Raw genomic sequence first — 230,686 nt, 5'->3', positions numbered from 1 at the left:
ACCGGGAAAACGCCGTCCAGGCGATTGTCGACATCAATGGTCACGGCATCAGCACCTCCGGCAGCTATCGTAATTACTATGAACTCGACGGCAAACGTATCTCGCACGTCATCGATCCGCAGACCGGGCAGCCGATAAGCCATAAGCTGGTCTCCGTCACCGTCATTGCGCCAACGGCGCTGGAGGCGGATGGCTGGGATACCGGACTGATGGTCCTCGGGCCGGAAAAAGCGCAGCAGGTGGTGCGCGAGCAGGGGCTGGCAGTCTATATGATCGTCAAAGAGGGCGAGGGGTTTAAAACCTGGATGTCGCCACAGTTTCGCACCTTCCTCGTCGGCGAGAAAAATTAAAAAGCAAGATTGCGGGTTTTTTGCTGCGGGCGTCGCCGCAGACTGAGGATACACTTACAGCAGGAGCCTCGTCATGAAACCGATAGTTGCCGATACCGATGACCGCCGCTGGCAGGCGGTCTGCGAACGTGATACCCGGGCCGATGGTCAGTTTGTCTTTGCGGTACTGACCACCGGTATCTGCTGCCGCCCTTCCTGCCGCTCGCGTCGTGCGCGGCGGGAAAACGTGCGCTTTTTTGCCGACGTCGCCGCTGCCGTGGCGGCGGGGTTCCGCCCCTGCAAACGCTGCCAGCCGGATAAAGACGATCCGCAGCAGCAAAGGGTCGACAAAGTGGCGCAGGCCTGCCGGTTGCTGGAGCAGGACGCGCCCCTGACCCTTGAGGCGCTGGCTCGTGAGCTGGCGGTCAGCCCGTTTCATTTCCACCGTTTGTTTAAATCCGTCACCGGTATGACCCCCAAAGCGTGGCAACAGGCGTGGCGCGCCCGACGTCTGCGGGAAGCGCTGGAGCAGGGGAACACGGTGACCCGCGCCGCGCTGGCGGCCGGTTTTCCCGACAGCAGCAGCTATTATCGTCAGGCCGATGCGGCATTAGGTATGACCGCCCGTCAGTTTCGCCGTGGCGGCGCCGCCACCGTGGTGACCTGGACCACGGGCGACTGCGCGCTGGGCCGCTGTCTGGTGGCGCAGAGTGAGCGTGGCGTTTGCGCCGTTCTGCCGGGCGATAACGATACGGCATTGCTCGACGACCTGCGCCAGCGCTTTCCCAACGCCGAGTTGCGCCAGGGCACCCCTGAGTTCCGTCGCCAAATGGCCGAGGTTTTCGCCCACCTCGACGACAGCCGGCGGCCGGTATCGCTGCCGCTGGATCTGCAGGGCACCGCCTTTCAGTTGCAGGTCTGGCAGGCGCTGCGGCAGATCCCGGCGGGCGAGACCCGCAGCTACCGCCAGGTGGCAGAGCATATTGGTCTGCCACGAGCAGCAAGAGCGGTGGCTGGCGCCTGCGCGGCGAATTCGCTGGCGGTGATCGTTCCCTGCCATCGGGTGGTACGGGAGGGCGGCGCGCTGTCCGGTTATCGCTGGGGAACGGCGCGGAAAGCGCAGCTGCTGGCGCGCGAGGCCCAATACGAGGAGGAATAATGCTCGATCTGTTTAGCGATACGCCACCGTGGCAGGAGCCGCTGGCACCCGGTGCGGTGGTGCTCCGACGCTTCGCCCGCGAGCGCGCCCCGGCGCTGCTGCAGGCGATTGCCGATGTCGCCCGCCAGTCGCCATTTCGCCAGATGGTCACGCCGGGCGGATACACCATGTCGGTCGCCATGACCAACTGCGGCGCGCTGGGCTGGACCACCGATCGCCACGGCTACCTGTACGACCCGGTCGACCCGTTAACCGATCAAACCTGGCCGCCGATGCCTGCCGTATTCCGCGAACTGGCGCTGGCGGCAGCCGCGGCCGGCGGCTATCCGAACTTTTCCCCCGACGCCTGTCTGATTAACCGCTATCAGCCGGGCGCAAAACTGTCGTTGCATCAGGATAAAGATGAACAGGATCTGCGGGCGCCGATCGTCTCGGTCTCGCTGGGTCTGCCGGCCATCTTTCAGTTTGGCGGGTTGCAACGCAGCGACCCGCTACAACGGCTGCTGCTGGAGCATGGCGATGTGGTGGTCTGGGGCGGCGAGTCGCGTCTGTTTTATCACGGTATTCAGCCGCTGAAAGCCGGGCATCACCCCGAAACGGGCGACTGTCGTTACAACCTCACTTTTCGGCAGGCGGGCAGTCGCCAGTATTAAAATAAGAATTATTCTTGATGTCATCGGCGAGCCGTTTAAACTGCTGGCTGTTTTGCTTTTCCGGATAGCCTGTTATGGAACTTCTCTCTCTCGTCTGGCGTCAGTATCGTTGGCCGTTTCTCGGCGTGATTGCCCTCAGTCTGCTCAGCGCCGCGCTGGGTATCGGCTTAATCGCCTTCATTAACCTGCGCCTGATTACCGCTGTCGATACCTCGCTGCGGGTCCTGCCGGAGTTTCTTGGCCTGCTGGGGCTGCTGATGGCGGTGACGCTGGGCTCCCAGCTGGCGCTGACCACCCTCGGCCACCATTTTGTTTATCGCCTGCGCGGCGAATTTGTTAAACGCATCCTCGATACTCAGATTGAACAGGTGGATAAGATCGGCAGCGCGTCGCTGCTTGCCGGGCTGACCAGCGATATCCGTAACATCACCATCGCCTTTGTGCGCCTGCCGGAGCTGGTGCAGGGGATCATTCTGACCTTCGGCTCTGCCGCCTATCTGGCCTGGCTGTCAGGCAAAATGATGCTGGTGACGGCGCTGTGGATGGCGCTCACCATCTGGGGCGGTTTTGTGCTGGTGTCGCGGGTGTACAAACATATGGCCAGCCTGCGCGAAACGGAAGATAAGCTGTATCACGACTACCAGACGGTGCTGGAGGGGCGCAAAGAGCTGACCCTCAATCGCGAACGCGCGGAGTATGTGTTTAATCAGCTCTACCTCCCGGACGCCCGGGAGTATCGGCACCATATCGTTCGCGCCGATACCTTCCATCTCAGCGCGGTTAACTGGTCGAATATTATGATGCTTGGCGCCATCGGGCTGGTGTTCTGGATGGCCAACAGCCTCGGCTGGGCCGATACCGCCGTGGCGGCGACCTATTCCCTGACGCTGCTGTTTCTGCGCACGCCGCTGCTCTCCGCCGTCGGCGCGCTGCCCACCTTGCTCAGCGCCCAGGTGGCGTTTAACAAGCTGCGCCAGTTCTCTCTCGCCCCATATCAAGCCGAATTTCCCCGGCCGCAGGCGCATCCTGACTGGCAGACGCTGGAGTTGCGCGATGTCACTTTCCATTATCCGGACCAGCGCTTTGCGGTAGGGCCGCTTAACCTGACGCTGAAACGCGGCGAGCTGGTGTTTCTGATCGGCGGCAACGGCAGCGGCAAGTCAACCCTGGCGATGCTCCTGACCGGCCTGTATCAGCCGGTTTCCGGTCAGATCCTCGTGGACGGCCAGCCGCTGGCGGCGGATAAACCGGAGGAGTATCGCAAACTGTTCTCCGCGGTGTTTACCGACGTCTGGCTGTTTGACCGCCTGCTCGGGCCGCAGGGAGAGGAGGCCGATCCGGCGCTGGTGGCAACGTGGCTGGAGCGCCTGCAAATGGCCCACAAGCTGCAGCTGGAGAACGGGAAAATCGCCGACCTCCGGCTGTCGAAAGGGCAGAAGAAGCGCGTGGCGCTCCTGCTGGCGCTGGCCGAGTCCCGGGACATCATTCTGCTGGATGAATGGGCGGCGGATCAGGATCCGCATTTCCGCCGCGAGTTCTATCAGGTGCTGCTGCCGCTGATGCAGCAGATGGGGAAAACCGTGTTCGCCATCAGCCATGACGATCACTATTTCCAGCACGCCGATCGCCTGCTGGAGATGCGTGCCGGCCAGCTGTCCGAGCTCACCGGGGAGGAGCGGGCGCAGGCTTCCCGCGATGCGGTGGCCCGTACGGCCTGATGCTCGCCGCGAGCCCGGGGGAAAAGCCGGGTGCCGCGCCGCTGAAATTTTCAGCGACTACATTGCTGGCGGTTATTATTTCCCCCTCCTCGCGCTATGCTTAAGGCTTCCGGCCCGCAGGCCGGCTCACTATTCTCAAAAGGATTGCCCGATCGATGTCCGTTTTGCATAAAAAAAGCGCCCGCTTACGTGACGAAGAGCGCGCCCGTCTGATTTGGCTCTTGAGCACCGATAAAGCAGTGACCTCCGCGCTGCTGGGCAAACTAACGCTGGCCGAACGCTATGATGAAGGCACGCTGGCCGATGACCTGGCGGAAGTCGAGATCCTGGTCTCGCATCTGCCGCCGCCGGATCTCGCCGATGCGCTGGAAGCGCTCCCCTATGACGCCCGTACCGCGCTATGGTGCCTGGTACCTGACGATAAACGCGGCGAAGTGCTGCTGGAAGCCTCAGAAAATGTCTGGGGCGACCTGATCGACAAGATGAGCGACCCCGAGCTGCTGCAGGCGATGCAGCCGCTGGATATCGATGAACAGGTTTACCTGCTGCAGCATCTGCCGCGCAACCTGACCGGACGGCTGCTGGCGACCCTGCCTGCCGAGAAGCGTGCCCGTATTCGCCAGATTATGCGCTACGCCGACAACAGCGTCGGGTCGATCATGGAGTTTGAGGTCATTACGGTGCGACCGGAGGCCACGCTGGCAGCGGTGCAGCGCTATCTGCGGCGTCTGGGTAAAATGCCGGAAAACACCGATAAGCTGTTCGTCACCACCCGTAACAAGCTGCTGCTCGGCGAGCTGGAGCTGCAGACCATTCTGCTCAACGATGCGCAGAAGCGGGTAGGGGAGGTGATGGAGGGCGATCCGGTCACCTTTCAGCCGCACGAAGAGGCGGAGAAGGTGGCGCGCACCTTCGAACGTGATGACTTACTCAGCGCCGCCGTCATTGATGCCGATGGTAAGCTGATCGGGCGACTGACCATCGATGAGATCGTCGATGTGGTTTATGAAGAAACCGATAACGATCTGCGCCGGATGGGGGGCCTGAGCGATGAAGAGGATGTCTTCGCCCCGGTCAGCAAGGCGGTGAAAACGCGCTGGGCGTGGCTGGCGGTCAACCTGTGTACGGCGTTTATCGCTTCCAGGGTCATCGACGGCTTCGAACACACCATTTCACAGCTGGTGGCGCTGGCCTCGCTGATGCCGATCGTCGCCGGGATCGGCGGCAATACCGGCAACCAGACGATCACCATGATCGTCCGGGCGATGGCGCTACAGCAGATCCAGCCCGGCAGCTTTACCTTCCTGATCCTGCGTGAAATGGGGGTCGCCCTGATTAACGGCCTGGTATGGGGCGGGATTATGGGGGCCATTACCTGGTGGCTGTATGACGATCCGCAGCTCGGTGGGGTGATGACGCTGGCCATGATGCTCAACCTGCTGATGGCGGCGATGATGGGCGTGATAATCCCGATGGTTATGGTGAAGCTGGGGCGCGACCCGGCGGTTGGCTCCAGCGTGATGATCACCGCTATCACCGACACCGGCGGCTTCTTTATTTTCCTTGGTCTGGCGACGCTGTTTCTGATGTAGCCTGCGCCTTCGTGCGCAGGCGGCGGGGGATGAGCGCCATGGCGACGATCCCCGCCAGCACGCCGATCGCCAGATTGCTGGTTCCCACCGTTGCGGCGACGGTCACCAGCATCACCAGCGTTTCCGGCCACGGATTACGCACCAGTTCGCCCGGGCGAATACTATGCCAGCTAAAGGTTTTCACCGCCACAATCACCATCACCCCTGCCAGCACCGCCATCGGGATCTGCGCCATCACCTGGCTGAGCGCTGTCACCAGCAGGAGCAGCACCAGACCGGCGATCACCGTTGAGAGACGGCTGCGGGCTCTGCCCATCTCCACGTTAACGATGGTCTGGCCGATCATCGCGCAGCCGGCGATACCGCCATAACAGCCGGCAAGGATATTAGCGATACCCAGCCCGGCGCTTTCCCGCGATTTGTTCGACGGGGTATGGGTGAGATCGTCCACCAGCTTAGCCGTCAGCAGGGACTCCATCAGACCGACAAAGGCGATACTGAGGGCGCACGGCCAGATAATCTGCAGTGTCGCCAGGTTCAGGGGGACGGTCAGGGCAGTGAATCCCGGCAGGCCGCCGCTCATCGAGCCTTCATCGCCGACGGTGGGCAACTGCTGGCCAGTGGTGACGGTATAGAGAGTGAGCGCGACAATGGCGATCAGTGGCGCCGGGACGGCCTTAATGAAGCGCGGCGCCCACAGGACGATAAGCAGCGTCAGGACGAACAGGCCGACGATCAGCGGCTGGCGACTCCAGAAGTGCGGTACCTGAGCAAAGAAAATCAGGATCCCGAGGGCATTGACGAACCCGGTCATCACTGCCGGGGGAATAAAACGCATCAGGCGCGCCATGCCGCACAGACCAAACAAAATTTGAATCATACCCGCCAGAATGACCGCCGGCAGAATGTAGCCCACGCCGTACTGATGCACCATTGGGCCAATGACCAGCGCCACCGACCCGGCAGCAGCCGTCACCATTGCCGGGCGCCCGCCGAGCACCGACATCGCCAGGCAAAGCACCACCGAGGCAACCAGGCTGACCTGCGGGTCAACACCGGCAATGACCGAAAACGAAATAACTTCAGGGATTAACGCCAGGGCGGTAAGCACGCCGGCCAGCACTTCGCGCGTCAGTAACGACGGGGAGCGGAGGATGGGGCGCAGATTGCCGGAAGCGGCGGGGTCAGAAACTGGGGGCATAAAAAAAGTTCGCAGCTTATAAAAAAGAGGGAGCGGTGGCAGGCCCTGCTTCCGTGCGGTCTGTCACAAAACCGAGGATGATAGCGCGGAATCCCCAAGGCTACCAGTACAAAAAGTGATTTGGTGTATACATTTATTAAACATTTTTATAACGGATCTCAAAACAGAACTTAAAATTTAAACAATATTTAAATTTTTGAGCTTCGGTGGTAACGTGAGTGGTGAGAATCGTATCACCTGCGCTAAATAAAAACAGCGAGTAAAGTAAGGCTCAAATCCGATGAATAAAAAGATGGCCGTACCACGCTCACAGGCGGTTGGTCCCAACAGCACTCGGACCAACACCCGCCATGAGCAAGAGACGGATGTATTGTTGATTGGCGGCGGCATTATGAGCGCCACACTGGGAACCTGGCTGCAGGAGCTTGAGCCAGACTGGTCTATTACCATGGTTGAGCAGATGTCCAGCGTGGCGGAAGAGAGCTCAAACGGGTGGAACAATGCGGGTACCGGCCACGCGGCGCTAATGGAGCTGAACTACACGCCGCAGACCGCCAACGGCATCAATATCGACAAAGCGGTCGACATCAACGAAGCCTTCCATATCTCGCGTCAGTTCTGGGCGCATCAGGTGACGCGCGGCGTCCTGAACAAACCAAAATCTTTCATTAACAGCGTGCCGCACATGAGCTTTGTGTGGGGCGAAGATAACGTCAACTTCCTGCGCGCGCGCTATGCGGCGCTGCAGCAGAGCGAACTGTTCCGCGGTATTCGCTATTCTGAAGACCATCAGCAGATCAAAGCCTGGGCGCCGCTGGTAATGGAAGGCCGCGATCCGCAGCAAAAGGTGGCCGCCACCCGTACTGAAGTGGGAACCGACGTCAACTATGGCGAAATTACCCGCCAGCTGATCGCCGGCCTGCAAAAGCATGATAATTTCTCCCTGCAGCTGGGTACCGTGGTACGTCGCTTCAAGCGCAACGCCGACAAGAGCTGGACGGTCACTCTCGCGGATGCCGACAACCGTCGTCAGAAGCGGGTCATTAAAGCGAAATTCATCTTTATCGGCGCCGGCGGCGCGGCGTTGACGCTGCTGCAGGAAACCGGCATTCCACAGGCCAAAGAGTATGCGGGCTTCCCGGTCGGCGGCCAGTTCCTGGTCTGCGAAAATCCGGAGGTGGTGAACCACCATCTGGCGAAGGTTTACGGCCAGGCCGAAGTGGGCGCGCCGCCGATGTCGGTGCCGCACATTGATACCCGTATTATCGACGGTAAACGCGTGGTGCTGTTCGGGCCGTTCGCCACCTTCTCGACCCGCTTCCTGAAGAACGGTTCATTGTGGGATCTGCTGGCCTCGACGAATACCTCGAATATTCTGCCGATGCTCAACGTCGGTCTGGACAACTTCGATCTGGTGAAATACCTGATTAGCCAGGTGATGCAGAAAGATAAAGATCGCCTGGCGGCGCTGTGCGAGTACTATCCGGAAGCGCGGAAAGAGGACTGGCGGTTGTGGCAGGCCGGTCAGCGCGTGCAGATTATCAAGCGCGATGCGAAGAAGGGCGGGGTACTGCGCCTCGGTACTGAAGTGGTGAGCGATGACGAAGGCACTGTCGCGGCGCTGCTCGGCGCATCGCCAGGCGCCTCCACCGCGGCGCCTATCATGCTGCAGCTGATGGAAAAAGTGTTTAAAGACAAAGTCAATTCGCCGGAATGGCAGGCCAGGCTGAAGGCCATCATCCCGACCTACGGTATTCGCCTTGACGGCAACCCGGCGGAGATTGAGAAAGCGCTGGCGTGGACCAGTGAAGTGCTGGAGCTGAAATATGAGCCGGCCGCGGTGGCGGATGAAGCCCCGCAGGCGGAGCTGAAGCCGCTGAGCGGTGGTAAGCCGATGGCGGATATCGCGCTCTGACAAACGCTCTGACAAAAACGGCAGCCTGCGGGCTGCCGTTTTTTTTGTCGGTTTGATGGGTCGACTTAGCGGACGACGGCGTTACCGATGGTTTCGTCGGCGCGCCAGATGCGATATTTCACATCGACATTGCTCGGCGCGTACACGACAATCGGCAGCTTGCTGTTGTAGCGCAGCATGGCATCATCGCCGAGACCGGCAGTGACAAATTTCTTCTCTTTCTTGCCATCCGGGCAGGCCATCATGGTAGAGACCGGGCCGCTCAGCTTATCAAAGACATAGTAGTCATAGCCCCAGCCTTCCAGGGTTTTGCTTTCCAGCTTCCCGCCTAAACGATGGTGGTTGCAGTCAACTTCCAGCGTCTGGCCGATTATCAGCTCAACCTTCAGCGCTGACTCATCCTGCTGCTGCGGCAGCTGAATAACCTGACGCTTCATGCCTTTTTCCGCTTTCGGGAACGGCGCGACTTTTTCCAGCGGCTGTTCTGCGGCCTGGGCGCCAGCGGACATGCAGGCGGCGGTCAGCAGAGAAACGGCTAGCGTAGTGATTTTTTTCACGGTTGATCATCCTTTATTTTCGTTCCTGACTGATACAGCCTATCATTGCTTTACTGAATGTTAAGTTTTATTTACTAATTTTTTCAAAATGAATGGTGTTATGTACTGGTGTGATGCCGTGTCGCACCTTGCGCCACGGCGGCCCATGAAGCTTATTCGTTGCGGCTATTTTTCGCTTCCTCAATGAATTCTTCATCTATTTCATCGGTATTACCGGCATGCTCTCGTCCCGACAGCAGGTTCCAGCAAGCGATAAACAAGGCGGCAATCAGCGGCCCGATAACGAATCCGTTGATACCGTAGATCTCCATGCCGCCCAGCGTCGCGATAAGGATCAGGTAGTCCGGCATTTTGGTATCCTTGCCCACCAGCAGCGGACGCAGAATGTTATCCACCAGGCCAATCACAATCACAAAGAAGCCGACGATAAAGGCGCCCTGCCACAGCTGCCCGGTGGCGAAGAGGTAAATCGCCGCCGGCACCCAGATAATGGCCGAGCCTACCGCCGGGATAAGCGACAGGAACGCCATCAGCGCACCCCACAGAATGCTGCCGTCCAGACCGGCAACCCAGAAGGCAAAGCCGCCCAGCGCCCCCTGCGCCAGCGCCACGGCCACGGTGCCTTTTACCGTGGCGCGGGCGACCGCGGCGAATTTAGCGAACAGGTGCTGCTTCACATAGCTCGATAACGGCAGAGATTCGAGAGTCAACAGCACCAGGTAAGGCCCATCCTTTAGCAGGAAGAACAGCAGGTACAGCATAATGCCGAAGCTGACGGTAAAGCCAAAGGTGCCTTTACCAATCAGAAACGCGCTGCCGGCCAGATACTGGCCGCTTTTCAGCGCAACATCGGAGAGCTGCTGCTGGATCTGCTGCGCGCTATCGAGGTTGTGCTCGGCAAGGAAACCTCTGGCCCAGCCGGGGAGGTGAGCAAACAGACTGGCGACCACCGTCGGGAACTGAGTGTCGTTATGCTGAAGTTTGCTATACACCACGTTCAGCTCGTAGGCCAGCGACGAGAGGATGATCGCCAGCGGCGTAAAAACGATAAGGCAGATGATGACGATGGTCAGCAGCGCCGCGAGGCCATTGCGCTCGCCGAGGCGGGTACGAATCTTGTTTTTGACCGGATTAAAAATCACCGCAAGGATCGCGGCCCAGAGGATGGCGGAATAATAGGGTGAGAGAACATCAAAAAAGGCCAGGGTTACAATAAAGACGATAAGGATGAAAAATCCTTTGGTAAGTCCATTAACTCTCATGTCATCCGCTCCTGCTTATGAGTCATACAGTCGAATGATAGATGCTACGACGTAATTTACCATCTGGATAGTCGTACTCTATAACAGAGGGGAAAAAGTGGATAAAAGCCCTGGCAGAAAACCCTGCGGACGCTATTGAGTAAAACAGACAACTTCTGCTTTCAATGCCTGTCCGGTACGCATGATGAAAGCAGTGTTATCTGCAAAATGTGCTGTCAGGAAGCAACGAGGTGTAGAAGCGTAGTATATCGATACGGCAAAAGCGGAAGTTATGGCGGATAATCCATGGTCAAACGGGCAGAAAAAAAGCGCGCAGCGGATATTTCCACGCGCGCCTTATGCAGTGTCTTACTGAAGATTGCCTGCGGTCAGGCTCTCTTTATCAAAGGCATGGCTGACATCAATATGATTCTGATGCATCGATGTATCGATATTTGAACCCGCCTCCGGATGTGTCTGGCTCTTCTCTGCGGCCATCACGCCGGACGAAAGTGTAGCGGCCAACAGCAGTGCGGTGACTACGCCGATATTTTTCATATTCTGTTCCTTATTTCATCGTGCTGTCGCTGTCGCCTGTTTCTTCCGGCGGCCCGGCAATGTGGCTATTTTATTTCGTCAGCTCAGCGGTCATATGTACGCGGTTATTGAATTGAGCGCTGGTGATTTTGTAAGACGCGCCTTGCTCTGCGGCCTGCGCGGCAATTTTGGCTTCTGCGCGGTCCAGGGTGGAAGCGCTGGCGCTGATGCTCTGAGCAAAAGTACCGAAAGAGATCATAGAGAGTGCGGCAACTGCAACGAAAGTTTTGATGGATTTCATGGTCGTATTCCTTAAGTGTTTTGTCAGTGTTGGAGCGTTGTTGCCCCGATGTGATAAATGATAGGCTGACGGCCGGATGATTAAAATCGAAACAATTTGCTTTCATTGTTCAGTAAATTTGAATAATCATTGTCAAGTATTGCCATCCAGTTTTGTTAAGAAAGCTAAATTACAATTCAGCCTCATTGTCATAACAAATATATAAAAAGTTATTTTTTAACTTTCGATAGATGATTTTCTTGTTTGCTATCATCTGAACTGCAGCAATATAGTTTTTAGGCAGCAATAAGCGCCGGCGTGCGGCAAATAAAAATTATCCACGAATATTTAATTATGATAACTATTAATAAGATCAGTAAAAGCTTCTCCGGTGAAAGAGTGCTAAAAGAGGTCTCGCTCAGTATTCATTCCGGCGAGATTATTTGCATTATTGGCCCCAGCGGCTCAGGGAAAACCACGCTATTACGTACGCTTAATTTCCTGGAGCCTGCCGATAGCGGGCAAATAAGAATAGATGATGTGGCGCTGGATTGCGCAAAAGCGGGCAAAAAGGAGATTGAAAAGCTACGGGCGAAAACCGCCATGGTTTTTCAATCGTGGAATCTCTTTCATAATCTGACCGCACTGCAGAATATTACCGAAGGCCTGATTTACGCTCAAAAGCGCCCGCGTCAGGAGGCGCAGGATATTGCTGAACAACTCTTAAAGCAGGTGGGGTTATTGCATAAAAAAGACAGCTATCCGCACAGTCTCTCCGGCGGCCAAAAGCAGCGTATCGGGATTGCGCGGGCGCTGGCAATTAACCCCGCCGTTCTGCTGCTGGATGAGCCGACTTCCGCGCTGGATCCGGAAAAAGTTGGTGAAGTGCTGGAGCTTATTCAGACGATTGCCGCTGCGGGTCAGACGATGATTATCGTGACCCATGAAATGGCGTTCGCCCGCCAGGTCGCTTCCCGGGTGGTATTTATGGAAAACGGCGAAATCGTTGAGCAGGGCCCGGCGGAACAGATATTTGGCGCAGCACAGCAGGGGCGAACCCGGGCGTTTCTGGCGCAACTGCACTATCATGCCTGAGGCTAATGATGAACAATAACCCGCTCTTTAACTGGCAGGATATCGCCGGAATATTGCCGAAACTGCTGGAAAATTTACCCGTGACCCTCGGGATAACGCTGGCATCGCTGCTGCTTGGTTTGACGATCGCGCTGCTGATTGTGCTGCTGCAGTTTAGTCGCTTTAAGCCGCTCAGCGCGGTGGCAAACGGGTATACCGACATTCTGCGTGGCGCCCCCCTGGCGCTGCTGATCCTGCTGTTTTTCTTCGGCGGAAAATTAATTTTGACTGCGCTGGCGCTGCCGCCGCTATGGATTAGCGATACCACCTTTGCGGTGTTGTCTATTTCGGTCAGCATCAGTCCCTATTTTGCAGAAATGATGCGCTCCGCGTGGCGTACGGTGGATACCGGCCAGAAAGAGGCCATCATCAGCCTCAATATTCCCTGGCATAAGGGAATGCTGCGGATTATTTTTCCCCAGGGGCTCATTATTGCCATTCCCGTTTTTGGTAATCTTTTAATTAACCTCGTGAAGATGACCTCACTGGTCAATATTATTGGTATTGTAGATATTTTTGGCCGTGCACAAAAGATTTCGCAAAATAGCTATGGGGCTAAACAGGTTGCGGCGTTTATTAGTGTTATTATCGTTTACTGGGTGCTGAATAGTATTATTCTCTATTTTACCACTCGTATTGAAAAGAAGTATCAGTTCCTGCTGGAGTGATAGATTAACATGTTTAGCCTGGCGTTCATTCGGGACAATTTTACGTTTATTTTAAGCGCGCTGCCGGTTACCCTGGTGATAACGTTATTGTCCTTACTCTTTTCCACTCTGCTGGGCGCGGCGCTGGCGTGGGTGATTATTCGTCAGGTTCCCGGGGTTCAATGGGGGGCGAAGGTATTTCTCTCCTTTAGCCGTTCGGTCCCGGTACTGGTGATGCTGTATTTCTTTTTTTACGTCTGGCCGTGGATAGCCGCCGGGCTGTTTGGCGGCCCGCAGGATAATATGTACCACTATAAACTCTCGCCACTGGTGGCGGCGGTCACCGCGCTATCGCTGATTTTCAGCGCGTATTTCGCCGAAACCTTTCGCGCAGGCTGGAACGCGGTTGATAAGGGGCAGCGCGAGGCCGCATGGTCAATTGGGCTAAGCGGGTTCACGCAGTTCCGACGCATTATTTTTCCGCAGGCGGCAGTATCCGCACTGCCGAACTTCACCAGCGTGCTGATCGATCTGATTAAAGACACCTCGCTGGTTTACACCATCACCGTTATTGATCTGATGGCGAAAGCCAATATCGCCGCCGCGCGCGGGTTTCATTTTGTCGAAGCCTATTGCGTCGTGCTGGTGATTTATATCGTGCTGTGCCTGGCAATTGCCAGAGCATTGCGCAGTGTAGAACGGTTTCTGCGCGCCCGCTGGCAAGGAAACGTACAAAAGAGTGTTCCACGGTTATCATTTTGGGGAAGGTATTTTGAAAAATAAAATTTTACTGGTGAGTGCGCTGACGTTGGCAATGGGAATTAACGCCGCACAGGCGGTTGAAAAAAGTCCGCACGCGAAGACGATTGAGGTTGTCGTTAACGCTAACGGTTTTCCCTTTAGCTTTGTGGACGATAACAACAATATTACCGGCTACGATGGCGATCTGTTAAAGGTGCTGGACCAGCGGTTAACCGACTATAAGTTTCATTTTAATGCGGTCTCGCGCGACGCGATGATCGTCGGCCTGTCGACCGGCGCGTATACCCTTGCGGCGGATCACTTTTATCTCACCAAAGAGCGGGCGGAAAAATATGACCACTCCGGCGAGCCGACCGGGATCAGCGATTTACGCCTGATTGTACGTAACGATGAGAACGATATTCATAACCTTGGCGATCTCGCCAGCGGTAAGAAAAAGCTGGTGCCGATTCATACCTCCGACGCCCGTTATACGGTGATTGAAAACTACAACAAAAAACATCCAGGCCAACAAATTAACCTGCAGCCCAACGGCGAGCAGTCCGCCGCCGATATCTTTAAAGCGGTCGCTTCCGGGGAATACGATGCGGCGATTTATCCCATTGGTGCGCTACTGGCGTTAAATAAGGCGCTAAATCTCAATCTGAAAGCTTCGGATTCCGTCGGCCTGTTTCCTAACGTCTATTTGTATAAAAAAAATACCGACCCGCAGTTGATCAAAGCGATTGATGCGCAGTTGGTTGCCCTGAAAAAGGACGGCACCCTCGCTGAGCTCTCACGGAAATGGTACGCCGAAGATGTGTATGCCCTGCCGGGCGCCAGCGACGTGAAAGTGAATACCGACTGGGAATAAACGCATGACGCAAATAAGCTCGGAGCCGGCGCATAACGCCGCCACCTTAAACGATGAGGTGACCCTGGCGCTGCGCGCCATTACTGAAAAACGCGCGGCTACCATCGGTTACCTGTTGGACGAAAGCCGACAACGGCATATCGCGGATGATTTTGCGCGTGAAGCCATACGCCACTATGGCCGCGATATCGGGCATAAGCTGCGTGCGCAAATGCGCGATCGCCAGGATTTGCAGGAGTTTGCCGGGCTGTTTACCCGCGGTCTGGAATCTCAGGTTTATGAGATGGAGCCCGTTAGCGCCAGCCGGGCTGAATTTATCGTCCTGTTTCACTACTGTCCTTACGTTAACTGCTGGCGGCAGCAGGGGCGGGGCGCCAGCGAAATTGAGACGCTATGCGATATCTGCATGGAAGGGGATCATGCGTTAACCGACGCGTTTCCGGGGCTGCGTTTAGAGGTGCAGACCGCGCTGGCTCGCGGTGATGCCGCCTGTCGGCTGCGTTTTTATCAGTCAGAGTCGCATGAGGCGGAATGGCAACCTTAAGTGGTGGCCACGCAACCAGGTTGTTAATCAGCCCGAAGCGGCGATGCAGGCGCTGAGCAGGCAAAAGCTGACCACGGTTGACGGACGGGGTTATCCCACTGACTGAACGGGGGGGCGTGTTGCCGACCCGGCGCGACAAGGCCGGTGCTTCGGTGTTGGTCACGACGAATAGCGTTTTGAATAAGGAGTAAAACTATGGCAAAGGTCCATTTTATTGGTGCCGGACAGATGGCGGAGGCGATTATTCGCGCGTCATTAAGCAACGGTACGCTGCAGGCGGACGCGATCTCGCTGGAGGATATCGACAGCGTGCGAATCGAGGCTCTGCACTCCCGCTATCGGTTGTCGGGCGACGGTGGCTTAAGCGAGGCCTCTTTGCTGGTGCTGGGGATCCGGCCGCAGGACGATCTGGCGGCGGTGGCGAGCCGCGTGCGCGCCCAGCTAAACGGCTCGACGACGGTGGTTTCTCTGATCGCGGGAGTGACACTGGAAAAGCTGGCCTCCCTGTTTGGTGAGACAACGCCGATTGCCAGGACGATCCCCAATACCCTGACCGATACCGGATTTGGCTATAGCGGCGTAACCTTAAACGCCCACGCCAGCGCGGCTGAGATCGAGCCGTTTCTGCGCGGTTTTGGCAAAGTGCTGTATCTGCCAGAGCGGTTGATCGATGTCTTTACCGGTTTTGGCGTCGCGGGGCCTAACTATATTTACTACTTTATTGAGTCCCTTACCGATGCCGGCGTACTGGCGGGGCTGTCGCGGCCTCAGGCGACGGAGGTGGTGCTGGAGAACCTCCTCGGCGCGGTCGAGATGCTGCGCCAAAGCCAGAAGCATCCGCGTCAGCTTCTGGATATCAATAATTCACCGGCGGGAGTCGGGATCCACGCTCTGTATGAGCTGAACAACAGTGACTTTGCCGCAGGCCTTCAGCGCAGCGTATTGGCGGCGGTCAGGCGTACCCGTGAACTGGGACAGCGCTAAACCCCTTCTTCCCGCCACTGGCCGTGCAGCACCCGGCGCTTTTCCGGCGATGCGCTTAAAGGTGCGGCTTAAGGCTGCATAAGTACGGTAGCCCAGCCGGGTCGCTAACGTCGTCTATTAATCCACGGGGAGCAGGACAAGTTCAGGCATTGGTCATTCGACATGCCAGGGGGAATATGCCTGAAGATCCCGTTTAAATTCGACGGAAAACAGGCAACAAAAAACCCGCAAACTCGGAGAGAGTGCGGGTTTCTGTAGGGTTACCGGTCGTTAACAAAACTTACCGGTGAATGATTTGGTCGGCACGAGAGGATTCGAACCTCCGACCCCCGACACCCCATGACGGTGCGCTACCAGGCTGCGCTACGTGCCGACGCGTGGGGAACAATATTACCCGTTCCCCGAGCGAATGCAAGCGGGTCGCGCGCGATTGATTCATAATTAATCAATCAGTTAGCGATAAAGCGTTTTTCGTCAGTCAGGACCTGCAGCAACAGGCTGAGCTGCGGTTTCTGATCTTTAATTTTCTCGCCGTCGCGGCTCCAGGTGGTATAGGTGCCGTTATGGTTGAGGACCACGGTGATGGTCGGGGTGGTAATGGCCAGCGTATCGCCGTTGGCCGCGGTGACCCAGTTCCGACGTCGTGCGGCGCTAAACAGATCTTCGCCCTGCGAGTACTCATTGGCTGGCGTCGAAACGTGGAGCAGGCGCTGCATCAGCGTGGTCATCACATCTTTGTTATCGGTCAGCGTGGCAATTTCCTGCGCCGGCGTGCCCGGCCAGTGAATTACCAGCGGCACCTGCAACTGCTCGCGCGACCAGTCGAACGAGTCGTGTTTGACGTTAAGCGGCTTGCCGTGGCCGCCAGTGATAATCACCACCGTGTTGTCGAGCTTGCCGGCTGCGCGTAGCGCGGTCAGCACCCGATCAATCTGGGCATCAACATCACCTGCCGCCTTGCTGTAACGGCGGACAAAGCCCTGTTGCTGCGTGTCGTCGAGGGTCGTACCGTTGAGCGAGATCCACGAGAACCAGCGATTCTCATCCTGCGCGTAACGGTCCAGCCAGCCGATCCACTGATTGGCCGTCTGCTCGTCGCTCTGAGTCTTCGCGCTCGGTAGCGAGAAGTCGGAGAGCAGCGCCTGGCGATAGAGCGGGCTGCTAAACCCATCGGAGGAGAACAGGCCCAGCTGGTAGCCCTGCTGGTTAAGGGCGGTGATCAACGCGGCGGGAATACGCGCCGAGAGGACACCGTCCATATAGCCTGGTGAAATACCGTAGAACAGGCCAAACAGGCCGCTGTCGGCGGTATTACCCGAACTCATATGCTGGGTAAAATTGACGTTCTCTTTGGCGAACGCCGCCAGCGCCGGCATGGTCTTTTCAAACCGCGAATAGTTCAGGTTGTCGACGGTGATCAGCAGCACGTTGTAGCCCGCGCCGAGATCACGGTAGCGCAGGTTGCTGAGCGGATACTGGACCGATACCGCCTCCGGCGCCCCTTGCTCCACCAGACGACGCTGATAATCCTGGGCGTCGAGCAGGCCATGTTTCTCGAGGAAACGGCGGGCGGTCATCGGATAAGAGAGCGGCAGATTCGCCCGCTGCATCGTGATCGGGCGATAGAAGTTGGCATCCGCCCAGATATAGACCAGGTGGCTGCTGATAAACGACAGAAAGAAGAACCAGGCGACCGGGCGGGCGTAATGACGGCGGCGCGTCAGGCTGCGCAGTTTCTGCCAGCTCCAGGTGGCGAAGAGCATTTCAATCAAAAAGATGACCGGGACGCTGATAAACATCAGCTGCCAGTCGCGCGCCATCTCATTCTGGTCAGGGTTGATGACCAGCTCCCAGACGACCGGGTTTAAGTGAAGATGGAAGCGGGTGAAGACCTCGCTATCTATCAGCAGCAGCGTCATCCCGGCGGTGGCAAGGATCACCGACAGGAAGCGCATCAGGCGCTGCGAGACCACGATAAAGGTCAACGGGAAGAGGATCAGCACATAGCTGGTAAACACCAGGAAGCTGAAGTGTCCGACGAGACTGACGTACGAAAAAAGCCGTCCGGCAAGCGTCGTCGGCCAGTCGGCGACAAAAAGATAGCGGCTGCCGAGCACCATGGCCAACAACATGTTGAACAGGGCGAACCAGTGCCCCCAGCTGACCATCTGGGAGACTTTTTCTCGGTAGGGCTGACGTAGAGTCACCATATACTGTTGCTGTTATCCTTAATGCGCCGGATCGTCGTTAATGGAAGACTGCAAAGCCTGCGCGAAAGAACGGGCGATGGCCTGACGCTGCGCCGGCGCGACGCTACTGTTGATCAGGTTGGTCACCATATTGCCTAACACCATCAGTGAAAGGTCAACCGGGGCTTTGTGTGATTCCAGGACGTTCGTCAGCTCACTGAGCAACTGTTCGACCTGTTGATCGCTATAGCGGGAAATTTGCGGCATAAACTCAAAATCTGTTTGTTCGTGAAAGGGCAACATATTACCGTAGCAGCAGCTTTTTTTCCGCATTTTTTCGCCGCGACGCAAAAGCGCACCGATCGTCGGTAACAACGTCGAAATGTGTGGCGCCAGTTGCGTCGGCAACCCGGCGGTGGTTGAATACCGCCCGGTCTAAAAGGAGAGTTTAACATGAGTCTGGATATCGACCAGATTGCCCTGCATCAGTTAATCAAACGTGATGAACAAAATCTGGAGCTGGTGCTGCGCGAGTCACTGCTGGAGCCGAATGCGACGGTCGTCGAGATGATGGCTGAACTGCACCGGGTCTATAGCGCCAAAAGCAAAGCCTATGGCCTGTTCAATGAAGAGAGTGAACTGGCGCAGGCGCTGCGTCTGCAGCGTCAGGGGGAAGAAGAGTTTCTGGCGTTCAGCCGCGCGGCGACTGGTCGTCTGCGCGATGAACTGGCGAAATACCCGTTCGCCGAAGGGGGCATTGTCCTCTTCTGCCAGTATCGTTACCTGGCGGTCGAGTATCTGCTGGTGGCGGTGCTCAATAACCTGAGCAGTATGCGCGTCAACGAGGAGCTGGATATCCGCTCGACCCATTACCTGGATATTAACCATGCTGATATTGTCGCGCGCATCGATTTAACCGAGTGGGAAACCAACCCGGAGTCGACCCGCTATCTGACCTTCCTGAAAGGGCGGGTAGGGCGCAAAGTGGCCGATTTCTTTATGGATTTCCTCGGCGCCAGCGAAGGGCTTAACGCCAAAGCGCAGAACCGCGGCCTGCTGCAGGCGGTGGATGACTTCGCCGCCGATGCTCAGCTTGATAAATCCGAGCGACAGAATGTGCGTCAGCAGGTCTACGCGTACTGTAACGAACAGCTGCAGGCCGGGGAAGAGATTGAGCTGGAGTCGCTGTCCAAAGAGCTCGCCGGCGTCAGCGAAAAGAGCTTCCAGGAATTCACTGCCGCGCAGGGCTATGAGCTGGAAGAGAGCTTCCCGGCGGATCGCAGCACCTTACGCCAGCTGACCAAGTTTGCCGGCAGCGGCGGCGGATTGACCATTAACTTCGACGCCATGCTGTTAGGTGAACGCGTATTCTGGGATCCCGCCACCGATACCCTGACCATTAAGGGCACCCCGCCGAACCTGCGCGACCAGCTGCAGCGCCGGACGTCCGGCGGCAATTAAACCCCATGCCCTGTCGGCGCTATCGCTGAACGGGGATGATCTCCACGCCGCACTGCACCAGCTGCTGGCGCAGCGCGGCGTCGGGTTCACCGTCGACGATAAGCGTACTGGCGAGGTTCAGTTCGCCGATGGCAAAGGCTGACGCGGCGTTGAGCTTCTCCCGGGACGCCATCACCACGGTTTCCGCCGCTCTGGCCGCCAGTGCGCGTTTGATGCCCGCTTCTTCATAATCACCGGTAGTGAAACCTGCCCGCGGGTGGATGCCGGTCACCCCCATAAAGAACAGATCGGCATTGATCCGCGCCATACCCGCCAGCGTCTCGGCGCCCACAGCGACGACCGAATGTTTAAACACTTTGCCCCCGAGCAGGATCACCTCGATTCTCGGGTGGTCCACCAGCGCCACGGCGATGCCGGGGCTGTGGGTGACCACCGTACAGTTCAGTTCCGCAGGTAAAAAGCCGATCATTGCCGCAGTGGTGGTGCCGCCATCGACAATCACTACCTGTCCTGGCTGGATCAGCGCGGCGGCGGCGCGGGCGACCGCCTGCTTGGAGGCGATCTGCACGCTTTTGCGCGTTTCAATAGGCGCAATAGCGGCAGAAACCGGCAGTGCGCCGCCGTGGACCCGCTGCAGTTTTCCTTCCGCCGCCAGCTCGCGCAGATCGCGGCGAATGGAGTCCTCGGAGACGTTGAACCGCTGGCTTAGCTCCCCGGACATCACCTGTTTTTCCTCGGTGAGGATCTGGAGGATCTGCTGTTTTCTCTGACTGGCGAGCATGATTTTTCCTTCACGAATTATCTTGTTTGTGCCTGATTATGCATGTTATGGTGCCGGCTGTCATCTCAAAGGGGATATAACATGCAAACTCACGCACCGCACGTCCGCCACGTTCGCGAGACGCTGCTCTCTGACAACTGGTACACCCTGAAAAAATATACTTTTGAACTGCTGCGCCGGGACGGTTGCTGGCAGGAGCAGAGCCGGGAAGCCTATGATCGCGGCAACGGCGCGGTCATTTTACTCTATAACCGTGAGAAGCGGACGGTGGTCCTGACGCGCCAGTTCCGATTTCCGGTATTTACCCACGGTCATGATGGGTATCTGATTGAGGCTGCCGCCGGGCTGCTGGATAACGCCTCGCCGGAGGCGCGGATCGTTGCCGAAGCGGAAGAGGAGACCGGCTTTCGCGTGACGCGGGTCGAACCCGTCTTCACTGTCTTTATGAGTCCAGGCTCCGTGACCGAGAAGCTCTACTTTTTTATCGCGGAATATCAGGCCGATGACCGTCGGGGCGACGGCGGCGGGTTGGCGGCAGAAGGTGAGGATATTGAAGTGCTGGAGTGGCCGCTGGCGCGGGCGCTGCAGGCTATTCGCGATGGCGAGATCATGGATGCGAAAACGATAATGCTGTTGCAGCATCTGGCGCTGAATGCCGATACGCTCCTCGCCGGCTAAGCGGCAAGGAGCAGGGGAGATTAGCGCAATTCGCGGGCAATGGCGCTGTACATCAGCGCCGCTTCCAGCGGCTGGGCGTTGAAGGACGGTTCCGCCTGCGGCCAGGTCGACCACTGGACGATCACCAGATGTTCCGCGCGGTTCACCATGATCACCTGGCCATAGATCCCCAGCGCCCACAGCGAGCCCTGCAGTCCTTCCTGCGGCGTCGGCTGTACGTGTTGCGCATTGGCCGGAATGGCGTTGTTCCACCACTGATAGCCGTAGATACCTTGCGGATGCGCTGCTGAAACCGAGTTTAGCGCTTTTGTCCAGCTTGCGGCCTGGTCGAACCAGCCAGCGGGCACCAGCTGTTTGCCGTTGCTTAACCGACCATCGCGGGCGACAAACTCGCCAAAGCGGCCCCAGTCTTCGAGGGTGGCGTTAAAGCCGTGGGCGCCAACATCATGCTTCCCTTGCTGATAAGCATGCCAGACGCCATCGTGGGCCATACCCGCAGGCTGCCACAGTGATTGTTCAAGCCAGGCGGCCAGCGACATACCGGTCGCGCGTTCCAGCACATCGCCCAGCAGCCAGGCGCCGCCGGAAGAGTAGGACCACTGCTCGCCTGCCGGGTGTTTGCGCGACAGTGCCGATACGATTTTACGTACGCAATCATAGGCGCCGGGCTGCGCTTCACACTGGGTCAGGCGGGCAAAGTGCGACTGCGGATTGGTGTAATCTTCATTCCAGTCCACGCCGCTGGTATGTTGAATGAGCTGCCTGAGCGTTACACCGTCCCAGGCGGTGCCTTTTAGTTCGGGTTCATAAACGGTAATCAGGTCATCGAGGGAGTGGATTTTCCCCTGCTGAATGGCGATGCCCACCAGCGTCGAAACCACCGATTTCCCCACCGATCGCGAGGTCCACAGCGTGGTATCGGTGTTGCCGTTGCCAAGGTATTTCCAGGCGACTTTGCCATCTTTCAGCACCAGCATGCCGCTGACGTTCTCGCGCTTCAGGTAATCCTGTAGCGTCCAGGTGTGGCCGTTGAGGGTATAGCTGGCGTGGGTCAGTGGCTTTTCAGCACGCTCCAGCGGGACCGCTGCGCCGTGGCGGAAGACGTCTCCGGCATAATTGCGATAGTCGTTACGAAAGCCAACGACGCGTGACGCCTGATCCCAGGTGAGCATGTCTTTGGCCGCGGGTAGGGTTTGGTCGTAAGGGGTGGGGCAGACATCCAGCGTCAGGTCGCCGCAGTTTTGCGCCATCGCCGCCGCCGGCAGCGCCGCCAAAATTAACGCCAGAGCCAGTGGTTTTTTTATCATTTTCATTTCCTCGTTTGCCATAGTTTCGCTGCGCAGTATATAAATCGGCTCGCGAAGGCTAAAATCAGCATAGGGGGGATTTTCCCCCGCAAGGGAGAGAGGGATGAAAACCCTGCAGTATTCTTTCGCACAGATTGAGGCCTTCGCCACCATCGCCGAAACTGGCAGCCTGTCGCAGGCGGCCATTCGTTTAGCTAAAGACCGGACCACGCTTCGCGATCTGCTGGACTATCTGGAAGATGCGCTGGGCTACCGGCTGTTCAGCCGTGAAGGGCGTAGCCTGACGCTAACCGCCGAAGGCGAGCAGCTTTTTCGCCAGGCACACCTGCTGTTGCGTCAGGCGCAGGCTTTCGAGTCTTTTGCGCAAACGCTGCCGCAAACGGCCTGGCAGGCGTTACGTCTGGTGTACGATCCCTTCGTGCCGCGTGAATTTCTCTGTTTGCTGGCTGATACGCTTGCCCGGCGGCAGATCCGTTTAAGCTGCTGGAGCGCCTCGCGGCGCGAAGCCGAGCAGGCGCTGAGCGAGGGCATCGCGGATATGGCCATTTGCCAGGCTAATAATCGTACGCTGGGCAGCGAAATGGAGTGGCGGGCGCTGGGCACCGTTGATTTACGTTTTTACGCCGCGCAAGGATTGTTTACTGACGCCGCACGGCCGCTGACATTGCTGAATTTATCGCTAACGCCACAGCTGGTGATGCACCGGCGCAGTGACGATCAGATCGCCCGCCGGCTACAGATATCAGGCCATACGCTGTATATGAATGAAATCGCGCTGCTGCGCCATGCGATGGAGCAGGGGATGGGCTGGGGGTTTTTACCGGAACATTTACGGCCAGGCGAGTGGCAGGGGGTTGCTGAAATAGCTACCGAGGTCGGCAGTCAGGGACTGAACGTGACCATGGTGATGCTCTGGCTGCCCGGCATGAATAAGCACCGGATGCTGAGCGACCTCGTGGACGAGGCGCCGGAACTTTGGCGGCGCCGATAACAAAACGCCCCGGGTCAGAAGACACCAGGGCGTTTGCCATACAACTTGCTATCGGCGATTACGCGCGAACGAAGTCGATGTGGGTCAGTTTCGGCTTGAACGCGTGACGCTGAACAGCCTGAACTTTAACTTTCTCTTCTTTGCCATCGATAACGAGGGTCACAACTTCGCCGTAAAATTCAGCTTTATCCTGCATGTTCCACAGTTTGTCGTGATCCAGTTCGATAGCAACCGGAGCAGCTTCGCCACCGTAGATGATTGCCGGGAACTTGTTAGCTGCGCGCAGGCGGCGGCTCGCACCCTTACCCTGCTCTTTACGTACTTCTGCGTTGATAGTAAACATTGATGTCTCTCTATATATAAAGCCTGCAACAGGCGACCCAGCTGCAGGCAGATTATCTGCTTTGCGAATGCAAAAGCGGGCGGCATTATAGCCGCCAATCGGCACAGCGGCAATCAAAACCTCAGTTTTTGGCGGATTAACGCAGCTCATTGGCGCGACGGAAACGGCCCTGATAATCGAAAACTTTTTCCCGCACCTGCCAGTATTGCCCCTTCATTCGGGCGACGACAAAGTCAGGATGGCGCAGCAGCGCCTGCTGGGCAATGATATCCGCCGGGGTTATCCAGCGTAACGGCTCGCCCGGCGTACGGGTATGCGGGCGGATAAACAACTGCTCAAAGGCGGTACGCTGGGCGGGCGTTTGCAGACGGAAGCGCTCACTCACGTCGGCGCCGTCCTCATCATAGTAGGTGATTTTCAGCCACGGGCCTTTCTCGTCGCTACCGTGCTGCATAGCCATGCCGCTGCAGCGCAGCACCAGCGCGTCCTTTAGCTTCAGCGCCGCCTTCAGCATATCGTCCGGGTCGACCAAAATCGTGTCGCACTCGCGGCAGCGGCGGGCGGCGATATCGTTTTCCGCGTTGCACTGCGGGCAGTTTTTGAAGCGAAAGCGGAAGTCGCACTGTTCGCGGTGGCCGTCATCATCTTCAAACCAGCCCTGGCAGCGGCGGCCAAAATGCTCAATCAAGGTGCCGTCGGCGGTGGTTTTGCCCCAGAAGGTGTTGGCGAAACCACAGGCCGGGCAGAAGACCTGCACCGGCACGTTGTCGCTTTTCCCCTTCGGCGTCCCCACTTCCGGGGCGTACAGGTCATGCGGGTTGCCGGCGTAGTCGAGGATCAGGCAGTCGGTTTTGCCCGGCGCCAGGCGCAGGCCGCGGCCAACGATCTGTTGGTAAAGACTCACCGACTCGGTGGGGCGGAGGATGGCGATCAGGTCAACGTGCGGGGCGTCGAAGCCGGTAGTCAACACCGCGACGTTCACCAGATAGCGATACTCCTGCGCTTTAAACGCCTCGATAATGCGATCCCGCTCTGGTCCAGGCGTTTCCCCGGTGATCAGCGCGGCTTGCGCCGCCGGCAGCAGACCGGTTACTTCCCGGGCGTGTTCCACGGTGGCGGCGAAGATCATCACCCCTTTACGGCTTTCGGCGAACTCCACGATCTGGCTGACGATATGCGGTGTTATGCGCTGCTGGTTTTTCAGTTCGTGGTTAAGATCGGCTTCGCTGAACAGGCCGTTGCTTTGCGCCTGCAGACGGCTGAAATCGTACTGCACCACCGGCATATCAAGGCGTTCCGGTGGCGTCAGGTAGCCGTGCTTAATCATATAGCGCAGCGGCAGCTCATAGATGCAGTCGCGAAACAGTGCTTTCTCATCGCCACGTACCATGCCGTGGTAGTGAAACTGATAGATCCAACCCTTGCCGAAGCGGAACGGGGTGGCCGTCAGGCCGAGCAGCCGGAGCTGAGGATTCACCTGCCGCAGGTGGCTTATGATCTGTTGATACTGGCTGTCGTCGTCATCGCTGATACGGTGGCATTCATCGACGATGAGCAGCGAAAATTCACTGTGAAACTGATCGAGGTTGCGCGCCACCGACTGCACGCTGCCGAACACCACTTTGCCGTGGCTTTCTTTACGCTGCAGACCAGCGGCAAAGATATCCGCCTCGAGGCCAAGGGCGCAGTATTTCGCATGGTTCTGCGCCACCAGCTCTTTGACGTGGGCCAGCACCAGCACGCGGCCGCGGGCCAGCCGGGCAAGCTCGGCAATCACCAGGCTTTTGCCCGCGCCGGTGGGCAGGACAATGGTCGCCGGCTCGGTATGGCGACGAAACCAGGCGAGGGTGGCATCGACGGCTTCTTGTTGGTAGGGGCGTAATGTAAAAGTCATGAATTCACGGGGCTAATTAACTCGCGAATAGTATGCCATGAATCTTTTCCCTTGAGTGGTGTTAAGAGCCCGTTATACTAGCCAGTGAAATTCTTCTTTTTCGGGCGAGTTGCCCGCTCCAGCACTATTACAGGCTAAAAAAATTCATGCGACTTGATAAGTTTATCGCTCAGCAGCTTGGCGTCAGCCGGGCTATTGCCGGGCGTGAAATCCGCGGCAGCCGGGTTACCGTGGACGGCGACATTGTGAAAGATGCCTCTTTTAAGCTCCAGCCAGAGCACGAGGTGGAATATGATGGCAATACGCTGACCCAGCAGAACGGCCCCCGTTATTTTATGCTGAACAAGCCGCAGGGTTACGTCTGTTCCACCGACGATCCCGATCATCCTACTATCCTTTATTTTCTCGATGAGCCGGTGGCGCACAAGCTGCACGCCGCCGGGCGCCTGGATATCGACACCACCGGGCTGGTGCTGATGACCGACGACGGCCAGTGGTCGCACCGCATTACCTCGCCGCGCCACCATTGTGAAAAAACCTATCTGGTGGAGCTGGAAAGCCCGCTGGCGGAAGGGACCGCAGAGCTGTTTGCCAAAGGCGTCCAGTTGCACAATGAAAAAGATCTCACTAAGCCGGCAGTGCTGGAAGTGATCACCCCGACCGAAGTGCGCCTGACCATCAGCGAAGGGCGCTACCATCAGGTGAAACGCATGTTCGCCGCCGTGGGCAACCATGTGGTTGGCCTGCACCGGGAGCGCATCGGCGATATCCTGCTGGATGACGCGCTGGCGCCGGGTGAATATCGTCCGCTGACGGAAACGGAAATCGCCAGCGTAGGCGCCCCGCAGGCACGGAGTAAAACGTGACAGTGAAGCAGAATTCTTCTCTGGGAATTGTGTTTATCCTCGGCCTGCTGGCCATGCTGATGCCGCTGTCGATCGATATGTATCTTCCGGCGCTGCCGGTGATCGCCGCCCAGTACAACGTCCCGGACGGCAGCGCGCAGATGACGCTCAGCACCTATATCCTGGGCTTTGCGCTGGGTCAGCTGCTGTACGGGCCGATGGCAGACAGCCTTGGTCGCAAACCGGTGATCCTCGGCGGGACGCTGGTGTTCGCCGCGGCGGCGGTGGCCTGCGCCCTGTCGCAGACCATCGATATGCTCATTGTCATGCGTTTCTTCCACGGTCTGGCGGCCGCGGCCGCCAGCGTGGTGATCAATGCCCTGATGCGCGATATCTATCCGAAAGATGAGTTTTCACGGATGATGTCGTTTGTCATGCTGGTGACGACCATTGCGCCGCTGGTGGCGCCGATGGTTGGCGGGGCGGTGCTGGTCTGGTTTAGCTGGCATGCCATCTTCTGGATCCTCGCGCTGGTGGCCCTGCTGGCCTCGCTGATGATCGGCCTGTTTATCCGCGAAACGCTGCCAGCTGACAGGCGTCAGCCGTTCCATCTGCGCACCACGCTGGGTAATTTTGCCACTCTGTTCCGTCACAAGCGGGTGCTGAGCTATATGCTGGCGAGCGGTTTTAGCTTCGCGGGGATGTTCTCGTTTCTCAGCGCCGGGCCTTTTGTTTACATCAATATTAACCACGTCGCGCCTCAGCACTTTGGCTACTATTTTGCGCTGAACATTGTTTTTCTGTTCCTGATGACCATGTTCAACAGCCGGTTTGTGCGGCGGGTGGGGGCGTTGCGCATGTTCCGGGCCGGGCTGTGGATCCAGTTTGCCATGGCGGTATGGATGGTGGTTTGCGCGCTGCTGGACGTCGGCTTCTGGTCGCTGGTGATCGGCGTGGCGGCCTTTGTCGGCTGCGTATCGATGGTGTCGTCTAACGCCATGGCGGTGATCCTCGATGAGTTTCCGCATATGGCCGGCACCGCTTCGTCACTGGCCGGAACGTTTCGTTTTGGTATCGGGGCGATCATTGGTGCGCTGCTGTCGATGGCGACGTTTACCACCGCCTGGCCAATGCTGATCTCTATTGCCTTCTGCGCAACCTGTTCTATTTTCTTCTCGCTTTACGCTTCCCGTCGGCGAAAAATCGCACACTAGGTCACATTTTCAGGGGCGAAATCGCCCCTTTCTTGATACATGTCAACCAGAATGAGCTTCAGGGTTCTGCGATTTGTTTCCTTTATGTAAAATCAATTAGTGTAAAAAGTCGCATTGTTGCGATAAAAAAGTTGTTTTGGATCACAGAAACGGGTACATATAGCGCCAATCGGCTCGCCGGGTATAAAAATAACGCGCTGGTTTATAAGTGCTTAGCCCTGGCCCGCCGCGGCTGTAAACGTTTTCTGCGTCAAGGCAGGACTATTTGTCAACAGTGTGTTAATATTGATGTAAATTTATTGTGAAGCCTTTTGCTTCCGGGGAAACCACGTGAATACACAACAACTCTCTATCGTACACCGTCTGCCGCAGAGCTATCGCTGGCTGGCCGGTTTTGCGGGTTCCAGAGTTGAACCGATTCCGCAAAACGGCGCGCAGAACGAGAACAGTCTCGTTGCCCTGAAGTTGCTGAGTCCGGACGGTGAGAAAGCCTGGCCGGTTATGCATAAGCTCAGCCAGGCGTTAAGCGACATCGAAGTCGACTGTTCAGTCCTTGAGTGCGAAGGCGAACCGTGCCTGTTCGTTAACCTGCAGGATGAATTCGCCGCCACCTGTCGTCTGAAAAATTTTGGCGTGGCCATCGCCGAGCCCTTCTCCGGCAACAACCCCTTCTGACCGTCAGCTCAGCGCCAGCAGCTGGCGGGTATATTCGTGCCGGGGTGCGCTGAAGACGGACTGGCACTCGCCCTGTTCAACCACCTCTCCCTGACGCAGCACCATCACCTGATGACACAGCGCCCGCACTACGCGTAAATCATGACTGATAAAAATATAGGCCAGCTGATGCTTTTGCTGTAACGCTTTCAGCAGGTGCAGGATCTGCGCCTGAACGGTTTTATCCAGTGATGAGGTCGGCTCGTCGAGGACGATCAGCTGCGGCTTGACGATCAACGCTCTGGCGATGGCGATACGCTGCCGCTGGCCACCGGAGAAGGCTGCCGGGTAGCGCTGGCGGCTGGCCGGGTCGAGCCCAACCTCCTGCATGGCGAGGATCACTGCCTGTTCGCGTTCGGCTGCCGTCAGCGTCGGCTGGTGGACGCGCAAGCCTTCTTCAATAATCTGCTGCGCCGTCAGGCGCGGATTGAGCGACGAGTTCGGATCCTGAAAAACTACCTGCATTTGTCGGCGCAGCGGCAGCAGCTGTCGACGGTTACGCCCCTGAATCGGCTGGCCGGCAAAAGTTATCTTTCCCTCGGATGAGATCAGGCGCAGCAGCGCCAGACCGGTGGTGCTTTTTCCCGATCCCGATTCGCCCACCAGGCCCAGCGTCTCGCCGGCGCGTAGCTGAAAACTGAGGCTGTTGACCACCCGATGGTGATCGACCACCCGGCGCAGGATCCCTTTGCGAACAGGAAATGCCACGTTTAAATCATCCGCCTGCAGCAGCACCGGGGCATCGACGGCCAGCGGCACCGGCTCACCGTCTGGTTCGCTATCCAGCAGGCGTTGGGTGTAGGGATGCGCCGGCGCGCTGAACAGCGCCCGACAGTCATTTTGTTCCACACAGCAGCCGTTCTGCATCACCGCTACCCGGTCAGCCAGCTGACGGACAATGCTCAGGTTATGGGTGATAAACAGCAACCCCATGTTCAGCTCCCGCTTTAGCTCGCGCAGCAGCTGCAGGATCTGCGCCTGCACTGACACGTCCAGGGCGGTGGTCGGTTCGTCGGCGATCAGCAACTCCGGGCGCGTCAGCAGCGCCATGGCGATCATCACCCGCTGGCGCTCGCCGCCGGAGAGCTGATGCGGATAGTCCGCCAGCCGCCGCGGCGCCTGACGGATCCCGACGCGCTCCAGGCAGTCGAGGATCTCCCCGCGCGCCGCCTCTTTGCGCATTCCCCGGTGTAACGACAGCACCTCATAGAGCTGTTTTTCCAGGGTATGCAGGGGGTTGAGCGACACCATTGGCTCCTGAAAGATCATCGCGATCCGGTTGCCGCGCACGCCGCGCAGGGTCGACTCATCCGCATGCAGCAGCGACTGGCCATGAAAGCGGATATCGCCGCTGGGGTAGCTGGCCGGCGGGGTGGGGAGCAGCCGCAGCACCGACAGCGCGGAGATGCTTTTTCCTGAGCCGGATTCGCCCACCAGCGCCAGCGTCTCACCGACTGCCACCTCGAGCGACAGATTGTGCACCACGGTCTGCGTCTCGCCCTGCTGGCGAAAGGCAATAGAGAGATTGTCGATAGCTAACAGCGGGTGGGTCATATTACACCGCCTTACTCGGGTCAAAGGCGTCGCGAACCGCTTCACCGATAAAAATCAGTAGCGTCAGCAGTACGGCGACGGAGAGAAACGCGGCAATGCCCAGCCAGGGCGCCTGCAGGTTGTTTTTTCCCTGCAGCAGCAGCTCCCCGAGAGAGGGGGAGCCGAGCGGCAGACCGAAGCCGAGAAAATCCAGCGACGTCAGGGTGGTAATGGAGCTGCACAGGATAAAAGGCAGGAAGGTGAGGGTCGCCACCATTGCGTTAGGCAACATATGCCGCAGGATGATCTGCCGGTCGCTGACCCCTAGCGCCTGCGCCGCCCGGATGTAGTCGTAGTTGCGGGTGCGAAGAAATTCAGCGCGCACCACGCCCACCAGCGTCATCCAGCCAAAAAGGACGGTGATCGCCAGCAACCACCAGAAGCCCGGCTGCACGACGCTGGAGAGCAGGATGATCAGAAACAGGGTCGGCATCCCTGACCAGACTTCAATAAAGCGCTGGCCCCAGAGGTCGATTTTGCCGCCATAGTACCCCTGTATCGCCCCGGCCAGCACCCCCAGCACACTGGAGAACAGCGTCAGCAGCAGACCGAAGAGCACCGAGATGCGCGTACCATAGAGGATCCGCGCCAGCACATCGCCGCCGTTGGCGTCGGTGCCAAGCCAGTTGCTGGCCGAGGGCGGTGACGGAAAGGGGACGGTGCTGGCAAAATTAATCGTCGTGGCGCCGAAGCGCACCGGCGGCCATAGCGCCCAGCCGTGGGTGGACAGCTGGTGCTGCAGCCAGGGATCCTGATAGTCGGCGGCGGTAGCGAACGCGCCGCCAAAGGTTTGCTCGGTGTAGTTTTTTAACACCGGAACATACAGCTGGCCCCGGTACTGCACCAGCAGCGGGCGATCGTTGGCCAGCAGCTCGGCGCCGAGGCTGCAGAAGAAGAGAATTAAAAACAGCCACAGCGACCAGTAGCCGCGACGGTTGTGACGAAAGCGCGCCCAGCGGGCCTGATTAACGGGACTGAAGAAAGACATTAGCGGCCCTCAAAATCAATGCGCGGGTCGACCAGCGTATAGCTGATATCGCTGACGATATTCAGCAGCAGGCCAATCAGAGTGAAAATATAGAGCGTGCCGAACATCACCGGATAGTCGCGGGAGACCGTCGCTTCATAGCCCAGCAGACCCAGGCCGTTCAGCGAGAACATCACTTCGATCAGCAGCGAACCGGTAAAGAACATACTAATAAAGGTGGCCGGGAAGCCGGCGATCACCAGCAGCATGGCGTTGCGGAACACATGTCCCCAGAGGATCTGTTTCTCACCGACGCCTTTGGCGCGGGCGGTGACCACATACTGTTTGCGGATCTCGTCGAGGAAGCTGTTTTTGGTCAGCATGGTCAGGGCGGCAAAGCCGCCGATCACCGTCGCCAGCACCGGCAGGGTGATGTGCCACAGGTAGTCGAGGATTTTCTGATACCAGGGAAGGGTGTCGAAGTTCGGTGAGACCAAACCGCGCAGCGGGAAGAGGTCGAAATAGCTGCCGCCGGCAAAAATCACGATCAGCAGGATGGCGAACAGAAAGGCGGGGATCGCATAGCCAATAATAATCAGCGTACTGCTCCAGATATCAAAGCGGCTGCCGTTGCTGACCGCTTTGCGAATACCCAGCGGAATGGAAACCAGGTAGATAATCAGCGTACTCCACAGTCCGAGGCTCACCGAGACCGGCAGGCTGTCTTTAATCAGCTGCAGTACTGAGGCGCTGCGAAACAGGCTGTCGCCAAAATCAAAGCGCAGATAATCGCCCAGCATCTTCAGGTAACGCTCGTGCAGCGGCTTGTCAAAGCCGTAGCGGTGGGTGATCTCGGCGATGACTTCCGGATCAAGGCCCCGCCCACCGCGATAGTGCCCCTCGCTGATGTTCCCTGCGCCGGTGCGGGCATGGCTGGCGCCCATCCCGCCGTCGCCGGCACCCGGCATCCCGCCGTGCTGACCAAATTCGATGGCGGCGATGGCCTGATCGACCGGGCCGCCGGGTGCGATTTGCACAATAAAAAAGTTAATGGTGATGATGGCCCACAGGGTGGGGATCACTAACAGCAAACGGCGGATCAGGTAGCTGCCCATGGGATGTCCTTAACGTCTGTCCGCGGGGAGGGTGGCCGCTTTGTTCACGTCGTACCACCAGGTATCGAGCCCGGAGGAATAAATGGGGCGGGTCTCGGGGAAAGAGAACTTATTCCACCACGCGGTGCGGTCCTGCGCCATATACCACATCGGCAGCATGTAGTTATTCCAGGTGAGCACGCGGTCCAGCGCCCGACCGAGGGGGATCAGTTTCTGCTTATTGCCCTGCCACTGCAGGATCTGCGCAATCAGCTTATCCACTACCGGGCTTTGCACCCCCGGTGCGTTATAGCTGGAGTGAATATAGTCTGAGGCCCAGGAGATTTGCAGGTCGGTGCCGGGCCAGGGCATGGCACGCCACAGGCTCGGCATCATGTCGTAATCACGGCTGCGGCGACGGTTGCTGTACTGCGAGTTATCAACCTGACGAATATCCATGACGATCCCCAGGCGCTGCAGGTTATGCTGAAACGGCAGCAGCCAGCGGTCATTGCCACCGGCTGGCATCAGCAGTTCAAAGCGCAGCGGCTTGCCGGTGGCGGCGTTGACCCGGCGCTGGTTTTTTACCGTCCAACCCGCCGCATTGAGCAGGGCGTCGGCTTTGAGTAAGTTGTCGCGGTCGAAGCCATCGCCGCGGGAGACCGGCGGCTGGTAAACCTGGCTGAAGACCTCCGGGGGCAGTTCGTTTTTCATCGGCGTCAGCAGGGCCAGCTCGGCGGCGTCGGGCAGGCTGCGGGCGGCATATTCGGTGTTCTGGAAATAGCTGTTGGCGCGCTGATAGGCGCTGTAAAACAGCGCCTTGTTCATCCATTCAAAATCGAACGCCAGGGTAATGGCCTCCCGCACCCGGCGATCGGCAAAAACCGGGCGCTGAATATTGAACGCCAGCCACTGGGTATCCTGCGCCGAGGTATTTGTATGCTCATCTTTAATAATGTAGCCGCGGCTGAAGTTGCGACCGACGTAGCGGGTAGCCCAGTTTTTGGCGACGGTCTCTTCCCGGCGATCGACGGCTCCCGCTTTAAAGGCTTCGAAAGCGACATTGTCGTCGAGATAATAGTCATAGCGCAGCGTATCGAAATTCCAGCGACCCCGGTTGACCGGCAGGTCGGCCGCCCAGTAGTCGGCGACGCGTGAATAAGTAATGTATTGCCCCATTCGCCAGGCGCTGATGCGGTATGGCCCGCTGGCCAGCGGCGGCTTCGACAGCGGGTCGCTGAGTTTGTGCTGGCGCCAGAACGACTCAGGCATCACCGGCAGGCTCAGCAGACTCAGCATGTTCTCTTTGCCGGGCTGGCCGAGGTCGATTCGTACGGTCAACGGGGCGATGGCCTTAACGGTGGTGCCTTTATAAAACAAACGGAACTGTGGCACCCCTTCGGTCATAAACTTGTTGAAGGTAAATGCAACGTCCCGGGCGGTGATTGGCGTGCCGTCATGGAAGCGGGCGTGCGGGTTGAGAGCGATCTCCATCCAGGAATAGTCCTCGGCATAGCGCGCCCGCTCGGCAATCAGCGGGTAGTAGCTGCCGGGCTCATCATCCGAGGTGGTGAACAGGGTATCGTAGAGCGCCTCAGTGCGCACGGCGGGATTGCCGCGCAGTGCGTAGCGGTTGAAGTTATCAAAGGTGCCGATCGCCGCCAGGGTGAGGGTGCCGCCTTTCGGCGCCTCAGGATTGACATAATCAAAATGGCTGAAGCTGGCGGCGTATTTGGGTTCACCGATAATCGCAAAGGCGACGCTTTCTTTTATTGTTTGCGCCTTAGCGCTAAGGCTAAACAGAGCAAGCAGAATTAAAAAGAGGCGCGCATACATAGGCGGCAGAATACCTTGTCACGGTCGGCCCCCATAGCCGACCTCTGTTCCCGCATCATATGTGAGACTTAGCGCGTTGTGAAATAATTCGCAGGTTCATCATGCGCGGCGACCAGCGCCTCCAGCGATAGCGGACGGCTTATCCAGTACCCTTGCAGGAAATTGACGCCCTGGGCACGAAGCCACTCCGCCTGTTCCTGGGTCTCCACTCCTTCAGCGACGGTCATTAATTTCAGCCGGCGGCTGAGGGTCAGTACCGCATCCAGCACCGGCGAGGTCACGGTTTCGGTGCCAATCGCCTGCACAAAGCCGCGATCGATCTTCAGATAATCGAAGTTATAGCGTTCGAGATAAATCAGCGCGCTATGCCCGGTACCAAAATCATCTATTGCGATTTCAAAACCCTGCTGGTGGAGCCAGGCGAAGTTAGCGATCGATTTTTCTTTATCAATCATGGCCCGCTCGGTCACCTCCAGCACCACGTGAAAATGGTCGGCGGGCAGCGCGGCGGCAAAGCGCAGCATATCGTCGCGGAAGCTGTCAGCCTGCAGATGGGCAGGGGAAATATTCAGCCCCAGCTTGACGCCGCGCGGCAGGATCCGTTTAAGCACTTGACCATCGCTGGCGATCAGCGCCAGCAGGTGATGGGTCAGCGGAACGATCATCTGCTGGGTTTCCGCCAGATTAATAAAGACGTCGGGCGGGATTTCACCCACCACCGGATGGCGCCAGCGCATAAGCACCTCCACGCCGCTGATACGCAGGGTCTGGGCATTCACGACCGGCTGATAGACGACGTAGAACTGGTTATTTTTGATCCCCAGCAGTATCGATTTTCGCGGATCGGATTTGATCGTCAGCACGTAATAACAGAGCAACCCCGCCAGCAGGCCGCACACTACCCCGAGCAACAGGGCAAACTGTGTATTTTCCGCCAGCCAGCTGTTGGCATACAGGTAGACCTTCAGCGGTAAACCGTCGATCTGTAACTGGCGGATCGGTTCGTTATGCAGGGTTTGCGGATCCACCAGCCGATTACTGAAGGTGGAGATGGCGGTATGGCCGATGGCCAGCGCAATACCGCTGAAATCATTTTGTCGTGCGGAATAGAGGATATACGGCGTGAGATTGGCGTTGATCGATACGAAAATGCCGCTGTTTGCATCATCGGGTTTGCTGACCCATAACGCCAGCGCTGCGCTTTTCGGCATCATCGGCGTACCCGGCAAAATCGCCATATCAACGGGTTTGCGAATATCGATCGCCGGGATAAGCTGAGTAAGGGGCGTATTCATGGCCCCTGTCGCCGAGGAGCAAAAGACGACGCCATTTTTAACCAGCAGAAACGCGCGAACGTTGGGGCTGAAAGCGGCATGGGAGGTGAGTCCGGAGTCGATATTCTCGCAGGGCTGATCCACCAGCGGCTGCAGGCCATCAATAGTCTCACGGAGATCGTGAAAATAGCTTTTAAGATAAGTGTCAACGTTGTTGATAATGGCGTCGAAACGCTCTGCCCGGTTATGGTAAATCACCATAAACTGAATGCAGCCGGCCAGCAGCGCGACGATAATCCCCACGCACAGGCTGGTTAACCAGATTTTACGCTGGGGTGAAAAGTAGCGAGTAAGCATAGCTATAGTCTTTCCGTGTTATTGAATCGCATCAACGGTTTGTCGGTCGTCGTTTTTCTCATTCCCACTTAAAAGACATAGCTTATTTTGCGGCGTTCAGAATCAGGTGGCAAAAAAAAACACTGCCGGGGCAGTGTTTTTTTATCCCGCCTCCAGCCAAGGGATAACCGGCGGCGGTAGAGGACAGTTTACGAGCGGCTCAGAACTCGACGCGCTTCGTTGTAGCGCTTTTTCCAGTACGGTTCATCCATGCTGGAGATGGTCACCCCGCTGCTGGTGGAGGCGTGAACGAACTGGTTGTTGCCGAGATAGATCCCGACGTGGCGGCCGGTAGAGCCGGCGCGGAACAGAACCAGATCGCCAGTACGCAGCTGGGTACGGGAAATCGATTTTCCGGTTTCCTGCTGTTCAGAGGTTGAACGCGGCAGTTCCAGACCAAATTGTTCGCGGAAGGTGCGCTGCACAAACGCTGAGCAGTCGATACCTTTACGGGTGCTGCCGCCGAGGCGGTAACGCACGCCTTTCCAGCTGGCATACTGATCCATTAAACGGGACTTCACGTCCAGGTTACGGACCATCGTTTCAAATTCATCCTGAGAGGCTTGCAGTGATGATAAATCGCCACTACCCACAGCATGCGTCTCAGAATGCATATTCCTGGCGGTACTTGTTGAACTACACGCGGAAAGCAGAACCGCTACTGCAATCGCGGGGGCTACCCGCAAGATGTATCTCAAAATCGGCTGAGATTTGACCATGCTGTTTATTTTCCCTTGTTGTCCTTAACGACAATGTCGTTATAAAAAATGCCAAACGTGTTAGAGCCTAAATACCCATCCGCAATGAGACAATTCCTTAAGCTTAAATTTGTGCAGTCACGCACAAATTTATTCATGCCCTGAATTAATGTTGCGGAAAAGGCAAAACGAGAACGAGATTACCCTATCAAACGCCGCATGGCGAGCGGTTTTGCGCGATTTCTTATAAGTATTTTGGTGACAAAAAGTGAATCATCGGGAAAGGACAAAATAGCGCCAGTATCGGGTAAAAAACAGACAATTCCTTCATTTGTCACGGGATTAATGTGACAAGAAGATGAACATCATGTTGAAAAAAAGCGCAATTGAAAAAGGGGACCCAAAAGGTCCCCTTATAGATAATGACGCCAGACGGCGACCACGACATTATTTGGCCGATATTCCGCCGGGCAGAGAGCGATCGAAAAGGGCGATCAATTTATCGCTCAGCGGTGTCATCAATACCCACGGCGCGCCAATCAGCACGGCGGTCAGGGAGCCGACGGCAATATCGCTGAACCAGTGAGCGCCAATCATGACGCGCGGGAAAGCAAAGACCACAAATATCACCAGCGCCACGGTTAGCGCGCGGCGGCCGAAATAGCGCCACATAAAGCTCGCGAAGATCAGCAGCATCATCCCATGATCGCCAGGGAAGCTGTCCTTGGAGGCGTCTTTGGTGGGGAAATTGACGACATCGCTGACGCGGGTGACATCGTGGAAAAACAGCGACGGGCTGGCGCGCTGTACCGGCATCAGGTGCTGCGCCAGCTGGTTAATGATCACCGCGGCCAGCAGCATCACCAGGCCCATGATGGCAATCTGGCGACGGCCTGCTGGCGGCGCTTTAAGCCAGTAGCGGAGCATCAGGCAGCCCATCGCCAGCAGCGAACAGGCGTCGAAGGCGCGATTGTTGATGATCGCCAGCAGCCAGGCATAGGCGTGGCTGAGGCTGACGCCATGGTTAAAGAAATGGAAGATCGCGGAGTCGACCGGCGACCAGGCGCCGTGGTTGACCGGCAGATACCAGGAGCAAAATAGCGCCACACCCGCGATGTTAAGCAGCAGAATTAAAGGAATTCGGTTTTTCATCATAGCCATTGCGATTTTGTGACAGTCGGCGGCAACCTTAGCCGCCTCAACTTAAACGAAGCCTCAACAGTGAGGTCTGGAGCGCGTTCCAGTCGGCTTCGTTCGCCGAGATAAGCTCGATTCGGCTATCGGGTGGGGGGACGCTCAGAGTCTCGATATGCCAATCCTCGCCCTGGCGGTTGATCCTCACGGCCCCTTCGGCAATGCGCATCACGCCTTTGACGCGCGCCACGGGCGCCAGCCGTGCCCATTCGAGCAGGCCGATGGTCTCAAAGACCGTTTCCGCGTCGAAAATCCAGCCGCAGGCCTGATAGCCCTGGCCGCTGTTGAGGTGGCGGCGCCAGCGCTGGTGCTCGGGCAGGCTGAGTGCGGCGAGACCGCTGGTCGGGCGAGAGTGGTGAACATGCTCCGCGCTCGCCGGCAACGGGGCGGTGTTGCGGCGCGGCTCATCGAGCAGGGCGAGGTCGATATTACCCTGGGTTGTCGACACCTTGCGACGATCGCCGCCCCAGCGCTGCCACCAGTCGGCCAACGCCTGGGCGCTTTCGGGCGTTTCCCGATCGTTTTTATTGGCCACAATGATGTCCGCCGCGGCCAGCTGATCGCGGAAATTGTCGTTATTGACGACTTTTTCATCCAGCAGCTGACGGGGATCGAGGATGCACACCGTAGCGCGCAGATCGATCCAGGGTTCATACACCGCTGCGGTGAGGATATCGAGGATCTGCTTCGGGTGGCCAAGGCCGGTGGGTTCGATCAGCAGGCGATCGGGTTTACCCTGGCGCAGCAGGGTATTCAGCCCAACCTGCATCGGCAGGCCGTTAACGCAGCACATGCAGCCGCCGGGGATCTCTTTGAGCAGGGCGCCGCTGTCGGCCAGCAGCGCGCCGTCTATCCCGACTTCGCCAAACTCATTCACCAGTACGGCCCATTTTTCATCCGCAGGCTTCTGCGCCAGCAGATGAAGAATTGAGGTCGTCTTACCGCTGCCGAGAAAGCCGGTGATCAAATTGGTTCTGGTCACTCTTTTCTCCAGGATAAATGTAATGTTGTAACAGTTACGCCTATCCTGACGAAAAAAGGGGGAAAAGAGAAGTCCTGAGGCGGACAGAAGAAGTTTCTGTCCGCATAAGCGCAAATATTGTTAAGAATTTAGCGCGCGGGCCACGGCCTCGCGGGCACCGTGCGTCGCCAGTTGCTGCCAGGCGGCGCGGATCCCGGCGACAAACTGCGCGTTGTGCGGCAGGTCGCGGCCAAATATTTCCTCCAGACCCAGTAGCGCATCGACGCGCTGCTGCTCATCGCTCTGCGCCACCCGCTGCTGGATCTTGTCGACCAGCGGATCGCGCACGTCGATCGTCTGACCCGCGTCGTCCGTACCACTGACGTAGCGCATCCAGCCGGCAACGCCGAGGGCCAGCAGCGGCCAGCGGCTGCCGCGCTCAAGATGTACGCGGATGCCGTCGAGCATGCGCTGGGGCAGTTTCTGGCTGCCGTCCATGGCGATTTGCCAGGTGCGGTGTTTGAGCGCCGGATTACTGAAGCGGTCGATGAGGCTGTCGGCATAGGCCTCGAGATCGACGCCGGTAATGGTCAGCGTCGGAGCCTGTTCGTCAAGCATCAGCTGGCGAGCGGCGCGGCGGAAAACGTTATCCTGCATGCAGTCGCTGACGTGCGCATGACCTGCCAGATAGCCAAGCCAGGCGAGAAAAGAGTGGCTGCCGTTGAGCATCCGCAGCTTCATTTGCTCCCAGGGCAGCACGTCGTCGGTCATCTGCACGCCGGCCGTCTCCCAGGCCGGTCGTCCGGTGACGAAGTGGTCTTCGACCACCCACTGAATGAAGGGTTCGCAGCTGATGGCGCAGGGATCGTCGACCCCCAGCACGGCGGCGATTTCCGCCAGCGACTCGGCGGTGGCCGCAGGAACAATGCGATCCACCATGGTGCCCGGGAAGCTGACATTATCGGCGATCCAGTTCGCCAGCGCCGGGCTGCGTTTTTCCGCCATACCGAGGACGGCATTTTTCACCACGTGGCCGTTGTCGGGAATGTTATCGCAGGAGAGCACGGTAAAGGGCGGCAGGCCCCGTTCCCGGCGGCGGGCCAGCGCTTCCACTAAAATACCGGGAGCCGACTGCGGCAGCGTCGGATTCTCCAGATCGTGAACGATGCGCGGATGCGTCGGATCCAGCTTGCCGGTCGCCGGATCGATGCAATAGCCTTTTTCGGTGATGGTCAGCGAGACAATCGCCACCTGCGGCTCGCAAAATTTTTCGATAATTGCCGCCAGCGAATCGAGCCTGGCGTTCAGGCATTCGTGCACCGCGCCGATCACGATGGGCTGGTTACCGTCGGCGCCTTTTTCCAGCACGGTAAACAGATGGTCCTGTTCGCGAAGCTGGCTCATCAGCGTATCGCCACTGAACAGACTGATTTCACAGATCCCCCAGTCGCCACCGACGTTATTCAGCACGCGATCGGTCAGCAGCGCCTGGTGCGCGCGATGAAACGCGCCAAAGCCGAAATGGACAATACGCGAGCGGAGCTGGCTGCGATCGTACTGAGGACGTTGCACGTTTTCCGGTAGCGTAGCGGTTGCAATTGTTGTCATTCTTTACACACCTGTTTAACTGCTTATTAACAATGCCAGTCTAAAGTTATATGACAGGAAATTAAATTGGTAAGCCGAAATTATCCGCTGACTGTGAGCTGGATCAATCAATGCGCCGGCACTGTTTGCAGCCTGAGAAGAAACATGTATGGTAGTCGTCATGAGTGTCGCCATTATTGGTATAACAACTTTTGTGAGGGCATAGCGATGGAACAAACCTGGCGGTGGTATGGGCCGAACGATCCGGTATCGCTTGATGATGTACGGCAGGCAGGGGCGACCGGCGTCGTGACTGCGCTGCACCATATTGCAAACGGTCAGGTCTGGCCGGTAGAGGAGATTAAAGCGCGTCAGGCGCTGTTAGCGGCAAAAGGGCTGACCTGGTCGGTCGTCGAAAGCATTCCGGTGCATGAGGATATTAAAACCCACAGCGGGGAGTATGCGACCTGGATTGCCAACTATCAGCAGAGCATCCGCAACCTCGCGGCCTGCGGCATCGATACCGTATGCTACAACTTTATGCCGATCCTCGACTGGACGCGCACCGATCTGGAATATGAGCTGCCGGACGGTTCCCGGGCGCTGCGTTTCGATCAGATCGCCTTCGCCGCCTTTGAACTGCATATCCTCAAACGCCCGGGCGCGGAAGGAGATTACAGCGAAGAAGAGCAGCGTCAGGCTGAGGTTTATTTCAAGGCGATGAGCGAAGCGGACATCGAGAAACTGACCCGCAATATCATCGCCGGCCTGCCGGGAGCGGAAGAGGGTTACACTCTTGACCAGTTCCGCGCGCGCCTGGCGGAATATGACCACATTGATAAAGCGCAGCTGCGCGAGAATATGGCCTACTTCCTGCGGGCTATCGTGCCGGTGTGCGAAGAGGTAGGCATCCGCCTGGCGGTGCATCCGGACGATCCGCCGCGGCCGATCCTTGGCCTGCCGCGTATCGTGTCGACCATCGAAGATATGCAGTGGCTGAAAGAGACAGTGGACAGCATCAATAATGGCTTCACCATGTGTACGGGATCGTATGGCGTCCGCGCCGATAACGATCTGGTGAAGATGGTGGAGACCTTTGGCGATCGCATCCATTTCACCCATCTGCGATCTACCTGTCGTGAAGCGAACCCGAAAACCTTCCACGAGGCGGCGCACCTTAGCGGCGACGTCAATATGGTGGCGGTGGTGGATGCGATTCTGCGTGAAGAGCAGCGGCGTAAACAGGCTGGCGATCTGCGCCCGATCCCATTCCGTCCGGATCATGGTCATCAGATGCTTGACGATCTGCGCAAGAAAACCAACCCAGGCTATTCGGCGATTGGCCGTCTCAAGGGGATGGCGGAAGTGCGTGGCGTCGAGCTGGCGCTGAAAATGACCAAATACCCTGAACTGTTGTAATCGCGGTAACAGGGATAATAAAAGGGACAGCCAGCGGCTGTCCCTTTTTACTGTCGGGGCGTCAGCCGGGTCGGGTAAGTGAAGCGTCATTACCCGACAAAATAACGGCGCAATGGGGTAGATACGGTGATCGGTTTGCAACAGTGTCGACCCTGGAAAAACCTGTGTTCTCTGTTATTTCCTGGCAGATTGCGCTCCCGATATTTCTTCTGCGTTATGTTACTCATGGTNCACAGGGGGCGGCCAGTCGCCGCCGCCCCCTGTACCCCCGGGCTCCGGCCAGCAAAATCGCCACTTCGTGGTACCTTCGACTTATCCCTGCAGGCTTCGGGTCGGGCCGAGGCAGCGTCCATGCAAAACACGGCCCTCAGCCCGCATCCATGCGGGCTGCCCCGGCCTTCCGGGAACGTCTCAGCGATTTTGAGGCCGCCAACACCGGCAGTTTCAGCAAGAATAGTGAATAAATTAACGACAGGGCGCCCGGATCGTAGGCCGGATAAGGCGTCAGCCGCCATCCGGCACAAATACGGGAACCGTGTTGAATGAATATTACCCGGCATCGGGGCATACCGTCGCCAAATAAAAAGGACAGCCAGCGGCTGTCCTTTTTTACTGTCGGTGCGTCACAGAGGATTAATCCGCGCGGCCCATATAGCGGCACTCTTCGATATGAATGCGGATTTTCTCACCGGTGGTCAGGTATTCCGGCACCTGAATTACCAGGCCGGTGCTCATAGTGGCTGGCTTGGTGCGGGAGCTGGCGGATGCCCCTTTAATACCCGGCGCGGTTTCGATAATTTCCAGGTCAACAGTCTGCGGCAGCTCCAGGGCCAGCAGCTGGCCGTCCCAGGTCAGCACCTGCATATCCGGCATCCCGCCTTCCGGAATAAACTGCAGCTCTTCTTCGATCTGCTCTTTGGTAAAGGTGTAAGGGGTATAGTCTTCTTTATCCATGAACACGTATTCGTTGCCATCGACATAGGAGAAGTCAACGAAACGGCGGGTCAGGGTCACGGTATCGACGATATCGTCACCTTTGAAGCGCTCTTCCACTTTCAGGCCGGTACGCACATCGGAGAAGCGCATTTTATACAGTGTCGCAGCACCACGGGCGCTGGGTGACTGAATATCAATATTTTTCACAATCAGCAGCTTGCCGTTGTAATTCAGCACCATACCTTTTTTAATTTCATTCGCTCTTGGCATTGCAGTAATCCTGTCACTTAACGAGTCAAAAATATCGCGTAAAACTACTCGCGCCCGCGCCTTCAGGCAAGCGGAATTCGCGAGTTTTGCTATCTTCTGGCAAAACGTTTAGGCTGTGGCACAAAATGAGCGTTTGGGAGCTGGGTTGTGGAATGTCGTACCGATTGTGGCGCATGTTGCATCGCTCCCTCTATATCATCGCCAATACCCGGCATGCCGCAGGGCAAGCCCGCCAATACCCGCTGTATTCAGCTTTCCGAGCACAACTTGTGCCTGATTTTCGGCTCCCCTCTGCGCCCGAAGGTGTGCGCCAGCCTGCAGCCCTCGCCCGAGATGTGCTTCACCCACCGCGATGACGCCATCACCTGGCTGCTGGATCTTGAGCTGGCCACCGCGCCCTGAGCTTAAAGCAGCAGATGAGACAGGTTTTTGATATGGGCGCTGAGGCCGTCGAGTAGCGCCTGTACGCGCAGGGGGAGAATGTCCCGCCGCTGGAAGATAAGCCAGGCCTGCAGGTCGATACAGCGCTCCTTTTTCAGACAGGGAACCAGCTGTCCCGCCGCCAGCTCGGTGGCGAGTGAATAGTAGGGCGCATAGACGATCCCCATCCCCAGCTTCGCCAGCTCCACCGCCGGTAGTGTGTTATCGCAAACGAATCCCCCCTTTACCGTGAGATTAAGCGGTTCGCCGTTTTTGCTTTTGAAGGTCCAGACATTGTCGCTGCCGCCCAACATGCGCAGGGTAATGCACTCATGATCCACCAGCGCCTCCGGCTCGGCGATAGGATGTTGCGCCAGATAGTCCGGAGAGGCGAAGACGCCGGTGCGAAAGCGGGTAAAGGGGCGGGCGATGAGATTTTCATTCTGCGGCTTAAAGGGGCTTATCAGCAGATCGCAGTCGCTATTGAAGATGGCGCCGTATTTCTGTTCCCGCTCGCTGGCGTTGCGGGTGACCAGATTGATCTGCAGCTCCGGCAGGGTTTTCCTCAGCGCCGGCAGAATATAGCGCCCGAGAAACTGGTGGATACCGATGGGCGCCCCAAGGGTGACCACGCCCTGCAGCGTGTTCTTATAACGGTCGGCGAGGTTGATAAGCTGCTCATGCTGTTCGAGAACCGCGCGACTGGCATGGATAAACTGCTCGCCGAACTCGGTGCGCACCAGCTCTCTGGCGGTGCGCAGGAATATGGCCAAACCGACTTTCCGCTCCACGCTGGTCAGCGTCCGCGAAACGTTAGACTGGGGCATATTCAGGCGCTGGGCCGCCCGGCTGACGCTGGCGGTTTCGGCGATAGCGCAGATGATCCTCAGCTCATCCATTTTAAAGTCTTTCAACATCTTATCGCTGCCTGATATCTGTGGTATATCAAAAATGATATACCAGTTTGGCGGAATTGCCATGTGATTTATTGATCAGCTAAACGTATGATGGCCTTTGCGTTGAACAGTCCGTTATTTAAGGAAAATTGTGCGTTTTATCGCTTCTTTTGTGGTCCTCGACGTCATTAAAAATAACGATCTTCCCGCTGGCTTACTGAGTGTATATGCACCATGCTGCTTAATTATTTTGCTTTGTTTGTATTAATACTGGTTTTTCTCATATTATTTTATGGAGTGATTATTATCCACGATATTCCCTATCATATCGCGCAAAAACGGCAGCACCCCCATCAGGACGCGATTCATGTGGCGGGCTGGATAAGCCTGTTTACCCTGCATGCTATCTGGCCTTTTCTGTGGATCTGGGCCACCTTGTACCGCCCTGACCGCGGGTGGGGGATGGCTTCGCAGACCGAGGATAGTCTGCAACGCAAGGAACTGGAGCAACGTATCGCATTACTCGAAGCGGCGTTAAAAAACAGCCAGCAGGCGTCAGCGGGGAATAAAGATAAATAATATGGATCTGTTAATTATCCTTTGCTATGTCGCCATCGCCTGGGGCGTTTTTAAGATATTTCGCATTCCAGTAAATAAATGGACAATACCCACTGCCATATTAGGCGGAATAGTGGTCGTAGGCGCGTTAATATTAACGATGAACTATAACCATCCCTATACGCTGCGGGCGCAAAAAATTGTTGTTTCTATTCCGATGGTGCCTCAGGTCTCAGGCGAGGTGGTTGAGGTCACTAGTAAAACCAATGTGTTAATGAAGAAGGGCGAACTGCTGTTCCGCATCGATGACACCCGCTACCGCGCGCGGCTGAACAAGCTGAAAGCCGATCTGGCGGCCGGGGAGGCGACGCTGCGGGCGAAGCAGGCGACTATCGACGATGCCAGCGCCAGAGTGCAGCAGGCGCAGGCCGAGTACGATCGTGTTACCCGTGACTACCAGCGTTATGCCCAGGGAGCGGCCATGCCGGTCAATCCTTTCTCGGAACAGGATGTGACTCACGCCAGGCAGCAGGTGCAGATCCAGACGGCGGTATTGCAGGCGGCGAAAGCGCAATTACAAAACGCCAGAGAGCAGGTGTCTGGCCGCTATAACGGGCTTGATGCCAACATTGCCAGTCTGAAATCGCAGATCCTCGAGGCGGAGTATAATCTGGCGCAAACTGTGGTTCGTGCGCCGAGCGATGGCTACGTTACCCAGCTATTGGCGCGGCCGGGGATGACCGCGGTACGTCTGCCCTTCAAGCCGGTGCTGGTGTTTATTCCCCAGCAAAAGCGCCAGGTGGTGGCGGTATTCCGCCAGAACTCGGTTCTGCGTCTGACGGCCGGGGATAGCGCGGAGGTGGTGTTTAACGGTCTGCCGGGCAGCGTCTATAGCGGTAAGGTATCGCGGGTGCTGCCGGCGATCCCGGATGGCAGCTACCAGGCCAGCGGTGCGCTGCAGGGGCTGAGCGCCGGAGCCGGAAAAGAGGGCATCTATGTGCTGATCGACCTCGATCCCCACCCGGAAGTGGAACATTTACCGGACGGGGTCAGTGCGCAGGCGGCGGTTTATACCGATTATTTTGCCCATGTGTCGATTATGCGCAAAGTCCTGCTACGAATGACCAGCTGGCTGCATTACCTCTATCTGGATCATTAATCAGGATGGCCCGGTCGAGGCCGGGCCGTCTTGCCTACACGTCCCTGATCCGCCACAGGCAGACCTGAGCGGTGATACCCATGACCAGCGCTATCCAGAACACCGCGTGATAGCTCCAGATCTCCGCTACTACCCCCGCCAGTGAACCGGCGATGATCCAGCCGACGCGGGTGGTATTGGTGTAGAGGGTAGTGGCCGCGCCCGCTTGCCCCGGCATCAGATCCTGGAAATAGAGCATGCCGATCCCGGCGAGGATCCCGATATAGACGGCGTTCAGCACCTGCATCGCCAGCAGCAGCGCCGGCGTATGCACCGTCAACATGCCCACGTAAAACAACACACCGGCCACTGCCGAAAGGCGCATCAGAAAGCGTTTACCAAAGCGCCGGGCATAATAACCGGCAATCAGCATGGTAGGAATTTCCAGTCCGGCCGCGGTGCCCATCATCAGCCCGGCCAGCTTCTCCGGCAGATGCAGCTCATTAATGATAAACAGCGGCATATTAATGATGTACAGGCTGTTGGTGCCCCACATCAGCGTGCAGATGCTAAACAGCAGCAGCGCATCGCGGCGGTGCGTGCGCGGGGCTTCCAGCCGGCCCGTCGCCACCGCCGCCGCTTTATGCATGCTGGGTAAGAACAGCCAGACCATGATCCCGCAGACGATAAACGCCGCCGCAGCGCTGAGATACATCGCAGTAAAACCAAACCCCATCGCCAGGGCGTAGGCCAGCGGGGGACCAATCACCCATGCCAGGGAGACCTGGGCGCGCAAAATGGAGCTGAACATCACCGCTTCGCGACCGGTCTTGTCGGCGTGCTCGCGCGCGAGGGCGAACATCTGCGGGTTGGCGGTCGAGCCAAAGCTACTGAGGAAGACGCCGATAAACAGCAAAATGAAGTAGTTCCGGTTCCAGGCAAACAGCAGGCAGGCCAGCACCCCCAGCAGGCAGCAGACGACAATCAGCTGTTTGCGATCGCCCCGGCGGTCGGAGCGGCCGGCGAGAAACTGGCTGACCAGAATGCCAATGACGGCGCTACCGGTAAAAAAGAAGCCGACCATCGCCGGGCGGACGTGCACTTCGTTGGTCAAAAAGAGGCTCAGGGTTGGGGTTTGCAACGCCCCGGCAATGCCTGTCAGAAAGGCGACGATTAAGAATGCGGAAGAGGTTACATCGAACCCGCGTCGGGGAAGAGCGGCGCTACGGTTTTGCATGTTCGGTTTTCTGTAGTTTCAGGAGACGGCGCGGAGTTTACGCCTGCTGGCTGAAAATAAACAGTAGTATGGCACGAATAATTAAAAAGGCGTTTCAAAATATAAGATTCAGCAAAAAGCTGACGTTTGCGGTGGTCGATAGCAAAGGCTTCAGCAAAAGTGTGCAGTACCTCTAAGTTCTGCAATCAAGTCGCTGACGTACCTTGCGCGTTGAGCAAGAAAGGTACAAAATTCTTGAAACGTTTCAGCGTCATTCGACAATCCGTTCCCCGTCAGATGGCGCCTTTTTTCTCAAGTTAGCTGAAACGATTCAATTCAGCAGGAGAGGAGAACCATGTTCCAGTTATCTGTGCAGGATATTCATCCCGGCCAGCAGGCCGGTAATAAAGAAGAGGCCATCCGGCAGGTCGCCGCCGCGCTGGTCAGCGCCGGCAACGTGGCTGATGGCTATGTGAACGGTATGCTGGCTCGCGAGCAGCAGACCTCGACCTTCCTCGGCAACGGGATTGCGATCCCGCACGGCACGACGGACACCCGTGACCAGGTGCTGAAGACCGGCGTCCAGGTATTTCAGTTCCCGCAGGGCGTCACCTGGGGCGAAGGGCAGACCGCCTATGTGGCGATCGGGATTGCCGCCAGCTCAGATGAACACCTTGGCCTGCTGCGTCAGCTGACCCATGTGCTAAGCGATGACGCGGTAGCCGCGCAGCTGCAGTCCGCCACCACCGCGGAAGAGCTGCGTGCGCTGCTGATGGGGGAAAAACAGAGCGAAGCGCTGAAGCTGGACAACGAGACCCTCAGCCTCGACGTGGCGGCCAGCGATCTGCTGACCCTGCAGGCGCTGAACGCGGCGCGACTGAAAGAAGTGGGTGCCGCTGACACGGCATTCGTAAGCCACGCTATCAACGATACGCCGCTGAACCTCGGTCAGGGCGTCTGGCTGAACGACAGTGCGGAAGGCAATCTGCGCAGCGCCGTGGCGGTCAGCCGCGCGGCTAATGCCTTTACCCGCGACGACCAGCCGGTTTCTCTGCTGGTCACGGTGGCGATGGCCGATGAGCAGCCGACTGCGGTGCTGAACCGCCTGAGCAAGCTGTTGCTGGACAAGAAAGCTGACCGTTTGCTGAAAGCCGACGCCGCCACCGTGCTGGCGCTGCTGACCAGCGACGATGCCATTGCGGAAGACGTGCTGAGCGCCGAATTCGTGGTGCGCAATGAGCACGGCCTGCATGCCCGACCGGGCACCATGCTGGTCAATACGATTAAACAATTCTCCAGCGACATCACCGTCACCAACCTCGACGGTTCCGGCAAGCCGGCCAACGGTCGCAGCCTGATGAAGGTCGTGGCGCTGGGTGTGAAAAAAGGTCACCGTCTGCGTTTCACCGCGCAGGGTGAGGATGCGCAACAAGCGCTGGATGCGATTGGCGAAGCGATCGCCGCAGGCCTTGGGGAGGGCGCATAAATGAGCAGACGTGTAGCAACGATTACGTTAAACCCGGCGTACGATCTGGTGGGGTTCACCCCGGAGATTGAACGCGGTGAAGTGAACCTGGTGCGCACCACCGGCCTGCATGCCGCCGGGAAAGGCATCAACGTGGCGAAAGTGCTGAAAGATCTCGGCATTGATGTCACCGTCGGCGGCTTCCTGGGCAAAGACAACCAGGATGGCTTTCAGCAGCTGTTCAGCGAGCTGGGGATCGCCAACCGTTTCCAGGTGGTGCAGGGTCGGACCCGTATCAACGTTAAGCTGACGGAAAAAGATGGCGAAGTGACGGATTTCAACTTCTCCGGCTTTGAAGTCACCCCGGGCGACTGGGAACGCTTCGTCAACGACTCCCTGAGCTGGCTCGGGCAGTTCGATATGGTCTGCGTCAGCGGCAGCCTGCCGTCCGGCGTCAGCCCGGAGGCCTTCACCGACTGGATGACCCGTCTGCGCAGCCAGTGCCCATGCATTATTTTCGACAGCAGCCGCGAAGCGCTGGTTGCCGGACTGAAAGCGGCGCCATGGCTGGTGAAACCGAACCGTCGCGAGCTGGAAATCTGGGCCGGGCGTAAGCTGCCGGAGATGAAAGATGTTATCGAAGCCGCCCATGCGCTGCGCGAGCAGGGTATCGCCCACGTGGTGATTTCCCTGGGTGAAGAGGGCGCGCTGTGGGTGAACGCCTCCGGTGAGTGGATTGCCAAACCGCCTTCAGTGGAAGTGGTCAGCACCGTCGGCGCCGGCGATTCGATGGTTGGCGGCCTGATTTACGGCCTGCTGATGCGTGAATCCAGCGAGCATACCCTGCGCCTGGCGACTGCCGTCGCTGCCCTGGCCGTCAGCCAGAGCAACGTGGGTATTACCGACCGTACCCAGTTGGCCGCGATGATGGCGCGCGTCGACTTACAACCCTTTAATTGACAGCAGGAGAGGCATAATGAAAACGCTGCTGATTATTGATGCCGGACTCGGACAGGCGCGCGCCTATATGGCGAAAACCCTGCTGGGAGCGGCAGCGCCTAAAGCGCACCTTGAACTGATTGATAACCCGAACGACGCCGAACTGGTGATTGCGCTGGGCGCGGCGCTGCCCACCGACAGCGCGCTGAACGGCAAACAGGTCTACCTCGGCGATATTAATCGCGCCGTGGCGCACCCGGAGCTGTTCCTCAGCGAAGCCAAAGGTCACGCAACGCCGTACGCGGCCCCTGCCGCTGCGGCAGTCCCGGCGGCTACCGGCGGACCGAAACGTATTGTCGCGGTCACGGCCTGCCCGACCGGCGTTGCTCATACCTTTATGGCGGCAGAAGCCATCGAAACCGAAGCCAAAAAACGCGGCTGGTGGGTGAAGGTGGAAACCCGCGGCTCCGTCGGGGCTGGCAATGCCATCACCCCGGAAGAGGTGGCCGAGGCGGATCTGGTGATCGTCGCTGCCGATATCGAGGTGGACCTGGCGAAATTCGCCGGTAAGCCAATGTATCGCACCACCACCGGTCTGGCGCTGAAGAAAACCGCCCAGGAGCTGGATAAAGCGGTGGCCGAAGCCAAACCGTACCAGCCGTCCGGTAAACCTCAGGCTGCTGGCGAAGGGAAAAAAGAGTCGGCGGGCGCCTACCGCCACCTGCTGACCGGCGTCTCCTACATGCTGCCGATGGTGGTGGCCGGGGGTCTGTGTATTGCGCTCTCTTTTGCCTTCGGGATCAAAGCGTTTGAAGTGAAAGACACCCTGGCGGCGGCGCTGATGCAGATCGGCGGCGGCTCGGCCTTCGCGCTGATGGTACCGGTGCTGGCAGGCTTTATCGCCTTCTCCATTGCCGACCGTCCGGGCCTGACCCCGGGTCTTATCGGCGGTATGCTGGCGGTCAGCGGCGGCTCCGGCTTTATTGGCGGGATCATTGCTGGTTTCCTTGCCGGTTACGTGGCGAAAGCCATCAGCACGAAGCTGAAACTGCCGCAGAGTATGGAAGCGTTGAAGCCAATCCTGATCATTCCGCTGGTCTCCAGCCTGATCGTGGGTCTGGCGATGATCTACCTGATCGGTAAACCGGTAGCCGGTATTCTCGCCTGGCTGACCCACTGGCTGCAAACTATGGGCACCGCGAACGCGGTTCTGCTGGGCGCAATCCTCGGCGCGATGATGTGTACCGACATGGGCGGGCCAGTGAATAAAGCGGCTTATGCCTTTGGGGTGGGCCTGCTGAGTACCCAGACCTACGCGCCGATGGCGGCGATCATGGCGGCCGGTATGGTGCCTCCGCTGGCGATGGGTATCGCGACGCTGGTTGCCCGCAATAAGTTCGACAAAGGGCAGCGTGAAGGGGGGAAAGCCGCGCTGGTTCTCGGCCTGTGCTTTATCTCTGAAGGGGCGATTCCTTTTGCCGCCCGTGACCCGATGCGCGTGCTGCCTTGCTGCATCGTCGGCGGCGCGGTAACCGGCGCTATCTCGATGGCGATTGGCGCAAAACTGATGGCGCCGCACGGCGGTCTGTTTGTCCTGCTGATCCCGGGAGCGATTACGCCGGTGCTGGGCTACCTGCTGGCGATTGTTGCCGGGACGCTGGTGGCGGGCCTCTCCTACGCGGTGCTGAAACGCCCGGAAGCGCAGGTAGTGGACGTCGAAAAAGCGGCATAATCTTACCGTAATAAAAAAGGGCCGATTGTTCGGCCCTTTTTTTGTCTCTGTTTTACGCCACTTCGGCGATCTGCTGTGCCCGCAGCCAGGCAATCTCTTCCGCCCAGATATCCGGGTTGATGGTTTCCAGAATCAGTGGAATGCCGTCGAAGCGGCTGTCCTGCATGATCCAGCGGAAGCAGTCGTGGCCAATGTTGCCTTCGCCAAGGCTATGGTGACGGTCAACGCGGCTGCCAAACGTACTCTTGGCATCATTCAGGTGCATGCCGCGCAGATACTGGAAGCCGACGATACGCTCGAAGTCGGCAAAGGTCTTCTCGCAGGCTTCGGCGCTGCGCAGGTCATAGCCGGCAGCGAACGCGTGGCAGGTATCGATGCAGACGCCGACGCGGGATTTATCTTCCACGCCGTCGATAATCGCCGCGAGGTGCTCGAACTTAAAGCCGAGGTTGCTGCCCTGGCCGGCGGTGTTTTCGATCACCGCAGTAACGCCTTCGGTCTTCGCCAGCGCGATATTGATCGATTCGGCGATGCGCGCCAGGCACGCCTCCTCCGGGATCTGCTGCAGATGACTGCCGGGGTGGAAGTTGAGCAGCGTCAGCCCCAGCTGCTGGCAGCGGGTCATCTCATCAATGAAGGCATCACGGGATTTTTCCAGCGCCTCTTCCACCGGATGGCCGAGGTTAATCAGGTAGCTGTCGTGCGGCAGGATCTGCCCGGGGCCAAAGTGATACTTTTCGCAGGCGGCTTTGAATTCGGCGATGGTTTCGTCGCTGAGCGGCGCGGCGCGCCACTGGCGCTGGTTTTTGGTGAAGAGGGCGAAGGCGGTTGCTTCGATTTCGGCGGCGCGAATGGCGGCATTGGCCAGTCCACCTGAGGCGCTCACGTGCGCTCCTACGTATTTCATAAAAAAACTCCAGTTAAAGCCGCTGGGGGGTGGGTAATGATAGCGGCTTAACTGGAGAAAGATGTAGTGCTTTATGCCATCAGGCTGTGGATAGCGACGTTAATGACCCCGCCGCCGACAATCAACCAGACGAACAGCATCAGCGCCATCAGCAGCGGTTTCGCCCCGGCTTTTTTCAGCGCGCTGACGTGAGTGGTAACCCCGAGGGCGGCCATTGCCATCGCCAGCAGAACGGTATCCAGCGTCACCAGCATATCCACCACGGCTTTCGGCAGCAGATGGAAGGAGTTAAACACCGCCACCAGGATGAACATAATCGCGAACCATGGAATGGTGATTTTGCTTTTCTCGCCGTTGCCTGCCGGGGTCAGCTGTTTAACACGCGCCGCCAGGAACAGCAGGAACGGAGCCAGCATCATGACGCGCAGCATTTTGGCGATAACCGCCGCGTTCTCGGCGTCCGGGCTGACCGCATGGCCGGCGGCAACCACCTGCGCCACTTCATGCATGGTGGAACCCATATAGATCCCGTAGGTCTCCGGAGTAAACCAGTGCGCCAGCAGCGGGTACATCGCCGGGTAGAGGAAGATGGCGATGGTACCGAAGATAACCACCGTGGCGACGGCGACCGTCACTTTACTGGCTTCGGCTTTGACCACCGGTTCGGTGGCGAGCACAGCCGCCGCGCCGCAGATGCTGCTGCCGGCGCCGATCAGCCAGCTGGTGTGTTTGTCGAGACCAAACACTTTCTGGCCAAGGAAGCAGGCGATGAAAAAGGTACTGGAGAGCGTCAGAACGTCAATCAAAATACCGCTCACGCCGACGTCGGCAATCTGGGCGAACGTCAGGCGGAAGCCGTAGAGGATGATCCCCAGGCGCAGCAGGTGCTGCTTGGCGAAGATCACCCCGCCGTCGCAGGGCTGCCAGATTTTCGGGTAGACCGTGTTGCCGACGACCATCCCGAACAGGATAGCGAGGGTCAGGGCGCTAAAGCCTGCGCCGGCGATGGCCGGGAAACTCCCGGCCCACAGGGCGGCGCCGGTCAGCGCGGCGGTCAGCGCCAGGCCTGGGACAAAATGCCACAGGGAACGATGTTTGGTGGGTAAAGTGAGTGCTGTCATAACCTTCTCCTTTGTCTGCCTAAAGGTTACGCCGCGCGCGGTTAAATATAAAATTGATTATATGTTTATAATCAATCGTAATAAGTGGTTAAGGACCGCATCGTCGCTGACAAGGGGGCAGGGGAGCGATGCGGCGAAAGCGGGGTGGTTTCCCGGCAAGACGATGATTTTGTGACATAAGCGGATTTTCCTTCCTTCAGCCGCCTCGATTTGTGTCACCATAGTAAGGAAGGTTATTCAGGTTGGATTACTAAACGGGTGGGTTATGCATATTACGCTGCGGCAGCTGGAAGTGTTCGCCGAAGTCCATAAGAGTGGGTCAACCACTCAGGCGTCACAGATGCTGGCGCTTTCGCAATCTGCGGTCAGCGCCGCGCTGACCGATCTGGAAGGGCAGCTCGGCGTGCAGCTGTTTGACCGCGTCGGTAAACGACTGGTGGTGAATGAGCACGGACGGCTGCTGTACCCGCGTGCGCTGGCGCTGCTGGAGCGGGCGCTGGAGATCGAACAGCTGTTTCGCGGCGATAACGGGGCGATCCGGGTCTACGCCAGCAGCACCATCGGCAACTATATTATGCCGGAGATCATCGCCCGTTATCGCCATGACTTCCCGGAACTGCCGGTGGAATTGAGCGTCGGCAACAGCCTGGATGTGATCAACGCCGTCGCCGACCTGCGGGTGGATTTCGGTCTGATTGAGGGGCCGTGCCATGCCGCCGACATCATTGCCGAGCCGTGGCTGGAAGATGAGCTGGTGGTGTTTGCTGCGCCTGATTCGCCGCTGCTGGCGGGGGAGGTGACCCTGCAGCAACTGGCTGAGGCGCCGTGGATCCTGCGCGAGCATGGGTCCGGTACCCGGGAGATTGTCGATTATGTACTGCTGTCGCATCTGCCGGCGTTTCATATGGGCATGGAGCTGGGCAATTCGGAGGCGATCAAGCACGCCGTCCGGCATGGCTTGGGCATCAGCTGTTTATCGCGCCGGGTGATTGCCGAACAGCTGGCCTCGGGCACGCTGGCGGAGCTGAAAGTGCCATTGCCCCGGCTGACGCGCACGCTGTGGCGCATCCATCATCGGCAGAAGCATATTTCCAAAGCATTACAACGTTTTCTGCAATATTGCCAGGTGTAGCACCCGGTTTTTACGCCTCATAACGGGGGAATTCGCTGGCAATTCCGCAGGTTAGTGCTTTACTAATAATTTGCGGGCGATCATGAAGCTCTCTTATAACTTTGCATTTGTACCGGATGGAACCCCGATCGTCTGCTACAATCGCGCCTCATTTTTTGGATGGATAGCATTATCACATGGTTTCGGAAACTAAAACCACAGAAGCGCCCACGCTACGTCGTGAACTGAAGGCGCGCCACTTGACCATGATCGCCATTGGCGGTTCCATCGGTACGGGTCTTTTTGTTGCCTCTGGCGCAACCATTTCGCAAGCAGGTCCCGGCGGGGCGCTGCTGTCTTATATTCTGATCGGTTTGATGGTCTATTTCCTGATGACCAGCCTGGGCGAGCTGGCGGCGTTTATGCCGGTGTCCGGTTCCTTCGCCACCTACGGCCAGAATTATGTTGAAGAAGGCTTCGGCTTCGCGCTGGGCTGGAACTACTGGTACAACTGGGCGGTGACGATCGCCGTTGACCTCGTGGCTTCGCAACTGGTGATGAGCTACTGGTTCCCTGATACCCCGGGCTGGATCTGGAGCGCCTTGTTCCTTGGCATTATGTTCCTGCTGAACTGGATCTCGGTGCGCGGCTTTGGCGAGGCGGAATACTGGTTCTCGCTGATCAAAGTCGCCACCGTCATTATCTTTATTATTGTCGGCGTGATGATGATTGTCGGCATCTTCAAAGGGTCGCAGCCCACTGGCTGGAGCAACTGGGGGATCGCGGATGCGCCATTCGCCGGTGGTTTCTCGGCGATGATCGGCGTGGCGATGATTGTCGGCTTCTCCTTCCAGGGCACTGAGCTTATCGGCATCGCGGCCGGTGAGTCTGAGGATCCGGAGAAGAACATCCCGCGCGCGGTGCGCCAGGTCTTCTGGCGTATCCTGCTGTTCTACGTTTTCGCCATTCTGATTATCAGCCTGATCATTCCGTACACCGACCCGAGCCTGCTGCGCAACGATGTGAAGGATATCTCCGTCAGCCCGTTCACGCTGGTCTTCCAGCATGCTGGTCTGCTGTCGGCGGCGGCGATCATGAACGCGGTTATTCTGACTGCCGTTCTGTCGGCCGGTAACTCCGGGATGTACGCTTCCACGCGTATGCTGTACACCCTGGCCTGCGACGGCAAAGCGCCGCGTATTTTCTCGAAGCTGTCGCGTGGCGGCGTGCCGCGCAACGCGCTGTACGCGACCACTGTTATCGCGGCGCTGTGCTTCCTGACGTCCATGTTCGGCAACCAGACGGTGTACCTGTGGCTGCTGAACACCTCCGGGATGACCGGCTTTATCGCCTGGCTGGGGATTGCGATCAGCCACTATCGTTTCCGTCGTGGCTACGTCATGCAGGGTAACGATATTAATAATCTGCCGTATCGTTCCGGGTTCTTCCCGCTGGGGCCGATCTTCGCTTTCGTGCTGTGCCTGATCATCACCCTCGGACAGAACTACGAAGCGTTCCTCAAGGACACCATTGACTGGGGCGGCGTGGCGGCGACCTACATCGGTATTCCGCTGTTCCTCGTCATCTGGTTTGGTTACAAGCTGGCGAAAGGCACCCGCTTTGTTCGCTACAGCGAAATGACCTTCCCGGACCGCTTTAAGCGTTAATCTTCGCAATTGTGCGATAAAAGCCCTCTGAAAAGAGGGCTTTTTTTATGTCCGCACGGTTACAGCTTGACACAATTCTTCATAATTATATTGATAATCGTAATCATTATCTTTATCATTTTCGCCCATTACGGATGAAGCCACTCCCCGTCTCTGCCATTGGGTCAGACTGACATCGGGCGACCAGCCACATCGACGAGAAAACAGCGCGAGCATGCCGCCGACAGAGCGACAGGCCGCCAGCGCGTGTGAGCAGCACCTTTTTGTTTGTTTGGTTGTACACCTCATGGAGATTTGGAATGTTCAGGTTAAACCCTTTTATCCGGGCGGGATTGTCTGCGTCCGTCGTATCATTGGCGTTTCCGGCTCTCGCCGATGTAAATGAAGAAACGCTGGTGGTGACCGCCTCGGCCACTGAACAGAGCGTCAAAGACGCGCCGGCGAGCATCAGCGTCATCACCCAGCAGGATTTACAACGTAAGCCCGTCCAGAACCTGAAAGACGTACTGCGCGATGTCCCTGGGGTCCAGCTCACTAACGAAGGGGATAACCGCAAGGGCGTCAGCATTCGCGGTCTGAGCAGCAGCTATACCCTGATCCTCGTCGACGGGAAACGCGTCAACTCCCGCAACGCCGTCTTCCGCCACAATGACTTCGACCTGAACTGGATCCCGGTGGATGCCATCGAACGTATCGAGGTGGTGCGCGGCCCGATGTCCTCCCTTTACGGTTCCGATGCGCTCGGCGGCGTGGTCAACATTATTACCAAAAAAATCGGCCAGAAATGGACCGGGACGCTGAGCGCCGATACCACCATTCAGGAACACCGCGATCGCGGCGATACCTGGAACGGTCAGTTCTTCACCAGCGGTCCGCTGATCGACGGCGTGCTCGGGATGAAGGCCTACGGCAGCCTGGCAAAACGCGCTAAGGACGATCCGCAGTCTTCCAGCAGCGCCACCGGCGAGACGCCGCGCATCGAGGGCTTCACCAGCCGCGATGGCAATGTTGAATTCGCCTGGACGCCGGGCGAAAACCATGATTTTACGGCGGGCTATGGCTTTGACCGTCAGGATCGTGATTCCGATTCCCTTGACCGCAACCGCCTTGAGCGTGAGAACTACTCCCTGAGCCATAATGGCCGCTGGGATATGGGTAACAGCGAGCTCAAGTTCTACGGCGAAAAGGTGGATAACAAAAATCCGGGGCAGAACGGGACCATCACCTCGGAAAGCAATGCCATCGACGGCAAGTATGTCCTGCCGCTGGACATGATTAACCAGCTGGTGACCTTCGGCGGCGAATGGCGCCACGATAAACTCAAAGATCCGGTCAACCTGAGCAGTGGCGGCCAGTCGACCTCCGCCAGTCAGTACGCCCTGTTTATCGAAGACGAATGGCGCATCATCGAGCCGCTGGCGCTGACCACCGGCATTCGTATGGACGACCATCAGACCTATGGCGATCACTGGAGCCCACGCGCCTATCTGGTGTATAACGCCACCGATACCGTCACCGTCAAAGGCGGCTGGGCGACGGCGTTTAAAGCCCCGTCGCTGCTGCAGCTTAACCCCGACTGGACCACCAACTCCTGCCGCGGGTCGTGCAGCATCATCGGTAACCCGGACCTGAAACCGGAAACCAGTGAAAGTTTCGAGCTCGGTCTCTACTACCGTGGGGAAGAGGGCTGGCTGCAGGATGTTGAAGGCAGCATCACCACCTTCCAGAATAATGTCGACGATATGATCGATGTTCTGCGCACCTCCAGCGCCAGCGAAGCGCCGGGCTACCCGAACTTTGTCGGCTGGAAAACCGTCAACGGCAAGCGCGTGCCGATCTTCCGCTATTTCAACGTCAACAAAGCCCGCATCAAAGGGGTGGAGACGGAGGTGAAGATCCCGTTTGGCGATGAGTGGAAGCTGACGATGAACTACACCTATAACGATGGCCGCGATCTGAGCAATGGCGGCGACAAACCGCTGCAGACGCTGCCGTTCCATACCGCCAACGGCACGCTTGACTGGAAACCGCTGGACGACTGGTCCTTCTACGTGACGGCCAACTATACCGGCCAGCAACGCGCGGTAAGCGCCACCGGCAAAACGCCGGGCGGCTACACCCTGTTTGACGTTGGCGCGGCGTGGCAGGTGACCAAAAACGTGAAACTGCGCTCCGGGGTGCAGAACGTGGGTGATAAAGATCTGAGCCGGGACGACTACAGCTATACCGAAGAGGGCCGCCGCTACTTTATGGCGGTGGATTATCGCTTCTGATCGTCGGCACTAAAACGTGGCCTGCGGGCCTGAGCATGCGCCGTGAAGCTGCTTCGCGGCGCAGTGGCGTTTAGGCAAAGAGATGCTGCGCATGGAAGCGCAGATGGTCTTCAATAAACGAGGCAATGAAGTAATAGCTGTGGTCGTAGCCAGGCTGGATACGCAGCGTTAACGGCCAGGCCTTCTGGCGGGCGGTTTCCGCCAGTACGGCCGGTTGTAATTGCCCGGCGAGGAACGGATCGTTATCGCCCTGGTCGATGAGCGTCGGCACGGCGTCAGCCTGCTGGCTGGCCTGCATCAGCGCGCAGCTGTCCCACGACTGCCATGTCGATTCATCCGCGCCCAGATAGGCGGTAAACGCTTTCTTGCCCCACGGCACCTGGCCGGGATTGACGATCGGCGCGAAGGCGGAGACGCTGGCATAGCGGCCCGGATTTTTGAGCGCCATTACCAGCGCGCCGTGACCGCCCATCGAATGGCCGCTGATGGCGCAGCGTTCGCCGACGCTAAACTCGCTACGGATCAGCGCGGGCAGTTCATCGCGCAGATAATCATACATCCGATAGTGCGCCGCCCACGGCGCCTCGGTGGCATTCAGGTAGAAGCCGGCGCCTTGCCCCAGATCGTATCCATCATCGTTGGCGACCTCATCACCGCGTGGGCTGGTATCCGGCATCACCAGCGCGATGCCCAGCTCAGCGGCAATGCGCTGGGCGCCCGCCTTGGTGGTAAAGTTTTCGTCGTTACAGGTCAGCCCGGACAGCCAGTACAGTACCGGCGGCGGCGTTTCGCGCTCAGGCGGTAAAAAAATGCTGAACGTCATGGCGCAGTTCAGGACAGGGGAGTGATGACGCCAGCGTTGTTGCCGACCGTCAAAACAGCGATGCTCTTCAAGCAGTTCCATGCAAGGCTCCTCGAAAGGGGGGGGGCGCGTAAACGTTCATAATACAGATATTTCATTAGCCGGTGAGTAACTTTCACTTTCTCCTTTTGAGAACTTACTGCATCATTAATGCAACTTATAGCCAACATGCCGGTGTAGCGATGGCGCTTATGGATGCGTACAGCGGTTAGATCATTCCGGATTCGGCGATAAGGATTTGGCGCCGCGCCTGAGGCGCGGCTTCAGGCCCTAATAAAAGGCAGCGCCAATTTCAATAATTATCGTTACGGCTACTGGATTCTGTGCGCCACCTCACGCACAATGAATACAAACTTTGCCCCCAGAAAAAGCAAAGAGCGCCACACCTGCAGGAGAAACCCAAATGTCATCACTGAGTAAAGAAGCCGTCCTCGTTCATGAAGCGCTGGTCGCTCGTGGGCTGGAGACGCCGATGCGTGCGCCAGTACAAGAAATTGATAACGAAACACGCAAGCGTTTGATTACCGGTCATATGACCGAGATTATGCAACTGCTGAATCTGGATCTGAGTGATGACAGTCTGATGGAGACCCCGCATCGCATCGCCAAAATGTATGTCGATGAGATCTTCTCCGGGCTGGATTACTCCCGCTTCCCAAAAATCACCGTCATTGAAAACAAAATGAAGGTTGATGAAATGGTGACCGTGCGCGATATCACCCTGACCAGCACCTGCGAACACCATTTCGTCACCATCGATGGTAAAGCGACAGTAGCCTATATCCCGAAAGATGCGGTGATCGGGCTGTCGAAAATCAACCGCATCGTGCAGTTTTTCGCTCAGCGTCCGCAGGTCCAGGAGCGTCTGACCCAGCAGATCCTGATCGCGCTGCAGACGCTGCTCGGCACCAGCAACGTGGCGGTATCCATTGACGCGGTGCATTACTGCGTGAAGGCGCGCGGCATTCGCGATGCGACCAGCGCCACCACCACCACCTCTCTCGGCGGCCTGTTTAAATCCAGCCAGAATACCCGCCAGGAATTCCTGCGCGCAGTACGTCACCACAACTAAAACGGAGCAGGGTACATGGAGAGAAATGTCACGCTGGACTTTGTCCGCGGCGTCGCCATCCTCGGTATCCTGCTTCTCAATATCAGCGCCTTCGGCTTGCCGAAGGCCGCTTACCTCAATCCCGCCTGGTCAGGAAGCGCGACCCTCAGCGATGCCTGGACGTGGGCACTCCTCGACCTGCTGGCGCAGGTGAAGTTTCTCACCCTGTTCGCGTTGCTGTTTGGCGCCGGTCTGCAGCTATTGCTCCCGCGAGGGAAGCGCTGGATCCAGTCGCGGCTGACGCTGCTGGCGCTGCTCGGTTTCATTCACGGTCTTTTTTTCTGGGATGGCGACATTCTGCTGGCCTACGCCCTGGTGGGGCTGGTGAGCTGGCGCATGGTGCGTGAGGCGCACCATGTCAAATCGCTGTTCAATACCGGGGTGGTGCTCTACCTCATCGGCATTGCGGTGCTGGTCCTGCTGGGAGTCATCTCCGGGACGGCGGCGAATCGCTCCTGGGTGCCGGATGCGGCGAACCTGCAGTATGAGCAGTACTGGAAGCTGCACGGCGGCATGGAGGCGGTCAGCAACCGGGCGGATATGCTATCGGACAATCTGCTGGCGCTGGGCGCCCAGTATGGCTGGCAGCTGGCGGGGATGATGCTGATGGGCGCGGCGCTAATGCGCAGCGGCTGGCTCAAAGGGCAGTTCAGTCTGCGTCACTACCGGCGCACGGGTGCCCTGCTGGTGGTTGCCGGCATGGCGGTAAATCTGCCGGCAATATTCGCCCAGTGGTATCTGGCCTGGGACTATCGCTGGTGCGCGTTTTTGCTGCAGGCGCCGCGCGAACTGAGCGCCCCCTTACAGGCGATCGGCTATGCCTCGCTGGCCTGGGGCTACTGGCCGCAGCTGTGCCGTTTCCGCCTGGTGGGCGCTATCGCCTGCGTCGGACGCATGGCGCTGACCAACTACCTGTTGCAGACCCTGATCTGCACCACCCTGTTTTATCATCTCGGGCTGTTTATGCGCTTCGATCGTCTGCAGCTGCTGGCCTTTGTTCCCCCCATCTGGGCCGTTAACCTCCTTGTCTCATCGCTGTGGCTGCGCCGCTTCCGCCAGGGGCCGGTGGAATGGCTGTGGCGTCAGTTAACCCTGCGTGCGTCAGGCACATCATTGAAAGACACATCCAGATAACGATCTCGATCACAATCATTAACAAAACGGATGTAAACGTTTCCAGCCGTGTGACCTCACTCACGTAGCGGACCGCGGGTCGCTGCCAGAATAGCCTCCTTGCTGAGCACAGGAGGTGAATGTGACGTGCTGTAATTCTCTTAAGGTCGCTGAGTATGATCACCATTCGTGATGTCGCCCGCCAGGCGGGTGTATCCGTGGCCACCGTGTCGCGGGTGCTGAACAACAGCGCGCTGGTGAGTCCGGATACGCGCGACGCCGTGATGAAAGCGGTGACCCAACTGGGCTACCGACCCAACGCCAACGCCCAGGCGCTGGCCACCCAGGTGAGCGATACCATCGGCGTGGTGGTGATGGACGTCTCCGACGCCTTCTTCGGCGCGCTGGTGAAAGCGGTGGATACCGTCGCCCAGCAGCATCAGAAGTATGTGCTGATCGGCAACAGCTATCACGAGGCGGAAAAAGAGCGCCACGCCATCGAGGTGCTGATCCGCCAGCGCTGCTCGGCGCTGATTGTCCATTCGAAAGCGCTCAGCGATGATGAACTGAGCGACTTTATGCAACATATCCCGGGAATGGTGCTGATCAACCGCATTGTGCCAGGCTTTGCCCATCGCTGCGTCGGGCTCGACAACGTCAGCGGCGCGCTGATGGCCACCCGCATGCTGCTCAATCACGGTCACCAGCGCATCGGCTATCTCTCCTCAAACCACGGCATTGAAGATGACGATATGCGCCGGGAAGGGTGGAGCAAAGCGCTGCAGGAGCAGGGCATCATCGCCCCGGACAGCTGGGTCGGTTCTGGCTCCCCGGATATGCAGGGCGGCGAGGCGGCGATGGTCGAACTGCTGGGGCGTAATCTCGGTCTCACCGCGGTATTCGCCTATAACGACAGCATGGCGGCCGGCGCGCTGACGACCCTGAAGGACAACGGCATTGTCGTGCCGCAGCATCTGTCGCTAATTGGCTTTGATGATATTCCTATTTCCCGTTACACCGATCCTCAACTCACTACCGTGCGCTATCCGGTAATGTCGATGGCAAAGCTGGCCACCGAGCTGGCGCTGCTGGGGGCGGCCGGCAAGCTGGATCGCGAGGCAACGCACTGCTTTATGCCGACGCTGGTGCGCCGTCATTCCGTTGCCCAGCGGCAAACTGTGGGGCCGATCACTAACTGAAGCGGTGATGGGATGTAACCGCTTTCAATTTGTGAGTAAATTCACAGTATATTAACATTCGCCTGATTATGATGGCAGCGTTTACCAGTCTGAACCACGAGGTGATGGGTTATCCTCACTTTTTTAAGTAGGAACAAGGCGTTAAACGAGTTTTAGAGCCGTATCTTTCTGGAGCGTTACCCGACACGGAAGACCGAATTTTCGTCGTGAAATGCGTTGTGCGGTAACACTAATGCAACAAACCCCGCCCGCACTTTTTCACAATAATGACCCTGCATAATAAAACCGGAGATTCCATGAATAAGAAGGTGTTTACCCTGTCTGCTGTAATGGCTGGTCTGTTATTTGGCGCCGCCGCACACGCAGCAGATACCCGTATCGGCGTGACGATTTATAAATATGACGACAACTTTATGTCGGTGGTGCGTAAGGCGATTGAAAAAGATGGCAAATCCGCGCCTGACGTCCAGCTGCTGATGAATGACTCGCAGAACGACCAGTCGAAGCAAAACGATCAGATTGACGTGCTGTTGGCGAAAGGCGTGAAGGCGCTGGCGATTAACCTGGTTGACCCGGCGGCAGCGGGAACGGTGATTGAAAAAGCGCGCGGGCAGAATATTCCGGTGGTGTTCTTCAACAAAGAGCCTTCCCGCAAAGCGCTGGATAGTTATGACAAAGCTTATTACGTCGGTACCGATTCGAAAGAGTCCGGGATTATTCAGGGCGATCTGATCGCCAAGCACTGGAAAGCCAACCCGAACTGGGATCTGAATAAAGACGGTCAGATCCAGTTCGTCCTGCTGAAAGGCGAGCCGGGCCATCCGGATGCGGAAGCGCGTACCACCTACGTTATCAAAGAGCTGAATGATAAAGGTCTGAAGACCCAGCAGCTGCAACTGGATACCGCCATGTGGGATACCGCGCAGGCGAAAGACAAAATGGACGCCTGGCTCTCCGGCCCGAATGCGAACAAGATTGAAGTAGTGATCGCGAACAACGATGCCATGGCGATGGGCGCGGTTGAAGCGCTGAAAGCGCACAACAAGAGCAGCATTCCGGTGTTTGGCGTCGATGCCCTGCCAGAAGCGCTGGCGCTGGTGAAATCCGGCGCGATGGCCGGTACCGTGCTGAACGATGCCAACAACCAGGCGAAAGCGACCTTCGATCTGGCGAAAAACCTCGCGGAAGGTAAAGAAGCCGCGGCGGGCACCAACTGGAAAATTGACAACAAGATTGTTCGCGTACCGTACGTGGGCGTCGATAAAGACAACCTGAGCCAGTTTACCGGCAAGTAATCGTGATGTGAGTTGCGGGCGTGGTTTAACCACGCCCGATTATTCCTGATACAGAACCAGACTCCTGCTGGCGTAATTGCGCCGGACGGGGCGTGCATGAACGCAGCCAGGTATAACTATGGTCAGCAATAATAGCGAACGGTCAGGCGAATATTTGTTGGAAATGACCAACATCAACAAATCGTTTCCTGGCGTCAAGGCTCTTGATAATGTCAACCTGAAGGTTCGTCCGCACTCCATTCATGCGTTAATGGGTGAGAACGGCGCCGGCAAATCGACATTATTAAAATGCCTTTTTGGGATCTATCAAAAAGATTCCGGTAGCATTCTTTTTCAGGGAAAAGAGATCGATTTCCATTCGGCGAAAGAAGCCCTGGAAAACGGTATATCGATGGTGCATCAGGAATTAAACCTGGTTTTACAGCGTTCAGTCATGGATAACATGTGGCTCGGACGCTATCCCACCAAAGGCATGTTTGTCGATCAGGACAAAATGTACCGGGATACCAAGGCCATTTTTGATGAGCTGGATATTGATATCGACCCGCGTGCCCGCGTCGGTACCTTATCGGTATCCCAGATGCAGATGATTGAGATCGCTAAGGCGTTTTCCTATGACGCCAAAATCGTCATCATGGACGAGCCGACGTCATCGCTGACGGAAAAAGAGGTCAACCATCTGTTTAAGATCATCCGCAAGCTGAAAGATCGCGGCTGCGGTATCGTCTATATCTCGCATAAAATGGAAGAAATTTTCCAGCTGTGCGATGAAATAACCATCCTGCGCGACGGCCAGTGGATCGCCACCCAGCCGCTGGAAGGGCTGGATATGGACAAGATTATCGCCATGATGGTCGGGCGCTCGCTCAACCAGCGTTTTCCGGATCGCGAAAATACCCCGGGAGAAGTGATCCTCCAGGTGCGCAATCTCACCTCGCTGCGTCAACCCTCCATTCGCGATGTCTCCTTTGATCTGCATAAGGGCGAAATTCTCGGTATCGCCGGCCTGGTAGGCGCTAAACGCACCGACATCGTGGAGACCCTGTTCGGGATCCGTGAGAAGGCCAGCGGCACCATCACCCTGCACGGTAAGAAGATCAACAACCACAGCGCCAACGAGGCGATTAACCACGGTTTTGCACTGGTGACCGAGGAGCGGCGCTCCACCGGGATTTATGCCTATCTGGATATCGGTTTTAACTCGCTGATCTCCAATATTAAGAAATATAAAAACAGCATCGGCTTGCTGGATAACTCGCGAATGAAGAGCGACACCCAGTGGGTTATTGACTCGATGCGCGTTAAAACCCCCGGCCAGCATACGCAGATCGGTTCGCTTTCCGGTGGTAACCAGCAAAAGGTCATTATAGGCCGCTGGCTGCTGACCCAGCCGGAGATCCTGATGCTGGATGAGCCAACGCGCGGTATCGACGTCGGCGCCAAATTCGAGATCTACCAGCTGATTGCCGAGCTGGCTAAAAAAGACAAAGGGATCATTATTATTTCTTCCGAAATGCCGGAACTGCTGGGGATTACCGACCGCATTCTGGTGATGAGCAATGGCCTTGTCGCGGGCATTGTAGAGACTAAAACCACCACGCAAAACGAAATACTGCGTCTTGCGTCATTGCACCTTTAAGATCAGGGGCTTCACATGAGTGCGTTAAATAAAAAGAGTTTTCTCACTTACCTGAAAGAGGGTGGGATATATGTCGTCCTTCTGGTCCTGTTGGCCATTATTATTTTCCAGGATCCGACATTTTTAAGTCTGCTCAACCTGAGTAATATCCTGACTCAGTCTTCGGTGCGTATTATTATTGCCCTGGGCGTGGCCGGACTTATCGTCACGCAGGGGACCGACCTCTCCGCCGGCCGTCAGGTGGGACTGGCGGCGGTGATTGCCGCCACCATGCTGCAGGCGGTGGATAATGCCAACAAGGTGTTCCCGGATATGGCGACCATGCCGATCCCGTTGGTGATCCTGCTGGTGTGCGCCATCGGGGCGGTCATCGGCCTGATTAACGGGATCGTCATCGCCTACCTGAACGTGACGCCGTTTATTACCACCCTCGGCACTATGATCATCGTGTACGGCATTAACTCGCTGTACTACGACTTCGTGGGCGCGTCGCCGATCTCCGGTTTTGACAGCCACTTCTCCCATTTTGCCCAGGGGTTTGTGGCGCTGGGCTCGTTCCGCCTGTCCTACATTACCTTCTACGCGCTGATTGCCGTCTTCTTTGTCTGGATCCTGTGGAACAAGACGCGCTTTGGTAAAAACATCTTCGCTATCGGCGGTAACCCGGAAGCGGCGAAAGTCTCCGGGGTTAACGTGGCGTTGAACCTGCTGATGATCTATGCCCTCTCCGGGGTGTTCTACGCCTTCGGCGGCCTGCTGGAAGCCGGGCGTATCGGCTCGGCGACCAATAACCTCGGCTTTATGTACGAACTGGACGCCATCGCCGCCTGCGTGGTGGGCGGCGTTTCGTTCAGCGGCGGGGTAGGGACCGTATTCGGCGTGGTGACAGGGGTGATTATCTTCACCGTCATCAACTACGGCCTGACCTATATCGGCGTCAACCCTTACTGGCAGTACATTATTAAGGGGGCGATTATTATCTTCGCCGTGGCGCTGGACTCCCTGAAATACGCCCGTAAGAAATAAGATTGAACGCATCAAAAACCCGCGCCTGGCGCGGGTTTTTACTATTTAAATAGAGAAGAAATAAGTGTTTTAGAAATAGGGACGAGTCCTGTTTCAAGGCCAAACGGCTTATAGATTTTATTAATGATCTCGGCAGAATAATTGCCTTTATCATTTTCCACATCAGATAAGGTCTTACGAGAGACATCCACTAGCCGGGCATATTCATCCTGGCGTAAACCCAGAACTTCTACTCTCAGTTTTTTCAGGGCCTCTCCCTGGCTGATGGCGCCTAGCATGATGTCATGGATAATGGCGTGAATGACCGCCTGACGATCGACCGTTTTGACTTTTTTTAAACCAGCCGAGACGCGTTGTCTGCTTATCTCTGAACGAGCTTTTTTTTCCGTAGCCGTTACCCCGGTGGCGGGTAGGGATGGTGGGTTATCCGCCCGCAGCCTGGCTAAGGTATTTTGGATTTCTGTTTCTTTTTTATTCAGGGTCTTCATAACAGCCCCCAGCGAGCGAGTTTGTCAGGTATAAATTTAAAACCAATTGATGGCATTTCCAGAATCTGAACAGGAACGCCGCGTACTTTAAGACGGGATGGTAAATCAACGAGTTGAGATGCGGTTTCACTTAAAGCATTAAGCAATGTGTCAGGGGTGATCCATTCAGCCAAAGCTTGTGCGATGGCGCCAAAGTTATATTCGCCTCCTGATTCGCAGGCTAATGACCACTTCATCGTGCGCGGTATACCTTCCGGGTCGGCTTTCATTGGTGCAAAATCGTAGATTGGCGCAAGGATAATTTCATTATCTGCTTTCATAAATGCAGTATTACGTCCATGGTTATCACTATTGCCAAAAATAATGTTTAATAAGTCTCGACGTACCCAATCGATGATAAATCCTTGAACATCAAAGCGATAATTCTGTACTCTTACCATATTACTGGATGTGATCTTTTCGATTAGGATCCGCAGCGTGGTTTCATGATCAAGTATCGTCGCTGGCGCTTTTTGTAACAGAGAATAGACTGACTCCATTCCCAATCTCATTATCCGGCCATCACCGTCTCTTCTGATATCAAATCGCGGCAACCAGAGAGAGGGATAATGTAGCCCCTCCTGCTGCGGCTCCTCGTTCCTGGTCATAGTCGAGAAAATCACTGGCACGATTCATGACATCAGTGACAGAGAACGTTTTACTGCTTGCCAGACTATCCCAGTCCGGCACCGAGTCTTTAATGCGTAAATTTCCCACTGGCGACATCGTGCCGAATTTGAGCAAGATGAAATTCTGCTGGCCCTGAGGAAGTTCACTGATATCTAAAAAGTTAACCCAGTAACGTCGGCTGGCGCCGCCTGGAATGATATCGTCTATAAATCTTAACCATCCAGGATTTCCGTGATCCTCAAAATAAAGCGAAACGGGATGGTTGAGCGACACGGCGTGAAAGTCATCGCGTTCCAGAAAGTCGATGGCGTAATCGGTAAGATAGTCGATTTGTGTTGTAAACCAGTCCCCTTGCTCACTACCGGGGAATTTTATCAACGCAATGTCTTGCCACTCCGCATTGAGAAAGGCTTGTACCGTTAATGTTTCCATCGCGCCCTCCAAAAAGGATGATGAGTGAAATATTACGCATTAAAGAGCATTCATGCAATTAACGTTACTTATAATACGCATTGTTTTGGCATCGCATGATTAATGCATCTTATATCACTCATTGGCGGGTTTTGTGTTTTTCTGCAGTTCCAGCAGCTGCTCCGGAGTGACTGCCGGGTAGGACTGGGCGTCATCCGGTACGTCATGCTGTTGAGCCGGAATCGGGATGAGAGGGCCGAGAAAGCGCGGTTCCCGTTTGAAGATATAGAGGTCCGCCAGCGCGCCAAAGCGGGCGCCGAACTCGCGCAGCCGCACGCTCCACATATCCTTCGGCGACGGCACCGCGTAGCACTGGGCCTGGATCCCCATATGCAGGGCGATAAACAGCGCCCGTTCGCAGTGGAAGCGCTGGGTGATGATAATGAAGTCGTTGGTATCGAACACTTTGCGGGTGCGGACAATCGAGTCGAGCGTACGGAAGCCGGCATAGTCCAGCACGATATCGGCAGGATCGACGCCGCCTTTAATCAGGTCCCGACGCATGGTCATCGGTTCATTGTAGCTTTGCAGAGCATTATCGCCGCTCAGCAGCAGATAGTTGACCTTGCCGCTGTTGTAGGCGTTCAGCGCGCCCTGGATGCGGTAGCGGTAATACTGATTGATGACGCCGGTGCGGTAATATTTGGCGGTGCCCAGCACCACGCCGACCTGACGGTAGGGCAGGTCCTGCAGCTCATCATAGATATAGGGCGCGGTTTTCCAGCTCATCCAGCGGTCAAGGCCCAGCACGGTCAACAGCAGCAGGCCGAGCAGGACTAACAGGCTGTAGAACACACGCTTTAACATGAACTTGGCTCAATAATAGACAACGGAGTCTTCAGGCTACTTTACCCGCCGGGTAAGCGCAAGAAACCCGCGTTTGATTGCGGGGATTTTCAGCAATATAGACAGATCGCCGAACGCAGGTCGGGTAAGGCGTGAGCCGACACCCGGCATAGTGATCTTCAGCTCGCCATGGCGCGAACCGTAGGTCGGGTAAGCGTAGCGCCACCCGACAACATCTCGGTATATCAGGTCGACGGTATATCAGGTCGGCCGGATAAGGCGAAACCGTCATCCGGCAATCTGCTCAGGCTGATCAACCTAACAGGACGCGCTCGATATTCTGGCAGCCCAGCGCCTTCAGGGTGGCGACGGTGGCATCCCACTGGATCAGCGCCGCGTCGGCTTTCTCCGCGAGGATTGCCCGCTGGATAGCGGGATAATCATAGCCGTTGAGGCTCAGGAGATTCAGCGCCCCCTGCAGTGGCGGCAGCGTCGGATTGAACGCCGCGTTTTCCGCATAGCTGCCGCTGAAAATGGTGCCGTCTTTCAGCTCCAGCGCCACGCCGGAGGGCGAGTGGCTGTAGGGCGCATGGCAGCGGTTGGCGGCCTGAATGGCTGCCTGGGTCAGGGCATCGCCGCTCACCGGGTAGCCATGGTCCTGTGCATCCATCAACAGGGTTTTTATCTCCAGATCTTTCGGACCAAAGGCGTCCGGCAGATAGTGCTCCAGGGCATGCGCTTCGCGGCCCGGCAGATGAATGCGCAGCGCCAGTCCGCTGTTCAGTTCGTTCATAAACTGACGGCAATGGCCGCACGGCGTGTAGTTCACCGTAATAGCGCGCAGGGAGGTCTCGCCGCGCAGCCAGGCGTGGCTGATGGCGCTCTGCTCGGCGTGAACGGTCTGCTGCATGGTCGCCCCGAGAAATTCCATATTGCCGCCAAAGTACCAGCGGCCGCTGACGCCGCGGGCGATCGCCCCGACGTTAAAATGAGAAAGGTCGGCGCGCGCGCAGGCGGCAGCAAGCGGCAGTAGCGCAAAGGCCAGCGCGTCTTCGTCCAGACCTGTCGCCTGCTGCAGCGTCGCCACCTGATCGGCTTCGAGCAGCGCCGGGAAGTGCGGGTCGGCGAGCATCGGGGCGATGGCCGCCTGCAGGTCTGCTGCCAGAGTCGTCAAAGCAGCTTGAAAACGTGAGTGCATAGCGTTGCCTCATAACAATGTAATGGGAAGCCAGTGTACGGGCGTCCAGCAGTCTCATATGTGACGAATATCTCATTGTTTATGCAACTTTGATTTGTTGCATTAAAAAATGTGATTTAAATCACAATTTATCCCACCACCGCGAGGATCAGCGGAAATAAGAACGGTGCCATCAACGAGGTGATGATCCCGCACAGCACCAGCGCCAGCGAACTAAACGCCCCTTCCTGGTAGTCCAGTTCCGCACAGCGGGCGGTGCCGAGGGCGTGCGAGGCGGTACCCATTGACAGGCCGCGTGACGCTTTGGTGCGAATGCGCATCAGGTTAAGCAGCGTATGGCCGAATACCGCGCCGAGGATGCCGACAAAAATCACGCACACGGCGCTGATGGCCGGAATACCGCCGATGCTGCCGCTGACCGCCATGGCAATTGGCGTAGTGACCGACTTAGGCAGAATAGAGGCGGCGATTTGCGGCGTGGCGCCCATCAGCAGGGCGACGGTAGTACCGGTGATCATCGCCACGCAGCTGCCGATAAAGCAGATGGTGATGATTGATTTCCAGCGCGCGCGGATCTGGTGCAGTTGCTCATACAGTGGAAAGGCCAGCGCGACCACCGCCGGCTGCAGCAGATCGTTCAGGACTTTGCTGCCGGCAAAATAACGCTCATAGGAGATCCCGGTCAGCAGCAGAAACGGAATTATAACTACCATCGCCACCAGCAGCGGGTTGAGCAGCGGGAACTTAAAGCGGGCGGCCAGCCTGCGGGCGAGAAAAAAGACGATCAGGGTTAGCGGCAGCGACCACCAGATTTCATGCATCATTTTTCTTTTCCTTTTGCCCAATCACTTTACGTTCGCCATGCACCAGGTGAGAGCTCCAGCTCACCACCACAAACACCACCAGCGTGCTGATGGCGCAGGAGATGACGACTGGCCCCAGCTGGGCGCGCAGCAGATCCCAGTATTGCATCACGCCGACGCCGATGGGCACGAACAATAGCGCCATATAGCGGATCAGGATATTGCAGCCAGGATTGACCCACTGCGGCGGCATAATTTGCAGCGCCAGCAGCACGAAGAGGATCAGCATGCCGATGATGCTGCCGGGGATAGTGATGGGCAGCAGTCCGGCGATAAAAATTCCGGCGTATAAGCAGGCGTAAATCAGGACGAAGGCCCGCAGGTACTGCCAGATAATAGTCAGCGATTTACTCATGGTAATAACCCTTGATGAAGTGCATTCATCATACAATTAATCCCTAAAATGTGCTACCGATCACATCATGAATTCTACGCATAGCGCTGATAGCGTACGGGAACAATAGCCTCTCCCGGCAGGACCCGACAGCTCGCAGCTTAGGGTATATGGAGTCCCACGCTACCTTTTTGAACGAGGCGCGGCAAATAAAGGCGGCATGAGACGCCGCAGACTCCTGTAAAGCATAGAGATTATCTCCTCGCTTTGCCGCATTCGCCGAACGGGGAATGGCGTACGGCAGGCCGGACGCATTGAGCGCTTTCCACCAATGCCTGGAGGCGCTACCATAGCGCCTCTTTTTTTTCCGGATAACGATATGCGTGTTCTACTGGCGCCGATGGAAGGCGTGCTCGATTCGCTGGTGCGCGAGCTGCTGACCGAGGTTAACGATTACGATCTGTGCATCACCGAATTTCTGCGCGTGGTGGATCAACTGCTGCCGGTAAAATCGTTCTACAGGCTGTGCCCGGAACTGCATCATCAGAGCCGCACGCCGTCCGGCACCCGCGTGCGCGTCCAGCTGCTGGGACAATATCCCGAGTGGCTGGCGGAAAACGCCGCCCGCGCGGTGGAGCTGGGGTCGTGGGGGGTGGATTTAAACTGCGGCTGTCCGTCTAAGCTGGTGAACGGCAGCGGCGGCGGGGCGACGCTGCTGAAAGATCCGGAGCTGATCTATCGCGGTGCGAAAGCCATGCGCGAAGCGGTTCCCGATCATCTGCCGGTGACCGTCAAGGTGCGACTCGGCTGGGACAGCGGCGAACGGCGCTTCGAAATCGCCGATGCGGTGCAGCAGGCCGGGGCCAGCGAGCTGGTGGTTCACGGCCGCACCAAAGAAGATGGCTACAAAGCCGAACGCATTAACTGGCAGGCGATCGGTGAGATCCGCCAGCGTCTGACCATTCCGGTGGTGGCCAACGGCGAGATCTGGGACTGGCAAAGCGCCCAGGATTGTATGGCCGTCACCGGCTGCGATTCGGTGATGATTGGCCGCGGGGCGCTCAACGTGCCGAACCTCAGCCGGGTGATCAAATACAACGAACCGCGCATGCCGTGGCCGCAGGTGGTTCAGCTGTTGCAAAAATATACCCGCCTGGAAAAGCAGGGCGACACCGGTCTGTATCATGTGGCGAGAATTAAGCAATGGTTAGGCTATTTACGCAAGGAATATAGTGAGGCGCTGACCCTGTTTAATGAAATTCGCGCCCTGCAAACGTCTGCTGAAATAGCGGCGGCCATCGCCCGCTATTAAACACCATACTGTTATTTGCTTCACATATTATTACTTGCCTGCCTATTGCTGGTAGGCATGAGTTGAATAAAGTGATAATGTGCGGTCAATCAATTCAGGATTGCTACTGAACCCAGGCAAAACCTAAGCATTTTCGTCATTCGTGGCGGAAAGTGCTTAGGTTTTTTTTTGGCTAAAATTCAATGGTGAAAAAATGGTTATGTAAAACAATAGGTTGTAATTAACGTTTTCTCTGGCATCGTCGCGGTTTTATTACCGGCGGACGCCCTTTGCCATTCATTTTTTAAAAAAGAAAACAGGTAAATAAATAACCTGGGGATCCCCTTTGTTTTTATTCAGTCACGGTGGATATCACAATGCATAACAAAAAAATAAATCAGCTTTTGATCGGCGCGGCGCTGGCGACAATGGTGCCTGCCGTGAGCGCCGCGGAAACTCCGGCGTGGAACGGCAGCGTGCTGGGGTTCGAAGCCGGGCAGCAGGGGCTGCTGGGCGATATGCTGGGCATTCGTCCGATCCTCGAAGAGAACGGCTTTCATTATAATCTCGGGTATCTTAACGAGATGGCCTACAACGCCAGCGGCGGTTACGACCATGATAAACACCTGGCCTATATTGACCAGGTGGCGCTGACCTTTACCCAGGATCTGGAGCGCTGGACCGGCATACCGGATGCGCGTCTCGAAGGCAACATCGTCAACCGTAACCACGATGATAACCTCACCACGAAACGGCTGCAGGATCCGCGGGTGAGTTTCAACGATCTGTCGCAGGAGAGTTGGGGCGGCGGGTCGATCACCCGCCTCGGCTGGCTGACCTTTGCCCGCAGCTTTGACGACCGTCGCCTGACCTGGCGCATCGGTATGATGAACAAGGTGCAAACTTTCGACCAGATCATTCCCTGCGATTTTCAGCTACTGACCCAGTGCGGTGGGAAATCGGCCAACTCGCTGACCTGGAATAACTGGAACATCCACACCTGGGGCACCACCCTGGAGTACAAGCTGACGCCGACGGTCACCCTGAAAGGCGGGGTGATGGAGCAAAACCCGCAGGCTACCGCGCGCAGTCACGCCTGGAGCGGGTCGACGAAGGGCAGCAAAGGCATTTTACTGCCGATGGAGATCGAAACCCGTCCGCTGATGAATGGCCTGCCGGGAGCCTATAACCTGGGTGTGGTCTGGACCAACGCGCCGCAAACCGACCTCTACAGCGGCAAATCCGGCGGCGCCGGGGCGACCGATCCGCAAGGCTACGCCGAGCACGACAGCACCTGGTTTATGTACGCTGGTCTGAACCAGCAGATCACCCGCCACGCCGACGACCCGCTGCGGGGGATGAGCGTCTCGCTGAGCGGCAGCCTCAGCGACCAGCGCAGCAACTATATCCACTCCGCCGTCGCCGCCTCCATGCGCTACCGCGGGCTGTTTGACGCCCGCCCGGAGGACTGGATTGGCTTTGGTCTGACGTGGATCGACATGAGCAGCCACTACGCACGTAACCAGCGCTATATGAATCAACTCAGCGGCGCCACCGACTATAACGATCCGGCTTACCAGCCGGTGGCCGGTCATTCGCTGAACGGCGAGCTCTATTATCGCTTCCGCCCGGTTTCCTGGCTGGAGCTGCAGCCGGGCCTGCAGTACTGGCACCGTCCGGGCGGCGTTGCGCAGACCCAGGACGCATGGGTGGTGGAGTGGAAAACGGTGGTGACTTTCTGATAGTCGCGATCTTAATCACGTTTTTTCACTTGTCAGGTTGAGCGCGCAGCAGAAGTTGTTACAGTGCGGGTGTTGGATTGCAACTGCTGCGGCAGGCAAAACCTGATCACCTGGCGTTTCGTCGGGGGTCAGGTTTTTTTGTTTCTGGGGTCTATATGCAAATCGCCAAAGTACTCAATAACAATGTGGTGGTGGTTCTTGACGAGCACCGGCGCGAACAGGTGGTGATGGGGCGAGGGCTGGCCTTTCAGAAACGCCCGGGCGACGTGCTGGACGACAGTAAAATTGAAAAAGTCTTCGCCTTACAGAGCGATGAACTGGTAGGCCGTTTAGGTGAGTTACTCAGTCAGATACCGCTAGAAGTGATGACCACCTGCGATCGCATTATCGACCTGGCACGCGGGCGGCTGGGCAAGCTACAGGAAAGTTTGTACATCACATTAACGGATCACTGTCATTTTGCTATCGAGCGGCAGAAAAAGGGCATCGCACTGCGTAACGTGCTGCTGTGGGAGATTAAGCGGCTGTATCCGAAGGAGTTCGCGCTGGGTCAGGAGGCAAGGGCCATTATTGCCAAAAGGCTTGGTGTGGAGCTGGCGGAGGATGAAGCCGGATTTATCGCCCTGCATCTGGTGACGGCGCAGCTCAACAGCGAAATGCCGGAGGTCATGCACGTGACCCGGGTGATGCAGGAGATCCTGCAGCTGGTGAAGTATCAGCTGCAGCTTAACTATGACGAAGAGTCATTGAGCTATCAGCGCTTTGTCACTCATCTCAAGTTCTTCGCCCAGCGGATGCTGACGCGCACGGTGGTGGAAGATGACGACGTCTCGCTGCACAGCGCGGTGAAAGATAACTACGCTAAAGCGTGGAAGTGTGCGGAAACGGTGGCGACGCATCTGCAAAAGCAGTATCAGCGGTCGCTGACCACCGAAGAGATTATGTTTCTTGCCATTCATATCGAACGGGTAAGAAAAGAGGGGCGTTAATTCCCCCCAACAAAACTGGATTGTTACTGCATGATGCAGGCAAAACCTGAGCGCGACGCCCACCGGCGTGGTTCTCGGGTTTTTTTATTTTTTACTACTCAGTCGCCGGTTGTCTGCGGGCAGCGGCAGTAAGGAAAAGAGCATGGAATATAAAGCACTCGCGCAGGATATTCTCAACCGCGTCGGCGGCAAAGAGAACATTGTGAGTCTGGTTCACTGTGCGACACGTCTGCGTTTTAAACTGAAAGATAACGGCAAAGCCGATGCCGAAGGGCTGAAGGCCAATCCGGGCGTCATTATGGTGGTGGAGAGCGGTGGCCAGTTTCAGGTGGTGATTGGCAACCACGTTCACGACGTCTGGCTGGCGGTGCGCCAGGAGGCGGGGTTAAGCGATGACAGCGAACCGGTTGCCGGGGAAAAAGCGGCTAAAGGATCGGTGTTAAGCCAGCTTATCGACATCATTTCCGGCATTTTTACACCGTTTATCGGCGTGATGGCGGCGACCGGTCTGCTGAAAGGCCTGCTGGCGCTGGCGGTGACCTGCGGCTGGCTTACGCCGGAGCAGGGGACTTATAAAATCTGGTTTGCCGCCAGCGACGCGCTGTTCTTTTTCTTCCCGCTGTTTCTTGGCTATACCGCTGGGAAGAAGTTTGGCGGCAACCCGTTTATCTCGATGGTGATTGGCGGGGCGTTAACCCACCCGCTGATGATTCAGGCCTTTGAGGCCAGCCAGGCGCCGGGCGCGGCGGTGGAGCACTTTCTCGGCATTCCGGTGACCTTTATCAACTACAGCTCGTCAGTGATCCCGATTATTCTCGCCTCGTGGGTCTGCTGCTGGCTGGAGCGCAAGAGCAACGCGCTGTTGCCGTCATCAATGAAAAACTTCTTCACCCCGGCGATCTGCCTGGCGGTGGTGGTCCCGCTCACCTTCCTGGTGATTGGCCCGGTCGCCACCTGGCTGAGCCATCTGTTGGCCAACGGCTACCAGTTCATTTATGCGTTTGCCCCATGGCTGGCGGGCGCGGTACTGGGCGCCATGTGGCAGGTGTGCGTTATTTTTGGCCTGCACTGGGGGCTGGTGCCGTTGATGATCAACAACATGACGGTACTTGGTCACGACTCCATGCTGCCGATTATTCTTCCGGCGGTGATTGCCCAGGTGGGGGCGGTTCTGGGGATTTTGCTGGCCACCCGCGATGCGCGTCAGCGGATGCTGGCCGGTTCCGCCTTCTCTGCCGGGCTGTTTGGCATCACCGAGCCGGCTATCTACGGTCTGACCCTGCCGCTGCGTCGTCCGTTTATCTTCGGCTGTATCGCCGGCGCCATCGGCGGGGCGATCACTGCCTTCAGTAATAGCCATGCTTACTCGTTCGGTGTGCCGAATATCTTTTTCCCGGCGCAGATGATCCCGCCTGGCGGGATTGACGCCACCGTCTGGGGCGGGCTTATCGGCACCGGCGTGGCTTTCGTGCTTGCCTGCGTGCTGACCTTCTTCGCCGGCATGCCGCGCGCCAGCGCTGCACCGGGCGCCGTGACGGTAGCCCCGGCCTCGGCAAACGATATTCTGGCGCCGATGAGCGGCAGCGTTATCGCCCTCGAGCAGGTGCCGGATAGCACCTTCGCCAGCGGCCTGCTCGGTAAAGGGGTCGCCATTATCCCGGCGGTGGGCCAAGTGATTGCCCCGTTCCCGGGCGAAGTGGCTTCCCTGTTTCAGACTAAACATGCCATCGGCCTGCAGAGCGACAGCGGCATTGAGCTGTTGATCCACGTCGGCATCGACACGGTCAAACTCGACGGCGTGCCGTTTACCGCACATGTCAAAGAGGGCGACAGGGTGCAGGCCGGCGATCTGCTGATCGAGTTCGATCGTCAGGCGATTCTGGATGCCGGTTACGACCTGGCGACCCCGATCATTATCAGCAACAGCGACGACTACCGGGAAATTGATACGGTGGCGTCCAGCGCCGTCGAAGCCGGCCAGCCGCTGTTGTCAGTCAGCCATTAATCACAGGAGAGAGAGATGAAAACATTCCCGGCGGATTTTTTATGGGGCGGCGCGACCGCGGCGAATCAGGTGGAAGGGGCTTATCTGGAAGAGGGCAAAGGCTTATCCACCTCCGATGTGCAGCCGCACGGCGTGTTCGGCGAGGTGGTCGAGCGCGTACCCGGCGACAGCGGTATTAAGGATGTGGCGATCGATTTTTACCATCGCTACCCGGAAGATATCGCTCTGTTCGCCGAGATGGGCTTTAACTGCCTGCGGGTGTCCATCGCCTGGACCCGCATCTATCCCAACGGCGATGACGCCGAGCCCAACGAAACCGGTCTCGCGTTCTACGACAAGCTGTTCGACGAGATGGTGAAGCACAACATCACCCCGCTGGTGACGCTGTCGCATTATGAAATGCCGTGGGCGCTGGTAAAAAACTACGGCGGCTGGGGCAGCCGGGAGGTGATTGGTTTCTTTGAGCGCTATGCCCGCACGGTGTTCAGCCGCTATAAAAATAAGGTCAAATTGTGGCTGACCTTTAACGAAATCAATATGTCGCTGCATGCCCCGATGACCGGCGTCGGCCTGCCGGCCGGCAGCAGCAAAGGCGAGGTGTATCAGGCGATTCACCACCAGCTGGTGGCCAGCGCCCTGGCGGTTAAAGCCTGTCACGAGCTGGTGCCCGAGGGCAAAATCGGCAATATGCTGCTCGGCGGGCTGATGTATCCCCTGAGCTGCAAACCGGAAGATGTGTTTGAGACGCTGCAGGAGAACCGCAGCTGGCAGTTCTTTGGCGACGTGCAGGCGCGCGGCGCGTACCCGGGCTATATGCTGCGCTTTTTCCGCGACAACGGCATCACGCTCACCATCACCGATGCCGATCGCGAGGCGCTGAAAACCACCGTCGACTTTATCTCCTTTAGCTACTACATGACCGGCTGCGTCACCGCCGACGAGGCGCTGAACCAGCAGGCGCGCGGCAATATTCTCAGCATGGTGCCGAACCCGCACCTGGCGAGCTCGGAATGGGGCTGGCAGATAGACCCGCTGGGCCTGCGTACGCTGCTGAACGTGCTGTGGGATCGCTATCAGAAGCCGCTGTTTATCGTGGAAAATGGTCTGGGCGCCAAGGATAAGGTGGAAGCCGATGGCAGCATTAACGATGACTACCGCATCAGTTACCTGAACGACCATCTGGTGCAGGCGCGGGAAGCCATTGACGATGGCGTTGAGCTGATGGGCTTTACCAGCTGGGGGCCGATTGACCTGGTGAGCGCCTCGAAGGCGGAGCTGTCGAAGCGCTATGGCTTTATCTATGTTGACCGCCATGATGACGGCACCGGCACCCTGGCGCGCAGTAAGAAGAAGAGTTTTGACTGGTATAAAGAGGTGATTGCCAGCCGCGGCGCCAGCCTGAAAGCGTAAAGGATGCCCGCCCGGCCATCGCCGGGCGGGGGATTAGCCCGGTTTACGCGCGCGCAGTAAAAAGATCATCGGACGTTCTTTCTCTTCATCCAGGGCGGGCTGTTGGACAATCTGTTCGGCGCTCGGACCCCACTCATCCAGCTGCTCCAGCACAAAACCCGCGGCGATAAGCGCGTTTATCCAGCTTGAGAGCTTGCGATGTTGCTTGATGACGCCCTCGGCAAACCAGTTGCTGACGCGCTCACCCTCCTGCTGATAGTGACTGACCGGCCAGCTTTTCTGTCCCTGGTCATCCACCCGCCAGCCCTGCTGCAAGGGGGCGGTATAGATGGGATGTTCGGCGGAAAAGACCAGGGTGCCGCCGGGAACCAGCGCCTGCTGCAGGGTGGCGAAGAGCGGGGCAATGTCCGGTAAATAATGCAGCGCCAGCGAGCTGTAGACCAGATCGCAGCTGTTGGCGGGCAGCGTCAGGGTTTGCAGATCGGCGCAGCGGTAGACAATCTCATCCCCGCGGGTCATCTCCCGCGCCTGCGCCAGCATGCGCTGGGAGATATCAAAACCGGTTATCTGGCTGGCTCCCTGCTGCTGTGCCCAGCGGCAAAACCAGCCGTAGCCGCAGCCGAGATCCACCACCCGCAAACCGGTTATCGGCGGCAACATTGCCTGCAGGGAAGGCCACTCCGGTGCGCCATCCAGCCCCTTCACCGAGCGATCGAGGGTCGCATAGCCGGCAAAAAACTGCGGGTCGTCATAAATATTCTGACTCATATTCATCCCTTGAATTGATAAGGTTGTTTATTTTTAGCTAACTAATAATTTAGTCACACGCTTTACTAAACGCGTTTAATTCAATTAACTTATGATAACCAACCTGATTAAGTTATCTGACCTGTCTAATGAAATTGATATTAAATAAAAGCGTGCTGGCGGCATTGCCCCTGGCCATCGCGCTGGCTGGCTGCGCGCCATCTCATGAGGTTGCTAATCCGCCGCAGCAGCAAATTCCAGCCTCCCATGTTTCCATGGATCTCCCTGCCGCCGTCAAAAATGGCTGGCCGCAGACCGACTGGTGGAAAGACTACCACGATGCCCAACTGGATAATCTGATTCAGCGCGCACTCGCCAATGCGCCGGATATGCAAATTGCCGAACAGCGCATCAGGCTTGCCGAAGCGCAGGCGCGAATGTCGCAGGCGAATCTTGGCCCGGAGATGGATTTCTCCGCCGATGTTGAACGCCAGCGCATGTCGGCCGAAGGCCTGATGGGGCCGTTCGCCACCGACACCGACGGCAATACCGGCCCGTGGTACACCAACGGCACCTTCGGCCTGACCGCTGGCTGGGATCTGGACCTGTGGGGTAAAAACCGCGCGCTGGTGAAAGCGCGCATCGGCGAGCTGAAAGCCCAGGTGGCGGAGCAGGCCCAGACCCGCGAATTGCTTTCTGGCAGCGTGGCGCGCCTGTACTGGCAGTGGCAGACGGAAGCGGCGATTAAAGCGGTGCTGCAGCAGGTGAAGGGTGAGCAAAATAATATCGTGACGGTCGACAAGGCCCTGTTGCAGCGCGGGATCACCAACTCCGCCGAGGGGGCGGAGAACGATATTAACGTCAGCAAAACCGACCAGCAGCTGGCGGACGTGGCGGGCACGATGAAAGAGATTGAAGCGCGCCTGATGGCCCTGACCAACAGCCAGAGCCAGTCGCTGAACCTCAAACCGGTCAGCTTGCCGACGGTCAGCGCGCAGCTGCCTGATACCCTCGGCTATGAGCTGCTGGCGCGCCGCCCGGATCTGCAGGTTGCTCACTGGTACATTGAGGCATCGCTGAGCGAAGTGGACGCGGCGAAAGCGGCGTTTTATCCCGACATCAATCTGATGGCGTTCCTGCAGCAGGATGCCCTGCACTTAAGCGATCTTTTCCGTCACTCGGCGCAGCAGATGGGCGTCACCGCCGGACTGACGCTGCCGATCTTTGACAGCGGCCGCCTCAATGCCAATCTGGATATTGCCAGCGCGCAGAACAGCCTGTCGATAGCGCAGTACAACAAAGCGGTAGTGGATGCCGTCAACCAGGTGGCGAAAACCGCCAGCCAGGTCGAGACGCTGATGGCCAAAAGCCAGCAGCAGCAGCAGGTTGAAAAAGACGCCCAGCGGGTGGTGAACCTGGCGCAGGCCCGAATGGCGGCGGGGATCTTACCCGGCTCCAGAGTCAGTATGGCGAAGCTCCCGGCGCTGCAGGAGCGCATTACCGCATTGCGCCTGCACGGCCAGTGGATTGACGCCAGCATTCAGCTGACTTCTGCTCTCGGCGGCGGCTATCACCAGAGCGTGAAATAACCGGCGCAACGGCGCGCCTGCGGGGGCGCCGTTTAGTCTTTCTTCTTCCTTTCTCGCCGCCTGAGCCACCAGTGGGCGGCGACCACCAGTCCTACCGCGAGGATCAGCCAGATCCAGTGCTTCAGATGGGCGTCCAGATGGTGCAGCCACGGGCCAACCACCTCGCCGCCGAGATAGCCAATGGTGGTAAACAGCAGGGCCCACACCAGCGCTCCGACAATATTCAACGGCAGGAAAATGCGCGGCGGCAGGCGGCTGGCGCCGATCAGCAGGGGGCCGATTACCCGGAAGCCATACATAAAGCGGGTGCCGATGACAAACAGCCACGGCCGGTGCTGGATCATGCGCTGCGCTTTACGTATTCGCGCCTTCTGGCTGGCGAAACGGCGCAGAATGCGTCCCCCGAAGCGGCGGCCGACCAGATAGAGCAGCTGATCGCCAATCATCCCGCCGAGGGCGACGGCGATCACCACCAGGGGAAACTTCAGTAACCCCTGATGCGCTGCGACGCCGCCCAGCAGGGTAATGGTCTCACCTTCCGCCATGCTGCCGAGGATCAGCGCCGCGTAGCCATACTGGGAAATCAGGTGATTGATATCCATAAACAGCTTATCTCCTTATCTCATCACCTGTTAATCATACACCCTGCTGACCAAAACGCGGCGACGCAGTTTTTTTGCGCTGTACACAAAATAATCTACAGGGTGAATTATACTTGGATCAGTGCAGTACGAAGCCGTGACAAGGGGGACGCTATGAACCATGTCTGGGGGCTCTTCGCTCATCCCAACCGGGAGATGAGCGTGATAAAGAGCGAGAATGAAACCATTTCTCATCACTATACGCACCATGTGCTGCTGATGGCGGCGGTTCCGGTGGTGTGCGCCTTTATCGGCACTACGCAGCTGGGCTGGAACTTCGGCGACGGCACCGTTATTAAACTGTCGATGTTGACCGGTCTGGCGCTGGCGGTACTGTTTTACGCCGTGATGCTGGCCGGGGTGGCGATCATGGGGCGGGTTATCTGGTGGATGGCCAGGCAGTATCCGCAGCAGCCTTCGCTGAAACGCTGCATGGTGTTTGCAGGCTATGTGGCCACGCCGCTGTTCCTGAGCGGGATTGTGGCGCTCTATCCGCTGGTCTGGCTGTGCGCGCTGATCGGTACCATCGCGCTGTTTTACACCGGCTATCTGCTCTATCTGGGCATCCCGACCTTCCTGAGCATTAACCGGGAAGAGGGTTTAAGCTTCGCCAGTTCGACGCTGGCCATCGGAGTGCTGGTACTGGAAGTGCTGCTGGCGATCACCGTGGTACTGTGGGGGTATGGTTACCGACTCTTCTGATCGCACGTCACTGGATAATATGCATTGCCGGCAAATATGTATTTTGTGTCGGCAATGCAGCATTTCTTCACGATTCTTATTAGGCACAGGGCCTTACGGCGCGGTATGATGGCGTTTGCCAGCGATGTTGCCCACTTAACCTCGCGGCGTACGTTCCATAACGTGCAAAAATACTTTTCAGAATGCCCATGATGCCGAAATTTCGAGTCTCTTTGCTCAGCCTGACCTTGCTGCTGGCTGTGCCTTTTGCGCCCCAGGCGTTAGCAAATACCTCCGCGGCGGTTGCCGCCTCGCAGCCGGATATCGCCTCCGGCAGCGCCATGATCGTCGATCTGGCAACCAAAAAAATCATCTATGCCAGCCAGCCGGATCTGGTGCGCCCGATGGCGTCAATCACCAAAGTGATGACCGCCATGGTGGTGCTCGATGCCCATCTGCCGATGGATGAGATGCTGACGGTGGATATCAGCCATACGCCGGAAATGAAGGGGATCTACTCCCGCGTGCGCCTCAACAGCCAAATCAGCCGCCGCACGATGCTGCTGCTGGCGCTGATGTCTTCCGAGAACCGCGCGGCCGCCAGCCTGGCGCATCACTATCCAGGCGGCTACGATGCCTTCATTCGCGCGATGAACGCCAAAGCCCAGGCGCTGGGCATGACTCATACCCGCTACGTGGAGCCGACGGGCCTGTCGGTGCATAACGTCTCCACCGCCCGCGATCTGACCAAACTGCTGATCGCCAGCGAGCAGTATCCGCTGATCGGTCAGTTGAGCACCACCAAAGAAGAGACCGCCACCTTCGCCCATCCGGCCTACAGCCTGCCGTTCCGCAACACCAACCATCTGGTGTATCGCGATAACTGGAATATCCAGCTGACTAAAACCGGCTTCACCAACGCTGCCGGCCACTGCCTGATTATGCGTACGGTGATTAACCAACGCCCGGTGGCGCTGGTGGTGATGGATGCCTTCGGTAAATACACCCACTTCGCCGACGCCAGCCGCTTGCGGACCTGGATTGAAACCGGGAAGGTGATGCCGGTACCCGCCTCGGCGCTGAGCTATAAAAAGCAGCGCGAAGCGCAGATGGCAGAGGCGATGCTGAAAGGCGGCGCGCAGACCGCGCAGAACGATTAATCTGCCTGTCCCCCGGATGGCGGCGCATTGCGCCTTATCCGGGCTACGTGATTTGGCACCGGGTTCGCCCCCTTCGCAAGCCCGGCAAGCGCAGCACCGCCGGGCAATATACCCGACACCGTGCCGCGTTTGTGCCGGATGGCGGCGCATTGCGCCTTATCCGGGCTACGTGATTTGGCGCCGGGTTCGCCCCCTTCGTAGGCCCGGCAAGCGCAGCGCCGCCGGGCAATATACCCGACACCGTGCCGCGTTTGTGCCGGATGGCGGCTCGCGCCTTATCCGGGCTACGTGATTTGGCACCGGGTTCGCCGCTTTCGTAGGCCCGGCAAGCGCAGCGCCGCCGGGCAATCAGGCCGAGTGCCGGTGTTTGTGCAGGATGGCGGCTGACGCCTCTCCGGAACCTCGCTGAACGGTAGCCCGGCTAAGGCGTTTACGCCGCGAGCCGGGGATTTGACGCCGGATATCACTCCGGCAGCGTCCAGTCGCCGTCACCCAGCGCGCGCTGCATAATCAACGTATCTCGCCAGTCGCCCATTTTGTAGCCCACGCTGCGCAGTTGACCCGCCACGGTAAAACCAAACTTTTTATGGATCGCCAGCGAACCGGCATTGTTATGGCCATCACCGATGATCGCCAGCATCTGCCGCCACGGGCCTTTCTCGCATTCGGCGATCAGCCGCGACAGCAGCGCGCTGCCGATGCCGCGCCCGCCCATCCCGGATTCCACGTAGATTGATTCCTCAAGCGTGTAACGATAGGCCGGACGAGGCCGATAGAAGGTGGCGTAGCAGTAGCCGACGATGGCGCCGCGCCACAGCGCCACCAGCCAGGGCAGCCCGTTATCGCGGACGGTTTTGATCCGTTTACGCATTTCGTCAACGGTAGGGGGGATCTCTTCAAAGGAAGCGCGGCCATTGAGCACGTGCCAGACATACAGCGCGGCGATGGCGTGCGCATCGTCGGGCAGCGCTTCACGAATTTCTAAATCACTGTCGAGTAACGGGGCCTCTGCGGGCATGGCGGCGCTCCTGAATCTGCCGGAGAGACATTCTCCGGCGTGCAGCGTAATACAGAAGCGCCAGGCTGAATAGTCCTGCCGCTGATTATTGCGGATCCGCCGGGGAGACCGGCGTTGGTGCCGCTTCACCCCAGTATTTCTGCTTACTGGTTTTACCAATCCCCGGGTTCATGCTGTTGGTCGGATCGTTCTGGCGATAGAACTGCTGCAGGCTCTCCGGGGCCTCATACAGATGACCCACGTTATGCTCCGCCGGGTACTGGGCGCCGCGCGCTTTCAGCAACGCCAGCATCTGCTCTTTCAGAGCGTGGGCGTCGACTCCTTTCTTGACGATGTAATCCTGATGGAACACATGGCACATAAAGTGGCCATAGTAGAGCTTATGCACCAGCTGGCTGTCGATCTCCGGCGGCAGATGTTCGAACCACTCGGTATCGTTGCGGCGCAAGGCGATATCCAGCGCCAGAATATCTTCCACTTCGTCAGCATGCACCGCCTGATAGCGGATGGCCGCGCCGGCGGCGGCAAAGCGGTGCAGAAACGCCTTGCTGCCTTCCTCCGGCGTACAGGCGAAGAAATCCCCCTCGGCCTGCTGGAAGTATTCCGTCAGCCAGCGCTGCGCTTCTTCGATGCCATCCCCGGCCATCTTCAGCAGCAGATGATGTTCATATTTATCACGCCAGGTTTTCATCCGCTCCGGTAAGTGCGCCGGGAAGACGTGGCCGAGCTTCTGCATAAAGCGGTCGGTAAAGTGCGGCTTAAACAGCGAGACTTTCTCCAGCATCGCGTCGGTGCGCCCCTTCATGGTGAAGAAGAACGGCATTTTGTCGGTGCCGAGCTTGTCGATCATCAGGAAGGTGTCTTTGCCATACTTCTCTGCGATATCGTAAATATCGCGGTGCATATATTCCCCGGCCACCGGCAGATGCTGGAACTCGGCGAGGATATGGCGGCGGATCTCGGTCAATACCTGCGGCTGGTTGGTGCCAATGTAAAACACCTGCTGGCGTTTTTCCGCCGGGAAGGTATCCAGACGCGCGGCGAAAACCGCCAGCTTGCCGGCGCAGCCGGAGGATTCGAACAGGCGGTCCGGGTCGGCGTTGTAGCGCGCCGGGGTGTCGGCATCGACATCGCGCACGCGGGTCACATAGTCGTGATCGTGGGCGTGGCGGCCGTCGTGCAGCACATCGCTATCGCTGATGCGCTCGTCGTCGAGGCGGCTGAGGATCTGCTCCGGCGTGCTGCCGAGATCAATGCCCAGATGGTTGACCAGCTTCAGCTTGCCGTCGGCGTCAATCTGCGCGAACAGCGACATTTCGGTATAGGCGGGCCCGCGCTGCACCAGCGAACCGCCGGAGTTGTTGCAGATCCCGCCGATCACCGATGCGCCGATGCATGACGAGCCGATCACTGAGTGCGGCTCGCGACCCAGCGGTTTGAGCGCTTTTTCCAGCGAATAGAGGGTAGTGCCGGGCCAGGCCAGCACCTGCTCGCCTTTGTCCAGCAGATGCAGTTTATCCAGGCGCAGAGTGCTGATAATCACGATCTCGCGATCGTAATCATTGCCGTTGGGGGTCGAACCTTCGGTCAGGCCGGTGTTGGCCGCCTGCATCAGAATAATTTTATCGGCGTCTACGCAGGCGTTAAGCACGCGCCAGAGTTCCAGCAGGGTGCCGGGAAAGACAACCGCCAGCGCCTCGCCCTGACCGGAGCGGAAGCCTTTGCGGTAGCGTTGGGTTTTTGCCGGGTCGGCCAGCAGATGCGAAGGGCCAACCAGGCGCGCCAGATCCGCCAGAAACGTTTTATGGGTATTAGTGGGTGCAGATGACATGTTCCACTCCTTGTGGTGGTGCGCGAAATATCGAGGATAAGCATAGCGCTTTGTATGACAATTTGATGCATGAATGTTTCGCAAAAATCAGAGAAGAACCTTAGCATTCTGCGGGCGCGTTGTTTATATATATGGCAAACTGCGGTTTTTATTATGTTTTACCGAGTCCCCGTCTGAGAAAAAGCGAGATAACAATGAAATGGCTCTGCACTGTAGGCGTCGCCGTGAGTCTGGCGCTGCAACCCGCGCTGGCGGATGAACTGTTTGGTAACCACCCTCTGACCCCGCAGGCGCGGGATGCCTTTGTCACCGATCTGCTGAAAAAAATGACGGTAGACGAGAAAATCGGCCAGCTGCGTCTGATAAGCGTTGGCCCGGATAACCCGAAAGAGGCGATCCGCGAAATGATCAAAAACGGTCAGGTGGGGGCGATTTTTAACACCGTCACCCGGCCGGATATCCGCGTGATGCAGGATCAGGTGATGCAGCTTAGCCGCCTGAAGATCCCATTGTTCTTTGCCTACGATGTGCTGCACGGTCAGCGCACCGTGTTCCCGATAAGCCTCGGCCTGGCCTCATCGTTTAACCTTGACGCCGTGAAGACCGTGGGCCGCGTGTCAGCTTATGAAGCCGCCGATGACGGCCTGAACATGACCTGGGCGCCGATGGTCGACGTCTCCCGCGACCCGCGCTGGGGACGCGCTTCCGAAGGGTTCGGGGAAGACACGTATCTGACCACGATGATGGGCCAGGCGATGGTGGAGTCGATGCAGGGCAAGAGCCCGGCGGATCGCTATTCGGTGATGACCAGCGTCAAGCACTTCGCCGCCTACGGCGCGGTGGAGGGCGGGAAAGAGTACAACACGGTCGACATGAGCCCGCAGCGCCTGTTCAACGACTATATGCCGCCGTACAAAGCCGGGCTTGATGCCGGCAGCGGCGCGGTGATGGTGGCCCTGAACTCGCTGAACGGCACCCCGGCGACTGCTGATTCCTGGCTGCTGAAAGACGTCCTGCGCGACCAGTGGGGCTTTAAAGGCATCACGGTCTCCGACCACGGCGCCATCAAAGAGTTGATTAAGCACGGCGTGGCCTCCGACCCGGAAGACGCGGTGCGCGTGGCGCTTAAGTCCGGCATCAACATGAGCATGAGTGACGAGTATTACAGCAAGTACCTGCCGGGGCTGGTGAAGTCTGGCAAGGTGACCATGGCCGAGCTGGATGACGCCACCCGTCATGTGCTCAACGTCAAATATGACATGGGGCTGTTCAACGATCCTTACAGCCACCTGGGACCAAAAGATTCTGACCCGCAGGACACCAACGCGGAAAGCCGCCTGCATCGCAAAGAGGCGCGGGAAGTGGCCCGCGAAAGTCTGGTACTGCTGAAAAACCGTCTCGATACGCTGCCGCTGAAAAAATCCGGCACTATCGCGGTGGTGGGAGCGCTGGCGGACAGCAAACGCGACATGATGGGCAGCTGGTCCGCGGCCGGGGTGGCCGACCAGTCGGTGACCGTCCTGACCGGCATCAAAGAAGCGCTGGGTGATAACGGTAAAGTGATTTACGCCAAAGGGGCGAACGTCACTGACGATAAAGGCATCGTCGATTTCCTTAACCTGTATGAGAACGCGGTGCAGGTTGACCCGCGCTCGCCGCAGGAAATGATCGACGAAGCCGTCGCGGCGGCGAAGCAATCCGACGTGGTGGTTGCCGTGGTGGGCGAAGCGCAGGGCATGGCGCATGAGGCCTCCAGCCGGACCGACATCACCCTGCCGCAGAGCCAGCGCAATCTGATTGCCGCCCTCAAAGCCACCGGCAAACCGCTGGTGCTGGTGCTGATGAACGGGCGTCCGCTGGCGCTGGTGAAAGAGGATCAGCAAGCCGATGCGCTGCTGGAGACCTGGTTTGCCGGCACCGAAGGCGGTCACGCCATCGCCGACGTGCTGTTTGGCGACTATAACCCGTCGGGCAAACTGCCGATGTCTTTCCCGCGCTCGGTGGGGCAGATCCCAACCTACTACAGCCACCTGAATACCGGCCGGCCGTATAATCCGGAGAAACCGAACAAGTACACCTCGCGTTACTTCGATGAAGCCAACGGCCCGCTGTATCCGTTTGGTTACGGCCTCAGCTACACCACCTTTAGCGTCTCCGATGTCACCATGTCGTCAGCCACCCTGCCGCGCGACGGCAGCGTGACCGCCAGCGTGCAGGTGACCAACACCGGCAAACGCGAAGGGGCAACGGTCATTCAGCTGTATCTGCAGGACGTCACTGCCTCCATGAGCCGGCCGGTGAAAATGCTGCGCGGCTTTAAAAAGGTCAACCTCAAGCCGGGCGAAACGCAAACCGTCAGCTTCCCGATTGACGTCGACGCGCTGAAGTTCTGGAACCAGCAGATGAAATACGTTGCTGAGCCGGGCAAATTCAATGTCTTTATCGGCGTGGACTCCGCCCGCGTGAAGCAGAGCGAGTTTGAACTGTTGTAAGGAATAGCCCTTAAGCTCAACGTGACACGTTAAAGGCCGATTAATCGGCCTTTTCTTTTTCGCATCGCCAGCAAATGGACTACGCTTTTCTCTTAAGCTTCTGTAAGCGAAGCGCAAAAGAACTGAGGGACGCGGGATGAAGATGGCAATGAAATGGTCCGGTGCGCTGGCGCTGGCCGCCCTGATAAGTTTACCGCTGCAGGCGGCGGAGCCGGTGAAGGTCGGCTCGAAAATTGATACCGAAGGCGCGCTGCTGGGCAATATGATCCAGCAGGTGCTGGAAAGCCACGGCGTAAAAACGATTAATAAAATCCAGCTCGGCACCACGCCGGTGGTGCGCGGGGCGATTGTCGCCGGCGAGCTGGATATCTATCCGGAATATACCGGCAATGGCGCCTTCTTCTTTAAAGATGAAAACGACCCGGCGTGGAAGCATGCCCAACAGGGCTATGAGAAGGTGAAGCGCCTCGATCAGGAGAAACATCAGCTGGTATGGCTCACCCCGGCGCCGGCCAACAACACCTGGACTATCGCCGTGCGCCAGGACCTGGCGGAGAAAAATCACCTGACCTCGCTGGCCGACCTCAGCCGCTATCTGCAGCAGGGCGGCGAATTTAAGCTGGCGGCCTCGGCGGAGTTTATTGAGCGCCCGGACGCGCTGCCGGCGTTTGAAAAAGCGTATGGTTTCAACCTCAACCAGAACCAACTGCTGTCGCTGGCCGGGGGCGATACGGCGGTGACCATCAAAGCGGCGGCGCAGCAGACCTCGGGCGTAAACGCGGCGATGGCCTACGGCACTGACGGCCCGGTCGCGGCGCTGGGGTTACAGACGCTGAGCGATCCGCAGGGCGTGCAGCCGATTTATGCCCCGACGCCGGTGGTGCGTGAGGCAGTGCTCAAAGCCTATCCGCAGATCGCCGACTGGCTGAAGCCGGTCTTTGCCAGCCTCGATGAAAAAACCTTGCAGCAGCTGAACGCCCGTATTGCGGTGGAAGGCCAGGATGCGAAGCGCGTGGCGGCAGATTATCTGCAGCAGAAAGGCCTGCTGAAGTAAGCCACCGGTGACCATTCGCTGTACTCACCGCGTCGGCCTGCTGCTGACAGGTCTGCTGCTGGTTACGCTGGCGCTGCCGTTTATTACTTACGCGCCGAATCGCTTACTCTCCGGCGAAGGGCGCGGGCTGTGGCAGGTGATGCCCTGGCTCGCCGGCGTTCAGATGGCGGCAGTCCTTGCCGGGATGCTGCTTTGCTGGTTGCCAGGCAGGGCCGCGCCGCTTCTTCACCTGCTGCTGGCCGAACTGCTCTTCCCGCTGCTTATCTGGGGCAGCGGACAGGCGGCGCTTGAGCTCTCCCGGCACGGCTCGCCGCTGGCGCGCACCTCGCCCGGCAGCGGCCTGTGGCTGTCGCTGGCGCTTTGTCTGCTGCTGGCCAGCGAGGCCATCCGTCATCTTACCGTCCGGCCGCTGTGGCGCTGGCTGCTTAATGCGCAAGTCTGGCTGTTGCCCATCATCCTGCTTGCTACCGGGGCGCTCGATCAGCTCTCTCTGCTGAAGGAGTATGCCAACCGTCAGGAGGTATTTGACGACGCCCTGCGCCAGCATCTGCTTTTGCTGTTCGGCACCCTGCTGCCGGGCCTGCTCATTGGCCTGCCGCTGGGGGTATGGCTGTGGCGACGTCCGCGCTGGCAGGCGCCGGCCTTCACCGTGCTCAATGTGATCCAGACTATCCCGTCGGTGGCGCTGTTCGGCCTGCTGATTGCACCACTTGCCGGTCTGGCGCGCTATTTCCCGGCGCTGGGCGAGCTGGGCGTCTCCGGGACCGGCATGGCGCCGGCCCTGATCGCCCTGACTTTGTATGCGCTGCTGCCGCTGGTGCGCGGGGTGGTGACCGGCCTGCAGCAGGTGCCGCAGGACGCCCTGGAGAGCGCGACGGCGATGGGCATGAGCGCCGGGCAGCGCTTTCGTCAGGTGCAGCTTCCGCTGGCGATGCCGGTGCTGCTGCGCAGCCTGCGGGTGGTCAGCGTGCAAACCGTCGGCATGGCGGTAGTGGCCGCGCTGATCGGCGCCGGCGGCTTTGGCGCGCTGGTGTTTCAGGGGCTGCTGAGCAGTGCGCTGGATCTGGTGCTGCTGGGCGTGGTGCCGACCATTGCCCTGGCGGTGGTGGTGGATGCCCTGTTCGCCCTGTGGGGCGCCTGGCTAAAAGGAGAGGCCAATGATTGAGTTTGAAGGGGTCAGCAAAGTGTTTGCCGGCCACCCGGCGGTGAAGGACCTGACCCTGGAGCTGCGCGAAGGCGCCTTCTCGGTGCTGGTGGGGACCTCTGGCTCGGGCAAGTCGACGACGCTGAAGATGATCAACCGCCTGCTGGAGCCGGACCGGGGCACTATTCGTTTTGCCGGCGAGGACATCCGCCAGCAGCCGGTCCTGACCCTGCGGCGGCGGATGGGCTATGCCATCCAGTCCATCGGCCTGTTTCCGCACTGGACGGTGGCGCAGAATATCGCCACTGTGCCGCAGCTGCAAAAATGGCCGCGGGCGAGGATCGCCGACCGGGTCGACGAGCTGATGGCGTTGTTAGGGCTGGAGGCGACGCTGCGCGACCGTTACCCGCATCAGCTCTCCGGCGGCCAGCAGCAGCGGGTGGGGGTGGCGCGGGCGCTGGCGGCGGATCCGGAGGTGCTGTTGATGGATGAGCCCTTCGGCGCCCTCGACCCGGTGACCCGCGAGGCGCTGCAGCAGGAGATGCTGCGCATCCACCGGCTGCTGGGGCGGACGATTGTGCTGGTGACCCATGATATTGACGAAGCGCTGCGTCTGGCGGACCACCTGGTGCTGATGGACGGGGGCGAGGTGGTCCAGCAGGGGGCGCCGCTGGAGATGCTCCTGCGGCCGAAAAATAGCTTTGTGCAGACCTTTTTTGGCCGCAGCGAGCTGGGCGTGCGCCTGCTGTCGCTGCGCGAGGTGGGGGACTATTTGCGTCCCGGCGAACGGCTGGCGGGCGAGGGGCTGACCGTCACCATGACCCTGCGGGAAGCGCTGTCGCAGTTTGTCGCCCGGCGCTGCGAGGCGCTGCCGGTGGTCGATGCCGAAGGCAGGCCCTGCGGCACGCTGCATTTTGCCGATCTGCTGCGCCAGGAGGCGAGCCATGAAGGCGCTTCGTGAGCCGCTGTGGTGGCTTATCGCGCTGTTTATCGGCCTGCTGGTAGGGCTGCCCTACAGCGCGCCGCTGTTCAGTCGGCTGTTCCCGGAGCTGCCGCGGCCGGTCTATCAGCAGGAGAGCTTCTGGGCGCTAACCCTCGATCACGGCTGGCTGGTGGTGGCGTCCAGTCTCGCGGCAACCGCTGTGGGCCTGGCGGCCGGGATCGCAGTTACCCGGCCCGCCGGCAGCGCGTTTCGCCCGCTGGTGGAGACCATCGCCGCTATCGGGCAGACCTTTCCGCCAGTGGCGGTGCTGGCGATGGCGGTGCCGGTGCTGGGATTTGGCTGGCTGCCCGCGCTCATCGCCCTCGCGCTGTATGGCATACTGCCGGTGTTGCAGGGGACGCTGGCCGGGCTGGGGTCGATACCGTCGGGGGTGACAGGGGTGGCCGAAGGGATGGGAATGACCGGCTGGCAGCGTCTGTATAAGGTGGAGCTACCGCTGGCGGCCCCGGTAATACTGGCGGGGATCCGCACCTCGGTCATCGTCAATATTGGTACCGCGACCATTGCTTCGACGGTGGGGGCCAGTACGCTCGGGACGCCGATCATCATCGGCCTGAGCGGCTTTAATACCGCCTATATTGTTCAGGGGGCGCTGCTGGTGGCGCTGGCGGCGATTATCGTCGACCGCGCGTTTGAGCGTCTGACCCGCTGGATCAGCCGACACCGCCACGCACAATAAAGGAATAGCCGGCCAGCATTACGCCGCTGATCCCGCCGATGGCCATAAGTAAGAAGAGGGTGACGACCGCGATTTTCGCTGGCTTCATAATAGGCTCCTGATGTTAACAGGGGGATTATACGGTGAAGCGCAGGTGTTAATGAAACATTAATTGCGGTTTAGCGTGCCGCGCCGGGATTTTTGCCGCGTTTGCTGCGCAACGCGCCGGAAAAAAGTGTGATCCTGTCCGTCATTTTTCATTTTTATGCAGGGCTTCAAAGAAAGTTTTCGCCAGGCAGGGTATGGTACGCGCTTTCAGGCATGTGTGGTTTGCGGGTATGTACGAGTTTGATCTGGTGTTGCTGCTGCTTCAGCAGATGTGCGTATTTTTGGTCATCGCGTGGTTGATGAGCAAAACCCGGCTGTTTATCCCCCTGATGCAAGTCACCGTTCGCCTGCCGCACAAGCTGCTGTGCTACGTCACCTTCTCCATTTTTTGCATTATGGGGACCTATTTCGGTCTGCATATCGAAGACTCCATCGCCAACACCCGCGCCATCGGCGCCGTGATGGGCGGCCTGCTCGGCGGCCCGGTGGTCGGCGGGCTGGTGGGGCTGACCGGCGGCCTGCACCGCTACTCGCTGGGCGGAATGACCGCCTTAAGCTGCATGGTCTCCACCATCGTTGAGGGGCTGCTGGGCGGGCTGGTGCACAGCGTGCTGGTCAAACGCGGCCGGCCGGACAAGGTCTTTAGCCCGCTGACCGCCGGGGCGATCACCTTCGTGGCCGAGCTGGTGCAGATGATGATCATTCTGCTGATTGCCCGCCCGTTCCAGGACGCCCTGCATCTGGTGCAGAGCATTGCTGCGCCGATGATGGTCACCAATACCGTCGGTGCGGCGCTGTTTATGCGGATTCTGCTGGATAAACGGGCGATGTTCGAGAAATACACCTCCGCCTTTTCCGCCACGGCGCTGAAGGTGGCGGCGTCGACCGAGGGGATCCTGCGTCAGGGATTCAACGAAGAGAACAGCATGAAGGTGGCCCAGGTGCTGATCCAGGAGCTGGATATCGGCGCGGTGGCGATCACCGATCGCGACAAGCTGCTGGCGTTTACCGGCATCGGCGACGATCACCATCTGCCGGGCAAGCCTATCTCCTCCTCGTATACGCAACGGGCGATTGAGACCGGGGAGGTGGTCTACGCCGATGGCAACGAGGTGCCTTACCGCTGCTCGATTCATCCGCACTGTAAGCTGGGGTCGACGCTGGTGATCCCCCTGCGCGGTGAGAACCAGCGGGTGATAGGCACCATTAAACTGTATGAGGCGAAAAATCGCCTGTTCAGTTCGATCAACCGCACCCTCGGGGAGGGGATTGCCCAGCTGCTGTCGGCGCAGATCCTCGCCGGACAGTACGAGCGGCAGAAGGCGCTGCTGACGCAATCTGAAATCAAGCTCCTGCACGCCCAGGTCAACCCGCACTTCCTGTTTAACGCGCTTAACACGCTGAAGGCGGTGATCCGCCGCGACAGCGATCAGGCCGGCCAGCTGGTGCAGTATCTGTCGACCTTCTTTCGTAAGAACCTGAAACGGCCGACGGAAATTGTCACGCTTGCCGATGAGATCGAGCATGTTAACGCCTATCTGCAGATTGAGAAGGCTCGCTTCCAGGCTAACCTGCAGATCCAGATGGCGGTGCCCGAGGGGCTGGCGCATCACCAGCTGCCCGCTTTCACCCTGCAGCCGATCGTGGAGAACGCCATTAAGCATGGTACATCGCAACATCTTGGCGTCGGCGAAATTACCATCCGCGCCAGCCAGGACGATCGCTGGCTGCAGCTGGATATCGAAGATAACGGCGGGCTGTACCGGGCCAACCCCCAGGCCAGCGGGCTGGGGATGAATCTGGTGGACAGGCGTCTGCGGGCGCGTTTTGGGGCCGACTGCGGCATCAGCGTCACCTGCGAGCCGGAGCGCTTTACCCGTGTCACCCTACGTCTGCCCCTGGAGGAGAATGCATGCTGAGAGTATTGATCGTCGATGATGAGCCGCTGGCGCGGGAAAACCTGCGTATTTTGCTGGAGACTCAGCGCGATATCGAGATCGTCGGCGAGTGCGGCAACGCGGTGGAGGCGATTGGCGCAGTACATAAGCTGCGCCCTGACGTGCTGTTTCTCGACATCCAGATGCCGCGCATCAGCGGTCTGGAGATGGTCGGGATGCTCGACCCGGAGCATCGCCCCTATATCGTGTTTCTCACCGCTTTTGATGAGTACGCGGTGAAAGCCTTTGAGGAGCACGCTTTTGACTATCTGCTCAAGCCGATTGAGGCCGTGCGGCTGGAGAAAACCCTGGCCCGCCTGCGTCAGGAGCGCAGCCTGCAGGACGTGTCGCTGCTGGATGATGCCCGGCAGACGCTGAAATACATTCCCTGTACCGGCCACAGCCGTATCTGGCTGCTGCAGATGGAGGATGTGGCCTTCGTCAGCAGCCGGATGAGCGGCATCTACGTGACCGATCGCGAGGGAAAAGAGGGCTTTACCGAGCTGACCCTGCGCACCCTCGAGAGCCGCACGCCGCTGCTGCGCTGCCATCGCCAGTATCTGGTGAATATGGCGCACCTGAAGGAGATTCGCCTGGAAGAGAACGGCCAGGCGGAGCTGCTGATGCGCGCCGGGCAAACGGTGCCGGTGAGCCGGCGCTATTTAAAAAGCCTGAAAGAAGCGATTGGCCTGTAAAACTGCTACACTGCGCCCCATTGCAACATCGACAGTAAAAGGCACTCATGCTCAGTAATGATATTCTTCGTAGCCTGCGCTACACCCTGAAAGCCAATAATAACGATATGGTGCGCATTCTTGCGCTTGCCGATATGGAATCCACCGCCGCCAGCTTCGATACCTGGATGACGAAAGAGGATGAAGAGGGTTTTGTCCGCTGCCCGGATATTATCCTGTCGGGTTTCCTCAACGGCCTTATCTATGACAAGCGCGGCAAAGATGATTCGGCGCCGGAGCTGGCGCTGGAGCGTCGGGTGAATAACAACACGGTGCTGAAAAAGCTGCGGATCGCCTTCTCGCTGAAAACGGACGATATCCAGGCGATCATGAGCGAGCAGAAATACCGGGTGTCGGTGCCGGAAATCACCGCCATGATGCGCGCCCCGGAGCATAAAAACTACCGCGAGTGCGGGGATCAGTTTATGCGCAACTTCCTGCGCGGGTTGACCCACCGGGTGCATCACCCGAAGGCGTGATGTTTAGCCGGGTGGCGGCTTCGCCTTACCCGGCCGACAAAACCCGTAGGCCCGTGTAAACGTAGCGCCGCCGGGCAAAAAAAAGCCGGAGATACTCTCCGGCTTTTTTGTTATTTCACCTGCTGACCCGGCTTCGCGCCGTCGTCAGGGCTTAACAGGAAGATATCCTTCCCGCCAGGGCCGGCGGCCATCACCATGCCCTCGGAGATGCCGAAGCGCATTTTCCGCGGCGCCAGGTTGGCGACCATCACCGTCAGGCGGCCAATCAGCGGCTGCGGATCCGGGTAAGCGGAGCGGATGCCGGAGAAGACGTTACGTTTTTCGCCGCCGAGATCCAGCGTCAGGCGCAGCAGCTTGTCGGAGCCCTCGACGAATTCCGCGTTTTCAATCAGCGCCACGCGCAGATCGACTTTGGCGAAATCGTCAAAGGTGATGGTCTCCTGAATCGGATCGTCCGCCAGCGGACCGGTGACCGGCGCCGCGGTGGCTTTCACCTCTTCTTTAGAGGCTTCCACCAGCGCTTCCACCTGTTTCATCTCGATGCGGTTGTACAGCGCCTTGAACGGATTCACCTTATGCGCCAGCAGCGGCTGCTGAATGGCATCCCAGCTCAGTTCGCTGTTGAGGAATGCCTCCGCACGCGCCGCCAGCTGCGGCAGCACCGGCTTCAGCCAGGTCATCAGCACGCGGAACATGTTCAGGCCCATGGTGCAGATGGCCTGCAGGTCGGCGTCGCGGCCTTCCTGTTTCGCTACCACCCACGGCGCCTGCTCATCGACGTAGCGGTTAGCCACGTCGGCGAGGGCCATGATTTCGCGGATTGCCTTACCGAACTCGCGGCTGTCCCATGCTTCACCGATGCTTTCTGCCGCGTCGGTGAAGGTTTTATACAGCGCCGGGTCGGCCAGCTCAGCGGCCAGCACGCCGTCGAAACGCTTGCTGATAAAGCCGGCGTTGCGTGAGGCGAGGTTAACCACCTTGTTGACGATATCCGCGTTCACGCGCTGCACGAAATCTTCCAGGTTCAGGTCGATGTCATCGATGCGCGAGGAGAGCTTGGCGGTGTAGTAGTAGCGCAGGCTGTCAGCGTCGAAATGATTTAACCAGGTGCTGGCCTTGATAAAGGTCCCGCGCGACTTGGACATCTTCGCGCCGTTAACCGTTACGTAGCCGTGCACGAACAGGTTGGTCGGCTTACGGAAGTTGCTGCCTTCCAGCATCGCCGGCCAGAACAGGCTGTGGAAGTAGACAATGTCCTTGCCGATAAAGTGATACAGCTCGGCCGTGGAGTCTTTCTTCCAGTATTCGTCGAAGCTGGTGGTGTCGCCGCGCTTGTCGCACAGGTTCTTGAAGGAGCCCATGTAGCCGATCGGCGCGTCCAGCCAGACGTAGAAATATTTGCCCGGCGCGTTGGGAATTTCGAAGCCGAAGTACGGCGCATCGCGGGAGATGTCCCACTGCTGCAGGCCGGATTCGAACCACTCCTGCATTTTGTTCGCTACCTGCTCCTGCAGCGCGCCGCTGCGGGTCCACGCCTGCAGCATTTCGCTGAACGACGGCAGGTCGAAGAAGAAGTGCTCGGAGTCACGCATCACCGGCGTAGCGCCGGAGACCACCGATTTCGGGTCGATAAGTTCGGTGGGGCTGTAGGTCGCGCCGCACACTTCGCAGTTATCGCCATACTGGTCCGGAGATTTGCACTTCGGACAGGTGCCTTTCACAAAACGGTCCGGCAGGAACATGCCTTTTTCCGGATCGTAGAGCTGAGAGATGGTGCGGTTTTTAATAAAACCGTTCTCTTTCAGACGGGTGTAGATAAGCTCCGACAGCTCGCGGTTCTCGTCGCTGTGCGTCGAGTGATAGTTATCATAGCTGATGTCGAAGCCGGCAAAATCGGTCTGATGCTCCTGACTCATCTCGCCAATCATCTGCTCCGGAGTGATACCGAGCTGCTGCGCTTTGAGCATGATCGGCGTGCCGTGAGCGTCGTCGGCGCAGATGAAGTTGACCTCGTGGCCGCGCATTCGCTGGTAACGGACCCAGACATCAGCCTGGATGTGCTCCAGCATGTGGCCGAGGTGGATGGAGCCGTTGGCGTACGGCAGGGCGCACGTTACCAGAATTTTCTTCGCGACTTGAGTCATAGTGAGCATTACATCTTCTGTTGTAAAAAGGGCTTCCGATATTACCAAAAGGGCTGTGGGTGCGCCATAAATGGCTGCCCATATATGGATAATCGTTAGCTGTGATAAACTCTGTGATTACTGAAAGCATCTCAAAACAACAAAGGAGTCGGGATGAATTCGCAATCCCAGGCCAAATCCCCTGAGCGCCTACGTGCGATGGTCGCCGGGACGCTGGCCAATTTCCAGCACCCAACCCTGAAGCATAATCTCACCGCCCTCAAGGCGCTGCACCATGTCGCCTGGCTGGACGATACCGTTCATATTGAGCTGCAGATGCCGTTCGTCTGGAGCAGCGCCTTCGAAGTGCTGAAAGAGCAGTGCAGCGCCGAGCTGCTGCGCATCACCGGCGCGAAGGCCATCGACTGGAAGCTGACCCACAGCATCGCGACCCTCAAGCGCGTGAAAAACCAGCCCGGGGTCAACGGCGTGAAGAACATTATCGCCATCAGCTCCGGCAAAGGCGGCGTCGGTAAATCTTCTACTGCCGTAAACCTGGCGCTGGCCCTGGCGGCGGAAGGGGCGAAGGTGGGCATTCTTGATGCCGATATCTACGGTCCGTCGATTCCGACCATGCTGGGCGCCGAAGACAGTCGCCCGACCTCACCGGACGGCACCCATATGGCGCCGATCATCAAGTATGGCCTGGCCACCAACTCTATCGGCTACCTGGTGACCGACGACAACGCCATGGTCTGGCGTGGTCCGATGGCCAGCAAGGCGCTGATGCAGATGCTGCAGGAGACCCTGTGGCCGGATCTTGATTACCTGGTGCTGGATATGCCGCCGGGCACCGGCGACATCCAGCTGACCCTGGCGCAGAACATTCCGGTGACCGGCGCGGTGGTGGTCACCACGCCGCAGGACATCGCGCTGATCGACGCCAAAAAAGGCATCGTGATGTTCGAGAAAGTGGAAGTGCCGGTGCTGGGGATCGTGGAAAACATGAGCATGCATATCTGCAGCAACTGCGGGCACCACGAGCCTATCTTCGGCACCGGCGGCGCGCAAAAACTGGCCGAGAAATACCACACCCAGCTGCTGGGTCAGCTGCCGCTGCATATTACGCTGCGGGAAGATCTGGATAACGGCACGCCGACGGTGGTGGCGCGTCCGGACAGCGAATTTACCGACATCTACCGCCAGCTGGCGGGCCGGGTGGCGGCCCAGATGTACTGGCAGGGAGAAGTGATCCCGGGTGAGATTGCCTTCCGCGCCGTTTAAGGCCGCGGCGAGCGCATCAGCCAGTATCTGCCCTCGGGCGACGCGCCCTGTGCTTCGATGGTCCAGCCATGACGCTGGTAGAAGCGCAGGGCGTTTTTATTTTCCATCAGGCATTTCAGCGTTCCGCTGGCGGTAAAGCTCTGTTCGACCTGCGCCAGCAGCGCGCTGCCGATATGTTTGCCCTGCCAGTCGGGGTCGACAAACAGATGGTGAAGGAAATTATCGGCGGTCCATACGGCGGCAAAGCCCACCGGCTGGCCGTCGCATTCCGCGACCCACAGTTGTTCATCCGCGGTGGCGGCATCGAAATCCTCCAGCCGCCACGCCGCGGCGGGAAGCCAGGTCCACGATAAACTGCGCGCCCGCAGGAAGATCTGGCGCAGCGCCGGAGAGTCCGCTGGCTCGCCGGGGCGGACGTGGAGGTTGCGCGGATCAGCGATGATAGAAGATCTCGCCATCGTACACTTTGAGGATTTTGCCTTCGGTATCAGTGATCAGCACGTAGTTACCGCCCATGTAGGTCCAGTGGCTGCCGGCGTCAGGTGCAGGCAGGTTACGCTGCTGCCACTGTTTGATGTTGTATTCCGGGGTGAGGTACATCGCCGGAACGGTGTCGCCGATGTGAAACTGGGTGAAATCGGCAGTGAACTCTTTCAGCGCATACTGATCGATCCCCGCGGCAGTAGCCGTCCAGCTGGCGCCAGCGGTGGCAAGAAGTACGCCCAGAAGCATCATTTTTGTTTTACGCATAATTTCCTCAATATTACCTGGACTCAAATTAGCAGCCTCGTATCATTCCTGATGCGTTGCTGAAATGGCAAGCACTGGATTTTTAAAAAGTGTAAGCAAAACACGGCACAAGTCTTGCGCCGCTTGCGTTGCAGCGACGGTGATGCGTATTTTGGGAGCAATCTGAAGCAGGGGAGAATCGGCATGTTCAGGCTGGAAGATCTGACCTTATTTGTCCGCGCCGCGGCACTGGGCAGTTTTAGCGACGCGGCGCGCGAAGCCGGACAACAGCCGGCGCAGGTCAGCGCGGCGATTAAGCGTCTGGAGACGATCCTCAATATTCGCCTGTTTGCCCGTTCGACCCGCAGCCTGCGCCTGACGCCGGAGGGGGAGACCTGGCTGCCCTACGCCACCCAGATGCTCGATACCCTTGAAGCCGGTCTGCAGAAGATCCAGACCCCGGACGATGAAGTTCGCGGCATGTTGCAGATTGCTGTGCCGTCGGACCTCGGGCGCAACCTGCTCCTGACCCTGTTCCGTGATTTCCGCCAACGCCACCCGGCGCTGCGTTTGCGGTTACTCTTTTCCGACCAGCTGACCGACGTGTTTAAAGATCCGGTGGACGTCGCGTTTCGCTATGGTAATAACGACGATGCCTCGTTTATCTCGCTGCCGGTGGCGCCGGAAAATCGTCGGGTGCTGGTGGCCTCGCCTGAGTGGATCGCCCGCCACGGCGAACCGCAGACCCTCGAGGAGCTCAGCCAGCACAATGCGTTGATCTACATTTTGCGCGGCCGTCCGTTCGACCGCTGGTCGCTGAGCCTCGACGGTGTGGTTCAGCAGCAGAAGGTCTCCGGCACGGTGATGAGCGACGACGCCGAGGTGATCCGTCGGCTGGCGGTGGCCGGGGAGGGCATTGCCTATAAATCGATGCTCGACGTCAGCGACGATCTGCGGGCGGGGCGCCTGCGGCGCCTGCTGCCGCGTTATCAGGGGGATGTGGTGCCGTTGAATCTGATTTGTCCGCACCGCAAACAGCTCTCTGCCGCGGTGCGTTTGTTATATGAAGAGGTGAAATCACATTGTGAAGGGCTTAATGCCTGACTAAGGTCGCGAAGTAATACACCAGCGGGACAGCCAGCACCCACAGGCCAATCGGGATTTCCCGCCACTTGCCGGCGATAGCCTTGATCACAATGTAAAACAGCAGCCCGCCGGCAATCCCGGTGCCGAAGCTGTTGGCGATAAGGGTGATCATCACCATCATCAGCACCGGCAGCCCGTCGGTGAAGTTGCCAAGATCCACTTTGCGCAGGCCGCTGAACATGTTGAGGCCAATCAGGATCAGCGCCGGGGCGGTGGCTTCTTTCGGGATCATCAACGCCACCGGCGTGAACAGCAGCATCAGCAGGAACATTACCGCCGCCGACAGGGCGGTGAGGCCGGTTTTGCCGCCGGCTTCCGCTGCCGCCGAAGACTCAATCAGCGCCGTCGCCGCCGGGATCCCCACCCATGGGCCGACCGCGGCGGCAATCGAATCGACCATAAACGGGCGATTAATCTGCGGCATGTTGCCTTCTTCATCCAGCAGCCCCGCCTCGCCGCCCACCGCCAGCGTCGTCCCCATGGTGGAGAAAAACTCAGAGGCGAAAAAGACGAACAGGAACGGCAGGAAGGCGATGTTTAACGCCCCCAGCAGATCAACCTGCCCCAGCACCGGGGTTAGCGAATGGGGAACGTCGATAAAACTTGTCGGCAGATGGGTGACGCCGAAGGGGATGCCCACCAGCGTGGCGCACAGAATGGCCCACAAAATCGCGCCCGGAACCTTACGCGCCTGCAGGGCTATCGCCAGGAACAGGCCGCACAGCGCCACCAGCGCGCCGGGGGCGAGAAAGTCGCCGAGCATCAGCGCGTTGGTTTTCGCATTGGCCAGCACCAGCCCGGCATTGCGAAAGCCGAGGACGGCGACAAACAGGCCGATGGAGGCGGTGAGCCCAAGCTTGATCGACTGCGGTACCGAGCGGGTGACCACTTCGCGCAGGCCAAAGCGGGTCAGCAGGAAGAAGAGGATCCCCGACCAGCAGGCAATCCCGAGGCCAGTCTGCCAGCCAATCCCTTCGCTACCGGCCAGCGTCACTCCCACCAGCACCGAGCCGCCAATCCCCGGGCCGACGATAAACGGCAGGTTGGCATAAAACGCCATCAGCAGAGAGCCGACGACGAAGACCAGAATGGTGCCGGTGGTGGCGGCGCCTTTGTCCATCCCGCCGATCGCCAGCAGCCCCGGGATGACCACCAGTAAATAGGCGGCGGCGAGAAAGCCGGTGATCCCGGCCAGGCATTCAGTGCGTAGCGTACCGCCGCGCGAGCGCAGCGCAAAGCGGCGCTCCAGCCAGTTAGCGCGGGCGGATGAGTGAAGTGTGTTATCGGCCATGCTCAGGCTCCCTGAGGATTATTGTTGTGATCGGTTGGCTCCGGGGTCTCCCGGCAGGCTATCAACGGGTCGACTATCTGACGGCTGCCGCCGTCGGTCAGACCCAAATCGGTTAAATGCGGCCCGGCGTTACAGGCAAGGCAAGTTCCTTCAATGGCCTTGAACACCCGGTACGGTGGCTCCCAGTCGGCGACTTGGCTGCTCAGATCGCGCAGCTCGCGGAACTGACGCGCCAGCTCGGCGGCCGGGAGATCCGACAGCATGCCGGCAATCGGCATCGCCACATGGGCAAGGATCTCGCCCTGTTGCGCCAGCGCCATCCCGCCGCCGGAGGCGATAAGCTGGTTGGCCGCCAGCGCCATATCATCAGCGTCGCGCCCGAGCACCACCAGATTGTGCGAGTCGTGGGAGTAGCTGGTGGCGATGGCGCCGCGCAGCTCACCCCAGCCTTCGAGCAGGGCGATTTGCGGTGTCGCCTGGTGGCGGCCGTGGCGGTGCTTAACCCAGATCAGACTGAAACCGGCGGGCAACTGGACTTTCCCGTCACGAACCTGCACTTCCACTTCGCCCCACTGGGTGAAGCGCGCGCCGCGGATATGACGCAGGCGGGCGACGCCGTGACGAATGCCCTGGACGCGCAGAACAAAGTCATCGGCGCGGAGGGGGGCGATCGGCAAAGTATCGCGCGGCGGCGTCACGCCCGGCGCGGGGGCGATCGGCTTCAGCAGGCGGCCAGCATGGGCCAGCCGTTCCCCCCCAACGTAGACTTCACGGGCCACCAGTTTCTCCAGGGAATCAAACACCACCAAATCCGCGCGCCGCCCGGCGGCAATCAGCCCGAGATCGTGGCGCTGCAGGCGAATAGCGGCGTTGAGGGTGGCGAATCGCAGCGCATCGACCGCCGGTAAACCGTGCTCGATCAGCAGGTTAAGCAGGGCGATGATCCCGCCTTTCTCCAGCAGCATATCCGGCGGCACGTCATCGGTGCAGACGGTGATTTGCGAGGAGAGGTGCGGCAGCGTTTTTAACGCCGCGACGATATCCGGCAGCAGATAGGGGTGCGAGCCGCGGATCTCGATCGTCAGACCGGCGCGCAGTTTTTCCAGCGCGTCGTCCGCCGAGGTCAGTTCATGATCGGAGGTGACGCCGGCGGCGAGGTAGGCCTGCAGGTCAGCGCCGCTCAGGCCGCGGGCGTGGCCTTCAATCAGTTTGCCGCTGTTGAGACCGGCCTGGACAATCTCCTGCATCCGCTCGCTACCGTGCAGCACGCCGTGCATATCCATCACTTCCGCCACACCGCGTACTTCCGGCCAGCCGAGCATGGTCTCCATCTCCGCGCCGGCGAAATCGGCGCCGGACATTTCGAGACCTGGCGTGGAGGGGACGCTGGACGGCGCGGCGACCATCACCTGCAGCGGCAGATGGCGGCTGGCGTCAACCGCGTAGCGCACGCCCTCGACGCCGAGGACGTTGGCCAGCTCATGCGGATCCCAGAACACCGCGGTGGTGCCCTGGGTGAGGACGATTTCCGCGTAGCGCTCCGGCGGCAGGTGCGAGCTTTCGAGGTGTACGTGGGTGTCCATCAGGCCGGGGGACAGGTAGCCACCGGCCAGGGAACGTACTTCATGGGCGTCGGTGCGGCTGCCGCGCGGGTGGACGCTGGCGATCATCTCGCCGACGATACCGACGTCAGCGGGGCGAATTTCGCCCGTGGCCATATCGACGATCTGCGCCTCGACCAGCAGCAGATCAAACGGGGATTCGCCGCGCGCGGCCTGCACGGCGCGACGACGGACTTGAGCATTGCTGGACATAACCACTCCGGCACAAGGATAATGCGGATACTCTATGGGCACAGCAAACGTTTGCCCAGATGAATAAATTTATCACCCGATAAGCTCGGGTTATTGTGCAGGACCACCGTAGCGAACCCGATAATGAACGAACCCTGGCAGCGTCTGCCCGCGCTCTCTCTTAAACAGCTTCAGTATTTCGTCACCCTGGCCCAGCTGCGCCATTTTACCGATACCGCCAGTCGGCTGGCGATTAGCCAGCCGGCGCTGAGCAGCGCGCTGCGGCAAATTGAAACGGTGCTCGGCGGCAAGCTGGTCAACCGTACCGCTTCGGCGGTCACCCTGACTGAACTGGGGGCGGCGATTTTACCCCACGCCCAGCGGATCCTCAGCGTAGCGCAGGCGGCCTTTTTCGATATGCAGCAGATCGTCGAGGCGGGCGGCGACGGGACAGTGCGTATCGGTCTGGTGCCGTCGGTCAGTTCGCTGCTGTTTCCATTGCTGCCGCAGACCCTGGCCCAGGCCTTTCCGCGTCTGCGCATTGAATTTCACGATCAGACCAACGATGCGCTTATCCAGGCGCTGCTGCGCGGCGAGATTGATTTCGGCATCGGGGCGATCGACAGCTCAGTGCCTGCTGAACTGCTGGTCTATCCGCTGCGCGAAGATCCCTTTGTGGCGGTGCTGCACCGTGACGATCCGCTGGCCGCGCAGGCGCACTTGCCGTGGAAACAGCTGGTGGGGCGGGATATTGCCGTCTTCTCGAAGGGTAATATTCAACGGCTGGTGGCGGCATTAGTGGAGAGCCATCGCCTGACGCTGACCACCCGCTACCAGGTGGACTATATCGAAACCCTGTATGGCCTGGTGCGCTCGCGCTTAGCGGTGGCCATTCTGCCGGCGCTGTACACCACCCATCTGCAGGACCCGGCGCTCCAGGTCGCCCAGTTGCAGCAGCCGGCGCTGACCCGTACGGTGGCCCTGATGCGCGGCCCGCAGGCGCTGCCGCCGCTTATCGAAGCCTGTTTTTCCCTGCTGCAGGGAGAATTGCGCTAGGGCAGGTGCTTGATCAGCACGTCTGCGGTTAAGTGATTGATGTACTCCAGCGAATGTGAGGAGAGGACGCCCAGCAGCCGGTTATGGTGCCCGGCAATAATTAAATCGATCTGCCGCTGCCGAACGCAGGTTTCCACGTCTTCAAACCGGCGGGTGGTCACCAGCGAGAGGGTTTCAACCGGCAGGGAGACAGTGCAGGCCAGCTCGTTGAGCAGGGCCTTGGCCTGGATCACCTCCTGTGAAACCTGATCGTCGCGCAGGCTGTCGGAAACATAGTTCAGCGCCCGATAGTCGGTGCTGATGTGGGCGATGGTGATGCGCATGCCGTTCTCTTCTGCCATTCTGGCGGCATGCTCGAGCAGCGGGACGCCGTCCTGACTGCTGTTAATCAGTACCAGCGCATGGTGATAAACGGCCATGGCGTATATCCTCGGTAGGCTAAATAGCGCATGATGTCATCATTTTCCGCCCGCTAGCAGCGGAATGCAATCCCGCCCGGTCGCTTGATGAGCATGATGGCCGCGCGGGTGTCGTTGCAGGGCTAAAGGCTTGTTGTATGAACCGGTGAGTTGCGGTAAATTCCACAACGCTTAACAATTTCACTATTTTGACTCGGGGTGCCCTTCTTCGTTGAAGGCTGAGAAATACCCGTACCACCTGATCTGGATAATGCCAGCGTAGGGAAGTCAGAGACCGCAGGGTCATTGCTTCTACCTCGTCTGGCGGGAGCAAACCATGCCTGAGCTGCTGAATCCCGCGCCTGTCGCGCACCTGCGCCATCTGCTGCGCGCCCATTCCCCCCTTGTGCACTGCATGACCAATGATGTGGTGCAGACCTTTACCGCCAATGTTCTGCTGGCCGTCGGCGCCTCGCCGGCGATGGTGATCGATCCCCGCGAAGCGGCGCAGTTTGCCGCTATCGCCGATGCGCTGTTAATTAACGTCGGTACCCTGACCGAAGATCGCGCCGTGGCGATGCGCGCCGGGGTGGAGCACGCCCGTCAGGCCGGCAGGCCCTGGACGCTGGATCCGGTGGCGGTCGGCGCCCTGACCGTGCGCACGGCCTTTTGTCATGAGCTGCTGGCCCTGCAGCCGGCGGCCATTCGCGGCAATGCCTCTGAAATTCTGGCGCTGGCCGGGATGAGCGCCGGCGGGCGCGGGGTGGATACCACCGATACGGCCGCCGCGGCGCTGCCGGCGGCCCAGGCGCTGGCTCGTCGGCTGGCAACCGTGGTGGCGGTCACTGGCGAGGTGGACTACGTCACTGACGGCGAGCGGGTGCGCAGCGTGGCGGGGGGTAATCCGCTGATGACCCGGGTGGTGGGCACCGGCTGCGCGCTGTCGGCGGTGGTGGCGGCGAGCGCTGCGCTGCCGGGGGACCGGCTGGAAAACGTGGCCGCCGCCTGCGGGCTGATGAAGCAGGCTGGGGAGATCGCCGCCCGTCAGGGAGGCCCTGGCAGCTTTATTCCGGCGTTTCTCGACGCGCTGTATCAGGAGGTGCAGGGATGAAACGCATCAACGCCCTGACCATCGCCGGCACCGATCCCAGCGGTGGGGCCGGTATCCAGGCCGATCTGAAAACCTTCTCCGCGCTGGGGGCCTATGGCTGCTCGGTGATCACCGCCCTGGTGGCGCAGAATACCCGCGGCGTGCAGTCGGTCTATCGCATCGAACCGGATTTTGTGGCCGCGCAGCTCGACTCGGTGTTCAGCGATGTGCGTATCGATACCACCAAAATCGGCATGCTGGCGGAGACCGATATTGTGGAAGCCGTGGCCGAGCGGCTGGCGCGCTACCGGGTGGCCAACGTGGTGCTGGATACCGTCATGCTGGCGAAAAGCGGCGATCCGCTGCTGTCGGCCTCGGCGGTGGAGACCCTGCGTCAACGATTGTTGCCGCAGGTGTCATTGATCACCCCGAACCTGCCGGAAGCGGCCGCGCTACTCGATGCCCCCCATGCGCGCACCGAGCGCGAGATGCTGGAGCAGGGGCGGGCGTTGCTGGCGCTGGGCTGCGGCGCGGTATTAATGAAGGGCGGCCATCTCGACGACGCCGAAAGCCCGGACTGGCTCTTCACCCGCGAAGGGGAACAGCGGTTTACCACGCCTCGCGTGCAGACCAAAAATACCCACGGCACCGGCTGCACGCTCTCCGCCGCGCTGGCGGCGCTGCGCCCCCGTCATGCGGACTGGGCGGCCACCGTCGCCGAGGCGAAGGCCTGGCTGTCGGCGGCCCTGGCGCAGGCCGACTCTCTGGAAGTGGGCCACGGCATCGGGCCGGTGCACCATTTCCACGCCTGGTGGTAAATGGCAGCGCAACAGGACAGCAGAATCTCCTGAAAAAATGGCACCCCGGCTGGAAAATAGGCTAAGTCGGTACCAGGCTTAACCTGCCCAAAAAAATTGGGTTGGGATAATGCATGCCGGCTTCGGCCGGCCTTACGGGAGATTGCTATGACTGATATTACGCAGTTGCTGGGCAAAGATGCCGAGAGCCTGTTGCAGCACCGTTGTATAACCATTCCGGCCGACCAGTTGTATCTGCCTGGGGCAGATTATGTTGATCGGGTGATGGTGGATAATAACCGACCACCGGCGGTGCTACGCAATATGCAGACCCTGTACAATACCGGACGCCTGGGGGGAACCGGCTACCTTTCCATTCTGCCAGTTGACCAGGGCGTGGAGCACTCGGCGGGCGCCTCCTTCGCCGCCAACCCGCTGTACTTTGATCCGAAAAATATCGTCGAGCTGGCGATCGAAGCCGGCTGTAACTGCGTGGCGTCGACCTACGGCGTGCTGGCCTCGGTGTCGCGCCGCTACGCGCATCGCATCCCTTTCCTGGTGAAGCTCAACCATAACGAAACGCTGAGCTACCCCACCGAATACGACCAGACCCTCTACGCCAGCGTTGAGCAGGCGTTCAATATGGGGGCGGTGGCCGTGGGAGCGACGATCTATTTCGGCTCGGAACAATCGCGTCGTCAGATAGAAGAGATTTCCGCCGCCTTTGAGCGGGCCCATGAGCTGGGCCTGGTCACCGTGCTGTGGGCCTATCTGCGCAATTCGGCGTTCAAGAAAGATGGCGTCGACTATCATGTCTCCGCGGACCTGACCGGTCAGGCCAACCACCTGGCGGCCACCATCGGCGCCGATATCGTTAAGCAAAAAATGGCGGAGAATAACGGCGGCTACAAAGCGGTTAACTTCGGCTATACCGACGATCGGGTGTATAGCAAACTGACCAGCGATAACCCCATCGATCTGGTGCGCTACCAGCTGGCCAACTGCTATATGGGCCGCGCCGGGCTGATTAACTCCGGCGGCGCGGCGGGCGGGGAGACCGACCTTGCCGACGCGGTGCGCACAGCGGTGATCAATAAACGCGCCGGCGGTATGGGGCTGATCCTTGGTCGCAAAGCGTTTAAGAAATCGATGGCTGACGGCGTGAAGCTGATCAATGCCGTGCAGGACGTCTACCTTGACGGGAAAGTGACTATCGCCTGATAAGCACGAGTATCGTTGGGATCCCCGGTGGCGCGACGCGCACCGGGGTTACCGTTCTTTATGCGCCTTCAGGCCGCGCCGTTACCGCGTCAGCAGCCAGCGGGCGGTATGTTCATCGGTCACCAGACCATTGATCCAGCCGCCTTTAAGGGCCGCCAGGATCGCCGGTCGTTTGTATTCTCCACAGGCCGCGGCAATACGCGGGCAGTGGTTCTGACGGATATCATAGCTGGTGATCATGCGGTTGATCTCGCTGTCTACCACGTGGCCTTCCGCATCGATAAACCGTCCGAGGATCTCTCCGATGCCGCCGCGCGCGGTCAGCTCATCCATTTGCGCCTGATTGATAAACCCGTCTTTAAAGATCGGACTTTGCGTGCCCAGGGGACCAATGCCGACAAAAATCACGTCCGCCTCTTGGGCGACGCCGGAGACGCTGCGGAATAAGCGGTTGGTGCACCACATCTCATGCTCCTCCGCGCTCTGGGCGTAGCGCGGCGCCGGCCACTGATAGTACTTGGCCTTAATTTTGCGGGTCAGCAGCAGGGGCACGTCATCGTAATAATTGCACTGCCCGTCGGCGTTCATGGCGCTGATCAGCGCCACGCAGCGGGTATTCAGGCTGTCAAAATCGATGCGCTGCAGCGCTTTTTTCAGGGTCAGGCCCGAGCCCAGGCCGATGATTTTCTCCTTATCATCCTGCAGATAGCGAGCCATCAGCTGATAGCAGCCAAACGACACGCTGTCGAGGGTGCTTTCTTCGCTAAAGGCGGGGACCACATTGCACTCGATCAATCGATACTTTTCCTGCAGCAACTGCGCATAATCGAGGCAGTTTGCTACCGGATGGTGCAAATTAATCGACACTATCCCTTCTTCTTTCGCCGCGGCGATCAGCCGTTGCACCACCGGTCTGGAGGTGCCCAGCTGGCTGGCAATCTCGCTCTGATTCTGACCGGCGATGTAGTACATCCATGCGGCACGCACCTTCTGATCCAACCGGATATCGTCTTCTTTACTCATGGTTTCCCGCCCTAAGTTGCTGACCAGGGCTCGCAATTGGCCCGGCGAATACCCGCATTCTCGCCGTGGTTGGCATAACTGGCAAGCTTTTGCTCTTGTCTGGTCATTTGTAATTTAATTGGGTAATTGTTCTTTTGTGATCCGTGGCTCTTATTTTGGTCAAATGATCAATTACAGTGGCGCCATCAACTCAAGGAGAACAGAACATGAACAATCAATTCACATGGCTTCATATCGGTCTGGGTTCTTTTCATCGCGCGCATCAGGCGTGGTATCTGCATCGTCTGATAGCGTCCGGGGATAAGCGCTGGCACATCGCGGCAGGAAATATTCGTAACGACGCCGAGCAGGTGGTGCAGGCGCTGGCGGCGCAGGGAGGACGTTACGTCCTGGAGACCGTCAGCCCGGAAGGGGAGCGCGACTATGAAGAAATTACTTCTATCCAGAAATTGCTGCCGTGGCAGGCCGGGCTGCAGCCGCTGATTAACGAAGGGGCTAACCCGCAGACCAAAGTTATCGCCTTTACTGTGACGGAAGGGGGGTACTACCTGAACACCCGCCATCAGCTGGAAACCAGTAACCCCGATCTGCAGGCCGACCTGCAAGGCGAGTGCAAAACTATTTATGGCACCCTCGCGCGGATCCTGGAGAAGCGCATGGCCGACGACGCCGGGCCGCTGACCCTGCTCAACTGCGACAACGTGCGCCACAACGGCGAGCGTTTCCACGACGGCATGGTCGAGTTCCTGCAGCTCACCGGCAAACAGGCGGTGATTGACTGGATGGCGGCCAATACCACCTGTCCGAACACCATGGTGGACCGCATCACCCCGCGTCCGGCGGCCGATCTGCCGGCCCGTATCAAAGCGCAAACCGGGATTGATGACAAAGCGCCGGTGATGGGGGAGACCTTTATCCAGTGGGTGGTGGAGAACCACTTCCGTGATGCCCGCCCGAACCTGGAAGCGGTCGGCGTGGAGATGGTCGAGTCGGTCATCCCGTATGAAGAGGCGAAAATCCGCATTCTGAACGCGTCGCACAGCTGCATTGCCTGGGCGGGAACCTTAATTGGCCAGCAGTATATTCATGAAAGCACGCTGACCGATGCTATCTACGCCATTGCCGATCGCTACGTCACGGAGGATGTCATTCCCTGCCTCGGCGATAACGGCATTGATCTGCCCACCTACCGCGATGTGGTGCTCAAACGCTTTACCAACCCCTATATCCAGGACACCAACCAGCGCGTCGCCGCCGACGGCTTCTCGAAAATTCCGGCGATGATCGCCCCCACGCTGCAGGAGTGCTATCAGCGCGGCGTCCGCCCTGAGGCGACCGCCATGCTGCCGGCGCTGTTCTTCGTCTTTATGGAGCAGTGGCATAAGGGAACGCTGCCCTATCAGTACCAGGACGGCATCCTGGATGCGCAGGCGGTGCATGAGATGTATGAGGCTCAGGATCCGGTGGCTGTCTATGCCCGCGATAAAGCCCTGTTTGGTGACCTCGCCAATAACGCGGATTTCCTGGCGCTGATGCGCGAGAAAGTCGCCGCCGTTTACACGCTGATTAAATAAAGAGGTGGCTATGTATCTGGGTATCGATCTCGGCACATCGGAAGTCAAAGCGCTGGTCATTGATGAGAACTATGAGGTTATCGCCAGCCATAGCGCGCCGCTGAGCATTCAGCGGCCCCATCCGCACTGGTCAGAACAATCACCGGAGCTATGGTGGGAGGCGACGGAGTACCTGATGAGCACGCTACGGGAAAAATGCGCGCAGCACTGGCCGGCCATCAAGGCGATTGGCCTCTCCGGACAGATGCACGGCGCGGTGTTGCTGGATGAAAAGGGGGAGACGATCCGTCCGGCCATTCTGTGGAACGACACCCGCTGCGCCGCAGAGTGCGCCGAGCTGGAGGCGATGGCGCCGGAGCTGCATCAGGTGGCGGGCAACCTGGCGATGCCGGGCTTTACCGCGCCGAAGCTGCTGTGGGTGCGCCGTCATGAGCCGCAACACTTTCAGCGCACCGCCACGGTGCTGCTGCCGAAGGATTATCTGCGCTATCGGATGACCGGGAAGAAAGTCTCCGACATGTCGGACGCCGCCGGGACGCTGTGGCTGGACGTGGCGAAGCGCGACTGGTCCGACGCTCTGCTGGACAAGTGCGGCCTGTCGCGCAGCCACATGCCGACGCTGGTCGAAGGCTGCGAGGTTTCCGCCACCCTTGATCCGCAGGTGGCGGCGCGCTGGGGGCTGAACGCCTCGGTGGTGGTGGCCGGGGGCGGGGGGGATAACGCGGTTAGCGCCATTGGCGTCGGCGCGGTCTCGCCGGGGGATGCGTTTATTTCGCTCGGCACCTCCGGGGTGCTGTTTGTGGTGACCGACGCCTATCGTCCGGCGCCGCAGTCGGCGGTACATGCGTTTTGTCACGTGCTGCCGAACCTGTGGCACCAGATGAGCGTCATGCTGAGCGCCGCCAGCTGTTTGCAGTGGTTCTGCCGCCTGACCGGCACCACGGAGGTGGCGCTGCTGGCGGAAATTGCCGAGCTCAGCGAGGAGGAGAAAGCCCACGCCCCGTTCTTCCTGCCCTATCTCTCCGGCGAACGTACCCCGCATAACGATCCTGACGCGCGCGGCATGTTCTGGGGCATGACCCACGCCAGCCTGCGCGCCCAGCTTGGCTACGCGGTGCTGGAAGGGGTGAGCTTCGGTATCAACGACGGCCTGCAGGCGTTGAAAGAGAGCGGTACGCCGATCGCGCAGTGCTCGCTGGTGGGCGGCGGCGCCCGCAGTCCTTTCTGGGCCCAGCTGCTGGCCGACATTCTCGCTATGCCGGTGGTGACCCATAAAGGGGGAGAGACCGGCGGCGCGCTGGGCGCGGCGCGGCTGGCCTGCCTGGCGGCGGGCAAACCGATTGCCGCGGTGTGTGAAAAACCGGAAGTCTGGCAGACCTGGCGTGCGGATCCCGTTCGCCACCACACCCTGATGCAACGCTACGCGCAGTTTAAAGACCTGTATTTAAACGATCTGAATTACCGGCAGCACTGATTTTCATCATAACAGCCGCTTCGTTGCACATCGCGGAGCGGCCACCCTGTACCCTGAAAACGAGGTCATTATGTCTATCAATAATAAACAGTGGCTCGGTTTACCCCTGAACCTGCTCTGGGGATACATCGCCATTGCCGTATTTATGACCGGCGACGGTTTTGAATTAGCCTTTCTGTCGCACTATATCAAAGCGCTCGGCTTCTCTCCGGCGGAGGCCTCCTTTGCCTTTACCCTCTACGGCCTGGCCGCCGCGCTGTCGGCATGGATTTCCGGCGTGGTGGCGGAAATTATCACCCCGCTGAAAACGATGATGATTGGCTTCGTACTGTGGTGCGTGTTCCACGTGCTGTTCCTCGTTTTCGGCCTCGGTCACGCCAACTATGCGCTGATCCTGATTTTCTACGGCATCCGCGGCTTCGCCTATCCGCTGTTCCTCTACTCGTTTATCGTGGCGATTGTCCATAACGTCAAAAGCGACAATGCCAGCTCGGCCATCGGTTGGTTCTGGGCGGTCTATTCCATCGGCATCGGCGTGTTCGGCAGCTATATTCCGAGCTTCACCATTCCGCACATTGGCGAACTGGGGACTTTATGGCTGGCGCTGGCCTTCTGCGTCACCGGGGGCGTGATTGCCCTGGCTTCCCTGCGCCATATTCAAACGCCGCAGCATATGCAGAATCTCACCACTCGCCAGAAATTTTCCGAGCTGGGACGCGCCGCGACGCTGCTCTATACCAACCGCAATATTCTGCTGTCGAGCATGGTCAGGATTATCAATACCCTCTCGCTGTTCGGTTTTGCGGTCATTATGCCGATGATGTTTGTCGATGAGCTGGGCTTCACCACTTCAGAATGGCTCCAGGTATGGGCAGTCTTCTTCTTCACCACCATTTTCTCTAACGTGCTGTGGGGGATCCTGGGGGAAAAACTGGGCTGGATGAAGGTGGTGCGCTGGTTCGGCTGCATCGGGATGGCGCTCTCCAGCCTGGCGTTTTACTACATCCCTCAGCACTTTGGCCATAGCTTTGCGATGGCGCTGATCCCCGCCATCGCCCTCGGGATCTTTGTCGCCGCCTTCGTGCCGCTGGCCGCTGTGTTCCCGGCGCTGGAGCCGAAGCACAAAGGCGCGGCGATTTCGGTCTATAACCTGTCGGCGGGGATGTCGAACTTTCTCGCGCCGGCGATTGCCGTGGTGTTGCTGCCGTTCTTCAGCACCATCGGGGTGGTGATTGCCTACACCGCATTGTACGTGGTGGCCTTTTTCCTCTGCGCCTTTATCCGCGTGGAGCAGCCGGGGTTCTCCCACAAGGAAGCAACCGCCCGCGAGCAGGTTGAATTCTCTTAGGTGATGCGGCTGGCATGGGCTTCATGCCAGCCTTAATGAGGTGAACGAATGAGTATGCAGGCGGTTATTTTTGACATGGATGGCGTGATTATTGATTCCGAGGCGCTGTGGCGACAGGCGCAGATTGACGCCCTCGCGCAGTGGGGGGCAACGGCGAGCGTGGATGAGTGTGAAACCCTGACCAAAGGCAAACGCCTCGACGAAATCGCCGGCACCTGGTGCCGCTATTTTCAGCTTGATCTTGACCCGCAGCGGCTTGAAGCCGCGATATTGCAGCGTATTACCGGCCTGATCGCCAACGAAGGCGAGCCGATGCACGGCGTGCATGAGGCGTTACGCTATTTTCGCGAGGCGGGCTATCAAATTGCGCTCGCCACGTCATCATCCCGCCAGGTTATTGCCGCTGTGCTGAACAAGCTCTCGCTCTGGCACTTTTTCGACGTGGTTTCCAGCGCAGATGATGAAGAACGTGGAAAGCCACATCCGGCGGTTTATCTGACGACGCTGCGCAAGCTCAATCTCAACGCCAGCCAGTGTCTGGTGATTGAGGATAGCTTTACCGGCTTTTGCGCGGCTCAGGCCGCCGGTATTCCCACGGCGGTGGTTGCCGAAGATAGCCGACAGGGGCGCTATCAGGCCGCTGTCGGCCGCTATCAAACTTTACCTGAACTGCTGGAAGCGCTTAACGCCGAGCCAGCGACGGTCGCATAACTTACGCTTTCGTGAGCGCAGAAAATTCCGGGATGTACACGGTCGGTCACTCTCTTTTCTGCGCTCACGCCCTTTTTTCTCCATGCCGATCCGCCTCACATTTCGCTCATCTTTTGTGAAAACAGTCACGTCTTGTTGTGCCAATGCCCAAATTTATGGCCTTGCTTAGCGGTGTTTGTCCGAGGCACTGCTACGTAATTGTGCTTAGATTATATATTGAAACGTATTTTCAATAATGTGAAACCGCTTTGCCGATTTACCTCTGTCGATCGGATTTGGCCGTGATAAGGATTGAGCATGAAAATTGAATCTGTGAATGTCACCGTTTTCCAGTATCCCACTCGTCGGGTTTCCGACAGCGCCGGGCACTCCCATCCGGGGGCTGAAAGCATGGCCAAAATGGCGATGCTGACCATCACCGCTGATGATGGGGCGCAGGGTTTTTCGTTTGCGCCTCCGGAAGTCGTGCGCCCGTTCGTGGTGAATACTTTTTTTCGCAAAGTGCTGGTGGGGCAGGACCCGTTTAACCGCGAGCGTATCTGGCAGGATCTTAACCACTGGCAGCGCGGCAGCGCACATCAGCTAACGGAGCGCGCGCTGTCGTTTGTTGAACAGGCGCTGTGGGACCTGATTGGCCGCAGCCTCAGGATGCCGGTCTACAAGCTGCTTGGCGGCTATCGCGACACCGTCCCGGCTTACGGTAGCACCATGTGCGGCGACGATCTACCGGGCGGCCTGTCGACCCCGGAAGAGTATGCCGCCTTTGCCGAAAAGCTGGTCGCCCGCGGCTACAAGGCCATCAAACTGCACACCTGGATGCCGCCAATCTCTTTTGCGCCCAATCCCAAAATGGATATTAAAGCCTGCGCGGCGGTGCGCGAAGCGGTAGGGCCGGATATTGACCTGATGATTGATGGCTATCACTGGTACAGCCGCGCCGAGGCGCTGTGGATCGGCAAAGCGCTGGAAAAACTCAATTTCGCCTGGTTTGAAGAGCCGATGGAGGAGGATTCGATGTCCTCCTACGCGTGGCTGGCGGAAAACTTGTCGATTCCCATCGTCGGGCCGGAGAGCTTCGGCGGCAAGCACCACATGCGCGCCGAATGGGTGAAAGCCGGAGCCTGCGACATTCTGCGCGCCGGCGCTAACGGCGTGGGGGGCATTACCCCGACCATGAAGGTGGCGGCGCTGGCGGAATCTTTCGGCATGGATTGCGAAGTCCACGGCAACGGCGCGGCAAGCCTGGCGGTGGTCGGCGCGATCCGTAACTGCCGTTGGTATGAGCGCGGCCTGCTGCATCCGTTCCTCGACTACGATGAACCGGCGGCCTATCTCAACAGCATTGTCGACCCGATGGATGATCAGGGATTTGTGCATTTGTCACAACGTCCGGGTCTCGGCGAAGACATTAATTTTGCGTATATCGAAGCCAATACCGTTAGCCACGACTGATTTAAAAAAATAAATGCCCGATGGCGCTGCGCTTATCGGGTCTGCGGCCCGGTAGGCCGGATAAGGCGAAAATGCCGCCATCCGGCAACATGTACCCTACAGTACAGGCAAACAGAGATATGAAAAAAACCTCCTTACTGGCAGCGTGTACTCTCGCGCTCGCCATGTCGATGGGGAGCGGAGAGGCGGTGGCGAAAACCCCGCCCGACCAGCTGATCATCGGGATGAATATGAATAACCTGCTCACCCTTGACCCGGCGGCGATGACCGGTAACGAAGTGGTGGGGATCGTGGTCAACCTCTACGACTCGCTGGTGGAGCTGGACCCTGAGCAGCTCACCACCGTTAAGCCCGCGCTGGCGAAATCCTGGGATATCAGCCCCGACGGCAAAACCCTGACCTTTCATCTGCGCGACGACGTCAAGTTTCACTCCGGTAACCTGCTGACCGCCGCCGACGTCGTGTGGTCGATGCGGCGTATCCTGCACCTCAACCTGGCCCAGGCCTCGGTATGGAAATCCTATGGCTTCAGTAAGAAAAATATCGACAGCCAGGTCAGCGCGCCGGACCGCTTCACGGTGCAAATCGTATTACCCAAAGATAACGATCCGCAGCTGGTGATTTACTCGCTGGCGGCGCTGGGCAACCTCGGGGTGCTGGACAGTAAAACGGTGCAAAGCCACCAGCAGGATAACGATTGGGGCAACCGCTGGCTAACCACCCATGAAGCCGGTTCCGGGCCGTTTACGCTGGAAACCTGGCAGGCAAAAGAGGTGCTGCGCATGAAGCGCAATCCTGACTACTGGCGCGGCGAGGCGAAAATGAGCCGCGTGGTGCTGCGCCATTTCAAGGAGTCGCAAACTCTGCGCCTGATGATCGAAAAAGGCGACCTCGATATTGCCAACAACATGGCGGTTTCCGATATCAACGCCCTGCGCAGCGACCCGCAGCTGACCGTCGATGCGGTGCAGCGCGGCACCATGTACTACGTGGCGATGAGCATGAAAGAGGCGCACTTCGCCAATCCGAAAGTGCGCGAGGCGGTGCGCTATCTGATTGATTATCAGGGTATCAATAAAGCGCTGATGCCGGGCTACGGCGTGCTGCACCAGCGGCCGATTAAGGCGGGCATGCCATCCACGCTGCCCGACCCTGGCTATAAGCTGGACGTGGCGCGGGCGAAAAAGCTGCTGGCGGAAGCGGGATATCCCAACGGCTTTGATACCACGCTGCGGGTACTCTCCGATCAGCCATTTCTTAACATCGCTATCGCCGTGCAGTCGACGCTGATGCAGGCGGGGATTAACGCCAAAATCATCACCGGCACTGGTAACCAGATCTACGGCGCGATGCGTGAGCGTAAATTTGACCTGCTGGTAGGTCGCGGCGGCAGCGGGATGGAGCCGCATCCGCACTCCAGCCTGCGCGCGCTGGTCTATAACCCGGATAACAGCGATAAGGCGCGCCTGACCAACTTCCAGGGCTGGCGTACCGGTTTTTACGACCCGCAGCTTAATACGATGATTGACCAGGCCCTGCTGGAACGCGATCCGCAAAAACAGGTGGCTGACTACCAGGCCATCCAGACACGCTACGACCAGCTGGTTCCGGCTTTAATTCCGCTTTCGCAGATGGTTGATTCGGTCGTCGTGCGCAACGAGGTACGGGAGTATCAGCCGCACCCCTCCGCCACCACTTTTCTGCGTGACGTCTATAAAGTCCGCGAAGGAGAGAAAGGATGAGTACCGCAATCCTTGCGCCCGGCTCACGCGGCCGGCGCTTATCAAAACGGCTACTGCAGGTGGTGATTACGCTGTTCGGCCTGCTGCTGCTGACCTTTACCATTGGCCGCGTCATGCCCATCGACCCAGTGCTGGCGATTGTCGGCCCGGATGCTGACCAGAGCACCTATCAGCAGGTTTACCAGCAGCTGGGGTTTGATAAATCGCTGACCACCCAGTTTGGTATCTATTTCGTCAACCTGTTGCACGGCGATCTGGGCAACGCGCTGCTGACCGGGAAACCGGTGGTGGACGATATTATCCGCGTCTTCCCGGCCACCATGGAGCTGGCAACGATGGCGATTATTGTCGGCGCGGGTCTTGGTATTCCGCTGGGCGTGCTGGCGGCGGCGCGGCGCAATAGCGTCTCCGATTATGTGGTACGCATTATCAGCCTGGCGGGCTACTCGACGCCGATCTTTTGGGTCGGGATGATGGGACTGCTGGTGTTCTATGCCTGGCTTGGCTGGGTAGGCGGCGCCGGGAGGGTAGATCTCGGGCTGGATGGTGTGGTGCCGCGCCGCACCGGCCTGATGACCGTTGATGCCCTGCTGGCTGGCAACGGCCAGGTGTTCTGGAACGCCATTAATCATCTGATTCTTCCCGCCTCGCTGCTGGGTTTTCACTCGCTGGCTTATATCAGCCGTATGACCCGCAGCTTTATGCTGGCCCAGCTGTCGCAGGAGTTCATTATTACCGCGCGGGTGAAAGGGCTGACCGAGCGTCAGGTTATCTGGAACCATGCGTTTCGTAACATCCTCGTGCAACTGCTGACGGTGGTGGCGCTGGCCTACGGCGCGCTGCTGGAAGGCGCGGTGCTGATTGAAACCGTCTTCTCATGGCCGGGTTTCGGCTCCTACCTTACCGGTAGCCTGCTGTTGGGCGATATGAATGCGGTGATGGGCTGCGTGCTGCTGGTGGGCGTGATCTTCGTGATGCTCAACCTGCTCTCCGACATGCTGTATCAATTCTTTGACCCGAGGACAAAATCATGACCGTTTCTCTGGATTCGCCGCTTTCGGGCGGTGCGGGCGAAGGCCGTCAGCGGCTGCAACGCGCGGCGGCGCGGGCCGTCGGGTTTATCGGCAAAATGGCGCGCAATCCGCTCACGGCCATCGGCGGAGGAATTATCGTTCTGCTGCTGGTGGTGGCGATTTTCGCGCCGCTGATTGCGCCTTATAACCCGCTGGTACAGGACCTGAATAGTGCGCTGGTCGCGCCGAATGCACAGCACTGGTTCGGCACCGATGAGTTTGGCCGGGATATCTTTAGTCGCTTGGTGTACGGCTCCCGCATCACGCTCTATATCGTGCTGCTGGTCTCGGTGACTGTCGGTCCGCTCGGGCTGCTGCTGGGCGTCAGCGCTGGCTATTTCGGCGGTAAAGTCGATATGGTGCTGATGCGCGTCACCGATATTTTCATCTCCTTCCCGAGTCTGGTCCTGGCGCTGGCGTTTGTCGCCGCTTTAGGACCGGGGCTGGAGCACGTGGTTATCGCCATCACGCTGACCGCCTGGCCGCCGATTGCCCGTCTGGCGCGCGCCGAAACGCTCTCTCTGCGCCAGGCCGATTTTATCTCCGCCGTGCGTCTGCAAGGCGCTTCATCGGCCCGCGTCCTCTGGCGCCATATCGTGCCGCTGTGTCTGCCCTCGGTCATTATCCGTATCACCATGAATATGGCCGGGATCATTCTGACCGCGGCCGGCCTCGGCTTTCTCGGCCTCGGCGCGCAGCCGCCAGAGCCGGAGTGGGGAGCGATGATCTCCAGCGGGCGCACTTATATGATGGAGTGCTGGTGGGTCGTAACCATTCCGGGGCTGGCGATTCTGATCAATAGCTTAGCGTTCAACTTTTTAGGAGATGGCCTACGTGACATCCTCGATCCCCGTAGTGAATAATGCACCGCTGCTCGACGTGCGCGATTTGTGCGTCGACTTTGTTAACAGTAGCGCGGTGACCCACGCCGTGCGCGGCGTCTCCTTCCAGCTGGGGCATGAGAAGCTGGCCATTGTCGGCGAGTCCGGTTCGGGTAAGTCCACCGTTGGGCGCGCGCTGCTGCAGCTGCATCCGAAAAAGGCCCGCGTCAGCGCCAGCCGGATGCAATTTGCCGACCTCGATCTGCAGCATCTAAGCGAAGCGCAGATGCGCGGCGTACGCGGCAAACGTATCTCTATGATTATGCAGGACCCGAAATATTCGCTTAATCCGGTGGTCTGCGTGGGTAAGCAAATCGCCGAGGCCTGGCTTACTCATCATCCCGGGCGCAAAGATGAGGCGAAAGCCAGGGCGCTGGAGATGCTGGAGGTGGTGCGTATTCGCCAGCCGGAGCGCGTTTATCAGCTTTATCCGCATGAAATATCCGGCGGACAGGGGCAGCGCATCATGATCGCCATGATGCTGATTACCGACCCGGAACTGATCATTGCCGATGAGCCCACCTCCGCGCTGGACGTGTCGGTGCGCCTGCAGGTGCTGGGCCTGTTGGATGACCTGGTTCAGTCGCGCGGGCTGGGGCTGATTTTTATCAGCCACGATATCAACCTGGTGCGCAGCTTCTGCGACCGCGTACTGGTGATGTACGCCGGACGGGTAGTGGAGTCCATCGCCGCTAAAGATCTCGATAACGCCCGTCACCCCTACACTCAGGGATTGATTAACTCGCTGCCGGATATGCAGCATCGTCGCCCGATACTGCCGGTGCTGCAGCGTCAGGCCAGCTGGTTAACGGATTAAGGAGCGGATAATGATTGAAGTTCAACATCTCAACCTCGCGTTTGGCGAGGGGGAGAAGCGTAACCAGGTGCTGTATGACGTCAGTTTCCACGTTAAGCCCGGCGAGATCTACGGTCTGGTAGGAGAGTCCGGTTCCGGTAAAACGACGGTGCTCAAGTGCCTGGCGGGGCTGTTTACCCACTGGCAGGGGGAACTGACCATCGATGCTCAGCCCTTAGGGCATGAAATTAGCCGCGAGCGCTGCCGTCAGGTGCAGATGGTATTTCAGGACCCCTACGGATCGCTGCATCCCCGTCACACCATTGGCGATATCCTCGAAGAGCCGCTGCAGATCCATCGTTTCAATGACCGCGACCGGCGGATCAATGCGCTGCTTGATAAAGTTGGCCTCAACCGCGCTTTTCGTGAGCGCTATCCGCATCAGCTCTCCGGCGGGCAGCGGCAGCGCGTGGCGATAGCCAGAGCGCTGATTCTTGAGCCACAGGTGCTGCTGCTGGATGAGCCGACGTCGGCGCTGGATGTGTCGGTGCAGGCTGAGATCCTTAACCTGCTGGCGGAATTGCAGCGGGAGGCGAAGCTCACTTACCTGATGGTCACCCACGATCTTGGGGTTATTGCCCACTTATGCCAGAAAGTGGCGGTGATGCAGTACGGGAAGATCCTCGAAACCCTGACGGTCGATGCGTTGGTCAGCGGCGAGGCGCGGACGGCCTATACGCAGATGCTGGTTAACGCCAGTCGGCAATATACGCGCGAAATGGCGCGCGAGGTGGCGGACTACTAAGCTTGATGGCGCATTGTCTCACGGCAGATGCGCCCATTTTAATGGGTAATTATTTGATATTATGTGAGTTTGAGGTTGTAGATATCGTCTATTAATGTAAGTGCGGTGTTTGGATCGATATCCTGCCCAGGTTTTTCCTGCAGCCGCAGGTGCCGTTTTACCTTAACATTCAGAGGCTCAATCAACGAACCCGGCTGCTGTATACCAGCCGGGCGCCGTCTTTGCTTTGCGAAGCCTGATCAACGTAGCAGCGGGCAGTCGGGCGGCAGCCGGCAGCGCAGGGCCGCCGGTAACAGCTCCATGCGGAAGGTTTTGCCGCTGAGCGGCTCGCCGTCGAGGTTAAACGTCATCTCATGGGGGGCGGTGATCTCAAACCATGAGGAGACACCGTCAACAATATTCGGCGAGTTTTCCGGATTCGCCAGGGTGCTGAACAGGGCAGGGATCAGCTCTTCGCCGGTGAAAATGCGCAGATGCAGCAAACCATCGTTAATCAACGCCTCCGGGCACAACTGCTGGCCGCCGCCGGCCTGGCGGCCGTTGCCGATGCCAATGACCAGCGCATCGCCCTGCCAGTGAAAGTTCTCTCCGCGGATCTCGCAGCGGTCTGGCTTCAGGGTATCCATACGCATCAGGCCATGGATTAAATAAGAGACGCCGCCGAGCGCGGCTTTGAGTTTTTCCGGCGTTTCGGTGGTGATTCGGGTGCCGAACCCGCCGGTCGCCATATTAATAAAGCCGGTTTTATCATTCACCCGGGCGATATCTATCGGCACATCGCGGCCGACGATCGCCAGCTTGAGGGCGCTGGCCAGATCCTGCGGAATGCCGACGCTGGTGGCAAAGTCGTTGGCCGTGCCCAGCGGTAAAATCCCCAGCGCCATCTTGCTACCGCGCTCCACCAGCGCGGTCGCCACTTCATTAATGGTGCCGTCGCCGCCGCCGGCGATCACCGTTTCAACGTTCAGCTGCAGGGCTTCATCGATAAACCGCACGGCATCGCCCTTTTCCCAGGTGACGCGGACGTGAATATCGATCCCTTCGTCGCGTAACAGGTTAACCGCCTCGCGTAACTGCGGTTCATTGGCACCTTTGCCGTTAAGGATCAGTAAGCTGGCAGGAAACGTAGACATCATCAAGGGAACCTTTATTGCTTAATGTTGCATAAAGTGTACCGCATGACGCAAGCGAAGACCGGAGGAGAGGCAAAAAAATAAGCCCGCGTAAGGGAGATTACGCAGGCTAAGGAGGTGGTTCCTGGTACAACTAGCATTTATGGGTTATGTTTTTCAGCGAAATGGATGATACCTGTTTCGATCGAAACGGTATGTGATCCGATTCTAATATCCTTACATCATGAAAAAATAACGCAAATTAACTAGTTACCGTGCGGATTTCTGGTTGTCTGACCAGTAAAGTTGCGCATCAGCAGCGCATACTGCAGGGGCAGGTCGTCCGGCACAGGCAACCATACGGTATAACCATCGCCCGGGGCCACCGGCATGGCTTCACCTTTGCCATTTTCCATATGCTCGAGGGTGAAGTTGACGTTACCCTGCGGGGTCATCAGCTCGAGGCTGTCGCCGACGCTGAACTTATTTTTGACCGCCACGGCCGCCAGCGGGCCGTTACGCTCCCCGGTGAATTCGCCGACAAACTGCTGGCGCTCGGAGAGGGAGTAGCCGTACTCGTAGTTCTGATAATCGTCATGGGTATGGCGGCGCAGGAAGCCTTCGGTGTACCCGCGATGGGCCAGTCCTTCCAGGGTCTCCAGCAGGCTGGTATCGAACGGTTTGCCGGCGGCGGCATCGTCGATGGCCTTGCGGTAAACCTGGGCGGTACGCGCGCAGTAGTAGAAGGATTTGGTGCGGCCTTCGATCTTCAGCGAGTGAACGCCCATCTGGGTCAGACGCTCAACGTGGGCGATAGCCCGCAGATCTTTCGAGTTCATGATGTAGGTGCCGTGCTCGTCCTCAAAGGCGGTCATGTACTCGCCCGGACGTTTGGCTTCCTCAATCATAAAGACTTTATCGGTCGGCGCGCCGATGCCGAGGGTGGGCTCCACGGTCTGCACCGGGATCGGCTCATATTTGTGGACGATGTTACCGACGTCGTCCTCTTTGCCTTCCGCCACGTTGTATTCCCAGCGGCAGGCGTTGGTGCAGGTCCCCTGGTTCGGGTCGCGCTTGTTGATATACCCGGAGAGCAGGCAGCGGCCGGAGTAGGCCATGCACAGCGCGCCGTGGACGAAAATCTCAATCTCCATCTCCGGCACCTGGCGGCGAATCTCTTCGATTTCATCCAGCGACAGTTCACGCGACAGGATCACCCGGGTGAGCCCCATCTGCTGCCAGAATTTGACCGTCGCCCAGTTGACGGCGTTAGCCTGCACTGAAAGATGGATCGGCATCTCCGGGAAGTGTTCCCGCACCAGCATGATTAAACCCGGATCGGACATGATCAGCGCGTCCGGCCCCATCTCCACCACCGGCTTCAGATCGCGAATAAACGTTTTCAGCTTGGCGTTATGCGGGGCGATGTTGACCACCACATAGAATTTTTTACCCAGCGCGTGGGCTTCATTGATGCCGAGCTGCAGATTTTCGTGATTGAATTCGTTGTTACGCACGCGCAGCGAGTAGCGCGGCTGGCCGGCATAAACGGCATCGGCGCCATAGGCGAAAGCGTAACGCATATTCTTCAGCGTTCCCGCCGGGGAGAGGAGTTCTGGTTTAAACATGGTGTTCTCGTTCTGATGACAGGTCAGATTCGCCGCACCTGGTGCGGCGAGTTGGGGAGTGTCCCCACATTAAGGGCGGGCATTGTAGCGCCGCGGCGAAGGGGAGTAAATATCAGATGGGTATCTTTCAGTATGGCTAATTTGTTTGCCATTTTGAACCTGGGCAGTGCTCATACTGACAGCACTCATAACGCCTGGTGGGATAGGCTCTGGAGTTCCCCGGGTTGCGGCGTAAACACCTTACCCGGGCTACGGTGTGCAGAGGGCGGTGAACGTGTAGCCCGGCTAAGCGCAGCGCGAGCCGGGAAAAGGCTAACTACGCCAGTCGGCAGGCGTCTGCTTCCCAGCGATAGCCAACGCCATACACCGCGCGAATAAACGACTGCTCGGCGTCCAGCGCCTCCAGCTTGCGCCGCAGGTTTTTGATGTGGCTGTCGATGGTGCGGTCGGTGACTACCCGATAATCGTCATACAGATGGTTGAGCAACTGTTCGCGGGAGAAGACCTTGCCCGGCTCCTGGGAGAGGGTTTTCAGCAGCCGGAACTCGGCGGGAGTGAGGTCCAGCAGCTTGTCGCGCCAGGAGGCCTGAAAACGACCTTCGTCGACAATCAGCGGGCTCTGGGCGTCCAGAGCCTGCAGATCGCGCTGCGGCTTGCAGCGGCGAAGAATGGTTTTCACCCGGGCGACCACTTCCCGCGGGCTGTAGGGCTTGCAGATATAGTCGTCGGCGCCAATTTCCAGCCCCAGCAGTCGGTCGATCTCTTCGATTTTCGCCGTCACCATCACCACCGGAACATCGGAGAAGCGGCGAATTTCCCGGCACAGCGTTAAACCGTCGGTGCCGGGCAGCATCAGGTCCAGCAGGATCAGGTGCGGCGGCGTCTGCCGAACGTAGGGCAGGACCTTGTCACCGTGGTTAATCAGCGTAGGCGCATAGCCGGCGGCTTGCAGATAATCAATCAGTAGCTGGCCGAGCTTCGGTTCATCTTCCACGATAAGAATGCGTGGGGTGTTTTCATCTACAGGCAATTCAGTCATACGTCTCTCGGTAAATCATGTTCCAGAGGTAACTCAACTTTAATGCTAACCCCGCCAAAAGGCGAATGGTCGGCACGCAGGGTGCCGCCGTGGGCCGCGACAATATTGAGGCAAATCGCCAGTCCGAGGCCGGAGCCGCCGCTGGCGCGATTGCGCGATCCTTCCGCCCGGTAAAAGCGCTCGCACAGGCGGGCCAGCTGCTCATCGCTGACGCCGGGGGCGCTGTCGGCGAAGTCAATCACCAGCATCCGGCCGCTGCGGCGGGCGGTGATGTGCAGGCTGCCGCCGCTGTCGGTATAGCGCAGGCTGTTCTCCAGCAGATTGTTGAAGAGCTGCATCAGGCGGTCGCGGTCGCCGAAGATCATCGCCTGCTCGGGGAGCGACACCTGAATGCTCAGCTGCCGGCTGGCGAAGCGCTCGCGAAAAGCGCCCGCGGCCACCTCCAGCAGGGTGATGATATCCAGCGACGTTTTCTGGTAGGCCAGCGCCCCCTCATCGGACATCGACAGCTGATGGAGGTCGTCCACCAGCTTGGTGAGGGTAGCCACCTCGGCCTGCAGGGAGGGGATGGACTCGGGGGTGAAGCGCCGGACTCCGTCCTGAATCGCCTCCAGCTCGCCGCGCAGCACCGCCAGCGGAGTGCGCAGTTCATGGGAGATATCGGCCATCAGATCGCGACGCATCTGCTGGTTACGCTCCAGGGTGCTGGCGAGCTGGTTAAAATCCTGCGCCAGGCGGCCGAGCTCGTCGCCGCCGGTCACTGTCACGCGGGTGGAAAAGTCGCCCGCCGCCAGCTTATGGGTGCCTTCCACCAGCCGCTTCACCGGCGCCAGCAGGCCGCGGGCCAGCGGGAAAGTGGCCAGCGCGGCAAGCAGGGTGGCAAGGGCGACAATCAGCCAGCTGGTACGCTTTTGCTGCCGGTCGAAGTTAATATCGGTATTGCGCGTCAGCCGCTCTACCGGCGAGGCGATCACCTTGCCTACCTCCACGCCGTTGACCACAATGCTGCGCTGGGTGCCGTCCTCCGGTACGCGCTCACGGGGCCCCACCAGCACGCGGCCCGACTGATCGACCACCCAGAACATGGTGCGCCAGCCGTGGGGCGGCATTTCCGGCCTCGGCGGCGGGGTGTCGCTGGAGCCGTCTGGCGGCCCATCCGGAGGCGGCCCATCCGGCCCCTGACCCTCCATCGGACCCGGCTTCATGCCGTGTCCCGGCGGCGAACGGTCGTCGTTATCCCGTTCGAAGGTGCGCAGCAGCTGGAAGATAAAGCGGTCGTTGTTGCGCAGAAACGCCCAGCTGCCGTGCTGGGCATACTGCTCACTCAGCGCGTCGCTGAGCATGGTTAACCGCTGCTCATTACCGCGCTTGATGTAGTCGATAAACCCACGTTCGAAACTGATACGCACCGCCCAGTGCATGCTGATCAGCAGCACGATGCAGGTGGCGAAAATAGCGAGGAACAGCTTACCGGTAATGCCCGGGCGCCAAAATTTCACGATCCACTCCTGTTGCGTCGACGGATGACGGTATTGCTGCCGACGTCATCCGGTACCCGGGAAAAGATGAGCGCCGGGAGGGCGATGATCGCCGCCATGCTCAGATAGGTATAGAGAAAGACCTGATGGGTGCTGGCGGCGTCGAGGCTCATATGCTGCTGGCCATACAGCCCCAGCAGCAGCCCGGCGATGGTCACGCCGATACTCATCGACAGCTGCATCACCATCGACAGCAGGCTGTTGCCGCTGCTGGCCAGATCGTCCGGGAGATCTTTCAGCGTCAGGGTATTCATTGAGGAGAAGCGGCTGGAGTTGATCATCCCCTGCAGAAACAGGACCAGCGGCAACGCGTAATACCACCCGGCCAGGGCGCTAAACATAAACAGCAGACTGACCGCCGCCAGGCCCAGGGTGCTGGCGACCAGCACCCGACGGTAGCCAAAGCGGTTGACCACCTGGACCACGATCCGCTTCATGCCCATGCTGCCGAGCACCATCGGGATCATCATCAGCCCGGCGTGAAAGGGGGAGAAGCCGAGGCCAATCTGCAGAAACACCGGAGTCATAAACGGCAGCATGCCGCTGCCGATGCGTCCGGCGAAGCTGCCGCCGAGGCCGAGGGAGAAGGTGCGGTTACGAAACAGGTTGAGGCTGAACAGCGCCCGGGCGTTACCGCGGGCGTGCCACAGGTACAGCAGCAGGGCGGCGAGGCCGACGGCCACCAGCCCCGCCAGCCAGCGTGACGATATACCGAGCCCTTTCTGGCCGTCCAGCGCCAGGGTCAGGGTCGCCATCCCGGCGGCCAGCAGCAGAAAGCCGGAGAGATCGAAGCGCCGGGTCTGCAGAGTGTAGTTGGGCATCAGGCAGAGGGTGGCGATGGCGCCGACGATCCCCACCGGGATATTGATGAGGAAGATCCAGTGCCAGGAGGCATACTCCACCAGTACCCCGCCCAGCGCCGGGCCGAGCAGCGGGCCAACCTGGCCCGGCAGGGTGACGAAAGTCATCGCCGCCATGTACTGATCGCGTGGGACGATCTTCATCACCGTCAGGCGACCCACCGGCACCATCATCGCGCCGCCGACCCCCTGCAGCACCCGCGCCATCACCAGCTGGTCAAGGGTGCTGGCCTGGGCGCAAAACAGCGACCCGGCGGTAAACAGCACGATGGCGGTGAAGAAGATATTGCGCACCCCGACCCTGTCGGCCAGCCAGCCGCTGGCCGGCAGCATGACCGCCACCGTCAGGACATAGGAGACGATGATCATATGCATATGCAGCGGGCTCTCCCCGAGGCTTTTGGCCATCGAGGGGAGGGCGGTGTTAACGATGGTGGTGTCCAGCGACTGCATAAAGAAGCCGAACGCCACTATCCATAGCTGCCAGCGCACGCTGGCCGGGAGGTCTGTCATGTTATTCGCTTACCGGTTGAGAGGAGTGACGCGAAAAACGCAACCGCAGACGGTCAAAGAAAAGATAGACCACCGGCGTGGTGTAGAGCGTTAACAGCTGGCTCATCACCAGACCGCCAACGATGGTGATCCCCAGCGGCTGGCGCAGCTCAGAGCCATCGCCCCCGGAGAGCACCAGCGGCAGGGCGCCGAACAGCGCCGCCAGGGTGGTCATCATAATCGGCCGGAAACGCAGCAGGCAGGCCTGGAAAATCGCCTCTTCCGGCGCCAGATTGCCGGTGCGCTGCGCCTCAAGGGCAAAATCAACCATCATGATGGCGTTTTTCTTCACGATGCCAATTAATAACATGATCCCGATAAGGGCGATTAGGCTGAACGGGGCATCGAATATCTCCAGCGCCAGCAGGGCGCCCACCCCGGCGGAGGGCAGCGTTGAAAGGATGGTCAACGGATGCACATAGCTCTCATACAGCATCCCCAGCACGATATAGACCGTGGCGATGGCCGCGAGGATCAGGATCACCTGCGCGTTCATGGTCTGCTGAAACACCTGAGCGGTACCGGCAAAGGAGCCGCGCACGCTCGACGGCACCCCGAGCTGGGTCATCGTGCGGTTAATGGCGTCGCTGGCTTCCGACAGCGAGCGGCCGGTGGGCAGGTTAAAGGAGATAGTGGACGCCGCCGACAGCCCCTGATGGTTCACCGACAGCGGGGCGTTGGCCGGCTGCCATTTGGCGAAATAAGCCAGCGGGATCGGCTTGCCCTCGCTGTTGATAACAAACATCTTGTCGAGGGCGCTGACGTCCTGGGTGTAGGCCGGATCCACCTCCATCACCACCTTGTACTGGTTGAGCGGCTGGTAGATGGTGGAGATTTGCCGCTGGCCGAAGGCGTTGTTCAGCAGGTTGTTGGCGTCCTGGACGCTGATGCCGAGGCGCGACATCGTGTCCCGGTCATAGACCAGGTCCATTTCGGCGCCATTGTCCTGCTGATCCGAGTTGACGTCCGCCAGCTCAGGCAGCGCCGCCAGCGCTTTGCGGATCTTCGGCTCCCACTCGCGCAGCGCCGACAGGTCGTCGGACAGCAGGGTGTACTGATAGCTGGCGTTCGACTGCCGGCCGCCGACGCGAATATCCTGCACCGCCATCAGGAACAGGTTGGCCCCGGGCTCGTTGGCCAGCTTTTTGCGCAGCCGGTCGATCACCTGCTGCGCCGTCTCGTGGCGCTGGCCCCGTGGCTTGAGGGTGATAAACATCATCCCGCTGTTGACCCGCGAGCCACCGGTAAAGCCGGTGACGTTATCCACCGCCGGATCTTCACGAATGATCTTCATAAAGTCCTGCAGCTTGCCGCGCATCGCCTGGAAGGAGATGCTCTGGTCGGCCTGAATGCCGCCCATCAGCACCCCGGTGTCCTGCTCCGGGAAGAAGGTTTTCGGGATCGAAATGTAGAGCCAGACGCTGAGGGCGATGGTGCCGAGCACCACCAGGCCGGTCAGCCGGCTGTGCCTGAGCACCCATTTTAACGATTTCCCATAGCCGCCCTGCACGGCCACCAGCAGGCGGCCAAAGCCGCGGTTGCGCGTCGGCTGGTGGGGCTTACCGCTTTTCAGCAGCCAGCCGCACATCATCGGCGTCAGGGTGAGGGACACCGCCAGCGAGATGCCGATCGCCACCGACAGGGTGACGGCGAACTCGCGCAGCAGGCGGCCGGGCAGGCCGCCCATCAGCAGCAGCGGCAGAAACACCGCCACCAGCGACAGGCTCATCGACAGCACGGTAAAGCCGACCTCGCGGCTCCCCTGCAGCGCCGCCTGCAGAGGTTTCATCCCCGCTTCCAGATGGCGGGAGATATTCTCCAGCACCACGATAGCGTCATCCACCACGAAGCCGGTGGCGATGGTCAGAGCCATCAGCGACAGGTTATTGAGGCTGAAGCCGCACAAATACATCGCGGCGAAGGTGCCGATTAAGGAAACCGGGACGGCGACGGCCGGGATCAGCGTGGCGCGCCCCGAGCGCAGGAACAGGAATACCACGAGGATCACCAGCGCCACCGATATCACCAGCGTCTGCTCCACCTCCTCCAGCGAAGCGCGGATGGTCGGCGAGCGGTCCTGGGCGATCTGCAGGTCGATAGCCGCCGGAATGGTCTGCTGCAGCTCCGGCAGGCGGGCGCGGATGCTGTCCACTGTCTGGATAATATTGGCTTCCGGCAGTTTGCGGATCATCAGCAGGATCGCCGGTTTGGCGTTGGTCATCCCGGCGTTGCGCACGTCCTGCACCGAATCCGAGACGGTGGCGACATCCCCCAGTCGCACTGCGGCGCCATTCTGGTAGTGGACGATCAGCGGCTGATAGTCGGCGGCGGTCTTCAGCTCATCGTTGGTCTGCACCTGCCAGCGGTGCGCGCTGTCCTCCAGCGCCCCCTGCGGTTTGCGCACGTTAGCGTCGCTGATGGCGGTGCGCACCGCGTCCAGCGACACGCCCTGGTTGAACAGCGCCTGCGGGTTGAGGTCGACGCGCACCGCCGGCAGGGAGCTGCCGCCGACGTCGACATCACCCACGCCGTCGATCTGCGCGATGGTCTGCGCCAGCTGGGTGGAGGCGAAATCATACAGCTCACCCTGGGAGTAGGTGTCCGAGGTCAGCGTCAGGATCATGATCGGCGCATCGGACGGGTTGGCTTTGCGGTAGGTCGGCCGGCTGGGCATCCCGCTCGGCAGCAGGCTTTGCGCGGCGTTGATCGCCGCCTGAACGTCGCGCGCCGCGCCGTTGATATCGCGGTCGAAGTTAAACTCAAGAATGATGCGCGTACTGCCCAGCGAACTGGAGGAGGTCATCTCATTGACCCCGGCTATCCGTCCCAGGGAGCGTTCCAGCGGGGTGGCCACCGACGAGGCCATGGTTTCCGGGGAGGCTCCCGGCAGCGAGGCGCTAACCATGATCACCGGGAAGTCCACCTGCGGCAGCGGGGCTACCGGCAGCAGCCGGAAGCCGAGAATGCCGCACAGGGTGATGGCCAGCGAGATGAGGATCGTCGCCACCGGGCGGTAAATGAAGAGGGCGAAAAACTTCACTTACGCCTCCTCTTCCTGACGCGGGAAGCGGCGCTTCAGGTGCAGCGACAGGCGGTCGAACAGCAGATAGATCACCGGGGTGGTGAACAGGGTCAGCACCTGGCTGAGCATCAGACCGCCGACCATGCCGATCCCCAGCGGACGCCGCAGCTCCGCGCCGACGCCGGTGCTCAGCATCAGCGGCAGGGCGCCGAGCAGGGCGGCGAGGGTCGTCATCAGGATCGGCCGAAAACGCAGCAGGCAGGCCTGGTAGATCGCTTCCCGCGGCGGCATGCCCTGCTCGCGTTCGGCGGCCAGCGCGAAGTCGATCATCATGATGGCGTTCTTCTTCACGATGCCGATCAGCAGAATGATGCCGATGATGGCGATCACATCCAGCTCGCTGCCCGCCAGCCACAGCGCCAGTAGCGCCCCGACCCCGGCGGTGGGCAGGGTGGAGAGGATCGTGATCGGATGGATAAAGCTTTCATACAGCACCCCCAGCACGATATACATCGCCACCACCGCGGCGACCACCAGCCAGACGGTGCTGCCGAGCGCCGACTGGAAGGCCAGCGAGCTGCCCTGGAACTGGGTGCGGATATCGGTCGGGAAATCCAGCGACTGTTCGGCGGCGAGGATCGCGTCCACCGCTTCGCCCAGCGAATAGTTGTCCGGGACGTTAAACGAGATGGTGGTCACCGGGAACTGATCGAGGTGGTTCACCGACAGCGGGGTAAAGCGCTGCTCCACCGTGGCGATGGCGGTCAGCGGCACGATGCCGCCGTCGCTGCTGGTCAGGCGGATATTATCCAGCGCCGCCAGGCCCGGCGTCGCCTCGGTATCCTGCTCGAGCACCACGCGATACTGATTCGCCTGAGTGTAAATGGTGGAGATCAGCCGCTGGCCGAAGGCGTTGTACAGCGCGTTATCGACATCGGCCATTGAGATGCCAAGGCGGCTGGCGCTGTCGCGATCCACCTTGATATAGGCGGCCAGGCCTTTGTCCTGCCAGTCGCTGCTGACGTCGGCCAGCTGCGGCTGGGCCTGCAGGCGGCTGAGCAGCGGCGGCACCCAGGTACTCAGCGCCTCGAGGGAGTTTGCCTGCAGGGTGAACTGGTACTGGGTGCGGCTCACCGTGGTGTCGATGGTCAGATCCTGGGTCGGCTGCAGGTAGAGCGCCACGCCCGGGACGCCGTCCACCGCCTGCTGCAGGCGGCTAATCACCGTCTGGACGCGGTCATCGCGTTCATCCAGCGGCTTGAGGTTGATCTGCAGACGGGCGCTGTTCAGCGCCGGGTTGGTGCCGTCGACGCCGACGAACGAGGTCAGGCTCTCCACGGCCGGATCCTTAAGGATAATGCTGGCCACCTGCCGCTGGCGCTCGGCCATGCTGGCGAAAGAGACCGACTGCGGCGCCTGGAGGGTGCCCTGAATAATGCCGTTATCCTGGATCGGGAAGAAGCCTTTCGGGATAAAGACCCACAGGATTATCGACAGCGCCAGGGTGCTCAGCGCGACGCCGAGCGTCAGCCACGGATGGTTCAGCACCCGGCCCAGCCAGCGGCCATAGACGGCGATCACCCGTTCGAAGAAACGCTCGCTGGCCCGGGAGAAACGGTTCTGCTTGCGCAGCGATTCGTGGCTTAACATGCGGGCGCACATCATCGGCGTCAGAGTCAGGGAGACCACCGCTGAGATAAGAATAGCGACGGCAAGGGTGACGGCGAATTCGCGGAACAGACGGCCGACGATATCGCCCATAAACAGCAGCGGGATCAGCACCGCGATCAGCGAGAAGGTGAGGGAGATAATGGTGAAGCCGATTTCCCCGGCGCCTTTCAGCGCGGCGGCCAGCGGCTTCTCGCCTTTTTCGATATAGCGCGAGATGTTCTCGATCACCACGATGGCATCATCCACCACAAAGCCGGTGGCGATGGTCAGGGCCATCAGCGTCAGGTTGTTGATCGAGAAGTCGAGGAACACCATCACCGCGAAAGTGCCCACCAGCGACAGCGGCACCGCGACGCCGGGAATAATGGTCGCCGGGACGTTGCGCAGGAACAGATAGATGATCATCACCACCAGGGCGATGGCCAGCATCAGCTCAAACTGGGTGTCGCGCACCGAGGCGCGAATGTTGGTGGTCCGGTCGGAGAGGACCTGCACCTTCACCGATTTCGGCAGGCTCTCGGTGAGCTGCGGCAGCATCTGGCGAATGCTGTCGGCGGTGTCGATGATGTTGGCCCCCGGCTGACGCTGAACGTTCATCACGATGGCCCGCTGCTGGTTGGCCCACGCCCCGAGCCAGCTGTTTTCGGCCCCTTGTTCGACGCTGGCGACATCGCCGAGACGGATCGGCGCCCCGTTCTGATAAGCGATAATCAGCCGGCGATAATCCTCAGCGGACTGCATCTGATCGTTAGCGGAAAGCGTCACCGCGCGGGCCGGGCCGTCGAGGCTGCCTTTCGCCGAGTTAACGTTGGCGCTGGTGATAGCGGTACGCACGGTTTCGCTGGTCAGGCCGAGGGCGGCGATGGCCTGGGCGTTAAGCTTCACCCGCACCGCCGGGCGCTGGCCGCCGGCGAGGGTCACCAGACCGACGCCGGAAACCTGGGAGATCTTCTGCGCCACCCGGGTCTCCACCATGTCCTCTACCTGGGTCATCGGGATCGCGGAGGAGGTGACGGCGAGGGTCATGATCGGCGGATCCGCCGGGTTCACCTTGCTGTACACCGGCGGGTTGGGCAGATCGCTCGGCAGCAGGTTGGTGGCGGCGTTAATGGCCGCCTGCACTTCCTGCTCGGCGACGTCCAGCGGCAGGGTCAGCTGGAACTGCAGCGTGACTACCGAGGCGCCGCCAGAGCTTTGCGACGACATCTGCTTAAGGCCGGACATCTGGCCGAACTGGCGCTCCAGCGGGGCGGTGATAGCGGAGGTCACCACGTCCGGGCTGGCGCCCGGATAGAGGGTAACCACCTGGATGGTCGGGTAATCGACCTCCGGCAGGGCGGAGACCGGCAGGAAGCGGTAGCCGATGATCCCGGCTAACAGGATCGCCACCATCAGCAAAGTGGTGGCGACCGGACGCATAATAAACAGCCGGGACGGGCCGCCGGTGCGGCCTGGGGGTAACACCTGCATCAGGAACGCGCTCCGTGTTTACCGCTCTGGCGCGGAGCGGGCTGCGCCTGCTCGCTGCCGCTGGCGGTGACAACTTCCACCTTTGCCCCCTCGGTCAAGCGGTCAATCCCGTCAGTGACCACGCGATCCCCGGCAGAAAGCCCGGCGCTGATGACCACTTTCTGGCTGTCCTGGATGCCGGGCGTCACGCTGTGTTTGCTGACCTTGTTCTCGTCGTTCAGCACCCACACAAAATGCCCTTCGTTGCCCATCTGCAGGGCGGCGGCGGGGATCACCACCGCGTTCTCTTCGGTATCCACCAGCAGGCGGGCGTTAACGAACTGGTTGGGGAACAGCGCGTCGTCCAGATTGCTGAAGCGCGCCTTCAGCTTGATGGTCCCGGTGGTGGCATCGATCTGGTTGTCGAGACTCAGCAGCTCGCCGACACTAATTTTCTGTTTATTGGTGCGATCCCAGGCTTCGACGCTGAGCGCTTTGCCCGCTTTCTGCGCCTGCACCACCGTGGCGATGCTGTTTTCCGGCAGGGTGAAGACCACGTCGATCGGGTGCGTCTGGGTGAGAACCACAATCCCGGTGGTATCCCCGCTGGAGATCTGGTTGCCAATATCCACCTGCTTTAAGCCGACGCGGCCGTCAATCGGCGCGGTGATGCGGGTCCAGTCGAGCTGCAGCTGGGCGCTGGCGACGGCGGCTTCATCGGCCTTTACGGTGCCAGCGGATTCCACCACCAGCGACTGCTGGGTGTCGAGCTCCTGGCGGGAGACGAGGTTGGTTTTCACCAGCTGCTGGTAACGGGCGAGATCGCGGCGGGCGTTCGCCAGGGTGGCGTTATCTTTCGCCAGCTGACCCTGCGCCTGGGCGAGGGCGACTTTAAACTGGCTGGGGTCGATCTGCGCCAGCAGATCGCCGGCTTTGACCTGCTGTCCCTCCTGGAAGTGAAGGCTCAGTAGCTGGCCGTCGACCCGGCTGCGCACGGTCACGGTATTGGCCGCCGTCACGGTACCCAGCCCGGTGAGATAGCGCGGCACCGCTTGTTCGGTCGCGGTCGCCGCCTGCACCGGCGCCAGCGCGCCGCCGAAACGGCCATGACGCGCGCCGCCCGGCCCCTGCGGGCCTTGTCCCGCTGCGGGAGCGCTGCTGCCGCTCGTGCCACGATCGTGCCAGAACCAGTAGGCGGCTCCGGCGATAATCACTACCGCCAGCGCGGCGCCCCAACGACGTATGTTACTGCCTTTCATTAGTTTACGGTCTCATCCTGAAGCGTTTCGCTGAATGATACTAGTTTAGTGAGGGAAGGGGCCGTAAAAATGGAGGAATTATGAAAAGAAGGTTGAGAAATGTCTGGATAACCGCCGCGACGCCGGGCGGTCTCGTTGGAGATTTCCGGGGTGATATCAACTTTTAGTTTAAAAAAGTAAAAAATAGTTGTATCCGGGAGGGCTTTAATTAGATTTATGCGGTGAATAAATCAGTGCATTTTCATAATAATAACATATGCACTTAAAAATCAACGTGTTAAATAATCAGGGGTCATTGTTGTGGCGAACGCAAACAAACTCACGCTCTTCATCGTCATTTTTATGCTGATGGGGATCCTCTCCGGCGCGGCTATCCATGCCTACGCGACGCCGACCACCATCTCCGCCTGGGCGGACAACATTACGCTGCTGACCGATCTGTTTCTGCGGTTGATCAAAATGGTCATCGCGCCGTTGGTGTTCAGCACCCTGACGGTCGGCATTATGCGTCTCGGCGAGACGGCGACCATTGGCCGGGTAGGCGGGAAGGCGATGGTGTGGTTCATCACCTCCTCGGTATTATCCATTCTCGTCGGGCTGGTGATCGTCACCTTCCAGCACCCGGGCGCCGGGTTAAACCTGGCGGTGCCGAAAGAGGCGGTGGATACCGGCCTGGCGGTCAGCGGCATGAGCCTGAAAGGATTCCTGTCGCATACCATCCCCACCAGCATCACCGAGGCGATGGCCAACAACGAGATCCTGCAGATTGTGGTGTTCTCGATGTTCTTTGGCATCGCCGGCGCGTCGCTGGGCGAGAAGTTTAATGCCCCGCTGGTGGCGGCCCTCAATGTGGTGTCGCACATTATGCTGAAGGTGACGGGCTACGTGATGTACGTTGCGCCGCTGGCTATCTTCGCCGCCATTTCGTCGGTGATTGCCTCCCAGGGGCTGGGGATCTTGCTCAACTACGCTTCGTTCATCGGCGGTTACTACCTGGCGGTGCTGTTGACCAGCGCGGTGCTGATTGCCGTTGGTTATATGGTGCTGAAGAAAGAGGTCTTCCGTCTGCTGAACATGCTGAAGGACCCGGTGCTGGTCGCGTTTACCACCAGCAGCTCCGAAGCGGCCTATCCGAAGACTCTTGAGCGGCTGGTGAAGTTTGGCTGCTCGCGCAATATCGTCTCGTTCGTCCTGCCCATTGGCTACTCGTTCAACCTCGTGGGCTCGATGGTCTACTGCTCCTTCGCCGCGATGTTTATCGCCCAGGCCTATAACGTACCGCTGAGCTTTAGCGAGATTACGGTCATGATGCTGACCCTGATGCTGGCCTCGAAAGGCATCGCCGGGGTGCCGCGCTCGGCGCTGGTGGTGCTGGCGGCCACGATCCCCAGCTTCAATATTCCGGTTGCCGGGATCCTGCTGCTGATGGGTATCGACCATTTCCTCGACATGGGGCGCTCCGCCATCAACGTGTTGGGTAACGGCATCGCCACCGCCATGCTGTCGAAAAACGAAGGTCTGCTGACCGACGAGGAAGCACAGCCGGACTGGGAAGCCGAGAAAGCGGAAGCCTGATCCTGCTGCGCCCTTTCACAGAGGGCGCCATTCCGCACGGAAAAAAAGACCCCTGACAGGCACGTCAGGGGTAATGTGACGAAGTATCAGTTTTCCTCGTAACTAGTCTTTTTTCTTATATAAAAACGCGCGGTAACGTCTTTATACCGAGGAAGCGTCAGAGTTTAACGTTATGTTCGGCAGCGCTGGCGCTTTTTTAGCATCCTGCGGCTATTTTCGGATTCCAGACAATATCACTACGGGAATATCTTATTCTCTTCTGTTCGCTATTTGCCTACCAGCGCTCACGTAACAGATTCATAAACTGGAAAAAGTCGTGATTATTATTCAGGCTGTATTTTTCCATAATCTTATTCTTATGGTAAGCGGCGGTGCGGGGACTGACGCGCTGCAGGGCGGCGATTTTACTCATGTCCAGCCCTTCAAGAATACCGTGCACCACAGCGGTCTGCGACCGCGACAGGACACGATGCGGGCAGCTGGCGCAGCTCAGTTCCCGGCTCGTGGCGTCAGTGGCCGACGGGTCCATACAATGCTGTAGTTCGCTTTTAATGATCGCCAGCAGCTGTGGAATACTGGCCGTTTTCAGCGAGACAAAAATGACTCCTTTCAGGCAATTAATCATGAAATCGTCTTCCGGCAGCTGGTCGTAGCTGTGGAGGATAATCAGGGAGCTGCCTTTTTTTCTGTTTTTAATCAGGGTATTGCACAGATAGATTTCACCAGGGATCACTTCGCATATAATAATATCTTCGTCTGACAGGTCGTTATTGCGCCAGGAGAAACGGGCCCGCATCTCGTCCCGGGAGAGATCATTAACCATGGCCACCAGCGATTCACGTACAAAGGTGTTGCGGGTATTGATGGTGACATTAATGTTTCTCATGGCGTTATTTCCTTATGCAAAACATAACGCCATGCTGTGACAAATCCTCCGGGCGTATGCGGTGTGTTGATTTTATAAACGTACCTGTAATCGTTTTTAATTATTATAAAGTGAATTATTTACGACGCGTCGAACGCTTATCGTTAAACGTAAACTTCTGCCGTCTCCTGTCTTTTAGATAGGAAATAAAACTGTATACAGAGATGCTGAAGAAAAATATGCATAGCAATAATATTAACCACGTTTGCATGGCCATCGTTTTTACCTTATTTGTGCTGCATGGTGTCAGAATTTACCGCGAACGGCTATTACGTTTTGTTATATGTTTTCCTGTCCACTGAAAATCATACGACATCATCCTGATGTGCTAGCACTATAAGAAAGTTCTTAAGCGCGTCGTCAGTCTCATTCCTCTCATTTCTCTCAGAAAATGAGAAAAATTAACACTTGCGAGTTATTCACACCCCGCGCAGCGGCCAGATCGCGCTTTCGATCAGGAAATAAACGCCAGTCCTTTGCCAAAGATCGCTCGTACGGGCAGGTGGATCCCTTGCTGGCGCGCCTTATGGCGCAGGCGGCTAATCACCACGTCGATGCGGTGCAGGTCAGGCTCGCTGTCGTGGGAAAACAGGCAGGCATGGAGGTCCAGCTTGCTGCACACCTCGTTGCGATTGCGCATTAACAGCTCCACCAGACGGTACTCCTGCTGGGTTAACTCCAGCGTCCGGGCATCGGGAGAAATCAGTTTATCCTCATGCAGACGCCACAGTCCGGTGGCGGCGGATGACGCGGTGCCGGGCGCCTCCGATGGAAGGGCGGCGGGTCGATCCTGCTGCAGGCGGGCGCCAAGGGCGGTGAGGGTCTCCGCAAGGTGGGCGAAGTTAACCGGCTTAATCAGGTAAGCATCGGCCCCAAGACTGAGCGCCTGCAGTTTATCCTGCTGCTGGCCGCGGGCGCTGACCACCACCAGACCGTAATGCCCCAGCTCATGCAGGTAGCTCAGCACGCTGAAGCCATCTTCCCCGGGCAGGCCGATATCAATCAGCACGATGTCCACCGGATGGCTGTGCAGTTGTCGCCAGAAGGATTCGGCGCTGCGCGAGCCCCACACCTCGAAGCCGCGATAGCCCAGCCAGGCCAGCAGTTCATCCAACAGATCGGCGTTATCTTCAATTATCGCCAGCCGTAAAGCCATACGTCGTTCTCCTCTTAAGCAACCGTGGGGAGGGTGAGAATAAAGGTGCAGCCGTCCGGGCCATGCTCGGCCAGCCACAGTTTGCCATCATGAGCCTGCACGATCTGACGTGCAACATACAGTCCGAGACCGGTGCCGCCCGGCACCGGCGACGTGTGCTCGCCGCGGCGGTAGCGCTCAAAGATCAGTTCCGCTTGCCCGTCGGGCAGGCCCGGGCCGTGGTCGCGAATGCGCAGCTCGGTATGCCCGGCTTCGGAGCGGATATCGATGGCGATTTCACCGGGGGGCGAATACTTCACCGCGTTATCCAGCAGATTGGCGATGGCGATGCACAGCAGGCCGGCATCGGCCTGCAGTTGCGGGCTTTCCACCGCGCCGTGATGGCGGATGTTCAGGTAATGGTCGTGGGAGATGGCCACCACCGAGGCGGCCATGTTGATCACCGACAGCAGGGCGGTCTGCTGGCGATCGACGTGCAGGTCGTGTGAGGCGAGCCGGGCGTCGGCAAGGCAGTTATCGGTGAGCTGCACCAGACGGGTGGCGGCGCGCCCGATGCGATCGAAGCGCGCCTCCTGGCTGGCCGAGGCGGCCGAGAGGCGGAGATTTTCCAGCGCTGCCTGGATCACCGCCAGCGGCGTGCGGAATTCGTGCGCTACCATGCCCATAAACTGTCGCTGATGGAAGCTGGCTTCACGCTCAATCTGCAGCTCACGCGCCAGGCGCTGCTTCTGCTCCAGCTGGCGGTTTTCAGCGCGCACCCGCAGGATGGCAATGATCAGCACCGTAATGATGTGGACGATCAGCGCATACTGCCAGAGGGAATAGATCGCCATATGGAACGGGATTATCCCGTGGATAGACAACTGCACCAGCACCGCGGCGGCGACGTAGAACGGCGGCAGCAGACCCAGCAGCAGGGTGTTACGGTCGATGGCTTTTTTGCGCCACAGCCACCAGGAGGTGAACAGCAGCACCGGGGTGATAATGATGAAGATCACCCCTTCAATCTGCATCGCGAAGCCGTAAAACCCGAGCGGAATACTGACCTGCAGCACCAGGTTGAGGACCACCGCGGCGATCAGTAGTTGATGAAGCCGCGGCATATTCTTCTTCAAATCAAAAATCTCGCTGTGCAGCCAGAGGGCGGTAGCATAGCTGAACAGGGAGAGGCTGCTGATCATGAAGTCCTGGAACGGCAGCGCCGCGTGGCCGAAAAACCACTCCGGGAAGCCGTGCAGGGCGGCCACCAGCGGATAATTGAGCGAGAAAAGACAGATGCCCCACAGCAGACGCCGGCGCAGGGCCAGCGCCAGCCACAGCGCCACGCCGCTGGCGACGGCGGCCAGGCCGAAATAGAAGCTCCAGAAAGCGGTGTCGGCGGTCGCCCGTTGTACAAATTCCTGCGGCGAAGAGAGCGAGGCCAGCAGGATCAGGGTGCTGGTGCTCTGCAGGCGAAAGACCACCTCATAGCCAGCGGCGGTTGGCGGCGGGGGGATAATCAGCACGCTTTCCCGGTAGTGCAGGTCGCTCTCGCGGGCGACGTCGCGGTCGCCAAAGGTGCGCTGTTCCCAGGGGGCATCGCTGCCCAGAGGCCGGTAGTAAATGGTCAGATGGTCGACAAAAGAGGGGCCCAGCTGCAGCCAGCGCGGCTCCCCGGCAAACCACGTTCCCGGCAGCTCGCTGCGCAGCCACCAGGTTTTTCGCGAATAACCAAAGGAGGGGATCTGCCGGGTGGTGGCGAGCTGGTCTGTGGGCAGGGCGGCGAAGCGATCGATGGTCATCTGGCCGCTGGCGTCCGCGTACCACTGGACCGGGATATCAATGCCCACCTGGCGCGTCACCGCCTGCGCCTGCGGGGCGACCAGCAGCAAGAGTAATCCACAGCTGAGCAGCCAGCCTGCCAGGAACCGCGGCCGGCAACGCCGGACCGCTGCGAAGATCGCAGACACCCTTTTCAATCACGCCCCCTTGCGGCATGCCAACGATACAGACCGCAGACATCTGGCTACGGTATGGATAATACGCCCCCGGAAGTGGGGAAGAGTGGACAGGCCTGTCCGGACGAACAGGCCATTTTGCGTGGGAGACCAGGAATATTCCAGCGTAATCTGCATCGGCAGGATCAGGACAGACCTGCTGCGCGGCGGCGGTGGGCTGGGGTTAGCGGAAAACCACCTGCGCCCAGCGGGCCAGCCCGGCGGTTACCGAGCCAAAATCATCGCCACCGGCCAGCGGAATACCCGGCAGCTGGGCGGTCAGCGCCTTTTTGATCAGCGGCGAGCGGGCGCTGCCGCCGGTAAGATAGATCACATCCGGGGTGGTCTGGCTGCTGTCGAGCGCGAGCTGCACCTGTTCCATAATGCGGGTCAACGGTTGATCCAGCGCGGCTTCCAGACCCTGCTGGGCGATGGCGGTGGCCAGCTCGTCCTGAATAAACGGCAGCGCGGTTTCGACGCTGGCGGCGCTGGAGAGGGCGATTTTGCTCTCTTCGGCGCTGCGCACCAGACGATAGCTGAGACGCTGGCGCCAGACCTTCAGCAGCAGAGCCACCTTGTCGGCATCCCGGGCGCTGCGCAGCAGATCGTTAAGCAGACGGCCGTTGGTGGTGCTGTAGAAATCGCTCTGCGCCGGCACGTCGTTGATGGCCACCGCGTTCCACCACGGGAGGATCGGCAGCGCGGTGCCTTTCTCCGTTTCGCCGCCCATGCCGAGGAGGGGCATCAGGCATTTGAAGGCCAGGGCAATGTCGAGGTCGTTGCCGCCGATGCGGCAGCCGCTGTGGCCGAGCAGGCTCTGCTGGCGGTCGGCGCGCTCCCGCCACTGCGGGCCCATCAATAGCAAGGAACAGTCGGTGGTCCCACCGCCGATATCGACGACCAGCACCCGTTTTTCTTCATTGAGGGTCGCTTCGAAATCGAGCCCGGCGGCAACCGGTTCAAACTGGAAGACCACATCGCGGAAACCGGCGCGGAGAGCCGCCCGCTCAAGGATCCCCTGCGCCTGGGCGTTCGCGTCGTCGCCGCCGAGGCCCTGGAAGTTAATCGGCCGGCCAATCACCGCCTGGTCGATCTGCTCGGGCAGCTGGCTCTCAGCCTGCAGTTTGATGTGCAGCATCATGGCGCAGACCAGGTCTTCAAACAGGGCCACCTGCTGCGGCTTCAGCCCGCTGGCGCCGAGGAAGGATTTTGGCGATTTAACGAAGTAGACCTCTTCCGGATCTTCAACATACTGATGCAGCGAGGCGAGACCGAACTGCACGCTGTTGCGCAGCACCTCGATGTCTTCGTCGCGGTTGGCGGCAATGGCCCGGCGCAGCAGCGCCTGGTTTTCATCGCTGTGGGTGGGGACGTCATGATGGCGATAGAGCCACTCGCTGACCGCTTCGCGCGTTGGCGCGCAGAGCATCGAGGGCAGCAGCGCGCTGCCGTTTTCCAGTGTCAACAGCTGAGGGGTGTTTTCCCGCATCACGGCCACCGAACAGTTGGCGGTGCCGTAGTCAAAACCAATAAACATCGTCTGCAAAATCCCCATGCCGGTGAAGAAGGGGGGCGACTTTAGCGGATCGTCGCCAAGCCGACAACTGGAATTTAAAAGCAAGGCGCTGACGGTCAAGGGCGACTATCATTGAAACGCTATATAAAGGAGAGCTTATGGAGCTGTTACCCTGGACCCCGCCTTATGACTGGGCGTGGATGGTTGGTTTTCTGCAGGCGCGTGCCGTCGCCGGCGTCGAGCGCTTTGATGAAGGAGGCTATAGTCGCAGCTTTGGCGTTGAAGGGCATCGCGGGCTGATTCATCTGGCGCCGGACGAGGAGGCGCAGGGCCTGCGGGTGACCCTCTCCCCGGGGCTGCAACCGGTGGCGGAGATCTGCTATGCGCGAATTGGCCAGCTGTTTGATTTAGCCTGCGACCCGCGGCAGGTCGCCGGGGCGTTGGGCTTTCTGGCCCAGGCGCGGCCGGGGCTGCGCCTGCCGGGGGCGCTGGATGCCTTCGAACAGGCGGTGCGGGCGGTGCTGGGCCAGCTGGTGAGCGTGGCGATGGCCGCCCGGCTCACTGCCAAAGTGGCGGCTGGCTGGGGCGAACCGCTGGCGGAGGCGCCCGGCTATGTGTTGTTCCCGACGCCAGAGGCGCTGTCCCGGGCCGACCCGCAGGCGCTGAAGGCGCTGGGAATGCCGCTTCGGCGTGCGGAGGCGCTGATCCACCTCGCCCGGGCGGCGCTCAGCGGCGAGCTGCCCCTGACGGCGCCAGCGGACATCGACGCCGGGCTGCGTCAACTGCAGAGCCTGCCCGGGATTGGCCGCTGGACGGCAAACTACTTTGCTCTGCGCGGCTGGCAGGCGAAAGATATCTTTTTGCCGGATGATTACCTGATTAAACAGCGCTTTCCGGGAATGACCCCGGCCGCCATCGCTCGCTATGCCCGTCGCTGGCAGCCGATGCGATCGTATGCGCTGTTGCATATCTGGTATACCGATGACTGGATCCCGGCGGCGGAATAGCCGTCCGGGGCGCATACCACTGGTATCGGGACGCTGAAATCCCTATAATTGCCGCGTTTGGCGGTCCGCCGCCACCCTCCATCTCTATCCAGGTTAATCAGGTCGCAAAAATTTATGACTGATATGTCCCATCAGTGCGTCATTGTAGGTATCGCCGGCGCATCGGCTTCTGGCAAAAGTCTTATTGCCAGTACTCTCTATCGCGAATTGCGTGAACAAGTTGGCGACGAACATATTGGCGTCATTCCGGAAGACAGCTATTACAAAGATCAAAGTCATCTGTCGATGGAAGAGCGCGTCAAAACCAACTATGACCACCCGAGCTCAATGGACCACAGTCTGTTGTTCCAGCACCTGCAGATGCTGAAAAGCGGCCAGCCGATTGAACTGCCGGTCTATAGCTACGTCGAGCATACCCGCACGCCGAACACCATTCACGTCGAGCCGAAGAAGGTGATCATTCTTGAAGGGATCCTGCTGCTGACCGACGCGCGCCTGCGTAACGAGCTTAACTTCTCTATTTTCGTCGACACCCCGCTCGATATTTGCCTGATGCGCCGTATTAAGCGCGACGTTAACGAGCGCGGCCGCTCCATGGACTCGGTGATGGCCCAGTACCAGAAGACTGTGCGCCCGATGTTCCTGCAGTTTATTGAACCGTCGAAGCAGTATGCCGACATCATCGTGCCGCGCGGCGGCAAAAACCGCATCGCGATTGATATTCTGAAGGCCAAAATCAGTCAGTTCTTTGAATAACCTGGCCGAATTGTGTAACGTGCAAAGAGTAGCCCTGTTGCCCTCTCCGCCGCGAAGCGTGCGGGAAGCAGCCTTATAAGGAGAAAGCCCATGCGTCTGTGTGACCGAGATATCGAAGCCTGGTTGGATGAAGGGCGACTCGCCATCAATCCGCGCCCACCCGTTGAGCGTATTAATGGCGCGACGGTTGATGTACGGCTGGGTAATAAATTCCGCACCTTCCGCGGCCACACGGCGCCGTTTATCGATTTAAGCGGTCCGAAGGCCGAGGTCAGCGCCGCGCTGGACCGCGTGATGAGCGAAGAGATTGTCCTGCCGGAAGGGGAGGCCTTTTTCCTGCATCCGGGCGAACTGGCGCTGGCGGTGACCTATGAGTCAGTCACCCTGCCTGCCGATCTGGTGGGCTGGCTGGACGGACGCTCCTCACTGGCGCGGCTGGGGCTGATGGTGCACGTTACCGCGCACCGCATCGACCCGGGCTGGTCCGGCTGCATCGTGCTTGAGTTCTACAACTCCGGCAAACTGCCGCTGGCGCTGCGCCCGGGAATGCCTATCGGCGCGCTAAGCTTTGAGCCATTATCGGGCCCGGCGGCCCGGCCGTATAACCGCCGTGAAGACGCCAAATATCGCGACCAGCAGGGCGCGGTGGCGAGCCGAATCGACAAGGATTGATAACGTCAACGGGGTGTTGCTGAGGGTGCCATGAGACGAATACTGACAACGCTGATGATCCTGCTGGCGGTCATTGTCGCCGGGCTTACCTCGTTGGTATTGCTGGTCAATCCCAACGATTTTCGCGCCTATATGGTGCATGAGGTGGCAGAGCGCAGCGGTTATCAGCTTGAACTCGATGGCCCGCTGCGCTGGCACGTCTGGCCGCAGCTCAGCATTCTCAGCGGACGCATGACGCTGACCGCCCGGGGCGCCGAAGAGCCGGTGATCCGCGCCGACAACATGCGCCTCGACGTGGCGCTGCTGCCGTTGCTGTCGCACCAGCTGCAGGTGAAGCAGGTGATGCTCAAGGGAGCGGTGATCCAGCTGACCCCGAAAACCGAAGCGGTTCGCGATAGCACTGCGCCGGTGGTGCCGCATGACAACACCCTGCCGCAGGCTCCGGAGGACCGCGGGTGGTCCTACGACGTGCGCCAGCTGCAGGTGGCCGACAGCGTGCTCTTCTTCCAGCATGAGAACGGCGAGCAGGTCACTGTGCGTGATATCCGCCTGCAAATGGAGCAGGATGAGAATCACCGGGCCACCGTCGACTTCTCCGGCCGGATCAACCGCGACCAGCGCGACCTGGCGTTGAGCTTCTCCGCTACCGTGCAGGGCGGTGACTATCCCCACTCCTTAAAAGCCGACTTTAGCCAGCTAAGCTGGCAGCTTCGCGGCGCCGAGCTGCCCCCTGATGGCATTAATGGCCAGGGCAGTCTGCAGGCCAGCTGGCAGGAAGATGGCAAAACTCTGCGCTTTGACAACCTGAATCTGATGGCCAGCGGCAGTACCCTTACCGGCAACGGCAGCGTGGTGCTGGGGGATCGCCCGGACTGGTCGCTGGATCTCCACGCGACCACCCTGAATCTCGACAGCCTGCTGGCGCCCTCCTCGCCAGCGACCGACAGCAGCGCCAGCCAGCAGGGCCAGAGCCAGACGCGACCGCTGCGTCCGGTGATCGCCGACAGCGATGAGCGCGAAGATTACCAGAGCCTGCGCGGCTTTAACGGCCGGATGGCCCTGAGCGCCGACCAGTTGCAGTGGCGCGGCCTGAACTTCACCCAGGTGCAGAGCGAAATCAGCAACCAGCAGGGGCTGCTGACGGTCAGCAAAATGCAGGGCAACCTCGACGGCGGGCAGCTCTCTCTCCCCGGCACTCTGGATGCCCGTGGCGACACGCCGCAGGCGGCGTTCCAGCCGGCGCTGCAGAATGTGGAGATCGGTTCGCTGATCAAAGCCTTTAACTATTCATTAAACCTGACCGGCAAGCTGTCGCTGACCGGCGAGTTTTCCGGAACGCGCATTGACGCGGATGATTTCCGCCGTCACTGGCAGGGGCAGGCCCAGCTGCAGATGGCCGATACCCGTACCGAGGGGCTGAATTTCCAGCAGCTGGTGCAGCAGGCCGTAGAGCGCAGCACCAACGTGCGGGCGCAGGAGAATTACGACAATGCCACCCGCCTGGATTCCGTGAGCAGCCAGTTGACGCTGGATAACGGGGTGGTGACGCTGAACCGCCTGCAGGGGCAGTCCGACGTGATGGCGATGACCGGCGAAGGTCAGCTTGATCTGCAGAAAGAGAACTGCGATATGCGCTTTAACGTGCGCGTGCTCGGCGGCTGGAAAGGGGAGGGCAAACTTATCGACCGCCTGAAACAGACCGCCATCCCGCTGCGCATCTACGGCGACTGGCAGTCGCTGAGCTACAGCCTGCAGGTCGATCAGATCCTGCGCAAACAGCTACAGGATGAAGCGAAGCAGCGCCTCAACGACTGGGTTGAGCGTAATAAAGGCAGCAAAGAGAGCAAAGACGCCAAAAAGCTGCTTGATAAGCTGTAATCTCCACCACCGCGGCCCGGGCCTTCCGGGCTGTGAGATTGTCGTCAGAGGGTGTGCCACGTTGATGCCGGGTGGCGGCTACGCCTGACCCGGCCTGGGTTGTGCGCTGGGGGTAATCCCCCGGTTTGCGTCGCTATCCCGTAGGCCTGATAAGCGAAGCGCCATCAGGCAATGTGGCAGCTGTAGAGCATCAATTCTCCGTGATGAGAGAATGTCGTCAACGTGTAATGTCACGATGATGCCGTGTGGCGGCTGCGCCTGACCCGGCCTGGGTTATGCGCTGGGGGTTATTCCCCGGTTTATGTCGCCATCCCGTAGGCCTGATAAGCAAAGCGCCATCAGGCACTGTGGCAGCTGTAGAGCATCAATTCCCCGTGATGCGAGAATGTCGTCAACGTGTGATGTCATGTTGATGCCGGGTGGCGGCTACGCCTGACCCGGCCTGGGTTGTGCGCTGGGGGTAATACCCCGGTCTGCATTGCCATCCCGTAGGCCTGATAAGCGAAGCGCCATCAGGCATGGGTTTGATTATCCATCCCACCGCCCGGGATACCCCGGGCCGTTTTATGCCTGACGATTACACCTCATAATCCAGCTCATCCTGCTTTACCGGCGGGACGATCTGCACCTTTTGCACCCGATGGCTGTCGACCTGCAGCGTGCGCAGGGTATAGCCGTCAATCTCAATAGTCTCCCCCACCTGCGGCACATGCTGCAGATACTCCATCAGCAGACCGGCGACGGTGTGGTACTCCCGTTTATCATCCAGCGGCAGCGGAACGTACTGCACCAGATCCTCCAGCGGCATATGGCCGTTAACCGTCCACGAACCGTCCTGATGATGCTGAATATCATGCCGGGCGTCGATCTCCTCCACCTCGTTAGGCAGATTACCGGCGATAGTCTCCATCACGTCGCTCAGGGTCACAATCCCCTCGACGGAACCAAACTCATCGACCACAAAGGCGAAGTGGGTGCGGGCCTGACGGAACTGCTCAAGCGCGGAGAGGAGCGGTAACCCCTCCGGAAAGACCAACGGCTGGCGCACCAGCACCTGCAGATCCAGCGGCTCCTGGCGCAGGGACTGCTGGAGCAGGTCAATAACGTGAACCACTCCCAGCAGGTCTTCATTATCTTTCCCGCCGGTCACCACCAGCCGGGTGTGCTGATTTTTCTCCACCAGGCTGCGGATCTCTTCCTCCGGTGCGCTGAGGTTGATGCGCTCGATATCATGGCGTGACGTCATAATACTGCTGACGCTGCGCTGATTAAGGTTCAGCACCCGCTCAATCATCAACCGTTCCTGCGGATTAAACAAAGGATGATGGTCCTGATCGGCTACCAGCGACGCCGTGTCAGCATCCAGTTCAGCTTTTTCCTTCTGGCCGCTCAGCAGGTTCATCACCGCCTCGGTGGTGCGCTGACGCAGCGTCATATTGGCCGACAGGAAGCGACGGCGGTTAAACAGCGCCAGCTGATTAAGGGCTTCAATCATGACCGAGAAGCCAATTGCCGCGTACAGATAGCCTTTCGGAATAATAAAGCTGAAGCCTTCAGCAATCAGGCTGAAGCCGATCATCAGCAGGAAGCTCAGACAGAGGATGACAATGGTCGGGTGGCTGTTAACGAAGCGCGTTAGCGCCTTGCTGGCCATCAGCATCAGGCTGATGGCGATGATCACCGCGGCCATCATCACCGCCAGGTGGTCGACCATGCCGACGGCAGTGATCACCGAGTCGAGCGAAAAGATGGCGTCGAGCACCACGATCTGCGCCACCACGGCCCAGAATTTCGCCCCTCTGCGCTGGGTGGGATTATCGCTGTCCTTCCCCTCCAGCCGTTCGTTGAGTTCGACAGTGGCTTTAAACAGCAGGAATAAGCCGCCGAACAGCATAATTAAATCGCGGGCGCTGAAGCTGAAGTCGTGAAAAACAATCAGCGGTTTGGTCAGGGTCACCAGCCAGGAGATAGAGGCCAGCAGCAGCAGACGCATGACCATCGCCAGCAGCAGACCGGTGATACGAGCGCGGTCGCGCTGGGCGGGCGGCAGCTTTTCGGCGAGGATAGCGATGAAAACCAGGTTATCGATACCCAACACCAGTTCGATAACCACCAGCGTGACGAGACCTGCCCAGATTGACGGATCGGCAATCCATTCCATATGTATTAAAACCTGTACGACTGCGGTATGTGTTACCACGATCATGGATAAGATGAGTCTAAAATGCAATAACGACGCGGATATCACTCCGCCAGGGGTGGATATATTTCCAGCAAATTAAGAGAACAGAAAAGAATTATGTTCCAGAAAAGATCAGCGGAAAAATAACAATATGGCGGAACGCGCTGGAATAAGCTTGCTGATATCAGAACCATAACCCGCTGCGTTCTGCCCGGCGCAAAAGCGCGGGCAGTCCCGTCGTTCTCCACGGTAGGCACCCTTCCTCATCCTAGGGTGAAGTGCGAAGCCCGCTCACAAAATCGGCATAATTCACATCATGAAGTGAGCGCAGAATAGTGCCGATCGCAGTTCTCTGCCGTGGTTTACGGTTATTATCCTGCCATATCTGGCTGTTTGTGCTGAAATATATTGCCTGGCGAAATTAATTAACTATATCTATTCTTTCCGCACACATGGGCGCCGCAGCCTGCAGCTGGCAAGGGCTGCGTACCAAAGGCCGCGGTGTAGGGGCCTCGCGGCGACATCGCGCTGTGCAGGGAAGCGGGCCGCTGAATATCCTGATGGAGAATAAGATTATTCTCACTTCAAACTGTTGGAAAAAGGAAGTTGTGTGTATTCTTTTAGGTGACAGTGAATTTAAGAATTTGGCGGGCAGATGCCCGGGCAGTATCCGTGTATTATCAGTTCCAATGGATTTGTGACATGTACAATTTTGCAAAACTGCGTGTTTTGCAACCAAACAGGTGAAAATGAATATGGCGAATTTGAAAGCGGTTATTCCGGTCGCAGGACTAGGCATGCATATGCTGCCGGCCACAAAGGCAATTCCAAAGGAGATGCTGCCGATCGTTGATAAGCCAATGATTCAGTACATTGTTGACGAAATCGTCGCCGCCGGGATCAAAGAGATTGTCCTGGTGACGCACTCCTCGAAGAATGCGGTGGAAAACCACTTTGATACCTCCTACGAGCTGGAAGCCCTGCTTGAGCAGCGCGTGAAGCGCCAGCTGCTGGCGGAAGTCCAGGCCATTTGCCCGCCGGGCGTAACCATCATGAACGTGCGCCAGGCACAGCCGCTGGGTCTGGGCCACTCCATCCTCTGCGCCCGCCCGGTAGTCGGGGACAACCCGTTTGTGGTGGTGCTGCCGGATATCATTCTCGATGGCGGCACTGCGGACCCGCTGCGCTATAACCTCGCTGCCATGGTCGCCCGTTTTAACGAGACCGGCCGCAGTCAGGTGCTGGCGAAACGCATGCCGGGCGATCTCTCCGAATACTCCGTTATCCAGACCAAAGAGCCAATGGTGGCCGAAGGGCAGGTGGCGCGTATTGTCGAGTTCATTGAAAAACCGGACGAACCGCAGACCCTGGACTCCGACCTGATGGCGGTGGGCCGCTACGTGTTGTCGGCAGATATCTGGGCTGAACTTGAACGAACCCAGCCGGGCGCCTGGGGCCGTATCCAGCTAACCGACGCCATTGCCGAACTGGCGAAGAAGCAGTCCGTTGACGCGATGCTGATGACCGGCGAAAGCTATGACTGCGGTAAAAAAATGGGCTACATGCAGGCCTTCGTCACCTACGGGATGCGTAACCTGAAAGAAGGTACCAAATTCCGCGAAAGCATTAAAAAACTGCTGGCCTGAGCGCCGGCGTAAGGGGGGGCGGCAGGCCAGGGGTATTTCGCCACGCCGCTCATAACGTTATGCAGAAATTATTCATAACGCGAATGTTATAACGATTGTAAAGAAACGTATGGGTTCGGAGACTTCTGGTAGTTTGTCTCTGGCCTCTGTGGTGCAATGGTCGGAGTAGCGGCAATAATGCTTTGTGAATAGTCACTTAGTGCGACAATTCTTAAAGCGCAGGGAAAGCGGTCAACGTCAGCCAAAAATAAAACTTGACTGCGATCATGTTTCCGCTTTAAACATCTCACTTGCATGCATAAAAATGTGAAATGAATTGGCATGCGAGCTGGTACAGACATTACGGATAATCCCTGAGCACGGCAGTGGACATCATCGAAGGATCACAGGTATATGAACTGGCAACTCATCTCATTTTTTGGCGATAGCACCGTTTTGCTGCCCAGCGCAGCGGCGCTGTTTATTGTCCTGATGCTGCGTAAAACGTCGCGGTTGCTGGCGTGGCAGTGGAGTTTGCTGTTCGGCATCACCGGCGCCATCGTCTGCGCCTCCAAACTGGCCTTTATGGGCTGGGGTCTGGGCATTCGCGAGCTGGATTACACCGGCTTTAGCGGCCACTCAGCGCTCTCCGCGGCCTTCTGGCCTATCTTCCTGTGGCTGCTTAGCGCGCGTTTTTCCGCGGGTTTGCAAAAAGCAGCCGTTGCCACCGGCTATATTCTGGCCGCTGTGGTGGGGTATTCACGGCTGGTCATCCATGCGCATTCCGTCTCGGAAGTGATCGCTGGCCTGCTGCTCGGCGCTGCTGGCAGCGCTTTGTTCCTGGTGTTGCAAAAACGTACCTCTGATCCGGAAAGCGTGAATATCTCATGGGGCGGTGTCGCATGCCTGGTGATGGTCCCGCTTATCCTGTTGCATAGCGGCAATAAAGCGCCGACTCAGTCCCTGCTGGGGCAAATCGCCACCGCGGTGGGGCCGCTGGATAAACCTTTTACTCGAACTGATCTGCATAAGCAGGCTTGGTAATCGCCATTTGTTTTACAGGGGAAATTGAGTTTTCGCCGGTTAATTAGACAAATAAGAAAATAATCTACTATATGCCAGTCAATTGATAATTCATATTTATGAAATAATGCAGTGCTACTACATTGTTATTGTCAATTTGCGTGGATATAGCTTTGGTCAGACGTTTCTTAAATGCGTTCAGAAAGCACCTGTTCCACGTTGGATGAATAATCCTGAATCGAGAAACTATTAGAAATTGTAGTTGACTATAGCGTCATCATCTGATTTTGGAATGACGTAAGCATGATGGAAAAGATCCGTATTTACAAAGAGTTATCTATGTCTGTGCCGTCATGGCGGTGCCAGGCAGATGTTTGATAGTATAAGAGCAATAAATAATCTTAATTGGCGAGCCGCTTATTTTTCGCCAATAAAACAGCGGATGGGATTAATTGGCAGATATTCGGTAGCAAGACTCCCAATTGTGACCGAAATCCCGTAGACTTAACGCCGCAAAAAATAAAGGCCTGATCAATTTATCACCCACAGGCCGATTAAATACGCCGTTCAGGTAGTCAGTGCGCTGGTAGCTGTTAAGCCAGGGGCGGTAGCGTCGCTGAAACCACCTGCTGCTGTGCAAAATACCTTCTCTGAACGGCTATAAAAATCGATGCACTCCAGGTGATTAACGCCATAAGATATCTATCGTGCTTATCAGATATCTTCATAAAGGGGTCAGGAGCAGCTGCTGATATCGCCTGTACACCAACTTTCCTGTCTCATCGATAGCCTGTACGGTAAAATTCGCCTACATTGTGAGCTGGGTGGATGAGATAAGGATTACGAGCAGCTTAGGGTAACTGTACTTGCCTCGACGGTGTTGCACAGTGAAGTCAGCTGGTGCCGCGAGCGCTTTCTATCTTGGTATTCCCCTCATTCTCATTGAGATACGACAGCGGGGCTGAAAATGGATCTTGTACAATGATAAAAATTGCGCGCATTGCCGTGACGCTGGGCTTGCTTTCCTCACTGGGAGCCCAGGCTTACGCGGCCGGGTTAGTAGTAAATGATAACGATCTGCGAAATGACCTTGCCTGGCTTTCCGATCGCGGGGTCATCCATCTGAGCCTGTCGACCTGGCCGCTGAGCCAGGAAGAGATCGCCCGGGCGCTAAAAAAAGCTAAACCGTCCTATTCTTCTGAGCAAGTGGTGCTGGCCCGTATCAATCAGCGACTGTCTGCTTTAAAAGCCGATTTTCGGGTCACCGGCTATACCTCAACCGATCAGCCGGGCACTCCGCAGGGGTTTGGTCAGACACAGCCGGCAGATAACTCGTTAGGCCTGGCGTTTAACAACAGCGGAGAATGGTGGGATGTCCACCTCCAGGGTAACGTCGAAGGGGGGGAGCGGATCAGCAACGGATCGCGTTTCAACGCCAACGGTGCCTACGGTGCGGTGAAATTCTGGAACCAGTGGCTCTCCTTTGGTCAGGTTCCGCAGTGGTGGGGACCGGGCTATGAAGGAAGCCTGATCCGCGGGGATGCGATGCGGCCGATGACCGGCTTCCTGATGCAGCGGGCAGAGCAGGCGGCGCCAGAGACCTGGTGGTTACGCTGGGTGGGGCCATGGCAGTACCAGATCTCCGCCAGCCAGATGAATCAATATACCGCTGTGCCTCATGCCAAAATTATCGGCGGACGTTTTACCTTCACGCCGTTCCAGTCATTAGAATTAGGTGCGTCGCGTATTATGCAGTGGGGCGGGGAAGGGCGTCCTGAATCACTTAGCAACTTCTGGGACGGTTTAACAGGCAAGGATAATACTGCCGCGAATGATCCCAATGAACCGGGCAATCAACTGGCCGGTTTTGACTTTAAGTTCAAACTAGAGCCGACCCTGGGCTGGCCGGTGAGCTTCTTCGGACAGATGATCGGCGAGGATGAGTCGGGTTTTCTACCTTCGGCAAATATGTTCCTCGGCGGGATCGAAGGGCACCACGGCTGGGGTAAGGATGCTGTTAACTGGTACGTGGAAGCACATGACACGCGCAGCAATATGAGCCGGACCAATTACAGTTATACGCATCATATCTATAAGGATGGCTACTATCAGCAGGGTTATCCGCTGGGTGACGCAATGGGAGGGGATGGTCAACTCGTTGCCGGTAAGGTTGAGCTTATTACGGAGGATAACCAGCGCTGGAGCACGCGTTTGGTATATGCAAAGGTTAACCCAGAGAATCAGTCGATCAATAAAGCATTCCCTCATGCTGATACCTTGAAAGGTGTACAGCTCGGTTGGAGCGGGGATGTTTATCAGTCGGTCCGTTTGAATACCTCACTGTGGTACACCAACGCTAACAACAGCGACAGCGATGACGTTGGGGCCAGCGCAGGGATAGAGATACCGTTTAGTTTATAAGGCTGAATGCTGAAAACAGGGGAGGGAGGGTGGTAGCGCTGCAGGATGCAGTCAGCTTTTCTCTCTCCATAAGCCGGCAGGGAAGCAACGGCTATGACAGCTGCTCAGGAATTGGCAAATTTTGATTTACTGATGATGTGACATTATGAAGAAAAAACTTGTTAGATTTTCGGCATTAGCATTGGCGATTGGTTTTTTATCGGGTTGTACAATCATCCCTGGTCAGGGATTAAACAGTCTGCGCAAGAACGTAGTTGAGCTGCCGGACAGCGATTACGATCTGGATAAGCTGGTCAATGTGTACCCAATGACACCTGGCTTGATCGATAAACTGCGCCCGGAAAGCGTACTGGCACGTTCTAACCCTCAATTAGATAGTTTGCTCCGAAGTTATGAATATCGCATTGGAGTGGGCGATGTATTGATGGTTACTGTTTGGGATCACCCGGAACTAACCACACCTGCAGGCCAGTACCGTAGTGCCAGCGACACCGGTAACTGGGTTAATTCAGACGGTACCATTTTCTATCCTTATATTGGTAAGGTACAGGTAGCGGGTAAAACACTCGCTCAGGTGCGTCAGGATATTGCGAGCCGTTTGACCACTTATATTGAAAGCCCACAAGTTGATGTTAGTATTGCCTCATTCCGCTCGCAAAAAGTGTATGTTACAGGAGAGGTTGCTAAGTCAGGCCAGCAACCAATTACTAATATTCCGTTAACAGTCATGGATGCGATCAATGCTGCTGGTGGGCTGGCACCGGATGCAGATTGGCGAAATGTTGTTCTAACCCATAATGGTAAAGATACTAAAATCTCATTATATGCATTAATGCAAAAGGGCGACTTAACGCAAAACCATATGCTCTATCCAGGAGACATCCTTTTTGTTCCTCGTAATGATGATCTTAAAGTTTTTGTGATGGGTGAAGTCGGTAAGCAGAGCACGATGAAGATGGATCGAAGTGGCATGACTCTTGCTGAAGCATTGGGTAATGCTGAAGGTATGTCTCAAGCTTTCAGCGATGCAACAGGTGTTTTTGTAATACGCCAATTAAAAAATGATAAGACCGGTAAAATTGCAAATATTTATCAATTGAATGCTCAAGATGCTTCAGCCATGGTGCTTGGTACTGAATTCCAATTACAACCTTATGATATTGTATACGTCACTACAGCACCATTGGTTCGCTGGAATCGTGTAATATCACAATTAGTTCCTACAATCACAGGGGTTCATGATATTACAGAAACTGTGAAGTACGTTAAGGATATGTGATTATGTTTGATTCGATACTTGTTGTTTGTACGGGAAATATCTGTCGTTCGCCGATCGGCGAGCGTTTGCTGAGGACATTATTGCCAAATAAAAAGATAGATTCAGCGGGTACAAACGCTTTAATTGATCATGCTGCCGATGATAGTGCAATAAGAATTTCTGAAAGCCATGGTCTTTCTTTAGATGGCCATCGAGGTAAACAGTTTACCCAGACACTTGGGAGACAATATGATTTAATTTTGGTTATGGAAAAACACCATATCGAGCAGGTATGCCATAGTGGTCCAGAATTGCGCGGAAAAACCATGCTTTTCGCTCACTGGATGAATCAGCGTGATATTCCAGACCCATATCGAAAAAGTGATGAGGCATTTGTATCTGTCTATAAACTTATTGAACAGGCTGGAATGCTTTGGGCCCAAAAATTAAATGCATAATTCAGGAATAGACGCATGCCATCAGTTATAAACAAGAATTCCCTTAAAGAAAAAGATGAGATTGATTTAGGACGCCTGATCGGTGAATTTATAGATCATCGAAAGCTTATTATTTCTGTGACCTCACTTTTCACTCTTTTAGCATTGCTGTATGCTGTTTTCGCAACACCGATATATCAGGCTGATGCATTAATACAGGTCGAGCAGAAACAAGCAAATGCAATTCTTAGTAATTTGAGTCAAATGTTGCCGGATAGTCAACCACAATCCGCCCCCGAAATAGCATTACTGCAATCCAGAATGATACTAGGGAAAACAGTTGATGATCTTAATTTACAAACGCGTATTAAGCAGAAATACTTCCCTTTAATTGGTAGAGGGTTTTCACGCTTATCTGGGGCAAAAAGTGGTATTGTAAGAATTTCTCGCTTGTATTTGCCTGATAATGGAAAGGACGAATCTGACTTACTATTGACAGTAAAAGATTCGAATCATTACATTATATCAAATGATGATTTTGAAATTGAAGGCAAAGTTGGGGAATTATTGGATGAGAAGGGGATTTCTCTTAAAGTTGATGCGATAGATGCAATTCCTAATACTCAGTTTATTATAACATATGTAAGTCGTTTAAAAGCAATAACAGACTTACAAGAAAAACTGGCAGTAAATGACCAAGGCAAAGATACTGGCATACTAACAATATCTATGACAGGTGATAACCCACAGTTAATAGAACAAATTGTGGATAGCATTAGTGAGAATTATTTAGCTCAAAATATTGCAAGACAGGCCGCTCAAGATGCGAAAAGTTTAGATTTTTTAAGTAAACAGTTACCCCAAGTCCGCAGTGATTTAGATCAGGCGGAAGACAAACTTAATCAATATCGGAGACAAAGTGATTCAGTAGATTTATCGCTTGAAGCAAAGTCTGTTCTTGATCAAATTGTAAATGTCGATAATCAATTAAATGAACTAACATTCCGTGAGTCAGAAATATCACAGCTTTATACTAAGGAACATCCTACTTATAAGGCGTTGATGGAAAAAAGAAAAACTTTACAGGATGAGAAACTTAAACTTAACAAACGCGTTAGTGCAATGCCGGAAACACAGCAGGAAATACTTCGATTAAGTCGGGATGTTGAATCCGGTAGAGCTGTATATATGCAGTTGTTGAATAGGCAACAAGAATTAAATATTGCAAAATCAAGTGCCATTGGAAATGTTCGTATTATTGATAATGCAGTTACACAGCCAAAACCTGTAAAGCCTAAAAAAATAATAATTGTCCTCATAGGGATTTTTTTGGGAATAGTTGTATCTGCTGGAATTGTATTAATAAAAATTCTATTACGTCGTGGGATTGAAACGCCAGAACAATTAGAAGAACTTGGCATAAATGTATACGCTAGTATACCTGTAGCAGAAGCATTCGCCAGAAAAAATGTTAATGATAAAGGATGGGGTAACAGAAATTCTGAGCAAAGTCAGAGTTTCTTGGCGATAGAGAATCCCGCCGATCTTGCAATTGAGGCAATACGAGGTTTAAGGACAAGTTTGCATTTTGCGATGATGGAAGCTCGTAACAATGTGCTGATGATATCTGGTGCTAGCCCAAATGCAGGTAAGACTTTCGTCAGTTCTAATTTAGCAGCTATAATTGCCCAAACTGGCAAAAAAGTCATATTCATTGATACAGATATGAGGAAAGGATATACTCACAAACTTTTTAATGTTAAAAATGATAAAGGTCTTTCTGATATCTTGTCTGGTAAATCAGATATTAATGGTGCTGTTAGAGCTATAGAACAGGCGAATTTTGATTATATATCTAGAGGTGCTGTACCACCTAATCCTGCTGAGTTGTTAATGCATCGTCGCTTTGGTGAATTGCTCAATTGGGCTAGTGAAAGATATGATATAGTAGTACTTGACACACCACCTATCTTGGCTGTTACAGATGCTGCAATTATAGGTAATTATGCGGGCACGACATTATTAGTTGCCAGATTTGAATTAAATACCGCTAAAGAGATCGATATTAGTGTTAAGCGTTTTGAACAAACCGGTGTTAATGTCAAAGGATGTATTTTGAATGGTATTGTCAAAAAGGCAAGTAGCTATTATGGCTATGGTTATAATCATTATGGTTATTCCTATACCGATAAAAAATGACATATAAATATATTTAAGCGATTGCCAAGAGCATGAGGTTTTAGTGCTCTTGGGTTTTTGTATTATAAGTTCAATAAATTTAAACATTTTTATGATTAGAGAGGGGAATATGACGCTTCTCGTCAGAAATATTATAGTCAGTATAGCATTGGCTTTATCTGATTTTATCAGTTTCGTACTATCATTATATATTTCGTTAGGTATTTTGAAGTTAGCAATTACGGATTATGACAGATTTATTACTCACCAGGAAATAGACAGTTGGATAATACTTCATTGGCTTTTAGCTTGCTGTTGTGTTGCATGGTACTCGATGAGATTGCGTCACTATTTTTATCGAAAAACATTTTGGTTTGAACTTAAAGAAATTTTGAGAACATTAGTCATTTTTGCTGTAATAGAAATTGCAGTGATGGCATTTACCACATGGACATTTTCAAGATATATATGGGTACTAACATGGGTTTTCATAATGTTGTTACTCCCGCTAGCGAGAATGACAACAAAGCGAATACTTGACTCTTTCGGCTTATGGAGACGAGATACTTGGATAATAGGAAATGGATCCAATGCTCAAGAGGCATATAAAGCGATAAATAGTGAGCGTAACTTGGGTTTAGTAGTTGTTGGTTATATATCATCGGAGTCTGATGTCCCAAAGGGAGAAACTATTGGAAATATTCCAGTATTACCCAACAATCCTGATTGGTTGTCGACTGTAGATAAAAAAACGCAGTTCATTGTAGCAGTAGAGTCTAATCAAAGTGAAATGCGTAATAATTGGTTACGCAATTTTATGATAAAAGGATATCGCTACGTATCAGTTATCCCAACATTACGGGGTATGCCACTTGATAGCACTGATATGTCTTTCATTTTCAGCCATGAAGTCATGATTTTTCGTGTCCAACAAAACCTTGCAAAGTTGTCCTCTCGGATCCTTAAGCGAATTTTTGATATAATTGGTTCTATTTCAATTATAATAATATTATCGCCATTATTACTTTATATTAGTCTAAAAGTAAAAAAAGATGGTGGACCAGCAATTTATGGTCATGAGCGTATAGGGAAAGGCGGGGTATCATTTAAATGCCTAAAATTTAGATCCATGGTTATGAATTCAAAAGAAGTTCTTGAGGAATTATTAATTCGAGACCCTATGGCAAAAAAAGAGTGGGATGAAACATTTAAATTAAAGAATGATCCAAGAGTAACCAAGATCGGTGGCGTTTTAAGGCGTACTAGTTTAGATGAATTACCTCAATTGTTTAATGTTCTTAAAGGCGAGATGAGTTTAGTTGGGCCTAGACCAATAATTACAGCCGAATTAGAGAGATACAACGAAGAAGTCGATTATTATCTTTTAAGTAAGCCGGGAATGACTGGTTTATGGCAAGTAAGTGGGCGAAGTGATGTCGACTATGAAACAAGAGTATATTTAGATGCATGGTATGTTAAAAACTGGTCCATGTGGAATGATATCGCTATCCTTTTTAAAACTATTGGTGTTGTTTTGAAGAAAGATGGAGCATATTAACACTCAACAGTAGCTGATACAGATTTAAATACCATCATGGCAAAAGGAAGTCTTAGCAGATGAAAGTATTGCACATTGCTGAAACAGCGAAGGGCGGTGTAGGGACTATTATTAATTCTCTCATGGAAATGGATTCTATCGAAAGCAGTGTATTAGTACCTGATACGCAGTGTGAAATGATATTAACGGGAAAGAAATATTTATTTAACCGAACTGGAAGGAATGTAATTTCTCTTTTTAAGCTGGCATTGGAAAGTTTTAAGCTAATAAAGAAGAATAAGCCAGACGTGATTCATCTACACAGTACTTTTTCGGGGATGATTGTTAGATTTTTATATCTCATTCATATATTGAAAAAAAGTGATGTGACTATTGTTTATACTCCACATGCATTTTCATTTTTGATGAACGTTTCAGAATCTAGGAAAAAAATATATTCAATCATAGAAAAAATATTAACTAAAGTTACTGACTATATTGTATGCACTAGTCAATATGAGATGGACACAGCCATATTATATGGGATTAATAAAGGTAAGTTGAAGGTAATCTATAATGGAGTTAACGTACCAATTAAAGATGATGAAAATTTAAAAGAAGATTATCCATTAAGTGAAAATGCAGGGAAAATAAAAGTTTTATTTCTTGGTCGCTTTGATTATCAAAAAGGATATGATATTTTACTTGAGTTAATTAAGATATTGGACGTCAACAAATTTGAGTTTGATATAATAGGGGACTCTGTTACTGGTGAAGCGATTATCTTGACCAAGGAAAATGTAAAATATCATGGTTGGTTAAATCATCGTCAATTAAAGGTTTTCTTTAAAGAAGCTGATTTTTTAGTTATGCCAAGTAGATGGGAATCATTTGGATTAGTTGCAGTTGAGGCGCAATCATATGGTTTACCTGTATTAGCCAATAACTGTAGTTCTTTGCCGGAAGTTGTCGATAATAATAATACTGGCATATTGCTTGATTTCTCTAATATCAAAGCTGTTGCAAGTTTTATTTCTATAAAAGATAAGACTTTCTGGAACTCAAAGAGACGCGCTTGTATAAAATTTGTTGAAGATACATTTCTTATCGAAAAAATGAAATTACAATATTTTTCTTTGTATATGAATGAGTTTGATTATAAAGAAGGTCGAGGTAGTAATGGAAAATAAAACTGTATCAGCAATTATTGTTACTTATAATCCAGATGTTGATGTCCTTACGACATTAATTGAAGGGCTTGAAGAACAAATAAGTAACATAATTGTGGTCGATAATTTTTCACAAAATGTTTCAGCAATAGAAAAAATTAACAAAGAGTTTAAATTTATTAAACTAGATAAAAATATAGGATTGGCTTCCGCACAAAATATAGGTATAAGGGAAGCTTTTAATTACAGCACTCACATTGTAATATTTGATCAAGATAGTGAAATTTCTGTTGATTTCGTTGCTAACCAACTTAAGTGTGAATCTTTATTATTAAGTAAAGGTATTAAAGTTTCTGCTGTTGGTCCAAAGTTTTATGATAAGGATAGTGGATATGAATATCCTGCTACTGTTTATAAAGGACCATTTATTAAAAAAATTCCTGTAGTTGATGAACCTGTAGAAGCGACATTTGTTATTGCATCAGGCTCATTGATGCGAACAGAAGTTTTAAAAGATGTTGGTTTAATGTTAGATGATTTTTTCATTGACTTTGTTGATGTAGAGTGGTGTCTGCGAGCTAGCTCTAAAGGATATAAATGTTTTATAAATCCTTATGAAACTATGAAACATTCAATTGGCGACCTCAGAATTGATGTATTTGGTAGAAAGATTTCTTTACATTCGGATTTTAGGAAGTTCTATATATATCGTAATGGGGTATATATGACAAGGCTTGGGTATGTTCCAGCAGGTTATAAAATTCGTGTGTTTGTATTTAATTTGATAAGGACATGTATTGGCTTAGTCTTAAGTAAACAAAAAAGCAAAACTATCAAAGCATCCGTCAAAGGATGGATTAATGGTGTGGGTAGATTTAATAAAAAGAGCCCACTATAAAATCATCATCTATATTTAGTGAATTCATTATTAAGGCCAATCATTATAAAAATCATTGTATTTGGTGTTTTAGATATGTTCATTAAGATGCATTGATTGGCAATACACAATTTAGTTGTCGCGCATTTATATCTTTCATTAAAAACTATAAATGTTAATGACTTAAATTATTATAATTATATTCATTGAGGGGTTATGGGGATTTTATCTAACACAAAATGGGTTGCGGTTTCTCAACTATTCAAAATTGGCGTACAACTATTAAACATCGTTGTATTAGCTAGATTGATCCCTCCGAGTGAGTATGGCCTAATGGCAATGGCTCTTGTTGTTACAAATTTTGCAACGTTAGTAAGAGACCTAGGTACGTCTGCCGCAATTATTCAACGTAAGGATTTGTCGAACCGAACTATCAATGCTATTTTTTGGCTAAATGTGAGTATGGGCGTGGGGATCGGAGTCATAATTGTTATCTTATCTCCATTTATATCATTTCTTTTCCATCAAGAAAAATTAATAACAGTATTATGTCTTCTAGCAATAAGTTTTCCTTTAGCAAGTTCATCATCATCACATTTAGCCCTTCTTGAGCGAGATTCGAAATTTAGGTCTATAGCTTTTATTGAAATAACATCATCTGCTACTGCAGTAATTTTGGCAATTACGTTGGCGTATATGAATTGGGGAGTGTATAGTCTTGTTATTCAAGCGATAACATTAGCATGCATGTCGACTTTTCAATTATGGTATAAGTCCAAGTGGCGTCCTAATGTAAGTAAGATATTTGATTTTGATGAAATCAAAGGTTTATTAGGTTTTAGTGGTAATTTAACTCTTTTTAATTTTATCAATTATTTTTCAAGAAATGCTGATAGTATGATTATCGGGCATTATATGAGTTCTGCTATTTTGGGGGCTTATTCATTAGCATATAGGGTAATGCTTTTTCCGATCCAGAATTTAACATTTGTTATTACAAGAGCTTTGTTCCCTGTATTTAGTACATATCAAGAAGATAATGTTAAGTTAAAAGAAACATATTTGAATACCTTGTATTATATATTAATGCTTGTTTTACCCTTAATGATTGGTTTAATGGCATTAAATGAACCTTTCGTAAAATTAGTTTTCGGTGACAAATGGAATCAAACAGCTTTTATTTTATCATGGCTAGCGCCTACAGGAATTATTCAAGCTGTGCTAAGTACATCAGGCACTATTTTCATGGCAAAAGCAAAAACAAATATGCTTATGAAGTTAGGCATTATTGGAGCTATTCTCCAAGTGGGTGCGTTTATAATTGGAGCTCATTTTGATATCATCACTTTTGCAAAATTGTATTTCTTTGCTAACGTCATTAATTTTTTCCCAGTAATGTTAAGTGTAATGTATTGTATAAACGGTAATTTGATAGATATTTTTAAGAAAATATATCCTCTTTTAATATGCGCTATCGTGTTATTTTACATAATAACTCATTTAATTTTAAGGGTTTCTTATTTTGCGAATATTGATAGTCTTTTGAAGTTATTTACCGTAAGCATATTTTCAGCCGTGGTTTATATAATTATGGTTTTTGTTGTAAACCCAAAATTATGCTTGTCCATAATTCGTAAATATAATGGGAATCAATGATGTGGTATGAGAGGTAATGTAATGGTCGATAATTTGATCCTTGTCGTGTTATATAATAAAAAAATTGAAGACAGCGCTACCTTGATGAGTTTATTAGCGTGTAATAGTGTAATAAACTCGAAAGTCATTGTTTGGAACAATGGTCCTAATACTATATCTTTGAATGATTTCCATGAAAAATTTGAAGATCATGGATATCAGTTTGAGTATGTTGAGGCTTTAAATAACTCTTCATTAGCGATGATTTATAATAATGTATTAAACATTCCTGCAACTAGGTACATTATCCTTGACCATGACTCAACCCTCAACGACGAGTATTTAAGTGATATTGTCCATATTTCCTCAAATGAAGTTGGAATGCCCAAAATTTACTCAGGGGATACCTTGGTTAATCCCTGTGTAAATATGTTACCTATTTTCAATTTATCAAAAGTATTACCGGGTCAACTCGTAACTACGATCGGGAGTGGATTAGTTATTGGGAATGGTATAGCATCATCTATAAGAAATGAATTTGGTGATGTTTTTGATGAGCGATTTATGCTCTATGGTGTTGACACTACTTTCTGTTACAGATTACATAATCTTCATAAGAAAAATGTGGTAAAAATTATCAACGGGTTCGAACACTCATTATCTCGTCTTGAAAGTAATATTGAGTCTAAAGAAACGTTAATGTTCAGGAAAAAAGAACGCAGTTGTGATTTAGGTCTTAGAATTAGATTCTATAAAAATGGGCGTTTTAAAGAACTAACCTCTTTGCTATTAAGTTTTTGTAAAAGGTTTGTTTTAAGAAGAAAACAACAATATTCTTTATATATTGTTTTCTATTGCTTATTTACTGGTGCGCATATTAGGAAAAATTAATTATATAGGGTGAGTCTAATGGATAAAATAGTTGTTTATACCGCAGTTACAGGTAGCTATGACGATTTGCAACCTGTTTGCTGTGTGGAGTCTTGTTTTGACTATATTTGTTTTACCGATTACGATTTCAGCGGGAAAGTCCCTTCTCCTTGGAAGCATATACGTCTACCAAAATCATCTTTAGATAATAAAGATATTGCTCGGTATTGTAAGCTTAATCCTCATAAATTGCTTCCTATGTATGCAAGTAGTATTTGGATTGATGGGAATATTTCTATTAAATGTGAAATTGCTAATTTAGCGAAGGATATATTAGCTTCATCAGATGTTGCATCATACCAGCATTGGTGGCGTGATGCGACTGAACAAGAGTTTTATGAATGCGCTAGGTATGGTTTTGATTTTGCATGGCAATTAAAATCCCAACTGCAACGATATTATAAAGAAGGTTATAGATCAGTTGATTTTTTCGAAAATAATGTAATATTTAGAAATCATATGAAGCAATCATTAATACTCATGCATGACATTTGGTGGAGTGAATATTTACAGGGTGGAAAAAGAGATCAGTACTCTTTTACATATGCAGCGTATAAAGCTGGCGTACATATTAGATCATTAGGTATACATGATCCAAGAATTAATAAAATCTATTTTGATTATTTTCAACATGCTAAAAAACGTCCATTTAAACAGACTATTATTAAGATAATCAATCGCATATACATATTTGCTACTCAATGGCGAGTTTCAGAACCAAAAAGAGAGAATGCTTTAGCCAAAAAAAGTAAATAATCAGGGTGTTTATGAACAATAATATTATACGTTATGTAATAGGTTTTTCCTGTGTTTTTTTACTTTCAGTTGCAGCTGGGCTGAGGGTTTTTGGTATAGACAGGGATTATTACCAATATGTGTATTTTTACAATTCAATCTCACATAACGATTTAAGTAATTTACCTAATTTAGAAATTGGTTTTTTTTATATCGCTAAAATCAACGCATTGTTAGGCGGTAGTTTAAACACTTTTTTTATATTATATGCTTTTCTGGCGATATCTATAAAGCTCTTTGGCATATATAAAGCTTCGCCTTCACCGTTATTAAGTTTTCTATATTATCTTGGGGGGTTTTATTTTTTGCATGAGATGATGCAGATAAGGATAGGACTTGCTGGTGCTTTTATTTTCCTTTCTTTTTATTATCTAACTAATAATGATAAAAAAAGATTTCTGTTATTTACTTTCATTGGTCTTTTGTTTCACTATTCTGTTCTTATGTCATTGTTTATGATTTTTATTTCTGGCAAGAAAAAAGCTGGTATTCTATATTTGATTTTTCCGGTAAGTGCATTGGTCTTTAGTCTTTTTAATTCTTTTCTTTCAAATATATTAGACTCTATATTAATATATTTCCCTGCTTTTATTTATGCTAAAGTATCAATGTATATATATACTCAGGAGAACTATGGTGCGAATAGAGCTTTGATTATTTATGGGTTTGGTGCTGTATTTATTTATGTTACTATGTTTTTTTTATGGTTTAGATTAAGGAATGCCAAGCTCGATGAATATTATGTTCGTCTAAATTTCCTTATAAAATCAACTTCACTAGTTTTAACTATATCTTTATTTCTATCTTTTAATATTGAGTTGTCAAATCGATTCTATTCTTACTTAGGCTTGCTTTGTTTCTGCTTGTTGCCGGCTTATGTTATTAATGAATTCAAACAAAAAATAATAGTAATTCTGATTCTATTAATAGTTCCTTTAAAGCAATTTTACACTAGTTACAATGAACTATTAGCAAATGAAAAAGATGCTATATATAATAATATTCGATATTGAGTCTTTGTTATTAACGTTTTATTAATTATGGTTTCCAATGCCATGGTAAGTAAAATTGGTTATACTATTAATGCTATTAAATAAATTTATTTAGGGGCATCCATGAATAGATCAAGAAGACTACTTATGAGAGGTATTGGTTACCTAACTTTGTTTCCTTTTTTTTCTTTATTTTCTAAAAAAGTATCCTCTGCTCCGAATGAATTAACTGAAAAAGTTAAAAATAGAGAGGTTAAGAAGGATGAGAGTGAATTACCTAATCAGATTTCCTGTTTGGAGGATATTTATAGTTTTGTTCCCAGAATTGATGGGCAGCTAATAACATTAAAACATGCAATAAAAAGTGGGCCATTACTAAATAGCCAACTTTTTTATGATAAAGACGATACGGTAAGTACGTCTGATGGATATTCCGTTTTTGTCAGCCATGACAAATTGAGATGGAAAGCTGATGTATCTAATGGAGTAGATGTAAGACTAGCGGGTTTGCTCTCAGATGGGTCTAATCTTGGCAGTTGTATTAATAAAATAATTCTCGGTGAAATTGCCAAAGTTAAAGCTGGAAAATCTATATTTGAATGTGTTACTACGATTTATATCCCCGCAAAGTTTGATGGGCGTGCGAACCCTAATTACATATTGGATGAACCAATAGTACTTCCTTCTTTTTTTTGTTTGAAAACAAATGGATTTGTTTATATCTCAGTTCCAGATAATATTAGTTATGCTATAAAAGTCACTAATGATATTCTTGACTTTTCAACTAATACACTTGATAAGTCACCTACTGATATTCAAGGATGTAAAACTTTTGATGCAGGTGGGGGCCGTTTTGTATTTAGTGGTTCTGGAAGTCATAATTCAACAACTGGTTTGTATATTGGAAACCAGCGCAAACATAGTTTTGCTGTAAGGGATTTGCTTATTAATGATATTACCCTTCAGTATTTCGAAAATGGAATTGAGTTTGCACCTAATAATAATTTTATTAATACATTTGATAAAATCAATGTTGTAATGTGCAAATATGGATTTTTAGTTTCAGCTGTTAACTCAGTTAGTGCTGGTGAAAAAATAGTATTTAATGATTGTGTCTTCGGTAATAATGACATAGCTCATTTTCGTCTCTCTGCTCAAGTAAATTACTATATTATTAACTGTTCTTTAGATTATACAGGGCAGCATGTTTTTTTTATAGACGAAACATGTGCCCTATCAAGGCTTATTATCGACAAGGGACATATAGAAGGCGTTCCGCAATATTTAGTTTATTGTCCCAAAAAACTCCCATTACCTTTAAAAATCCAATTCCGTGACGTCATGCTTTACATGAATGGTGCAATTTATAACTCAATGCGTCAATTGATCTTTTCACCAGAAGGTAATTGCCATATAATTTTCGATGGCTGCGATTGGACCTTCATCAATTATTATGAACACTCTCCATATATTTCGCTTGCAGGTTATAGTGATGAAACCGATATTAATAATAGAATTGTAATTAATAATCCACTGCCTAGGGTTACAGGTTTAAGATCAAATTGTATTTTACCACAATATAAAAGTAGTTTATTGGGTGCTATTCCCATTTCTCATGCAAAAAAGGGCGCATCCGCTCTGAATAAGTTCATTGATTCTTCTAATGTTATATTTATAAGTGAAACATCCGATGTCGAAATTATCTACGGTGATATAGATGATGACAATGCTCAAATTATTGAAGTGATTTCTTATGCAAATGATACAGTCGTAGACTTAATTAGCGCATTTTATCATTCTGGTTCTATTGGATCATTTTGGAGTGGTGGTTGCTCTATAGAATTGGTTGACGTTAAATCAAAGCATTGCAATATGTTTTTTATTATTGATTCATATAATGAGAACTATAAAAAAGTTATTAATTTAGATGAATACAAAGATGCTAAAAATAATATTGTAGAGTCCTATTTTTCCGACGTTATTGATTTAAATAAGATATTTTCTACTGCTAAGTATGCAAAAAAACACTCTGGTTTTATAGGTGTTTGGCAAAGTGTTAATCAGTCAAAATGTGCGATAACCTTTCAGCCCAAAATTCGCATTCAAGATTTTAAAGGGAAAATCAGAGTTAAATTGCCTGTTTTTTGGTGTGAGTGAATTTATTTTTGAATTGTTTTTGTTTCAGTAAAAACCTGAAATATTCATAATGGTGTTTTTATCGTTCGTTTACTTTCATGTGAGTTTTTCTTTGAGCACGTACTTTTATTCTAAATAAAGCTTTAATTTCAACTTTATCTCAAAATGATGATTTTCATTTTGCTATGCTAATTACTTTCTTTGCGCTAAAATATACATCACATTTACATTTCAGCTGCGAACATGTCGCAGTGACCACACCTGACAGGAGTATGTAATGTCCAAGCAACAGATCGGGGTTGTCGGTATGGCCGTGATGGGGCGTAACCTTGCGCTGAACATCGAAAGCCGCGGTTATACCGTCTCCGTTTTCAACCGCTCCCGTGAAAAGACCGAAGAAGTGATTGCCGAAAACCCAGGCAAGAAACTGGTTCCTTACTACACAGTACAAGAGTTTGTTGAATCCCTCGAAACACCACGTCGTATCCTGTTGATGGTGAAGGCCGGGGCTGGCACCGACAGCGCTATCGATTCCCTGAAGCCTTACCTCGACAAAGGCGACATCATCATTGATGGCGGCAACACCTTCTTCCAGGACACCATCCGCCGTAACCGTGAACTGTCTGCCGAAGGTTTTAACTTTATCGGTACCGGTGTTTCCGGTGGTGAAGAGGGGGCTCTGAAAGGGCCTTCCATCATGCCTGGTGGCCAGAAAGAAGCCTATGAGCTGGTCGCTCCGATTCTGAAGCAGATTGCTGCGGTTGCTGAAGACGGTGAGCCATGTGTGACCTATATCGGTGCTGATGGCGCTGGCCATTATGTGAAGATGGTTCATAACGGCATCGAGTATGGTGACATGCAGTTGATTGCTGAAGCCTATGCGCTGTTAAAAGGCGGTCTGGCACTTTCCAACGAAGAGCTGGCGCAAACCTTCACCGAATGGAACGAAGGTGAACTGAGCAGCTACCTGATCGATATTACCAAAGATATCTTCACCAAGAAGGATGAAGAAGGTAAGTACCTCGTTGATGTCATTCTTGATGAAGCTGCAAACAAAGGTACCGGCAAGTGGACCAGCCAGAGCTCACTGGATCTTGGCGAACCTCTGTCTCTGATCACCGAGTCCGTGTTTGCTCGCTATATTTCTTCGCTGAAAGACCAGCGTGTAGCCGCATCGAAAGTGCTGAGTGGTCCGCAGGCTCAACCGGCCGGTGATAAAGCGGAATTTATCGAAAAAGTGCGTCGCGCGTTGTACCTCGGTAAAATCGTTTCCTATGCTCAGGGCTTCTCCCAGCTGCGTGCTGCTTCCGATGAATACAACTGGGATCTGAACTACGGCGAAATCGCTAAGATTTTCCGCGCTGGCTGTATCATTCGTGCGCAGTTCCTGCAGAAGATCACCGATGCTTATGCGCAAAACGCTGGCATTGCTAACCTCCTGCTGGCGCCGTACTTCAAACAGATCGCTGATGACTATCAGCAAGCGCTACGTGATGTCGTGGCTTATGCCGTGCAGAATGGTATTCCGGTACCGACGTTCTCTGCCGCAATTGCCTACTACGACAGCTACCGTTCCGCAGTTCTGCCAGCTAACCTGATTCAGGCTCAACGTGATTACTTTGGTGCGCACACCTATAAGCGTACTGATAAGGAAGGCGTTTTCCATACTGAGTGGTTAGATTAATATTTATCTTATTAGACCTCCTGAAATTTTTTGGAGGTCTAATGTTAAAGTACATATATAATCAAGTTCTTTCTGACAAATAGCGGAAAATTAAGAATTTCGCTATTTGTTTTTAAAGTGTTCCTTCGATATTATCCCCATAAAATTACATCTCAAACATTTAATATAGAGATGTATGCAATTATTTTCTTTTTGCATGAGTAATCAAAGGTAAATAAAATATGAAGATTCTTGTCACCGGTGGCGCAGGCTTTATCGGCTCTGCTGTAGTTCGTCATATCATTGAAAGTACTCTGGATGAAGTCCGCGTGATGGACTGCCTGACCTATGCCGGCAACCTTGAATCCCTGGCGCCGGTGGCCGGGAGCGAACGCTACTCGTTTTCCCAGATTGATATCACCGATGCCGCTGCTGTGGCAGCCCAGTTCAGCGAGTTTCGCCCGGATATCGTGATGCACCTGGCGGCAGAAAGTCATGTGGATCGCTCCATTGATGGCCCGGCCGCCTTCATCCAGACCAACGTGATCGGCACCTTCACTCTGCTGGAGGCGGCCCGTCACTACTGGTCTGAGCTTGGGGAAGCGCAGAAGCAGGCCTTCCGTTTCCATCATATCTCCACCGATGAGGTGTACGGCGATCTGCATGGCACCGATGACCTGTTCACCGAAGAAACCCCGTACGCGCCGAGCAGCCCGTACTCCGCCTCCAAAGCGGGCAGCGACCATTTGGTTCGCGCCTGGAACCGCACCTACGGTCTGCCGGTGGTGGTGACCAACTGCTCCAACAACTATGGTCCGTATCACTTCCCGGAGAAACTAATCCCGCTGACCATCCTCAACGCCCTGGCGGGTAAACCGCTGCCGGTATATGGCAACGGGGAGCAGATCCGTGACTGGCTGTATGTTGAGGACCATGCCCGTGCGCTGTACAAAGTGGCGACCGAAGGCAAGAGCGGCGAGACCTACAATATCGGCGGTCATAACGAGCGTAAAAATATCGATGTGGTGCGCACCATCTGCGCCATTCTCGACAAGGTGGTGGCGCAGAAGCCGGGTAACATCACTCATTTCGCAGACCTGATCACTTTTGTCACCGACCGTCCTGGACATGACCTACGTTATGCCATTGATGCCGCGAAAATTCAGCGCGATCTGGGCTGGGTACCACAGGAGACGTTCGAGAGCGGGATTGAAAAAACCGTGCACTGGTATCTGAACAACCAGACCTGGTGGCAGCGCGTGCTGGACGGCTCCTATGCCGGCGAGCGTCTGGGCCTCAATAACTGATATCTGACTGATTAAGGAATAGATTTATGAAAGGTATTGTTCTGGCCGGCGGCTCCGGCACGCGTTTATATCCGATCACCCAGGGCGTCTCCAAGCAGCTGCTGCCTATCTACGACAAGCCGATGATTTTCTACCCGGTGTCCGTCCTGATGCTGGCGGGGATTCGCGACATCCTGATCATCTCCACCCCGGACGACATGCCCTCCTTCCAGCGCCTGCTGGGTGACGGGTCGCAGTTCGGGGTGAACTTCAGCTACGCTATCCAGCCGTCGCCGGACGGCCTGGCGCAGGCCTTTATCATTGGCGAGAAGTTCATCGGCAACGATGCCTGCGCCCTGGTGCTGGGGGATAATATCTACTTTGGCCAGAGCTTCGGTAAAAAGCTGGAAGCGGCAGCGGCGAAGACCTCCGGTGCCACGGTGTTTGGTTACCAGGTGCTGGATCCGGAGCGCTTCGGGGTGGTGGAGTTCGACGAGAACTTTAAGGCACTGTCCATCGAGGAGAAACCGCTGAAGCCGAAATCCGACTGGGCGGTGACCGGGCTCTACTTCTATGACAACAACGTGGTGGAGATGGCGAAGGACGTGAAGCCTTCTGAGCGCGGGGAACTTGAGATCACCACCCTGAACCAGATGTATCTGGAGCAAGGTGACCTGCATGTTGAACTGCTGGGGCGCGGTTTTGCCTGGCTGGACACGGGCACCCACGATAGCCTGATGGACGCATCACAGTTTATTCACACCATTGAGAAGCGCCAGGGGATGAAGGTCGCCTGCCTGGAAGAGATTGGTTACCGCAATCAGTGGCTGTCGGCGGAAGGGGTGGCGGCTCAGGCCGAACGCCTGAAGAAAACCGAGTACGGTGCTTATCTGAAGCGCCTGCTGAACGAGCGTTAATGCTTTCTCCGTCAACGACAGGATACAGAGAATGAAGATTTTACTGATTGGCAAGAATGGCCAGGTGGGCTGGGAGCTCCAGCGTTCACTGTCCACCCTCGGCGACGTGGTCGCGGTGGACTACTTTGATAAAGAGCTGTGCGGCGATCTGACGAATCTGGAAGGCATCGCGCAGACCGTGCGTACCGTCCGCCCGGACGTGGTGGTGAATGCCGCCGCGCACACGGCAGTGGACAAGGCCGAAAGCGAGCGGGAGCTCTCCGACCTGCTGAACGACAAAGGGGTGGCGGTGCTGGCGGCAGAGTCGGCGAAGCTGGGTGCCCTGATGGTGCATTATTCCACGGACTATGTGTTCGACGGCGCCGGCAGCCATTATCGCCGGGAAGATGAAGCAACCGGCCCGCTGAACGTCTACGGTGAAACCAAACGCGCCGGTGAACTGGCGCTGGAGCAGGGCAACCCGCGTCATCTGATTTTCCGTACCAGCTGGGTGTATGCCACCCGCGGCGCCAACTTTGCCAAAACCATGCTCCGCCTGGCGGGTGAGAAAGAGACGCTCTCCATCATTGACGACCAGCACGGGGCGCCCACCGGCGCTGAGCTGCTGGCAGACTGCACGGCGACGGCAATCCGTGAAACGCTGCGTAATCCGGCGCTGGCCGGCACCTATCATCTGGTGGCCAGCGGCGAGACCAGCTGGTGCGACTACGCCCGCTATGTGTTTGAGGTGGCGAGGGCGCACGGTGCAGAGCTGGCGATCCAGGAAGTGAAGGGCATTCCGACGACGGCCTATCCGACGCCAGCGAAGCGTCCGCTCAACTCACGCCTGTCGAATGAAAAATTCCAGCAGGCATTTGGGGTGACTCTCCCGGACTGGCGTCAGGGTGTGGCTCGCGTGGTAACGGAAGTTCTGGGCAAATAAACGGGTAGTAAAAGATGAACATTATTAAAACAGATATTCCTGACGTGCTGATTTTTGAACCGCGCGTGTTTGGTGATGCGCGAGGTTTCTTCTTTGAGAGCTTCAGCAGCAAGGTGTTTAATGAGGCGGTGGGCCGCCAGGTGGATTTTGTTCAGGACAACCACTCCCAGTCCCAGAAAGGCGTATTGCGTGGGTTGCACTATCAGCTGGATCCGCACGCCCAGGGCAAACTGGTCCGCTGTGTGGAAGGTGAGGTATTTGACGTGGCGGTGGATATCCGTCGTTCATCGCCAACCTTTGGCAAATGGGTAGGAGCAGTGCTCAGCGCAGAGAATAAACGTCAGCTGTGGATCCCGGAAGGGTTCGCCCACGGGTTTATGGCGCTGAGCGACACGGTGCAGTTTGTCTACAAGGCGACGAACTACTACGCGCCGCAGTCAGAACGGAGCATCATCTGGAACGATCCGGAGATCGGGATTGACTGGCCGGCGCTGAGCGATTGCGCGCTCTCGCTGTCGGAGAAAGATCTGCAGGCACATACTCTTGCCACTGCAGAAGTATATAAATAATTAGGTTGTTTTTTCCTAAAATGGCGGGTTCCAGATGGAACTCGTCATGTTTCTTCGTTAACAAGCCGGGTCAACCGACCGACTTGACTTACCTTCCTTCTCAGCGTAAAACCGCCAACAGCATTATTTAAATTCGTGGCTATCCGCCATTACCCAGTTAACTGATTAAAGTGTAATCGAATGAAAATTACTATTTCCGGTACAGGTTATGTTGGTTTATCGAACGGTGTCCTGATTGCGCAAAACCACGAAGTGGTTGCTCTGGATATCGTACAGGCCAAAGTGGATATGCTTAACCAGAAGATCTCTCCGATTGTGGATAAAGAGATTCAGGAATATCTGGCAGAAAAACCGTTAAATTTCCGTGCCACCACGGACAAGCACGACGCCTATCGTAATGCCGACTACGTGATTATTGCGACGCCGACCGATTACGATCCCAAAACCAACTACTTCAACACCTCTACGGTGGAAGCGGTTATTCGCGATGTCACTGAGATCAACCCGAACGCGGTGATGATCATTAAATCGACCATCCCTGTGGGGTTCACCCGCGACATCAAAGAACGTTTAGGGATTGATAATGTTATTTTCTCTCCTGAGTTCCTGCGTGAAGGCCGTGCGCTGTACGACAACCTGCACCCGTCGCGCATTGTCATTGGTGAGCGCTCTGCGCGTGCCGAGCGTTTCGCAGACCTGCTGAAAGAAGGCGCGATTAAGCAGGATATCCCGACCCTGTTTACCGACTCCACTGAAGCAGAAGCGATCAAACTGTTCGCGAACACCTATCTGGCGCTGCGTGTTGCCTATTTCAATGAGCTCGACAGCTATGCTGAAAGCCAGGGGCTGAACAGCAAGCAGATTATCGAAGGGGTATGCCTGGATCCGCGTATCGGCAACCACTACAACAACCCGTCCTTTGGCTATGGCGGCTACTGCCTGCCGAAAGATACCAAGCAGCTGCTGGCGAACTACGAATCGGTCCCGAACAATATCATCGCGGCTATCGTGGATGCTAACCGTACCCGTAAAGACTTTATCGCGGATTCTATTCTCGCCCGTAAGCCGAAAGTGGTGGGTGTGTATCGCCTGATCATGAAGAGTGGTTCGGACAACTTCCGTGCCTCTTCTATTCAGGGCATTATGAAGCGCATCAAGGCGAAAGGTATTCCGGTTATTATCTATGAACCGGTGATGCAGGAAGATGAGTTCTTTAACTCCCGCGTCGTGCGCGATCTGGATGCCTTCAAACAAGAGGCGGATGTGATCATTTCTAACCGTATGGCGGAAGAGCTGGCGGATGTGGCGGACAAGGTATACACCCGCGATCTGTTTGGTAACGATTAATTCTGCCTGTCTGACACTGGCGGTTCCCTGCCGCCAGTATGCTTCTTTATCTCCCCGCTATATCCCTCACTACGCGTGTTTCTCGCGCATTCAGATTAACCTCAATAAATTGTGATGGACATTACGATCCTGCTCAAAAGCCGTTGCGGGTTGAAAACAGGTCCGATAAGTTAAACTTACCTTGTGAAGAGCTACCGTCACTGTGATGTAGATGCCGGAGATAAGCGCCGGGAGGTAAAACAAAGCCTGCAACGCAGGCTTTTGTTATTTATGCCCTATGGAAATATGATGAACAGGGCGCGATTAACACTATTTTTTCTTGCCTTAATGCCACGCCAAAACGCAGAATGAACGCTCATTCTGTAATATCATTTTTTTATCTCTTAATGTTATCTTAATCTAATTGCAATACGGAGCGGTTCTTACCACTTGCGTTTATTAAACGTCAGTTTCGTTTTCTTTCTGTCTTTTAAATAAGAAATCAAGAAATAAACGGAAACAGCAAGTAGTATGGCAGCCACCACTAAGAAAAATAGGTTTTCCATAATATCTACCACAGGGCTTATGTTGATTGAATTATTAGTTTGATAAGCAATGCACCAGTTTTGCTCTGTTGCATGGCTTGCTCTAACATATCCTGGATTTAGGAAAATTCCTACAGAGAGTAATGTTTTTGCTCAATCAGCATATAATGCTGTTTCCACTCACCAAATTGGGATGGATAACAGAAAAGTTTGAGTGCCTGGCGCGCGGATATTTGCTTTTTTGAAAAAGGCTGGATGAAACTGGTTTCAGGCAGGCGAGAAAAAAGGCAAAAATACCGTCTATAGCACAAAACATTATATATAAAACAATGAATGTGCATTCAGTCGACATATAGTCAGGATAACGGAGGTTCCATAGAAGAGATTGCCGCAACCTGACGATTGCGGCAGGGCAGGGGATTAGATCTGATAGTAATCCTTATACCACTCGACGAAGTTCTTCACGCCTTCCTTCACTGACGTCTGCGGCTTGAAACCCACCAGGTCATATAGCGGTTGGGTGTCTGCGCTGGTGTCCAGCACATCGCCCGGCTGGATCGGCATCATATTCTTCTTCGCTTCCATCCCCAGCGCCTCTTCCAGGGCGGTAATGTAGTCCATCAGTTCCACTGGCGAGCTGTTGCCAATGTTATAGACCCGATACGGCGCGGAACTGGTGGCCGGTGAACCGCTCTCAACGGTCCAGTCGGCATTGGCCTGCGGGATCACATCCTGAACGCGCACCACCGCCTCGACGATGTCGTCGATATAGGTAAAGTCGCGCTTCATTTTGCCGTAGTTGTAGACGTCAATACTTTTCCCTTCCAGCATCGCTTTCGTGAACTTGAACAGCGCCATATCCGGGCGGCCCCAGGGGCCATAGACCGTAAAGAAGCGCAGCCCGGTGGTCGGGATGCTGTACAGATGGGAATAGGTATGCGCCATCAGCTCATTGGCTTTCTTGGTGGCGGCATACAGGGAGACCGGATGATCGACGGAATCTTCGGTGGAGAACGGCATTTTACGGTTGAGGCCGTAAACCGAGCTGGAGGAGGCGTACACCAGGTGTTTCACTTTGGTATGGCGGCAGCCTTCCAGAATATTCAGATAACCCATCAGGTTAGCGTCCGCATAGGCATACGGATTTTCCAGCGAGTAACGCACACCGGCCTGGGCGGCCAGGTGGATCACGCGATCAAATTGCTCTGCGGCGAACAGCTTTGCCATACCTTCCCGGTCGGCCAGATCCAGCTGCTGGAAATGGAATGCCGGAGATGCCAGGCGATCCAGACGGGCCTGCTTCAGGCTGACGTCATAATAGTCGTTCATGTTGTCGATCCCGACAACATCATGCCCTTCATTCAGCAGGCGCTGCGCGATATGAAAGCCGATAAAACCTGCGGCACCAGTGACCAAAAACTTCATATTTTTCCTCCGGGGTGTGGATATCCCGTTCTACATAAGTGCCGATTTTACACTGGCTTGCGGTTGGGATCACTTGCTTTGCCGCGGCATCTCCGCCAGACGTGAGGTGAAGGACGTTTTTTCTGGCAAAATAACCGTGGCAAAAGGTGATAAATAACAATGTTTCTCATTTGACTGTTAGCCTCCGAATAATAACCTTGTGACTTGTCAGCGGTTTAGCGATTTGTGGCTAAACACAAAGGCAACAAATACCCATTGAGCCCGGCATAAGTTTGTTTAAAGTTATATTTTTTGTGCCCGGTTTATTTATCAAACGGGCTAAAAGTGCGCAATGATGGCTTTCTTTTCTTCATGGATATCAACAAATTGCACTTTTTTTGCTTGTTTAATGAATGTTTATGGTGTGTGTCATTTGAGTAATCCATTAATCAGTAGGCTTTTTTATTTTTATTCCCGCCGACCAGCGCTATAATCTGCGCACGATTTTCTTTGTGGAATGTGCAGTGTAGAGGCATGAGTCGTTTATCCCACCTATCGGAACATAGCGCCGTTGTTGTGTGCACAGGGCCATCAAGCCTGAATGCGCGTGGTCTCCCTGGCGGCGAAGACGATGTCTCTTCTTATCTTTCCCCACGTCGTAAACGCTCCTTTCTGACGGTTGCCAGCATCGGCTGGGCGCCCGTTGCGCTTTTTTCGGTGGCGATAAGGGCATGCGTTTTGCCCTGCGTAAATGAGAAAGTCCTGATGGTTAACCCGGCGGCAAATGCGGAAAGTGTGGTGCGTTTGGCGGCCAGGTGAGGGAAGATGCATGTTAAAAGCAGAGATATGCCTGAAGGTATATCTCTGCTTTTAGGTTTTCAGGACACGCGTTCCGCCAGGCTGTCATTGTAGCCGCTGACTGAACGATCTGCCGACAGCCTGAAGCGAAAGAGGGTGGCGCTTAGCCTGGAGCACGGGAGCAGTACGCATTTTGGTTGCGACAGCCAATGGCGGTAGCGTGCCTCAAAAAGGCCACGCCACCTGACGGTCGATTGATTGATAGTAAAATAAAGCAATTATTTATTTAAGGATTTCATTATGTTACTTCCTGTAATTATGGCTGGTGGTACCGGCAGTCGTCTCTGGCCGATGTCTCGCGAGCTTTACCCGAAACAGTTCCTCCGGCTGTTCGGGCAGAACTCCATGCTGCAGGAAACCATCACCCGACTCTCGGGCCTTGAAATCCATGAACCGATGGTCATCTGTAACGAAGAGCACCGCTTCCTGGTGGCCGAACAGCTGCGTCAGCTCAACAAGCTGTCCAACAACATTATTCTTGAGCCGGTCGGGCGCAACACCGCCCCGGCCATCGCCCTGGCGGCCCTCCAGGCCACCCGCCATGGCGACGACCCGCTGATGCTGGTCCTCGCCGCCGACCATATCATCAATAACCAGCCGGTCTTCCACGACGCCATCCGCGTCGCCGAGCAGTATGCCGATGAAGGCCATCTGGTCACCTTCGGTATCGTGCCGAACGCCCCGGAAACCGGCTACGGTTACATCCAGCGCGGCGTGGCCCTCACCGACAGCGCCCACACCCCGTACCAGGTGGCCCGCTTCGTGGAGAAGCCGGACCGCGAGCGCGCCGAGGCCTACCTCGCCTCCGGGGAGTACTACTGGAACAGCGGCATGTTTATGTTCCGCGCCAAAAAATACCTCTCCGAGCTGGCCAAATTCCGCCCGGATATCCTCGAAGCCTGCCAGGCCGCGGTCAATGCCGCCGACAACGGCAGCGACTTCATCAGCATTCCGCATGACATTTTCTGCGAGTGCCCGGACGAGTCCGTGGACTACGCGGTGATGGAGAAAACCGCCGACGCGGTGGTGGTCGGTCTCGATGCCGACTGGAGCGACGTTGGCTCCTGGTCCGCCCTGTGGGAGGTCAGCCCGAAAGACGAGCAGGGCAACGTCCTCAGCGGTGACGCGTGGGTGCACAACAGCGAAAACTGCTACATCAACAGCGACGAGAAGCTGGTGGCGGCCATCGGCGTGGAGAACCTGGTGATTGTCAGCACCAAGGACGCGGTGCTGGTGATGAACCGCGAGCGTTCCCAGGACGTGAAGAAGGCGGTCGAGTTCCTCAAGCAGAACCAGCGCAGCGAGTACAAGCGCCACCGCGAGATTTACCGTCCCTGGGGCCGCTGCGACGTGGTGGTCCAGACCCCGCGCTTCAACGTCAACCGCATCACCGTGAAACCGGGCGGCGCCTTCTCGATGCAGATGCACCACCACCGCGCCGAGCACTGGGTCATTCTCGCCGGCACCGGCCAGGTGACGGTCAACGGCAAGCAGTTCCTGCTGACCGAGAACCAGTCCACCTTTATTCCGATTGGCGCCGAGCACAGCCTGGAAAACCCGGGCCGTATTCCGCTGGAAGTGCTGGAGATCCAGTCGGGGTCGTACCTCGGCGAGGACGACATTATTCGTATTAAAGACCAGTATGGTCGTTGCTAATTTTTTCGGGACAAAACGCAGAATGACACAGTTAACATGCTTTAAGGCTTATGACATCCGTGGTGAACTGGGCGAGGAGCTGAACGAGGACATCGCCTACCGTATCGGCCGCGCCTACGGCGAATTTCTGAAACCCGGGAAGATAGTGGTGGGGGGCGATGTGCGCCTCACCAGCGAGTCGCTGAAGCTGGCGCTGGCCCGCGGGCTGATGGACGCCGGCACCGACGTGCTGGACATCGGCCTGAGCGGCACGGAAGAGATTTACTTCGCCACTTTCCACCTCGGGGTGGACGGCGGCATCGAGGTGACGGCGAGCCATAACCCGATGAACTACAACGGCATGAAGCTGGTGCGCGAGAACGCGAAGCCCATCAGCGGCGACACCGGCCTGCGGGATATCCAGCGCCTGGCGGAGGAGAACCAGTTCCCGCCGGTGGACCCGGCGCGTCGCGGAACCCTGCGTCAGATATCGGTGCTGAAGGAGTACGTCGACCACCTGATGGGCTACGTGGACCTGGCGAACTTCACCCGTCCGCTGAAGCTGGTGGTGAACTCCGGCAACGGGGCGGCGGGGCACGTGATTGATGAGGTGGAGAAACGCTTCGCGGCGGCCGGGGCGCCGGTGACCTTTATCAAGGTGCATCACCAGCCGGACGGCCATTTCCCGAACGGTATCCCGAACCCGCTGCTGCCGGAGTGCCGTCAGGACACCGCCGACGCGGTGCGTGCGCATCAGGCAGACATGGGTATCGCCTTTGACGGCGACTTCGACCGCTGCTTCCTGTTCGATGACGAGGCGTCGTTTATCGAGGGGTACTACATTGTCGGCCTGCTGGCGGAAGCGTTCCTGCAGAAGCAGCCGGGGGCGAAAATCATTCACGACCCGCGTCTGACGTGGAACACGGTGGACATCGTGACCCGCAGCGGCGGCCAGCCGGTGATGTCGAAGACGGGGCATGCGTTCATCAAGGAGCGGATGCGCCAGGAAGACGCCATCTACGGCGGGGAGATGAGTGCGCACCATTACTTCCGCGACTTCGCCTACTGCGACAGCGGGATGATCCCGTGGCTGCTGGTGGCGGAGCTGCTGTGCCTGAAGAACAGTTCGCTGAAATCGCTGGTGGCGGACCGCCAGGCGGCGTTCCCGGCGTCGGGGGAGATCAACCGCAAGCTGGGAAATGCGGCGGAGGCGATAGCGCGCATCCGGGCGCAGTATGAGCCGGCGGCCGCACACATCGACACAACGGACGGTATCAGTATTGAATACCCTGAGTGGCGCTTTAACCTGCGCACGTCCAATACCGAGCCGGTGGTGCGTCTGAACGTTGAGTCCAGAGCGGATACTGCGTTAATGAATGAGAAAACGACCGAGCTGTTACACCTGTTAAGCGGGGAATAAGGTGAGAGATTTACTAACGACGATTTATCGTTATCGGGGATTTATCTGGAGCAGTGTTAAGCGTGATTTTCAGGCACGCTATCAAACCAGTATGCTGGGCGCGTTATGGCTCGTTTTACAACCGCTCTCTATGATCTTGGTCTATACCCTGGTCTTTTCCGAGGTGATGAAGGCCAGAATGCCCGACAACACCGGGCCGTTTGCCTACAGTATTTATCTCTGTTCTGGGGTACTGACCTGGGGATTGTTTACAGAGATGCTGGATAAAGGTCAGAGCGTATTCATCAATAATGCTAATCTGATCAAGAAACTAAGTTTTCCGAAAATTTGTCTGCCGATCATCGTGACGTTATCAGCAGTGCTTAATTTCGCGATTATCTTCAGCCTGTTTCTGATTTTTATCATTGTCACTGGTAACTTCCCTGGCTGGCTGTTTTTCTCGGTGATACCGGTTCTGCTTTTGCAGATCCTTTTTGCCGGTGGGCTGGGTATGATCCTCGGTGTGATGAACGTCTTTTTCCGGGATGTGGGGCAACTGGTTGGGGTTGCACTGCAATTTTGGTTTTGGTTCACTCCCATTGTTTACGTACTGAATTCATTACCAGCATGGGCGAAAAATCTGCTGCTTTATAATCCGATGACTCGGGTCATGCAATCTTATCAGTCCATCTTCGCCTACCATCAGGCGCCCAACTGGTATTCGCTATGGCCAGTATTGGCTCTCGCCATTATTTTCTGCGTCATCGGTTTCAGGATGTTCCGCAAGCATGCGGCGGATATGGTGGATGAATTATAATGAGTTATATCAGAGTAAAAAATGTCGGTAAGGCATATCGCCAGTATCACTCAAAAACTGGGCGACTGATCGAATGGTTATCCCCTCTGAATACAAAACGCCATAATCTTAAATGGATCCTCAGCGACATTAATTTCGAAGTTGCTCCGGGAGAGGCGGTTGGTATTATCGGTATCAACGGTGCGGGCAAGAGTACCCTACTTAAACTTATTACCGGTACGTCCAGGCCAACGACCGGAGAGATTGAAATCTCAGGCCGTGTCGCTGCCTTACTCGAACTGGGTATGGGGTTTCATTCTGATTTCACTGGCCGACAGAACGTTTATATGTCAGGACAACTGCTGGGGTTATCCTCTGAGAAAATTACTGAGTTGATGCCGCAAATCGAAGAGTTTGCGGAGATCGGGGATTATATCGACCAGCCGGTGCGCGTCTATTCCAGTGGTATGCAGGTTCGATTAGCTTTTAGCGTAGCGACCGCTATCCGTCCTGATGTGCTGATTATTGATGAAGCGTTATCCGTTGGGGATGCCTATTTCCAGCATAAAAGTTTCGAACGTATCCGTAAATTCCGTCTGGAAGGAACCACGTTGCTGCTGGTATCTCATGATAAACAGGCGATCCAGAGCATTTGCGACCGGGCTATTTTGTTGAACAAAGGCCACATTGAGATGGAAGGCGAGCCTGAAGCGGTGATGGATTATTACAATGCGCTTCTTGCCGATAAGCAAAATCAGTCCATTAAACAAGTTGAGCACAACGGTAAAACGCAAACTGTTTCAGGCACTGGTGAAGTGACAATCTCTGAGGTTCATCTTCTCGATGAACAGGGCAATGTGACTGAATTTGCCTCGGTAGGGCATCGGATCAGCTTGCAGGTTAATGTTGAGGTTAAGGCTGATATCCCTGAGCTCGTCGTCGGTTATATGATCAAGGATCGACTTGGGCAACCGATTTTCGGGACCAATACGCATCATCTCAAACAAACACTCACCAGCCTGAAAAAAGGCGAAAAGCGTTCGTTTTTATTCTCTTTTGATGCGAGGTTGGGGGTTGGCTCCTATTCTGTCGCTGTCGCGTTGCATACTTCCAGTACGCACCTCGGCAAAAACTATGAATGGCGCGATCTGGCCGTGGTATTCAACGTCGTTAACACGGAACAACAAGAGTTTGTCGGCGTGTCCTGGTTGCCACCTGAACTGGAGATTTCTTAATGGGTTCGTCGTTTTATCGTTCATTTGAAGAACGACACAGAGGTTCGGTTGAAGATATCAAGAACCGCCTGAGTTTTTATTTACCTTTCTTGTCTCGTCTGAAGGATCTTTATCCCGAAGGCGTGATTGCGGATATTGGCTGTGGACGTGGTGAATGGCTGGAAATCCTGACTGAAAATGGTATTGCGAACATCGGCGTCGATCTCGATGATGGCATGCTGGCACGTGCCAAGGAAGCCGGGCTGAACGTGCAGAAAATGGATTGTCTGCAGTTTCTGCAAAATCAAGCAGACCAGAGTCTGATAGCGTTGACTGGTTTCCATATTGCTGAGCATTTGCCCTTTGAGGTATTGCAGCAGCTCGTCATGCATACCTTACGGGTGCTGAAACCTGGCGGTTTGCTAATCCTCGAAACGCCGAACCCGGAGAATGTAAGCGTCGGGACCTGTTCATTTTATATGGATCCAACGCATAATCACCCTTTGCCGCCGCCATTGCTTGAGTTTTTACCTATTCATTATGGTTTTAACCGGGCAATTACCGTTCGTCTACAGGAAAAAGAGGCTCTCAAATCCCCGGACGCAGCGGTTAATCTGGTCGATGTGCTTAAAGGTGTTAGCCCCGATTACAGCATCATTGCTCAGAAAGCAGCGCCTGCAGATGTTCTTGAACGCTTTGAAACCCTGTTTACCCAACAGTATGGTCTGACGCTGGATGTCCTGAGCAACCGTTACGATGCAATTTTACGCCAACAGTTCTCATCCTTTGCCTCACAGCTGGAGACGTTAAACCAGACATATACGCGCCAGCTAAGCAAAATGGCAGAGAATATTCAGACGTTGCAAGGCCAGGTTGACGAACTAAATCATGTCATTGGTCAGAACAATCAGCTTCATCAGCAAGTGGCAGATTTGCATAACAGCCGTTCATGGCGTATCACTCAACCTCTACGCTGGCTGTCTTTGCAACGCCAATTACTGCGTCAGGAAGGGGCTAAAGTACGAGCCCGTCGGGCGGCGAAAAAAATATTGCGCAAAGGGATGGCGCTCTCGCTGGTCTTTTTCCATCGTTATCCTAAGTCAAAGGTTTATCTGTTTAAATTTCTAAGAAAAACCGGCTGCTACACATTGCTACAGCGTTTGTTCCAGCGCGTAATGCTGGTGCAATCTGACACGATGATGATGCAGTCCAGAAGATATGATGTGGGTACTGAAGAAATGACAAGTCGCGCGTTGAGTATTTATAACGAATTAAAAAATAAAAATACGGAGAAATAACGATGCGTATTGTCATTGATTTACAAGGCGCGCAGACGGAAAGCCGCTTTCGTGGCATTGGTCGTTATAGTATTGCTATCGCCAGAGCGATTATTAGAAATAACAATCGACATGAGGTTTTCATCGCGCTATCCGCTATGCTGGGTGAGTCGATTACTGATGTTAAGGCGCAATTTGCTGATCTCCTGCCAGCAGACAACATAGTCGTCTGGCATGCTGCAGGACCAGTACGTGCAATGGATAAAGGTAATGAATGGCGTCGGGAGAGCGCAGAACTGATTCGGGAAGCGTTTCTTGAATCATTGCGTCCGGATGTCGTTTTCATTACAAGCTTGTTTGAAGGTCATGTCGACGATGCGGCCACTTCGGTACACAAATTTAGTCGTCAGTACAAAGTAGCCGTACTGCATCACGATCTTATTCCCCTGGTGCAGGCTGAGACCTATCTGCTGGATGATGTATTCAAATCCTATTATTTACAGAAAGTGGAATGGTTAAAAAACGCTGACCTTCTGCTAACTAACTCCGCTTATACGGCACAGGAAGCGATTGAGCATCTGCATTTGCAGGGCGACCATGTGCAGAATATTGCAGCTGCAGCCGATCCTCAGTTTTGTATGGCGGAAGTGACAGCGAGCGAGAAAGAGTCCGTCCTTGGCCATTACGGTATTCAGCGCGAGTTTGTGCTGTATGCACCAGGTGGATTTGACTCCAGGAAAAACTTTAAGCGATTGATTGAGGCCTATGCAGGACTCAGTGATGCTCTACGTCGCAGCCATCAATTGGTTATCGTTAGTAAGCTGTCCATTGGGGATCGTCAGTATCTGGAATCCCTGGCGTCAGGTAATGGGTTGCAGCAGGGTGAACTGGTTCTGACTGGCTACGTGCCGGAAAATGAGCTGATTCAACTCTATCGTCTGTGTAAGCTTTTCATCTTTGCTTCGCTGCATGAAGGCTTTGGGCTGCCTGTTCTGGAAGCAATGTCGTGCGGCGCACCGGCCATTGGCTCAAATGTCACCAGTATTCCTGAAGTCATCGGTAATCCTGAGGCATTATTCGACCCGTATTCTGTCTCTTCCATTCGGGAAAAGATCGCGCAATGTCTGAATGATGCTCCATTCCTGGCGCGCCTGAAGGAAATGGCTCAGCAGCAAGCACGTAATTTCTCCTGGGACAACGCTGCCGTGACGGCTCTGGAAGCTTTCGAGAAGATTGCGACAGAAGACGCCGGCACCGTGCAGGTCTTGCCTGAGGCACTAATTCAGCGGATCCTTGCTATTTCTCACTGTCAGCCAGAAGAGCGCGATCTGCGTCTGTGCGCAACGGCCATCGATTACAATCTGAAGACGGCTGAGCTGTATCAAATTGATGATAAGGCGCTGACCTGGCGTGTGGAAGGTCCCTTCGATAGCTCATATAGTCTGGCGCTGGTGAATCGGGAGTTTGCCCGGGCACTCTCAGCCGATGGTGTAGAAGTACTATTGCACTCCACTGAAGGGCCGGGCGATTTTGCGCCGGATGCCTCGTTTATGGCACAGCCGGAAAATAGCGATCTTCTGGCATTTTATAATCAATGTCGTACCCGCAAGAGTAACGAAAAGATAGATATTCTTAGCAGAAATATCTATCCACCGCGGGTTGCCGATATGGATGCCAAAGTAAAACTCCTTCATTGCTATGCCTGGGAAGAAACGGGTTTTCCACAGCCGTGGATTAATGAATTTAACCGGGAACTTGACGGCGTGCTGTGTACTTCAGAACATGTCCGTAAGGTATTGATTGACAACGGCTTGAATGTGCCTGCATTTGTTGTAGGCAACGGCTGCGATCATTGGCTCACCACAGCAGCTGAAACGGCAAAAGATGTGGATGAGGGAACCTTCCGTTTCCTGCATGTCTCTTCCTGCTTCCCACGAAAAGGGGTGCAGGCAATGCTTCAGGCTTGGGGCAGGGCGTTCACTCGTCGTGACAATGTTATCTTGATCATTAAGACTTTTAACAATCCACACAATGAAATTGACGCGTGGCTGGCACACGCCCAGGCTCAATTCGCGGACTACCCCAAAGTTGAAATAATCAAAGAGGATATGTCAGCCAGCCAGCTTAAAGGGCTTTATGAAAGCTGCGATGTTCTGGTTGCTCCAGGTTGCGCCGAAGGCTTTGGTTTACCTATCGCTGAAGCAATGCTGAGTGGGCTTCCAGCCATCGTCACTAACTGGAGCGGTCAACTAGATTTTGTTAATTCACAAAATTCATGGCTGGTTAACTATCAGTTTACCCGGGTAAAAACACACTTTGGTCTGTTTGCCTCGACATGGGCCAGTGTGGACATTGACAACTTAACGGATGCGTTAAAAGCTGCAGCCTCGACGGATAAATCAGTGCTGCGTGACATGGCTGATGCTGGTCGCGAGCTTATTCTGCAGCAGTTTACCTGGAAAGCGGTGGCTGATCGTTCTCGTCAGGCAGTTAAGACGCTGCGTGCGCATATTGATATTGCTCAGCATCGGGCGCGAATTGGCTGGTTGACGACCTGGAACACGAAATGTGGGATCGCAACCTATTCTCAGCATTTGCTGGAGAGCGCACCGCATGGCGCGGATGTTGTTTTTGCTCCCCAGGTCAGCGCTGGAGATCTTGTGTGTGCAGACGAAGAGTTTGTACTGCGCAACTGGATTGTGGGTAAAGAAAATAACTATCTTGAAAATCTCCAGCCACAAATTGATGCTCTGCGACTTGATGTCATCGTGATCCAGTTTAACTATGGATTCTTTAATCATCGCGAACTGTCGGCGTTTATTCGTCGCCAGCATGACGCCGGTCGAGCGGTTGTCATGACGATGCATTCAACTGTGGATCCGCTGGAAAAAGAGCCGACCTGGAATTTCCGCCTTGCCGAAATGGCGGATGCGCTGGCGCTTTGTGACCGATTGTTGGTGCATTCAATTGCCGATATGAACCGCCTTAAAGATTTAGGCTTAACCGATAATGTTGCTTTATTTCCGCATGGTGTTATCAACTACGCTGCTGGGAGCGCCGCGCGTCAACAGCAGGCTTTACCGTTAATTGCGAGCTATGGCTTCTGCTTACCGCATAAGGGCCTGATGGAGCTGGTAGAATCCGTCCATCGCCTCAAGCAGGCGGGGAAACCGGTTCGTTTGCGTCTGGTTAACGCGGAGTATCCGGTTGGAGAATCACGCGATCTGGTGGCAGAACTTAAAGCGGCAGCTCAGCGGCTAGGTGTTAACGATCTCATTGAGATGCATAATGATTTCCTGCCTGATGCGGAAAGTTTGCGGCTGCTCTCAGAAGCTGATCTACTGATTTTTGCTTACCAGAATACGGGTGAGTCAGCTAGCGGAGCGGTACGTTATGGCATGGCAACCCAAAAACCTGTTGCGGTAACACCCCTGGCGATATTTGATGATCTGGACGATGCGGTCTTTAAATTTGATGGATGCAGCGTCGACGATATCAGTCAGGGGATTGACCGGATCCTTCATTCCATCCGTGAACAGGACGCCTGGGCTACCAGGACTCAACAACGTGCCGATGCATGGCGTGAACAACATGATTATTATGCTGTTTCACGCCGCCTGGTTAATATGTGTCAAGGCTTAGCTAAAGCTAAATATTTTAAATAAAAATATTCCCCCTTGTATTTTTTGCCTTTGAATACAAGGGGAGCTAGATGATGATGTGTCATTTATTATGAAAATTATTTTTGCTACTGAGCCAATTAAATACCCATTAACGGGCATCGGTCGGTATTCCCTGGAGCTGGTTAAGCGGCTGGCGGTTGCCCGTGAAATCGAAGAGCTGAAGCTGTTTCACGGCGCGTCGTTTATCGATCAGATCCCCCAGGTGGAGAATAAAAGCGATACCAAAGCCAGCAATCATGGTCGTCTGTCGGCGTTTCTGCGTCGCCAGCCGCTGCTGATTGAGGCGTATCGCCTGCTGCATCCGCGGCGCCAGGCGTGGGCATTGCGCGATTACAAAGACTACATTTACCATGGTCCCAATTTCTATCTGCCGCATCGCCTGGAACGCGCCGTGACCACGTTTCATGACATCTCCATTTTTACCTGCCCGGAATATCATCCAAAAGATCGGGTTCGCTATATGGAGAAGTCCCTGCACGAGAGCCTGGATTCGGCGAAGCTGATCCTGACCGTCTCCGACTTCTCGCGCAGTGAAATCATCCGCCTGTTCAACTATCCGGCGGATCGGATCGTCACCACCAAGCTGGCCTGCAGCAGCGACTATATTCCGCGCAGCCCGGCGGAGTGCCTGCCGGTCCTGCAGAAATATCAGCTGGCGTGGCAGGGGTATGCGTTATATATCGGCACCATGGAGCCGCGTAAAAATATCCGCGGTCTGCTGCAGGCCTATCAGCTGCTGCCGATGGAGACCCGCATGCGCTACCCGCTGATCCTCAGCGGTTATCGCGGATGGGAAGACGATGTGCTGTGGCAGTTAGTCGAGCGCGGTACGCGTGAAGGGTGGATCCGTTACCTGGGCTATGTCCCGGATGAAGACCTGCCTTATCTGTACGCGGCGGCCAGAACCTTTGTTTATCCCTCTTTCTATGAGGGATTCGGTTTACCTATTCTTGAAGCGATGTCTTGCGGTGTGCCGGTAGTATGTTCCAATGTCACTTCTTTGCCTGAGGTGGTTGGCGATGCCGGCCTCGTTGCCGATCCTAATGATGTAGACGCGATTAGCGCGCATATTTTGCAGAGCCTGCAGGATGATAGCTGGCGGGAAATCGCCACCGCGCGCGGTCTTGCCCAGGCGAAACAGTTTTCGTGGGAGAACTGTACGACCCAGACCATTAACGCCTATAAATTACTCTAAGGGTGTCAGTTGAGAGTTCTACACGTCTATAAGACCTACTATCCCGATACCTACGGCGGTATTGAGCAGGTCATTTATCAGCTAAGTCAGGGCTGCGCCCGCCGGGGAATCGCAGCCGATGTTTTTACTTTTAGCCCGGACAAAGAGACAGGTCCTGTCGCCTACGAAGACCATCGGGTCATTTATAATAAGCAGCTTTTTGAAATTGCCTCCACGCCGTTTTCGTTGAAAGCGTTAAAGCGTTTTAAGCAGATTAAAGATGATTACGACATCATCAACTACCATTTTCCGTTTCCTTTCATGGATATGTTGCATCTCTCGGCGCGGCCTGACGCCAGAACGGTGGTGACATATCACTCGGATATTGTGAAACAAAAACGGTTAATGAAGTTGTACCAGCCGCTGCAGGAGCGATTCCTCGCCAGCGTAGACTGCATCGTCGCCTCGTCGCCCAACTACGTGGCCTCCAGCCAGACCCTGAAAAAATATCAGGATAAAACCGTGGTGATCCCGTTTGGTCTGGAGCAGCATGACGTGCAGCACGATCCGCAGCGGGTGGCGCACTGGCGGGAAACCGTCGGCGATAACTTCTTCCTCTTCGTTGGCGCTTTCCGCTACTACAAAGGGCTGCACATTCTGCTGGATGCCGCCGAGCGTAGCCGGCTGCCGGTGGTGATCGTCGGGGGCGGGCCGCTGGAGGCGGAAGTGCGTCGTGAGGCGCAGCAACGCGGGCTGAGCAATGTGGTGTTTACCGGCATGCTCAACGACGAAGATAAATACATTCTCTTCCAGCTCTGCCGGGGGGTGGTCTTCCCCTCGCATCTGCGCTCCGAGGCGTTTGGCATTACGTTACTGGAAGGCGCGCGCTTCGCCAGACCGCTGATCTCCTGCGAGATCGGCACCGGGACCTCGTTCATTAACCAGGACAAAGTGAATGGCTGTGTGATCCCGCCGAATGACAGTCAGGCGCTGGTGGAGGCGATGAATGAGCTCTGGCATAACGATGAAACCGCCAGCCGCTATGGCGAAAACTCGCGTCGTCGTTTTGAAGAGATGTTTACTGCCGACCATATGATTGACGCTTACGTCAATCTCTACACTACGCTGCTGGAAAGCAAATCCTGAGGCCTGCTACCCCCGCCGTTGCGGCGGGGGTTAACGCGTTAGTGACGACTCTTCAGATTATCAATCACTTCCCCGAGATCCAGCCCCTGGTCCTGCAGCAGCACCAGCAGGTGATACATCAAATCCGACGCCTCATTCTTCAGCTCGAAGCGGTCGTTCACCGTGGCGGCCAGCGCGGTCTCCACGCCTTCTTCCCCCACTTTCTGCGCAATACGCTTGGTGCCGCTGGCGTACAGCTTCGCCGTATAGGAGCTCTCCGGGTCGGCGTGCTTACGCTCGGCCAGCAGCTGCTCCAGCTGATAGAGGAACAGCCACTGGTGGCCGGTTTCGCCGAAGCAGCTGGTGGTGCCTTTATGGCAGGTCGGCCCGATCGGGTTCACCAGCACCAGCAGCGTATCGTTGTCACAATCCGGCGTGATGCTCACTACGTTGAGGACATTGCCCGAGGTTTCACCCTTGGTCCACAGCCGTTGTTTGGTGCGTGAGTAAAAGGTGACCTTGCCGGTGGCTTCGGTTTTCTCCAGCGCCTCCTTGTTCATGTAGCCCAGCATCAGCACTTCGCCGGATACGGCGTGCTGCACGATGGCCGGCATCATGCCGTCCGTTTTTTCCCAGTCCAGCTGTTCAGTCAACATACCCTTATCTCCACGCCCTGTGCCGCCAGGTACGCTTTCAGTTCGCCAATATTAATAATCTGTTTGTGGAATACCGAGGCCGCCAGCGCGCCGTCAACGTTGGCGTCGCGGAAGGCTTCGAGGAAGTGTTCCATGGTGCCCGCGCCGCCGGAGGCGATCAGCGGGACATGGCACACCGCGCGAACCTTCGCCAGCTGCTGCAGGTCGTAACCGTTGCGCACCCCGTCCTGGTTCATCATATTGAGGACGATCTCGCCCGCGCCCCGCTTCTGCACTTCCGTCACCCAGTCGAGGGTTTCCCACTGCGTCACCCGGGTACGGGTCTCGTCGCCGGTATACTGGTTGACGTGATATTTGCCGGTCTCTGCATCAAACCAGGTATCAATCCCCACCACAATGCACTGCACGCCAAAGCGGTCGGCAAGGCGGGTGATCAGCGTCGGGTCGGCGAGAGCAGGGGAGTTAATCGAAATCTTATCGGCGCCGAAGGAGAGGATCTGCGCCGCGTCTTCCAGCGACTTGATCCCGCCCGCCACGCAGAAAGGAATATCGATCACTTCCGCCACGCGCGACACCCAGCTCTTGTCGACCACCCGACCGTCGCTGGAGGCGGTGATATCATAGAACACCAGTTCGTCGGCCCCTTCGTCGGCATAGCGCTTGGCCAGCGGGACGATGTCGCCAATGATCTCGTGATTACGGAACTGCACGCCTTTCACTACCTGGCCGTCGCGGACGTCGAGGCAGGGGATTATCCGTTTTGCCAGCATTGAATGGCCTCCGTTACGTTGAATTTACCTTCCAGCAGCGCGCGACCGACAATCACGCCGCGCACCCCGGTGCCGCGCAGCGCGGCAATATCTTTGAGATCGCCGATGCCGCCGGATGACTGAAACGCCACCTGCGGGTAGCGGGCGCAGACTTCCTCGTACAGCGAGACGTTAGAGCCTGCCAGGGTGCCGTCGCGGGAGATATCGGTGCACAGCACATGCTGCAGGCCGACCGGCAGATAACTCTCCACCAGCTCCTCCAGCGTCACGCCGGAGTTTTCCTGCCAGCCGCTGACCGCCACCTGCTTGTTGCCGTCGGCGTCAATGCGCACGTCGAGCGCAAGCACCAGCCGTTCAGGGCCAAAGCGTTTAAACCAGCCTTTCACTTCCTCCGGGGACTTCACCGCGGTGGAGCCGACCACCACGCGGGCGACGCCGGCCTCAAGCAGGGCCGCGACATCCGCTTCGGTCCGCACGCCGCCGCCAACCTGTACCGGGACGTCAACGCCGGCGACCAGCGATTTCAGCAGGGGGATCTGGCGTTTCGCCGGATCCTTCGCCCCGGTCAGGTCGACCAGGTGCAGGACTTCCGCTCCCTGAGCGGCATAGGACTGCAGGCGCGGCAGCGGATCGCTGCCATAGTCGCGCTGCTGGCCGTAATCGCCCTGGTGGAGACGAACGACGGTGCCGTCGATTAAATCTAAAGCAGGAATAATCATCACATCTCCAGGAAGTTTTTCAGCAGTTGCGCCCCGGCGCTCCCGGAGCGCTCCGGGTGGAACTGCACGCCAAAGAAGTTATCTTTCTGCACCGCGGCGGTGAACGCCTCGCCGTAATTGCACTGGGCGATGGTGTACGGGTTGACCGGCATGGCGTAGCTGTGCACGAAGTAGAAATACGCGCCTTCTTCAATGCCGCGGAACAGACGATCGCCTGCTTTGGCATACACCCGGTTCCAGCCCATGTGCGGCAATGGCAGACCGTGGTCGGTCATCTTCGGCACCTCTTCTTCGATAATGCCCAGCAGATCGACGCCGTTGTTCTCCTCGCTGCGCTTGCCGAGCAGCTGCATGCCCAGGCAAATCCCCAGCACCGGCTGGGTACAGGCTTTGATCAGGTCGATCAGATCGCGGTCGCGCAGCTGGTCCATCGCCGCCTGGGCGGTGCCGACGCCGGGAAGAAACAGTTTATCGGCACGCAATACCACCTCCGGATCGCGGCTGACCACCGGCTCATAGCCGTGGCGGCCAATCGCCGATTTCACCGAATTGAGGTTGGCGCACCCGGTATCAAGGATCACCACATTCATCACAGCACCCCTTTGGAAGACGGCAGGGCATCGCCCTGGACGCGGATCGCCTGGCGCAGCGTACGGCCAAAGGCTTTGAACAGGCTCTCCACGCGGTGGTGATCGTTCTTGCCCTTGGTTTTCAGGTGCAGGGTCACCGCCATGGTGTAAGAGAGCGAGCGGAAGAAGTGTTCCACCATCTCGGTGCTCAGATCGCCGACGCGCTGATAGGTGAAGTCCGCCTTATACTCCAGGTGCGGACGGCCGGAGATATCCAGCGCGCAGCGGGCGAGACACTCGTCCATCGGCAGCACGAAGCCGAAGCGGTTGATGCCGCGTTTGTCGCCAAGCGCCAGCTTCAGGGCTTCGCCGAGGGCCAGGCCGGTATCTTCCACGGTGTGATGATCGTCGATGTACAGATCGCCGCCGACGTTGATCTCCATGCGGAAGCCGCCGTGGGTGGCGATTTGGTCGAGCATATGGTCAAAAAAGCCGACGCCGGTGTGGATCTTGCTGCCGCCTTCGCGGTCCAGCCACACCTTCACGTCCACCTGGGTCTCTTTGGTGATGCGCTCGACGTGGGCATAGCGGTCGCGGCGGGTCAGCTGCTCGCTGATGGTCGGCCAGTCCAGGGTCTCACGGTCATAGCGCAGGCCGGTAATCCCCATGTTATCCGCCAGCTCAAGGTCGGTGGCCCGGTCGCCAATCACATAGCTGTGGCTTTTATCCAGTACGCCGTCTTCCAGCCACGGCAACACCAGCTGCGTTTTCGGTTTGCGGCAGGCGCAGTTGTCGCCCGGGAAGTGCGGACAAATCAGCACCTCTTCGAAATTGACGCCCTGCGAGGCGAAGATCTGCATCATCAGGTTGTGCGGGCCATCAAATGCTTCCTGCGGCAGACTGTCGGTTCCCAGGCCATCCTGGTTGGTGATCATCACCAGCTTATAGCCTTCCTGCTGCAGCTTCAGCAGCGCCGGGATCACCTGCGGCTCAAACGCCAGCTTGTCGAAACGGTCCACCTGGAAATCCACCGGCGGTTCGGAAATCAGGGTGCCGTCACGGTCAATAAAGAGATACTTCTGGGTCATACATTCTCCGCAGTCAAGGCGTCAATCACGCGCTGGCTCTCAGCACGGGTACCGATAGTGATACGCAAACAGCCGCTTAATGAAGGTTGTTTATTCTGGTCACGTAAGATAATGCCCTGATCCCACAAAGATTTAAACACTGCGCTGGAGGCGGTTATCCGCGCCAGAACGTAGTTCGCCTCGGAATCGAAGACCTGCTCCACGCAGGCGATGCCGCGCAGCTGTTCCACCAGGTAGCGGCGCTCGTCGAGGATCTGCGCCACGCGCTGGCGCATCGCCGCGATGCCTTCCGCGCTCAGCGCCTGGGCGGCGATATCGGCCACTGGCGTGGAGAGCGGATACGGAGCGATCACTTTCAGCAGCACGTTAATCACCTCGGCGTTGGCGAGGGTGAAGCCGCAGCGCAGGCCGGCAAGGGCGAAGGCTTTGGACAGCGTGCGCAGCACCACCAGGTGCGGATAGTCGCTGAGCCAGCCGGCGAGCGTCGCCTGCGGGCAGAACTCAATATAGGCTTCGTCGGCGACCACGATGGCTTTATCGCGAGTCATCTCCAGCAGGTCGCGTATCGACTGCGGATCGATGATCTGGCCGGTCGGGTTGTTCGGGCTGCAGACAAAGACCACCTTCACGCCGTCCAGCTGCGCCTCGATACCCGGCAGGTCGAGCTGCCAGTCGGCGAGGGTCGGCACGGTGCGGCATTCGACGCCGATGGTCTCGGCGCTGACGCTGTACATGCCGTAGGTGGGCGGGCAGTAGAGTAGCGCGTCTTTGCCGGGCTCACAGAAAGCGCGGATCAGCAGCTCAATCCCTTCGTCGGCGCCGCGGCTGACCAGCACCTGCTCCGGTTTGACGTCGGCGTAGCGGGCGTAGCTCTCGATGACTGCCTTCGGCTGCGGCTCCGGATAGCGGTTCATCGTTTGCGCAGTAAGCTGGAAAGCCACGGCGGTCGGGAATTCGTTGGCGTTCAGCCAGACGTCGCCTTTGCCGCCCAGACGGCGAGCGGATTGATACGGGGTCAGCGCACGGACGTTGGCGCGGGCTAAATCTTCAATGCTCATGCTTGCTCCTTCAGGGCGGCAACGCGCAGCGTTACGGCGTTTTTGTGGGCGTCAAGGCGCTCGGCGGCGGCCAGGATCTCAATCGTTGAGGCGAGGGCGGCAAAGCCGTCGCGCGACAGCTCCTGCACGGTCATCCGCTTCTGGAAGTCGGCCAGGCCGAGGCTCGAACAGGTGGCGGTATACCCATAGGTCGGCAGGACGTGGTTGGTGCCCGAGGCGTAATCGCCCGCGGATTCCGGTGACCAGTCGCCGAGGAAAACCGAACCGGCGCTGGTGATGCTGTCCACCAGCTCGCGGGCCTGACGGGTCTGAATGATCAGGTGCTCCGGACCATACTGGTTGGAGATAGCCACGCACTGCGCCAGGTCGCGGGCCACGATGATCCGGCTGGCGGAGAGGGCCACGCGGGCGGTTTCCGCGCGCGGCAGGGCGGCCAGCTGGCGTTCGACGGCCTCAGCGACGCGGCTGCCGAGGTCGGCGTCCGGGGTCAGGAGGATCACCTGCGAGTCCGGGCCGTGTTCCGCCTGCGACAGCAGGTCGGAGGCGACAAAGTCCGGGGTGGCGCCGCTGTCGGCGATCACCAGCACTTCCGACGGACCGGCCGGCATGTCGATGGCTGCGCCGTCCAGACGCTGGCTGACCTGACGTTTGGCTTCCGTGACGTAAGCGTTACCCGGGCCAAAGATTTTATCCACCTTCGGCACCGACTCGGTCCCGAGAGCCAGGGCGGCGATGGCCTGGGCGCCGCCGACGTTAAAGATGGTTTTCACGCCGCACAGTTGCGCGGCATAGAGGATCTCATCGGCGATCGGCGGCGGCGAGCAGAGCACCACCTGCTGACAGCCGGCGATGCGCGCCGGCGTCGCCAGCATCAGCACCGTGGAGAACAGCGGCGCCGAGCCGCCCGGAATGTACAGCCCGACGGAGGCGATAGGGCGGGTGACCTGCTGGCAGCGCACCCCCGGCAGCGTTTCGACATCCACCGCCTGCAGCTGTTGCGCGTTGTGGAAGGTCTCGATGTTTTTCACCGCCATCGCCATCGCCTGCTTCAGCTCGTCGCTGAGGCGTTCGCCGGCGGCGGCGATCTCCGCCTCGCTCACCTGCAGCGCGGCGACGGTGGTTTTATCAAACTTCGCGCTGTATTCGCGCAGCGCCGCGTCGCCGTTGGCTTTGACGTTATCGAGGATCTCCGCCACCGTTTTACTGATGCTGTCGGAGGCGGAAATCGCCGGGCGCGTTAAGAGTTGTTGCTGTTGGTCTGCGCTACAGCCGTTCCAGTCGATGATTGTGTTGAAGCTCATGATTGTTTTCCCCTGTGTGTCCCGTGACCGGCTGGCCGATTACTCCATCATCTTCTCAATCGGCAGCACCAGAATGGAGCTGGCGCCCAGCGCTTTCAGTTTTTCCATGGTCTCCCAGAACAGGGTTTCGCTGCTGACCATGTGCATCGCCACGCGCTGCTTGTCGCCTGCCAGCGGCAGAATAGTCGGACGCTCGGCGCCCGGCAGCAGGGCAACCACTTCTTCCAGGCGTTCGGTCGGAGCGTGCATCATGATGTATTTCGACTCGCGGGCCTGGATCACGCCCTGAATACGGGTCAGCAGGCGGTCAATCAGCTGCTGTTTGGCGTCGGCCATCTCGCCGTCGCGCTGGATCAGGCAGGCTTTGGAGCGGTAGATCACTTCCACTTCGCGCAGGCCGTTGGCTTCCAGGGTGGCGCCGGTGGAGACGAGGTCGCAGATGGCGTCGGCGAGGCCGGCGCGCGGCGCCACTTCCACGGAGCCGTTCAGCAGACAGGATTTAAAGGAGATACCTTTTTGATCGAGGTAACGCTTCAGCAGGTGTGGGTAAGAGGTGGCGATGCGTTTGCCGTCCAGCGCCGCCGGGCCGTTCCAGGCTTCATCCACCGGGGTCGCCAGCGACAGGCGGCAGCCGCCGAAGTCGAGACGGCGCAGGGTGAAGTAGCGCGGGTCTTCGCCCTGAGCGCGGCGGCTGAGCAGCTCTTCTTCCAGCACGTTTTCGCCGATAATGCCGAGGTCGACAACACCGTCCATCACCAGGCCCGGGATATCGTCATCACGCACGCGCAGAATGTCGATTGGCATATTTTCCGCCAGCGCAATCAGACGCTGGGTGTGCAAATTGACTTTAATGCCGCAGCGGCTGAGTAATTCGCGTGAATCTTCGCTTAAACGGCCTGATTTCTGAATAGCTATGCGTAAACGGGTGTTGTCTAACATTGTTCTTTTCCTCTGAATACCTGTCTGAATCTGTCCGAATTTGGTCCAAAAAAAAGCCCCCGGAAGTGAATCTTCCGGGGGCTCTCTGCGCGTTCATGCACCACTGGAAGATCCAAATGTCTTCCAGCACACATCGCCTGAAAGACTAGTCAGGATGATGGTGATGATGGTGGTGTTTAAATTGAACGCGGTTCATAAAAATTCTCTGTGAATGACTATGCATTTGATGTCCTTTAACCTAAACCACTTCCGCCGCAGAAAGCAAGGGCTTTTTTCTATCATTAATTCATTTCACATTGAGCGAAGAAATTGTCAGTTGCCGCAGGCTGGCGTAGCCTGTAATCAGCACAGCGAAAGAGTCAGGAGCCTGGGATGAAAAAGGTCGCGATAGTCGGTTTGGGATGGCTGGGGATGCCGCTGGCGCTGTCATTGATGGCGCGAGGCTGGCAGGTCACCGGCAGTAAAACCACGCAGGATGGCGTGGAGGCGGCGCGGATGTGCGGGATTGACAGCTATCCGCTGCGCCTGGAGCCGCAGCTGCTCTGTGATACCGAGGACCTCGACGCGCTGATGAACGTCGATGCGCTGGTGATCACGCTGCCGGCCCGGCGTACCGGGGCGGGAGAAGGGTTTTATCTGCAGGCGGTGCAGGAGATTGTCGATACTGCGCTGGCGCACCATATTCCGCGGATCGTCTTCACCAGTTCCACCTCGGTGTATGGCAACGTCAATGGCACGGTGAAAGAGAACTCCCCGCGTCTGCCGCAAACCGCCAGCGGGCAGGTGCTCAAGGAGCTGGAGGACTGGCTGCACAACCTGCCGGGAACCTCGGTGGATATTCTGCGTCTGGCCGGGCTGGTGGGGCCTTCCCGTCATCCGGGACGTTTTTTTGCCGGCAAGTCGGCGCCGGATGGCCAGCACGTGGTCAATCTGGTGCATTTGCAGGATGTGGTGGCCGCTATCGAACTGCTGTTGCAGGCCCCGAAGGGCGGGCACATCTATAATCTATGTGCGCCCCGCCATCCGGCGCGCGGCCTCTTTTATCCGCAGATGGCCCGTGAACTGGGGCTGCCGCCCCCGGTGTTCAGCGACAGCCCGGACGGTGGTCAGGGCAAGATTGTGGATGGCAATCGTATCTGCAATGAGCTGGGGTTTGAGTACCAGTACCCCGATCCGCTGGTGATGCCGATGGAGTGATCTACCAGCGGTGATTCGCATACCGTAAGGGGGTAGCGATGAAACCACTGCTGGATGTCCTCGTGATCCTCGACGCGCTGGAAAAAGAGGGGAGCTTTGCCGCCGCGTCGGCAAAGCTCTTTAAAACGCCCTCGGCGCTGAGCTACACCATTCACCGGCTGGAAAGCGATCTCAATATTCAGCTGCTCGACCGCAGCGGACACCGCGCGCGCTTTACCCCCACCGGACAAATGCTGCTGGAGAAAGGGCGGGAGGTGCTGCATATCGCCCGCGAACTGGAGATCCGGGCGGTCAAGCTGCAGCAGGGGTGGGAGCACACCCTCCGCCTGGCGGTGGACTGCACTTTTCCCGTGACGCAGCTTTCGCCGCTGATTGCCGCATTTTATCAACAACAGCCGCTGACCCGGCTGCACTTCACGCAGAACCCCTCGCTGCTGGACTGGCGGCCGCTGACCGACGGGCAGGCCGATCTGCTGCTGGGCGCCCTTGGCGAGCCGCCGCCGCTGAGCGGTTATGACTATCTCCCCCTCGGCGAGCTGGAGCTGCTGCTGGTGGTTTCCCCGCAGCATCCGCTGGCGCGACACCGCGCTCCGCTGAGCTGGCGGACCCTGCGCCGTTATCGGGCGGTGGCCACCGGCGAGGGCGGGGCGCTTCTCAGCGATCAGGAGACCCTGACGGTGTGTGACGCCGCGGGGCAGCTGGCGCTGCTGCGCATGGGGCTGGGCTGGGGCTGTCTGCCGCGTTACCAGGTGCAGGGGCTGCTGGAGAGCGGCGAGCTCATCAGCATGGCGGTTCGCGGGCTGTCGCCCCGCCAGCATGCCTGGATCGCCTGGAATGACGCCACCTGCGGTTTGGCCAGCAAATGGTGGCGGGAAATGCTATTAGCAAATAGTGCTATTTTTACAATTTATCATACGGAAATCGTATAGATATTAGCACGTTAAAAAATACGCTTACGCAATGAACTTCATAACATCTTGTCAACGCCGTTGAATTTGTTGCAAAATATGCGGCCTGAAAACCAGAGACTAGCCGACGCTTTTTTTAAAAGTGTCGGTTATTTTTTTGGTCGAAAGACACATCATTCAATACCAAGAGGCCGGGCTTCGTACCGGATAGATATTTACTAAAAACCGACAGTCGTTGTCGCTGAGGAATAGAAAGAAATGGGGCAATTTTTTGCTTACGCGCTGGCGTTCACCGTAAAAGGGGATAACTATGTCGCATAACGCTACTCCAAATACCTCTCGCGTGGAATTACGTAAAACACTTACGTTAGTTCCGGTTGTAATGATGGGCCTGGCCTATATGCAGCCGATGACGCTGTTCGATACGTTTGGTATCGTCTCTGGTATGACCGACGGTCACGTGCCGACGGCCTACGCCTTTGCGTTAATCGCCATTCTGTTTACTGCCCTGAGCTATGGCAAGCTGGTACGTCGTTACCCTTCTGCCGGCTCGGCGTATACCTATGCGCAGAAATCCATCAGCCCGACCGTTGGCTTTATGGTGGGTTGGTCCTCGCTGCTCGACTACCTGTTCGCGCCGATGATCAACATTCTGCTGGCGAAAATCTATTTTGAAGCGCTGGTGCCTTCGATTCCGTCGTGGGTGTTTGTTATCGCGCTGGTCGCCTTTATGACCGCCTTTAACCTGCGCAGTATTAAATCCGTCGCCAACTTCAACACCGTGATCGTGGTGCTGCAGGTGGTGCTGATTGCCGTTATTCTCGGCATGGTGATTTATGGCGTGTTTGAAGGCGAAGGCGCCGGTACGCTGGCCAGCAGCCGTCCGTTCTGGTCCGGTGACGCGCACGTGATCCCGATGATTACCGGGGCGACGATCCTGTGCTTCTCGTTTACCGGCTTCGACGGCATCAGCAACCTGTCTGAAGAGACCAAAGATGCAGAGCGCGTCATCCCGCGGGCGATCTTCCTGACCGCGCTGATTGGCGGCCTGATCTTCATCTTTGCCACCTACTTCCTGCAGCTGTACTTCCCGGACATCTCGCGCTTTAAAGATCCGGATGCGTCACAGCCGGAAATTATGCTCTACGTAGCAGGTAAAGCCTTCCAGGTTGGCGCGCTGATCTTCTCCACCATCACCGTGCTGGCGTCCGGTATGGCGGCGCACGCTGGCGTGGCGCGTCTGATGTACGTGATGGGCCGCGACGGCGTGTTCCCGAAAAGCTTCTTCGGCTACGTCCACCCGACCTGGCGCACCCCGGCGATGAACATCATCCTGGTCGGCGCTATTGCGCTGCTGGCGATTAACTTCGACCTGGTGATGGCGACGGCGCTGATTAACTTTGGTGCGCTGGTGGCGTTTACCTTCGTTAACCTGTCGGTGATTTCGCAGTTCTGGATCCGTGAGAAACGCAACAAGACGCTGAAAGACCACTTCCAGTATCTGTTCCTGCCGATGTGCGGCGCCCTGACCGTTGGCGCGCTGTGGGTCAACCTGGAAGAGAGCTCGATGATTCTGGGCCTGATCTGGGCCGGTATCGGTCTGGTCTATCTGGCCTGCGTGACCAAAAGCTTCCGCAACCCGGTGCCGCAGTACGAAGATGTGGCCTAAGGCATAGCGTAGTGTGAATGAGAAAAGCCGGAGGGAAACCTCCGGCTTTTTTTTCGTTTGGCCCGGTGCGATATCTTTTGCCCGGCGGCGCTGCGCTTGCGCGGGCCTACGGTGATGGTTAACCTTCTGAAATTTAATGGTTATGTAGGCCGGGTCAGGCGCAGCCGCCACCCGGCAATATGTTGGGCACGGAAACGACGACCGGACGGTTCCCTCTCCCTCCGGGAGAGGGTTAGGGTGAGGGGAAGCACTGCAGTGTGGTTGTTTATGTTATCTGTGGCTTCAGCGCACATTGCGCTCCCGGTTAGTCTTCTGCGTGATGTCTCTCATGGCGCAGGGAGCGCACAGGGGGCGGCCAGTCGCCGCCGCCCCCTGTACCCCCGGGCTCCGGCCAGCAAAATCGCCGCTTCGTGGTACCTTCGACTTATCCCTGCAGGCTTCGGGTCGGGCCGAGGCAGCGTCCCTGCAAAACACGGCCCTCAGCCCGCATCCATGCGGGCTGCCCCGGCCTGCCGGGAACGTCTCAGCGATTTTGAGGCCGCCAGCACCGGCAGTTTCAGCGGCCCTTGATCCAGTGGTGATTTGGGGTTGTAGGCTGGGTAAGCGAAGCGCCACCCGGCACAAAAGCGGCTCCGCGCCCGCTGTCCTTGCCCGGCGGCGCGGCGCTTGCCGGGCCTACGGTGTTGAGTAACCTTCTGATATGTAAATGGCTTTGTAGGCCGGGTAAGCGAAGCGCCACCCGGCAACATGTTGGACACGGAGCCTGATGTATTGCCCGGCGGCGGTGGAGACGGTTATCGGTTTGCCACGTTCTCAGACTCCGTAGGCCGGGTCAGGCGCAGCCGCCACCCGGCAATATGTTGGGCACGGAAACGACGACCGGACGGTTCCCTCTCCCTCCGGGAGAGGGTTAGGGTGAGGGGAAGCACTGCAGTGTGGTTGTTTATGTTATCTGTGGCTTCAGCGTAGTTTGCGCTCCCGGTTAGTCTTCTGCGTTATGTCTCTTATGGTGCTGGGAGCGCACAGGGGGCGGCCAGTCGCCGCCGCCCCCTGTACCCCCGGGCTCCGGCCGGCAAAATCGCCACTGCGTGGTACCTTCGACTTATCCCTGCAGGCTTCGGGTCGGGCCGAGGCAGCGTCCCTGCAAAACACGGCCCTCAGCCCGCATCCATGCGGGCTGCCCCGGCCTGCCGGGAACGTCTCAGCGATTTTGAGGCCGCCAGCACCGGCAGTTTCAGTGGCCCCTGATCCAGTGGTGATTTGGGGTTGTAGGCCGGGTAAGCGAAGCGCCACCCGGCAGAAACTCGCGTAAAGGGGTTAAACGCGAGTGTGGTTGGGTCAGCCGCAGGGGGCTGCGGCTTGTTTATAGCGGTGGCGGTTCGAAGCAGAGGCTGCGCTCCAGGCATTCGTCGCAGCTCGGCGATCGGCAGACAATCTCCCCCTGCGACTGCAGGCAGCGCTGGCGATAAAAGAACTTTTTCCAGCGCATATGGTGGACGTTCTGCACCACCAGCAGTGGAAAGCAGTCGCTCATCAGCCGGCCCAGTTCCGCCCGCGAATCGAGTCCCAGATCCTCCCACAGATGGTTAAACGCCAGCGCTACCTCGGCGACGATCTGCGCCATCGGTTCGGCCCCCGGCGCCATCCACTCCGTCAGCCACTGCCCCAGCTGCCGACGCTCTTCGTCGCGGGTGGCATTCAGCTCGGTCATCAGCCGACGGCGGCTCAGCGTCGCGCTGTCCAGCGGCGTCGCCACCTCGCCCAGCCGCTGTTGCAGCGCCCGCCACGCTCCGGGAGTCAGCCCCATCCGCAGCGGAAAGCAGCCTTTTCCGGCGTGATACAATCGCCACAGGCGGGTCAACCAGTCGACCGGCGCCATCAGGCGACCCCCTGACGCAGACGCGATGCCGCCAGGCTCTGGCGCCGCCGCTGCCACCAGGCAGGCAGCACCTCGGCGACCGAACGCCACGCGCCGTCCACCTGCGGCTCAATGCCCTGCAATTCCAGCTGCTGCCATGGCGTATGGCCGATACGCACGCAGAACACCGCTTTTACGTCGGCGAGCAGCGCCAGCAGCGCCGCCAGTCTGGCCTCGTTCTCCTGTGGCTCACACTCCTCTTCGCCGCGGCAATATTTCGGTGTAAAGCGCTCGCCCACCAGCACCATACCGGCGGCCGACAGGCTGTAGATCGAGAAGCGGTCGGCATGGCCAAAATGACAGTCAATGACCTCGCCGTGGCGGGAGGCCACGGCCACCAGACAGGCGTCATCCGCGTCCGACTCCCCCTGCGTGGCGAGGCTGGCATGAAGTTCGGCGCGCTGGTGGAGGATGGGCAGCCAGTCGGGGAGGCTGTCCGGGTCCGGCAGCCGGGTGAACTGCTGGCTGCGATCTTCGCCCAGCATGCCGATGGCGTCGGCACGGCACTGGTGGCAGTGGGTCATCTGCGGCATCACCTCCCCGCACTGGCTGCGGATCGCGGCGAGCATCCCGGCGTCCGGCTCCGGCTGGCCGTTGAGACCAAAAACCGTGCCGTGCTCCGGTCTGGCAATCAGCGGCATAATATTGTGAATAAACGCGCCGCTTTCCCGCAAACGACGGCCGACCTCGGCCATGCCGCCGTCGTTGATCCCCGGGATCAGCACCGAGTTTATCTTGACCAGCACCCCCGCGGCGGTCAGCCTGCGGACCCCTTCAAGCTGGCGGGCAATCAGGATCTCCCCGGCTTCCCGGCCGCGGTAGCGTTCGCCGTCGAGCCACAGCCAGGCATAGATTTGCCCGGCGATATCGGCATCCAGGGTATTGATGGTCACCGTGACGTGATCCACGCCGACCTCCAGCAGGCGATCGACCGCGTCGGGCAGCATCAGCCCGTTGGTTGACAGGCATAATTTGAGGTCCGGAAGCTGGTCGCGGACCAGCTCCAGGGTGCGGAAGGTGCGGGTCATATTGGCCAGCGGATCGCCGGGCCCGGCTATGCCGACCACCGACAGCTGCGGGATGGCCTGGGCCACCTGGCGCACTTTCAACACCGCCTGCCCGGGGGTCAGCAGCGTCGATGACACCCCGGGGCGGGATTCATTACTGCAGTCGAATTTACGGTTGCAGTAGTTGCACTGCAGATTGCAGGCCGGGGCGACCGGAAGATGCATCCGGGCGAAACGGTGGTGCCCGCTGCGGGAGTAGCAGGGGTGCGCGGCGACCTTGTCGGCCACCCGCGGCGCTAACGCGCTGGCGTCCGCCGACTGACAGGCGTTACCGCCGGAAAAAGAAGAGCAGGAAGTCATGGTCGTACCTTCATGGTTGGGCGATACCTTCCTGCTGCAAACGACGTACCAGTGACGAATTTTTTATCTGGCTGAAAAATAAAGCGTTATCCCGCGTCCCTGCGGCACAACATTGTCGCGTTCCTGCCGTACTGACGACAATGTCCTGAACCTGACACCGCGGCCTACAGACGCGGCAGGGTGATATCCATGATCTGGATCCGGTAAGCGACCTGGCGCGGCGTCATCCCCAGCAGCCGTGCCGCCTTGGCCTGCACCCAGCCGGCTTTTTCCAGCGCGGCGATCAGTCGCTGACGTTCGTCCAGGCTGTTGTCCAGCCAGCTGTCTTCCGCTGGCCCGCTGGCAGGCAGGGCTTTGGCGGGACGATCCTGGTGAGTGAAGAGGATCACGTCGCGATCGATCAGGCCACTCTCCGACATCACCGCCGATCGTTCGAGGCAGTTCTCCAGTTCGCGAACGTTACCCGGCCAGCTGTACTCCATCAGCAGGCGGATCGCGCCCTCGCTGATCCGCAGCGTGCGCCCCTGATGCTGGCCGATTTTGCGCACCAGGAAGTGCGCCAGCTCGGCGATGTCCTCCTGACGCTCGCGCAGCGGGGGCAGGGCGATGGGCATCACGTTCAGACGATAGTAGAGATCCTCGCGGAAATGGCCCAGCCGGACCTCCTCCTCCAGGTGACGGTTGGTGGCGGCGATGATGCGGACATTCACCCGCAGGGTCTCATCGCCGCCGACCCGCTCCATCTCCCCCTCCTGGAGGATACGCAGCAGCTTGGCCTGGAACGATGCGCTGCTTTCACCAATCTCATCGAGGAACAGGGTGCCGCCATCCGCCAGCTCAAAACGTCCTTTACGCTGACGCACCGCCCCGGTAAAGGCGCCTTTCTCATGGCCGAACAGTTCGCTTTCCAGCAGGGTGTCCGGCAGCGCCGCGCAGTTAAATTTGACGAAGGCGGCACCAGCCCGTGGCGAATGGTGATGGATGGCGTTGGCGATCAGCTCTTTCCCGGTGCCGCTTTCGCCGCGTACCAGCACGGTGGTGTCCCAGCGCGAGACCTGACGGATCACCTCCACGATCTGGCGCATCGCCGGGCTCTTGCCGACCATATTGTCAAGGCCCACGCCGCGCGACGACGAGCAGGCCGGCGGCCGTTCCACCTTCGGCGGCTGGCGGCTCGACAGGGCGGGTGAGGCCGGAAGGATCATCAGCCGGATGGTCTGGGCGACGAGGTTGGCGACGGTTTCGAGAAAACGGGTGCAGGCCGGCAGCCGCTCTTCCTGGCGCGCCATCGGCTGGGCCGCCAGCACCCCTATTGGCCGGGCGTTGGGCCCCATCAACGGTACGGCGATAAACGGCAGATCGTAATCGTAGAGGCTCAGGCGGTCGAGAAAACGCTGATCGTCGGCGACCCGGGGCAGCACCAGCGACTGCCCCTGGGCCAGCACGGTCCCCACCAGTCCCTCGCCGGGGCGATAGCGGATCTGCGTGCTGCCGGGGAGGGGCTGCTGGCCGGTTTGCTGCAGCGCTTCGATACTGAGGATCTCCTGCTCGCTGTCGTACAGGCAGATCATCCCGTGCTGCATAAAAGCATCGTTGTGTAATACGCTGAGTACCTCCTGCAACGTTTTGCTGGCCTCGGTGGCCCGGCTCAGCACTACGCTTATCCGCTGCATGGCGGTGAACTGCTGAGAGAGGTCGAAGCGTCTGACGGTGGTGTCCGGGTCGGATTCAGGGATCATGCTTCACCTCCGGTCAGGGTGTTAAACAGCGGGAAACGCAGGGTCAGGCAGGTGCCGCCCTGCGGTCGGGAAGCCAGCTCAATGGCCCCGCGATGGTGCGCCACCAGGGTCTGGATCAGCCGCAGCTCCATGCCTTTGCCCGGCGAGTTCAGCGCGTCGGGGGAGTGGGCGTAGCGCACCTGCAGCAGCGGCACGTTGTCAGTCAGGTACAGCGACAGCCAGCCGTCGTTCTCCTCGGCATAGAGCTGCATCGCCAGCGGCACGGAGGGGAGTTCGGCGGCGAGGGCCAGGGTGCGGTCGAGCCACAGGCTTAAGCACGCCAGCAGCGGGGTGCGCTGGCCAAAGCCGATCAGATGCGGTGAGGCCATGTCGACCTGCAGCCCGTCGGGATCGAAGCGGGTACGGTAGAGGGCGCACAGATCGTCGAAAAAGGGCTGCAGCGGCCAGACGGCGGGGTTTTCGAGTTCCAGCGATGGGCGACAGCGCTGGAGCCGCGCCATCGCCTCTTCCCCTTCACGCCAGGCGGCCTCCAGCGCCACATTCCCGCTTCCCTCGCCGTTCAGCCGACGGGCTGCCGCCAGCATATTAATCGGGCAGTTCAGCTGGATCAGCGCGGCGTCCAGCGACTCGCGGATCGCCGCCAGCAGCTTGCCGGCGGTCATTTGCTGCTTCAGCCGGTCAAGGCGTCCTTGCTCCTGCTGCTGACGCTGCTGGGTACAGTCGGCGATCACCACCAGGGTCCGCGCCAGCGCGCTGTCGATAAAGTAGCGGCTGGCCTCTTCACTGACGCCGGGCAACGGCCAGCAGGTTACCGACAGCCAGCGCGCGGCCCCGCGGAGCGCCACCGGCAGGATCGCCTCCACGCCGGGCGTCATCCGGCCAGGGGAGACCTGCAGCTCGGTGAGCAGCTCCCGGCCGCCGCAGTCAGCGCAGAAGGTTTTGTAGGCGAGGTTGTCCATCACCACCCGATCCTGCTCGTCCACCACTACCACGGCGGCGGGGATATTATTCAGCACCGCCTCCATCAGGGTCATATGGTTGCGCAGCCGCTGCTCGAGGGTGTAGCTGACGCTGATATCCCGCTGCATCGCCAGATAATGCTCCAGTTCCCCTTGCGGGCTAAGCACCGGGGTGATGTCAATCTCCACCAGGTACAGGCCGCCGTCCCGACGCTGATTAATCAGCTGGCCGCGCCAGGGCTGACGCTGGAGCAGGGTATGCCACATCTCCTGATAGATCTCGCGCGGCGTCTGGCTGCTGGCCAGCAGGCGCGGGTTCTGGTTTAACAATTGCGCCAGCGAATAGCCGGTCTGGCGGCAAAACGCCGGGTTGGCGTAAATGATCCTGGCGCTGGCATCGGTGAGGGAGATGGCCACCGAGGCCTGTTCCACCATGGTAAAAAACAGCCCCGGATGTTGTTGAGTCAGCGCGCCGGCGATGGCCTCCGGCGCGGCGTTATCGAGCATCATATTCAGGGTCATCGCAAACTCCTGTGTCGCAGTTATGACAAATTGTCCGACACCGTGCGCAAAACGCGGCGGGGTAAGCCGAACCCGGATAACCATGCAAAGTGTGCGCCCTTATCGGAACGACCACGCGAAACATTGATCCGACAGGGGGAAAATTCACGGATTTTTACCTTTCGCCCCGCCGGGTGCGCCTTTGGCGCGCGGCATCGTGATGCGAAGCGATCCTGATGGGGCAGGGATGGGCCGTCGCGGTGCAGGGCAACCTGGCACAGCCTTCGCAATACCTCTGTCGTCATTCCTTTTTTCAACACCATTCCGACAGGAGCGTACTATGGCGAACATTGGCATTTTCTTTGGTACCGATACCGGTAAAACCCGCAAGATCGCGAAAATGATCCACAAGCAGCTGGGGGAGGCCGCCGCCGCCCCGGTCAATATTAACCGCGCCACGCTGGCGGACCTGCTGGCCTACCCGGCCCTGCTGTTGGGGACGCCGACGCTGGGCGACGGCCAGCTGCCGGGCCTCGAGGCCGGGGGCGAGAGCGAGTCGTGGGCCGAGTTTATCCGCAACCTCGGCGACGTTAGCCTGCAGGGGAAAACGGTGGCGCTGTTTGGCCTCGGCGATCAGCGTGGCTATCCGGATAACTTCGCCAGCGGGCTGCGGCCGCTGTACGACGCCCTGCGTGCCCGCGGGGCGACGATGATCGGCAGCTGGCCGAACGAGGGGTATGAGTTCAGCGCCTCATCGGCGCTGGAGGGGGATCGCTTTGTCGGACTGGTGCTGGATCAGGATAACCAGTTCGACGAGACCGACGCGCGGCTGGCGACCTGGCTTGAGGAGATTAAACCGCATCTGCTGTAGGCGATGGCGGGTAGCCTGTCGGCTACCCGCACAGCCCCGGCTGGCGCGCTAGCATCTCGGCCAGCCACTGGCGCTGGTGGCGGCGCTGGCTCTGTTGACTGAGGTAATCGCGGGCGCTTTCCAGCGCCTGCTCAGGCGTCATCGGCGCGGCAGGGCGAATGGCCTCACACCAGACCAGATGCCAGCCGAGCTCACTGGCCACCGGCGCGCTCAGCGCATTTTCCGCCAGCGCAAACAGCGCCTCCTCCAGCTGCGGATAGAGCAGCCCCCGGCCGATCCAGCCCAGCAGTCCGCCGTCCAGCGCGCTCGGGCAGTGGGAGTGTCGCTGGGCCAGCGGCGCAAACGCCTCGCGGGAGGCTTCGATTTGCCCATGAAGCTCCCGTATACGCGAGTAAACCGCCTGGTCGTCGCCATCGACGGTGAGCAGCAGATGGCGGGTCAGGCGCTGTTCCGGGCGCATAAACTGCGCCTGATGCCGCAGATACCAGGCCTGCACCGTGGCGGGATCCGGCCGCGGCGCCTGGCTGGCAATCCCGGCGAAGGCGCTTTCCAGCCGGGCGTGGTGCAGGACGATCGCCGCCCGCTCCGCTGGCGTAAATCCTCCCTCATCCAGCCAGGCGCCCAGCGAAGTGGCGAGGCCCTCCAGCAGCGCGGCGGGGATCGCCTCCGGCGCAATTTGGGCGACGATGAGCTGCTCCAGCTGGGCCTGGCGCTGCCAGGCCGCCTCGAAGGCCTGCCGGTCGACCGCGTCGATGGCCGCCGGCTCGCAGTTCCAGCGGCTCTGCGCCAGCCGCTGTCGGCCAAATCGTTGCCATGGCTCCATTATTCTTCCTCCTTTGCCAGCGCCAGCGCGCTTACCGGGACCTGGAACCAGCGGCCGCCGAAGTCGACGATATAGCCGTCGCCATGCTCGCCCCGGTCGGTGGCTTCGATGCGCCCCAACTGACCGACGCTGACCACCATCTCGCCCTGCATCGCCAGCGCCGTCTGACAGATTACGCTATCGCCATACTGCAGATTGCCGGCCAGCCAGGGTCGATCGCCGGCAATCAGCTCCTGTTCGCGGCAGCCGACCACCCGGTCGCAGTCCGGGAAGTGGATCTGGTAGATGATCTGGTCCTGCAAGAATACCCCCCAGTCGCGGACATAGCCGATGCTGCCCCGGCGCACCAGCAGGGCGCCGGACGGCAGGCCCGCATAGGTGCCATCGTTACGGATGGCGCGCACGACGCGGACCGCTTCGCTAAAGGTAAATTGGGGTCTCATGGCGTGTTCTCCTCGAACTGTTGCTGATAACTCTCCGCCAGCAGTCGGCGCGCCAGCAGCCAGTGCGCGCGCGGGTTATCCTCCAGCTGGTTGAGCAGAGGCACTTCCGCCTTCAGCTTGCGGTGAAAGGTGGCCAGCACCGGCAGGCTGCAGTGCGCCAGGCGCTCGGGCTGGTAGGGAACGGCGAAAAACTGAAAGAATGCATCGGCGGAGCGCAGGTCGCCCACGCCGGGGATCTGATAAAACCACTCCATACTCACCCCCTGGCCTGCAGCGTTTCGGCGCTGCAGAGCGCGTGGTAGATTGCCGCCAGCTCATCATCCCGCGGGCTGCGTTTGCCGTTTTCGGCAAAGCGACGGAGCGCTGGCAGCAGCTGGTCAATTTGCGCTGATGTCAGGTGATAACCCATCCGATCGAAGACGCCGTTAACCGCCTGGCGACCGGAGTGTTTGCCCAGCACCAGCCGATAGCCGCGGCCCAGCAGGGCGGGGTCGATCGCCTGATAGCTCTCGCTGTCGCGCAGCAGCGCCGCAACGTGCACGCCGGATTCGTGGGTAAAGACCAGCTCGCCCACCAGCGGCTGCTGGGGATCCACCGGGCGGCGGGTGGCGAGGGCCACCTGTTCGCACAGCGCCGGCAGGGCGGTGAAACGCACGCCGGTCTTGACCTCCAGGCAGCGCTCCAGTCCGAGCGCCACGGTCTCCAGCGCCGCGTTGCCCGCGCGTTCGCCCAGGCCCAGCACGGTGGTGTTCACGCTGGTGGCCCCGGCGCGCACCGCCGCCAGGGTGTTGGCGGTAGCCAGGCCCAGATCGTTATGGGCGTGCATCTCGAGTTCGCCGGGCCAGACGCGGCGCAGGGCGGCGATCTGCGCCGCGGTGGTGAACGGGTCGAGGATACCGACGGTATCGGCATAGCGCAGACGGGTGGCTCCCGCCTCCCGGGCCAGGCAGGCAATGTCCTGCAGCGTCGCGTCGCTGGCTCGCGAGGCGTCCTCACAGCCAATGCAGACCTTCAGGCCAAGGGTGTGGGCGAGGTGGATCAGGGCCGCCAGCCGCTCCAGCAGCAGCGGTAAGCCTTCGCGCAGTTTGTACTGCCGCAGCTTGTCGGAGGCGGGGATGGAGATATCCACCCAGTCCATGCCCAGGTCGGCGCTCTGGCGAATTTCTCCCGCCTGCATCCGGCACCATGTCATCAGCGTGGCGCCCGGGAGCTGACGGCGCACCTGCCGGATGCGGGCGCACTCCTCCTCGCCCATCGCCGGGGTGCCGACCTCCATGGCCTCGATCCCCGCCGCGTACAGCGCCTCGGCGATGGCGATCTTTTCGCTGGCCTGAAAGGCCACGCCGGGACTCTGTTCACCATCGCGCAGGGTAGTGTCGTTAATCAGTACGCGTCCCATCATTGTCTCCCCGCCTTAGCCGTAGACCGGCGTGAAGGCGCCATCCTGCAGGTGCGGCTGACCCTGTCGCCAGTAGGGCGACAGGGCGCGCAGCCGGTCGATAACCGACGGCAGGGTGGCGATGACGTAGTCGATCTCTTTTTCCCGGGTATAGCGTGAGAGGGAGAAGCGGATGGTGCCGTGGGCCGCAGTGTAGGGGATATTCATTGCCCGCATGACGTGCGACGGCTCCAGCGAGCCGGAGGTGCAGGCGCTGCCGCTGGAGGCGGCGATCCCGGCCTGATTCATCAGCAGCAGGATTGCCTCGCCCTCGATACACTCGAAGGCCAGATTGAGGGTGCCGGGCACCCGCGGCTGGCTGCCGCCCATCACCGTCACCGCCGGGATAGTGGCCTGGAGATGCTGTTCAAGACGATCGCGCAGCTGGCTAATCTGCGCCATGCCCGGCAGATGAACCTGCGCCAGCTCGCTGGCGGCGCCCATCCCGACAATGCCGCTGATATTTTCTGTACCGGCCCGCCGGCCATGCGCCTGGTGGCCGCCGCGCAGCAGCGGGCGAAAACGCGTTCCCCGCCGCAGCCAGAGGCAGCCCACCCCTTTGGGACCGTGGAATTTATGCGCCGAGCAGGAGAGCATATCGATCCGCGTCTGGCTGAGCGCCATCGGGATTTTGCCCACCACCTGCACCGCGTCGCAGTGAAACAGCGCGCCCTGCTCATGAGCCAGCTCCGCCAGTTCGGGCACCGGGAACATGACGCCGGTTTCGTTATTGGCCCACATGATGCTGACCAGCGCCACGCGCGGGCTAAGCGCCGCCCGAAATTGCGCCATATCCAGGGCGCCCTGCTGATCCACGGCGATACGGTGGATCAGGTATCCCTGGCGCTCCAGCTGCTCGCACACCGCCAGAGTGGCGGGATGTTCGACCGCGCTGGTGATGATCTCGCGCCGCTCCGGCATCAGGGCCACCGCCGAGGCGATAGCGGTGGTGGTGGCCTCGGTGGCGCAGGAGGTAAAGATGATCTCGCTGGGGTAGTCGGCCCCGAGCAGGGCGGCCACCTGCTGGTGCGCCCGTTCAAGGGCCGCCTGCGCCGGCAGACCAAAATCGTGTATCGACGAAGGGTTGCCGTAAAAGTCGGTTAAAAAGGGCATCATCGCGTCGAGAACCATCGGGTCGAGACGGGTGGTGGCGTTGTTATCGAGATAAACAGGTTTCATCGTATCCCCCTTGGGTTAGTTAACCGCGGCCGGGGCCGCCACCACGTCCATGTAAGTTCCGGTACGCTCCATCAGCTTTTGCTGCAGCCAGGCAAGGGTCATGTCGGTCATCATGCAGCCGCTGCAGCTGCCGGAGAGGCTGACGGTCACCTGACGCGGGGTGACGTTGAGCAACGTCATGTCGCCGCCGTCGGCCTGAATGTGAGGACGCAGTTCGTTGATGGTATCGACCACGCTTTGCCAGTGCGCATCGTGGGTCGTCTCCGCTGGCAGGGGGGCTGGCGGCTGTTGGGCGAGGATCGCCGCCAGCGCCAGCTCAATTTTTTCATGGCAGGCGGTGCAGCCGCCGCCGGCTTTGGTGTAGTTGATCACTTCCTCAAGGGTGGTCAGGCCGTTGTTCACCACGGCCCGGCGAATATGCCCTTCGTCGACGCCGAAGCACTTACAGATCAGCTTGCCCTCCTCATGCTCCTCCTCAAGGCTTTCGCCGCGAAAATGGGCGATGGCCGCACGCAGCGCTTCCTGGCCCATCACCGAGCAGTGCATTTTTTCCGGCGGCAGACCGTCGAGGTAGTCGGCGATCTGCTGGTTGGTGATCTGCCCGGCTTCGGTCAGGGTGTGGCCGATAATCAGCTCCGTCAGCGCGGAAGAGGAGGCGATGGCGCTGCCGCAGCCGAAGGTCTGGAAGCCCGCCTCCTCGATGATCTCGGTCTGCGGATCAACCCGCAGCATCAGGCGCAGCGCATCGCCGCAGCTTAATGAACCCACATCGCCCACCGCGTTGGCGTTGTCGACCACGCGCGCGTTGCGGGGATGAAAAAAATGGTCTTTCACTTTCTCGGAGTAGTTCCACATGCTGTCAGCTCCAGGGATGATGACGAAAACGCCGGGGCGCGGTACACCGCAGACTGGCGGTGGTACTGACCCCCAAGCAATTGCGATACCAACGCATAAAAACCTTATTTGTTAATGACCTGGCGGGTTAAGCGCCCCCGACAGGGCCGACACTGTTGTGGCGTTTTGTGGGCTTTGTCACATAAACGACAGGATCAGGGGAGCGGGTCGGGCTCCTCCCGCCACGCCGGCTCCTCCAGCAGGCGGTTAAAGCGCTGCGGATCGCGTTGCCGCGCGCTGCGGCGCTGCGCTTTTTCATACCAGGAGAGTTGGATCTCCTGCAGCAAGCCGAGGATGGTGGTCTGGTCTGGGACGCGTTCGGCGCGGACGCCCACCTGCAGCAGCTGGCGAAAAACCGCCTCGCCAATCGCCACGCAGAACAGGGTGACGCAATCCTCAAGGGCATGGATGCGCTCGGCTATCTTCTCGGTCTGGTGACCGCTGGCGACCGGGAACTCCACCACCCGCAGCAGGGTGACCCGGTCGGCTTTGACGCCGTAGACCACCAGCCGCGGCGTGGCGCCGAAATGCTGATCGACGTGGCGGTAATCGGAGCTGGCGAAGGCGACTTTCATCGACCACTCGTCGGCGTGGACCATATCAAACTGACGGTTAATGGGCGGCATAAGCGTCTCCTGAAGCCGGCAGGGGGTCGGCGCCCTGGCGAAGCGGCGAGCGGTAGAGGGCGGTGTGGTGATGGCGGTCGCGCAGCAGATTGGCCAGTTCAAACAGCGTATCTCGCATACCGGCGTACCCCTGGCGGACGCGACGAAACTCACCGAGCCGGTCGAAGAGGGGAAAACCGACGCGGATCAGCGGCAGGGCAAACTGCTCCGCCAGATCGCGGGCGTGAGAGTTAGCCACCAGCAGATCGGCGGGTTGGTGGCTCAGCAGCTGCTGCAGATCCTCAAGATCCCCCGGCACGACTTGCTCGACCGGCAGCTGGCGCAGGCTGGGGTGGCTGGTGGGGGCGACCAGCGGGCCGGGCTGCATCCCCTGGCTGCGGGCGAAATCACACCACGCCGCCAGCAGGTCGCCCTCAGCCGCCATCGCCATGCGCTGGCCCTGAAGCCACATATGGCAGTCGATCATCGCATCCTGCAGCTGGCCACGCTGGCGCTCAATCCAGGCCGGTACGCGGCGTCCGGACATCTTCGCCAGCTGATGGATAAAGGTATCGCAATGGTCGAGGGTCATCAGATGCGGCAGGGCGATCACGTCGCCGCGGCTGCGTTGGGTCAGGAGCGATGCCGCCCGCTGGAGCGACACGCCAATGGCGAAGCTGCCCAGACTCTGGCCCATCTGGGCAATCTGGCGCAGCGAGGCGCCGCCCTGGGTCAGGGGCGTAAAATCCCCTTCACCGAGGTGGCCATCCATTGACTGCGAGAGGTCCGGCAGGATCACCGGCTGCAGGCCAAAGGCCTCCACGCAGCGGCCCAGCCATTCGATATCCCCTGGCGAACAGAGGTGGCTGACCAGCAGGTTGACCCGCCGGGGCCGCTGCCCCGGACGCGGCGTCGGCGCGACCCACTGCTCGATCACGCTCTCGATCACCGCGCTGTAGCCGTTTTCCATCGAGCCAAAAAAATCCGGGGTATTGACGGTGAGGATCGCCACGCCGTTATGGCGCGGATGCGCCTCACGAAACTGGCGCACCACCCGGGCGATATCGCTGCCCTGCGCTTCCGCCAGACCGGTGCTGAGCAGCACGATGGCCTGCGGGCTGTGGCGCTGGCAGAGGGTGTCGAGCGCGGTGAAGATATTGCCGTCGGCCCCCATGATCGTGGCGGTCGGATCCATGGCCGTCGACTGCAGCGGCACCGGGTCATGGAAATGCTGAATAAAGAAAACTTTGGCGAAGGCGCTGCAGCCCTGGGCGCCGTGGACCAGCGGGATGGCCTGGGCCAGCCCGAGGCTGGCGAGGATCGCCCCGAGCGGTTGCCCGGTTTTAATCGGGCTCACCGCCAGCGGTTTTTCACTGCGGATAATGTCTGCCATGGTGTTCTCCTAGCGCCACGGGGCGCGGGTATGCGTTTGCGGCCAGACGGGACTGGCGAGGGTCAGACAGAGCTGGCGGGCGAGGGTGATGATGCCCTGATAGCCGGCGTAGGCGTGCTCGCGCTCCTGATTGATATCGAGAAACGGCAGCCGGGCTTTCCAGGCGGTGTACATATTGCGTCCGCCGGCGATCATCAGGTCGGCCTGATAGCGGTACACCACGTCGAGCAGGGTGCGGGCATTGCCCTCCTCAAGCATCACCGCCTCGTCGCCCATCAGCTCACGGATCCGCTGTTTGTCCTCCTCGGTGGATTTCCGCGTGCCGGTGGCCACCACGGTCATGCCGAGATCCTGCAGGGCTGATACCACCGACCAGGATTTCACGCCGCCGGTGTAGAGCAACACTTTGCGCCCACGGAGCTGCTCGCGCCACGGCGCCAGCGCCTGCTCCGCCGCCTGCTCTTCGCGGGCGATCAGCGCCTCGGTGCGGCGGCACAGGTCGTCATCCCCCAGCAGCGTCGCCAGCTGGCGCAAGGCGTCGGAGGTGGCGCGGATCCCGTAGAAGCTGCCTTCAAACCACGGCGTGCCGTAGCGCAGCTCCAGCCCCCGGGCGACGTTGATCAGCGCGCGCGAGCACACCAGCATATTGGCCTGCGCCCGGTGCAGGGTCTGGATCTCGGCAAAGCGGCCGTCGCCGGAGAGGCTGCCGAGGACGCGGATCCCCAGCTCGTCGAGCAGCGGCTGGACCTGCCAGAACTCGCCGGCGATATTGAATTCGCCAATCAGGCCGATATCGTGGCGCTGGGCCGGGGCAAAGGGCGTGTTGTCTGGCCACGGGGCCGGTTCGCGCTGGCCAATCACCTGCCTGAGCATCACGTCGCCCGCCATTCGGTTGCCAAGATTTTTACTGCCGTAGAAACCGGCGGCGTCAATGGCGATGACCGGGACGCCGGTGGCGGTCTGTGCGGCCTGGCAGACGGCCTCCAGGTCATCCCCCTCCATCGCCGGTACGCAGGTGTTGTAGATAAAGACCGCCGCCGGATGATAGCGGTCGACGATGTGACGCACGGCGTGGAACAGGCGGCGTTCGCCGCGGCCCATAATCACATCCTGTTCGTTAAGATCGGTGGTAAAGCCGAGCCGGTTGAGGGCCGGGCCGGCGCTGACGCTGCCGCGGTTATCCCACGAGCTGCCCGCGCAGCCGATGGGGCCGTGCACCAGGTGCGCGACGTCGGCGATGGGCAGGAGCGTTATCTGCGCGCCGTCGAAGGCGCAACCGCCGGCGGTAGCGCCGGGCTTAGGGGCGCTGCAGCCGGATTTTTGCTTCTGGTTGTGCTCGCAGGCGGGTTCGTCCAGCAGCGCCAGAATTTCCTTTCCCTTCATAGTGACCTCGTTGACGGTGGGAGACCGGAGAGGTGATGCAATTCGCGCTCCAGGGAGAGGGAGGTTGATTTTTAAGGGAAAAGGGTTGTGGGTTTTGCGACAAAGGCAACAATCAAACAGGGGGAAGGCATGATTTATCGCGCTGATAACTGGATTTACCGCGACAGTATTGCCGCATATTGGCGAATGACGGGAAGGGTCGATAAGGTGGAATATTCCGTTCACCGACCTTCCTCACTATTTCATTGCGCCCTCTGCGGGTGAACGGCATGGGGGGCGTTTCGCCCGCCCCCCATGACCCCCCGCATGGCGCTGAAAATTGCCGCTGCGCGGTCCGCTCCACTCCGGCTTCATCTGGCGGAACGGGCGGACTCGACATCCTTGTCTCGACCGCCCTCTGGCCGCCGTCCTGGCGGCCAGTCCTGGATGCGCGCCTGCGTTCTCGCCAATTTTCCTGATGCGCCCAACCCCCCCGCTGTCACTTTTGTCCCTGTCCTGCGGCGCTTGCCTTGCTGAAAAAAAGGATGCCCCCTGCAGGGACAAAAAAAAGCCCGCGGGGTCGGCGGGCAATAAGCACAACATTTCCTGATGCGCCCAACCCCCGGCTGTTACTTTTGTCCCTGTCCTGCGGCACTTGCCTTGCTGAAAGAACGGATGCCTCTGCGGGGGCAAAAAAAAGCCCGCGGGGTCGGCGGGCAACAAGCACAACACAACGATTAAAAAACACGTTCCTCCAGAGGGTTATCCCGGTTGAGGCGCTTCGCCAGCCACGGCGGCAGCCGACCGGCCAACATCGCGCTCACCGCGTCGCACTGAGCCTGAATCGTCGTGCCCGGCGGCGCTTTCATCGGATGGATTTGATGGCGGATCAACCTCGCGGCGGCAGGCCCGCCAATCTCCTGACAAAACAGCAGATGGCAATCCTCCAGCAGCCTGGCGCGCATCTCGCTGGCGTCCGACGCCGCAGAAGAAGACGCATAGCGGCGCAGATCCGCCAGCCAGCCGCCCTGGTCATCGAAGGCATAGATAAAAAACAGCCGGTTCTGGCCAAAATGACCATTGATGGCCAGGCCATCCTGCGAGCAAAAAGCGACCCGCAGCTGCGGCGTTCGCTGAGGGGGGCGGGCGATGCGCAAATGGCCGGGCAGCACCCCCTGCAGGCAGGCGATGACCCGCGCCCAGCGGGCCGGGGACATCACCGCCGTCGCCGAAGGAAAGCTGGCGGCCAGCTGAGGCTGCGTCAGGGTGGTTAACCGTGCCGGGGTCAACGTTTCGCCGCACTCCTGCGCCAGCCAGTCGACGACTTGCACCGGCTGCAGCTCCGGCAGCGTCTGGAACAGCGCCAGCAGACGCCAGAAAAGGGTATCGTTGTCGGACATTTCCAGCTCCTTATAGCAGCGTGCTGCGGGTGGCGCGCAGGCTTATCGGGAAGACGGGTCGCCCCGGCTGCGGATTGACGTAGTAGCGACGTCCCCCTTCGAGGGCAATCGCGCCGCCCCAGCGGTCCGTCTCGTCATGTTCGACCTGGAGCACCCGGGCCTCCAGATCCTGTTTGGCGATATAGGCATACAGCGCCTCGCCGCGCTCACGGAAAATCACGATGGGCATACTCCCTCCTGGCCCCGCCTGCGGCGGGGCGCCTGATGGTTAACGAACGAGGTCGAAGCTGTAATCGGTTTTGCCCAACTGGCTGGTGTCGTGGTCCAGTTTTTCCAGCACGGCGTTCACCAGCGTCGTGACGATGTTCATTGCGCCTTCATAGCCCCAGGTGGTCTGGCGGTGCAGATGATGGCGGTCGAACAGCGGAAAGCCCAGACGGATCAGCGGCACTTCGAAAGCTTTGCCCTTTGCCAGGGTATCGCGCTGGATAAACTTGCCGTAGGAGTTACCGATCATAAAGTCCGGCTGACGGGTGAACATCAGCGACCGGAAGTGCCACAGGTCGCAGTTGATGAACACTTCGCTTTCCTGACCGTACGGCGAGGCATCAAGCATTTTCTTCATCGCTTTTTGCCAGCGTTTATTGGCGTTATGGCTGAGGATCACCGTCGGCTCGCAGCCCAGCTCCAGCAGGAAGCGCGTCAGCCCCATCACGAAATCCGGATCGCCGTAGAGGCCGAATTTTTTGCCATGCAGCCAGGTGTGGGAATCCAGCATCATGTCGACCAGCCGGCCGCGCTCCAGGGTCAGAGCGTCGGCGATCGGTTTGCCGGTCAGCTGACTGACGGTCATCAGCAGCGCGTCGGTGGCGGCCAGGCCCAGCGGAACGGCCACCTCGGTGGCGGGCTGGTTCCACATCTCCTGAACCACCTTTTTGCTTTTCACCAGCTGCCACGGCTGCAGCAGCAGGGTGTCAATGGCGTCCGGCGCGGTTTTGATCTCCTCCTGGCTGGTGCCGCCGGCGTACATCCGGTAATGGCCGTCGGCGGGGGTGTCGAGCACCTCTGATGGGTCGGAGAGCAGGCTGCACGGGACATCCATCTGCGCCATCATCCGCTTCAGCACGCGGAAGTTGCCGAGATAGGTCTCAAATCCGGTCACCAGATTGAGCTTTTGCTGTTTGCCCGGCTGCCCGGCGTAGTCAGCGGTAAAGGTCTTCGCGAACCCTTCAAACATATTGTCCCAGCCGGTAACATGGCTGCCGATAAAGCTGGGGGTATGGGCGTAAGGAATGGCGATGCTGTCGTCAACAAATCCCTCTTTTTTGGCGTTGGCGATAAACGCCTGCAGATCGTCGCCGATCACCTCGGCCATACAGGTGGTGGAGACGGCGATAATCTCGGGTTTATACAGCGCACTAGCATTCTGCAGGCCCAGATTCATGTTGTTGTTGCCGCCGAACACCGCCGCGTCCTCGGTCATGGAGTCGGAGACGCAGGCGACCGGCTCTTTAAAATGGCGGTTAAAGTAGGTGCGAAAATAGGCGACGCAGCCCTGGGAGCCGTGCACGTAGGGCAGGGTGCCGGCGAACCCCAGCGCGCAGAGTACGGCGCCGAGCGGCTGGCAGGCTTTGGCCGGGTCGACGGTCAGCGCCTCGCGCTGGAAGTTCAGCGCTTCATACTCGGCGGTGGTGGTCCAGGCAAAAACCTCCTGCACACGCTGCGCGTCGTGCGCCTCTTCAAGGGTCTTTTTATTCTGGAACAGGGTCTGGTATTCATCCTGTTCAAACAGCGGATAACAGCTGTGAATTTTATCGATCGTTTGGCTCATGGTGTTCTCCTCCCGCGCCACAAATCGGTGGACTGACGGGACAGTGAAGGGGCAATCACGCAGACTTCAGCCACGGGGCAGTCAGTTCGTTCCACGCCGGATTGTTCAGGGTCATATCCATATCGCGGGCAAAGATGGCGAAGCCGTCATAGCCGTGATAGGGGCCGGAATAGTCCCAGGAGTGCATCTGGCGGAACGGCACCCCCATTTTCTGGAAGATATATTTCTCTTTGATCCCGGAGCCGATGAGGTCAGGTTTCAGCGCTTTGACGAAGGCCTCCAGCTCATAGCTGCTGGCATCGTCAAACAGCAGGGTGCCCTCTTTCAGGTCCGGCAGGGTGCGGTCGTAATCATCGTTATGGGCAAACTCGTAGCCGGCGGCGATGATCTCCATCCCGAGATCCTCATAGGCGCCGATGACGTGGCGCGGTCGCAGCCCCCCCATGTACAGCAGCACTTTGCGCCCCTCCAGCCGCGGGCGATATTTGGCGATGATGGCCGCCATCTGCCCCTCATATTTGGCGATCACCGCTTCCGCATTGGCGCGAATGGTGTCATCAAATTGATCGGCGATCTTGCGCAGCGATTCGGCGATTTTGGTCGGGCCGAAGAAGTTATATTCCATCCACGGGATCTGATGTTTCTCCTCCATATGGCGGGCGATATAGTTCATCGAACGGTAGCAGTGGACGAGGTTAAGCTTAACGAATGGGGTGTTCTCCATCTCCACCAGGGTGCCGTCGCCGGACCACTGCGCCACTACGCGCAGCCCCATCTCTTCCAGCAGAATGCGCGAGGCCCAGGCGTCGCCGCCGATGTTGTAATCGCCAATGATGGCAACATCATACGGGGTGCTGGCAAACGGCTGCCCTTCGCGATTGTTCAGCACCCAGTCGCGCACCACGTCGTTGGCGATATGGTGGCCCAGCGATTGCGATACGCCGCGAAAGCCTTCGCAGCGCACCGGGATCACCGGTTTATCCAGCGCCTTGCTGCTGGCGTTGGCTATGGCGCTGATGTCATCGCCGATCAGGCCCACCGGGCACTCCGACTGGATGGTGATCCCTTTGGTCAGCGGGAACAGCAGCTCCATCTCTTCGATCAGTTTGGTCAGCTTTTTATCGCCGCCGAAAACAATATCGCGCTCCTGAAAATCAGAGGTGAAGTTCAGGGTGCCGAAGCTGTCGACACCGCTGACGCCGGTATAGTAGTTGCGCCGTCCGGCGCGCGAATACTGGCCGCAGCCGATGGGGCCGTGCGAGATATGGGCCATGTCTTTGATTGGCCCAAACACCACCCCTTTCGAGCCCGCATAGGCGCAGCCACGCACGGTCATCACCCCGGGCTGCGATTTACGGTTCGAGATAATGCACTTGCCGACGCTCTCCATCTGCGGATCGCTGATCATCATGTGCTTTCTGCGCTCTTTGCGCGCGGTTTCGGGAAACACCTCCAGGACTTCCTGGATGAGCGCAAGGTTACGTTCGCCTGTTGCGTTGGTCATGGTGAGGATCCTGTGCTCAGGCCGCGTTTTCTTCAGCGGCGGTTTTACCAATGATGCTGGTGTCTTCTTCTTCCATGATGCCGAACTCCATCAGCAGCGATTCCAGCTCGTCCATGGTGCACGGCGTCGGCACCACTTTTTTGGTGTTATTGACGATCTTCTGCGCCAGTTGACGATATTCATTCGCCTGCTGACAGGTCGGGTCGTACTCGATCACCGTCATCCGGCGGATCTCCGCGCGCTGAACAATGTTGTCGCGGGGAACGAAGTGGATCATCTGCGTGCCAAGCTTCTCCGCCAGGGCGATGATCAGTTCGTCTTCCCGGTCGGTTTTGCGTGAGTTACAGATCAGGCCGCCGAGGCGCACCTTGCCGGATTTGGCGTACTTCACGATCCCCTTGGAGATATTGTTGGCGGCATACATCGCCATCATCTCGCCGGAGCAGACGATGTAGATCTCCTGGGCTTTGTTTTCGCGGATCGGCATGGCGAAGCCGCCGCAGACCACGTCGCCGAGGACGTCATAGAAGACGAAATCCAAATCTTCTTCATAGGCGCCTTCTTCCTCGAGGAAGTTGATGGCGGTGATCACCCCGCGTCCGGCACAGCCGACGCCTGGCTCCGGGCCGCCGGATTCGGCGCAACGGACATCGCCATAGCCGATTTGCAGCACGTCTTCGAGCTCCAGATCCTCGACCGAGCCCACTTCCGCCGCCATCTCCATGATGGTGTTCTGGGCTTTAGCGTGAAGGATCAGACGGGTGGAGTCCGCTTTCGGATCGCAGCCGACGATCATCACTTTCTTACCCATCTCGGCGAGGGCCGCGACGAGATTCTGGGTGGTGGTGGATTTACCGATACCGCCTTTACCGTAGATAGCGCATTGACGCATGGTCATGGTGACTTCTCCTGTTGTTGAGTGTTTGCCAGCAGAGAAGTGCAGGGAACGTACCAGCTGCGAATTTTTGCTCAGTCATTTGATAAATAAGTGTTTTTTTGTAAAACAGCCGTGCCGGGAGGCTGAGCAAACGGCACAATAACGCTACCAAATGTGCGAAACAGAACAATTTCCCGCCACGGGCCCGCGCGGCGCTTTGTCACCTGTTCAACAGCTTGTCGCGCACAGTGTCTTATTCCCCGCAATCCCGCCGGACGGGCCTGCGCGTTTCTTCCCTTAACCTGTTGAATTGATGAGTGACAGGCGGCAATTCGCGAGCTGGCACAGGCTGTGCTTGGAGAGGTGACAGGGTTTGCCGCGGGCTGCCGCGGTAAAGAGAACGCTCACCTTTGAGGATTGAACGATGTCCGGAAACATGAAAACAATGGATGGCAACACGGCGGCGGCCTGGATCTCCTACGCCTTTACCGACGTGGCGGCCATCTACCCCATCACCCCCTCCACGCCGATGGCGGAAAATGTCGATGAATGGGCCGCTAAGGGGAAAAAGAATCTGTTTGGCCAGCCGGTGCGCCTGATGGAGATGCAATCCGAAGCCGGTGCCGCCGGGGCGGTGCACGGCGCGCTGCAGGCGGGAGCGCTCACCACCACCTACACCGCGTCGCAGGGGCTGCTGCTGATGATCCCCAATTTGTACAAAATTGCCGGTGAACTGCTGCCGGGTGTTTTTCACGTCAGCGCGCGGGCGCTGGCGACCAATTCGCTGAATATTTTTGGCGACCACCAGGACGTGATGGCGGTACGGCAGACCGGCTGCGCCATGCTGGTGGAGAATAACGTTCAGCAGGTGATGGACCTGTCGGCGGTGGCGCACCTGGCGGCGATCGCCGGGCGGATCCCGTTTATCAACTTTTTCGACGGCTTTCGCACCTCGCACGAAATACAGAAGATTGAGGTGCTGGCGTATGAGCAACTGGCGACGCTGCTGGACCGGCCGGCGCTGGAGCGCTTTCGTCGGCAGGCGCTGCACCCGGATCATCCGGTGATCCGCGGCACCGCGCAAAATCCGGATATCTACTTCCAGGAGCGGGAGGCCGGTAACCGCTTCTACCTCGCGCTGCCCGATCTGGTGGAAAGCTATATGGCGAAGATCACCGCGCTGACCGGGCGGGAATATCACCTGTTTAATTACCACGGCGCGCCGGATGCCGAGCGGGTGATTATCGCCATGGGCTCAGTGTGCGACACCGTCCAGGAGGTGGTGGAGACGCTGAATGCGGCGGGGGAGAAGGTGGGGCTGCTCAGCGTCCATCTCTATCGGCCGTTCTCGCTGGCGCACTTTTTCGCGCAACTGCCCGCCAGCGTGCAGCGTATTGCCGTCCTTGACCGTACCAAAGAGCCGGGGGCGCAGGCGGAACCGCTGTGCCTCGACGTCAAGAACGCCTTCTATCAACGCGACGATGCGCCGCTGATCGTCGGCGGCCGCTACGCGCTCGGCGGTAAGGACGTGCTGCCCAACGATATCGCCGCGGTGTTTGACAACCTCAGGCAGCCGCAGCCGAAGGACGGCTTTACCCTGGGTATTGTCGATGATGTCACTTTTACCTCGCTGCCCGCCCGGCAGGAACCGCTGGCGGTCTCCCATGCCGGGATCACCGCCTGTAAATTCTGGGGGATGGGCTCGGACGGCACCGTCGGGGCGAACAAAAGCGCCATCAAGATCATCGGCGATAACACGCCACTCTACGCCCAGGCCTACTTTTCCTACGACTCGAAAAAGTCCGGGGGGATCACCGTTTCGCACCTGCGCTTTGGCGACCGGCCGATCACCTCGCCCTACCTGATCCACCGGGCCGATTTTATCGCCTGCTCTCAGCAATCCTATGTCGATCGCTACGACCTGCTGGAGGGGCTGAAGCCAGGAGGCACCTTTCTGCTCAACTGCAGCTGGTCCGAGGCAGAGCTGGAGCAGCACCTGCCGGGCAGCGTCCGGCGCTATCTGGCGCAGGAAAAGATCGACTTTTATACCCTTAATGCGGTGGACATTGCCCGCGAGCTGGGCCTCGGCGGGCGCTTTAACATGCTGATGCAGGCGGCGTTCTTTAAGCTGACGGCGATTATCGATCCGCAAACGGCGGCAGACTATCTCAAGCAGGCGGTGGAGAAAAGCTATGGCAGCAAAGGGGCGAGCGTCATTGAGATGAACCAGCGGGCTATCGAGCTGGGGATGGCGGCGCTGCACCGGGTGACGGTACCCGCCCACTGGGCGACCCTCGAGGCGCCGGCACCGCAGGCGAGCGCCCTGATGCCGGACTTCATCCGCGATATCCTGCAGCCCATGAACCGCCAGCGTGGCGACCTGTTGCCGGTGAGCGCCTTCGCCGGGATGGAAGACGGCACCTTTCCCTCCGGCACCGCCGCCTGGGAGAAGCGCGGCATCGCGCTGGAGGTGCCGGTCTGGCAGCCTGACGGCTGTACCCAGTGTAACCAGTGCGCCTTTGTCTGCCCGCATGCGGCGATCCGCCCGGCGTTACTGAGCCCTGAAGAGCAGGACACGGCTCCCGCCGGGCTGCTGAGTAAACCCGCCCAGGGGGCCAAAGACTATCACTATCATCTGGCTATCTCGCCGCTGGACTGCTCCGGCTGCGGCAACTGCGTGGAGAGCTGCCCGTCGCGCGGCAAGGCGCTGCAGATGGTCTCCCTCGACAGCCAGCGTGCGATGGCTCCGGTCTGGGATTACGCCCTGGGACTGGCGCCAAAAGATAACCCGTTTCGCAAAACGACGGTCAAAGGCAGCCAGTTCGAAACGCCGCTGCTGGAGTTTTCCGGCGCCTGCGCGGGCTGTGGAGAAACGCCCTATGCCCGGCTTATCACCCAGCTGTTTGGCGACCGGATGCTGATCGCCAACGCCACCGGCTGCTCTTCGATCTGGGGCGCCAGCGCGCCTTCGATGCCCTATACCACCAACCATCGCGGCCACGGACCGGCGTGGGCAAACTCGCTGTTTGAGGATAACGCCGAGTTCGGTCTCGGCATGATGCTTGGCGGCCAGGCGATCCGCCAACAGATCGCCGAGGAGCTGACCGCCGCGCTGGCGCTGCCGGTCAGCGACGCGCTTCACGCCGCGATGCGGCAGTGGCTGGCGCAGCAGGATGAGGGGGAGGGGACCCGCGAGCGCGCGGACCGCCTCAGTGCGTTGCTGGCGGCGGAAAAAGAGGGCGTCCCGCTGCTGGAGCTGCTCTGGCAGAACCGCGACTATTTCGTCCGGCGTTCGCAGTGGATCTTCGGCGGCGACGGCTGGGCCTACGATATCGGCTTCGGCGGCCTCGATCATGTGCTGGCCAGTGGGGAAGACGTCAATATTCTGGTGTTTGATACCGAGGTCTACTCCAACACCGGCGGCCAGTCGTCCAAGTCGACCCCGGTGGCGGCGATCGCCAAATTTGCCGCTCAGGGAAAACGCACGCGCAAAAAAGATCTCGGCATGATGGCGATGAGCTACGGCAATGTTTACGTCGCCCAGATCGCCATGGGCGCCGATAAAGATCAGACCCTGCGGGCCATCGCTGAGGCCGAGGCCTGGCCGGGACCGTCGCTGGTGATCGCCTATGCCGCCTGTATCAACCACGGCCTGAAAGCCGGGATGCGCTGCAGTCAGCGCGAGGCGAAGCGGGCGGTGGAGGCGGGATACTGGCACCTGTGGCGCTATCATCCGCAGCGGGAAGCCGAAGGCAAAACGCCGTTTATATTGGACTCCGAAGAGCCGGAAGAGAGTTTCCGCGACTTTTTGCTCGGCGAGGTGCGCTATGCCGCGCTGCATAAAACCACGCCGGATCTGGCGGACGCGCTGTTCCGGCAAACGGAGGACGATGCCCGGGCCCGTTTCAGGCAGTATCAGCGGCTGGCGGGAGAGGAGTAGGCTGTGGGTTAGCGATTCACGGCTGCTGCATCACGTTCAGCAGCGTATCCAGCAGGCCGGGAAAACGGGCGTCCAGATCTTCCCGGCGCAGCGAAATCATGTTCTCCCGTCCCTGAGGCCGTTGCCAGATCACACCGCTGTCGCGCAGGACGCGCCAGTGGTGGGTCATGGTGGACTTGGCCACCTCTTCCTGGCGCAGAGCGTTGCAGCTCAGCTCGCTGCCGTCGGCCAGCGTGCGGATGATCTCCAGTCGCAGTGGGTTACCGAGCGCGGAAAGGACATTTTCCAGGCGAATTTGTTCTCGTTCGGGGTGATTGGCGATCATAATAATCCTGTGTCGGCGGTGGCGCGGCGCATGGCAGCCGCAGCCCATATCGGCGGCTGGCGGCTACTATACCCAAACTCCGGTTCTGATGCCACGCGCGCCGCCGCAACCTGACCAATCATAATAATAGCAAAAATAGTTCGAATATACTCGTACAGTTGTACTATGATAGGCGGCAGTTAAATGAACTGCGGATCATTCCGACCGCAGACTGACAGTCAAAACGACTAAGGACGCATCATGCCCCGACCCATCCCCCTCGAACGTTATCGCAACATCGGTATCTCCGCGCATATCGATGCCGGTAAAACCACCACCACCGAGCGCATCCTGTTTTACACCGGGATGAGCCATAAGCTGGGTGAAGTACACGATGGCGCGGCAACCACCGACTGGATGGCCCAGGAGCAGGAGCGCGGGATCACCATTACCTCGGCGGCGGTAAGCTGCTTCTGGCCGGGTATGGACCGCAGCTTCGAGCCGCACCGGATCAATATCATCGACACCCCGGGGCACGTGGATTTCACCATTGAGGTGGAACGTTCCATGCGCGTGCTCGACGGCGCGGTGATGGTGTATGACTCCGTCGGCGGGGTGCAGCCCCAGTCGGAGACCGTCTGGCGCCAGGCGAATAAATACCACGTTCCGCGGCTGGCCTTCGTCAACAAGATGGACCGCCCCGGCGCGGACTTCTTCCGCGTGGTGCAGATGATGATCGACCGTCTGAAGGCTAACCCGGTGCCGATTGTGATCCCCATTGGCGCCGAAGAGCATTTCACCGGCGTTGTCGATCTGGTGAAAATGCGCGCCATCCTGTGGGATGACGCCACCCAGGGCATGACCTTCAGCTATGGGCCTGTCCCAGACGATCTGCTGGCGACGGCACAGCAGTGGCGGGAGAAAATGGTCTCGGCGGCGGCGGAAGCCAGCGATGAGCTGATGGATAAATACCTGGAAACCGGCGAGCTGGACGAGGCGGAGATCGTTGCCGGTCTGCGCCAGCGCACGGTGAAGGGGGAAATCCAGGCGGTGCTTTGCGGGAGCGCCTTTAAAAACAAAGGCGTGCAGCGCATGCTCGATGCGGTGGTGGAGCTGATGCCGTCGCCGCTGGATATTCCGGCGATACAGGGCATTGATGAGAAAGGTCAGCCGGCGGAACGCCATCCGAGCGACGATGAGCCGCTGTCGGCGCTGGCGTTCAAACTGATGACCGACCCCTACGTCGGCCAGCTGACCTTTATCCGCGTCTACTCCGGGACGCTGAAGAAAGGCGATGCGGTGTGGAACCCGGTGAAGGGCAAGAAAGAGCGCATCGGGCGTATCGTGCTGATGCAGGCCAACGACCGCCATGAAGTTGACGAACTGCACGCCGGGGATATCGCGGCCTGCGTTGGGCTGAAGGATGTGACCACCGGTGATACGCTGTGCGATCCGGATGCGATCATTACCCTCGAACGGATGGAGTTTCCGGAGCCGGTGATTTCGCTGGCCATCGAGCCGAAGACCAAAGCGGATCAGGAGAAAATGGGCATCGCGCTGCAGCGGCTGGCGGCGGAAGATCCGTCGTTCCGTCTGCATACCGATGAAGAGTCTGGCCAGACGATTATCTCCGGCATGGGCGAGCTGCATCTGGAGATCATTGTCGACCGGATGAAGCGCGAGTTTGGCGTCGAGGCCAACATTGGTCGTCCGCAGGTCACCTACCGCGAAACCCTGCGCAAGAAAGTGACGGACGTGGAAGGCAAATTTGTGCGCCAGTCCGGCGGCAAAGGGCAGTACGGGCACGTCGTGCTGACCCTGGAGCCGCTGGAGCCGGGCAGCGGTTTCGTCTTCGAGGACGCCACCAAAGGCGGCGTGGTGCCACGCGAGTACATCCCTTCCGTGGAGAAAGGGCTGCGCGAAGCGATGGGCACCGGCGTGCTGGCGGGTTATCCGGTGGTTGACGTGAAAGCGACCCTGACCTTCGGGTCGTACCACGACGTGGACTCCTCGGAGATGGCGTTCCGCATGGCGGCGATATTCGGCTTCCGGGAAGGCGCGCGCAAAGCGGATCCGGTGATCCTTGAGCCGGTGATGCACGTCGAGGTGGAGACGCCGGAAGAGTACGCCGGGAATATTATGGGCGATCTCTCTTCCCGCCGCGGGATGGTGCAGGGGATGGAAGAGCGCTTCGGCAGCCAGATCATCCGCGCCGACGTGCCGCTGGCGGAGATGTTTGGTTATTCCACCATGCTGCGCTCGATGTCTCAGGGACGGGCAACCTACAGCATGGAGTTCCACCATTACGCGGAAGCGCCGCGTAATGTGGCGGATGAAATCATCGCCAGCCGCGCGAAAAGCTAAGCAACGTTCCCGGGTGCGACGCGAGGCGTCTTACCCGGGCTACGAGTCCAGCCATCGTTTGTAGCCCGGGTAAGGCGTTAGCCGCAACCCGGGAATGTCAGCCAATCAGACAATATCCTGTGCGTATTGCCACAGCGCCTTCAGCTGCGCCAGCTTCTCTTTATCATCCGCATACTGCTGATACAGCATCTGCAGCTCATCGGCATAGGCCTGCAAAAACTCTGGCGTAAACACCTGACGACGGTGCTCTAACCAGCGCTGCTGCTCATGTTCATCGAGCGTGCCGGGGAAGTTGCGCGCCCGGTAGTTAAACAGCAGGCGTTCGATACGCTTATCGGCGAAGGTAATATCCAGCGCCGGCAGATTGCGCGGTTCGGTTTCCAGCACGATTTTCATCGCCGCGCGATCGGCATCGCTAAAGAACCCATTGTAAAGCTGGGCGTCGACGTTTTCGGACGGCACGAACGGCTCGGCTTCGGCATAGACCGCCACCACTTTCTCGCGCACCTGCGGATTCGCCCGCAGCAGCTGGGCATTCTCCAGACAGCGCTGAATGGAGATCCCCAGCCGGTCGGCATCCAGCGGGCGCAGGGTATTGGCCTGAGCCAGCACCGGACATTTATTGAGATGCACCAGCTTGATCGGCGCCGCCGGCAGATCGCCAAGCTCGGCGCGCGGGGTGTAAAGCCGCTCGCGCAAGGCATCGGCATCGAGCTCCAGCAGCGGCGCCATATCGCCCGCCAGATCGACCATAATCACCGCATTGCGGTTTTCCGGATGCCAGGCCAGGGGCGCCACCAGGCTGGTGTTGCCGCGCGCGGCGCCAAACATGCCGGAGACATGCACCAGCGGTTTCATCTGCGGCACGTCGATGAGCGTCGCCAGCTTGCGCTTATTGCGGTGGCTGTAGAGATAATCAAACAGCCGCGGCTGCTGGGTTTTCACCAGCTTCGCCATGGCGATGGTGGCGTACACATCGGCCATCGCGTCATGGGCGTTCTGGTGTTCAATACCGTTGGCGACGGTCAGATGTTCAAGCCGGAAGCTGGGCAAACCCTCGTCATTCTCCGGCCAGGTGATCCCTTCCGGACGCAGGGCATAGCAGGCGCGCATCACGTCGAGCAGATCCCAGCGCGAGTTATCGTGCTGCCAGCTCCAGGCATAAGGGTCATAGAAGTTGCGATAAAAGATATTCCGCGTCACTTCGTCATCAAAGCGCACGTTGTTATAGCCGACGATGCAGGTTTGCGGCACCGTGAACAGATCGTGGATGCGGCGGGCAAACGCGGCCTCATTATCCCCTTTGGCCAGCGCTTCCTGCGGGGTGATCCCGGTGATCATCACCGCCTGCGGCTGCGGCAGATAATCGTCAGCGGGCTTGCAGTAAAACACCTCGGGCTCGCCGAGCACGTTCAGCTCCGCGTCGGTGCGGATGGCGGCGAACTGCGCCGGCCGGTCGAGGGAAGGACTGGTGCCGAAGGTTTCATAATCGTGGAATAAAAATCCGGGCTGGTTGACGCTATCTTGCATAGTCTGTTCATTATCCGTGGTGGCGTGCGACCGGTATGGTAAACGATTTGCCCGGTCATCAGAAGGGTAACGGCAAGCAACTTCCTCTGCTGTGTCATATTTTCTTGCAATTAAACCCTGATATGAAACGCGAAGTTCCGTAAAAAGGACGGCGGATCTGTAAATCTAGAGGATATGCCGTTGAAAGGCCGTTTGTTTATTGCTGTATCTTTGCTCGCTTCGAGCG

The 230,686-nt window shown here is 57.2% G+C and carries 195 protein-coding genes, 1 tRNA gene, 3 pseudogenes, 1 riboswitch and 1 other annotated feature (2 of these 201 cut by a window edge); of the genes and pseudogenes, 107 read left to right on the top strand and 92 right to left on the bottom strand.

Going from position 1 to position 230,686, the window contains the following annotated elements; translation table 11 throughout:
• The 5 genes from apbE to mgtE all read left to right on the top strand — a co-directional run.
• Positions 1–350, top strand: the 3' portion of a protein-coding gene (gene apbE, locus AS136_RS07470) for an FAD:protein FMN transferase ApbE (RefSeq protein WP_008803978.1). The gene continues 703 nt to the left of window position 1, outside the view; the window shows 350 of its 1,053 coding nt (coding positions 704–1,053); its start codon lies off the left edge, out of view; it ends in the stop codon at positions 348–350.
• Between the two features lie 73 nt (positions 351–423).
• Entirely contained in the window at positions 424–1,488 is a 1,065-nt protein-coding gene (ada, locus tag AS136_RS07465) for a bifunctional DNA-binding transcriptional regulator/O6-methylguanine-DNA methyltransferase Ada (RefSeq protein WP_008803979.1), read from the top strand.
• The gene (gene alkB, locus AS136_RS07460; protein ID WP_008803980.1) at positions 1,488–2,141 is read left to right on the top strand and encodes a DNA oxidative demethylase AlkB; all 654 of its coding nucleotides are present in this window, start codon (positions 1,488–1,490) and stop codon (positions 2,139–2,141) included. Before ada ends, alkB begins: the two co-directional genes overlap by 1 nt.
• Positions 2,142–2,215: 74 nt before the next feature.
• On the top strand, positions 2,216–3,859 hold the full coding sequence (locus AS136_RS07455; RefSeq protein ID WP_022064828.1) for a multidrug ABC transporter permease/ATP-binding protein: 1,644 nt from the start codon (positions 2,216–2,218) through the stop codon (positions 3,857–3,859).
• A gap of 155 nt (positions 3,860–4,014) precedes the next feature.
• Entirely contained in the window at positions 4,015–5,451 is a 1,437-nt protein-coding gene (gene mgtE, locus AS136_RS07450) for a magnesium transporter (RefSeq protein ID WP_012541001.1), read from the top strand.
• On the opposite strand, the gene AS136_RS07445 is transcribed toward mgtE, so the two are convergent.
• Entirely contained in the window at positions 5,414–6,574 is a 1,161-nt protein-coding gene (locus tag AS136_RS07445) for a SulP family inorganic anion transporter (protein WP_072125767.1), read from the bottom strand. The two genes, mgtE and AS136_RS07445, sit on opposite strands and share 38 nt — an antisense overlap.
• Before the next feature lie 358 nt (positions 6,575–6,932).
• Here AS136_RS07445 and mqo point away from each other — a divergent pair, with 358 nt between their 5' ends.
• Positions 6,933–8,567 (top strand): malate dehydrogenase (quinone), encoded by a 1,635-nt coding sequence (gene mqo, locus AS136_RS07440; protein ID WP_012541003.1) that lies wholly within the window; start codon positions 6,933–6,935, stop codon positions 8,565–8,567.
• A 65-nt stretch (positions 8,568–8,632) separates the two neighbouring features.
• On the opposite strand, the gene eco is transcribed toward mqo, so the two are convergent.
• The 4 genes from eco to AS136_RS07420 all read right to left on the bottom strand — a co-directional run bounded on the left by eco (position 8,633) and on the right by AS136_RS07420 (position 11,203).
• Entirely contained in the window at positions 8,633–9,124 is a 492-nt protein-coding gene (gene eco / locus AS136_RS07435) for a serine protease inhibitor ecotin (protein ID WP_012967533.1), read from the bottom strand.
• Positions 9,125–9,276: 152 nt separating this feature from the next.
• Positions 9,277–10,386 (bottom strand): AI-2E family transporter, encoded by a 1,110-nt coding sequence (locus AS136_RS07430; protein ID WP_012967534.1) that lies wholly within the window; start codon positions 10,384–10,386, stop codon positions 9,277–9,279.
• A gap of 348 nt (positions 10,387–10,734) precedes the next feature.
• The gene (locus AS136_RS07425; RefSeq protein ID WP_008803987.1) at positions 10,735–10,923 is read right to left on the bottom strand and encodes a hypothetical protein; all 189 of its coding nucleotides are present in this window, start codon (positions 10,921–10,923) and stop codon (positions 10,735–10,737) included.
• Between the two features lie 70 nt (positions 10,924–10,993).
• Positions 10,994–11,203, bottom strand: coding sequence for a YdgH/BhsA/McbA-like domain containing protein (locus AS136_RS07420; protein ID WP_004102265.1), 210 nt, complete (start codon positions 11,201–11,203; stop codon positions 10,994–10,996).
• 333 nt (positions 11,204–11,536) lie between these two features.
• Here AS136_RS07420 and AS136_RS07415 point away from each other — a divergent pair, with 333 nt between their 5' ends.
• The 6 genes from AS136_RS07415 to AS136_RS07390 all read left to right on the top strand — a co-directional run bounded on the left by AS136_RS07415 (position 11,537) and on the right by AS136_RS07390 (position 16,106).
• Positions 11,537–12,277 (top strand): amino acid ABC transporter ATP-binding protein, encoded by a 741-nt coding sequence (locus AS136_RS07415; protein ID WP_008803988.1) that lies wholly within the window; start codon positions 11,537–11,539, stop codon positions 12,275–12,277.
• 8 nt (positions 12,278–12,285) lie between these two features.
• Entirely contained in the window at positions 12,286–12,984 is a 699-nt protein-coding gene (locus AS136_RS07410; RefSeq protein WP_023323042.1) for an ABC transporter permease subunit, read from the top strand.
• 9 nt (positions 12,985–12,993) lie between these two features.
• On the top strand, positions 12,994–13,746 hold the full coding sequence (locus AS136_RS07405) for an amino acid ABC transporter permease (protein ID WP_016161566.1): 753 nt from the start codon (positions 12,994–12,996) through the stop codon (positions 13,744–13,746).
• The gene (locus AS136_RS07400; RefSeq protein WP_063266733.1) at positions 13,736–14,578 is read left to right on the top strand and encodes a transporter substrate-binding domain-containing protein; all 843 of its coding nucleotides are present in this window, start codon (positions 13,736–13,738) and stop codon (positions 14,576–14,578) included. The genes AS136_RS07405 and AS136_RS07400 overlap by 11 nt, the downstream gene beginning before the upstream one ends.
• 4 nt (positions 14,579–14,582) lie before the next feature.
• Entirely contained in the window at positions 14,583–15,122 is a 540-nt protein-coding gene (locus AS136_RS07395; protein WP_008803992.1) for an L-2-amino-thiazoline-4-carboxylic acid hydrolase, read from the top strand.
• 195 nt (positions 15,123–15,317) lie between these two features.
• Positions 15,318–16,106: a pyrroline-5-carboxylate reductase family protein gene (locus AS136_RS07390; protein WP_023323041.1), complete on the top strand. Its 789-nt coding sequence runs from the start codon at positions 15,318–15,320 to the stop codon at positions 16,104–16,106.
• Between the two features lie 296 nt (positions 16,107–16,402).
• Here AS136_RS07390 and AS136_RS07385 read toward each other — a convergent pair.
• From AS136_RS07385 to AS136_RS07375, 3 genes are all read right to left on the bottom strand, one after another.
• Positions 16,403–16,479, bottom strand: a tRNA-Pro gene (locus AS136_RS07385).
• 76 nt (positions 16,480–16,555) lie between these two features.
• Positions 16,556–18,316 (bottom strand): LPS biosynthesis-modulating metalloenzyme YejM, encoded by a 1,761-nt coding sequence (yejM, locus tag AS136_RS07380; RefSeq protein WP_008803994.1) that lies wholly within the window; start codon positions 18,314–18,316, stop codon positions 16,556–16,558.
• Between the two features lie 18 nt (positions 18,317–18,334).
• Positions 18,335–18,562 carry a YejL family protein gene (locus AS136_RS07375; RefSeq protein WP_004195346.1) on the bottom strand — a complete coding sequence of 76 codons (228 nt, stop codon included), beginning with the start codon at positions 18,560–18,562 and terminating at the stop codon, positions 18,335–18,337.
• Positions 18,563–18,748: 186 nt separating this feature from the next.
• Here AS136_RS07375 and yejK point away from each other — a divergent pair, with 186 nt between their 5' ends.
• A complete protein-coding gene (gene yejK / locus AS136_RS07370; protein WP_008803995.1) occupies positions 18,749–19,756 on the top strand; it encodes a nucleoid-associated protein YejK in 1,008 nt (335 codons plus the stop codon).
• 19 nt (positions 19,757–19,775) lie between these two features.
• Here yejK and AS136_RS07365 read toward each other — a convergent pair whose 3' ends face one another.
• Entirely contained in the window at positions 19,776–20,537 is a 762-nt protein-coding gene (locus AS136_RS07365; protein WP_023323040.1) for a DeoR/GlpR family DNA-binding transcription regulator, read from the bottom strand.
• 81 nt (positions 20,538–20,618) lie between these two features.
• Between AS136_RS07365 and AS136_RS07360 the strand changes: the two genes are divergently transcribed.
• Positions 20,619–21,215, top strand: coding sequence for an NUDIX domain-containing protein (locus AS136_RS07360; protein WP_012541012.1), 597 nt, complete (start codon positions 20,619–20,621; stop codon positions 21,213–21,215).
• A 20-nt stretch (positions 21,216–21,235) separates the two neighbouring features.
• Here the strand turns inward: AS136_RS07360 and AS136_RS07355 are convergent, their stop codons facing one another.
• The gene (locus AS136_RS07355; protein ID WP_023323039.1) at positions 21,236–22,522 is read right to left on the bottom strand and encodes a serine hydrolase domain-containing protein; all 1,287 of its coding nucleotides are present in this window, start codon (positions 22,520–22,522) and stop codon (positions 21,236–21,238) included.
• Positions 22,523–22,625: 103 nt separating this feature from the next.
• On the opposite strand from AS136_RS07355, the gene AS136_RS07350 reads away from it, so the two are divergent.
• On the top strand, positions 22,626–23,513 hold the full coding sequence (locus AS136_RS07350) for a LysR family transcriptional regulator (protein ID WP_008803999.1): 888 nt from the start codon (positions 22,626–22,628) through the stop codon (positions 23,511–23,513).
• Between the two features lie 58 nt (positions 23,514–23,571).
• Here the strand turns inward: AS136_RS07350 and rplY are convergent, their stop codons facing one another.
• Both rplY and AS136_RS07340 read right to left on the bottom strand, forming a co-directional pair.
• Positions 23,572–23,856 carry a 50S ribosomal protein L25 gene (gene rplY, locus AS136_RS07345; RefSeq protein ID WP_008804000.1) on the bottom strand — a complete coding sequence of 95 codons (285 nt, stop codon included), beginning with the start codon at positions 23,854–23,856 and terminating at the stop codon, positions 23,572–23,574.
• A 136-nt stretch (positions 23,857–23,992) separates the two neighbouring features.
• Positions 23,993–25,750, bottom strand: a complete 1,758-nt coding sequence (locus AS136_RS07340) for a DEAD/DEAH box helicase (RefSeq protein WP_063266732.1) — start codon at positions 25,748–25,750, stop codon at positions 23,993–23,995.
• A 146-nt stretch (positions 25,751–25,896) separates the two neighbouring features.
• Between AS136_RS07340 and rsuA the strand changes: the two genes are divergently transcribed.
• The 3 genes from rsuA to AS136_RS07325 all read left to right on the top strand — a co-directional run bounded on the left by rsuA (position 25,897) and on the right by AS136_RS07325 (position 28,484).
• Entirely contained in the window at positions 25,897–26,616 is a 720-nt protein-coding gene (rsuA, locus tag AS136_RS07335; RefSeq protein WP_008804002.1) for a 16S rRNA pseudouridine(516) synthase RsuA, read from the top strand.
• Entirely contained in the window at positions 26,613–27,809 is a 1,197-nt protein-coding gene (locus AS136_RS07330; RefSeq protein WP_008804003.1) for a Bcr/CflA family multidrug efflux MFS transporter, read from the top strand. Before rsuA ends, AS136_RS07330 begins: the two co-directional genes overlap by 4 nt.
• A 330-nt stretch (positions 27,810–28,139) precedes the next feature.
• Entirely contained in the window at positions 28,140–28,484 is a 345-nt protein-coding gene (locus AS136_RS07325; RefSeq protein WP_002912974.1) for a YejG family protein, read from the top strand.
• 3 nt (positions 28,485–28,487) lie between these two features.
• On the opposite strand, the gene yejF is transcribed toward AS136_RS07325, so the two are convergent.
• The 9 genes from yejF to AS136_RS07280 all read right to left on the bottom strand — a co-directional run bounded on the left by yejF (position 28,488) and on the right by AS136_RS07280 (position 40,144).
• Positions 28,488–30,077, bottom strand: coding sequence for a microcin C ABC transporter ATP-binding protein YejF (gene yejF, locus AS136_RS07320; protein ID WP_023298005.1), 1,590 nt, complete (start codon positions 30,075–30,077; stop codon positions 28,488–28,490).
• 1 nt (position 30,078) lies between these two features.
• Positions 30,079–31,104 carry a microcin C ABC transporter permease gene (locus AS136_RS07315; RefSeq protein ID WP_012967542.1) on the bottom strand — a complete coding sequence of 342 codons (1,026 nt, stop codon included), beginning with the start codon at positions 31,102–31,104 and terminating at the stop codon, positions 30,079–30,081.
• Positions 31,104–32,198, bottom strand: a complete 1,095-nt coding sequence (locus AS136_RS07310) for a microcin C ABC transporter permease YejB (RefSeq protein ID WP_008804006.1) — start codon at positions 32,196–32,198, stop codon at positions 31,104–31,106. The genes AS136_RS07315 and AS136_RS07310 overlap by 1 nt, the downstream gene beginning before the upstream one ends.
• A 9-nt stretch (positions 32,199–32,207) precedes the next feature.
• On the bottom strand, positions 32,208–34,013 hold the full coding sequence (locus AS136_RS07305; RefSeq protein WP_023323037.1) for an extracellular solute-binding protein: 1,806 nt from the start codon (positions 34,011–34,013) through the stop codon (positions 32,208–32,210).
• Positions 34,014–34,081: 68 nt separating this feature from the next.
• Positions 34,082–35,644, bottom strand: coding sequence for a cyclic di-GMP phosphodiesterase (locus tag AS136_RS07300; protein ID WP_023298002.1), 1,563 nt, complete (start codon positions 35,642–35,644; stop codon positions 34,082–34,084).
• A gap of 188 nt (positions 35,645–35,832) precedes the next feature.
• Positions 35,833–36,402 carry a bifunctional murein DD-endopeptidase/murein LD-carboxypeptidase gene (gene mepS, locus AS136_RS07295; protein ID WP_004201653.1) on the bottom strand — a complete coding sequence of 190 codons (570 nt, stop codon included), beginning with the start codon at positions 36,400–36,402 and terminating at the stop codon, positions 35,833–35,835.
• Between the two features lie 426 nt (positions 36,403–36,828).
• Positions 36,829–37,542, bottom strand: a complete 714-nt coding sequence (locus tag AS136_RS07290) for a phosphatase PAP2 family protein (protein ID WP_162494464.1) — start codon at positions 37,540–37,542, stop codon at positions 36,829–36,831.
• 37 nt (positions 37,543–37,579) lie between these two features.
• Positions 37,580–38,557 carry a CobW family GTP-binding protein gene (locus AS136_RS07285; protein WP_012967545.1) on the bottom strand — a complete coding sequence of 326 codons (978 nt, stop codon included), beginning with the start codon at positions 38,555–38,557 and terminating at the stop codon, positions 37,580–37,582.
• Between the two features lie 120 nt (positions 38,558–38,677).
• Complete coding sequence (locus tag AS136_RS07280; RefSeq protein ID WP_023323035.1) at positions 38,678–40,144, bottom strand: mannitol dehydrogenase family protein; 1,467 nt, start codon at positions 40,142–40,144, stop codon at positions 38,678–38,680.
• A gap of 207 nt (positions 40,145–40,351) precedes the next feature.
• Between AS136_RS07280 and uxuA the strand changes: the two genes are divergently transcribed.
• Entirely contained in the window at positions 40,352–41,542 is a 1,191-nt protein-coding gene (uxuA, locus tag AS136_RS07275) for a mannonate dehydratase (protein WP_008804012.1), read from the top strand.
• Positions 41,543–42,175: 633 nt separating this feature from the next.
• Here the strand turns inward: uxuA and yeiP are convergent.
• Positions 42,176–42,748: an elongation factor P-like protein YeiP gene (yeiP, locus tag AS136_RS07270; protein ID WP_002912951.1), complete on the bottom strand. Its 573-nt coding sequence runs from the start codon at positions 42,746–42,748 to the stop codon at positions 42,176–42,178.
• Between the two features lie 147 nt (positions 42,749–42,895).
• Between yeiP and AS136_RS07265 the strand changes: the two genes are divergently transcribed.
• Positions 42,896–43,150, top strand: a complete 255-nt coding sequence (locus AS136_RS07265; RefSeq protein WP_008804013.1) for a YkgJ family cysteine cluster protein — start codon at positions 42,896–42,898, stop codon at positions 43,148–43,150.
• A 2-nt stretch (positions 43,151–43,152) separates the two neighbouring features.
• On the opposite strand, the gene AS136_RS07260 is transcribed toward AS136_RS07265, so the two are convergent.
• On the bottom strand, positions 43,153–44,085 hold the full coding sequence (locus AS136_RS07260) for a LysR family transcriptional regulator (protein WP_012541024.1): 933 nt from the start codon (positions 44,083–44,085) through the stop codon (positions 43,153–43,155).
• 213 nt (positions 44,086–44,298) lie between these two features.
• Here AS136_RS07260 and AS136_RS07255 point away from each other — a divergent pair, with 213 nt between their 5' ends.
• Together AS136_RS07255 and AS136_RS07250 are read left to right on the top strand one after the other, a co-directional pair.
• Entirely contained in the window at positions 44,299–44,643 is a 345-nt protein-coding gene (locus AS136_RS07255; protein ID WP_008804015.1) for a DUF3302 domain-containing protein, read from the top strand.
• A 1-nt stretch (position 44,644) separates the two neighbouring features.
• The gene (locus tag AS136_RS07250; RefSeq protein WP_012967548.1) at positions 44,645–45,781 is read left to right on the top strand and encodes an HlyD family secretion protein; all 1,137 of its coding nucleotides are present in this window, start codon (positions 44,645–44,647) and stop codon (positions 45,779–45,781) included.
• Between the two features lie 34 nt (positions 45,782–45,815).
• On the opposite strand, the gene setB is transcribed toward AS136_RS07250, so the two are convergent.
• A complete protein-coding gene (gene setB / locus AS136_RS07245; protein WP_008804017.1) occupies positions 45,816–46,997 on the bottom strand; it encodes a sugar efflux transporter SetB in 1,182 nt (393 codons plus the stop codon).
• 334 nt (positions 46,998–47,331) lie between these two features.
• Here setB and fruB point away from each other — a divergent pair, with 334 nt between their 5' ends.
• Genes fruB through fruA form a run of 3 tightly spaced genes read left to right on the top strand, consistent with a single transcriptional unit; the run spans position 47,332 to position 51,112 of the window.
• Entirely contained in the window at positions 47,332–48,462 is a 1,131-nt protein-coding gene (fruB, locus tag AS136_RS07240; RefSeq protein WP_008804018.1) for a fused PTS fructose transporter subunit IIA/HPr protein, read from the top strand.
• Positions 48,463–49,401 carry a 1-phosphofructokinase gene (fruK, locus tag AS136_RS07235; protein WP_004103928.1) on the top strand — a complete coding sequence of 313 codons (939 nt, stop codon included), beginning with the start codon at positions 48,463–48,465 and terminating at the stop codon, positions 49,399–49,401.
• A 16-nt stretch (positions 49,402–49,417) separates the two neighbouring features.
• Complete coding sequence (fruA, locus tag AS136_RS07230; RefSeq protein ID WP_023323033.1) at positions 49,418–51,112, top strand: PTS fructose transporter subunit IIBC; 1,695 nt, start codon at positions 49,418–49,420, stop codon at positions 51,110–51,112.
• Positions 51,113–51,164: 52 nt separating this feature from the next.
• Here the strand turns inward: fruA and nfo are convergent, their stop codons facing one another.
• Both nfo and AS136_RS07220 read right to left on the bottom strand, forming a co-directional pair.
• Positions 51,165–52,019: a deoxyribonuclease IV gene (gene nfo, locus AS136_RS07225; protein WP_012967549.1), complete on the bottom strand. Its 855-nt coding sequence runs from the start codon at positions 52,017–52,019 to the stop codon at positions 51,165–51,167.
• Positions 52,020–52,090: 71 nt separating this feature from the next.
• Positions 52,091–53,140: a YeiH family protein gene (locus AS136_RS07220; protein WP_002912935.1), complete on the bottom strand. Its 1,050-nt coding sequence runs from the start codon at positions 53,138–53,140 to the stop codon at positions 52,091–52,093.
• Between the two features lie 265 nt (positions 53,141–53,405).
• On the opposite strand from AS136_RS07220, the gene yieE reads away from it, so the two are divergent.
• The 3 genes from yieE (at position 53,406) to cirA (ending at position 58,191) form a co-directional block, all read left to right on the top strand.
• On the top strand, positions 53,406–54,272 hold the full coding sequence (gene yieE, locus AS136_RS07215) for a DNA-binding transcriptional regulator YeiE (RefSeq protein WP_008804021.1): 867 nt from the start codon (positions 53,406–53,408) through the stop codon (positions 54,270–54,272).
• Positions 54,273–54,448: 176 nt separating this feature from the next.
• Positions 54,449–55,918, top strand: coding sequence for an amino acid permease (locus AS136_RS07210; RefSeq protein ID WP_008804022.1), 1,470 nt, complete (start codon positions 54,449–54,451; stop codon positions 55,916–55,918).
• A gap of 299 nt (positions 55,919–56,217) precedes the next feature.
• Positions 56,218–58,191, top strand: coding sequence for a catecholate siderophore receptor CirA (gene cirA / locus AS136_RS07205; protein ID WP_016161549.1), 1,974 nt, complete (start codon positions 56,218–56,220; stop codon positions 58,189–58,191).
• Between the two features lie 70 nt (positions 58,192–58,261).
• Here the strand turns inward: cirA and fghA are convergent, their stop codons facing one another.
• Positions 58,262–59,095: an S-formylglutathione hydrolase gene (gene fghA / locus AS136_RS07200; RefSeq protein WP_023323032.1), complete on the bottom strand. Its 834-nt coding sequence runs from the start codon at positions 59,093–59,095 to the stop codon at positions 58,262–58,264.
• 361 nt (positions 59,096–59,456) lie between these two features.
• Between fghA and folE the strand changes: the two genes are divergently transcribed.
• The 6 genes from folE to mglC all read left to right on the top strand — a co-directional run bounded on the left by folE (position 59,457) and on the right by mglC (position 66,436).
• Positions 59,457–60,125, top strand: coding sequence for a GTP cyclohydrolase I FolE (gene folE / locus AS136_RS07195; protein ID WP_008804025.1), 669 nt, complete (start codon positions 59,457–59,459; stop codon positions 60,123–60,125).
• Positions 60,126–60,140: 15 nt separating this feature from the next.
• Complete coding sequence (yeiB, locus tag AS136_RS07190) at positions 60,141–61,298, top strand: DUF418 domain-containing protein YeiB (protein WP_008804026.1); 1,158 nt, start codon at positions 60,141–60,143, stop codon at positions 61,296–61,298.
• Between the two features lie 155 nt (positions 61,299–61,453).
• A complete protein-coding gene (gene galS, locus AS136_RS07185; protein ID WP_012967553.1) occupies positions 61,454–62,476 on the top strand; it encodes an HTH-type transcriptional regulator GalS in 1,023 nt (340 codons plus the stop codon).
• Between the two features lie 296 nt (positions 62,477–62,772).
• Positions 62,773–63,771 carry a galactose/glucose ABC transporter substrate-binding protein MglB gene (gene mglB / locus AS136_RS07180; protein WP_008804028.1) on the top strand — a complete coding sequence of 333 codons (999 nt, stop codon included), beginning with the start codon at positions 62,773–62,775 and terminating at the stop codon, positions 63,769–63,771.
• Between the two features lie 118 nt (positions 63,772–63,889).
• Positions 63,890–65,410: a galactose/methyl galactoside ABC transporter ATP-binding protein MglA gene (mglA, locus tag AS136_RS07175; RefSeq protein WP_008804029.1), complete on the top strand. Its 1,521-nt coding sequence runs from the start codon at positions 63,890–63,892 to the stop codon at positions 65,408–65,410.
• Between the two features lie 15 nt (positions 65,411–65,425).
• A complete protein-coding gene (mglC, locus tag AS136_RS07170) occupies positions 65,426–66,436 on the top strand; it encodes a galactose/methyl galactoside ABC transporter permease MglC (protein WP_002912871.1) in 1,011 nt (336 codons plus the stop codon).
• 41 nt (positions 66,437–66,477) lie between these two features.
• Here the strand turns inward: mglC and AS136_RS07165 are convergent, their stop codons facing one another.
• From AS136_RS07165 to AS136_RS07135, 7 genes are all read right to left on the bottom strand, one after another.
• Entirely contained in the window at positions 66,478–66,924 is a 447-nt protein-coding gene (locus tag AS136_RS07165) for a helix-turn-helix transcriptional regulator (RefSeq protein ID WP_012541033.1), read from the bottom strand.
• Positions 66,921–67,475, bottom strand: a complete 555-nt coding sequence (locus tag AS136_RS28975) for a HipA domain-containing protein (RefSeq protein ID WP_229531768.1) — start codon at positions 67,473–67,475, stop codon at positions 66,921–66,923. Before AS136_RS28975 ends, AS136_RS07165 begins: the two co-directional genes overlap by 4 nt.
• Positions 67,476–67,503: 28 nt before the next feature.
• Complete coding sequence (locus AS136_RS28970) at positions 67,504–68,025, bottom strand: hypothetical protein (RefSeq protein WP_023297992.1); 522 nt, start codon at positions 68,023–68,025, stop codon at positions 67,504–67,506.
• 114 nt (positions 68,026–68,139) lie between these two features.
• A complete protein-coding gene (gene sanA / locus AS136_RS07150; protein WP_008804033.1) occupies positions 68,140–68,871 on the bottom strand; it encodes an outer membrane permeability protein SanA in 732 nt (243 codons plus the stop codon).
• Between the two features lie 292 nt (positions 68,872–69,163).
• A complete protein-coding gene (cdd, locus tag AS136_RS07145; protein WP_012967554.1) occupies positions 69,164–70,048 on the bottom strand; it encodes a cytidine deaminase in 885 nt (294 codons plus the stop codon).
• Positions 70,049–70,176: 128 nt separating this feature from the next.
• Entirely contained in the window at positions 70,177–70,872 is a 696-nt protein-coding gene (locus tag AS136_RS07140; RefSeq protein ID WP_008804035.1) for a CidB/LrgB family autolysis modulator, read from the bottom strand.
• Positions 70,862–71,266: a CidA/LrgA family protein gene (locus AS136_RS07135; RefSeq protein ID WP_004201620.1), complete on the bottom strand. Its 405-nt coding sequence runs from the start codon at positions 71,264–71,266 to the stop codon at positions 70,862–70,864. The genes AS136_RS07140 and AS136_RS07135 overlap by 11 nt, the downstream gene beginning before the upstream one ends.
• A 358-nt stretch (positions 71,267–71,624) precedes the next feature.
• On the opposite strand from AS136_RS07135, the gene dusC reads away from it, so the two are divergent.
• The 5 genes and pseudogenes from dusC to AS136_RS07110 all read left to right on the top strand — a co-directional run bounded on the left by dusC (position 71,625) and on the right by AS136_RS07110 (position 78,682).
• Positions 71,625–72,557: a tRNA dihydrouridine(16) synthase DusC gene (gene dusC, locus AS136_RS07130; protein WP_012541036.1), complete on the top strand. Its 933-nt coding sequence runs from the start codon at positions 71,625–71,627 to the stop codon at positions 72,555–72,557.
• A gap of 356 nt (positions 72,558–72,913) precedes the next feature.
• Complete coding sequence (locus AS136_RS07125) at positions 72,914–74,278, top strand: carbohydrate porin (protein ID WP_023323031.1); 1,365 nt, start codon at positions 72,914–72,916, stop codon at positions 74,276–74,278.
• Positions 74,279–74,433: 155 nt separating this feature from the next.
• Positions 74,434–75,267: a transcriptional antiterminator BglG gene (gene bglG / locus AS136_RS07120; protein ID WP_002912842.1), complete on the top strand. Its 834-nt coding sequence runs from the start codon at positions 74,434–74,436 to the stop codon at positions 75,265–75,267.
• Positions 75,268–75,297: 30 nt separating this feature from the next.
• Positions 75,298–77,272 (top strand): annotated as a pseudogene (gene bglF, locus AS136_RS07115) (PTS beta-glucoside transporter subunit IIABC).
• Between the two features lie 15 nt (positions 77,273–77,287).
• A complete protein-coding gene (locus tag AS136_RS07110; protein WP_023323030.1) occupies positions 77,288–78,682 on the top strand; it encodes a glycoside hydrolase family 1 protein in 1,395 nt (464 codons plus the stop codon).
• A gap of 33 nt (positions 78,683–78,715) precedes the next feature.
• On the opposite strand, the gene AS136_RS07105 is transcribed toward AS136_RS07110, so the two are convergent.
• Positions 78,716–79,450 (bottom strand): class I SAM-dependent methyltransferase, encoded by a 735-nt coding sequence (locus AS136_RS07105; RefSeq protein ID WP_008804040.1) that lies wholly within the window; start codon positions 79,448–79,450, stop codon positions 78,716–78,718.
• Positions 79,451–79,578: 128 nt separating this feature from the next.
• Between AS136_RS07105 and mdtQ the strand changes: the two genes are divergently transcribed.
• The gene (mdtQ, locus tag AS136_RS07100; protein ID WP_008804041.1) at positions 79,579–81,018 is read left to right on the top strand and encodes a multidrug resistance outer membrane protein MdtQ; all 1,440 of its coding nucleotides are present in this window, start codon (positions 79,579–79,581) and stop codon (positions 81,016–81,018) included.
• A gap of 32 nt (positions 81,019–81,050) precedes the next feature.
• On the opposite strand, the gene AS136_RS07095 is transcribed toward mdtQ, so the two are convergent.
• Entirely contained in the window at positions 81,051–81,620 is a 570-nt protein-coding gene (locus AS136_RS07095) for a DedA family protein (protein ID WP_023323029.1), read from the bottom strand.
• A gap of 153 nt (positions 81,621–81,773) precedes the next feature.
• Here AS136_RS07095 and AS136_RS07090 point away from each other — a divergent pair, with 153 nt between their 5' ends.
• Together AS136_RS07090 and pbpG are read left to right on the top strand one after the other, a co-directional pair.
• On the top strand, positions 81,774–82,361 hold the full coding sequence (locus AS136_RS07090) for a Yip1 family protein (protein WP_008804043.1): 588 nt from the start codon (positions 81,774–81,776) through the stop codon (positions 82,359–82,361).
• A gap of 188 nt (positions 82,362–82,549) precedes the next feature.
• Entirely contained in the window at positions 82,550–83,500 is a 951-nt protein-coding gene (gene pbpG, locus AS136_RS07085) for a D-alanyl-D-alanine endopeptidase (RefSeq protein WP_162823406.1), read from the top strand.
• 463 nt (positions 83,501–83,963) lie between these two features.
• On the opposite strand, the gene AS136_RS07080 is transcribed toward pbpG, so the two are convergent.
• Positions 83,964–84,518, bottom strand: a complete 555-nt coding sequence (locus AS136_RS07080) for a GNAT family N-acetyltransferase (RefSeq protein ID WP_008804045.1) — start codon at positions 84,516–84,518, stop codon at positions 83,964–83,966.
• A gap of 85 nt (positions 84,519–84,603) precedes the next feature.
• Positions 84,604–86,349 (bottom strand): D-lactate dehydrogenase, encoded by a 1,746-nt coding sequence (gene dld, locus AS136_RS07075; protein ID WP_063266730.1) that lies wholly within the window; start codon positions 86,347–86,349, stop codon positions 84,604–84,606.
• Positions 86,350–86,543: 194 nt separating this feature from the next.
• Here dld and bglX point away from each other — a divergent pair, with 194 nt between their 5' ends.
• The 5 genes from bglX (at position 86,544) to AS136_RS07050 (ending at position 92,721) form a co-directional block, all read left to right on the top strand.
• On the top strand, positions 86,544–88,841 hold the full coding sequence (bglX, locus tag AS136_RS07070) for a beta-glucosidase BglX (RefSeq protein WP_004201601.1): 2,298 nt from the start codon (positions 86,544–86,546) through the stop codon (positions 88,839–88,841).
• A gap of 136 nt (positions 88,842–88,977) precedes the next feature.
• A complete protein-coding gene (gene osmF, locus AS136_RS07065) occupies positions 88,978–89,895 on the top strand; it encodes a glycine betaine ABC transporter substrate-binding protein OsmF (protein ID WP_023340539.1) in 918 nt (305 codons plus the stop codon).
• 7 nt (positions 89,896–89,902) lie between these two features.
• Positions 89,903–91,060, top strand: coding sequence for an ABC transporter permease (locus AS136_RS07060; protein WP_022064808.1), 1,158 nt, complete (start codon positions 89,903–89,905; stop codon positions 91,058–91,060).
• Positions 91,053–92,000: an ABC transporter ATP-binding protein gene (locus AS136_RS07055; RefSeq protein WP_008804050.1), complete on the top strand. Its 948-nt coding sequence runs from the start codon at positions 91,053–91,055 to the stop codon at positions 91,998–92,000. The genes AS136_RS07060 and AS136_RS07055 overlap by 8 nt, the downstream gene beginning before the upstream one ends.
• Positions 91,984–92,721: an ABC transporter permease gene (locus AS136_RS07050; protein ID WP_063266729.1), complete on the top strand. Its 738-nt coding sequence runs from the start codon at positions 91,984–91,986 to the stop codon at positions 92,719–92,721. The genes AS136_RS07055 and AS136_RS07050 overlap by 17 nt, the downstream gene beginning before the upstream one ends.
• On the opposite strand, the gene AS136_RS26465 is transcribed toward AS136_RS07050, so the two are convergent.
• On the bottom strand, positions 92,696–92,809 hold the full coding sequence (locus AS136_RS26465; protein WP_002912762.1) for a protein YohO: 114 nt from the start codon (positions 92,807–92,809) through the stop codon (positions 92,696–92,698). The genes AS136_RS07050 and AS136_RS26465 overlap by 26 nt on opposite strands.
• A 229-nt stretch (positions 92,810–93,038) precedes the next feature.
• On the opposite strand from AS136_RS26465, the gene AS136_RS07045 reads away from it, so the two are divergent.
• From AS136_RS07045 to AS136_RS07035, 3 genes are read left to right on the top strand one after another with little or no spacing between them, the layout of a single operon-like run.
• Entirely contained in the window at positions 93,039–94,727 is a 1,689-nt protein-coding gene (locus AS136_RS07045; RefSeq protein WP_063266743.1) for a sensor histidine kinase, read from the top strand.
• Positions 94,721–95,440, top strand: a complete 720-nt coding sequence (gene btsR / locus AS136_RS07040; RefSeq protein ID WP_008804052.1) for a two-component system response regulator BtsR — start codon at positions 94,721–94,723, stop codon at positions 95,438–95,440. Before AS136_RS07045 ends, btsR begins: the two co-directional genes overlap by 7 nt.
• 47 nt (positions 95,441–95,487) lie before the next feature.
• On the top strand, positions 95,488–95,958 hold the full coding sequence (locus AS136_RS07035; protein WP_008804053.1) for a YehS family protein: 471 nt from the start codon (positions 95,488–95,490) through the stop codon (positions 95,956–95,958).
• 110 nt (positions 95,959–96,068) lie between these two features.
• Here the strand turns inward: AS136_RS07035 and metG are convergent, their stop codons facing one another.
• Positions 96,069–98,102 (bottom strand): methionine--tRNA ligase, encoded by a 2,034-nt coding sequence (gene metG, locus AS136_RS07030; protein WP_002912753.1) that lies wholly within the window; start codon positions 98,100–98,102, stop codon positions 96,069–96,071.
• Between the two features lie 153 nt (positions 98,103–98,255).
• Between metG and apbC the strand changes: the two genes are divergently transcribed.
• The gene (gene apbC, locus AS136_RS07025; RefSeq protein WP_008804054.1) at positions 98,256–99,365 is read left to right on the top strand and encodes an iron-sulfur cluster carrier protein ApbC; all 1,110 of its coding nucleotides are present in this window, start codon (positions 98,256–98,258) and stop codon (positions 99,363–99,365) included.
• Here apbC and AS136_RS07020 read toward each other — a convergent pair.
• Together AS136_RS07020 and AS136_RS07015 are read right to left on the bottom strand one after the other, a co-directional pair.
• Positions 99,362–99,823, bottom strand: coding sequence for a GNAT family N-acetyltransferase (locus AS136_RS07020; protein WP_022064805.1), 462 nt, complete (start codon positions 99,821–99,823; stop codon positions 99,362–99,364). The two genes, apbC and AS136_RS07020, sit on opposite strands and share 4 nt — an antisense overlap.
• The gene (locus AS136_RS07015; protein WP_002912749.1) at positions 99,798–100,115 is read right to left on the bottom strand and encodes an RcnB family protein; all 318 of its coding nucleotides are present in this window, start codon (positions 100,113–100,115) and stop codon (positions 99,798–99,800) included. Before AS136_RS07015 ends, AS136_RS07020 begins: the two co-directional genes overlap by 26 nt.
• A gap of 183 nt (positions 100,116–100,298) precedes the next feature.
• On the opposite strand from AS136_RS07015, the gene AS136_RS07010 reads away from it, so the two are divergent.
• The gene (locus AS136_RS07010) at positions 100,299–101,198 is read left to right on the top strand and encodes a LysR family transcriptional regulator (protein ID WP_008804056.1); all 900 of its coding nucleotides are present in this window, start codon (positions 100,299–100,301) and stop codon (positions 101,196–101,198) included.
• Here the strand turns inward: AS136_RS07010 and AS136_RS07005 are convergent.
• Together AS136_RS07005 and AS136_RS07000 are read right to left on the bottom strand one after the other, a co-directional pair.
• The gene (locus AS136_RS07005) at positions 101,188–102,531 is read right to left on the bottom strand and encodes an NCS2 family permease (RefSeq protein ID WP_060876443.1); all 1,344 of its coding nucleotides are present in this window, start codon (positions 102,529–102,531) and stop codon (positions 101,188–101,190) included. The two genes, AS136_RS07010 and AS136_RS07005, sit on opposite strands and share 11 nt — an antisense overlap.
• 2 nt (positions 102,532–102,533) lie before the next feature.
• On the bottom strand, positions 102,534–104,345 hold the full coding sequence (locus tag AS136_RS07000) for an adenine deaminase (protein WP_012541049.1): 1,812 nt from the start codon (positions 104,343–104,345) through the stop codon (positions 102,534–102,536).
• A gap of 120 nt (positions 104,346–104,465) precedes the next feature.
• On the opposite strand from AS136_RS07000, the gene AS136_RS06995 reads away from it, so the two are divergent.
• Positions 104,466–105,380, top strand: coding sequence for a LysR family transcriptional regulator (locus tag AS136_RS06995; RefSeq protein WP_074195595.1), 915 nt, complete (start codon positions 104,466–104,468; stop codon positions 105,378–105,380).
• On the opposite strand, the gene AS136_RS06990 is transcribed toward AS136_RS06995, so the two are convergent.
• Positions 105,377–105,799 carry a universal stress protein gene (locus AS136_RS06990; RefSeq protein ID WP_012541051.1) on the bottom strand — a complete coding sequence of 141 codons (423 nt, stop codon included), beginning with the start codon at positions 105,797–105,799 and terminating at the stop codon, positions 105,377–105,379. The two genes, AS136_RS06995 and AS136_RS06990, sit on opposite strands and share 4 nt — an antisense overlap.
• 184 nt (positions 105,800–105,983) lie before the next feature.
• Positions 105,984–106,081, top strand: a riboswitch (TPP riboswitch).
• Positions 106,082–106,115: 34 nt separating this feature from the next.
• Here AS136_RS06990 and thiM point away from each other — a divergent pair.
• The 3 genes from thiM (at position 106,116) to fbaB (ending at position 108,886) form a co-directional block, all read left to right on the top strand.
• A complete protein-coding gene (gene thiM / locus AS136_RS06985) occupies positions 106,116–106,889 on the top strand; it encodes a hydroxyethylthiazole kinase (RefSeq protein WP_063266728.1) in 774 nt (257 codons plus the stop codon).
• On the top strand, positions 106,886–107,686 hold the full coding sequence (thiD, locus tag AS136_RS06980) for a bifunctional hydroxymethylpyrimidine kinase/phosphomethylpyrimidine kinase (protein ID WP_008804064.1): 801 nt from the start codon (positions 106,886–106,888) through the stop codon (positions 107,684–107,686). The genes thiM and thiD overlap by 4 nt, the downstream gene beginning before the upstream one ends.
• Before the next feature lie 147 nt (positions 107,687–107,833).
• A complete protein-coding gene (gene fbaB, locus AS136_RS06975; protein WP_004201578.1) occupies positions 107,834–108,886 on the top strand; it encodes a class I fructose-bisphosphate aldolase in 1,053 nt (350 codons plus the stop codon).
• Between the two features lie 81 nt (positions 108,887–108,967).
• Here the strand turns inward: fbaB and AS136_RS06970 are convergent, their stop codons facing one another.
• Positions 108,968–109,909 carry a sugar-binding transcriptional regulator gene (locus AS136_RS06970; protein WP_008804065.1) on the bottom strand — a complete coding sequence of 314 codons (942 nt, stop codon included), beginning with the start codon at positions 109,907–109,909 and terminating at the stop codon, positions 108,968–108,970.
• Between the two features lie 206 nt (positions 109,910–110,115).
• On the opposite strand from AS136_RS06970, the gene dalD reads away from it, so the two are divergent.
• From dalD to AS136_RS06920, 10 genes are all read left to right on the top strand, one after another.
• Entirely contained in the window at positions 110,116–111,483 is a 1,368-nt protein-coding gene (dalD, locus tag AS136_RS06965) for a D-arabinitol 4-dehydrogenase (protein ID WP_008804066.1), read from the top strand.
• A gap of 10 nt (positions 111,484–111,493) precedes the next feature.
• Positions 111,494–112,957 (top strand): xylulokinase, encoded by a 1,464-nt coding sequence (gene xylB, locus AS136_RS06960; protein ID WP_039102372.1) that lies wholly within the window; start codon positions 111,494–111,496, stop codon positions 112,955–112,957.
• 70 nt (positions 112,958–113,027) lie between these two features.
• Positions 113,028–114,305, top strand: a complete 1,278-nt coding sequence (gene dalT / locus AS136_RS06955) for a D-arabinitol transporter (RefSeq protein ID WP_008804068.1) — start codon at positions 113,028–113,030, stop codon at positions 114,303–114,305.
• 48 nt (positions 114,306–114,353) lie between these two features.
• Positions 114,354–115,016 carry an HAD family hydrolase gene (locus tag AS136_RS06950; protein WP_063266727.1) on the top strand — a complete coding sequence of 221 codons (663 nt, stop codon included), beginning with the start codon at positions 114,354–114,356 and terminating at the stop codon, positions 115,014–115,016.
• A 297-nt stretch (positions 115,017–115,313) separates the two neighbouring features.
• Entirely contained in the window at positions 115,314–116,468 is a 1,155-nt protein-coding gene (locus tag AS136_RS06945; RefSeq protein ID WP_008804070.1) for a mandelate racemase family protein, read from the top strand.
• Between the two features lie 119 nt (positions 116,469–116,587).
• The gene (locus tag AS136_RS06940) at positions 116,588–118,210 is read left to right on the top strand and encodes an ABC transporter substrate-binding protein (RefSeq protein ID WP_063266726.1); all 1,623 of its coding nucleotides are present in this window, start codon (positions 116,588–116,590) and stop codon (positions 118,208–118,210) included.
• Positions 118,207–119,244, top strand: coding sequence for an ABC transporter permease (locus AS136_RS06935; protein WP_004149062.1), 1,038 nt, complete (start codon positions 118,207–118,209; stop codon positions 119,242–119,244). The genes AS136_RS06940 and AS136_RS06935 overlap by 4 nt, the downstream gene beginning before the upstream one ends.
• Positions 119,241–120,146 carry an ABC transporter permease gene (locus AS136_RS06930; protein ID WP_023323013.1) on the top strand — a complete coding sequence of 302 codons (906 nt, stop codon included), beginning with the start codon at positions 119,241–119,243 and terminating at the stop codon, positions 120,144–120,146. Before AS136_RS06935 ends, AS136_RS06930 begins: the two co-directional genes overlap by 4 nt.
• Positions 120,118–120,981, top strand: coding sequence for an ABC transporter ATP-binding protein (locus AS136_RS06925; RefSeq protein WP_023323012.1), 864 nt, complete (start codon positions 120,118–120,120; stop codon positions 120,979–120,981). Before AS136_RS06930 ends, AS136_RS06925 begins: the two co-directional genes overlap by 29 nt.
• Before the next feature lie 10 nt (positions 120,982–120,991).
• On the top strand, positions 120,992–121,765 hold the full coding sequence (locus AS136_RS06920) for an ABC transporter ATP-binding protein (RefSeq protein ID WP_016161506.1): 774 nt from the start codon (positions 120,992–120,994) through the stop codon (positions 121,763–121,765).
• A 239-nt stretch (positions 121,766–122,004) separates the two neighbouring features.
• On the opposite strand, the gene yegS is transcribed toward AS136_RS06920, so the two are convergent.
• From yegS to AS136_RS06880, 8 genes are all read right to left on the bottom strand, one after another.
• On the bottom strand, positions 122,005–122,901 hold the full coding sequence (gene yegS, locus AS136_RS06915; RefSeq protein WP_008804075.1) for a lipid kinase YegS: 897 nt from the start codon (positions 122,899–122,901) through the stop codon (positions 122,005–122,007).
• A 242-nt stretch (positions 122,902–123,143) separates the two neighbouring features.
• Positions 123,144–124,505, bottom strand: coding sequence for a prephenate-dependent tRNA uridine(34) hydroxylase TrhP (trhP, locus tag AS136_RS06910; RefSeq protein ID WP_008804076.1), 1,362 nt, complete (start codon positions 124,503–124,505; stop codon positions 123,144–123,146).
• Positions 124,506–124,821: 316 nt separating this feature from the next.
• Entirely contained in the window at positions 124,822–125,544 is a 723-nt protein-coding gene (gene baeR, locus AS136_RS06905; RefSeq protein ID WP_004201558.1) for an envelope stress response regulator BaeR, read from the bottom strand.
• Positions 125,541–127,043 carry an envelope stress sensor histidine kinase BaeS gene (gene baeS, locus AS136_RS06900; RefSeq protein ID WP_008804077.1) on the bottom strand — a complete coding sequence of 501 codons (1,503 nt, stop codon included), beginning with the start codon at positions 127,041–127,043 and terminating at the stop codon, positions 125,541–125,543. Before baeS ends, baeR begins: the two co-directional genes overlap by 4 nt.
• The gene (gene mdtD, locus AS136_RS06895) at positions 127,040–128,455 is read right to left on the bottom strand and encodes an MFS transporter (RefSeq protein WP_032740107.1); all 1,416 of its coding nucleotides are present in this window, start codon (positions 128,453–128,455) and stop codon (positions 127,040–127,042) included. Before mdtD ends, baeS begins: the two co-directional genes overlap by 4 nt.
• 1 nt (position 128,456) lies before the next feature.
• Positions 128,457–131,534 (bottom strand): multidrug efflux RND transporter permease subunit MdtC, encoded by a 3,078-nt coding sequence (mdtC, locus tag AS136_RS06890; protein ID WP_023322986.1) that lies wholly within the window; start codon positions 131,532–131,534, stop codon positions 128,457–128,459.
• A complete protein-coding gene (locus AS136_RS06885) occupies positions 131,535–134,657 on the bottom strand; it encodes an MdtB/MuxB family multidrug efflux RND transporter permease subunit (protein ID WP_049152700.1) in 3,123 nt (1,040 codons plus the stop codon).
• Positions 134,657–135,895 (bottom strand): MdtA/MuxA family multidrug efflux RND transporter periplasmic adaptor subunit, encoded by a 1,239-nt coding sequence (locus tag AS136_RS06880; protein WP_012541067.1) that lies wholly within the window; start codon positions 135,893–135,895, stop codon positions 134,657–134,659. Before AS136_RS06880 ends, AS136_RS06885 begins: the two co-directional genes overlap by 1 nt.
• A 300-nt stretch (positions 135,896–136,195) precedes the next feature.
• On the opposite strand from AS136_RS06880, the gene AS136_RS06875 reads away from it, so the two are divergent.
• Positions 136,196–137,470 carry a dicarboxylate/amino acid:cation symporter gene (locus AS136_RS06875; RefSeq protein WP_008804082.1) on the top strand — a complete coding sequence of 425 codons (1,275 nt, stop codon included), beginning with the start codon at positions 136,196–136,198 and terminating at the stop codon, positions 137,468–137,470.
• Between the two features lie 274 nt (positions 137,471–137,744).
• Here AS136_RS06875 and AS136_RS06870 read toward each other — a convergent pair whose 3' ends face one another.
• The 5 genes from AS136_RS06870 to yegD all read right to left on the bottom strand — a co-directional run bounded on the left by AS136_RS06870 (position 137,745) and on the right by yegD (position 143,064).
• Positions 137,745–138,356, bottom strand: coding sequence for a helix-turn-helix transcriptional regulator (locus AS136_RS06870; protein ID WP_023297970.1), 612 nt, complete (start codon positions 138,354–138,356; stop codon positions 137,745–137,747).
• A gap of 115 nt (positions 138,357–138,471) precedes the next feature.
• Positions 138,472–138,612 carry a small membrane protein gene (locus tag AS136_RS28130; RefSeq protein WP_046621842.1) on the bottom strand — a complete coding sequence of 47 codons (141 nt, stop codon included), beginning with the start codon at positions 138,610–138,612 and terminating at the stop codon, positions 138,472–138,474.
• Positions 138,613–138,849: 237 nt separating this feature from the next.
• Positions 138,850–139,551: a response regulator transcription factor gene (locus AS136_RS06865; RefSeq protein WP_046881734.1), complete on the bottom strand. Its 702-nt coding sequence runs from the start codon at positions 139,549–139,551 to the stop codon at positions 138,850–138,852.
• Positions 139,552–139,565: 14 nt separating this feature from the next.
• Entirely contained in the window at positions 139,566–141,422 is a 1,857-nt protein-coding gene (locus tag AS136_RS06860) for a sensor histidine kinase (RefSeq protein ID WP_023340519.1), read from the bottom strand.
• A 289-nt stretch (positions 141,423–141,711) separates the two neighbouring features.
• Positions 141,712–143,064: a molecular chaperone gene (gene yegD / locus AS136_RS06855; protein WP_063266725.1), complete on the bottom strand. Its 1,353-nt coding sequence runs from the start codon at positions 143,062–143,064 to the stop codon at positions 141,712–141,714.
• A gap of 137 nt (positions 143,065–143,201) precedes the next feature.
• On the opposite strand from yegD, the gene alkA reads away from it, so the two are divergent.
• The 4 genes from alkA to asmA all read left to right on the top strand — a co-directional run bounded on the left by alkA (position 143,202) and on the right by asmA (position 147,356).
• Positions 143,202–144,050, top strand: a complete 849-nt coding sequence (alkA, locus tag AS136_RS06850) for a DNA-3-methyladenine glycosylase 2 (protein ID WP_063266724.1) — start codon at positions 143,202–143,204, stop codon at positions 144,048–144,050.
• Between the two features lie 114 nt (positions 144,051–144,164).
• Positions 144,165–144,806, top strand: coding sequence for a uridine kinase (udk, locus tag AS136_RS06845; protein ID WP_002912442.1), 642 nt, complete (start codon positions 144,165–144,167; stop codon positions 144,804–144,806).
• A 90-nt stretch (positions 144,807–144,896) separates the two neighbouring features.
• Positions 144,897–145,478, top strand: coding sequence for a dCTP deaminase (gene dcd / locus AS136_RS06840; RefSeq protein ID WP_004151145.1), 582 nt, complete (start codon positions 144,897–144,899; stop codon positions 145,476–145,478).
• A gap of 30 nt (positions 145,479–145,508) precedes the next feature.
• The gene (gene asmA, locus AS136_RS06835) at positions 145,509–147,356 is read left to right on the top strand and encodes an outer membrane assembly protein AsmA (RefSeq protein WP_063266723.1); all 1,848 of its coding nucleotides are present in this window, start codon (positions 145,509–145,511) and stop codon (positions 147,354–147,356) included.
• A gap of 577 nt (positions 147,357–147,933) precedes the next feature.
• Here asmA and AS136_RS06830 read toward each other — a convergent pair.
• The gene (locus AS136_RS06830; protein ID WP_012967582.1) at positions 147,934–149,517 is read right to left on the bottom strand and encodes a TerC family protein; all 1,584 of its coding nucleotides are present in this window, start codon (positions 149,515–149,517) and stop codon (positions 147,934–147,936) included.
• A 770-nt stretch (positions 149,518–150,287) separates the two neighbouring features.
• Between AS136_RS06830 and galF the strand changes: the two are divergent.
• Together galF and AS136_RS06820 are read left to right on the top strand one after the other, a co-directional pair.
• Positions 150,288–151,262: pseudogene (gene galF, locus AS136_RS06825) on the top strand (GalU regulator GalF).
• Positions 151,263–151,577: 315 nt separating this feature from the next.
• A complete protein-coding gene (locus AS136_RS06820; RefSeq protein WP_063266722.1) occupies positions 151,578–152,207 on the top strand; it encodes a phosphatase PAP2 family protein in 630 nt (209 codons plus the stop codon).
• A 546-nt stretch (positions 152,208–152,753) separates the two neighbouring features.
• Here the strand turns inward: AS136_RS06820 and AS136_RS29325 are convergent.
• A pseudogene (locus AS136_RS29325) lies at positions 152,754–152,881 on the bottom strand (hypothetical protein).
• Between the two features lie 286 nt (positions 152,882–153,167).
• Between AS136_RS29325 and AS136_RS06815 the strand changes: the two are divergent.
• The 18 genes from AS136_RS06815 to ugd all read left to right on the top strand — a co-directional run bounded on the left by AS136_RS06815 (position 153,168) and on the right by ugd (position 175,255).
• Positions 153,168–154,607, top strand: a complete 1,440-nt coding sequence (locus AS136_RS06815; RefSeq protein WP_063266721.1) for a capsule assembly Wzi family protein — start codon at positions 153,168–153,170, stop codon at positions 154,605–154,607.
• A 145-nt stretch (positions 154,608–154,752) separates the two neighbouring features.
• Positions 154,753–155,886, top strand: a complete 1,134-nt coding sequence (locus tag AS136_RS06810; protein ID WP_032736007.1) for a polysaccharide export protein — start codon at positions 154,753–154,755, stop codon at positions 155,884–155,886.
• A gap of 2 nt (positions 155,887–155,888) precedes the next feature.
• The gene (locus AS136_RS06805; RefSeq protein WP_022631322.1) at positions 155,889–156,323 is read left to right on the top strand and encodes an arsenate reductase/protein-tyrosine-phosphatase family protein; all 435 of its coding nucleotides are present in this window, start codon (positions 155,889–155,891) and stop codon (positions 156,321–156,323) included.
• A gap of 15 nt (positions 156,324–156,338) precedes the next feature.
• Positions 156,339–158,501, top strand: a complete 2,163-nt coding sequence (locus AS136_RS06800) for a polysaccharide biosynthesis tyrosine autokinase (protein ID WP_063266720.1) — start codon at positions 156,339–156,341, stop codon at positions 158,499–158,501.
• 109 nt (positions 158,502–158,610) lie between these two features.
• Positions 158,611–160,038 carry an undecaprenyl-phosphate galactose phosphotransferase WbaP gene (wbaP, locus tag AS136_RS06795; RefSeq protein ID WP_032736199.1) on the top strand — a complete coding sequence of 476 codons (1,428 nt, stop codon included), beginning with the start codon at positions 158,611–158,613 and terminating at the stop codon, positions 160,036–160,038.
• A 59-nt stretch (positions 160,039–160,097) separates the two neighbouring features.
• The gene (locus AS136_RS06790) at positions 160,098–161,207 is read left to right on the top strand and encodes a glycosyltransferase (RefSeq protein WP_063266719.1); all 1,110 of its coding nucleotides are present in this window, start codon (positions 160,098–160,100) and stop codon (positions 161,205–161,207) included.
• On the top strand, positions 161,197–162,084 hold the full coding sequence (locus AS136_RS26460) for a glycosyltransferase family 2 protein (RefSeq protein WP_074158339.1): 888 nt from the start codon (positions 161,197–161,199) through the stop codon (positions 162,082–162,084). The genes AS136_RS06790 and AS136_RS26460 overlap by 11 nt, the downstream gene beginning before the upstream one ends.
• Before the next feature lie 195 nt (positions 162,085–162,279).
• Positions 162,280–163,719, top strand: a complete 1,440-nt coding sequence (locus AS136_RS06785; protein ID WP_063266718.1) for an MOP flippase family protein — start codon at positions 162,280–162,282, stop codon at positions 163,717–163,719.
• Between the two features lie 21 nt (positions 163,720–163,740).
• Positions 163,741–164,589, top strand: a complete 849-nt coding sequence (locus AS136_RS26455) for a glycosyltransferase family 2 protein (RefSeq protein ID WP_227502248.1) — start codon at positions 163,741–163,743, stop codon at positions 164,587–164,589.
• A gap of 18 nt (positions 164,590–164,607) precedes the next feature.
• Positions 164,608–165,384 carry a glycosyltransferase domain-containing protein gene (locus AS136_RS26450; protein ID WP_072001791.1) on the top strand — a complete coding sequence of 259 codons (777 nt, stop codon included), beginning with the start codon at positions 164,608–164,610 and terminating at the stop codon, positions 165,382–165,384.
• Between the two features lie 11 nt (positions 165,385–165,395).
• Positions 165,396–166,436 (top strand): EpsG family protein, encoded by a 1,041-nt coding sequence (locus AS136_RS06780; RefSeq protein WP_050484436.1) that lies wholly within the window; start codon positions 165,396–165,398, stop codon positions 166,434–166,436.
• Positions 166,437–166,562: 126 nt separating this feature from the next.
• Positions 166,563–168,572, top strand: coding sequence for a hypothetical protein (locus AS136_RS28125; protein WP_124063978.1), 2,010 nt, complete (start codon positions 166,563–166,565; stop codon positions 168,570–168,572).
• A 256-nt stretch (positions 168,573–168,828) separates the two neighbouring features.
• Positions 168,829–170,235: an NADP-dependent phosphogluconate dehydrogenase gene (gndA, locus tag AS136_RS06770; protein ID WP_000043542.1), complete on the top strand. Its 1,407-nt coding sequence runs from the start codon at positions 168,829–168,831 to the stop codon at positions 170,233–170,235.
• Between the two features lie 221 nt (positions 170,236–170,456).
• Positions 170,457–171,521, top strand: a complete 1,065-nt coding sequence (gene rfbB / locus AS136_RS06765) for a dTDP-glucose 4,6-dehydratase (protein ID WP_063266716.1) — start codon at positions 170,457–170,459, stop codon at positions 171,519–171,521.
• Positions 171,522–171,547: 26 nt separating this feature from the next.
• Entirely contained in the window at positions 171,548–172,417 is an 870-nt protein-coding gene (gene rfbA / locus AS136_RS06760; RefSeq protein WP_032735999.1) for a glucose-1-phosphate thymidylyltransferase RfbA, read from the top strand.
• 31 nt (positions 172,418–172,448) lie between these two features.
• Positions 172,449–173,339, top strand: a complete 891-nt coding sequence (gene rfbD / locus AS136_RS06755) for a dTDP-4-dehydrorhamnose reductase (protein ID WP_004206787.1) — start codon at positions 172,449–172,451, stop codon at positions 173,337–173,339.
• A 14-nt stretch (positions 173,340–173,353) separates the two neighbouring features.
• Positions 173,354–173,908: a dTDP-4-dehydrorhamnose 3,5-epimerase gene (gene rfbC / locus AS136_RS06750; protein ID WP_023297948.1), complete on the top strand. Its 555-nt coding sequence runs from the start codon at positions 173,354–173,356 to the stop codon at positions 173,906–173,908.
• A gap of 180 nt (positions 173,909–174,088) precedes the next feature.
• The gene (gene ugd / locus AS136_RS06745; RefSeq protein WP_000704907.1) at positions 174,089–175,255 is read left to right on the top strand and encodes a UDP-glucose 6-dehydrogenase; all 1,167 of its coding nucleotides are present in this window, start codon (positions 174,089–174,091) and stop codon (positions 175,253–175,255) included.
• 422 nt (positions 175,256–175,677) lie between these two features.
• On the opposite strand, the gene AS136_RS28120 is transcribed toward ugd, so the two are convergent.
• A complete protein-coding gene (locus AS136_RS28120) occupies positions 175,678–175,800 on the bottom strand; it encodes a small membrane protein (RefSeq protein ID WP_004144151.1) in 123 nt (40 codons plus the stop codon).
• Between the two features lie 399 nt (positions 175,801–176,199).
• Positions 176,200–177,204, bottom strand: coding sequence for an NAD-dependent epimerase (locus AS136_RS06740; protein WP_008804104.1), 1,005 nt, complete (start codon positions 177,202–177,204; stop codon positions 176,200–176,202).
• A gap of 1,077 nt (positions 177,205–178,281) precedes the next feature.
• Here AS136_RS06740 and AS136_RS06735 point away from each other — a divergent pair.
• The 8 genes from AS136_RS06735 (at position 178,282) to wbdC (ending at position 190,365) form a co-directional block, all read left to right on the top strand.
• Positions 178,282–179,697, top strand: coding sequence for a mannose-1-phosphate guanylyltransferase/mannose-6-phosphate isomerase (locus AS136_RS06735; RefSeq protein WP_004180506.1), 1,416 nt, complete (start codon positions 178,282–178,284; stop codon positions 179,695–179,697).
• 22 nt (positions 179,698–179,719) lie between these two features.
• Positions 179,720–181,096: an O9 family phosphomannomutase RfbK gene (gene rfbK, locus AS136_RS06730; protein ID WP_032731030.1), complete on the top strand. Its 1,377-nt coding sequence runs from the start codon at positions 179,720–179,722 to the stop codon at positions 181,094–181,096.
• A gap of 1 nt (position 181,097) precedes the next feature.
• The gene (wzm, locus tag AS136_RS06725; RefSeq protein WP_008804106.1) at positions 181,098–181,892 is read left to right on the top strand and encodes an O8 family O-antigen export ABC transporter permease subunit; all 795 of its coding nucleotides are present in this window, start codon (positions 181,098–181,100) and stop codon (positions 181,890–181,892) included.
• Complete coding sequence (wzt, locus tag AS136_RS06720; RefSeq protein WP_023322961.1) at positions 181,892–183,106, top strand: O8 family O-antigen export ABC transporter ATP-binding subunit; 1,215 nt, start codon at positions 181,892–181,894, stop codon at positions 183,104–183,106. Before wzm ends, wzt begins: the two co-directional genes overlap by 1 nt.
• Positions 183,106–184,383 (top strand): class I SAM-dependent methyltransferase, encoded by a 1,278-nt coding sequence (locus tag AS136_RS06715; RefSeq protein ID WP_008804108.1) that lies wholly within the window; start codon positions 183,106–183,108, stop codon positions 184,381–184,383. Before wzt ends, AS136_RS06715 begins: the two co-directional genes overlap by 1 nt.
• Before the next feature lie 2 nt (positions 184,384–184,385).
• The gene (locus tag AS136_RS06710) at positions 184,386–188,027 is read left to right on the top strand and encodes a glycosyltransferase (RefSeq protein ID WP_023322960.1); all 3,642 of its coding nucleotides are present in this window, start codon (positions 184,386–184,388) and stop codon (positions 188,025–188,027) included.
• Between the two features lie 67 nt (positions 188,028–188,094).
• Positions 188,095–189,240 (top strand): glycosyltransferase family 4 protein, encoded by a 1,146-nt coding sequence (locus AS136_RS06705; RefSeq protein WP_008804110.1) that lies wholly within the window; start codon positions 188,095–188,097, stop codon positions 189,238–189,240.
• 9 nt (positions 189,241–189,249) lie between these two features.
• A complete protein-coding gene (gene wbdC, locus AS136_RS06700; protein ID WP_004184789.1) occupies positions 189,250–190,365 on the top strand; it encodes an N-acetyl-alpha-D-glucosaminyl-diphospho-ditrans,octacis-undecaprenol 3-alpha-mannosyltransferase WbdC in 1,116 nt (371 codons plus the stop codon).
• 38 nt (positions 190,366–190,403) lie between these two features.
• Here wbdC and hisIE read toward each other — a convergent pair whose 3' ends face one another.
• From hisIE to hisL, 9 genes are all read right to left on the bottom strand, one after another.
• A complete protein-coding gene (gene hisIE / locus AS136_RS06695) occupies positions 190,404–191,000 on the bottom strand; it encodes a bifunctional phosphoribosyl-AMP cyclohydrolase/phosphoribosyl-ATP diphosphatase HisIE (protein ID WP_008804111.1) in 597 nt (198 codons plus the stop codon).
• A complete protein-coding gene (gene hisF, locus AS136_RS06690; RefSeq protein ID WP_023322958.1) occupies positions 190,994–191,770 on the bottom strand; it encodes an imidazole glycerol phosphate synthase subunit HisF in 777 nt (258 codons plus the stop codon). The genes hisIE and hisF overlap by 7 nt, the downstream gene beginning before the upstream one ends.
• Entirely contained in the window at positions 191,752–192,489 is a 738-nt protein-coding gene (gene hisA, locus AS136_RS06685) for a 1-(5-phosphoribosyl)-5-[(5-phosphoribosylamino)methylideneamino]imidazole-4-carboxamide isomerase (RefSeq protein WP_004152515.1), read from the bottom strand. Before hisA ends, hisF begins: the two co-directional genes overlap by 19 nt.
• On the bottom strand, positions 192,489–193,079 hold the full coding sequence (hisH, locus tag AS136_RS06680) for an imidazole glycerol phosphate synthase subunit HisH (RefSeq protein ID WP_008804113.1): 591 nt from the start codon (positions 193,077–193,079) through the stop codon (positions 192,489–192,491). Before hisH ends, hisA begins: the two co-directional genes overlap by 1 nt.
• Entirely contained in the window at positions 193,079–194,146 is a 1,068-nt protein-coding gene (gene hisB, locus AS136_RS06675) for a bifunctional histidinol-phosphatase/imidazoleglycerol-phosphate dehydratase HisB (RefSeq protein ID WP_008804114.1), read from the bottom strand. The genes hisH and hisB overlap by 1 nt, the downstream gene beginning before the upstream one ends.
• On the bottom strand, positions 194,143–195,204 hold the full coding sequence (hisC, locus tag AS136_RS06670) for a histidinol-phosphate transaminase (RefSeq protein ID WP_012967604.1): 1,062 nt from the start codon (positions 195,202–195,204) through the stop codon (positions 194,143–194,145). The genes hisB and hisC overlap by 4 nt, the downstream gene beginning before the upstream one ends.
• Positions 195,201–196,505: a histidinol dehydrogenase gene (hisD, locus tag AS136_RS06665; protein WP_023322957.1), complete on the bottom strand. Its 1,305-nt coding sequence runs from the start codon at positions 196,503–196,505 to the stop codon at positions 195,201–195,203. The genes hisC and hisD overlap by 4 nt, the downstream gene beginning before the upstream one ends.
• Before the next feature lie 39 nt (positions 196,506–196,544).
• Positions 196,545–197,444, bottom strand: a complete 900-nt coding sequence (gene hisG, locus AS136_RS06660; protein WP_002912152.1) for an ATP phosphoribosyltransferase — start codon at positions 197,442–197,444, stop codon at positions 196,545–196,547.
• Between the two features lie 47 nt (positions 197,445–197,491).
• Positions 197,492–197,614: a sequence feature (His leader region), on the bottom strand.
• Positions 197,590–197,640 carry a his operon leader peptide gene (hisL, locus tag AS136_RS28115; RefSeq protein WP_004899375.1) on the bottom strand — a complete coding sequence of 17 codons (51 nt, stop codon included), beginning with the start codon at positions 197,638–197,640 and terminating at the stop codon, positions 197,590–197,592. It overlaps the preceding feature by 25 nt.
• 176 nt (positions 197,641–197,816) lie before the next feature.
• Between hisL and AS136_RS06655 the strand changes: the two genes are divergently transcribed.
• The 4 genes from AS136_RS06655 to plaP all read left to right on the top strand — a co-directional run bounded on the left by AS136_RS06655 (position 197,817) and on the right by plaP (position 201,218).
• Positions 197,817–198,641 (top strand): SDR family oxidoreductase, encoded by an 825-nt coding sequence (locus AS136_RS06655; RefSeq protein WP_063266715.1) that lies wholly within the window; start codon positions 197,817–197,819, stop codon positions 198,639–198,641.
• A 38-nt stretch (positions 198,642–198,679) separates the two neighbouring features.
• Positions 198,680–199,570 carry a LysR family transcriptional regulator gene (locus AS136_RS06650; protein ID WP_012967605.1) on the top strand — a complete coding sequence of 297 codons (891 nt, stop codon included), beginning with the start codon at positions 198,680–198,682 and terminating at the stop codon, positions 199,568–199,570.
• A 237-nt stretch (positions 199,571–199,807) separates the two neighbouring features.
• Entirely contained in the window at positions 199,808–199,870 is a 63-nt protein-coding gene (gene yoeI / locus AS136_RS29320) for a membrane protein YoeI (protein ID WP_096335043.1), read from the top strand.
• Complete coding sequence (gene plaP / locus AS136_RS06645) at positions 199,860–201,218, top strand: putrescine/proton symporter PlaP (protein ID WP_004148994.1); 1,359 nt, start codon at positions 199,860–199,862, stop codon at positions 201,216–201,218. The genes yoeI and plaP overlap by 11 nt, the downstream gene beginning before the upstream one ends.
• 1,363 nt (positions 201,219–202,581) lie before the next feature.
• On the opposite strand, the gene AS136_RS06640 is transcribed toward plaP, so the two are convergent.
• The 4 genes from AS136_RS06640 to nifL all read right to left on the bottom strand — a co-directional run bounded on the left by AS136_RS06640 (position 202,582) and on the right by nifL (position 207,723).
• A complete protein-coding gene (locus AS136_RS06640) occupies positions 202,582–203,097 on the bottom strand; it encodes a nitrogen fixation protein NifQ (protein WP_023322956.1) in 516 nt (171 codons plus the stop codon).
• A complete protein-coding gene (gene nifB, locus AS136_RS06635; protein ID WP_023322955.1) occupies positions 203,097–204,503 on the bottom strand; it encodes a nitrogenase cofactor biosynthesis protein NifB in 1,407 nt (468 codons plus the stop codon). Before nifB ends, AS136_RS06640 begins: the two co-directional genes overlap by 1 nt.
• 164 nt (positions 204,504–204,667) lie before the next feature.
• On the bottom strand, positions 204,668–206,242 hold the full coding sequence (gene nifA, locus AS136_RS06630; protein ID WP_008804120.1) for a nif-specific transcriptional activator NifA: 1,575 nt from the start codon (positions 206,240–206,242) through the stop codon (positions 204,668–204,670).
• On the bottom strand, positions 206,239–207,723 hold the full coding sequence (nifL, locus tag AS136_RS06625) for a nitrogen fixation negative regulator NifL (protein ID WP_025714614.1): 1,485 nt from the start codon (positions 207,721–207,723) through the stop codon (positions 206,239–206,241). Before nifL ends, nifA begins: the two co-directional genes overlap by 4 nt.
• A 319-nt stretch (positions 207,724–208,042) precedes the next feature.
• On the opposite strand from nifL, the gene AS136_RS06620 reads away from it, so the two are divergent.
• Positions 208,043–208,573 (top strand): flavodoxin, encoded by a 531-nt coding sequence (locus AS136_RS06620; RefSeq protein ID WP_008804122.1) that lies wholly within the window; start codon positions 208,043–208,045, stop codon positions 208,571–208,573.
• Between the two features lie 22 nt (positions 208,574–208,595).
• Here the strand turns inward: AS136_RS06620 and nifM are convergent, their stop codons facing one another.
• The 14 genes from nifM to nifH all read right to left on the bottom strand — a co-directional run bounded on the left by nifM (position 208,596) and on the right by nifH (position 222,343).
• Positions 208,596–209,396, bottom strand: coding sequence for a nitrogen fixation protein NifM (nifM, locus tag AS136_RS06615; protein WP_063266714.1), 801 nt, complete (start codon positions 209,394–209,396; stop codon positions 208,596–208,598).
• On the bottom strand, positions 209,396–209,839 hold the full coding sequence (locus AS136_RS06610; protein WP_063266713.1) for a nitrogen fixation protein NifZ: 444 nt from the start codon (positions 209,837–209,839) through the stop codon (positions 209,396–209,398). Before AS136_RS06610 ends, nifM begins: the two co-directional genes overlap by 1 nt.
• The gene (locus AS136_RS06605) at positions 209,836–210,093 is read right to left on the bottom strand and encodes a nitrogenase-stabilizing/protective protein NifW (RefSeq protein ID WP_008804125.1); all 258 of its coding nucleotides are present in this window, start codon (positions 210,091–210,093) and stop codon (positions 209,836–209,838) included. Before AS136_RS06605 ends, AS136_RS06610 begins: the two co-directional genes overlap by 4 nt.
• A gap of 2 nt (positions 210,094–210,095) precedes the next feature.
• Positions 210,096–211,238 (bottom strand): homocitrate synthase, encoded by a 1,143-nt coding sequence (nifV, locus tag AS136_RS06600; protein ID WP_060876536.1) that lies wholly within the window; start codon positions 211,236–211,238, stop codon positions 210,096–210,098.
• A 15-nt stretch (positions 211,239–211,253) separates the two neighbouring features.
• Complete coding sequence (gene nifS / locus AS136_RS06595) at positions 211,254–212,456, bottom strand: cysteine desulfurase NifS (protein WP_023297938.1); 1,203 nt, start codon at positions 212,454–212,456, stop codon at positions 211,254–211,256.
• Between the two features lie 15 nt (positions 212,457–212,471).
• Positions 212,472–213,311, bottom strand: a complete 840-nt coding sequence (nifU, locus tag AS136_RS06590; RefSeq protein ID WP_016161450.1) for a Fe-S cluster assembly protein NifU — start codon at positions 213,309–213,311, stop codon at positions 212,472–212,474.
• 194 nt (positions 213,312–213,505) lie between these two features.
• Positions 213,506–213,976, bottom strand: a complete 471-nt coding sequence (locus AS136_RS06585; RefSeq protein WP_008804129.1) for a NifB/NifX family molybdenum-iron cluster-binding protein — start codon at positions 213,974–213,976, stop codon at positions 213,506–213,508.
• Entirely contained in the window at positions 213,963–215,348 is a 1,386-nt protein-coding gene (gene nifN / locus AS136_RS06580; RefSeq protein ID WP_047666773.1) for a nitrogenase iron-molybdenum cofactor biosynthesis protein NifN, read from the bottom strand. Before nifN ends, AS136_RS06585 begins: the two co-directional genes overlap by 14 nt.
• A gap of 9 nt (positions 215,349–215,357) precedes the next feature.
• Positions 215,358–216,731 carry a nitrogenase iron-molybdenum cofactor biosynthesis protein NifE gene (nifE, locus tag AS136_RS06575; protein WP_012967613.1) on the bottom strand — a complete coding sequence of 458 codons (1,374 nt, stop codon included), beginning with the start codon at positions 216,729–216,731 and terminating at the stop codon, positions 215,358–215,360.
• 716 nt (positions 216,732–217,447) lie between these two features.
• Entirely contained in the window at positions 217,448–218,110 is a 663-nt protein-coding gene (locus tag AS136_RS06570; RefSeq protein ID WP_012967614.1) for a NifB/NifX family molybdenum-iron cluster-binding protein, read from the bottom strand.
• Between the two features lie 10 nt (positions 218,111–218,120).
• The gene (nifT, locus tag AS136_RS06565; protein ID WP_004203557.1) at positions 218,121–218,339 is read right to left on the bottom strand and encodes a putative nitrogen fixation protein NifT; all 219 of its coding nucleotides are present in this window, start codon (positions 218,337–218,339) and stop codon (positions 218,121–218,123) included.
• 39 nt (positions 218,340–218,378) lie between these two features.
• The gene (gene nifK, locus AS136_RS06560; protein ID WP_016161448.1) at positions 218,379–219,941 is read right to left on the bottom strand and encodes a nitrogenase molybdenum-iron protein subunit beta; all 1,563 of its coding nucleotides are present in this window, start codon (positions 219,939–219,941) and stop codon (positions 218,379–218,381) included.
• Between the two features lie 55 nt (positions 219,942–219,996).
• Entirely contained in the window at positions 219,997–221,445 is a 1,449-nt protein-coding gene (gene nifD, locus AS136_RS06555) for a nitrogenase molybdenum-iron protein alpha chain (RefSeq protein WP_063266712.1), read from the bottom strand.
• A 16-nt stretch (positions 221,446–221,461) separates the two neighbouring features.
• Positions 221,462–222,343 (bottom strand): nitrogenase iron protein, encoded by an 882-nt coding sequence (gene nifH / locus AS136_RS06550; RefSeq protein ID WP_004203553.1) that lies wholly within the window; start codon positions 222,341–222,343, stop codon positions 221,462–221,464.
• A 403-nt stretch (positions 222,344–222,746) separates the two neighbouring features.
• On the opposite strand from nifH, the gene nifJ reads away from it, so the two are divergent.
• A complete protein-coding gene (gene nifJ, locus AS136_RS06545) occupies positions 222,747–226,262 on the top strand; it encodes a pyruvate:ferredoxin (flavodoxin) oxidoreductase (RefSeq protein ID WP_023322946.1) in 3,516 nt (1,171 codons plus the stop codon).
• 16 nt (positions 226,263–226,278) lie between these two features.
• Here the strand turns inward: nifJ and AS136_RS06540 are convergent, their stop codons facing one another.
• Positions 226,279–226,587: an ArsR/SmtB family transcription factor gene (locus tag AS136_RS06540; RefSeq protein ID WP_008804136.1), complete on the bottom strand. Its 309-nt coding sequence runs from the start codon at positions 226,585–226,587 to the stop codon at positions 226,279–226,281.
• A gap of 240 nt (positions 226,588–226,827) precedes the next feature.
• Here AS136_RS06540 and fusA point away from each other — a divergent pair, with 240 nt between their 5' ends.
• On the top strand, positions 226,828–228,930 hold the full coding sequence (gene fusA, locus AS136_RS06535; RefSeq protein ID WP_023322945.1) for an elongation factor G: 2,103 nt from the start codon (positions 226,828–226,830) through the stop codon (positions 228,928–228,930).
• A gap of 105 nt (positions 228,931–229,035) precedes the next feature.
• Here fusA and sbcB read toward each other — a convergent pair whose 3' ends face one another.
• The gene (gene sbcB / locus AS136_RS06530; RefSeq protein ID WP_023322944.1) at positions 229,036–230,460 is read right to left on the bottom strand and encodes an exodeoxyribonuclease I; all 1,425 of its coding nucleotides are present in this window, start codon (positions 230,458–230,460) and stop codon (positions 229,036–229,038) included.
• A gap of 180 nt (positions 230,461–230,640) precedes the next feature.
• Between sbcB and dacD the strand changes: the two genes are divergently transcribed.
• On the top strand, positions 230,641–230,686 hold the 5' portion of the coding sequence (gene dacD / locus AS136_RS06525; RefSeq protein WP_016161444.1) for a serine-type D-Ala-D-Ala carboxypeptidase DacD. The gene runs 1,118 nt beyond the window's last position; the window shows 46 of its 1,164 coding nt (coding positions 1–46); it begins with the start codon at positions 230,641–230,643; the stop codon falls past the right edge of the window.

This window comes from Klebsiella sp. D5A (genome assembly GCF_001620885.1).
GTDB lineage: Bacteria > Pseudomonadota > Gammaproteobacteria > Enterobacterales > Enterobacteriaceae > Klebsiella > Klebsiella variicola.
Note: the sequence above shows the minus strand (reverse complement) of the source record. Positions and strands in the feature narration are given on the sequence as shown.

Coding starts and splice junctions, on each gene's coding strand:
- ada (WP_008803979.1), top strand. CDS start 424: ATGAAACCGATAGTTGCCGATACCGATGACCGCCGCTGGCAGGCGGTC.
- alkB (WP_008803980.1), top strand. CDS start 1,488: ATGCTCGATCTGTTTAGCGATACGCCACCGTGGCAGGAGCCGCTGGCA.
- AS136_RS07455 (WP_022064828.1), top strand. CDS start 2,216: ATGGAACTTCTCTCTCTCGTCTGGCGTCAGTATCGTTGGCCGTTTCTC.
- mgtE (WP_012541001.1), top strand. CDS start 4,015: ATGTCCGTTTTGCATAAAAAAAGCGCCCGCTTACGTGACGAAGAGCGC.
- mqo (WP_012541003.1), top strand. CDS start 6,933: ATGAATAAAAAGATGGCCGTACCACGCTCACAGGCGGTTGGTCCCAAC.
- AS136_RS07430 (WP_012967534.1), bottom strand. CDS start 10,386: ATGAGAGTTAATGGACTTACCAAAGGATTTTTCATCCTTATCGTCTTT.
- AS136_RS07425 (WP_008803987.1), bottom strand. CDS start 10,923: ATGAAAAATATCGGCGTAGTCACCGCACTGCTGTTGGCCGCTACACTT.
- AS136_RS07420 (WP_004102265.1), bottom strand. CDS start 11,203: ATGAAATCCATCAAAACTTTCGTTGCAGTTGCCGCACTCTCTATGATC.
- AS136_RS07415 (WP_008803988.1), top strand. CDS start 11,537: ATGATAACTATTAATAAGATCAGTAAAAGCTTCTCCGGTGAAAGAGTG.
- AS136_RS07410 (WP_023323042.1), top strand. CDS start 12,286: ATGAACAATAACCCGCTCTTTAACTGGCAGGATATCGCCGGAATATTG.
- AS136_RS07405 (WP_016161566.1), top strand. CDS start 12,994: ATGTTTAGCCTGGCGTTCATTCGGGACAATTTTACGTTTATTTTAAGC.
- AS136_RS07395 (WP_008803992.1), top strand. CDS start 14,583: ATGACGCAAATAAGCTCGGAGCCGGCGCATAACGCCGCCACCTTAAAC.
- AS136_RS07390 (WP_023323041.1), top strand. CDS start 15,318: ATGGCAAAGGTCCATTTTATTGGTGCCGGACAGATGGCGGAGGCGATT.
- yejM (WP_008803994.1), bottom strand. CDS start 18,316: ATGGTGACTCTACGTCAGCCCTACCGAGAAAAAGTCTCCCAGATGGTC.
- AS136_RS07375 (WP_004195346.1), bottom strand. CDS start 18,562: ATGCCGCAAATTTCCCGCTATAGCGATCAACAGGTCGAACAGTTGCTC.
- yejK (WP_008803995.1), top strand. CDS start 18,749: ATGAGTCTGGATATCGACCAGATTGCCCTGCATCAGTTAATCAAACGT.
- AS136_RS07365 (WP_023323040.1), bottom strand. CDS start 20,537: ATGCTCGCCAGTCAGAGAAAACAGCAGATCCTCCAGATCCTCACCGAG.
- AS136_RS07360 (WP_012541012.1), top strand. CDS start 20,619: ATGCAAACTCACGCACCGCACGTCCGCCACGTTCGCGAGACGCTGCTC.
- AS136_RS07355 (WP_023323039.1), bottom strand. CDS start 22,522: ATGATAAAAAAACCACTGGCTCTGGCGTTAATTTTGGCGGCGCTGCCG.
- AS136_RS07350 (WP_008803999.1), top strand. CDS start 22,626: ATGAAAACCCTGCAGTATTCTTTCGCACAGATTGAGGCCTTCGCCACC.
- rplY (WP_008804000.1), bottom strand. CDS start 23,856: ATGTTTACTATCAACGCAGAAGTACGTAAAGAGCAGGGTAAGGGTGCG.
- AS136_RS07340 (WP_063266732.1), bottom strand. CDS start 25,750: ATGACTTTTACATTACGCCCCTACCAACAAGAAGCCGTCGATGCCACC.
- rsuA (WP_008804002.1), top strand. CDS start 25,897: ATGCGACTTGATAAGTTTATCGCTCAGCAGCTTGGCGTCAGCCGGGCT.
- yejF (WP_023298005.1), bottom strand. CDS start 30,077: ATGACCCACCCGCTGTTAGCTATCGACAATCTCTCTATTGCCTTTCGC.
- AS136_RS07315 (WP_012967542.1), bottom strand. CDS start 31,104: ATGTCTTTCTTCAGTCCCGTTAATCAGGCCCGCTGGGCGCGCTTTCGT.
- AS136_RS07310 (WP_008804006.1), bottom strand. CDS start 32,198: ATGGGCAGCTACCTGATCCGCCGTTTGCTGTTAGTGATCCCCACCCTG.
- AS136_RS07305 (WP_023323037.1), bottom strand. CDS start 34,013: ATGTATGCGCGCCTCTTTTTAATTCTGCTTGCTCTGTTTAGCCTTAGC.
- AS136_RS07300 (WP_023298002.1), bottom strand. CDS start 35,644: ATGCTTACTCGCTACTTTTCACCCCAGCGTAAAATCTGGTTAACCAGC.
- mepS (WP_004201653.1), bottom strand. CDS start 36,402: ATGGTCAAATCTCAGCCGATTTTGAGATACATCTTGCGGGTAGCCCCC.
- AS136_RS07290 (WP_162494464.1), bottom strand. CDS start 37,542: ATGGCTATGATGAAAAACCGAATTCCTTTAATTCTGCTGCTTAACATC.
- AS136_RS07280 (WP_023323035.1), bottom strand. CDS start 40,144: ATGACAACAATTGCAACCGCTACGCTACCGGAAAACGTGCAACGTCCT.
- uxuA (WP_008804012.1), top strand. CDS start 40,352: ATGGAACAAACCTGGCGGTGGTATGGGCCGAACGATCCGGTATCGCTT.
- yeiP (WP_002912951.1), bottom strand. CDS start 42,748: ATGCCAAGAGCGAATGAAATTAAAAAAGGTATGGTGCTGAATTACAAC.
- AS136_RS07260 (WP_012541024.1), bottom strand. CDS start 44,085: ATGTTGAAAGACTTTAAAATGGATGAGCTGAGGATCATCTGCGCTATC.
- AS136_RS07255 (WP_008804015.1), top strand. CDS start 44,299: ATGCTGCTTAATTATTTTGCTTTGTTTGTATTAATACTGGTTTTTCTC.
- AS136_RS07250 (WP_012967548.1), top strand. CDS start 44,645: ATGGATCTGTTAATTATCCTTTGCTATGTCGCCATCGCCTGGGGCGTT.
- setB (WP_008804017.1), bottom strand. CDS start 46,997: ATGCAAAACCGTAGCGCCGCTCTTCCCCGACGCGGGTTCGATGTAACC.
- fruB (WP_008804018.1), top strand. CDS start 47,332: ATGTTCCAGTTATCTGTGCAGGATATTCATCCCGGCCAGCAGGCCGGT.
- fruK (WP_004103928.1), top strand. CDS start 48,463: ATGAGCAGACGTGTAGCAACGATTACGTTAAACCCGGCGTACGATCTG.
- fruA (WP_023323033.1), top strand. CDS start 49,418: ATGAAAACGCTGCTGATTATTGATGCCGGACTCGGACAGGCGCGCGCC.
- nfo (WP_012967549.1), bottom strand. CDS start 52,019: ATGAAATACGTAGGAGCGCACGTGAGCGCCTCAGGTGGACTGGCCAAT.
- AS136_RS07220 (WP_002912935.1), bottom strand. CDS start 53,140: ATGACAGCACTCACTTTACCCACCAAACATCGTTCCCTGTGGCATTTT.
- yieE (WP_008804021.1), top strand. CDS start 53,406: ATGCATATTACGCTGCGGCAGCTGGAAGTGTTCGCCGAAGTCCATAAG.
- AS136_RS07210 (WP_008804022.1), top strand. CDS start 54,449: ATGGTTTCGGAAACTAAAACCACAGAAGCGCCCACGCTACGTCGTGAA.
- cirA (WP_016161549.1), top strand. CDS start 56,218: ATGTTCAGGTTAAACCCTTTTATCCGGGCGGGATTGTCTGCGTCCGTC.
- fghA (WP_023323032.1), bottom strand. CDS start 59,095: ATGGAACTGCTTGAAGAGCATCGCTGTTTTGACGGTCGGCAACAACGC.
- folE (WP_008804025.1), top strand. CDS start 59,457: ATGTCATCACTGAGTAAAGAAGCCGTCCTCGTTCATGAAGCGCTGGTC.
- yeiB (WP_008804026.1), top strand. CDS start 60,141: ATGGAGAGAAATGTCACGCTGGACTTTGTCCGCGGCGTCGCCATCCTC.
- galS (WP_012967553.1), top strand. CDS start 61,454: ATGATCACCATTCGTGATGTCGCCCGCCAGGCGGGTGTATCCGTGGCC.
- mglB (WP_008804028.1), top strand. CDS start 62,773: ATGAATAAGAAGGTGTTTACCCTGTCTGCTGTAATGGCTGGTCTGTTA.
- mglA (WP_008804029.1), top strand. CDS start 63,890: ATGGTCAGCAATAATAGCGAACGGTCAGGCGAATATTTGTTGGAAATG.
- mglC (WP_002912871.1), top strand. CDS start 65,426: ATGAGTGCGTTAAATAAAAAGAGTTTTCTCACTTACCTGAAAGAGGGT.
- AS136_RS07165 (WP_012541033.1), bottom strand. CDS start 66,924: ATGAAGACCCTGAATAAAAAAGAAACAGAAATCCAAAATACCTTAGCC.
- AS136_RS28975 (WP_229531768.1), bottom strand. CDS start 67,475: ATGAGATTGGGAATGGAGTCAGTCTATTCTCTGTTACAAAAAGCGCCA.
- AS136_RS28970 (WP_023297992.1), bottom strand. CDS start 68,025: ATGGAAACATTAACGGTACAAGCCTTTCTCAATGCGGAGTGGCAAGAC.
- sanA (WP_008804033.1), bottom strand. CDS start 68,871: ATGTTAAAGCGTGTGTTCTACAGCCTGTTAGTCCTGCTCGGCCTGCTG.
- cdd (WP_012967554.1), bottom strand. CDS start 70,048: ATGCACTCACGTTTTCAAGCTGCTTTGACGACTCTGGCAGCAGACCTG.
- AS136_RS07140 (WP_008804035.1), bottom strand. CDS start 70,872: ATGATGCATGAAATCTGGTGGTCGCTGCCGCTAACCCTGATCGTCTTT.
- AS136_RS07135 (WP_004201620.1), bottom strand. CDS start 71,266: ATGAGTAAATCGCTGACTATTATCTGGCAGTACCTGCGGGCCTTCGTC.
- dusC (WP_012541036.1), top strand. CDS start 71,625: ATGCGTGTTCTACTGGCGCCGATGGAAGGCGTGCTCGATTCGCTGGTG.
- AS136_RS07125 (WP_023323031.1), top strand. CDS start 72,914: ATGCATAACAAAAAAATAAATCAGCTTTTGATCGGCGCGGCGCTGGCG.
- bglG (WP_002912842.1), top strand. CDS start 74,434: ATGCAAATCGCCAAAGTACTCAATAACAATGTGGTGGTGGTTCTTGAC.
- AS136_RS07110 (WP_023323030.1), top strand. CDS start 77,288: ATGAAAACATTCCCGGCGGATTTTTTATGGGGCGGCGCGACCGCGGCG.
- AS136_RS07105 (WP_008804040.1), bottom strand. CDS start 79,450: ATGAGTCAGAATATTTATGACGACCCGCAGTTTTTTGCCGGCTATGCG.
- mdtQ (WP_008804041.1), top strand. CDS start 79,579: ATGAAATTGATATTAAATAAAAGCGTGCTGGCGGCATTGCCCCTGGCC.
- AS136_RS07095 (WP_023323029.1), bottom strand. CDS start 81,620: ATGGATATCAATCACCTGATTTCCCAGTATGGCTACGCGGCGCTGATC.
- AS136_RS07090 (WP_008804043.1), top strand. CDS start 81,774: ATGAACCATGTCTGGGGGCTCTTCGCTCATCCCAACCGGGAGATGAGC.
- pbpG (WP_162823406.1), top strand. CDS start 82,550: ATGATGCCGAAATTTCGAGTCTCTTTGCTCAGCCTGACCTTGCTGCTG.
- AS136_RS07080 (WP_008804045.1), bottom strand. CDS start 84,518: ATGCCCGCAGAGGCCCCGTTACTCGACAGTGATTTAGAAATTCGTGAA.
- dld (WP_063266730.1), bottom strand. CDS start 86,349: ATGTCATCTGCACCCACTAATACCCATAAAACGTTTCTGGCGGATCTG.
- bglX (WP_004201601.1), top strand. CDS start 86,544: ATGAAATGGCTCTGCACTGTAGGCGTCGCCGTGAGTCTGGCGCTGCAA.
- osmF (WP_023340539.1), top strand. CDS start 88,978: ATGAAGATGGCAATGAAATGGTCCGGTGCGCTGGCGCTGGCCGCCCTG.
- AS136_RS07055 (WP_008804050.1), top strand. CDS start 91,053: ATGATTGAGTTTGAAGGGGTCAGCAAAGTGTTTGCCGGCCACCCGGCG.
- AS136_RS07050 (WP_063266729.1), top strand. CDS start 91,984: ATGAAGGCGCTTCGTGAGCCGCTGTGGTGGCTTATCGCGCTGTTTATC.
- AS136_RS26465 (WP_002912762.1), bottom strand. CDS start 92,809: ATGAAGCCAGCGAAAATCGCGGTCGTCACCCTCTTCTTACTTATGGCC.
- AS136_RS07045 (WP_063266743.1), top strand. CDS start 93,039: ATGTACGAGTTTGATCTGGTGTTGCTGCTGCTTCAGCAGATGTGCGTA.
- btsR (WP_008804052.1), top strand. CDS start 94,721: ATGCTGAGAGTATTGATCGTCGATGATGAGCCGCTGGCGCGGGAAAAC.
- AS136_RS07035 (WP_008804053.1), top strand. CDS start 95,488: ATGCTCAGTAATGATATTCTTCGTAGCCTGCGCTACACCCTGAAAGCC.
- metG (WP_002912753.1), bottom strand. CDS start 98,102: ATGACTCAAGTCGCGAAGAAAATTCTGGTAACGTGCGCCCTGCCGTAC.
- apbC (WP_008804054.1), top strand. CDS start 98,256: ATGAATTCGCAATCCCAGGCCAAATCCCCTGAGCGCCTACGTGCGATG.
- AS136_RS07020 (WP_022064805.1), bottom strand. CDS start 99,823: ATGGCGAGATCTTCTATCATCGCTGATCCGCGCAACCTCCACGTCCGC.
- AS136_RS07015 (WP_002912749.1), bottom strand. CDS start 100,115: ATGCGTAAAACAAAAATGATGCTTCTGGGCGTACTTCTTGCCACCGCT.
- AS136_RS07010 (WP_008804056.1), top strand. CDS start 100,299: ATGTTCAGGCTGGAAGATCTGACCTTATTTGTCCGCGCCGCGGCACTG.
- AS136_RS07005 (WP_060876443.1), bottom strand. CDS start 102,531: ATGGCCGATAACACACTTCACTCATCCGCCCGCGCTAACTGGCTGGAG.
- AS136_RS07000 (WP_012541049.1), bottom strand. CDS start 104,345: ATGTCCAGCAATGCTCAAGTCCGTCGTCGCGCCGTGCAGGCCGCGCGC.
- AS136_RS06990 (WP_012541051.1), bottom strand. CDS start 105,799: ATGGCCGTTTATCACCATGCGCTGGTACTGATTAACAGCAGTCAGGAC.
- thiM (WP_063266728.1), top strand. CDS start 106,116: ATGCCTGAGCTGCTGAATCCCGCGCCTGTCGCGCACCTGCGCCATCTG.
- thiD (WP_008804064.1), top strand. CDS start 106,886: ATGAAACGCATCAACGCCCTGACCATCGCCGGCACCGATCCCAGCGGT.
- fbaB (WP_004201578.1), top strand. CDS start 107,834: ATGACTGATATTACGCAGTTGCTGGGCAAAGATGCCGAGAGCCTGTTG.
- AS136_RS06970 (WP_008804065.1), bottom strand. CDS start 109,909: ATGAGTAAAGAAGACGATATCCGGTTGGATCAGAAGGTGCGTGCCGCA.
- dalD (WP_008804066.1), top strand. CDS start 110,116: ATGAACAATCAATTCACATGGCTTCATATCGGTCTGGGTTCTTTTCAT.
- xylB (WP_039102372.1), top strand. CDS start 111,494: ATGTATCTGGGTATCGATCTCGGCACATCGGAAGTCAAAGCGCTGGTC.
- dalT (WP_008804068.1), top strand. CDS start 113,028: ATGTCTATCAATAATAAACAGTGGCTCGGTTTACCCCTGAACCTGCTC.
- AS136_RS06950 (WP_063266727.1), top strand. CDS start 114,354: ATGAGTATGCAGGCGGTTATTTTTGACATGGATGGCGTGATTATTGAT.
- AS136_RS06945 (WP_008804070.1), top strand. CDS start 115,314: ATGAAAATTGAATCTGTGAATGTCACCGTTTTCCAGTATCCCACTCGT.
- AS136_RS06940 (WP_063266726.1), top strand. CDS start 116,588: ATGAAAAAAACCTCCTTACTGGCAGCGTGTACTCTCGCGCTCGCCATG.
- AS136_RS06935 (WP_004149062.1), top strand. CDS start 118,207: ATGAGTACCGCAATCCTTGCGCCCGGCTCACGCGGCCGGCGCTTATCA.
- AS136_RS06930 (WP_023323013.1), top strand. CDS start 119,241: ATGACCGTTTCTCTGGATTCGCCGCTTTCGGGCGGTGCGGGCGAAGGC.
- AS136_RS06920 (WP_016161506.1), top strand. CDS start 120,992: ATGATTGAAGTTCAACATCTCAACCTCGCGTTTGGCGAGGGGGAGAAG.
- yegS (WP_008804075.1), bottom strand. CDS start 122,901: ATGATGTCTACGTTTCCTGCCAGCTTACTGATCCTTAACGGCAAAGGT.
- trhP (WP_008804076.1), bottom strand. CDS start 124,505: ATGTTTAAACCAGAACTCCTCTCCCCGGCGGGAACGCTGAAGAATATG.
- baeR (WP_004201558.1), bottom strand. CDS start 125,544: ATGACTGAATTGCCTGTAGATGAAAACACCCCACGCATTCTTATCGTG.
- mdtD (WP_032740107.1), bottom strand. CDS start 128,455: ATGACAGACCTCCCGGCCAGCGTGCGCTGGCAGCTATGGATAGTGGCG.
- AS136_RS06885 (WP_049152700.1), bottom strand. CDS start 134,657: ATGCAGGTGTTACCCCCAGGCCGCACCGGCGGCCCGTCCCGGCTGTTT.
- AS136_RS06880 (WP_012541067.1), bottom strand. CDS start 135,895: ATGAAAGGCAGTAACATACGTCGTTGGGGCGCCGCGCTGGCGGTAGTG.
- AS136_RS06870 (WP_023297970.1), bottom strand. CDS start 138,356: ATGAGAAACATTAATGTCACCATCAATACCCGCAACACCTTTGTACGT.
- AS136_RS28130 (WP_046621842.1), bottom strand. CDS start 138,612: ATGGCCATGCAAACGTGGTTAATATTATTGCTATGCATATTTTTCTTC.
- AS136_RS06865 (WP_046881734.1), bottom strand. CDS start 139,551: ATGGCTTTACGGCTGGCGATAATTGAAGATAACGCCGATCTGTTGGAT.
- yegD (WP_063266725.1), bottom strand. CDS start 143,064: ATGTTTATTGGTTTTGACTACGGCACCGCCAACTGTTCGGTGGCCGTG.
- alkA (WP_063266724.1), top strand. CDS start 143,202: ATGGAGCTGTTACCCTGGACCCCGCCTTATGACTGGGCGTGGATGGTT.
- udk (WP_002912442.1), top strand. CDS start 144,165: ATGACTGATATGTCCCATCAGTGCGTCATTGTAGGTATCGCCGGCGCA.
- dcd (WP_004151145.1), top strand. CDS start 144,897: ATGCGTCTGTGTGACCGAGATATCGAAGCCTGGTTGGATGAAGGGCGA.
- asmA (WP_063266723.1), top strand. CDS start 145,509: ATGAGACGAATACTGACAACGCTGATGATCCTGCTGGCGGTCATTGTC.
- AS136_RS06830 (WP_012967582.1), bottom strand. CDS start 149,517: ATGGAATGGATTGCCGATCCGTCAATCTGGGCAGGTCTCGTCACGCTG.
- AS136_RS06820 (WP_063266722.1), top strand. CDS start 151,578: ATGAACTGGCAACTCATCTCATTTTTTGGCGATAGCACCGTTTTGCTG.
- AS136_RS06815 (WP_063266721.1), top strand. CDS start 153,168: ATGATAAAAATTGCGCGCATTGCCGTGACGCTGGGCTTGCTTTCCTCA.
- AS136_RS06810 (WP_032736007.1), top strand. CDS start 154,753: ATGAAGAAAAAACTTGTTAGATTTTCGGCATTAGCATTGGCGATTGGT.
- AS136_RS06805 (WP_022631322.1), top strand. CDS start 155,889: ATGTTTGATTCGATACTTGTTGTTTGTACGGGAAATATCTGTCGTTCG.
- AS136_RS06800 (WP_063266720.1), top strand. CDS start 156,339: ATGCCATCAGTTATAAACAAGAATTCCCTTAAAGAAAAAGATGAGATT.
- wbaP (WP_032736199.1), top strand. CDS start 158,611: ATGACGCTTCTCGTCAGAAATATTATAGTCAGTATAGCATTGGCTTTA.
- AS136_RS06790 (WP_063266719.1), top strand. CDS start 160,098: ATGAAAGTATTGCACATTGCTGAAACAGCGAAGGGCGGTGTAGGGACT.
- AS136_RS26460 (WP_074158339.1), top strand. CDS start 161,197: ATGGAAAATAAAACTGTATCAGCAATTATTGTTACTTATAATCCAGAT.
- AS136_RS06785 (WP_063266718.1), top strand. CDS start 162,280: ATGGGGATTTTATCTAACACAAAATGGGTTGCGGTTTCTCAACTATTC.
- AS136_RS26455 (WP_227502248.1), top strand. CDS start 163,741: ATGGTCGATAATTTGATCCTTGTCGTGTTATATAATAAAAAAATTGAA.
- AS136_RS26450 (WP_072001791.1), top strand. CDS start 164,608: ATGGATAAAATAGTTGTTTATACCGCAGTTACAGGTAGCTATGACGAT.
- AS136_RS06780 (WP_050484436.1), top strand. CDS start 165,396: ATGAACAATAATATTATACGTTATGTAATAGGTTTTTCCTGTGTTTTT.
- AS136_RS28125 (WP_124063978.1), top strand. CDS start 166,563: ATGAGAGGTATTGGTTACCTAACTTTGTTTCCTTTTTTTTCTTTATTT.
- gndA (WP_000043542.1), top strand. CDS start 168,829: ATGTCCAAGCAACAGATCGGGGTTGTCGGTATGGCCGTGATGGGGCGT.
- rfbB (WP_063266716.1), top strand. CDS start 170,457: ATGAAGATTCTTGTCACCGGTGGCGCAGGCTTTATCGGCTCTGCTGTA.
- rfbA (WP_032735999.1), top strand. CDS start 171,548: ATGAAAGGTATTGTTCTGGCCGGCGGCTCCGGCACGCGTTTATATCCG.
- rfbD (WP_004206787.1), top strand. CDS start 172,449: ATGAAGATTTTACTGATTGGCAAGAATGGCCAGGTGGGCTGGGAGCTC.
- rfbC (WP_023297948.1), top strand. CDS start 173,354: ATGAACATTATTAAAACAGATATTCCTGACGTGCTGATTTTTGAACCG.
- ugd (WP_000704907.1), top strand. CDS start 174,089: ATGAAAATTACTATTTCCGGTACAGGTTATGTTGGTTTATCGAACGGT.
- AS136_RS28120 (WP_004144151.1), bottom strand. CDS start 175,800: ATGGAAAACCTATTTTTCTTAGTGGTGGCTGCCATACTACTTGCTGTT.
- AS136_RS06740 (WP_008804104.1), bottom strand. CDS start 177,204: ATGAAGTTTTTGGTCACTGGTGCCGCAGGTTTTATCGGCTTTCATATC.
- AS136_RS06735 (WP_004180506.1), top strand. CDS start 178,282: ATGTTACTTCCTGTAATTATGGCTGGTGGTACCGGCAGTCGTCTCTGG.
- rfbK (WP_032731030.1), top strand. CDS start 179,720: ATGACACAGTTAACATGCTTTAAGGCTTATGACATCCGTGGTGAACTG.
- wzt (WP_023322961.1), top strand. CDS start 181,892: ATGAGTTATATCAGAGTAAAAAATGTCGGTAAGGCATATCGCCAGTAT.
- AS136_RS06715 (WP_008804108.1), top strand. CDS start 183,106: ATGGGTTCGTCGTTTTATCGTTCATTTGAAGAACGACACAGAGGTTCG.
- AS136_RS06710 (WP_023322960.1), top strand. CDS start 184,386: ATGCGTATTGTCATTGATTTACAAGGCGCGCAGACGGAAAGCCGCTTT.
- AS136_RS06705 (WP_008804110.1), top strand. CDS start 188,095: ATGAAAATTATTTTTGCTACTGAGCCAATTAAATACCCATTAACGGGC.
- hisIE (WP_008804111.1), bottom strand. CDS start 191,000: ATGTTGACTGAACAGCTGGACTGGGAAAAAACGGACGGCATGATGCCG.
- hisF (WP_023322958.1), bottom strand. CDS start 191,770: ATGCTGGCAAAACGGATAATCCCCTGCCTCGACGTCCGCGACGGCCAG.
- hisA (WP_004152515.1), bottom strand. CDS start 192,489: ATGATTATTCCTGCTTTAGATTTAATCGACGGCACCGTCGTTCGTCTC.
- hisH (WP_008804113.1), bottom strand. CDS start 193,079: ATGAATGTGGTGATCCTTGATACCGGGTGCGCCAACCTCAATTCGGTG.
- hisB (WP_008804114.1), bottom strand. CDS start 194,146: ATGACCCAGAAGTATCTCTTTATTGACCGTGACGGCACCCTGATTTCC.
- hisC (WP_012967604.1), bottom strand. CDS start 195,204: ATGAGCATTGAAGATTTAGCCCGCGCCAACGTCCGTGCGCTGACCCCG.
- hisD (WP_023322957.1), bottom strand. CDS start 196,505: ATGAGCTTCAACACAATCATCGACTGGAACGGCTGTAGCGCAGACCAA.
- hisG (WP_002912152.1), bottom strand. CDS start 197,444: ATGTTAGACAACACCCGTTTACGCATAGCTATTCAGAAATCAGGCCGT.
- AS136_RS06655 (WP_063266715.1), top strand. CDS start 197,817: ATGAAAAAGGTCGCGATAGTCGGTTTGGGATGGCTGGGGATGCCGCTG.
- AS136_RS06650 (WP_012967605.1), top strand. CDS start 198,680: ATGAAACCACTGCTGGATGTCCTCGTGATCCTCGACGCGCTGGAAAAA.
- plaP (WP_004148994.1), top strand. CDS start 199,860: ATGTCGCATAACGCTACTCCAAATACCTCTCGCGTGGAATTACGTAAA.
- AS136_RS06640 (WP_023322956.1), bottom strand. CDS start 203,097: ATGGCGCCGGTCGACTGGTTGACCCGCCTGTGGCGATTGTATCACGCC.
- nifB (WP_023322955.1), bottom strand. CDS start 204,503: ATGACTTCCTGCTCTTCTTTTTCCGGCGGTAACGCCTGTCAGTCGGCG.
- nifA (WP_008804120.1), bottom strand. CDS start 206,242: ATGATCCCTGAATCCGACCCGGACACCACCGTCAGACGCTTCGACCTC.
- nifL (WP_025714614.1), bottom strand. CDS start 207,723: ATGACCCTGAATATGATGCTCGATAACGCCGCGCCGGAGGCCATCGCC.
- AS136_RS06620 (WP_008804122.1), top strand. CDS start 208,043: ATGGCGAACATTGGCATTTTCTTTGGTACCGATACCGGTAAAACCCGC.
- nifM (WP_063266714.1), bottom strand. CDS start 209,396: ATGGAGCCATGGCAACGATTTGGCCGACAGCGGCTGGCGCAGAGCCGC.
- AS136_RS06610 (WP_063266713.1), bottom strand. CDS start 209,839: ATGAGACCCCAATTTACCTTTAGCGAAGCGGTCCGCGTCGTGCGCGCC.
- AS136_RS06605 (WP_008804125.1), bottom strand. CDS start 210,093: ATGGAGTGGTTTTATCAGATCCCCGGCGTGGGCGACCTGCGCTCCGCC.
- nifV (WP_060876536.1), bottom strand. CDS start 211,238: ATGGGACGCGTACTGATTAACGACACTACCCTGCGCGATGGTGAACAG.
- nifS (WP_023297938.1), bottom strand. CDS start 212,456: ATGAAACCTGTTTATCTCGATAACAACGCCACCACCCGTCTCGACCCG.
- nifU (WP_016161450.1), bottom strand. CDS start 213,311: ATGTGGAACTACTCCGAGAAAGTGAAAGACCATTTTTTTCATCCCCGC.
- AS136_RS06585 (WP_008804129.1), bottom strand. CDS start 213,976: ATGCCGCCCATTAACCGTCAGTTTGATATGGTCCACGCCGACGAGTGG.
- nifN (WP_047666773.1), bottom strand. CDS start 215,348: ATGGCAGACATTATCCGCAGTGAAAAACCGCTGGCGGTGAGCCCGATT.
- nifE (WP_012967613.1), bottom strand. CDS start 216,731: ATGAAGGGAAAGGAAATTCTGGCGCTGCTGGACGAACCCGCCTGCGAG.
- AS136_RS06570 (WP_012967614.1), bottom strand. CDS start 218,110: ATGTCCGACAACGATACCCTTTTCTGGCGTCTGCTGGCGCTGTTCCAG.
- nifT (WP_004203557.1), bottom strand. CDS start 218,339: ATGCCCATCGTGATTTTCCGTGAGCGCGGCGAGGCGCTGTATGCCTAT.
- nifK (WP_016161448.1), bottom strand. CDS start 219,941: ATGAGCCAAACGATCGATAAAATTCACAGCTGTTATCCGCTGTTTGAA.
- nifD (WP_063266712.1), bottom strand. CDS start 221,445: ATGACCAACGCAACAGGCGAACGTAACCTTGCGCTCATCCAGGAAGTC.
- nifH (WP_004203553.1), bottom strand. CDS start 222,343: ATGACCATGCGTCAATGCGCTATCTACGGTAAAGGCGGTATCGGTAAA.
- nifJ (WP_023322946.1), top strand. CDS start 222,747: ATGTCCGGAAACATGAAAACAATGGATGGCAACACGGCGGCGGCCTGG.
- AS136_RS06540 (WP_008804136.1), bottom strand. CDS start 226,587: ATGATCGCCAATCACCCCGAACGAGAACAAATTCGCCTGGAAAATGTC.
- fusA (WP_023322945.1), top strand. CDS start 226,828: ATGCCCCGACCCATCCCCCTCGAACGTTATCGCAACATCGGTATCTCC.
- sbcB (WP_023322944.1), bottom strand. CDS start 230,460: ATGCAAGATAGCGTCAACCAGCCCGGATTTTTATTCCACGATTATGAA.